The sequence below is a fragment of the Dyadobacter bucti genome, from assembly GCF_005869225.1.
GTDB lineage: Bacteria > Bacteroidota > Bacteroidia > Cytophagales > Spirosomataceae > Dyadobacter > Dyadobacter bucti.
In genome coordinates, this window is the sequence record NZ_SWFP01000007.1 from 228,442 (window position 1) to 459,127 (window position 230,686).

Here is a 230,686-nt window from a genome sequence, read left to right on the forward strand (position 1 = left end):
AATGTATCCTGCGTTTTTTCTTTGCCTGACAAAAACTGCACATCATCAATAGCCAGGACATCCACCTTCATATAGAAATCGGTAAAATCCTGTAAAGTATTGTTTCTGATTGAGTTAATGAACTGATTAGTGAACTTTTCGGAAGAAACATAAAGTACCAGCTTATTTTCATAGTGGTTCATGATGTAATTTCCTATCGCCTGCACAAGATGCGTTTTACCAAGCCCTACGCCCCCATACATCATCAGCGGATTAAAAGAAGTAAGACCCGGCCGCTGAGCCACGGCAAATCCCGCTGAGCGTGCAAGGCGGTTACAGTCACCTTCAATAAAATTGTCAAATGAATAATTCGGATTCAGATAGGTATCCAGGTTCATTGAATCCTGGTCTTTGTCCTTATTGTTGGAGCCAAGCCTCGGATCGGTGGCAAAATTATCCGGTTTTGAATAATTCGGGGATTTCTGGGTGGACACATTCATGGTAAGCGGCTGGTGCTTGTCATTTCCTGTGTCAACGATGATCGAATACTCCAGAAGCCCGTCACGTCCGATGGCATAGTCGAGCGCTTTCCTTAGAAGATTGACATAATTGTCTTCCAGCCACTCATAAAAAAATTGGCTAGGTACCTGGATAGTAAGCACTTTACCATAAAGTTTTAATGGTCGGATCGGCTCGAACCATGTCCTGAAACTTTGATCAGGAATGTGCTGCTGGATCACTCTCAGGCACGCATCCCAGATCTGGTCTACTTCTCTATGTGTGGTAACTCTTTCCAATGAAGCGGCGGAATTCAGAATATCAAATTTTAAAAGGACGGCAAAGATATAAAAATACCTGATCTCTCAAGATTAAACCAGGGTTCAATTTAATACCAATGTAAACGATCTGCAAGCCAGTCGATAAAAAGAGCGGAATAAAATTCAGTTTCAAATTTGTAGCTTTGTCAGAGGTAATTTCCAGGGCCCAGGCTCCCAAAAGCAATTGCAGATGACATCCGATCTATTTCCCGAATTTGGCCCGTTTGACAAAAAAGACTGGCAAAAGCAAGCCGAAAAGGAATTGAAAGGAAAACCGGATGCACTCCCGGAATGGAAAACGGAAACCGGCGTACAGTTTGAGCATTACTGCACAGCCGACGACCTTGATCCGGAAAGAGTACAGGAACTACAGAATTATCAGAAGAAAATCCCGGGCTGGCTCAATATGCCCGTATTGGATTTTACCGATGCCAGGGATACCAATTCCCGTATAATTTCTGCTCTTACCGGCGGGGCTGATGCTATTTTCCTTAATCTGGCAGACACACCTTTGAGCCGGTGCGAGTTCCCCAAACTGCTCCATTCCGTTCGCCTCAGCGACACGGCCATTTATTTCCACACCACCGAGGACGGCAGTCGACTATTTACCGAAATTTCAAAAAATGCAGGTTATTACCTGAAAGGCGGTGTCGCTTTTGATCCGTTGGCACACTGGATGACGACAGGAAAGCCCTATGAAGCAGCACTGAAATTGGTTGTGGATTTGCATAACAAAACCAGAAACATGAAGGAATTCCGGCCGGTGATGGTTGATGGTAGTTGTTATCACAATGCCGGGGCAGACCCTGTGCAAGAACTGGCTTTTGTCATTTCCCATGCGGTTTGCTATATGGACATGCTTACCGATGAAGGAATTTCCCCTTTGCCTGCGTTCAATCGTTTCTTGTTCTCGGTGTCGATAGGGCCTGATTACCTGACTCAGATAGCAAAGCTGAGGGCTTTACGCTTCCTGCTCGGAAAAGTAGCCACTGCTTTTAACCTGCCCGGTGAACTTGCCTCGCCATTTATTCAGGCTAGAACATCATCGTTTTACCACTCCGCGATATTGCCCCATACTAACATGATCCGAGTTTCTTCGGAAGCTTTGAGCGCGGTGATTGGCGGATGTAATGCCCTTACCGTTGAGCCTTACATCAAAAACGCAGATCCGGGTGATTCTTTTCCTCGCCGCATTGCCGGCAATGTATCTTCCTTGCTCAGATATGAAAGTTACCTGGCCCAAGTAGCTGATCCCGCCGCAGGCTCCTATCTGATGGAAAGTATGTCGTTGAAAATAGCGGACGCTGCCTGGCTTTTATTTTTGGAGATGGAAAAAAAAGGCGGCCTGATACCTTGTTTTAAAAGTGGTTTTATCCAGGAAAAGCTGGATTTGGCGTACAAACAAAAACTCGCTGACCTGCATAGTGGTCAGGTGATCATTGGTGTGAATAGGTACCAGCTCAAAACCGATGTAGCGACGACTACTTCAATTAGCGAAACATCAGAGGGAAAAACCTTCGAAGGTTTGAGACTTTTGACAGAAAGAAATTTAGCCACTGCCTGGCAGTCAGGTCACACAGCTTTTAACTGATCGTCCGATGAAGCCTGATTTTGAAAATATTACTACTAAAACACATATCGAAAACCATACGGCTGGTTCTGAAAAATCCAACAAACAACCTCAAACCAGCGAGGGTATTAAGCTCAGACAGTTTTATACAAAAAAAGATATTGAAGAACTAGCGCACCTTCGCTTCGGTGCAGGCCAACCGCCGTACCTGCGCGGGCCTTATGCCAGTATGTACCTCCAGCGTCCGTGGACGATCCGGCAGTATGCCGGCTTTTCAACCGCTACCGAATCCAATGCATTTTACAAACGCAACCTGGCAGCCGGGCAAAAGGGGCTTTCCGTCGCTTTTGACCTCGCAACACACCGGGGCTATGACTCAGATCACCCGAGAGTGACCGGGGATGTCGGCAAAGCCGGGGTAGCGATCGATTCGGTGGAGGATATGAAAATACTTTTCGACCAGATCCCTTTGGATGAAATGTCGGTTTCCATGACTATGAACGGCGCCGTGATTCCGATCATGGCATTTTATATAGTAGCTGCCGGCGCGCAGGGCATTAGTCCGGAAAAACTTTCGGGGACCATCCAGAATGACATCCTGAAAGAGTTTATGGTGCGGAACACATACATTTACCCACCGGCACCTTCCATGCGCATTGTGGGCGATATTTTTGCCTATGCTTCGCATTTTATGCCCAAGTTCAATTCGATCAGTATCAGCGGATATCATATGCACGAGGCTGGTGCGCCGGCGCACATAGAGCTGGCTTACACGCTCGCAGATGGTCTGGAATATATCCGTACCGGGCTGGCGGCAGGGATAGACATCGATGATTTTGCGCCGCGTCTGTCGTTTTTTTGGGGCATAGGCATGAATCATTTTATGGAAATTGCCAAACTGCGGGCCGGCCGGATGTTATGGTCGAAAATCGTTGCTCAATTCAATCCACTGAATGAAAAATCCATGGCGCTGCGGACGCATTGCCAGACGAGCGGTTACAGCCTTACCGAGCAGGATCCTTATAACAATGTTGCCCGGACAACTATTGAAGCTATGGCCGCCGTGATGGGCCATACCCAGTCATTGCACACCAATTCTCTTGACGAAGCAATTGCACTTCCTACCGATTTCTCCGCCCGAATTGCGCGCAATACCCAGCTTTTTCTACAACATGAAACAGACCTCTGCAAGGCAGTGGACCCCTGGGGCGGTTCGTATTATGTTGAGTATCTTACCGCCGAACTTGCTGAAAAAGCCTGGCAATTGATAGAGGAGGTTGAAAAACTGGGTGGGATGACCAAAGCTATTGAAACCGGTCTTCCCAAAATGCGCATCGAAGAAGCAGCGGCGCGCAAACAGGCACGAATTGATTCGGGGAGGGATATTATTTTGGGAATCAATAAGTTCAGAACAGAGAACGAACAGCAACTCGATATACTGCAGATCGACAATGACAGCGTCCGCCGCGAACAGCTCGACCGGCTCGAAAAACTCAAAAAGGAGAGGAATATGGAGGAGGTCAGTCTGTCACTTGAAGCCATTTCCAATGCATGCAAAAAAAGCGGTGGAAAGGATATGGGCAGCAATTTATTGGCGCTGGCTGTGGATGCAGCCCGCAAAAGAGCTACTTTAGGAGAAATATCGAGCGCTATGGAAAAAGAATTCGGACGGTACAAATCGACGATTCGATCGGTTTCCGGGATCTATCAGTCCGAGGCTTCCGACGATGAAAATTTCCGGCTTGCACTGCGGATGTCCGACGAATTTGCAGAAATGGACGGAAGACGCCCCCGAATCCTGGTTGCCAAAATGGGCCAGGACGGCCATGACAGAGGTGCCAAAGTGATTGCTACCAGCTTCGCTGACCTTGGTTTTGACGTGGATATTGGCCCTTTGTTCCAAACCCCCCAGGAAGTTGCCCGTCAGGCTGCCGAAAACGACGTTCACATTATTGGTGCGTCGAGCCTCGCAGCAAGCCACAAAACATTAATTCCTGAACTGATCGGCGAGCTTAAAAAAATTGGACGAGAGGACATCATTGTTATTGCCGGAGGAGTGATCCCGGCCCAGGATTATGAGTTTTTATACAACGCCGGAGTGAAAGGAATTTTCGGGCCCGGAACAGTCATTTCAATCGCAGCTCAGAAAATCCTGCAGGAACTGATGAAATGAATTTTCTTATCTTAATTACTTCGCAGCTACGCCCGTCCTAGCACCAGCGACGTACAATTTCCTCCAAAACCAAAGGAATTGGAAAGAACATAATTGACCGGATGGTTCCTGATCAGCGAACCGACCGGTGGCTCAGGCGCGATGGGCGAAACCGTATGAAGATTGGGAAATACTTCCGAATGAACAATACTGAGAATACTGAATATTGCCTCCACTGCTCCGGCAGCACCTAATGTATGCCCGGTGTAAGCTTTGGTAGAACTGTAAAAGGGAATTTTTTCAAACAGCTGTGAAAGCCCGAATAGTTCTACGGCATCGTTATTGGGCGTACCGGTTCCATGCGCATTCACATAATCAATTGCTTCATAACCCATACCTGCCGATTCAACCGCCTGCCGCATGGAACGAATAGCACCGACCGCTTCATCGGACATCGCAGAAGGATGGTGCGCATCATTTGCATTCCCAAACCCTTTTATCTCCGCATAAACCTGCTTGCCGCCTGCCATTTCCTCAGCTTCCAAAACCAGATATGCCGCACCTTCTCCAAGATTAAGACCATCGCGATTTTCATCAAATGGCTTGCAGGGGAACTCGGAAAGTATTTTAAGCGCATTGAAACCGTTCACAGTATATTTTGCAAGACTGTCGGCACCGCCTACGATAACTCTCTTCGCCCGCCCCGATCTGATCAGGCGCGCGCCGAGCAAAATGGCATTCGCAGAGGAAGAACAAGCTGTGTTGATGGTATCATTAAAACCTCTGATCCCGTATTTTTTGATCAATTTGAGCGTATGTGACGCCGAGCTGTACGATTCCAGATATTCGGAACCATCGGATTTGAGATTGGCATCTTCGTAAAGCTGATCCGTGAGACACATACCGCCCACAGTACTCGCAGAAATCAATGCGGTATCATACTCGGAAAGCTGCGCAGATGTAAGTTGAGCGCTCTCAATGGCCTCCGAAAAGGCCTTTTCGGCAAGCAGGCAGGTTCTGGTATAACCTGTACTTTCTGCAAGCCCAAGCGATTTTTTAAGTTCCTCATTGCTATGTTCACACTCTCCGAAAGGCAGCAGCGAAGCATAATGAGAGTCAAAATGGGCAGTTTTGGATATGCCGGTACGCCCCAGTCGTAAACTGCGATGATTCTCAGAAACATTATTTCCGATCGCAGTCACCATACCCATCCCCGTAACCAGCACCCGCTTCATGACATCAGGCAGGTTTGGTATTGGCCAGAATGTAATCGGCCATGTGGTTCACATCCACAAGGATTTTTCTGCCTTCCGCAGGATTGGTGATCTTTATGCCGTATTCTCTTTCCAGAAGTACCACAAGTTCCAGTGAATCGATAGAATCCAGTCCCAGGTCACCGCCAAAAAGAGGCTCATCATCCTTAATGTCCTGCGGATTGACATCCAGTAAGTTCAGGTATTGAACTATCTGACCTTTAATGACAGGCTTCAAACTTTCTATGTCCATAACTATTCTTATGCGTGTTCTACGATTTGCTCAGGTGTGAATAATATAATCTCCAAACTTAAATAATTCTTTCTAACCGGAGCTTAAAATATGTGGTAAGTTGACAAATCAGGATAAATACTCCTAAAAAAGAAAAAACATATCTGAGCTCCTGCCAGCTTCCTCCTTTGAGAAACAGAACGTAAAATCCTTCCAGGCACCAATGCAGAGGTGAAAAGTTGCCCGCAAACTGCATGAAACCAGGCATTACAAATGTCGGCACCAAAATCCCGCCGATTGCTCCGAAAATGATAATGGATATAGCTCCAAAACCATTAGCCTGTTGCTCGGTACGTGCAATGGAGCCTATTAACAAAGCGTAGCTCACAGCTGCCATACTGCTGATAAACACAACAGCAGCGAAAGCAATAAAATCGGAAGGAATGGTCAGCTTCGGGAGGCCGAGCCTGGGCAATACCCATATCCCCATCGAAAAAGTGAGGGTTACCTGTAAAACTGCCACAACCACATAGACGCTCATTTTACTGAACATTACCAGCATAAAAGTAGTCGGCATAGTCTTGAGCCTGAGGAAACTGCCGCTAACCCTTTCTTTCACGATATTGCTGCCCAGCGATACGACCATGAAGAACATCGCAAATATGGTCCAGGCAGGTACATTGTGCTGAGTGGAATTGGGGATTGCTGTTGAATTATTGTTGCTCGCCAGGATCTGATTGATCTTCACCCGGTTCGAGATCATTTTGTCTTTCAGTTTTGCCGACTTATCACCAATATCCATACTGGCATACATCCGCTCGATCATCAGCCCGTTTTCAATCACTCCCATGTACGACTGAATAATACCCATGATCGAAAAGCTGTAATTTTCCTGCAAAACCGGATCATTGTAAAACGACAGTGCGGGCATCGCTATCTTTTTTGTATCTGACGAATCGTATTCCAGCCCCAGGTCATCCATCAGAATTTGGCTCACATCACCTGCATTACTTTCCAGGCCGGCCGTAAAAACTTCCGGAATGTACAATGCCACCATCTTCCCACGTGAAAGCAATTCCGATTTCAAAGATTTTTGCCGGAGGCTGTTTTGAAGGTCAATTTTAAAAAGTCCCGACTCCGAAAGCAATGCAACCAGTTTTTCACCTTCCTTGCCTTGATCATGGTTGACGACCAGGATAGGGATCTGATTTTCGTTCACCATTTTATAAGCACTGTCCTGAATAACTGTAATGATAAAAACCAGCAGCAGCGGCATCAAAAACATCAGGGCCAGACCAACTTTATCGTTGATCAGGAGTAAAAACTCTTTCCGTAAAGATGAAAAAATCTTGAACATGATATCAATCCCGATATTCCTCCCCTGTCATTTTGATAAATAAGGACTGTAAGCTGGGCACTTCATGTTTCGCTTTGAGGCCGGTTAGTTCTCCGTCAGCAATAACCTTACCATGATCGATCAGCGCAATATTTTTACAAAATTCTTCGGCTTCGGACATGTGATGAGAGGTATAAATAATGGTGGTACCCAGCCGGTTGATTTCCTGAAGATACCTGATGATCGCATTCTTGCTCTGGACATCCACGCCAACGGTCGGTTCGTCCAGGAACAGGATTTCAGGCTCATGAATGATGCCTATCGCCAGATTAACCCTCCGCTTCATCCCGCCGGAAAATGTCCCGACTTTTTTATCAGCTGCCTTTGTAAGCCCCAATACATCAAGCAGTTCCTCCCGTCGCGATTTCAATTTCGTTTTGGAGAGATTATACATTGCGCCGAAATAATCCAGATTTTGCCGGGGTGTCAATTCCTGGTAAAAAGCATATTCCTGCGGCACAAAGCCGATGATATTCCGCCTTTCGGATTCTGAAATCGGTTCTCCGTCCTGATAATAAGTAATATCCCCGGATGTAGCAGGAATGATCCCGCAGAGTATGGAAATCAATGTGGTTTTCCCCGCTCCGTTCGGTCCCAGCAGACCAAAAACATCATTATTTTTGATGTTGAGTGAGATATTGTTCAGCGTATTTTCCTGTGAAGATTTATACCTGTGGTTAAGATGCTGTATTTCAATACACGGAGGTTCTGCCATACTGTTCATCCGCCTCACTTTCCAAGGCTCATTCTGGAAAGCTTTTGAAACGCTTCCTTCTCCACCATTCTCACGTCCAGCAGCATATCGGCTATTTCTTCAAAATCTTTCTGTTCTGTCAGTCTTCCTTTGTAAACTCCCGCCATTTTGATCGCACTTGCACGCCACATATCCCCTGCTTTTGTAAAATCCTCAGAAACTGTACTTAGCCTGTCGTCCTGCATGTAGGCGGCCGCTTCCTCCAGAAAAGCTCCGTATAAAAAACGGAAACCTCCGCCACCAGTGCCTATTTCCTCCTGCATCCGTACGATCTGACCGAGATACAGGCTAGCCTTTTTCAAGCCCAGCTTGTCGCGCCATTTTCGGATATGGTTGGATGTATGCCTGATACCATCAACACCCGCAAAATTGCCCGGAATCCTTAACATATCACGTACATTCCGCTTGATACCGGTAACAATCCCTTTGCGGATCGTATCATCCGTGATCGGTCTGACTTTTTCGGGGAAATAAATATGCCCTTTTGGAGCCAGCGGCCCCTGTGCAAAACGTACGCGTGAAAGTTCCTCCTTCGAAAGTGAGGTTACATCTTCCATCACCGGATCACTGATCAGGTATCTCCCATCCTCTTCTCCGAAAACGATCAGATTATGGGCATTGAAATGGAAACGGTATTCTTTGGGAAAATAGGAAAGGTGAAAAACCCCAACCTGGCAACCTACCGGCACATTTTCTTTAACTTTTTGATCAAGAAAAGCCTCTGCCGCAGCAGGGTTGCTGAATTTTTTCCGGGTTACCGCCACGCCCAGCGACTTACAGGTTCTTTTAAAAATCGCTCCCGGCATAGTCCTGAAAGAGATGGCAGGACCGTTATTGACGGTCAGAAAAGGTATTTGTATATAAAAAAGACCTGAACCCATGCCAAAGGCCAAAGGCTCGGTCATAAAATCGAGGCCGTGGTAACGTAATAAGGCAGTTGTTACGCCATTCTCGCAATGAGCTGTCTGAACATGTCGGAACGCATCCGTTTGACTTTCAATATCCACCTTGATCAACCTTTAAAATTTTTCAATTCACTCACACTGATATCAAAAGCCCTGGCATACTTTTCAAGTTTACGGTCGCTCAAACCTTTAAAAACAGAAGGTTTCAAATGTCTTTTTATAAAAAACGGGAAGATTCCCGTGTATCCCGACAGCACCGGCAAGTCCATCAGTTTCAGTTCCATAAAATAGTAAACAGGGCTTTTTTCACCATTCGCCACAGCCTGCCGTGCCTCTTCGATCCGTTCATTCACATTTTCCCAGGCACTGTCCAAAGCATCCTTTTTCACGTCCCAGCCCCTGCTCAAAGCAGTTTCATACTTACCGTCCTGATTTTTGACGTAACATACTTCCCTCGTAAACTGGTCTAATGCGCCAGGATCCTGGGGCAGGTCTTCTTTTTTCATGATAATTTTGGCCTAACACACTGTCAGTAAACAAAACATATATGAAAAGCGTGAGCTTTCCGGGACTGCCAGAAGTATTTTCTCCCCTTTTTTAAGTACCCCGCTGTTAAATACCTCTTCCAGCATCATATAAATCGATGCAGCTCCGACATTCCCCTTGGTCACCAGGTTGGTATACCATTTTTCTTTCGGGATCAGAACACCGTTTTCATTGAAAAAATCTTCAATTTTCTTCTCAAAAAAGTAGCTCGACAAATGCGGCAGAAAGTAACTCACATCGTCCATGCTGATCCCTTTTTGAGTCAGTATATCTTTCAGTTTGGCGAAACCCAATTTAACTATTTTTTCACCTAAAAGCTTCACATCCTGCTTAATACTAAAAACGGAATGCTCGTGTATCTCCTCGGAAGTATAATCCTTGTAACTTTTCAATGAACCGTCATCCAGTTTCTCTGCTCCCATGTACATACAGGCTTCTTCCTGATTGGCGTAAGAGCAGCCTTCGATCCAGTCTATTTTAAGCGAAACGCCTTCCGTATTAGGTTTTGATTCAACCAGAAAAGCCCCCGCTCCGTCGGACAACATCCATCTTAAGAAGTCCTTTTCAAATGCCAGAAACGGATTTTGTTCCAGCCTGATCAGCTGCTGAACTTCCTCTTCAAACTGTCCGGCCCGCAAAACAGGCGACAACCTCTCAGAGGCACATGAAACTGCCTTTTCCTTACTTCCTACTTTGACAGACATGTAAGCGTATTTCAAGGCATGCATGCCCGCACAGCATACGCCCGACGGGGAAACCACCTCTATCGGCCCCGTCTCCGGAAGGTATCCATGCACCATGGAACCGTGAGAAGGCATCAGCTGGTCGGGACTGGAGGTAGCGCAGCTGAGGAGATCCACCTTACTAATTTCACCTGGTTCATTTTTGAACAACTGCCGGACCGCAATAGCAGCCATCTCCGCATTGGTGTGTGTAGGCGTACCATCCGTTTTGAGGGCGTAGTACCTGTTTTTTATTCCGTTATTCCTTAAAACAATGGCTTTGGATTTGGAAGGTTTTCCGTTGATGTATCCTAAGTATTCTTCCATTTCATCATTTGAAATGGGTTCATTCGGCAAAAACTTGGCAATTCTTGTAATATATGCTTCTGACATTATTATTTGATTTCAACACCACAAAAGTATTCTTTTTTCTTCTTAATCGTATTTCCGGTAAAAGGTGCTATCAGCAAATTATAGACCAGTAAAAGCATCGGGGCAACCATAAACAGTGCAACCAGCAGGTAGTATTTGAAAAAACCGACCAACCGTTTTCTTTTGGCAGGAGTGGTACCTTTTTTCTTGATAAGGCCGGCCCATATCCTGAACAGCTTTTTCGCCCTTTGTTCAATAAACAAAATATCCGTCGGTATTGCAATCAACCCTGTGGCAAGGACATCATTTTGCAAGCCTGCGTAATCACCTTTGACCCAGGCATTTTTTATGATACCCCCAAAAAGAGCCCCGCTTTGTATGTCTTCCTTGCTTACGCCCGGAAACGGAAGAACGCCCCACTTTTTATCTTTTCGCCCAGTCAGCATCCAGTGCAGGATCGTCACCGCGCTCACAAGATTGGACGTGCGGTCCATAAAAGGAATATTGCCAACCAGCTTTCCGCCGGCATCTTTAATGTATTTTTTTACGCTTTCCTGCGAATTAAGCCACATATTCCGGCCAGCGATCAGGGTTACGACGGGCGTACCCGACATTCTTGCCTGAAATTGCGGATCCTGTAAAAGTGTGGTAACAGGCAATGAGGGAGATAAAAACCAGGGCTGATAGCCAATGACGATCAGGTCGTAGCGGTCAGACCCAAATTGGTAAGGTTTTAGTGCAATTGGTTCTTCCAGGACGCATTCGGGCATTTTGTCGAAAAATTCATCCGAAGTCCAGGGAAACACAAAGGGTTTGTCTGGGAAAATCAGCAGACGTTCAATTGACGCAGGATCAAAAGGGGATAAAAACTGGTCGATAATTTCATTCAGCTGTCCGGTTTGTGAGTAATTGACAACAAGTATTTTTCCCATTAAAATGAATCTGTTAATGCTTTGGTCTTACTTCAAATCGGACTGTTTTAGAATTTCCGAATCCTTTACATAATCTGCTATCACTTCTTTCAGGTCTGGATCCAGCTTGCTGAACCCGGCAATAACAGCCTGCTTGTCTTCGTCCAGTTCTTTATTGTACTTCAATATTTTCGGCGCATGCTCCTGAACTGTCAGCCGCAAAAACCGGAACTCCGTATTTGAAGGGTTGCTTTTTATCTCATCTTCCAGCAAATGTGCACCTTTTTTGAAAGTTTTCACCTTCCCGCCTACCCCCTTCTCATACCCAGCCTTTTTCATGATCAGTGCACCTTTGTACGCATTCACCTTAGAAGACGCCTTTTCATTTTCCAGCTTTTCCAGCATTTTATCAATAGGTGCCTCTTCACCTCCGGACAATGCCTTGTAGTAAACTTTACGGCCTATTTCCTGTGTTTTAAAACCAGAAAAAAAGATCAGGAAAACCAGATTAACAGCAAATAATCGCCTCATCTCACTCAAAATTTACGTATTCCACATTAAAAAGGATTGTCAATATTTCATTGACCGTTTTTCCTGCATTCCAGAATCGTATGGTAACTATCCCCGATCAGCGGGTATGTTTCAACAACTTCAAAACCTGCCTGCCTTACCAGGTCTTTCATAACTTCGACGCGGTACATTTTGCTGTTCCCATTGGCCATGATCGTAAAATAAAGAGATGTAGCCACCAGACTATAATGTGCTGCAGGATAATTCTGGTTATCAAAAAATGGTTCCAGGATGTACAAAGTCGTGTCTTCGGAGGCAGCCTGCCACGCATTCTGCAATATCTGCACGATTTGTTCCTTCGAGAAGCAGTCCAGAAACTGGCTCATCCAGATCACGTCAGCACCCTGAGGTATTTTCTGGTCAACATCAAGGAGATCAATCTTGTGGAAATCGATCCGTTCCAGTAATCCCAGTTCCGTCGCATTTGCTTTGGCCACATTCAGCTGCACAGGCAAATCCAGAATTTTGATTTTCACTTCGGGGTCGTAATCGCAACATGCAAAAGACCATTTTCCGGTATTGCCGCCCACATCAAATATCATTTTCGGTTTCTTCCGGAAAACAATTTTGAGCGCCTCGGGAAATGCGTTATCGGAATAGTAGTGATCAAATTCAAACCATGACGTTTTTGCCGGCTCCGGCAGGATCGAAAGACCTTCATATATGGTGGGCCAGTCGCCCAGCACCTTGAGACCTTCGGGCTTTCCGTTCACAATACTTTTTGTCATGGCTTTCGCCCCGAGATAACAAACATCATTCATGAAATTGACATTCACCTTGGTCATCTCGTCTTTCAGAAGAAAAAAGCCGACCTTACTGATCTTCACCAGCGAGTTTTCAATTTCCACGACACCGATGATCTCGGCAGCTTCAATCAGCAATGTGATGCCGTACTCGGAAACATCCAGCTTTTCGACAATCGTGTCAATGCTCACTCCCTGACGGTGGGAACTGATAAACTGGAGAATCCCCAGGTCCCGCAAGGCAATGACCGCCTGAAAATACATCGGGCCGAATGCTATTTTCTGGGCTTCATACTTGGCTTCAATAGCCGACAATTCTTTTTTCATTCTGTGCTTTTATAGTTCCTTACTTTCTGCCGAAGCAGCTATCATCCTGTTCTTGTATCGTCTTCTGTATCTTTTTTTCTTAAGATCTTCTTCATGCCAAATAATATACTTCCCCATGGTCCCTCTGAACCTCTGGAAAAAATTTTCCCTGTCCGAGAGTTTCACAAAACCTTCTCTTGTTGTGTTTTTCGGGTCAATTTCAGGTTCGTAGAGGTTCATGATCTTCAGCGTGTCGACCACTGTCGGAAGTAATCCGATGGGCAGCTCGAAGCGCCTGATGAACTTTCGCATGTAGCTGGTTTGTATAGGATCGGTGGCGAGGGCTATTTTTGAAAACCCGAGTTTTTTGGCCAACCGGTAAGAGTAGTAAACGTTTTCCGTGCTGTGTTCCGCTTTTTCTTCGGTGAACAAATTGGCCTTTGGAATACCCAGCGCCTCCGCGTAAGTGGCCATCACCCGGCTTTCGATATATGGAGTAGCCACCGCAGAGCCCGAAAAAATGACGTTTTTGGTATAGCCGTTGGAGAAAAGATAATAGGCCCAGTGTATGCGCATCTGCAAAACCATGTCCCATTTCTCTCCGTTGTAAGGAAACCCCGGAACAATAACTGCGTCATAGGGCTGATTTTCAAGGCCTTTATGATAAGCTTTCGCTGCCGAGCGGTATAGAATTTTCCCACATCCTGAAAATATGAACGCAGCTAACAACGTGAAGATCAACGGGACAATTCGCACAATTATGGGCTATCGGTTAACGAGTAAGCTGTGAAACGTTTACCAAATAAGGCAAACAAATCACAGCTTACAAAAAATTCGCTTTGGTATCGGTAATAAAATACTGGTTTTAAAAATAAGCAATTCTATTCATTTTTTATCCCTTAAATTGCTTGCTCCACTTTTTATACAGCTTGGAATCTATCTCGTTATTGATTTTATAAACGCCTCCGGCCCAATAATTGCGGAAACCAAACCCTCCGGCTTTCCCTTCAACCTTTTCCGTATAAAGCATTTTTTTGGTGCTCAGATCTATGAAAGTGACCCAGGCTGTGAGTTTTTCGGCTGTTTTACTAAGGCTTTCCACAACATATACCACGCCGATCCCGTCTTTTTCGCTTAACGAGTATTTCGCAACCGACTTTTTAACCTGGTCTTCCGTGATACTGTATGCATCGTCTGTGATGTTGTCCGCAACATTTGCCGCCTTGTTGAGCTTCACCATGTCCTCCACTTTGGACATATACTGATCATCTTTAAGGCTGAAAGGTTTCTGAAGTGAAAACTTCTTCGGCTCCATTTCGATCAGATTATTCCAGCTTACCATGTGCTGGTTCTGAATGGCACTGGGATCAGTAAAACCGATTTTACCGATATACTTTGCCTGCGTAAAATCCAGGCCCAGGAATACCAGTTTTGCCTTGCCCGAAAAAAGATCTGCCATAGAATTCTGAGCGGAAACATTTCCGCCCACAAGCAATACCATTACAAAGAGTAACAACTTTTTCATAACACCGAAAATATTAAAATGAGAAAAAATAATGTTCAGACCGTTGATTTTTGATGATTAACCTGTGTTGCATGGCCGTTACTTCAATTTTTTATCAAGAAATGCGGCCAGTGATTTCCCTGCTTTTGCGTAAGACTCGGCGATCCTTACGCCAGTGTCAAAATCAAAACCTCCGAACTGGCCACCAGGCACATTCCGCATGGTAATTTCGGCAACCTTGGAAGATTTATTCGCCGATTCCACCAGGTCGATTTCATAATCCACGTAAGCGTTTTTCCGCATCACTCCTACGTTGAAGCCGGGCTCGACGAATTTCGTGCGGACAATAAAAGTGTATGCAGCGTCCGGTCTGGCCTGAACCGCTGTCAAGCCTTTGTCTTCCATTCCTTTATTAAAAAGCTCTTCGAACTTTGGTTCGTAGCGGTTTTTTCTGTCATCTGCCCAAGCCTTTCGCCAGGTATCTCCCTTACCCGCTTCCTTCCCATTATATTCAGCCGTTTTTTTATCAAGATACTCCTTTTCGGTAGCAAATTTGCCTACCCCAAACTCAGAATAATCGTACTCTACATTCACTGTTTTCTGACCGGACAATACGTTCACATCCCCGGACCTCAAATCCACCCGCTGGGCAAACAAACTGCTCGTGCCTCCTGCAACAATAGCTATTACAGCTACGTAAATCAACTTTTTCATGTTTTTTATCTTTTATTTTTATGGTAATAGAGGCGTCAAATATATACCAATTTTTCAGGTTTGCGTTTCTCCTGTTTGTATATTCGAAAGGTTAGTTCTTCAGCGGTTATAAATTCCAGGGAGGGGGTTACGCGCAGTCTGGATTTGAACAAAGAATACAGCATTTCTTTGAAAACAGCGGTTTGCAGTTGCAGCGGTAACAGGATCGTGATCTCATCATTTCCGAACTCGTTTTTGGAAACAACCACCTGGTAAAGCTCAATTTCCTTGACCATATCCAGTATGTCAAAAAGTGCCGGCGGAAATATAGTAGTACCTTTAAATTTGATCATCTGCTGCTTGCGCCCTACCACCGGCCCAAGCCGGGTGCTGCGACGGCCACACGCACAGGGGCTATAATAAACATGGCATAAGTCTCCTGTTTTGTAACGCAAAAGCGGCATTCCCTCTACACCCAGTGTTGTCACCACTACTTCTCCCAGCTCACCTTCACTCACCACATTGCCTTCCTCATCCACCACTTCCAGGATCAGCAAACCGGGATTGAGGTGCCCGCCTTTTCCTTCTATGCATTCAGTAAAAGCAGCCCCCATTTCGGTGGAAGCATAGGTTGAATACAGCTTAACATCCCAATCCGAAGTAATCCTTTTCCCAAGTTCATTGAGCGAGAAATCCGGGTTCCGGATCGGCTCTCCTATGCATATGATGGATTTAATATTGGAAGCTTTGTAGTCGATCCCGTTTGCCACTGCATAATCAATAAGACGTGGAATGAACGACGGGATCGCGATAATGACCGTTGGAGAAAACCGCTGAATGGATTCCCATTGAAGGTATGGCGCCCCGGGGCCAACGCGGATCATCCCGGCGCCCATTTTACGGGCACCCATCCAGTAGGCCAAACCGGCCATAAAACGACGGTCGATGGTGGTCATGAGCTGGTAAATATCCTCCTCGCTCCCACCTGAACAACGAAAGGACTCTGATTCATTCTCGGCGAGCCTTTCCACATCGGCGTCAGTCAGGTAAAATGCCACAGGATCGCTCAGTGTCCCTGATGTAGTTACAAAATCGGTGATCCTGTTTTTCGGGACACAGAGGAAATCATCATTAAATCCCGCAAGGTCGTCCTTCGTTGTGAACGGCAGCCGTTTTAAATCCTCGGGTGACTGAATGGAAGCAATATCGATGCCTGTTTCGCGAAATACTTTTTGATAATAAGGAGAATTCGCCGAAACATATCTCAGCAACTGGCGAAGCTTCTCGCCTTGCAGAGCATTTGTGATTTCAGATGTCATGTCAGGGATAGGATAAATACGATGATTCGGATTGGATAGCTAGCCTTTTTTACATTCTTCGATCTTTGCCCTGATGGCTTTTTCTTCGTTCAATGAAGACACCACGTGCAACAAAGATTCCTGATAGTAGCTGATTGCTTTTTCAAAATTCTTATTTTTCTGATAATAATCTCCCAAAAACAAATAGGTAAGATAACTCTCCGGATTATTGGCTACGAATGCCATTTCTTCTTTCGGGGTGAGTTCAAAAGGGATCCCGAGCATAACATATTTGCTGATGCGCTGCTTGGTTTGCTTGAATGCTTCAAACTTTTTATAGTCCTCAGAGTTCAGGAAAGGATCCTTTTGAATGGTGAGCGAATCCACAGCCGCGAATTTTCCGTTTTGCGCAAACACTTTGTTCAGATCATAGTAAATAAATTCACCAAGCTGGTAGGGAGGCGTTGAAATCCATAGCTCGCGCCTGGCTGGCTTAAAAAGAATCCCGTGATGCGCAATGAGCTGGTTCAGCGATCTGGCATTGCCGTAACCTATAAACTGGTCCTTTACACCCATCTTATCCCTCAAAATCTCCGCCGCATCTTTGGTATCGATCGGGTATTTGCGCGTCATCAGCTCGCTCATCCGGTCAAATCTCGATTTCGAATCTGTGTCTTTGATATTATTGATATTGACCGGGTCTTTCACAAATGCATTACCCTGATAATGATTGGCACAAACGAGATAGTCCTTGCCCGACTCGTAAACATCCATTTTCTGAGGCGATTTTTCAATTATAACCGCCTTATCGTCCGCCGCAGAGCCAATTAGTAAAGATTCCGAAACGAACGTTTCGCTCTTTTTCGCAATTTTTGCCGCCTCTTCAATTGTGCCTGCATACTGGAGAATTTCCCTCGCCAGCAGTGAAATAGGCTCCTTGGCGGTGTAAGGAATGTCGGATTTGGAAGCGTTAAGTGTGACAGTTATTCCCTTCTCATTCATCCCCGAAACCACCCCCGTTAAGCCGGCCCAGGAGTAGGAGGCAAATTTGTAACCATTGTCGGGATTCATGAACACGATGAGCTTATCCTCGGCAAATGCATCGCCCATATAAAAATCAAAATTGCGGGCTATCAGCAGGGTGGAATCATTGGAAAGCCCGTGGTTAACAGCAAATGAAGTACAGCCGACCATATTAAGATCCGTCAGTGCGTGCCCGATGTCATGCGCCGCATGATAGTTGAGGATTCGGTAATATTTCGGACCGATGTAATTGAATTGATCTGAAAAAGACTGGGCGACCCCGTAAATTTCCTGCTGGTTTTCTTCCGGAATATATTTATAAATATCTCTGTTGAACCAGCCCACAAACCCCTTAAGAACCTGCAGAAAAAAAGCGTTCGGAATCATTTCCTTGATCTGGCTCACAAAATGAACTTCCTGTTTCTCCATCAGCTCTTTTGCCAAAACCCCATAAATCAGGCCCCTTTCGTAAGGACTTCCCTCAAGGTACATTTCCCAGATCCCATGATTATTTTTTTTCAACCAGCAATTACCCACCGCGTAATGATCCGGCCCTAATTGTACGCGTTGGTAACTCTCGGCAGTTTTAGTACTTTCAAGCCTGGGTGTGGGTACTTTGATGCGCAGCATGAACAGCCCGAAAAGGATACCGCAGATCAACACAAAAATGCTTACTGATTTCAGCACAATCCGCGCTGCTTTATTTTTTGGCCACATACTAAGTTGAACGAAGGAGAATCAAAATTAAGAATAAATGAGCATCCGTTATATAAAAAGGCTTTCAGAAGATGCGATGCTCGGGCTTTGGCAAATGTCCGAATCCTGGCAGGAACTAAGCGAACAACTGCAACTATCCGCTGCTGATCACCAAGTTCTGGAAGGCAAAAAAACAGAGAGCCGCAAGAAAGAATGGCTTGCCTGCCGGGTGCTGTTAAAAGCAATGGCCCCGGAATCCGGACGCATTACTTATGATGAAAATCGTAAACCACATGTTACAGGGAACAATCACTTCATTTCCATGTCGCATTCCGGCGATTTTGCGAGTGTTTATCTGCACAAAAAAAAATCTGTCGGAGTAGATATTCAAAAAATGAAAAATTCCATTTCGAAGGGTGCTGATTACTTCCTCCATAGTTCCGAACAGGCGTGGGTTGACTTTTCCGATAATCTTACCATGCACCTGATATGGTCCGCCAAGGAATCCGGTTTTAAATATGCCGGCAATTCCGAGCTGGATCTGAAAAAACATATTGTTACAAAACAGTTTTCCGGCAACCAAAATGGTATTATTGAGGTTTCCATTGATGATACCATTTTCAAATCCGTTATGGTGAGCTATGATACTTTCGAGGATTATGTGCTGACCTGGACCCTATAATACTGACAACCACCATTTCCAATCCTGAACCTTTTATGCGTAAGCTGATAGTACCCTTTTTGATTCTTTTAGCCGTTCAACTTTTTGCACAAGTCCCTTCGCAATCATCCAGTGAAATTTTTCAAAACATCAAGAAACTGAATGTTCTGGGATCAGTACTGTACATTGCAGCACACCCTGATGATGAAAATACACTGATGTTATCTTATTTGTCAAAGGATCAGCTGGTTCGTACTGGTTACCTTTCCCTCACGAGGGGCGACGGCGGCCAGAACCTCATCGGACCGGAGCAAGGTTACAATATCGGGGTGATCCGGACACAGGAACTACTTGGCGCGCGCAGAATTGACGGGGCGCAGCAGTTTTTTTCAAGAGCCTATGATTTCGGGTTTTCCAAAACAAGGGACGAAACTTTACGTTTTTGGGACCAGGATAAGGTTTTGGGCGATGTGGTGTGGATGATCCGTAAGTTTCAGCCGGATGTGATCATCACACGTTTCCCGCCTGACCCTCGCGCCGGGCATGGCCATCATCAAACCTCGGCTTATCTGGCTGAGAAAGGGTTCAGCATGGCAGCTGATCCGACGGCTTATGCCGACCAATTGAAATACGTAAAAACCTGGCAAGCCAAACGTCTGGTTTGGAATACATTTACACCCGGCTTCACCAACAAGCCGCCAACCGGAGAGAAAAACCCATTTATATCAATTGAAATCGGAGGGTACAATCAGATACTCGGCAAATCTTACACTGAAATCGCCGCAGAGAGCCGTAGTCAGCATAAAAGCCAGGGCTTTGGAAGTGCCCCTGCCAGAGGTGAGCGAATCGATTATTTCCTGCATAAAGTTGGTGAGCAGGCTGAAAAAAATCTGTTTGACGGTATAGATGTCAGCTGGAAACGGGTAAGCGGGAGCGAGAAAGTCGAGTCATTGATACTGGCTGCTATTAAAAATTATAAGGTCGATAAACCATCTGCATCCATTCCCGATCTGTTAAAAATCAACTCGGAACTGAACCGTCTTGATTCTGCTGATTTATATGTAAAAGCTAAGAAAGAAGAGGTTCAGGATCTGATAATAGCATGTCTTGGACTTTGGTTTGAAACAAACCCAACAGAGATTTCGGCAGTTCCGGGAGATACGGCATCGATCCGGATATCTGTGGTGAAAAGGTCCGATTATCCTGTAAAACTGGTATCCGTTTCGTGGACAGGCACTAAAAAAGACAGCTCCCTGAATCTCACATTGGCTACCAATGAATTCCATTTATTTCCGGTAAAAGCTCTCCTACCTTCTGACTTAAAGATCAGCCAGCCTTACTGGCTCGAAAAACCGATCGATAAAGGACTTTTTCAAATAGATAACCAGCAAGATATCGGCTTCCCCGAAAACCGCCCGGAAACTACCACAAGCTATCATTTTGAGATCGAAGGGCAACAATTTACTTTTTCAAGACCCTGGATTTACAAATTTACAGATCCGGCCGAAGGTGAAATTTATCGTCCTTTTGAAATAAGGCCTGCCGTTACAAGTACTATTACCGAACCGGTCCTCATTTTCCCGTCCGTCCAGCCAAAGACAGTAACGATAGTAGTGGAAGCACAGCGTAGTGACGTGAATGGAACCTTGAAACCAGATCTCCCCGCTGGCTGGAAATCCGTACCTGCTTCCCGAAATTTCAGCATCGGCGGAAAATACCAGCAGCAATATTTCACATTCAGCATTACACCGCCGACGGCAAATCAGGAGGTAACTTTTAAATCGATAGCGTCTGTGAATGGGAAAATATATGACAAATCCATCCGGACAATTGCCTACAAGCACATTCCAAGTCAGACTATATTTCCTGTATCCGAAGCCAAACTGGCAAAAATTGATGTCAGGACCACGGTTAAGAACATCGGCTACATAGCAGGTGCCGGAGATGATGTACCTGCGGCATTACGACAAATGGACTGCCAGGTTACTATGCTGAATGAAGCTGCCTTGAGTAAAGATCTGGGGATCTACGATGCGATTGTGGTCGGGGTGCGTGCTTATAATACCGAAAGCAGGCTTGCGAACTATCAGAATAAACTGATGGATTATGTAAAAAATGGTGGTACGATGATCGTGCAGTATACGATCCCATCGGATCAGAAAGTAAAACAGATCGGGCCATTTCCGATTCAGCTCGGGCGGGACAGGGTTGCCGAGGAAGATGCCGAAATCCGGTTTTTGATCCCCGATCATCCGCTTTTGAATTATCCCAACAAAATTACCCAGAAAGATTTTGAAGGCTGGATCCAGGAACGCGGGTTGTACTTTGCCCAGGATTGGGACAGCAACCATTACCAGGCACTATTTTCAAGTAATGACAAAGATGAAAGCAAGAAGGAAGGCAGCCTGCTTTACACGAAATATGGCAAAGGACATTACATTTATACCGGGCTTTCGTTTTTCAGAGAACTCCCGGCGGGTGTAACCGGAGCATACCGGTTGTTTGCCAATATGATATCGGTCGGTAAAAAATAATGGCTTTTCTGCACCCTACTTCACGTTTTTCCTGCGGTTACGCTGAAAATCTTCAAGCACAAATCCGCCCAGTCCCTGCAGATTGCTGTAGTAAGCGCGGCCATTATTTACTTGTGTGAAGTTTTGTACAAACTGCTTCAGATACGGATCGGTAGCGATCATAAAAGTAGTTACCGGGATATCAAGCCTGCGGCATTGTGCTGCCAGCGTAAGTGTTTTGGATATGATTTTCCGGTCTAATCCGAAGCTGTTTTTGTAGTAACGGATACCTTCTTTCAGGCAGGTAGGTTTACCATCTGTGATCATGAAGATCTGCTTGTTGCGGGTTTTCTTGCGTCTCAGAATATCCATGGCCAACTCCAGTCCTGCCACGGTATTCGTGTGGTATGGTCCTACTTCCAGGTACGGGAGATCTTTAAGCTGTATTTGCCACGCGTCATTGCCAAAAACAATGATGTCGAGCGAATCTTTCGGGTATTTCGTACGGATCAGTTCTGCCAGGGCCAGGGCCACCTTTTTGGCTGGGGTGATGCGGTCTTCTCCATAAAGGATCATGGAGTGACTGATGTCTATCATTACTACTGTGGCAGTGGTCGTTTTTTGCTCACGTTCCACCACTTCCAGGTCATTTTCCATCAGCATGAAATCCCCGATTCCATGGTTTATCTGCGCATTTTTAATGGATTCCGTCATCGCGATCTGATCAAGTGTGTCGCCGAACTGGAACTGTCTTATATCACTGCTCAGCTCGTCGCCCACACCCATATGCGGAGTATGGTGGTTACCACCGGATTTTGATCTTTTCAGTTTACCGAAAATTTCATCCAGCGCGCTTTTCCGGATGCTTTTTTCAGCTTTCGGCGTCATGATCATCTTGTTTTCGCCCTCCTGCTGTTCCTCAACGATATATCCTTTTTTCTTAAGATCATCAAAAAAATCACCGATGCCATAAGAGTCATTCGTCAGCGTATATTGCCTGTCCAGCTCGCTCAGCCAGGACATAGCTTCACTGACATCACCAGAGGTCATGAGCAGCAACTGCTGAAAGATCTCAAACAGCTGGTCAAACTTATTATTCGCTCCTTTTTCGGAAGGGATGAATTTTGAAAAACGATGTCCACGCATAAACGGCCTTGTAAAATGGGTACTTAAAACAGACGGCTACTTTCAAAGTTAATCGAAAGTAGCCGCATATTATATTGATTTGGCGAATTAGGCTTCTGTCGCGCAGAATTCCTCAAATGCCATTTGCAGATGTTGCGCGATCATTTCAGCAGAACGGCCTTCAATGTGATGACGCTCAACGAAATGGATCAGCTCTCCGTCTTTAAACAAAGCCACTGCTGGTGACGAAGGCGGATAAGGCAAAGTATATTCACGCATCTTCGCAGTTGCAGCCAAATCAGCTCCGGCAAAAACAGTTGCCAGGTGGTCTGGTTTAATTTCGCTTCTCGACAACGCTGCCCTTACACCCGGACGTGCCGCTCCCGCTGCGCAGCCACATACTGAATTGATCACAACCAAAGCAGTTCCCTTGGTATTTTGCATGAAGTTGTCCACTTCTTCCGCAGTTGTAAGATCCTGAAAGCCTACATTTACCAATTCCGCTTTCATCGGAGCCACTAATTGTGGTGGATACATATTTTTTAAAGTTTAAAGTTGATTATTTTATTAGGCTTTCGGTCGTCGGCTATCGGCCGTCGACCTGTTTGATATATTAACAATTTCAATACAAAAGCAAAAACCGACGGCCGAAAGCTGATAGCCGACAGCTACATCTACATAAATCCAAGTTCCAGTTTCGCTTCCTCCGACATCATTTCAGTTGTATAGGGAGGATCGAAAGTCAGTTCTACACTTACATCATTAACCCCCTCCACTTCCCTGATTTTTTGTTCAACCTCACCCGGCAAAGTTCCCGCCGAAGGACAGGAAGGGGAAGTCAAAGTCATGGAAACATACACGTTGTTAATAGGAAATATTTTAAGATCGTAAATCAGTCCAAGCTCATAAACGTCCACCGGGATTTCCGGATCATAAACCGTTTTGATCGCTTTAACAACTTCTTCGTGCAATTCTGATTCTGACATTTTATTTCTGTTATAAATGTATTCTTTTAAAACGGCCTCTTAATTCGCAACGTTCTCGGATTTAGCCTGAAAAGCTACACCGTAGGCCCTCATTTGCTTCAACATGGAGGCCAGTCCGTTGGATCTCGTCTGAGCAAGGTGCTGGTGCAGCCCGATCCTTTCCATGAAATACAGATCCGTATTGGCAATTTCCTCAGGCGTGTGTCCGGATAAAACCTTTACCAGCATGCTCACCAGTCCGCGTACGATAATCGCGTCACTGTCGGCCTCAAATTTCAACAGGTCTCCATCCATGTAAGCATTCAGCCAAACCCTTGACTGACACCCCTTAATAATATTATCTTCGGTCTTAAACTGCTCTTCCAACGGAGGAAACTGCTTTCCGAGATCAATGATATACTCGTACTTGCTTTCCCAATCATCAAACAATTCAAAATCCGAAATTAGTTCGTCTTGTATCTCGTTAATAGTCATTGTTAAAATTCCGAAAGTGGCTTGGATGAGTGTCTGATGGCTAAAACCTCCACCATCTCATCATTTCTTACATTATATATTATTCGATATTTCGCCACGAAAATCTCCCTGACGTTGGCGACTTTTATCTCAGGAACCTTTCTTCCCATCTTCCCATATTGGGAAAACGCTGGATCAATTCTATCTTTTTTAAAAACATCGTCAAGCCACCGTTTTGAATATGACTCCGACTCTGTATTCAATCGAAGAAAAATAGCATCTAAATCCTGACGCGCCTCGCGGGACCAGATTATTCCAGCCATTTCCTATAAGTTTCCTTCATCTCTTCGTGTGTGTAAAATTCACCGTTATCAATCTGTCGCTTCGCTCTTTCCACTTTGGCCAACAAGATAATCTGCTCTATTACCTCCTCAACTTCCAGTTGATCAGGCATTGTTTCAAGCGAATCAATAAGCAAAGTTTTCGGGATGGTTTCCATATAAGTATAGATTTTGAGGAGCAACTAGCTTTGCAAACTCGAATCAGTACTTGGCGAACAATTCAAAATCCGAAATTAGTTCGTCTTGTATCTCGTTTATAGTCATTTCAATATTCCTTAAATGCGATTATGCAGTTGCTGTGCGAATCTCTACCCAGTTGATGATGGATTCCGCCATGTCTAATCCTGCTTTTGCGACTTCTGCTGCCGGATTTCCGTCATAGCTCATGGATAAATGAAGCGTATCATAGGCCCCGATAAATGAGTTCAGGATCTTTTTGTCCAGAGTACTCAGTTGTTGTTTGTACCAATCCACATCCTTTCTGCCTTTGCCTTTTTTGCCCAAAATCCCATCCAGCGCAACTAAAACTCCAGTGTAGGCTGCGTGACCTGCCAGCTTTACATATTTAGTGTCTTGATAGTACCCCTCATCTTTTCTGGCTTTTTCGCTTAAAAGTTCTTTCGCATTGTCCAGATAACGCCTGGCTTCCAGTATTGTGTTGTTCATTTTATGTGTATGTATTTGATTTGCAAAGGAGGGTATTTCAATTCAAAATCAACCAAGCATTTTCTTCACTTTATGCAGGCCCTGAATAAGCCGGTCGATCTCTTCTTTTGTATTGTAAACAGCAAATGAAGCACGTGTGGTTCCGGTGATCCCGAAACGCTGCATCAAAGGTTGTGTACAGTGGTGGCCTGTCCGTACCGCAATGCCTTGCTGGTCGAGAATTACACCCATATCCTGGTGATGAATACCGTCGATCACAAAAGACAGCACGCTTACTTTTTCTTTCGCTTTTCCTATGATTTTCAATCCTTCAATTTCACTTACTGCGCTGGTCGCATATTCAAGCAGTTCATTTTCATAGGCTGCAATATTGGATTTGCCCAGCGTGTCAACATAATCCAGCGCATACTTCGAGGCAATCACATCCGCTATATTGGGCGTACCGGCTTCGAATTTATACGGCAGCTCGTTGTAAGTTGTTTTAGCAAAAGTCACTTCCTTGATCATTTCTCCCCCACCCCGGTAAGGCGGCATCGCATCCAGCAATTCTTTCTTGCCGTATAAAATCCCCATCCCTGTGGGACCGTAAATCTTGTGTAAAGACAAGGTATAAAAGTCACAATCCAGATCCTGAACATCAATGGTCAGGTGAGAGCTTGCCTGGGCACCGTCTATCAGCACTTTTGCACCAATCCTATGGGCCTTTTCAACAATTTCCTTCACTGGATTGATTGTCCCCAATGCATTGGAAACATGGACTACCGATACAAATTTGGTACGCTCTGAAAGTAGCTTTTCATATTCATCCATCAGCAATTCGCCATCTTCATTAATAGGAATCACTTTCAAAATACAGCCTTTTTCTTCGCAGAGCATTTGCCAGGGCACTATATTGGAATGGTGCTCCATGGTGGTAATGATGATCTCGTCTCCCTCTTTCAGGAATTTGCGACCGTAAGTCTGGGCGACAAGATTAATTCCGTCCGTCGTCCCGTAAGTAAAAATAACCTCCTCGGCCAGCGGAGCATTCAAAAATGCCTGCAACCGACGTCTCGAAAGCTCAAACGCGGAGGTTGCCTTTTCGGCAAGATGATGGATACCTCTGTGAATATTGGCATTATAATGTTCATAGTAACCCGACAATGCATCCAATACCAGCCTTGGCTTCTGAGTGGTAGCTGCATTATCAAAATAAACCAGCTGTTTTCCGTTCACTATTTCATTCAGTATCGGAAAGTCGTTTCTTATGGAATCTATATCGAGCGCGTTGTTCATCTTAATCATTATTTAGAAAAATACCCAACCCATTTGTTCCAGGTTGGGTAGCATTAAGATTAGATTATTATACCGTATGTATCTTGTTAATTACTTGGAAGCCAGCTTGTCAGCAATTACATTTTCAAGATATTCCCGGATCGAATCAATTTTTATCTGTGAAACCACGTCGGCACAAAATGCGAACATCAGCAACGACAGCGCTTCAGGCTTGGAAATACCGCGTGAACGCATGTAAAACAAAGCTTCTTCGTCAATCTGGCCGGTCGTTGTTCCGTGCGAGCATTTCACGTCGTCCGCAAAAATTTCAAGCTGCGGTTTGGTATTCATTGTTGCCTCCGTAGAAAGAACAATATTTTTACAGGACTGAAACGCATTTGTTTTCTGCGCATCAGGACGAACGAAGATCTTGCCATTGAAAACCCCCTTTGCTTTGTCCCTTAAAATCCCTTTATACAATTCATTGCTTTCTGAATTGGGCTTGCGGTGATCTGCAACGGTATGGTTATCAACATGCTGAGTACCATCCGGGAAATACAGACCGTACATATGTGCCTCGCAACGTTCGCCATCAATAATAATATTGAGGTTATTTCGGGTGAAACGTCCGTTCAGCGTTACCGTCCCAGCATAGAAATGCGATCTGTCAAGCATCCGCACTTGTGTGGTCCCTACGTGATAAGAGTTTTCACTTTCGTTCTGGACTTTATAATATTCTACATTGGCTTCTTCGCCCACATAGATCTCAGTAACAGAATTGGTAAAAGAACGCTCGTTACCTAATGTACGGAACGCCTCAGCAAGCTTCACCTGCGCATTACGCCCTACCGCAATGATGTTACGCGGCTGGCTTCCCACGTTCTGCGTTCTCGCGTCACTCACAAAACGAAGTATGATAGGATGTTCTACCGACTGATTATCAGGGACATTTACAAAAATACCATCCTGTGTAAAAGCGGTATTCAACGCGGTAAAAGCGTCGTTATCGTCCTGCGTCAGTTCGTTGAAAAAAGAATTGACCAGTGACGGATTCTTTTTATAGGCATTTGCCAGTGAATCTATTGTAATCTGGTCGGAAGAAGATACGATCCTGGAAAGCTCAGGGCTGTAATGACCATTGACAAAATAGATGATATTAGCGTCTTGTACAGGAATTTTCAGATCTTCGAGATCAGCCAGTTCGATAGAACTGTCGGCATTGAAATTATAGGAAACGCTGATCAGGTCCCGCACGTTGCTATACTTCCATTCTTCATTTTTGATTGTTGGAAAACCCAGTTCATCGAACTGGGCCAGCGCTGCACGTTTTTTCTGGTGAAAGGCTGATCCTGCCTCACCGTTCATTACAGACTCACGGGCGTGAAAATCTGTAATCAGCCTGGTTTTCAAATCTATTGTTTCGGTACTCATTCAGTTATCAATATGGATAGTAATCATGTTAAGGAAGCATTTGAAGGACAAACCCTCACGAATGATTCTTAACCTACTGCTTCGACTTCGGCCTTGATCCAGTCATATCCTTTTTCTTCCAGCTCAAAAGCCAGTTCTTTCGGACCTGATTTCACGATTCTGCCTTTGTATAGTACATGGACAAAATCCGGCACAATGTAATCCAGCAAACGCTGATAATGGGTAACAACAATCGTGGCGCGCTCAGGAGAACGTAAGGTATTAACACCTTCTGCAACGATCCGGAGTGCATCGATATCCAAACCTGAGTCTGTTTCATCCAGTATCGCGAGCTTGGGCTCAAGCACCGCCATTTGAAAAATTTCATTTCTCTTTTTCTCTCCGCCTGAAAAACCTTCGTTCAAAGCGCGTTTCAAAAGAGAATCGTTCATACTTACCAGTTTCGCCTTTTCACGTACCATTTTTAGAAACTGAGCTGCATCCAGCGGATTTTCACCCCGGTATTTGCGAATTTCGTTAACTGCCGTCTTAAGGAAGTTGATCGTTGTAACGCCCGGAATTTCAACAGGATACTGAAACGCAAGGAAAATACCCTCAGCCGCCCTATCCTCGGGTGCCATTTCCAAAATATCTTTTCCGTCATAAATAACAGTCCCGCCGGTAACTTCATATTCTTCCCTGCCTGCCAGCACCGACGCCAACGTACTTTTACCGGAACCATTAGGCCCCATAATTGCATGCACTTCACCGGGCTTTACTTCCAGGTTAATACCTTTTAATATTTCCTTACCTTCAATAGAGGCACGTAATTCATTAATAGAGAGCATAACTAATTTATACTTAATATATAGTTCGTGGTAATTTACCGCAAAAGTAACAAGCTTTGGGCGTAAAAGAAAATCACACGCAACGTCTTGGAATACAAGCTGCATATATTGAACAACCTTTTTATATACATGGTTGTTCCCCGAAATCACATATTTCTGAGTAAAAGGCAAACCAGGCAGCCCCGGGCCAAAGGCCCGCTTCCTAATTGCAGATTATGCGTTTACTTTGCGTTCCATACAGTACATTCATTTATACTTCTATGTCTACAAACTCACTTTTGGGATCCAGAATAAATGTTTCCTCGGAAACAGGGACGTTAAAGAGGCTACTCATACACAGCCCCGACCGCGGGCTGGAAAAAGTGGTTCCTAGCAAGGCACAAGACTGGCTTTTTGAAGATATTGTACATCTTGGCACGATGCGCCGCCGCGAATACGATTACTATGTCAAGCTGCTGCTCTACTTCCTGGACCCGGCTAAAATCAAAGGAAAACTGGACCAGATCGACTCCGATACAACCCGGTCATTTTACATTCCGGGATCAGAAAGTTATTTTGATTCCGACTACGTGGTAGACATCGAAAAGTTATTGGGGGAAATACTGAAGAATGACAATGTCCGTGTAAAACTCACGGCAGCCATATGCGGGATAGAAAAATGTTCTTTCAGCACGCAAGAAGAGTTGAATGCCTATGATGCCCGGGAGCTTGCTAAAATATTCATTTCAGGCTCATATGCAGACAAAAGAATGCTGTTTGCGCCCTTGCCCAATCTTATTTTCATGCGGGATATAGGTATTGTCATCAACGACCATATTCTTTTGAATAAACCTGCAAAATCAGCCCGGACAAGAGAATCGATCCTGGCCCAATTCGTGTTTTTCTATCATCCTATGTTTTCCCACATAAAGGGTAACATTATAGAAATCCCGGAAAACGAACATCATTTTCTGCTTCCTGACGAAGAAAAGGCCAGTGATTACCACCGTTGCACGCTTGAGGGCGGCGACGTCATGATGGTTGCGCCCAATCACCTCCTGATAGGATGCAGCGAACGGACTTCGGTTTACGCGGCGCAACAGGTTATGAAAATTCTGTTTGCAAAAAATGTAGTGGATAAGATCACGATTATCAAAATCCCCAAAAAACGGGATTACATGCATATTGACACCATTTTTACACAAGTCAGGAAGAATATATGGGTATTGCTCGGATCCCTGGCAAGATTAGGTGACGAATCGAAGAAAAAGGACGTACTTCATTATTTTGCGCCAAAGGATAGCAACAAAGAATTCCGCATCCTGCAGTTTGTAAAGGGTAATGAAGAAAACCCGCTTGAAATCGAGAATCTGGAAGACCTTTTAACACAGATCAGCGTAAAGGACCTCGGCACCAGCGAACCCGTCAGATTCATATATTCCGGTAACAACGAATTCCCTTATGGCGAACGTGAGCAGTGGACCGACTCATGCAATTTGCTGGCTTTAAAAGACGGCGTAGTAGTCGGTTACGACCGAAATGACAAGACTCTTGATGCATTCCGGAACGAAGGCTTCGCGGTCATCAGTGTCAAGGATATGCTCGACAAATTCGAAAACAATGAATTATCGCCCGAAACATTGAACGACACTTTTATCACGCTTCCCTCCGCTGAGCTTTCACGGGCAAGAGGCGGCTCCCACTGCATGAGCATGCCGATATGGAGGGAAATTTAATCTTGTAATCGCAATATTTCAATCGTAAATTGCAGTAATCAACAACTACTCCTATGCGCGTTATCACTTCCTCCGCCCAAATACAGCCACAATCCACTTCGAGGATTATGATGATAAGGCCTGTCCGGTTTGCTTTTAATGCAGAAACTGCCGAAAGCAATAAATTCCAGAAGGCATCTTCCGCCGAGAATACCGGAGAAGCTGCTCAAAAGGAAGCACAGGAAGAATTTGACCTGATGGTAGACCAGCTTGACAAAGCGGGAATTGATCTTCACATTTTTGACGATACAGACGACATTTACCGGCCCGATGCCGTGTTTTCCAATAATTGGGTGTCATTTCACCAGAGTGGTAAAGTTGTTCTTTATCCAATGATGGCCGAGAACAGAAGGGTGGAACGTCGCCCGGATATTATTAATGATCTGAAAAAAGATTTCAAGATAGAAGAGATCATTGACCTTACCTATTTTGAAAAGCAAGGAAAATACCTTGAAGGAACAGGCAGTATGGTACTGGACCGCCGGTACAAAATAGCATATGCATGCCTGTCGCCCCGTACCCATCAGGAAGTCCTCGACGCTTTTGCCGAGGCATTGGGATATGAAGTAGTTGCTTTTTCTGCATCAGACGAAAACGGCAAACCCGTTTATCATACCAATGTAATAATGTGCGTCGGTGACATTTTTGCGGTAGTATGTCTTGAAGCTATTAAAGACCCCGATGAAAGACAACTTGTACGGTCCGCGCTGGAAGAAACGAAAAAATATATTGTGGAAATTTCTCTGGATCAGGTGAGGCATTTTGCAGGCAATATGCTGATGGTCCGTAATGACAAATCCGACAAATTCCTGATCATGTCCACCCAGGCTTATGACTCCCTTACCACGAGACAAAAAGACAATCTGAGCGACTATGCCCGCTTGCTGCATACTGATCTGGCCGTCATCGAAGGGAACGGCGGAGGCTCCGCGCGATGCATGATGACAGAAATTCATTTACCCAGAAAGTAATCTCATAAAGCAAAAATGCCCCGGTTTCGGGGCATTTTTGCTTGCTACTGACTATAACTGATTAATCGTTCAAATCAGCCTTAACCTTGGCAATTTTGTCTTTTGTCTCTGCTTTAAAGTTATCCCACTTTTCTGCACTCTCGTTCTGGACGTCTTTCCAGGAATCTTTCAAGTCTTCCTTTTCAGCGTTAAGTTCCTTTTTGCGTGCCTGCCATTTTTCTTTTTCAGCGGCAGTTGCTTTTTCCATTTTCTGATCTGCTTCTTCTATTTTTTTGTCCACTTTCGCTACAGCATCATCAATATCTGCTTTCAAAGCGTCCTTTTCCTCTTTCACTTTTGCCTCGAATTCATTTCCAGCCTCTTTGATATCGGACTTCGCCTCATCGACATTTTCGTCCATATCATTTTTTGCTTCTTCAACAGTTTCGTTTGCAGAGTCTTTTGTTTTATCAGAACAGCTGCTAAATGTTAGCATGCCCAAGGTTAGCATTGAAGCTACCATCCATGTTATCTTTTTCATCTCTCTAGTGGTATTTTAAATTAAACTTTAAGAATTACATTTTCACAATACAAAAATCTGACCAAACACCTGAAAGCATTTTTCAAATGGATTTGTGGAGAATAATTCTCAGGTTCCGAAAGTTAAGTTCATGAATTTTAGAACCTCGTAGTGCACTGATAACAGCCGTCCTTTGTTAACTATTAAAATAACAGATCGGGAAGATAGATTTCTTGATACTCATTCCTTTTATAACCAGTTTTGTATTTTATTGATATCCGTTTCAGCATTATGTCCAAATTATACGTTCCAGCCCTGTTATCAGTTTTTTCTTTTTTTATAAATCCGGGAGAAGGAATTGCGCAAAGCGACACATTGAGTGCCCGAAATCTGGACGAAGTCACAGTCAATGCGTTCGAATCCAGAACGAAACCACTGGCTACAACAGCAACGGTTGCATTGATCACGCCTCAGTTACTTCAAAGATATTCGCCTACCACCTGGACAAATGCCATCAATACGGTACCAGGTGTAAGAATGGAAGAACGTTCACCCGGAAGCTACCGGTTCTCTGTCCGTGGAAGTTTGCTGCGGTCACCTTTCGGCGTGCGAAACATCAAATTCTACTGGAACGGTATTCCGTTCACTGATGCCAGCGGGAATACCCCTTTAAATTCCATCGATTTCAATGCCGTACAAGGAATGGAGATCATCAAAGGCCCGGGAAGCAGTATTTATGGAGCAGGAACCGGTGGTGTAGTGCTGCTGCAGAGCCACAATGAAAATGACTATCAGAACAGGGTCGAGCAAAGTGTAAGTTTTGGCAAATACGGTTATCAGAACAGAAACTCCAACATCCAGATCGGGGATATTTCTATTCAGTACGGGCATAGCGAGCAAGATGGTTACAGAAAACAAAGTGCTATGAACCGGGATGCGATCCGCTTTGCTTCATCATCGAAAATCGGAGAAAAAGGCACACTATCGCTACTTGGAATGTATTCTGACCTGAGTTACCAGACACCTGGGGGAATAACCCTTGCACAATACCAGACCGATCCGACGCTCGCCCGGCAGTCTACATCAGCGGTTCCCGGCAGTGAGGCACAACATGCCGGAATTTATCAGAAACTGGCGTTTCTGGCGGGGAATTACACGCTACAACTTTCAGATAACTGGACGCAATCGAATTCGCTTTACCTCACTTCCACCGATTTTGCCAACCCATTTATTTCCAATTTTGAAAAACGCGACGAACAAGGATTCGGCGGGAGGAATTTCTGGCAAAACCGTTCGCAGATCGGTGACGTCAAAACAAACTGGACAACGGGTTTTGAATGGCAGTTTGGAAAATCAGCGCAAAGAAATTACGATAACAACGGCGGAATTCCAGGAGAACAGCAGACTGTTGAAGATATCCGAACCACTAATTTATCGGTTTTCAGCCAGCTCGAAGCAGTACTTTTTACAGACCTTACAGCAAGTGCCGGCCTGAGTTATAACACTTCCAAATATAAGTACGAGCGCTTTTTTGTGCTTCCTTACAGCCGGGAGCAGCGAACGTTTGACGGTATATTCACACCAAGATTTGCCATTAACAAAATCCTTGCAAAAAACTGGGCGGTGACAGCCTCCTACAGCGGCGGATTCTCCCCTCCTACCTTGCAGGAAGTAAGACCTTCTGCCGGAGGTTTCCGCAAAGACCTTGATGCCGAGAGAGGAAACAACGCGGAAATCGGGGTCAGAAAAACTGGTAAACTCATTACCGGCGAAATCAGTGTCTATCAATTCGGTTTAAAACAAACCATTGTCCGGAGAACGGATGAGGCAGGTTCGGAGTTTTTCATCAATGCTGGCAAAACTCGCCAGAGAGGGCTGGAATGGACGCTGGCTTACGATATTATCTCCGACCCGAAATCTCCGGTGATGCTGAAATTATGGAATAGCGGTACTTACACAAAATACACTTTCGAAGACTTCCAGCAAGCCGAAACCGACCTGAGCGGAAAATTGATACCGGGAATCCCGAGATTTACCCAAAACTCCGGACTGGATGCATTGTTTAAATATGGTTTGTCTGCATTTGTTACCTACCAGTACGGAGCTTCTTTTTATCTCAATGACGCCAATACTGTTAAGAATACCCCATACAACCAATGGATTGCGCGTGTCAGCTGGAAGAAAAACTGGGGCGCACATTTTTACAGCGAGCTTTCAGCTTCTGCCGAGAAAGTCAACGCCGGGATTTACAGCCTCGGATATGATCTAAATGCCTTCGGAAACCGTTACTACAATGGTGCTCCAAAAAGCAACCTCTGGGCTGGCGTAAAAGTCGGCTGGGAGTGGCAGAAAAGTTCAAGATAATGCATTTGTACCTTCATATCCCATTTTGCAGGCAGGCGTGCCACTATTGTGATTTTCATTTCAGTACCAATACTGCTAATAAACGGGCGATAGTGGAAGCAATTGCAAAGGAAATTGTCCTCAGAAAATCCTACCTGCCGGACTCGCCTCTGGAAACCATTTATTTCGGGGGCGGGACACCGTCTCTTCTGGACGGGTCAGAGCTTGACTTATTACTGGATACGATTTCAGGTCAGTTTGCGATAGCCCCGGGAGCAGAAATCACACTCGAAGCCAACCCCGATGATATCAATAAAGAGAAGTCTGAACTCTTTCGCAAAGCAGGGATCAATAGGTTGAGCATAGGTATCCAGTCTTTCCACGAGCCGCATCTTCAGTTTCTCAACCGCATACATTCTGCCGGCGAGGCCGAAAACTGTGTAAAAATAGCGCAGGACGCTGGTCTCGTCAATATCTCCATAGACCTGATCTACGCCATTCCGGCACCCGATCACGGCATTCTGATGGAGGATATGCAAAAGGCATTTGCCCTGACAATCCCTCATATATCCGCATACTGCCTGACTATTGAACCGCAAACCGCTTTTGGTAACTGGCTGAAAAAGAAGAAAATCAAACCCATAGACGAGGAATTCGCGGCCCAACAATTTGAAATGCTGATCAGCACTTTGGCTGAAAATGGTTTTGAACAATACGAAATATCAAATTTCGCCCGCAGCCAGCAATATAGCAGGCATAATACTTCTTATTGGAAGCAGGAACCGTACCTGGGTGTTGGCCCGGCAGCACATTCCTACAATGGGACCAGCAGAGAGTACAACATTTCAAATAATGTCAAATATCTGGAGTCGCTGCAAAAAGGACTAATTCCCGCAACTGTGGAAACCCTAACGGTCGCCGATCAGACTAACGAATATCTGCTGACCGGTTTGAGGACAAAATGGGGCGTGCAGAAGACAAAACTTGAGTTTTTATCCAATAAAAATTTCCATCTGCTCCACCAAGAGAATATCAGAAAGATGACGGAGACGGGCTGGATTTATTCGGACCAGGATTCTATTTACCTCACCGCCTCTGGGAAACTCTTCGCCGACAAGGTTGCAAGCGATCTTTTTATATAATCAGGTGCACTGGTTTTACAATTTTAAAATAATGGACATATTCCGTTAATCCTGCTGACATAAGGCTGTCATACCACTGGCTTTTATTTGTTGCATGAGAGCCACATTATCTGCCATCCATTTTGTATTGGGAATTCTGCGATTGTTAGTCGTTTGCTATGCTCTGGCCAAAACCCGTTTCAGGAAGCAATGCATAGTGGTCCCTGATCAGAAAAAACGCGGTCATCGGTCTGCCGGCAGTTTATTGCCTGGTTTTTTATAAAATAAAAGGCACCGCAAAATCGGTGCCTTTCACTCATGCAAACCATGGTATTACTTATGCAAGTTCTGCATTCAAAGAGATCTCAGCATTCAGTAACTGCGAGATAGGGCATTCTTTTTTTGCCTTATCCGCAATCTCAGCGAACTGCTCGGCCGATACCCCAGGTACCTGTGCTTTCAAGTCGATATGGCTTTTTGTAACCTGTCCTTTTGCCGGATCAAGTGTTATTGTGGCAGTGGCATTCAACTCGTCGGCGGTAAATCCGGCTGCGTTAAGCTCAAAACTTAATTTCATTGCAAAACAGCTTGCGTGAGCTGCAGCAACAAGTTCTTCCGGATTTGTGCCTTTACCCTCTGCGAATCTGGTATTAAAAGAATATTGGGTATTTTCCAACACAGTACTTTGGGTACTTACTGTACCAGTTCCTTCTTTTCCCGTTCCTTTCCAAACGGCTGTTGCTTTACGGTTTATCATCTCTTTTCGTTTTTTAGATCTTGTAGTTTGAACATAACTGCAATATTGAAAAGTAATATCTATCCGCCATCTACGCAAATTATTTAATTATTAAGCGCAAATCCGGCATCACTCACCCAATGAATTCGCCCTGTGTCCGTTCTTACGTAGGCCCGACAGCATTTTAGTTAATGAAAGTTAATGACTGATCGGGAATTAAACTTTATTATTGCACCGACATCTAAGTCCAAATTTCCATTCAATTATCCATTAAAATTAGCACAACCATGAACAAAAAACTCATCCCTTTCTTACTGATTATCCTCGCAGTATTTCAGGGCTGCCGCGGCCCGGAAGGCCCACAAGGGCCCGAAGGCGTTAATATAGTCGGCACAACTTTTGACCTCACCAACGTCAATTTTACAACTGCCAACGACTTTCGGTTTGGCCTAAGGTTCGCCGACGCTGATGTTACAGTTCTGCCTTCCGATGCTGTGCTGGTTTATATGCATTGGAATGACGAAACAGTGGACGGACAAGTTTTGAAGGCGTACCGTCTACTTCCGCAAACCGCTTTTCTGCAGGGAGGAGGTTTACTGACCTACAATTATGACCGCACTGACAAGGACTTTTCGGTATTTCTGGACGCTACCGTTAACCGGAGCACACTTGCCGACGACTGGACCAAAAACATTACTTTCAGAGTTGTGGTGGTGCCAGCCGATTTTGCCCCTGCACGCACAAGCGGTGCTGTCGATTACAATGATTACGATGCTGTCATTAAACATTTTGGTATAGACGAAACCAAAATCCGTAAGATTGTGGCCCAATAATTTAAGAAAATTATGAAGGGTTGATTTTGTAAATAATTTTTAATAAAATCCGGTAATAATTGTATTACCGGATTACTTTCAAAACATGAAGAACATTATTAGCACACTCCTGTTATTGCTGGTTACAATCGGGTTGCACGCACAAGATTTCCGCCGGGAAATAGAGCTTTTCCGGAAAAAGTACAAAGAGGAATTTTTACACACACCCAATTCCCCCCTTAAAGCGGCGGATCTCCCTTTTTTGAATTTTTATGAGCCCGATTCTTCTTTTCGGGTAACCGCCCGGTTCGAGAAAAGCAAGGGGCGGGCTTTTGAAATGCCCACGTACAGTGGAGTGAATAAGACTTATGTCAAATATGGGGTATTGAAGTTCAGGCTGAATGGTCGCAGACAAACGCTCACCGTTTACAGAAGTCTCAGCCTGCAGACACTGGCCAAATACAAAGATTATCTTTTCATACCTTTTAAAGACGGCACGAATGGTTCGGAATCATACGGAGGTGGCCGCTATTTGGATCTGAAAACCTCAGACATAAAAGACAACACCTACGTCCTCGATTTTAATAAAGCATACAATCCTTACTGTGCCTATACCGATGGATATAATTGCCCTATTCCGCCAGTCGCCAATCATCTCTCGCAGAACATCACAGCAGGAGAGAAAAAATTCGGAAGAGATCACGAAGCAGCCAAGTTGTAGGGGCGCTTTGGCTGCGCTCAGGCTGGGGCCTTGTCAATGATAACACATTAAGAAGTGCAAATGCACAGTACAAAAAAACAACAGCCACAAAAAAAGCCTGGTCCAAAACCAGGCTTTCATTTTTTTATCATCGATCGGACTATGCTTTCAGTAAATCCTTTTGTTTAAGAATACGCTCAAAAACCTTGATATCATGCTCTGAGGTAAATATATTGAAAGGAAGATGCACAAACTGTCCTTTTGAGATTACCAGTACATAAGCATCCTTGTCTTTGTAACCATCCAGTATCTGTTCCCATTTCATAACACTTCCCTCCTTCTGGTTTAGCTTCATCAGGATCTGGCGGTTATCTATTTCATATTGGAATTTCTCGAACATCGGTTTGTATTGTGCCAGCTGCGTAATACCGGCAAACTGGATCAGCCAGAATAACACATATAAAACAACGCCCACAAATACAGTTATATAGATCCACAGATTTGAATACACACCGGTCAGGTTCAGGATTGCGTTGATGAGGATCAGCGCCAGCGGGATCAATCCCCATTTCAGCTGCGTTTTGAAAAAATAACGCATGGCGAGGAAGATGTATTTTTTGGTAGGTAAAGCGTATTTTTTGGTACGGACCGCTGCGGGGTTCGTAGGCATTTGATAAACGGGCTGGTGTTTGTTCACCGAAACTTTGGCCATAACTCAGATTAAATTAGCAATGTTTTATTTCGGAAGCAGCGGCGATTTTAGGAAATGCAAGCCCCCGAAAATGAATGCAAAGTTAGAAAAAAGCAGTTGAGATATTAGAAAGGTGTTGAAATAAAAAGTAGTTATGAGATTTTAGTGTAATTTGTCTTTCTTAACTGCGTTGAACTTACTGACGAAGCCTGATCCCGGTTTCAAAGCGATACACGATAATATTCAAAACTAAATGAGTTTTCTTTTTCCGTCATTTTTGTGGGGATTACTGGCCATATCTGTCCCTATTGCGATCCATATATTCAATTTCCGGCGGACCAAGCAGGTTTATTTTACTAACGTCGCGTTTCTGAAGGCCGTTGAAACCAAGACCCGGTCTGTACGGCAGATCAAACACTGGCTTGTACTGGCAGCACGTATTCTGGCCATTACCTGTCTGGCTTTCGCTTTTTCGCAGCCATTTTTACCCGCACTGAACAAATTATCGGTCGATAGGAAAGGAGTTACAAGCTTGTACCTTGATAACTCGTACAGTATGGAAAGCGAGCTCAGCAACAAACGTTATCTCGATATTGCCACCGGCCGCCTTAGTGATTTGCTGGGCATTTTTAAGAATGCCACATCTCTGCAACTGGTTACCAATGATTTTTCGGCTCAGGAACAAGGTCTTTACTCGGCAGATAAAATACGCGACCGCCTCACTACTATCGCTCTTTCGAATACACCGCGCAGTTTTGACCAGGTGTACAAGCGCCAGGAAAATCTGATCGGAAGGCATCAGAGTTCCGGTGGCAACCAGCTTTTCTGGTTCTCTGATTTCCAGAAAAGCACAGCCGGGGACTTATCGGAATTAAAGGTAGACACGACCAATCAGCTATTTCTCGTCCCCATTCAGGCACCTGTTGAAAAAAACGTGTTTGTAGACTCAGCCTGGCTCAATACCCCTTTCATCAGGGAGCTGCAAAACAACATTCTTTTTGTAAAGGTGAGTAATTCAGGCAGCCGTGAAGCGAAAAATACCGTTTTAAAACTTAATCTGGATAATACTCAGGCTTCTACCGCCTCCGTCAATGTTCCCGCAGGAGGAAGTGCCACAGCCCGGTTTAACTTCAATTTAAAAGGGAAAGGTTTCAAAAAAGGGCAAATCACATTTGATGATTTCCCGGTGACTTTTGACAATAACTATTATTTCGTGCTCAATGCCTCTCCACTGATAAGAGTCCTTCACATTTACGGACAAAAAGGCGGTGAAAATTATATCGAGAATGTATACGCGAACGATAGCCTGTTTTCGCTTCAGAGTTACAGCTCCCAGAATGTGGATCCCGGCCTGATCAAGAATTCCGATCTTGTAGTACTGGAAGGCGTGGATCACCTGTCCGGTTCTCTGCCACAGGATCTGCAGGATTTTGTAAAGCAGGGCGGTAGTCTGGCGGTTGTTCCGTCAGTATCCCCCAACGCAGAAAATTACAACCGTTTTCTTTCCGGACTGGGCATAAATGGGCTGAGTGTAGCTGCCAGCCAAACCCCTGCACCTGTCGCAATGGCTGTTCCAGACCGTAGTAATCCTTTTTTCAGCGACGTTTTCGAGGAATCAATCCGTCAGGAAATTAACCTGAACCTGCCGTCAGCCTCGCCGGTATTAAGCTGGTCCAGCGCAGGGCAATTGCTGATCTCGCTACGCAACGGACAAGCTTACCTGAACCAGGTTACCTCGGGCTTGGGGAAAACGTATTTATTTTCCGCTCCGCTAAATCCTGCTTTTGGCAATTTTGCACAACATGCGATCTACGTCCCCGTGATGTATAAAATCGCAGCCGCCAGCGTAAGGGCACAACGTACTTCCTTCACATTTGACGAAAATCCGATCACATTACATATTGATAACGTAGAACCTAACTCCGTTTACAAACTGAGACGGAACAAAACAGAAGTCATACCCGTACAACGCATCACTGGCAATCAGCTACTGCTTGAAATCCCTCAGGGTGATCAGCTGGGCGACGGCTTGGACGCAGGCTATTTCGAACTGATCAGGAATAACAAAGTGGAGCAAATCCTTGCGCTCAACCACAACAGCGAAGAATCCAAGTTGCAGTATCACTCTCCCCAAGAATTGCGGACGATCTTCGCCGGTCAGAAGAATGTACAGATTTTCGACCGTATAGATGATGATGCATTTTCAACGGAGTTTCAGCAACAAAACATGGGAACCAATCTCTGGAAATATTTCCTGTATGGCGCACTATTTTTTCTATTGGTTGAGATTGCTTTGATCAGGTTTTTGAAGTAAATGGTTAAGCCCAGGTTAACCGTGCCATTGTTTTAAGTGACGAACTTGTTATTTTTGATAAACAGCTATACACTATAATTATGATCACAATTACGATATCGGACAAAGAACTTGAAAAACGGATTGTCGACAACGCTCGGGAAACTGGTATATCGACGCAGGAATTTGTTGAAAATATCCTGAGCGAAAGTACAAAACACGTGAATCGTTCTGCTTTTGCCAGTAAAAAGCTGGACCCCAATGAATACGGACATATATTGAATTTCGAGCTCTCGGAAGAGGAACTTGTACTGGCAAATGACCCGTCCGTTAAACCTTTCTCAGACATCACCGATTCCGCAGAATATATCCACCAGCTACGTCGAAATATTTACTCGTAAATGCTGCTGCTGGACACTAATATTCTGATCGACTATCTTCGGGGAAAGCAGCAAACCATTGAGTTCATTCATTATTTCGGTAAAATTCATTTTGCGGTCAACACAATAGTTGTCCTTGAGCTTTATAACGGATGTCTTAATCGTGCTGAATTGGCTAAAACGAAAAATTTGCTAAACGGACTCGTACATCTGGAATTGAACGATGCAATTTCACAAACTGCGCCTAACATAGGGCAAACTTTCGCCTTGTCACATCAGTTAAGCGTTTCCGATACACTAATCGCCGCTACTGCCCTGGTTTATGACCTTGAACTCCGGACACTTAACCTAAGAGATTTTCGCACGATTCCTGGATTGAGGCTATCGAATTCCTTGTTATAATTTGCTACAATTTGATCAAAAGATATCCAACAAGTTTTATGTTAGCTCTTTTTAAGCCAATTTTGCATTACACAAGAAAATCAATAAATGCTTTCATCCCGAATAGGAATTCTCGGCGGCGGCCAGCTTGGATTAATGCTCCTGCAAGCTGCTACGGACTGGAATCTTGATATTCATATCCTTGATCCCGACGCCGAGGCACCATGTAAAAAAATAGCCCCGCACTTTCAGCAAGGTTCTCTACAGGACTACGACACGGTTTACGAGTTTGGCAAAAACCTCGATGTGATCACCATTGAAATTGAAAAAGTAAATGTTGAGGCGCTTGAAGCTTTGGAAAAAGCAGGTAAAAAGGTCTACCCCCAACCGTCGGTTATTCGTCTTATTCAGGACAAACGTATCCAAAAACAGTTTTACCGGGAACATAACCTACCAACCGCTGACTTTATCCTGACTGATAGCCGTGAAGATGTAAAGAATCATGAAGATTTTTTACCAGCCTTTCACAAACTCGGCCGCGATGGTTATGACGGACGCGGTGTTCAGCGACTGACATCTGCCGCTGATTTCCACAAGGCTTTCGACCAGCCAGGTTTGCTGGAAAAAGCCGTTCCTTTCGAAAAGGAACTCGCTGTGATCGTTGCAAGAAATTCAACAGGGGTAATTGAATGTTTCCCCACGGTAGAAATGGTTTTTCATCCGGAGCATAATCTTGTCGAGTACCTTTTTGCACCGGCAGAAATCTCCGAAGAAATTGATCAGAAAGCCCGGGAAATTGCAACAAAGACTGCGGAAGCGTTTCAGATAGTCGGTGTGCTGGCAGTAGAGTTGTTTTTGACGGCAGATGGGGAGATTTTGATCAATGAGGTTGCGCCCCGTCCGCATAACAGCGGACACCACACAATCCGTGCGAATGCTACTTCGCAGTTTGAACAGCACTGGAGGGCGATATTGGACCTACCACTTGGAAGCACTCATTCTTATGCGCCGTCGGCTATGGTTAACTTGCTCGGTGAAGAAGGATTTGAAGGACCGGCCGTGTACGAAGGCATAGAAACGCTCTTGGCAACGGAGCAGGTTTTCCCGTTCTTATACTGGAAAGCGGTTACGAAACCTTTCAGAAAAATGGGCCATATCACGATCATGGATTCCAGCATAGAGGCTCTGAAAGAAAAGGTAGATTTTGTCAAGAAAAATATAAAGGTTATCAGCGCAAGCTAGGAACATACCATTCCGGTGCAGTTTGCGCGTTTTATTAATAGCAATTAAAAATGGTTGGAATCATCATGGGAAGCCTTTCAGACAGAAAGGTTATGCAGGAAGCAGCAGACGCGCTGACGGAACTCGGGATCAGTTTCGAAATGGAAATTGTTTCCGCACACCGTACACCGGAGCGCATGCTCGAGTACGCGGCTTCTGCCCGGAGCCGTGGCCTGCGGGTCATTATTGCAGGAGCCGGGGGCGCGGCCCATTTACCAGGCATGGTTGCGTCGCTAACGTCACTGCCGGTGATCGGAGTACCCGTGTTATCCAGTAACTCAATCGACGGATGGGACTCGGTGTTGTCCATTTTACAAATGCCATCGGGCGTTCCTGTGGCCACGGTGGCTTTAAACGGAGCAAGAAATGCAGGTATCCTTGCCGCACAGATTATCGGTGCGAGCGATCAGGAAGTTGGTAAGCGTCTTGACATATTCAAGGAAAATTTAAAAGAAAAAGTAGCCTTAATGAATCAGGAATTGAGAAATCAACTTGTAAAATAGGCTGTCTTTACTATTTTCGTAAAAAATAACACCCACAAAAATTGAATTTCAGCAGGTTATGGAAGATGAATTGCCTAAGAAACGAAATATACGTCCTACCGAAAAGTCGAACCTACCAGTTGTTACTTTGTTCGTACTGGTTTTGCTGGTTCTGGCAATGCTTTATGTAGGATACGAATACATTTCTGACGGCTCCTCCAACTCCGAAGAACTTACGTCGGTTGTGGTAGTGGACTCAACCGGGGAAGAAGATGTACCTGAAGCGATATCGGACGAACCAGCCCCGGAAGAAGAAGAACCGTCGGCTTCCGAAAAAACCAGCGAAGAAAGACCAACCGAAGTAGTCCGTGAAACAACAATACCGTCGGTTTCGGCTTCGTCCATCGGAGGCCAGGAAATTACGCACAGTGTTCAAGCCGGTGAGACATTTTCGAGCATTGCTGCCCGGTATAATCTCAAAACGGAAACGCTGATGGGATTAAATTCTTCGACACCGGTTATCAAAGCAGGAATTACAAAACTTAAAGTTCAGGTTAAAGCGGTGCATACCGTCGGACCCGGTGATGTACTCAGAGTCGTGTCCGGGAAATATGGAGTTACGAAAGAAGCGATTATGAAAGCGAATGGAAAGAGTAGGGATTTTGCTGAACGTGGCGAGAAGCTGATCATTCCCTTTCCGGACCGGAAATAATTTTCACAGTACTGTCAGTAACAAAGAATCCCGGAGCAGTGCGGCGCTACTCCGGGATTTTCTTTGCACTTTAACAAGGGTTCAGGAACAGAATTGCATTAAAACGCACGCTCCCGGCCCATTCCGCCTCCTCCACGCTGGAAATCACCATCCCCGCGATCAAACTGCCGGCGATTGTTCTCCTGCACGGGCATTTTACCAAAATTGCGTAAGGTGTACGTGAAGGTCAGCATTGCATATTGGGTTAACACACGATTGGAAATGTTCTGGATATAAGTCTCCGTTACATTCGTGCTGATGCTGTTATTTTGTTTTAATATATCAAAAACAGTCAGTTTCAGCTCTCCGGCATTATTTTTCAGGAATTTCTTTCCAACACTTGCATTCCATAGGGTAAAGCTCTGATTATAGCCTTCTCCCAGCCCACGGTACGTCTGGTTGTTGATATCTGTCTGAAAAACAAATCCTTTACCGAAAATCCAGTTTACTCGTCCCGTGATACCCTGAGTGTAATAATTATTATCGAGGTTTGGCTGGATCGTATTGCGTACAATATTGTAATTACCAGAATAAGAAACAGTAAAGTCAAGCTTGTCGCTGATATTGCTGCTCACAACCAGTCCTTGTGACAGGGCATAGGTATTAGAGAAGTTTGAAATCTCGTTGATCAACCCGGGCGCCCGGACGTAATTGAAACCAGTCGTAAGGTTGAGATTCAGTTTCAGCGGTGCCACAGGTTTTCCATAGGTCAAAAAGCTTCGTGCATTCCAACTTCCGTCTACGTTCACAGGCCGGGTCAATTTCGCACCTCTTTCCAGAACAATTCCATTGGGTAGTTCAGTGGGCTCCTGCGCTATGAAGGTCGAGTTTACGATGGCGTTGTTGGTTTGGGTTAAAAATACCATCGCATTAAAATTATACGGCCTATTTGCACCTGCCAGCGAATAACGAACATTGAACATATTGCGGTACTCCTGCTTTAAGTCCGGATTACCGGCAGTCAACGATAACGGATTACTATTGTCAATCACATTCTGCAATTGCGAAATAGACGGCTGGTTGGTTGAGCTTCGGAAAAAAGTCCTGAATTGTGTACCCGATCTGGAACGGTAAGTCAGCATGACATTGGGCAGAACATTGGTAAAAGACTGATCGACTTTGGTGTTGTTCGGCGCCAGTTGCTGGCTGTACAGTCCGGTATTCTGAAGATCCAAACCTACATTAGCCGACCAGTTGTTTTTCCGGTAACGATAACCCACACCAGCTCTGTTCGTAATATAACGGTTATCAAAATTATTGGATAACAGCGTATCGAGATCCGAATAAGTATTCCCGTCAAAACTCATGTTGTAGGTCTCTTTTTCGGAATTGCTGTTACTGAGTGTAAGCCCGTAATTAAACTGAAGCTGCCCTGTGTTGCTGATCGGCTCGGTGTAAATAAGATTTCCTCCAACGGTATTCCCTCTTGAGGAAGTATAGCTCTGTTGATCCAGCGTATCGCCCCGCATCAACGCGCCCGGAGTTACGATACTGTCGTAGTAAATATTATTGGAATACAGTTTCCCCGTACCGTTCCGGTCATTGATCTGGGTGTTCAGATTAAACGAAAGTGTACGGCCTTTTTTAGCAAATGAGTGACGGAACAAAATATCATTCGAGAAATTATAACCATTGGTTTTATTGCTCTTACTGTTTTCGGCGCTGTTGAGTTTGCTGCCGTTGCCGAGGGTGGTTAAACCGGCCGTTAAACTATTGGAACTGTTGTCCTGAAAGCTCAGCCGCGGCGTAATGATCAGCGAGTTACTTTTATCAATGTTGTATTCAACACGAAAATTAATCCTGTGATTGGCGTTTGTGCTGGCCGTATTACTGTTTTCGTTGTAAAACTGGTTGCTCAATCCGCCAGCCAGGAAGCTTTCCTGCTGAGTTCTTTGTGCATTGGTGTTGCCGGTGCGGTTGAAAAAGTAGCTCCCGCTCACGTCCACTTTTTCACCAAATTTGTTGGCATAATTAAGGCCAAAAGAATTCGTACCTGTAATCCCGCTCTGGTTTCCGACCAGGAAGTTATTGGATGCTCCTCCTCCCTGGAAACCACCTCTACCTCCACGGCCGCCGCCGCCACTACTTCCGGTCAAACCCAGCAGGTCCTGGCTGGAGAAATTCTGCATATTAATGTTATTACTCAGACCGATGACCGATATACGCTGGTTGCCTTTGAAAAAACTAATATTACCCCCTGCCTGGTAACGGTTGTCAAGGCCGTATCCGGCAAATACTTTTCCAAACTGCCCCATTTTACGGTCGGCTTTGGTAACAATGTTGATAGTCTTCTGTGCATTTCCGTCATCAAACCCCGTAAACTGGGCCTGATCGCTCAGCTTGTCAAAAACCTCGATCTTATCCACAATTTCGGCTGGCAGAGATTTGAGGGTCAGTGCGGCATCGTCACCGAAAAATGGCTTTCCGTCCACCAGAACGCGGTTTACGGTTTCTCCATGTGCAGTTACAGTACCATTAGTGACGGTAATACCCGGCATTTTCTGAATGAGATCTTCCGTTGTAGCATCCGGATTGGTTTTGAAAGCAGCGGCATTGAATTGAGTTGTATCCCCTTTCTGCTCCATCGCCGTAACCTGGCCCACGACTTTTACTTCCCTGAGGTTAGCGACGGCTTCCGTCAACTGAAATTTGCCCAGATCCTGCACATCGTCAGTGAGCGTGACGATCCGGGACATATCTTTATAGCTGAGATAAGTAACCTTTATCAGATATGAAACCTGCTTTGCAAGACCGGTAACGATGAATTTTCCGTTAATATCCGTAGTCACATATTCGGGCTTTGCGTCGGGCACATTGCGGCTCACGGCCACATAAGCCCCTACAACCGGCGAGTTGTTTGTACTGTCGAGAACTACGCCGGAAAATTGCGCACTTTGTGCCTGAACGTTGCCTGATATTTTGATGCACACCAGCAACAGGAGGAGAAATGGAATTGTTTTCATGAGTTCTGTAAAGGTTTATTGCAGTTTAGAGCGAGCACCTCGGTAAAAGTTTAATCGCTCCCTGCGCTAACCCTTCACAATCGACAGAAACCGGCTATTTTGTAGATCAACACCTGCCGTCAACCGACGAAATAAATACGCAGATCCGGACTCCTTTTTTATCATTTCAGCCAATCGTCCAGATAGCTTTTGTAATTGGCCAAAAACCTGTCGTAGGCAGTTTGCAATTGTGGAAGTGCCACTGCCAATGTACTGGTATCATTGGTTTTAAGTCGAAATTCAGCTTCTCTGGCAATTTCTGCAACCTGTGAAACCCCTATCGTTCCGGCACTGCCTTTTAGCGTATGCAAATTGCTTTTTACGATTGGGATATCCCCTTTGGCATAAGCATTCATAGCTCCCCCGATCAGCTCGTCCGACTCACTAATAAAATCGTCAAAAACAGACCAGACCAGCTCTGCGCCCCCGATTCCGTTTAGCTGATCAATAATCTCTTTATCCAGTACCGGGAGAATAATTTCCTGCGCTATTTCCTTCTGTTTGGTTTCCAGTTTCCGGCCCTCTACATTACTCAGCAATTCTTTTACCTTCCAGATCAACGTCTGGGCACGGATCGGTTTTGCAATGTAATCGTCCATACCCTGGCTCAAAAACCGGTCACGGTCTTCTTTCATAGAATAGGCCGTCATCGCTACAATCGGCGAAAGCATGTTAGGATAACGCTTTTTCAGCTCCTGAGAAGTTTGCACACCATCCATATCCGGCATTTGAATATCCATGAAAATGATATCGTAATTCTTCCCGGCCGCCAGATGCAAATCTACTTTTTCAATTGCCTGAAAACCGCTCTCGGCCAGGTCTACCGTACAGCCGGATTTTACCAGGATTTCGTTTGCTACTTTCCGGTTTACGGCGTTGTCATCCACAAGCAGGATAACGGGATTGATATCCTTGAATACATTTTCGATAGGTGTTTCCTCCATCTGCGTCATAGTGCTCACCTGCGCGATGGACGTTTCTTTCGTTTCAAAAGTAAACCAGAAAGTGCTTCCTTCGCCCAATACAGATTCCACGCCGATCTCTCCGTTCATCAGCTCGCATAATTGTTTGGAAATCGCCAATCCAAGGCCGGTACCTCCGAACGATTTCCGGGAAGAATTGTCAAGCTGTGTAAATGAAGTGAACAAGATCTGTTTGTCAGTCGCGCTGATCCCGATACCCGAATCCTGCACCTCTACTTTGATCTTATGGAACAGCCCATCCTTCGACACCAGCGTAAGGAACAGTTTCACAGCGCCGTTTTCAGTAAATTTCAAGGCATTTGATGTCAGATTTGACAAAATCTGCAGAAGCCGCGTCTGGTCCGCTATAATGAATTTCGGGATGTCCGGGGCAATATGGTAAGTGAGTGTGTCCCCTTTACTTTTTGCCGTTTGCCCGAAAAGGGACACCAGTTTCAGCAATAACTCCTCAACTGAAATCGGTGCTTCATGCAACTCCATTTTTCCTGCCTCGATCTTGGAAAGATCGAGGATATCATTCAGGATATTCAGAAGCGTTTCAGAAGAGCGCTTGATCGTGAGCACATAATCTTTCTGCTCAACATTCAAAGGTGTCTCCCCAAGCAGATCAATCATCCCGATCACCCCGTTCATAGGTGTCCGGATTTCGTGGCTCATGTTCGCTAAGAAGCCTTCCTTCACTTTCAGAGAGCGCTCTGCCTGCTCCTTGGCTTTGAGCAGTTCAAGCTCATTTCGTTTCAATTCCGTGATGTCCCTGGCGAGCACTGCTACCTCCGTCGGTTTGCCTTTGTCATTGGTAAACATCAGCATATTGATCATAAACTGCCTTTCCGTCCCGTCTTTCCGGTAAAGTGTTATCTCGAAATTACGAAGGCTTTTACTTTTCCGAAGCCTGATCAACGCAGAATGGATTCGTTTTTTATCAGAGAAAAACTCCGTAATCTTATGTCCTATAACTTCTCCCGGCAGATAGCCCAGCCTTTTCAAAACAGACTGGCTGATCATCGTGATCACACCTTCCCGGTTGATCCTGCAATAAATATCCTGCAGGTTTTCGAATATGCCCCGGAACAATTCCTCACTATGCCTCAATGAAAGCTCTGCCTCTTTTCTGCGGGTAATATCTCGTGCAATTCCTGAAACCTCCTCGATAACGCCGTCGGCATAATGGATCGGGTTGAGATAAAATTCGAGCCACATTTCGGTTCCGTCCTTCCTGTCTATCTTGAATTCGAAATATTGCGCTTCGCCGCGCAGAGCCTGGCGATACTTTGTTTCCAGGGTTCGGCGGTTGCTGTTCCCGACCATTCGCCAGCCGAATTTTTCGGCACTTGCGTGCAGTGATGGCCTCACGCCAAGCTGGTTTTTGATTAGGTCCGCGTAATTTCTGTTGAAAGATGTCAGTTGCAAAGATTTGTTTACAGACCATATTAAATGTGAGCTGCTGTCAAATATCGCGTTGAGCCTGGCTACATATTTGCTCAGTTCTTCTTCACTTTGCTTGCGCGCTATGGCCAATGCGACCTGCCCCGAAATAAATTCAAGCAATTCGAGATCGCGCGTGTCGAACATATTGGGATCATCATAAGACTTGACCCCGATAATCCCGGTAACCCTGTCCCCGATGCGAAGCGGCACACATAACAAAAGCTTTGGTGTAACGCCGTAGAGATACAGGCTGTTGGTTTTAGCCAATTGTTCTATGTTCTCCCCGGACAGGAATAATGGTTTGTTGGAAGCAATCGCATATTCGGTGACCCCGTTACCCAGCTTGCGTTTGGTAAACCGTACATTTCCCTGAAAGTACTGGTCTACGTAATATGGAAAGTAGATATAGCTTTTACTGGGATCATAAAGCGCAATAAAGAAGTTTTTGACATCAATAATCTTGCCGAGTTCTTCATGGATCGTCTGATAAAAATCGTCAAGGTTCTGGGTATTGACTGTCCAGTTTGCTATGCTATAATACAGACTTTGGGCTTTTTCAGCCCGCATTTTTTCAGTAAAATCGTTTAATATGCAGCGAAATGCAGTAGGCTTGCCATTGTCAAACCGGCAGTTCACACTCCCGCCTACGAACACCTTTTTTCCCTCGCGGCTCAAAAATACTGCTTCGAAATTGGGATTGGAAACCCCCTGCTCTATCAGTTTAAGCTGCGCCATGGCCTGCTCCTTATACTGCGGATGCAGAATATCCTCCATCCGCATGGAAGCGATTTCCTCAAGGCCATAGCCGAGTACTTCGCGCCAGGCTTTGTTAACAAAAATAAACCTGCCGTCCATCGCCACCAGCTGGATCAGGTCACTTGTATTGTCGACCAGATCCTGCAACTGGGAATTGGACTTTGCGATAGCGGACTCCATTCTTCTCCTGCGGGTAATATCGTCGCCCACCAATGTTATGCAAACCACCTCGTCGTCCTCGCTCTGCATCAACACAGAGTTGATCGAAAACGTCCGTAATGTCCCTTTTTGGGCCAGGAAAGGCACCTCTCTTTGCTCGAGCTTTCTTTTCCCCTGAATACCTTCTTCCAGCATCTGCCGGATTTCATACTCTTCTTCTTTTGGAATAAGCTTGTCAAAAATACTGTACCCTACCAGATCCGTGTCCTGCCAGCCGGTCTTCATCAAAGCATGCGCACTGATATTCCGTATAATAAAATCCGGGGAAAAGGTAATTCCGATCAGGTTCAGATGCTGAAGTGTAGCGTGTATGGTCTGCCAGTCGGTATAGGACGAAATCATTTCCATAGTATCGGGGTATTCGCATTTTTGAGGTTCCTTCCAATTCTTTATTCGATAAATCTACGAATTAAGACGTAATTTTGGTTCGTGAAAATAAATTATAAAAATAGGGATGAATCGAAAGTCAGGGCCAAAAAGCACCTCGGCCAGCACTTTCTCAAGGACATGAATATTGCCCGACGCATCGTGGACGGACTGTCCGGGCACGGCGCATATAAACAGGCCCTGGAAATCGGTCCGGGCATGGGTGTGTTAACGCAATTTCTTCTGGAAAGGAACGATTTCACTACGTATGTAATTGAAATAGATACGGAGTCGGTTGCGTACCTGAAAAAACACTACGAGCAGCTTACACCCAGGATTATTGAAGGCGATTTTCTCAAATTCAATCCGAACGAGACATTTAACCAGCCTTTTGCCATCATAGGCAATTTCCCTTATAACATTTCCTCCCAGATTTTTTTTCGGGCATTGCAGATCCGTGATCAGATCCCGGAAATTGTGTGCATGCTTCAGAAGGAAGTCGCACAGCGCATTGCATCGCCTCCTGGAAACAAGGATTACGGAATCCTGAGCGTTTTGTTACAGGCATTTTATGATATAGATTATCTGGTTTCTGTTCCTCCGGGCGCTTTTGATCCTCCCCCAAAAGTCCAGTCGGGTGTGATCAGGCTCCGACGAAATGCTACCGCGGCGCTGGATTGTGACGAAAAACTGTTTTTTCGGGTAGTCAAAACGGCCTTTAATCAGCGTAGGAAAACCCTGAGAAATGCATTAAAGCCGATAGGTGAGTTCCCTGATCACCCACTTCTGACCAAGCGTGCGGAACAGTTGAGCGTAAATGAGTTTGTTGACCTTACCCAATTGGCGGAAAGCTTTTTACCACAGTTGTGATTTCTGGACCCCTTAGCTGCGCCACAGCCATTTTGTTCATCGCCAAAAGCTAAAAACCAATGACGTTTGAATTAACCAAAGAATATGTAGAACACATACAGGGATTAATTGAAAAAGAAGATTCGGCCGCCATCAGGACCGAAATGGAGGGTCTTTTTGCTGCGGATATCAGCGGGCTTTTGTCCGAACTGCAAACAGAATCTGCAAAATTCCTGATCAGTCAGCTGGAAACTCAGACCGGTGCCGAGATTCTCGCAGACATGGATCCCAACGAAAGACGGGAATTCCTTAAAGCTTTTACCTCAGAAGAAATTTCCCATTTTGTCAATCTTTTTGATTCGGATGATGCGGTGGATTTGCTGAACGAGCAGCCTATCCGTGTGCGGGAAGAGGTTATTGCGCTGCTTGAAGACCGTGAGCAGGCAAGGTTTATCCTCGACCTGCTGCACTATGACGAAGATGTGGCGGGTGGTCTGATGCAGAAGGAATTGGTAAAAGCCAATGTAAACTGGACCGTAAATCAGTGCATTGAAGAACTACGGAAACAAGCAGAGGATGTCGGAAAGGTGTATGCAGTATATGTGGTCGATGACCTCGGGAAATTGCATGGGATACTTTCTTTGAAAAAAATCGTATTAGCCCACAAAAACACGAAAATTGAAAGCCTTTACGACAAGGATGTGATCTTCGTGGAAACCTACCGCCCCGCAGAAGAAGTCGCCGAGCTGATGCAGCGGTACGATTTGGATGCATTGCCGGTGGTGAATGTTCAGGGCAAACTATTGGGCAGGATCACCATTGATGATGTTATAGATGTGATCACGGACCAGGCCAGTTCAGATACTCTGGCGATGGCCGGTATCACCGGGGACGTGGAAGAGGATGATACAATCTGGGAGCAAACGAAGGCACGTTTGCCGTGGCTGCTTGTGGGAATGATGGGGGGAATTCTGGCCGCCAAGTTCATCAGTTTTTTTGAAGGCGACCTTAAAATAATCCCGGCTATGGCCGCATTTATTCCTATCATCGGCTCTACCGGGGGTAATGTCGGGATTCAGACTTCTTCTATTATTCTTCAGAGCCTTGCCGATAAAACCGGGTTGGATACCACAGTAGGTCAGCGACTGATCCGTATGTTTGCGGTAGCATTTATCAACGGATTGATTATCAGCTGCATTGTTTTCGGTTTTAATTTGCTGATAGGAAACGAATTGCAGCTTGCATTGGTGGTATCTGCCGCACTGATGTCGGTAGTCTTTCTCGCATCCTTTATGGGTACGGTCACTCCTATTATCCTGGACAGAGTTGGGATCAATCCCGCAGTAGCATCAGGGCCGTTTATAACGACCGCTAATGATCTCATCGGCTATGGCGTGTACTTCGGGCTGGCGCATTTGCTTTTGAATTTGTAGGTAATTGATCAAACATATACATGATTGCTGTAATCCAACGGGTTAGTGAAGCCTCGGTTGCTATTGAAGGAGAAGTAAGAGGACAGATTGGCGTTGGTTTTCTGGTTCTACTTGGCATCACACATGAGGATACTAATGAAGACGTGGAGTGGCTTGGCAGAAAAATCGTTGGGATGCGGATCTTCGGTGACGAGGAAGGAAAAATGAACCTCGATCTAAAAACTGTCGGAGGTAATATCTTACTGATCAGTCAGTTTACACTTCATGCCAATACAAAAAAAGGAAACCGCCCATCTTTCATAGACGCAGCAAAACCTGATATTGCCATACCATTGTATCAAAAAATGACAGCTTTCCTAAACGGCGAAATGGGAAGCCCAATCCAGTGCGGAGAATTCGGCGCCGACATGAAGGTTTCACTTTTGAACGATGGCCCCGTTACTATTATCATAGACTCAAAAAATCGCATTTGATCAAAATCACACATTCCCCGTTCCACGGCGGATCATTCAGTCATTCACTCATTCAGTCATTCAGTCATTCACTCATTCACTCATTCACTCATTCACTCATTCACTCATTCACTCATTCAGTCATTCAGTCATTCAGTCATTCAGTCATTCACTCATTCACTCATTCACTAATTCACTCATTCACTCATTCACTCATTCAGTCATTCAAAACTAAAAAAATGTCCCTAGAAGAAGCTCAATCCCAAGTTGATACCTGGATAAAAACATACGGAGTCCGGTATTTCTCAGAACTGACAAATATGACCATTCTGACAGAAGAAGTGGGTGAACTGGCGCGGATAATGGCAAGAACGTACGGGGACCAGTCGTTCAAGAAATCGGATCTGGGCAAAGATCTTGGAGATGAAATGGCTGACATTCTGTTCGTGCTGATCTGCCTCGCAAACCAGACCGGAGTTGACCTTACCAAGGCTTTTGAAAAAAATATGGAGAAGAAAACAGACCGGGATAAGGATCGGCACAAAGGGAATCCAAAATTGAGCTAGCATAGCATTATAAAAAGACTCAGCCCCGGAAAGCTTTCCGGGGCTGAGTCTTTTTATAATAACATCTATCAATGGATCACATATCCAATAATAATCTCATGGGATCTTCCAGGAGCTGTTTTACGCGAACAAGGAAGCTAACTGAATCTTTTCCATCAATTATACGGTGGTCGTAAGATAAGGCCACATACATGATAGGACGAATCACGATTTGTCCATCGACCACAACAGCACGTTCAACGATATTGTGCATACCTAAAATCGCAGATTGCGGTGCATTGATGATCGGGGTAGAAAGCATCGAGCCGAACGTACCGCCATTGGTAATTGTAAACGTACCACCTGACATTTCATCCAATCCAAGTTTTCCGTCACGGGCACGTACAGCCAGACGAACGATTTCTTTCTCAATCGCAGCAAATGACAATGTTTCAGCATTACGGATAACCGGTACTACCAAGCCGCGAGGTGTCGAAACCGCCACAGAAATATCACTGAAATCATTGAAGATCAACTCATCTCCATCCAAATTTGCATTGATTACAGGGAAGTCTTTCAACGCCACGGTAACGGCTTTTACGAAAAACGACATAAAGCCTAGCCCAACCTCATGTTTTTCTTTGAATTTGTCCTTGAATTTCGAACGGACATCCATTACAGGCTTCATATCCACTTCGTTAAAAGTAGTAAGCATAGCTGTTTCATTCTTAACAGCTACCAGACGACGTGCAATGGTTTTACGAAGGGATGACATTTTTTCACGGCGCTGCCCACGGGATCCCGCAGGTGCCGGAGCAGGAGCTGCGGCCTGTTTCGGCTGCGCCGGTGCCGCTGGCTGTGGCGCAGATTCAGCTGGTTTATTACCTGCTTTCAATGCATCGTCCTTCATGATACGTCCACCTGAACCTGATCCGTTAACATCTTTCGGATCAATACCTTTTTCCGCCAGAATTTTGGCGGCAACAGGTGAAGTATGTTTTTCACTATAACCTTTATCTGCGGGAGTATTACCGGCAGGTGCAGGTGCAGATGCCGCCGGTTGCGCCGCAGGAGCACCTTGTCCCGGTTCAATCGTGCAGATTAAAGCACCGATTGGCAAAGTATCTCCCTCTTTTCCTACAATCCTCAAAGTTCCTGCTGCTTCGGCAGGTAATTCGAAGGTCGCTTTATCCGACTCCAGTTCGCAAAGAATTTCATCGACTTCCACATGATCACCATCCTTTTTAGACCAGGATGCAATTGTAACCTCCGTAATCGACTCACCCACTGCGGGAACTTTCATTTCATAAGCTTTACCCGGAGCGGCAGCAACAGCTGCAACGGCCGGAGCAGGTTCTTCAGTTTTGGCTTCCACTTTTTCCGGTGCTGCTTCGACTGGCGCGTCGGCGGATTGTTTCGCAGGAGCTTCCTGTTTTGGCGCAGTTTCTTTTGAAGCACCATTGGAGGCTGATTCGATGGTTGCGATCAGATCCCCGATGTTCAGAGTGTCTCCTTCCTGAGCCTTAATATGTAAAACACCTTCTGCCTCGGCAGTTAATTCAAAAGTCGCTTTGTCTGAATCAAGTCCGCAAATGACTTCATCCATTTTCACAAAATCGCCATCATTCTTGAACCAGTTTCCAATTGTAACCTCCGTAATCGACTCGCCAACCGGCGGTACTTTTATTTCAATTTCAGCCATTTTATCTGCAATCTTGTTATCGAATTAAGTGTCTAAAAATTATAGGAATAATCATTCAAAAGCTCTCGTAATGATTTCTGTCTGCTCCTTTGCATGGATTTTCGAGAAGCCAGTAGACGGAGAGGCACTGGATTCACGGGCAATTACCTGTAAAGGTTTCACGCCTTTATACATTCTCAGCATAAAGGTCCAGCCACCCATATTGAAAGGTTCCTCTTGTACCCAATATACTTTTGCATTTTCATATTGAGCCAAATGTGCATCAATCTGGTTCTGCGGGAACGGATGCATTTGTTCAAGACGAATAATCGCAACATCATCGCGTTTATCAGCCTGCTGCCTTTCGTACAACTCATAATAAAGTTTTCCTGTACAAAGCAGCACTTTCTTCACTTTTTTCGGATCTGCATAAGTATCACCGATCGTTTCCTGGAAAGAACCATTCACGAGACTTTCCACCGGGGATACGCACAGGGGATGCCTGAGCATCGATTTAGGCGACATCACTACCAAAGGCTTCCTGAAAGGAAATTTCAGCTGTCTGCGTAGCAGGTGAAAGAAGTTAGCAGGCGTTGTAACATTGGCAACTATAAGGTTATAATTAGCAGAAAGCTGCAGATAACGTTCCGGACGCGCGTTGGAGTGCTCCGGCCCCTGGCCTTCGTATCCGTGCGGCAGCAACATTACCAACCCCGTCCAGCGGTCCCATTTGGTCTCACTGGATGTTACAAACTGGTCGATAATTACCTGTGTACCATTTGCAAAATCCCCGAACTGTGCTTCCCAGATTACCAGGGCATTGGGATTTGCCATCGAGTAGCCGAATTCAAAACCAAGCACCCCATATTCGGAAAGCAGTGAGTTGTAGATCATGAAACGTCCCTGATCCTCCTGAATATGTTCAAGACTGCTGTATGCGGCATTGGTTTCTACATCCCGCAAAACCGCATGCCTGTGGGAGAAAGTACCCCGCTGCACATCCTGCCCGCTCAAACGAACTATATTTCCTTCTGTCAGGATCGAACCATAGGCGAGCAATTCAGCGGTAGCCCAGTTCACTTCCTTTTTATCAAAAATCATCTGCTCCCGGTCTTTCAGCAACTTGTCAATTTGCTTAAGCCTGTTAAAATCCTGGGGAGTGGTGATCAGTGCTTTTCCAATTTTTTCAAGTATTTCAAGCGGAACGCCGGTTTCGGGGGATTTTTCAAAATCCTCCGGCTTTGACTTCCGCAAAGTATGCCATTCCTGTTCCAGTTTCGGCAAGGTATATGGTAACGCTTTCTGCTTCACCATGTCCAAACGTTCCTGCAACAATTGCTTGAACTCTTTATCCATATTGGCAGCCAGTTGCGCGTCAACATCACCCCGTTCAGCGAGCGTTTTCTGATATATCTCGCGTGGATTCTGATGGGTTTCAATCGATTTGTAGAGAACAGGCTGGGTAAATTTAGGCTCGTCCGCTTCGTTGTGTCCGTGACGACGATAGCAAACCATATCGATAAAGATATCCTTATTGAATTTCTGGCGATATTCCACTGCGAGTCGCATGCAGAAAACAACCGCCTCCGGATCATCGCCGTTTACATGGAGAACCGGCGCATCAACTATTTTGGCAATGTCGGTACAATAAATACTTGACCTCGCATCAACAAAATCAGTTGTAAAACCGACCTGGTTATTGATAACAAAATGGATCGTACCGCCGGTGTAATATCCGTTCAGGGCCGACATTTGCGTAACCTCGTAAACAATACCCTGCCCTGCCACAGCAGCATCTCCATGGATAAGCACAGGCAGTACGCGATCGTAGTCGCTGTCATACATACCATCCGCACGTGCACGAATATAACCTTCCACAACCGGGTTCACCGCTTCAAGGTGTGATGGATTGGGAGCAAGTTTCAGATGGACCTTCTCGCCATTTTCAGTAGTGATCTGGCTCGCAAAACCCATATGGTATTTCACATCCCCGTCACCCCATACCTGGTCCGGCAAATTGCCTTCGAACTCGTTAAAAATCTGCCCGTAAGTTTTTTGCATGACATTGGCAAGTACATTCAGCCTGCCGCGGTGCGCCATACCGATCATCACTTCCACAACGCCCATTTCAGCGGCCTTGATGATCAGGGCATCCAAGGCAGGAATAGTAGTTTCCCCGCCTTCGAGAGAAAAGCGCTTCTGCCCCAGATATTTGGTATGAAGGAAATTTTCAAAAACAACAGCCTCGTTCAATTTGGAAAGAATATGTTTTTTCTCGTCAATAGAGAACTCCATATTCAGGGCTTCTTTCTCGATTTTTTTACGCAACCAGCTTTTTTGCTCGCGGTCACGAATGTATAAATACTCAAAACCAATGTTTCTTGTATAAATCGTTTTCAGGGAATCAACAATCTCGCGAAGCGTAGCAGGGCGTCCGAATACTTCGACACCCGCTTCAAACACAGAGTCCATATCTTCCGGCCCCAGGTTAAAGTCGGAGATGTCAAGCTGTGGCCTGCGGTCTTTTCTTTTCTGGATCGGATTTGTTGTTGCAAGCAAGTGTCCTCTGGATCTGAAACCACGAATCAGGTGGACGACCTCCATTTCCTTACGGATACGGGACGGATCGACCTTTGTTGTCGTGGTCGCTTCTTTACCATTTACGGTGCCATTTGTATGCCCATTACCATTGACGGGATACTTTTGAGAGAAGTCGAAACCTTCAAAAAACTTTTGCCAGCCTTCATCTACTGAAGCTGAATCTTGCTTATAGGAATTATATAAATCCTCTATGTAAGCGGCGTCGGAATTTGCTATATAAGTGTATTTATCCATCACAAATGTGATTATTTCTTTTACCGCACAAAGGTACGAGAGTTAGTTAAACATTACGAATAAATTCTCCTTTTAACTTGGGCCAAAAACGATTTGTAACCGTTCTAATTTCTAATATTTCTGAAAGCCTGCAGGGTTTGGAATAAACTTCAGCATCAGTTCATGGATCCCCTTCGGACCTGACGAATACGTGTAAATCTGTTCCACTTGTCGCGTGCTGTAGAAATAACCAAGCCTTACATTGTTACCTACCTGAACCTCAGCAGACAACTGTAAAAAATCAACTTTTGACGAAACTGCAGGCATCCGCCCTCCCATTCTGTAAGACGCGCCGATCCCTACTTTTTCGTTAAACCAAAACCTGGACCCTAAATCCACCCTTAGTTTATGGTCCTTTTCTTGCACTACCAATACATGCGGCAACATCATCACGTCCTCGCTCAGATCATAGCTCCCACCCGCCATCACGTATAACGGTCGCCTGTAGAAACCGCCAATTATTTGATTACCGAAATCATGCGTCAGTACTTCCGGCTTGGATATTCCAAAATAAAGCTGATCGGACCTCAGCCAGCCGCCGATACCGAAACTGCCCAGAGCCCTGTTTGTACTTGAACCTGTCCGGTCGACTACTGGTAGGACGTTAATTCCGCCTTGTGCCCCCACACTGAATTTCCATTGATCAGAAATACCTAAATGATAGGCAAATGATCCGGAAATCCCAGTAGTCGTAAAATAGCTCGTCTGATCGTTAAGAGCCTGGAAACCAGCCCCGAATTTGCCGTTGCCAAAAGTGCCGTCCGCCGCAAAAGTCTGGCTGGAAGGTGAGTTCTGAATATTGAACCATTTCCTTCTGAACATTGCGGTCATATTGAAGTCACCCCTGACCCCGGTAAACGCCGGATTAATGGCCATCGGATTCTGAAGATACTGTTCGTAGAGCACTTCCCTTTGCGCAAAAGCGGATTGGATCTGGGATAAAAACAGTAAAGTCAAAGCGAAAACCGGCAATCCGACACATTGGAAATGTCTGTTCATAAGAAATGGCCTTAGCAAATTGGTATACTTATTAAACCAAAAATGGCAGGAGAAATTGCCTCCTGCCATTTTTTATAACTCTGGTAACAACTTTTTATACTGATATTTTTTATCAAAAATCATAACCCAATGTTACATAGGGAATTGCTTTATTAGTAAATCCGTTGTCAACTCCCCATGCATAATCAAACTTGGCATAGAATCCGAACAGGGTTGTTCTTGCCCCTACTCCGTAACCCATCAGGTACGGGTTTTTATAATTGGTAACCGTCGCCCTGAAAGGATCTCCTTCATCTCCAATGATCTGCGTGTTCAAACTGTTATTCTCACTAAACGGCCCCTTACCCGTCCATGCAGTCCCTATATCCCCGAAACCCACGATCTGGAAATTACGAAGGAAGCTGGATGTGATTGCCCCGCGATAAAGATACTTGACCAACGGAATACGTAATTCCGCATTCAAAAGCATGTAGCTGGTGCCTGATAAACGGTTCAGCTTGAAACCTCTCAGATTGGTCGCGAAATCAGCGAAGAAAATATCCCTGTTGTCTCCCTGGAAATTCAGCGGGTTTTCATCCGTCCGGTTTTCTTTTCTGTTACCTACCCAGTTCTCCATCCCGCCCAGGATATTTTGCTTAGGCGCTTTTCCACCAGAATGACTTCCCGAGGCACGGATTGCTAAAATAAGATCCCTGTGAATTTTCTGATAATGACGAAAATCCAAACTCACGCGGTTGAAGCTCTCATTGCTGTCGGAAAGTCCTAACTGGGCATCGTAGCGGATCTTGAAGCGCGTACCTTCCATCATATTCATACCGTTCACACGTGTGTTATCGAATACATATTCGCTTCTCAGCCCTCCGTAATTAGATGCTACATCCGGATTTGCAAGAATGTACACATCTATCATTCTGGTAGAAGTATACATGGGCGACAAAGTAAGCCTGCTTGTTGTCGAAAAAGGATAAGAAGCAGAGAACATCAGCTGATTGAAGCGGTATTTTTTCGGAGTATTCTCAGAATCAATATACAGGCTTTTTCTGTCAATCCGCATCCCAAAATCGATGCGATAAGTGTTGTTGGAATATTCTGCAAACAGGTCACTGTTCCGGAAATTGGACGATATAAAAAGACCTGCTTTGATAATATGGTTTTCAAGCAAATCATTCATGGAAATGGACTGTGCAAAACCAAATCCTCTGATCGGGTCAATACGCCAGTCGGAGGCCGCATCGTTGGTGATAAACAACCCTTTGTAAGTATAAGGACCTTTGATCGCAATATTTTCGCGGATTGCCTTGGTTCGCGACAAGGCACCTGGCGCATTTTCGAAAGTCCCTCTCCGCTGACGCGACTCGAACGTTTTCAGGACATCTTCATCAAATTCATAATTATCCGTATCAACCTCTCCTTCACCAAGCGCAATTTTGGGTGCCACTGACTGCTGCTCAACCTTGCCGGCGGAGTCAGTTTGAACAGCACCGGCTTCGGGCTGCTCACCTGCCCCCTTCGACGCAACCGTACTCAGGGAAGGCGTATTGACCGCAGCATTGATATCAAAGCCATTTTTATAGGCAGCAGTATAATACCCGTCATGAAGATAAGTGTATGCCAATGCACCGCCGGACTTCAGAGTCACATCCGCATTTCTGATATTATGGACGTAATTTGTGAGTTGTGTACTTGTATTTGAGGCCCGGTTAAACTTAAATACATTGCTTATCCCTTTTTCGTTGGACAAGTATAACACGTCATTGTCATCCGCATAAATCGGATATGTCTTTGTTTTTCCGTCAGTCTGCAAAAGCTTGATCCTACCTTCCGACCGCGGTGAACCGTCATGCTCATACATCGTAAATGACGAAGAGATGGTTTTGTAGCTCCCCTTGTCCGTACTAAGGGAATCCGCAGGCCTGTTGGATGAAAATACGATCCTTCTCGACGACCCCTGAACGAAACGCGGAGACAGATCATCGTAAAGATCATTTGTGAGAGGCAGAGGCGAGGCTCTGGCAACACTGATCAGGAACAAATCATTCTGGCCACCTTTATCGGCGCTGACAGCGAGCATTGTACCATCATGGGAAATATCCATGTCCATGATCTGATCAAGCCCGCGAATGTTACGTTTCAGCTTGATTTTAATTTTTTTGGTCCCAAGATTTTCGTACAAATAGAAATTCTTGCGGTCATTTTCAGAAGCCAGGATTGCCAGCGTATTGTTTCTGGACCATCCCAGCAACGGAGGCTGCGTTTTCATTCTTCCGCCGATGAAGTCCAGTTTCCCCTGACGCACGATTTTCTTCGAGCCGGTTTCGCTGTCGAACAAATAGACCCTGTAACGACCATTTTTGATTTCGCTGACTGCCGTAAATTTCTTGTCCGGAGACACTTTGATCACTGCATTCGCATCCGAAACACTGAATTCATTGAGCCTATATTTCCAGGTTGGGCTTGGGTCCGTGTAGAACTGTTCAATGTTCTTGTTCTGGTTCAGGTAATAAGCCCTCCAGTCACGCAAAAAACGGTTATAAGACTGAACACCCAATGTGCTTGTGATACTGGTTTGTTCGGTCCGGATAATGCGGGTGAGGTTCAAAATATCCGATATCTTGTCTTTCCCATATCTCTCGGATATATAGTTCCATATTGAATGACCGATCAATGTTGCGTCATTTCCGGTCATAAGCGTCGGTTTTCTCACCTTGCGGTTTTTGAAAAAATCCCGCATGTAATCATTCAGCTCCGGTGACCAGCCTTCCGCAATGTATGCAGCCGTACCCGACATAAACCATTCGGGAAGTGTGAGGAGCAGCGAACTTTGTAACGCTTCTTTCATATTTCCGCCATAAAGCATGTCGTATACAAAAAGAAGGCTGATATCCTTTACAAGTTTTTTACGAAAACCGATCTGGTCCCCAGTATAGGCTACTTCCACCCGCGACTGCGACAAATCCAGTTTTTGCTCATCCAGATTGTCCAGTGTGGAAAGGCCCATATTACTCTGTTCAAGTTCCGCGGGAGAATTGTAGAGAAAGATCTTAACGCGGCTATATGGAGTCCATCCAAGTATATCTGTAATTTTATCAAACTCACTTTCAGCATATTGAGCTGTGAGCTTGGCAAGGGCAGTACCGCCCTGATAATGATAAATCTCGAAGTTGGTAGTCCTGAAAATCTTCCAGTTGAAAGTCTTATACTGCACCCGGTTTTTCCCAAATGTCTCCTGAGACGGATAACGTTGTGCGTTCGATTCGGTGAATAGTCCTAAAATCACCGTCAGACAGACCGGAAAGGTTAACTTGTATAGATATTTTATGCTCATATTACTAAGGCTGACTTCAATGGAAATATAACGAAAAATACCTTTTAATATTAACTAACGGGTTCAATTCTTTGCCGTTTTCCAGATGTTCTGCGAACTGCCGTGCAAAAAACGGGGCCAGCGTAACACCTTTTGTACCTAATCCATTGAAAATTCCAATGTTACCATGTTCCGGGTGAATGCCCACGAGCGGCCTCCGGTCCCTTACAGACGGACGTATCCCGGCTACTTCGGATCGGATCTTGTAAGGTAACTTCATTAAGGGCATTAATTTACTTTCCAGCTCTTTCGTGGCTGCTTCTGCAGGCTGCCAATCCAGCGGATCCCAGGAATAGGTCGCCCCTACTTTGCACCTCGTTTCCGATACAGGCAGGATAAATATTCCCTGGTTAATCACATAAGGTTTGATGTTTTCAGCAACGTCAATTTCCAACAGCTGGCCCTTCACGGGAGTAAACGGCAGCCAGTTGAAAAACGGATTTTCAAGCGCCTTAAAACCCTGGCATAAAATCACTTTTCCAAAGGCCATACCTTTCCACATCGGCCCCTCTCCTGCTGTATCAAGATCAGCCACATCAAATAACTCCTCCGAATAATGTCCTTCATTTTTAAAAAATTCACGGCTTTTTTCCAGCATAAGCGGCAAGTCGATCCAGCCGGACCTGGTTACTTCCAGGCCGCCATAGTCCGCATGGATATATTTGGAAACCTCCGCCGGGTCAATCTCCTGCTGTACATAACGTGAGATCCCGGGGTCAGCAGTCTGAGCTAAATACGTGTTTTGTTCTTCAATAGACCGGAATGGCCGAAAAATAGAAGTATAATGTTGAAAGCGGGCCCCGAGCCGGTTTTCGAGATCGGAGTAAAAAGTACCGGCATAGGGAAACAGATCATCTGCCAACCAGGTTTTGACAAGTTTTTTTCCAGTAAGCGGATTAAATATCCCGGCGGCTACGTGAGAAGAGGAAGGCTGTGTTATGTCATTAACAATCAGTATATTTTTACCGGCATCATGTAAATGCCACGCCAATGAAGTGCCAGCAATCCCTTGTCCGACAATCAGATAATCGAAATCAGCCATATTACGCCTTATTCATTTCACGGCGAAAAGACAATCCGATCTGCTCGTCTGCCAGCCGCACAACCAGCTCCACCTGCTCGTCCAGTGTCATCAGCGAATTATCGATATAAACCGCATCGTCGGCCTGCCTCAAAGGGCTTTCACTCCTGGTTGTATCAATATGGTCCCGCATTTTGAGATTTTCGGCGATTTCGGCAAGACCTACCAACTCCCCTTTTTCCATTAATTCCAACTGCCTTCTCTGCGCCCTGATCATCGGATCGGCGGTCATGAAAATTTTCAGTTCTGCCTGTGGGAATACCACTGTACCTATGTCCCGACCGTCCATTACAATGCCCTTGGTTTTACCCATACGCTGCTGCTGGGCCACAAGCGCATGCCTTACTTCCGCAATCGCACTCACGTCGCTTACTTTTTCGGACACGTACATTTTCCGGATCTCGTCCTCCACATTCAGTCCATTCAAGTAAGTATCGTTGCGGCCCAGTTCGGGGTGCCGACGGAAAGAAATATGAACATCCGCGAGAGCCTGGCCGGTTTCCTTCGGGTTGGTCAGTGCAATATGGTTTTGTATAAAATACAGTGTTACAGCCCTATACATGGCACCGGTGTCAATGTATGGATAGTTGAGTTGCCGGGCAACCAGTTTTGCGGTCGTACTTTTTCCGCAACTCGAAAAACCGTCAATAGCAACGATTATCTTGGGCATATCAAAACGTAGTATTAAAAAAATAGGAAAACAATGCCAGTAAGCATTGCAAAAATAGGAGAAAGAATGCGGGGAAAACCTTTTTCCGATCAAGATTTCGAAAAACTGTTTTCAAGTTTTAATGTGCCAGCTTCACAAACAAATGCTCGTCTAGCACATGCCCGTTTTTAATGATAGCCTTCCGGTGTATGGCCTCCAGATGGTAGCCTGCTTTTTCCAGTACACGCATCGAGGCGGCATTAGTAGCAAATACCCCTGCATATAAACGTGATATTGAAGTATTTTCAAAAATCCAGCCGGTCATCTGTTTTACGGCCATTGTCATAATGTTCCTGCCCCAGTAAGGCTCGCCAAGCCAGTAACCGATCTCGGCATTGTTCTGATGAATGTCCTCCTGCCGCACTACGCCTATGCCGCCAACAAACTCATCATTGCAAAAAACAGCCCTGTTGAAAATGTTGATGTTCCGTTTGTCATTACAGAAATCGACCCACTGATGTGCATCGGAAATGGTATAGGGATAAGGAAAACTGTTTCTGCCATTTGCCGACACATTGGCATTATTCGCAAGCAAAACGAGTTTTGCAGCCATATTTCTTTCAAAATGACGAAGCGTAATTTCCAGATCCATATTTAAATATCCAGATCTTCATCCATCAGAAAAATAACCATACTCCGAGCACCGTGCGCACCGATCACCAGCGACTGCTCAATATCAGCCGTTTTGGAAGGACCCGCAATAAAACATCCCCAGCCGGTAGTATCCGATAATCTTGCATAAGCATCGTGCATATTGTTTACCAGTGCTTTTCGCGGTATGACAAAAGCCAGGTTCTGCGTAATAAAAGGCAAGGCACGGTGCGGAAGGTATTTGTCCGAAATCCAGACTGCCCCATTTTCTGCTACTCCGAACTCCGCTTCAACGATAGCGATCTCGATCAGCTCCAGTTCATGCGGATCCGCAATATTCAGACTAAAATCCGACCAGCCGGCAAGCGAAGGAAGCGTGGAAGCGCGGTTTACGACCGAGGCATATAGTTCTTCTGCTTTCTGAGCAAGCTCCGCGTGGCTTTTTACAATAATTACTTCGGTGTAAATCGCGGTTAGCGTCTCAATAAATTTGCTTTCAGTATCCTGATAGCCACCGTCAAAACGGATACTTTCAGGCTTTTCAAGCGCAGCAGGTTTATTCTGCCTGATCTGCTCAAGGATTCTTTCGCGTGAGGTCATTTTAATTCTTTCTGTTACGGACATACCAATCTCTGAAACTCTCTTTTGGCGCTTCGGGCATTTCCCTTTGCTTAAACCACGGATTTAATCCGTTGTTGACCACAAAAGGTATCGTCCGCATCACAGACCGCCCCAGCCTGCCCGACCATTGGTAAAAACGTGGCTGAGACAATACCAAAGACATGGCCTTCACCCCGATTTCTTTCGCCTGAGGCACATGCCCGCCTTTAACAAGTACCTGACGCCATTTATACAACTGATCGTGGATATCAATTTTCACCGGGCATACATTGGAGCAGCTTCCGCACAAAGTACTCACAAAAGGCAGGTCAGCATTTTTGGTCATGTCCAGATTTGGGGCCAGAATCGAGCCGATCGGACCAGCCACCGCATTGTGATAACTGTGTCCTCCGCTTCTGCGATATACGGGACAAGTATTCATGCAAGCCCCGCAGCGGATACATTTCAGGGAATTACGGAAATCCGCCCGGCCCAGCTGAGTGCTCCGCCCATTGTCCACAATCACAATATGCATTTCCTGCCCATCCCTAGGCTTCTTGAAATGGCTGCTGTAAGTAGTCACCGGCTGCCCGGTAGCGCTACGTGCCAGCAGTCTCAGAAATACACCCAGATCCTCCTGTTTCGGGATTATTTTTTCAAAACCCATACAGGCAATGTGGATGTCGGCCAGGTGCGCGCCCATATCTGCGTTGCCTTCATTGGTACAGACCACAAATCCGCCGGTTTCTGCGATGGCAAAATTAACCCCCGTCAACGCGGCGCGTCGGGTCAGGAATTTATCCCTTAAATGCTGCCTGGCAGCTTCCGTCAGGTACTGAGGATCGGTCGCGCCGGCCTCGGTGCCCAGGTGCTCATGAAAAAGATCGCCAATATCCTTTTTCTTTAAATGGATCGCAGGAAGTACAATATGACTGGGCGGTTCCTGCCGCAACTGGACGATCCGCTCGCCGAGGTCGGTATCGATCACCTCAATTCCGTTTTTGATCAGGAACTCGTTCATGTGGCATTCTTCCGTAAGCATAGACTTACTTTTGACCATCTTATCAATATTATGCTTTTTGAGCAGCCCCAGCACAATCTCGTTATGTTCCGCCGCATCAGCCGCCCAATGCACATGGATCCCGTTTTCCTTCGCCTTTTGTTCAAAAGATATCAGCAGCTCATCCATATTGGAAAGCACGTAATTCTTGATATTGGAAGCTGCCGATCGAAGGGGCTCCCATTCCGGCAGCTGTTTCGAAGACTTGTCCCGTTTCTGCCGCACAAACCAAAGGGTTTCATCATGCCAGTTCACATAAGGTTCGTCCTTATTAAAGGTCTCGGAAGCCTCGGCATGTTCGATTATTGCTTTAGACATAGTTATCTTAACAATTTAATAATAGTATTTTATAAAGAATTACAATTGCACTTTTCACAATCATTGCACTATTCAAAGTTTGCAATTTGTTTAATAAACAACTTTTAAAAAATACAGAAAAAGCTATTTTATTGTAATGCAAGATGTTATAATTTTGAATTACAAAGTTTTTCGATCGGGGCATCGGAGTCTGATCAAAGTTCTTTTAAAACTTTTTTTAGACACAATTAAATTTTAACTCCTATGAAAATCAAAAACACTCTTATTATCGCAGCCGTTACAGGCTTGCTTCTATCAGCATCTGCATTGAAATCCAATGCACAAGTTACAGCCGCTACCACTGAATCAGGTCAGACAGCATCAAGCAAACTGACTATTCTTGAGGTTAAACCCATGCAATTCCGCGTTTCATATAACACTCCACAATCACCGGCTGTTTTGGTACGTATCCTCGACAGCAACAACTCTGTTCTTTTCTCAGAGAAAAAACGTACTGAAACAAACTATTTGAAATACTTCGATCTGTCTACTCTTTTGGACGGTACTTATACCTTCGAAATCACGGACGGTAAAGAGAAGACTTCACAATCGTTTGATATTTTGACAAAAACGAGCCGCGTCGTTTCTTCAATCAACTAAACGACAGACTCTTCTCAGATTCTGACCCAGGCGTGGCACGCCCGCTGCGGCGCGCTTCCGTAAACTTTGTAAAATACCGGTGCTCATCCAATGGGTACCGGTATTTGTTTCACGGCGCTGTTCAGGATTTCTGCGATATGCTTCACTTTTACATCGGAGTTGCGTCTTTTCAGAATCCCTTCCAGATGCAGCAGGCAGCTCATATCAGAACCCGTAATGTATTGCGCATTGTGACGGATATGGTCCGATACTCTGTCTTTCCCCATTTTCACTGACACTGCCTCTTCGCTGACACAGAAAGTCCCGCCAAATCCACAGCATTCATCTGTTCTGTCGAGATCGATCAATTCCAGTCCCCGCACTTTTTTCAAAAGGGAAACCGGCTTCGAAAACGGTTCTGCGTTGAGTTCGGTCATTTGTGCAAGGTGCAGGCCGCGCTGTCCGTGGCATCCCTGGTGCAAACCAACCCGGTACGGAAAATCTGCTTCAATTGCATCCACTTTCAAAACATCGGTAATAAACTCAACCAGCTCATAAACTTTTTTTCTGACCGCCTTGGATTCGTCAGGCTTCCCTTCCACTTTCAGATGGTCTTTAATATGAAGCACGCAGCTTCCAGAAGGAGAAACGATATAATCACAGTCTGAAAAATTGTTATAAAAAAGCCTGTCGCAGTCTTTGGTCAAATGCTCGAAACCCGAATTTGCCATCGGCTGGCCACAGCAGGTCTGATTCAGCGGAAAAGTCACCGTACAACCCAGTTTTTCCAGTAATTCCAACGTCGCAATCCCTACCTGCGGATAAAACTGATCGACATAGCAGGGGATAAAAAGTCCTATTTTCAAATGTGAGTAGTTCATCTTTTACCAGAATTCAATGGTTGAAAGTATGGGGTAGTGATCCGAAACGTGGGGGTAATTCCTGAGTACCTTGTAGTTTTTCACACGTACTTTATTATTGAGTAATACAAAAATGTAATCGAGCCTGTCGCCCGGCATGCCTTCATTCCAGGTTTCCATTTGCGATCCCTGGGCTGCGTCCTGCCAGTTTTTCCGGAATGAAAAATAGGGCTGCTCATTTGGCCTCGCCCCCATATCCATTCCCAGCAAGACCGGCTGTATGCTGTTGACGAGCATCTGATTGATATAGGCTGCCTGCAAAGCTCTGTCCATCACAGAGGCATATTCCAGCCTCGAATTGCAAAACCTGAAAGTCAGGTTCCTTGAATGTTTGATCAGTCCGCATAAAAGCACCTTCGGGTCTGCACCCTGCGTGACCGGCAAACTGATAGTCTGTGTTTTTTCAAAAGGCCAAACCGATAGTATCCCCACTCCTTGCGCTCCGTTCTCTGATTTATCTGCAATTCCGTATGTATAAAACATTCCGGTCTGGATTGCCAGCTGCCTCAGCTGAAACTGTACTTTCCCATTTTCAGCCAGACTATCAACTGCCTGTAAAGCAATAAGATCAGGTTTATTTTCCCTAATAATGTTCAGTATATCCCGTAGGTTGGACCCTTCATTTTTATCCAATCCGTGGCGAATGTTAAAACTCATCACTTTGATTTCAACAGCACGGCGCGGCTGCGACCCAAGCAAAGTAAGTGAGACAATAAAAATGAGGATCAATCGACTTATATTACTCAAACCAATGGTATGCTAGTTCACGATTCTAATCCATTCAATCAGTCGGGGAGGGCAAATATCTGATTCATTAAAACCCATTTTTCTCCGGGTTTTGCGGAGGGAAGCGCCTGCTGATATTTCCACATCAATTGCTCCCATTCCTGTACTTTTGGGTTCGAAGCGTCCATTTCCGCCTTTTTTTCGAAGCTGAAATCGTCTTCCGTTTCCATTACCATAAAAAGACGGTTGTCTCTCCTGAAAATATCCATCCTGGTTACGCCGGCATCCCTGATACTTTTTTCGATTTCCGGCCGGATTTTTTGATGATATGCTTCATATTCGGCGATCATAACCGGATCGTCGACCAGGTCCACGGTGAGATAGTACGTTTTCATATCACTTAATTAAACATCGAGGTTGTAAAATTTCACAGCATTTTGCCCCATCACATCAGCCATTTCCCTATCGGAAAACATGCTGAGATAGTCGGTCAGAATACCTTTTGCTCCTTCATACTCTGCCGCAACCAGACAAACCGGCCAGTCGGAACCATATAAAAGCCTTTCAGTACCGAAAGCTTCAAAAACTACATCGAGATAAGGTCGGAAATCTGCCTTTTCCCAATTTTGCCAGTCTGCCTCGGTTACCATACCCGACACCTTGCAGGTTACATTCGGAAGCTCCGCGAGCTTCCTTATGTCGGACGACCATTTTTCAATTTCCCAGCTTTTGATGAGTGGCTTCGCTATATGGTCCAGCACAAAATGGATATTCGGCAGTCTCACCGCAAAGTTGAAGGCTTCTTCAAGCTGGTTTGCCCGGATCAGGATATCATAGGTAAAGTCAAAAGCAACCAGTTGACCAACTCCTTTGATAAAATCAGGCTGCAGCATAAAACCTTCCTCCTCGCCCTGCACAACATGTCTGAAACCTTTCAGTTTTTCAAATTGCGAGTACTTTTCCAACTGACCATACAGGTTCGGAGAACGCAGGTCAACCCAACCTACGACACCCTTCACAAAATCATTCGCCTCAGCCAGCTGCAACAGGAACTCAGTTTCTGAATCTGTCTGGGCAGCCTGTACTGCCACACAACCATCGACACCATTTGATCTTAAAACCGGCCTCAGATCCTCGGGCAGAAAGTTCTTCCTGATCACGCCCATCTCAGGTGTAATCCAGGAATCCCGTTCCAGATCAAATATCCAGAAATGCTGGTGCGCGTCTATAATCATACTTCCGGGTTAAATTAAAGTGATGTAATTGTCAGGTGTGGTCAATTGTAGTCAGATGTTGTCATTTATTGTTATCGGTTCGAAACTGCATTTGTGACAACTTCATGACTTTCATGACTACAAATGACCACTCCTGACAAATAACTAACAACAAATGACCACTCTTGACATAAATGACTTTTATAACTACAAGTGACCGGTCCTAGACAGTCGCCTTCCACGCAATAGCCTCCTGACGTTGCTCACCCAGTTTTTCAATACCCAGTTCTACCACATCCCCAGCTTTCAGGTACAGTTGCGGTTTCATCCCAAGCCCTACACCGGCGGGAGTTCCGGTCGTAATCACATCACCCGGAAGCAAAGTCATAAACTGGCTCAGGTAACTTACAAGAAACGGAATATGGAAAATCATGTCAGATGTAGTACTGTCCTGGATTTTCTTGCCGTTAAGCGACAGCCACAGGTTCAGGTCATTTGCATTGCCAACTTCGTCGGAAGTTACCAGGTAAGGCCCAAGCGGTGCAAAAGTGTCATTACTTTTTCCTTTCACCCATTGCCCGCCTCTTTCAAGCTGGTAGGCACGCTCTGAATAATCATTGTGCACAGCATAACCCGCTACATAATTCAGGGCATCTGCTTCTTCCACGTAGCTTGCTTTTTTACCGATAATCACGGCCAGCTCCACTTCCCAGTCTGTTTTTTCTGAATTCCGGGGGATAATCACCTGATCATTCGGGCCGCACAATGCAGACGTCGCCTTAAAGAAAATGATAGGTTCTTTCGGCAGTTCAGTTGCGCCGGATTCGTATGCATGTTTGGCGTAGTTCATACCGATGCAAATGATCTTCGACGGCCGCGCCACACATGATCCATAGCGAAAACCGTCCGCTACTGCAGGGCAACTTGCCGCGTTGGCAGCTAACCAGTCGGAGAGACGGCTGATACCATCTGCCGCGAAAAATTTCTCATTATAATCTTCACCAAATGCAGATACATCCAATTTGGAACCGTCTGCTAATTCCACACCCGGTTTTTCCTGTTCAAAAGCACCAAAACGAAAAAGTCTCATTGAAAAAAGGTTTAGTTAGTTACCAGTGTTTGCTGGTAGGGAAATATTTTATGTTACTTTGACAGTCGAAGCTACGCTTGGCCATCGGCGGTTGGCTTTCGGCGGTCGAAATATGAGGCTTTTTTTATTCAATTGGTCGAATAATCCCGCCTCGACAGCCTGACCCAGTTTGAAAGCCGACAGCCAAAAGCTAGTTGTTCAGTTTCTCAAACCCGCCATCGATCAGATAATCGCAACCGGTAACAAACCCAGCCTCATCCGAGCAAAGGTATAATGCCAGTGCGCCGATTTCTTCGGGCTTCGCCATTCTGCCGATAGGCTGTGTTTTGGAAAGTTTTTCAAACATTTCTTCTTCTTTGCCTGGGTATGTTTTTGCTATAAAACCATCGACAAAAGGCGTGTGGACGCGCGCCGGGGAAATACTGTTGCAGCGGATCCCGTCTCCCAGATAATCCCTGGCTACCGACAATGTCATGGAATAGACCGCGCCTTTGGCCGTGGAATAAGCAAACCGGTCGGGAATACCAACGGTGGCTGCGATCGAAGCCATGTTCAAGATTACGCCGCCGCCGTTCGATTTCAGATGCGGGATCGTGGCCATCAGGCAGTTGTAAACACCTTTAACATTGACGTTGATCACTCTGTCGAAATCAATTTCCGCGGTATTGTCCGCCTTGCCAATGTGTGCGATGCCAGCGTTGTTCACCAGAATATCAATTTTTTGATTCGCCGCGATAGCATTGATCAGGTTTACGACATCTGCCTGTTTGGAGATATCTACCACATGCGCCTCCGCTTTTCCACCTTCTGCATTGATGTCATTCGCCACCTGCGTAGCAACATCTATATTAATTTCCAGGATATGGACATGAGCCCCCTGTTTTGCAAAAGTCCGGGAAATCGCTAAGCCAATCCCGCTTGCGCCACCTGTAACCAATGCTGTTTTACCACTTAAATCAAACATTATTATTTTATTATGAATTATACTGGTTGAACTGAGTTTAATCAAAAAAGAAACCGGATCACAATCCTTACTCCCCTTCATCCCTCTCCTCCATCCTCCATTTGAAATATTACAACGATACTCCTCTCTTCCAGGGAATAAAATCGTCCTGCCCCAGCTGTTGCGCTTTGGTAAGCTCACCGCTGGCTACTTTAATGACGTATTCTAGCAATTCTTCCGCGTTTTGTTCCAGCGACTGGGTGCCATCGACAACCGGTCCGCAGTCAAAATCAATGACGTCCGGCATTCTGTTTGCGAGAATTGTATTGGTAGCCACTTTGGCAACAGGGCATATCGGGTTTCCGGTGGGTGTGCCCAGGCCGGTGGTGAACAGTATGATGTTGGCTCCGGCAGCCGTTTGCCCGGTAGTTGCTTCCACATCGTTTCCAGGGGTACATACTAGTTGCAAGCCGGGTTCAGTTGCACGTTCTGTATAATTCAGAACATCTGATATATAGGCATTTCCGCCTTTTCTGGCAGCGCCCGCAGATTTGATCGCATCAGTGATGAGACCGTCTTTTATATTTCCAGGCGATGGATTAAAAGCAAATGCAGAACCTACTGCCTCCGCTTTTCCTGCATAATCCCGCATCAGTTTCTCAAATTTTGCAGCTTTTTCTTCTGTTACACAACGGTTTAGAAGCTCCTGCTCCACACCGTTCAGTTCCGGAAACTCCGCCAGCAAAGTCTGTCCGCCCAACCCTACTACGAGGTCAGACAAATGCCCTAGCACCGGATTGGCCGATATTCCCGAAAATCCATCCGAACCGCCGCACTTAAGCCCCACCGAAAGTTTGGACAAAGGTGCGTCCGATCTTTCAAATTCATTGATTTTGGTCAAACCCATGAAAGTTTCCTTGATCGCACCCGACATGAGCGAGTACTCGGTTCCTTTCTGGTGTTCGAAAGCAAAAAACGGCTTATTGAAATGCGGGTCTCTTTTTTTGATCTCATCTTCCAGTGTTTTCAGCTCCGAATTCTGGCAGCCCAGACTCAAAACTGTGATACCGGCCACATTAGGATGTACTGCATAAGCTGCAAAAAGCGAACACAAAGTATTGGCATCAGCCCTCGTTCCGCCGCAGCCACCTTCGTGGGTCAGGAATTTCACACCATCCACATTGGCAAACGGACGATGCTGTTTTTTCACCGCAGGTGCCTGCTCGGTAAAATTTTCCAGGCTTTTCAGTCTGCGCATATCTCCCGCCTGGTACAAATGCAGGAATTCGCGCACATGCTCCCTGTAAATATCTGTCTGTGCATAACCCAGTTCGCGCTCAAAAGCGTCTTTCATGATCAGCACATTGCGGTTTTCGCAAAATACCAGCGGTACTACCAGCCAGTAGTTATAAGTCCCTACCCTTCCGTCTTCGCGGTGATATCCTTTGAAAGTCCGGCCATGCCATTTACTCACATCAGGCTGTGTATAAGAATACGGCTGGCGGTTGGCCGTGCTGTAATTCTGAGAATCGTGTTTGAGATTGAAAGTAGTGATCGGTTCGCCCCGTTTGATAGGCTGGGTCGCCCGGCCCACCAGTACGCCATACATAATAATCGCCCCGCCTGCTTCAATGTCTTCGGTAACGAATTTATGCTTGGCCGAAACACCATATTGTAAAGAATAATGCTGTCCGGCCCAATCGGCATCAGCGCCGGGAGGAAGGTCCCGCAATGCAACGATTACATTATCGGAAGGGTGAATTTTTAAGAGTTGTGACGCCATGGTGAATTGGAAATAATAGCAAGCTAAAAACAAATAGAATTTGTCAACAAATGAACATAAATATTTCAATACATTGATTCGCAATACTGGCAAATTTTTCAATTATATTGGCATATATTTTCATATTATGATCTAATCATGTAATTATTTGTGAAACCGCAGCTTCTCAAAGTTCCAAAAGGTTTGCAAAAATCGTTCAGTATCAGGCAGGATGTTGTGCTCTATTTTTATAACCGTTGGCATTATCATCCTGAAATTGAGCTGATTCATATCGAGCAGGGGTCGGGAACGCAATTTGTGGGAGACAATATCCAGAGTTTCCAGAACGGTGATCTGCTGCTGATAGGGCCAAACCTGCCCCACTACTGGCGTTGTGATGAGAAGTATTTTCAGCGGGAAAGCAAGTTATATGCCCAGGCCACGGTGCTCCATTTTTCGGACGATATATTTGGTAAAACCTTTCTGGACCTGCCCGAAAACAAGGCGATCAGCGAACTGCTATACCAGGCAAAATGGGGAATGAAACTCTGGGGAAACGGAACAGAGAAAGTGAAGGAGCTTTTACGGGAACTGCTGGCGCAGAAGAACGGAAATCCGGTGATCTCTTTGTTACAGATCCTCGAAAGCCTGGCGCAATGTAAAGAGCTGAAACTGCTCTCCAACTCGCACTACCAGCACGAATATGACCCGTATGATACCGACCGGATCAATCATATTTATCAATACTCCATCCAGAATTTTCAGAAGAAAATATCAATCGAAGAAATTTCGGAGGTAGCTAACATCAGTCCGCATTCCTTTTGCAGGTACTTCAAAAGCAGGAGCCGGAAAACCTACTCCCAGTTTTTGCTCGAATTGCGTATCGGGCACGCTTGCAAGCTTTTAGTCGAAGCAAAACTTTCTGTGGCGCAAATCTGCTATGAAAGCGGCTTCCATAATTTTGCCAATTTCAACAAGTATTTTAAGATACATACCGGCAAAAGCCCGCTAAACTATCAGAAAGAATACCACATCAGTCCGGTGCCGCTGGAATTTGAAAACGCAGCTTTCAGCGGAGTTTCGGCTCTGCCCATAATGCAGTGAAGCAAATCATGAGCAACACCAACCACAACCAGCCGGGCAAGTTCTTTTTTATCCCTCTGGCTTCTCCCTCAGCCCGTCCGAATTCCCTAAGCTGAGCCTGGTAGGAAGCATAGGAACTGACAAAATCCCTCATTTCGGCGTCTTTGAATTTCCCCACAGAAGTAGCCGCGTCATCCACGAAAATGGCGTGTTCGCCATCATCAGCCAGGCCTGCAAGGTTTATCCAGCCCGACTGCGCAGGTACAAATTCCGCCGAAGCGGATTTTTCGTTAAGCAGCGCGTATTGTTGCAAAATGGTATCTTTTCCTGCCACGAGGATTGACGGAGAACTTTCGAAGTTATTAAGTCTGATCGTCGTTTTGATGTTTTTAAAAACGGGAGCGTCCACATCAATATTAGAGCCCGATACCGGATGTATAAAAGCCAGTACCGAATTCCAGGTTTTCTGATAGGCTACGCTGTCGCCATTGAGCATCAATGGGAAAGTTTCATTGATGAGAGTGATGCCCACTTTTCCGCTAGTCTTTTCGACAGCTGCGGCATAGCCCTTAACTTTTAAGATGTAATCCGAATCAGCAAAATGAAAAGGCAGGCCCTGAAGTCCGCCGGGAAGCGATACCGTATTTTCATTTGAAATTCTTTTTACCCGAAAACGTGTACCCAGTGCCCTGTTAATGTCCTCAATTTCAACCGATGGGTCAGTCAGATTGATATAAAGTATGCTCTTCCCCGCAACCATAGCCTTTCTGATCAAACCATTCCCTGCATTCCCCGGATCAGTAACAATAACATCAGGCTCACCGCCTTTGTTGATATCGATTATACCCCTGATATTTTTGGACAAAACCGTATTGTACTGAACAGCATGACCGTTTTTTCCCAGCCAGTTTGCCAAAGTCCGGCTTTCAAAGTCAGGATAACCGAGCATAAAACGGAAGGTGAGCTTTTCGTGCGGGCGGGCAAAAAAACGAACCGAATCCAGTGTCTTATTGTCCAAAACCAGCTCCGTCAATGTCCTTCCCTGCGTGAAAACCGGGAATGATAATCTGAAAACATTAAGTCCCGCGGAAAGCGCCAGACTATCCAATGTTTGTTTCCCGAACCTGAGTCGCAGATACTGCTTTTTCGACGATATGATCCTTCCCTTTATCGTCTGCATTTCGCCTTCCCGCAAAATCCCTTTCCATCGAAGAGCATGAATTTGGTCCGGCACATGATATGGAATCCATTTTAATACTGCCGGCTGCCGTTCCGCCCCTCGCAGCAAACTGAACAAAGACGGCCCAAAATCCTGACCTGCAAGGACAAGCGTATCCCATCCATCTTTCGAAACGTCATTGTAAGACAGCATTTCCGCGGATTTTAAGCTATCGGCTATTTCATTTACAAAAGTCCGCGGAACATCTTTTCCCATGAGCAAACCAGTGCTTCCGGCTGAATTCTGAAAAGTATACGGCTTTAAAATAAAGCCCATAACCATGCACCAGAGCAACACATTGAGCCCCAGCCGGACTTTTCTCCTCGCGGGAGTAACAGATGCATTTATTCGTCGGTAAAGCAGCCAAACCTGCATGATCAGAAGTCCCGCAGCCAATACAAGTATCAGCTGGTTCATCGGTACCAACCAGTCAAAATCAGATCTGATCATATTCCACGCTTCATTTTCTTCCAAAAAGCCTCTTCCAGTTTTTGATCGCCCAAATAATGCTGCCTGCTCTGCATGGTAGCATTGGTCAATTTGAAAACAGCCGTTTTCAGCTGTTCTTTCTCTAAAGCAGAAAGTGTTTTCCCGCCGATCATTTTTTGCAGCAAGCCGATCACCTGCCAGTTCTGAAATCCTCCGTTGAAGGGCCCGCTATTGATCAGCCGCTGCGATAATTCCGACCCGGATCGCCGCAGAGCAAACTTCTGCTTTTCGCTCAGTTTTGCATATTCAAGATAACCCAGCACTTCTGCCGCAAGCTTGTCCGTTGTTTCACGGTCAAACACCTTTTCTGAATTCAGGGCACTGTTTATGTCCTTCAATTCGCCTGTAAGCCGTTTCTCTTTTTCCCTGATCGGAGGCGGGTCGTAGCCAGACTTTTTGGCAAAAGTCCTCGCCTTTTGCTGTGCAGATTTCAGAAATTCCAGTGCCTTTGTTTCAAACGGAAGTGCTTTTTCAGGCTCGTACGTACGCAAATGCAGCTCAGACTGCCACATCTGCTCCAATGCCATTTTGAGCAGACTGCGCGTGGATTCCTCATAAAAAGTATTGGTTTCCGCATCGTCGTGAGCGTGGGTATATTGTTCCATCAACGCCGCAAGCGGATCTTTTGACGCTTCATTTTTATGTGCATGGTCGTGGTCATCATGGGTATTCGCGCGTATCGGTTCGGTATTGTTATTTGCGGCACCCTCACCGGTACCGTCCGATTTGTGGGTAAAAGAATCAAGGATATTGCCTTCATCTGCCTGGTCGGTTTCCCCGCCGCCAATGTTGGTTTCGAATTCTTCGCCGAGATACTGCCCGTACCTGAGCCGCAGTACTTTCTGATCAAATCCGATCTCGTTGGATTGGGAAGCAAATTCTTTCCTGCCCAGCTTTTTCCGTTTTGCAATCAGCTTTTCGGTATCGATGATGATCTGCCGCTGGCTCCGGAAATATTCGGGCATAATATTCACGGCCATCGCTGCAAGTTCTGCCTCTTCAACCTGGGCGGTATCATTATATACAATAAAATAAGTATCTGATTTACTGAAATTTGCATCAGGTTCTTTATTATCCGCAGCCGCCCAGTAGTAATATAGTTCGTCCCCGGGAGCAAAGTTCAGCGCATTCAGATCGATTACCTTTTGCAGGTTTGCCTCCTTGAAATCCGAAGGCTGCAATGGGAATTTCAGTTCCCGGAATTTCACATTTTCTCCCGAACCTCTGGCCACAGTTGCTACGATAAAAGCCTGACGCACAAGAAAATCATCAGAGATTCCGGCCGAAACCGCTAGTTGTTTTTTGTCGTTGATAAAATGGTACCGATACAGTTCCTTCGAAGCCGGTTTGATGACGGGCGCAAGATCCGGCAAGGCTTCCAGCCGGTAGAAATCGGATTGATATATGAGAGAATCTTTGCGGTAAGCTTTGATCGCATATAATCCCGAACCATGGAGGCGATCGCTGTACCGGAACAAGTCGTCAGATTTCGCAAATGCAACTTCCTCAGCCCGGCTATTGACCAGTTTAACCGAAATGTCCTGATCACCGCTGAAGACAATCTCCCAATTGATCATAGATCCTACTATCGCACTGATATTCAGATCATTTATTTCCTTTTTCGGCAGCCGTGTATAATCGGGAAATTGGATCAAGACCTTTGCAGATTCAAATTTCGGAGGGTTAGCGGATGTAATTTTACCAACAATATCTGTCGGCTTAGGCTCTCCGGTTTTCTTTTTTGAGCTGAATTTCAGATAAGGACTAAATGCAAAAACCGCCCCGGAAAATAACAAAAGGCCAAAATATAAGCCGGCGCCGGCATACAACCTTGAAAATGGGAACCGAATTTCTGCCGCCCCGACGTCTATTCGTTCAAGCTGGAGCTGTTCTGCCGGATTCAGTTCGTCTTTTTCCAGTAGATGGAGACTGTACTCGGTTTCGTTTACAAAACTATGGATCAGCGTAATGGCCTGTGTTTTTTTGTTTTGATAAATCCTGGTCAAAATCACCCCAAGCATAAAGGCAATAATACCGGCAAAACAGGGAACACTCAAAACATCACTAAATCCGGCAACAAGCAGGTAACCAGACCCTGCCAGCAAAATACACCTGAGCAATGCATTTGCGTAAAGCTGTCTCGTCACCGAGCCTATCAGTTTTTTCAGTTCACGCATAGTCCCGGGCTGCGGTTTTCTTCAATGCGATCCAGCGCTCCGCCAGTAGCGTGACCATAAAAAGTAACAACAGGTATTGATAAAGCTGATCTGCCGACCGGCTATCCAATGGTTTTGATCGCACAAATAGTGTTTCAAGCTGGCTTCTGCTCAATGGAATTTCACGAATATCCAGCTTTAAATGAGAGATCATCGCAGCACCCAGCCACTCTGGCAGCGCGCCGTTTTGCACAATTTCAGAGGTGCGAAGAAGCAATGAGTCAGGGAACTGCACCACATTTTCCGGCAGGACCTGGCTGATTGTATTCTCCGAAATCACATATAAAGTGTGTGCGTAGTAGTTGGTTATTTTCTGATCCGTTAATATCCAGTCGTATTTTGTTTTTGGGTCGAATGAAATGTCTTTGGCAAAAGAGATTCCGTAAACTTCTGCGAGTGCATCCAACGCGGCTTCTACCGTCCGGCTTTCTGAGGCGTCCTGATAATCAATCAGGACGGTCATTTTCTTTCCATTCAGGCCGGTCACTTTCGGTAATTCCTCAATGATAATATCCGTCAAAGCGTGTAATTTAAAATCCTGCGGGACATCAAATCTGGGCAGGTTAGCCAGTTTATTTTGGTTTACTACATAAAGATGCAGTTCTGTTTCGGGCTTTGAGAGTCTGTTGATATTTTTCTGCAGATACAATTCACTGTGCGCCACCTTCGGCAAATCTGAAAGATCTTTTGCTTCGGATCCGGACGGTGCTGCCCAGTAAACTTTCTCTCCCTTTTTGAGCGCATCTTCCAGCTCGAAACGGAAATTATTGACCAGTTTGCTATCCGGCTGAACCAGGTGAACGATGTGCTTTTTTTGATTTAATTTCAGAAAATCGGCCATCGGTTTGCTTAATAACAAAACAAGAAAAACCACCAACAAACACCTTAAAAGCAGCAGTAACAGTTCATCCGGGCGCAGGCCACGTTGTTGCTGATTGGTTATACCCGTTAGCCAGCGCGTCGCGGCCCAGTCCAGAGTCACCCCTTTTTTCTGATACCAAAAATGAATGATGACCGGCAGAGCCAGCGCCAATAAGCCCCACAACATCACAGGCTGCAAAAACTCCATTATCCTTTTCGTTTTGTCAAAAATGACTTCAATACCATACCCAGCGGATCGCTCAACCTGGCCTGCACCAAATGCACATATGGGATTTGCAGGTCTTCTTTCAGTTTTTTCAGATAGCTACCTGACGACTCCATGAATTTTTCGCGAACTGATTCCGCATCCAGTTCGATCTCCCGGCCCGTTTCAAGGTCTTTGAAACGGTAAAAACCTTTAAGATTAAAATCCATTTCCTGATCCCCCAAAATCTGGAAAACCACAATTTCCCGCCTTGGACTGGCCAGCGATTTTATGAAGTTTAACCATTCTTCACCGACCTGAAGCAAATCTGTTACAAAGATGAACTGTTCCGTATTTCTGGACTGAAATTCTGGAAATTTCAGGCTATGATGATCTACTGGAAACCAGGTCCCCCCGGCGACTGTTTTTTCCAGCCCTACCAATATCTTCTGGAACGCTTGTTTCCCGGAAGACGAAGCCCCCGCAGCCACAACCGTTTGAACGGAGCCAGTTTGCAATGTATACAAACTCATCTGATCGTTTTGCACATAACCGAGGTATGCCAGTGACGCCAGCAGAATCTGCGCATATTGCAACCTGCTGACACCGTTTTCAGCATAATTCATAGATCCCGAAAGATCGAGCACAAACCGGACCTGCCTGTCGCTTTCCGTAGAAGACTCCCGTATCAGGTGCTTATTTGTCCGTGCAAACAGTTTCCAGTCGATTCTTTTAGGGTCATCCCCCGGTTCATAGTGACGATATTGTTCGAATTCTACGCCTATTCCCGACCTTTTACTGGCATGTATACCCAGCATCAGCTCCTCACTGACCAGTTTCCCGGTCAGTTGCAGGTTTTTGAGCCTGATCAGATTCGACGCCAGTAAAGTAGGTCCTTTCATACAAATGGGTAGCCCCGATGGGGCAATGTTAGCTCCTTGGCTGAGTTTTGGTTACCAATATGCTGCCCCGATGGGGCACTGTCCTTAGTAAAGCTCTTGCTTGGCATCAATGGGTAGCCCCGAGGGGGCATTGTTAGCTCCTTAGTTGAGTTTCGGTTACCAATATGTTGCCCCGCTGGGGCAGGGTTCTATTGTTTCTTGTAATGCCCCATCGGGGCTACCTATTATTAACGAAAGACGTCCTATACCATAGGGATCTGCCTCAGCGGGGGCTACCCATGACCTCGGAAGAGTCTTTTCCTGACTAGGTTCTCGCGGAAACCGCGCTCACAATTTCAGCATTTTTAACAAACTCGCGATCACATCGTCCGTAGTGATACCTTCTGCTTCTGCGCGGAAATTCATAGCAATCCTGTGCCGCAGCACGGGATATGCCAATGTACTGATATCATCGGGCACCACCGAAAACCTTTCATTCAGAACAGCCCTCGCCTTGGCACATAGCACCAGCGCCTGCCCCGCCCGTGGGCCGGCTCCCCAGTCACACCATTCTTTTACGAAATCGGATGGACTGCCCTCCGGCCTGCTGGCGCGCACAAGCTTGTTGATCCATATCATCAGCTCGTCATCGATATGTACCTGCCTCGTCACTTTCTGAAGATCAGCGATTTCCAGGTCGGTGAGTATGGGGTGAATTTCGGGGCGTGCCGAGCCGGTGGTGCCTTTTAATACGTCCAGCTCCTCCTGCTCGTCGGGGTAATTGAGCCTGATATACAGCAAGAAACGATCGAGCTGGGCTTCGGGCAAAGGGTACGTTCCGGCCTGCTCGATCGGGTTTTGTGTGGCAATGATCAGGAAGGGATTGGGCAGCTCATAATTGGCCCCTCCATAAGTCACACTTTTTTCCTGCATCGCTTCAAGCAGGGCTGCCTGGGTTTTGGGAGGTGTACGGTTAATCTCGTCTGCAAGCACCACATTGGCAAAAACCGGCCCGCGGTTAAACTTGAAAAATTTCCTCCCGGTCTCATGGTCTTCTTCCAGGATTTCTGTGCCCACTATATCCCCCGGCATCAGATCCGGGGTAAATTGTATCCTTTTGAAGCTCATATGCAAGGCCTCCGACATTGTTTTCACCATCAGTGTTTTGGCCAGACCCGGCACACCTTCCAGCAGGCAATGCCCTCCCGCCAGCAGCGAAATCAATATTTCATCTATGGCCTCACGCTGCCCCACAATGACTTTCGAGATTTCTCTTTTAAGAAGCGGCAACCTCGATACAAGCGTTTTATAATGACTTAATTCCTGCTTTTCCAATCTTGAATATTTATTAAAATGATATGCCCAACTCACATACCCATAGAAGTCAATGCATATACCACGATGTTGACGCCAAAGCGGGTGTTGTCTACTGCCAGGAAACGTTTGTTCCGAAAATCGTAATCCCACTCGCAGCCGTAATCCTTATTACTATACAAAACCCCGATCCGTCCACGAATTGTCACCGCTTTGAGATAATCATGAACAAGGTCGTCGCCCCATCCATTAAGCTCAAAAGAAGTAGTCGGCGGGCCGTCGTCAAATTTGAAAAAACATTGATACAACTCGTGGTTGTTCGGTATTTTCTGCAAAGCTTTCGGTCCGAAAGTCCTGTCCATTTCCTGCTCGAATGATTTGGCAAAAAGCCCGTCGATGTCGTGGTTGCAATCGTCTACGAATACGAAGCCGCCATTTTGCACATACCTCTTGAAATGGTCCCGCTCCTGACTTGAAAATTCTACCAGTTTGTGCCCGCTCATGTAACAGAACGGGCTTTTGAAAATCTCATTACTGCTTAGCTGCACTACTTTTTCTTTTTCATCAACGGGTATGGTCGTATACTCCACCAGCGAATTGAGCAGGTTGGACGGCATGCGCTGGTCGGTGTCCCAGTTGCCGGAAGCATACTGAATACGGGTGAAAAAAAATGATTTCATATAAAAAATTATACGGCGTCGGAAAGAGAAGAGAACGTAAATTCCCTGATCTTCATCGGCGGGATGAGGTAATTCCTGTCCGATTCCGTGCTCACCACACGTTCGGGTTTCCCGAGCGTTTCAAGGTTATTGAGCATGATCACCGGACTTTCATTAAAGCGGAAATTTTTGACAGGATGTTTGATTTTTCCGTTTTCGATATAAAATGTACCGTCGCGGGTAAGGCCGGTCAGTAACAATGTTTGCGGATCGACCCGGCGTATATACCAGAGTTTGGTGACAAGAATGCCCTGCTTGGTCGATCTGATCATCTCTTCCATTGTCGCGTCACCTCCCTGCATGATCATATTCGTTGGGAAAGGCACCGGTTTGACCCCTTTTTTTTCTGCCCAGTATCTTGAATAGACCATATTTTTTACCACACCTTTTTCTATCCAGCTCCGTTTTTCCTGCGGTTGCCCGTCACCCGACCAGGGAGATGCAGGCAATTCATCGTCCATAGGATCGGAGTAGATCGTCACGCGCTCGTCCATGATCTTTTCTCCCAGTTTGGTTTTACCACCCGGCTTACTCAAAAACGATCTTCCTTCATCCGCACTTCTGGCGTCCATACTGGAGAAGATATTTTCAAGCAGCACCACGGCAGCGGTAGGCTCCAGAATAACTGTGTACTTGCCCGGCTCCAATGCTTTCGCACCTACCGATCCCAGTGATTTAGCGATGGCAATTTTGGTAGCGCCGGCGGTATCCAGTTTCTTGATATCGCTGTACCCGCGTGCCACATAACCGGAGCCCATACCGTCGGGCGTTCTTACCGTCAATGAAAAATTCACGTTCGTGCTCGGATAGTAAGCAAAAAGGCCTTTGGAATTCATGGTAGCGGAAAAACCCGTTTGATTTTCCAAAAAACCGGAGGCGACCAAATTCTGACTGCGCGACAATTCAAGGCTTTTCAGCACGGCGTCTGCCCGGGAAGCGGGATCGGCTGCGGCAGTTGATTCAAAAAAACCTTTTGATCCGAGATACTGCTGAGGGCCCAGTACGCCCATGAACTCGGGATTTTCAGGTGCCAGCCGGGCCAGCTCTTCCGAACGTCTCACCACTTTTTCAAAAGACTCTTCCCCAAATTCGTCAATAGCCGCAACACCAACTTTTTTGCCAAATGATGAACGTACGGTCAGGTTCTGATTCACCAGCGAGCCGCTTGTGGACACTTCATTCCGCGCATAACGCAGGTTACCGCGCTGCTCGCCCATCAGACTTACCTCGCATTCGTCTGCTTTCGAATAGCTCAGTACTTTTTGCAACAATGCTTTCGCCTCTGATTCAGATAATATAGATGACATAATGATGGACGTTATATTTTCCTGGCTGTATTAATGACGTTAACCCCATTGAAACGCGTGGTAGAACTTCCGTGCGAAACCGCGCTGACCTGCATTGGCTGCCCCTTTCCATCCCGGAATGAGCCTCCGAGGCGATAGTCACGTTCGTCACAGATCTGCACGCATGAATTCCAGAATTCCTGCGTATTGGACTGATAGGCTACGTCTTTCAACATACCCGCGATTTTTCCGTCTTTTATTTCGTAAAATAACTGGCCGCCAAACTGGAAATTGTAACGTTGCTGATCGATAGAAAACGAGCCGTCACCAATGATATAAATCCCTTTTTTCACGTCTTTGATCATCTCATCCACCGAAAGCGGCGTTTTGCCGGGAGCCAGCGAGACATTCGGCATACGCTGAAACTGTACGGAAGCCCAGCTGTCGGCATAGCAGCATCCGTGTGATTCTTTTTCGCCGATAATATGCGCCTGGTCGCGGATAGCCTGGTAGTTAACCAGCATACCATCTTTTACAAGATCCCACTTTTTCGTATTTACACCTTCATCGTCCCATCCTACGGCTCCGAGCGATCCTACCTGTAATTTATCTGCGATGAGGTTCACTTCCTTGCTGCCGTACTGGAAATTCTTCGACTTCCATTTGTCGAGTGTAGCAAACGAAGTTCCTGCAAAATTGGCTTCATATCCCAAAACCCGATCCAATTCAAGCGGGTGCCCTACTGATTCGTGGATGGTCAGCCAGAGATGTGAAGGATCCAGGATCAAATCGTATTTCCCGGCTTCCACCGATTTGGCGGTGAGTTTTTCCTTTGCCTGCCGGGCCGCCGCGGTGGCATCTTCCAGCATGTCGTATCCTTTGTTGTAGCGGGTTGTAATTCCTGTGAGTTTGTCCGAAGGATTCACCTGCAGATAATCATAGCCCATTCCCAGCGGGGCACTCAGTGCATTTCGGGTTTCAAATTTCCCACTTGCCGGGTCAATAGCGGTGACATTGAAATTCGGCCATATCCTGTGCACGTCCTGATCAATGTAAGAGCCGTCCGTGGAAGCAAAGTATTTCTGTTCGTTGACCATAAAAAGAACTGAATTCACATAATTGGCGCCGTTTTTCAATGCGGCGTCATTTACAGAAAGCAACAGGTCCACTTTTTCCTTGATCGGCACTTCAAACGCATTTTTAACAATAGGCGCTTTCCAGCTTACTTCACCAAAACCCTTCTGAGGCGCCAGCTGAACCGGTTCCTTCATTAGCTTGGCGTTCGCTTTTGCAATCGCTACGGCATCCTCAGCAGCTTTTGCCAACTGCGATTCGTTTTTTGCATCCACCACGGCCGAAAAACCCCAGCAGCCATCCGCGATCACCCGGATACCTACCCCATATGATTCGGTATTGACGATATTCTGAACTTTATCCTCTCTGGTGATCACAAATTGATTGAGGTAGCGACCGATCCGCACATCCGCATAGGACGCACCTTTGGACTTGGCCGCGTTCAATGCTGCGTCAGCAAGTTTTTTCTTGATTGCAACGTCAATTCCAGGTTCCATGAGGGCTTCCGGGGAAACAGGCCGGGCATTCGCAAAGCCGGGCAACAGGAACGCTCCGCTTCCAAGCCCAGCTATTTGGATAAAATCTCTTCTTTTCAATTTGTAACGTTTTGAAATGATGTGATGGATTTACGGCTGCCGCCAGGCCAGCCGATACGCGTGTCGGGTGCGGCCCTTGCGACCGCCCCTACACCGCGTCTGATAAGCTTGTGAATGTAAAATCGCGGATTTTCAGGGGCGGAATCAGGTTCCCACCCGCGCGTACGGGCTTGCCCATCGCTTCCAGGTTATTGAGCATGATCACCGGGCTTTCGTTAAATCTGAAATTCTTGACAGGATACTTGATCTGCCCGTTTTCAATGTAAAACGTACCATCCCGGGTAAGGCCGGTGTACAACAATGTCTGCGGGTCAACAGCACGTATGTACCATAGCCGGGTAACAAGTATGCCTCTTTCCGTGCTTTTGATCATCTCGGCCAAAGACTGGCTACCACCCTGAAAGATGAAGGCAGATGGTGAAGGAATAGCTTTCACGCCTTTTTTCTCAGCCCAGAAACGAGAATAATACATATTTTTAACCACCCCGTTTTCTACCCAAACCACTTTTTCCTGTGGTCTGCCGTCGCCTGCGAAAGGTGAACCGGGAATTTCAGGGTTCTGAGGGTCAGAATAGATTGTTACCCGCTCATCAAAAAGCTTTTCGCCCAGTCTGGTACCTCCGCCTTTTTTACCCAAAAAACTCCTGCCTTCATCTCCATTACGCGCGTCCATGCTGCGCATCATATTCTGTAAAAGGTCTACCCCGGCTGTCGGTTCAAGGATTACGGTGTATTTTCCGGGTTCAATAGCTTTTGCACTGGACGATGCAAGGGCTTTTTGCATGGCCACTTCCGTTGCCGATAACGTGCTGAGCTTCGATACGTCGTTGTAATCACGGGCCGCATATCCGGAGCCAGTTCCGTCCGCTGTTCGGACGGTTACTGAAAAACCGACCGATGTTGATTGATTATAGCCAAAAAGTCCTTTGCTGTTTCCGATAGCCGAAAAGCCGGCTGTATCTTCCATATATCCTGCCGCCGTGAGATTTTTCTTTGCGCACGGGTCGATGCTGTCAAATGCGGCTTTGGCCCGATAATCGGGTTTAATGTTAGCTGTACTTTCTGCAAAAGAATTGGTTTCAAGATATTGCTGTGGCCCGAGCACCGGCAAATATTCCGGATTGTCCGGGGCCAGTCCGGCGATTTCCTCGGCCCGCCGCACGCTTTTTTCCAGTGAGCTGTCATCAAATTCGTTGATCGTGGAAGTACCGGATTTTTTGCCGAATACAGAGGTTACCGAAAGAGACAGATCCTCGGTTTCCCCGCTCGTCGATACCGAATTTCTTGCATAACGAATGTTTCCCGTGCGGTTGCCGGAGAGGATCACACTCATTTCGTCGGCTTTTGAAAAAGCCAATACCTTATCAATGATTCTTTTTGCTTCTTCTTTTGATAAAATTGCCATCTGAAAAAATTGGATGTCGCTGGAATATTGAAAAGTCCGGGTCAGATCTTCCTTCCGGTATTGATTACATTCACGCCGTCAAAACGGGAGGTTGAGCTTCCGTGCGAAACTGCGCTGAGCTGCGCCGGCTGGCCTTTCCCGTCAAAGAAAGACCCGAATGTGCGGTAGTCGTCCTTGTCGCACAGCTGCGAACACGAGTTCCAGAATTCCTGGGTATTGGACTGATAAGCCACATCATCCAACATACCAGCAATCTCACCATTTTTGATTTCGTAAAACACCTGGCCGCCAAACTGGAAATTATAGCGCTGCTGATCAATCGAATACGATCCTCTTCCTATGATGTAGATTCCTTTTTCCACCCCCTTGATCATATCCATCACACTGCGTTTTTCGCTGCCCGGCCGCAACGATATATTGGGCATACGTTGAAACTGCACCGAATTCCAGTTATCGGCGTAGCAGCATCCATGCGATTCCTTTTCACCAATGATCCTGGCCTGGTCACGGGTAGCCTGATAATTCACCAGAATCCCGTCTCTGATAATATCCCATTCTTTCCCGGGCACGCCTTCATCATCGTAGCCGACAGCGCCCAGCGTATTAAGCTGCACTTTATCCGCGACAATATTGACCAATTTACTTCCGTATGCAAACTTTTTGGATTCCCATTTATCCAGCGTAGCAAAGCTCGTTCCGGCATAATTAGCTTCATAACCTAGTACCCGGTCGAGCTCTGTTGGGTGGCCTACCGATTCATGAATGGTGAGACCGAGATGGTTTGGATCTAGTACAAGATCATACTTGCCGGGCAAAACCGATTTCGCAGTCATTTTTTCCTTTGCCTGCTTTGCCGCCATGATCGCATCTTCCACCATGTCGTATGAATTGCGGTAACCAACCAGGCCATTCGGGCCGGGTATTTTTTCGGAAGCCAGCCCGTCGAGGTATTCGAAACCCATGCCCATAGGTGAGCTGATCGCGTCACGTGTTTTGAATTTTCCTGCCGCTTTATCTATTACCGTGACGGTAAAAGTGGGCCATATCCGATGAATATCTTGATCGATATAGGAACCCTCCGAAGAAGCAAAGTATTTTTGTTCGTTTACAAAAAACAGATTGGACGTGACAAAACCTGCACCGTTTTTCAATGCTTCGCCGTTCACATTCATCAGCAGGTCTGTTTTTTCCTGCACAGGTATTTCAAAGGCATTTTTCTTCAAAGGTGTTTTCCAGGTTTTCTCCCCTACCCCTTTTTGTTCAGCCAGGACAACCGGTTCTTTCTGAAATTTGGAATTAGCTTTCGCGATCTCAACGGCTGTGGCAGCGCATTTCGAAATTCCTTCCGGTGTTACATCACTGGTTGCGGAGAAGCCCCAGGTCCCGTTTGCAATAACACGTATACCAATACCATAAGATTCGGCATTCACAATATTCTGAACTTGTTTCTCGCGGGTAAACAGGTACTGCTGCAAATACCTGCCGATACGGACGTCTGTGTACGAAGCCCCTTTACTGCGGGCTGCGTTCAGGGCAATATCGGCCAGTATCTTTTTGGCTGCCACATCCATCCAGGGATCGAGCAGCCGGGCAGCCTCGACATTATTACCAAATACAGGAGCGTCCGGCAACATTAACGTGCTGATCCCCAACCCCGACATCTGTATGAAATCTCTTCTTTTCATTTGAATAGTCTCCTTTTTGTAAAGGATTATAGTAATTAACTCTGAAAAATAATGTCCGAAAAAGAGGCACATCGTAAAGCATGCAGATCGGATATCCTGAAATTTGGATAGCACAATATAAATAATATTTTCCCAACAAATATTAGTAGAGCAATTTCAGGATATCCGGAAATAACCCCGGTCAGTTACCCTCTATAGACAGAAATGCAGGAAAATCCGCTCTCTGCAAGTTACTTTTTTGTTAATACTGATAAAAACACTACTGCAAAGCCCGAAAATCACATATATTGGAATGCATTTTAGAACCAGACTGTTCCCTAACCCTTCATGAGAGCCAATTTTGTAAATATTTTTGATAAAACGGTCCGGGAAGCCGAGTTGGTCAGCACCGACGGATTGATCAGAAATATCGAAATTACCGGCCCTGAAAATGCATCACTTCCATATATACTGCCGGGTTTCACCGATGCACATGTACATATAGAAAGCTCCATGCTTACACCTGCGCAGTTTGCCCGGCTCGCCGTGGTGCACGGCACGGTGGCCACGGTTTCCGACCCGCACGAAATTGCCAATGTGGTGGGTGTGGAGGGCGTTGAATTCATGATTAAAGACGGTAAAAGAGTTCCTTTCAAATTTTGTTTCGGGGCTCCTTCCTGCGTTCCCGCTACCATCTTCGAAACTGCCGGCGCAACAATAGATGCCGGTCAGGTAGGTGCTTTGCTTGCCAACGACGATATCGGTTACCTGGCGGAGGTCATGAATTTTCCAGGAGTGCTGCATGAAGATCCCGATATGATCGCCAAAATAAACCTGGCTAAACAACATAATAAGGTAATAGACGGCCACGCACCCGGCCTTCGGGGCAAAGAGGCTCAAAAATATGCTTCGTTGGGAATCACTACCGACCACGAATGTTTCACATACGAGGAAGCAAGGGAAAAAATAGACTATGGTGTTAAAATCCTGATCCGCGAAGGAAGTGCTGCGCGCAACTTCGAAGCCCTTATTCCGCTGATCTCGGAATTTCCTGACCGGATCATGTTTTGTTCCGACGACAAGCATCCCGACAATCTGGTCGATGGGCATATCAATGTGCTTGTGAAACGCGCCCTGCAACTTGATTATGACCTATGGGACGTTCTCGCCGCAGCCTGCGTGAACCCCGTACTGCACTATGGCCTGCCGGTGGGTTTGCTACGCATAAACGATCCAGCTGACTTCATCCTGATTGATAACCTGACGGATTTTAATGTTTTAGAAACTTATCTCAACGGTGAGCTGGTGGCTCAAAACGGTGTTTCCCTTTTACCAGACCTGAGAAGCGAACAGATCAACAAATTCGACTGTGCCGCAAAAACCACTTCGGAATTTGTTTTCAGCCCGGGAAAAAGCGGCCCCGTAAAGATACGAGTTATTGAGGCGCTTGAAGGACAGCTGATCACGAATGAGCTGATTGCCGAGCTACCGGATGCAGCAGGTTTTCAGTCGGACGTGTCACGTGATATTCTGAAAATTACCGTCGTGAATCGGTATCAGAACACAGCTCCTGCTATCGCTTTTATCAAGAACTTTGGATTACAGGAAGGAGCAATCGCTTCTTCGGTCGCCCACGACTCTCACAATATCATCTGCGTGGGCTGCGATGATGCAAGTATCTGCGATGCGGTAAATCTCGTCATTGAAGCGAAGGGAGGCATTTCGGTGGTATCAAAAAATAAAAAACACATACTTTCCCTCCCTATCGGTGGCCTGATGAGCGATCTTGACGGTTATACTGTTGCTCAGGCCTATACCGACATGGACCGGTTTGTAAAGCAGGAGTTAAAATCAACATTAAAATCGCCGTATATGACATTGTCTTTTATGGCGTTACTAGTCATCCCATCATTGAAATTGAGCGACAGAGGGCTGTTTGATGGGAAAAATTTCAGGTTTGTATCTAATATAATCGAGTAGGTTACATAGTGATCAGGATAGTATCTTTAAACTTTGAAATATAATTTTATCCTGAAAATATTTTTTTAATATGTTTTTTTATAAATATATTTACAAGTGTAATAATGACCCTTATTATATTCCATTCCTAACCCCAATCAAAATCCTTTCCAAACAATGGCTCATTTACGCTACAAGCAAGAAGAAGAACTCTGTTTTTGGGATCAGTTCAGAAAAGGCGATGAAAATGCTTATGCATGCCTGTACCGCTCTTATGTTCACATTCTTTATCAGTACTGTTCTCAGTTTACAATTGACAAACCCCTGATCAAAGATTGCATTCACGATTTATTTGTAGAGTTATGGAGAAATCGAATGACGCTGGGTGATACCACTTCCGTTCGGTTTTATCTTATGGCATCTATCAAAAGAAAGTTGGTGAGACATTTGAACGCGCAGCAGAAGCACACAAGCAACGAGGATATTCCGGTTGAATACTGGCATATCAACACGCCTTCGCACGAAAACCACCTGATCTCTGAAGAAGAATTTGAGTCCACCAATCAGCACCTGAATGTAGCTATCAACGGACTTCCCCGCCGCCAGCGTGAAGCTATTTTCCTGAAATTTTACATGAACCTGAATAACCACGAAATCGCTGACCTGATGAAAATCAATATTCAGTCGGTGTACAATCTGGTGTTCGGTGCATTGGGCAACCTGAAAAAACAAATGACCCTGGAAAGACTGACTTTCTAAACCAGGCGATAAGGCATACTTACAGCGCGGCGAACTTCGTCGCGCTTTTTTTGTTCCATTGTATAGAAGAATCATCAAATCAAAAATCACCTTTACCTTCAATGACGCCGATCAATACACCGCTTGCCGAACGTCTCCGCCCCCGCACACTTGATGATTTTGTAGGTCAGGAAAAGCTTTTAGGCCCCAACGGTCCGCTGAGAAGGGCTATTCTGCAGAATACCATCCCTTCCATGATTTTCTGGGGACCTCCGGGCGTAGGCAAAACCACCCTTGCATTGCTCATAGCTGAAACAACCAAAAGACAATTCTACAATCTCAGCGCAATCAGCTCCGGTGTGAAGGATTTGCGGGAAGTTTTGGCGAGGCCGTCGGGATTGTTTCCTGCGATTCTTTTTATAGACGAGATTCACAGATACAATAAAAGCCAGCAGGATTCATTACTGGGAGCAGTGGAAAAAGGTCAGGTGACGCTCATCGGTGCGACCACAGAAAATCCTTCTTTCGAAATCAATTCAGCCCTTTTATCCCGCTGCCAAGTTTACATCCTGGAAGCATTCGGAGAAAAAGAACTAAAAAATCTGATCGCCCGGGCGCTGGAAAAAGACCAGTGGCTAAAAGACAAGAACATCAAATTCACCTCATACGACGCACTGCTGCGTCTTTCCGGAGGCGATGGCCGCAAACTGCTTAACCTGCTTGAACTGGTTGTCCTCGGCAAAGGTGAAGCCACCGAAATTGAAATTACCGACGAATGGGTCACCGAGGTTGCGCAACAAAACATAGCACGTTACGACAAATCCGGCGAGCAGCATTATGATATCATTTCCGCGTTCATCAAATCTTTGCGCGGAAGCGACCCAAACGGGGCGGTTTACTGGATGGCGCGCATGATCGTTGCCGGCGAAGATCCCGCATTTATTGCACGCAGGATGCTCATTATGGCTTCCGAGGACATTGGCAATGCGAACCCGACAGCAATGATCATGGCGAATGCATGCATGCAGGCAGTGAATGTGATCGGCTATCCCGAATGCCGGATCATTCTGTCACAGGTAGCCATATACCTGGCCACTTCGCCCAAGAGCAATGCGAGCTATCTGGCTATTGCCGATGCTATAGAGGCCGCTAAAAACACAGCTCATTTACCGGTGCCGCTGCATTTACGCAATGCGCCTACCAAACTGATGAAGCAGATCGGATATGGCAAGGACTACAAATACTCACATGATTTCGAGGGAAATTTTGCCAGACAGGATTTTTTACCTGATGAGCTTAAAGGCAAAAAGCTTTTCGAGCCCGGCCGGAATGCGCGGGAAGAGGAGATCAGAAAGAAACTTCAGGGGTGGTGGGGAGACTGGTATGGATATTAATCCTGCTTTTTGGCTTTATTTAGCTTTTTCTCAAAAGCTGCGAATGAAAGATCCGGTTTGCCGGCTTTTTTCCAGTCGTTGGAAATGTTTTTTGCCAACTTGTCCAGGTTTTCCGCGGTCTCTTTCTCACTAAGAATATTTGCAAGCTTTTTTTCATCCCGCTCGGAAGCTGGTTGCAATCCAAAATCGGCATATTCGTCCGACGATACAGATATATTATCCATGTGTTGAGCTTTTTGGGACTGTGTTAATGTACCTGAGGAATTCGGTTGCGACTCTGAATGCTTCATTTTAACAAAAATAAGGAAGAATAATTAAATTGCTGAAAAAATCATACCCCACAACATGATCCCTGAAAGTATATCCTTGATCGAGAGACAAATGCTCATTAACCAGTGTAAAATTCTATCACTGCTGGGTGATGAAAAGGATAAAGAAAAAAGCGAAAGAAGTATTGAGATTTTAGAAAAAGGGTACACAGGTCTGTATCCAAAAGTTTTCAACACACTTTATGAAGAGGTTCCTATCAGTGTGTATGAGGAGATCTCGAATATCATGAAGATGTATAGCCGCATCAATGAGTCCATCCGGTTAATGAATGACGAAGAGAAAGACGCCCTCAACATCTCGTCCCTAGAATTTGAAGGATTTGACCAGGACAGCGGCATGTATTACTACATGATGTCCTATCTTGTCGACCGCATGGACGAACACCCCGAATACAAGGGCCGGGAATTGAAATCGCACAACACCAGTTGCATGCTCAAATATAACCGTATGCTCTCGGTTTACTCAGAGTTTGAAAAATTGAAAAGAGAAACCTATACAGCGGCCGATTTACAAAGGTTTATTGATGAGGTAAGCCTGATATCGCAGGAGTAAGTATGCGGTTCAGGAATTTTGGATACATCAAAAATCGTTCTGGTTTGTACTGAAAATCAAATATTACGGAACAGAAATCGATAAAAAAAGATCGCATTCCCAGCTAAGTCGCACTATTCCATTAAAAAATATTAATGTTAATAAAAAAAGAACTTTTTTGAATTAAGAAATGGTTATATTTGTGACTGAAAACCAGACAAAAATGGTTCTCATAACGTTGAGTAAAATCAGACATCCCGGACACTTTGTTTCTGGGATGTTTTTTGTTGATACCAACCTGTCAATTTTATTCTTAATGAAGCGGAATGTTACGGAATCTCGCAATCGATTTACGCTTCGGTAACAAATGCTCCCTCCAGGAAAAACGTTCGGTGTAATGAGGTTTCCTGTTCAGCTGGGCGATCAACCACACACCTGATATTGCCGATATTATTAAAACAGCAGCAAAAATATACGGAGTTAAAGTATAGATGATTTGAAACAGGTTGTTCATGATTTCCGAAGGTTACAACTGTAAAACATGCAATTTCTGTGGCTCTCTAAATAACCGTACCACAACCTCCAATTCCAGCGAATTATTTTATTTTCATATCCCCTTTCAAATAATCCAGGTAGCGGCTGTATTCATAACCCGTCATGTCAGAGACCTTTTTGAGGAAAAGTTTGTGCTTTCTGTCGGGTTCCATCTCGGCCAGCGCGTCGGTAATGATAAAGTTCAGTATCGGGTTCCATCTTTGCAGTGTATCTTCAAAAGTAATGTTAGGATCGTTGAATTCAGCGCAGATAAAATCCAATCCTTTTTCCTTCGCAAACTTTTTGAGCACTTCAATAAAAACCTTTTGATCCTCCACGAACTTCGGTTTTTTATCGATCCCTTCGTATTGAAATAAAAACTCCTGTATGCTGTACAAATGATGCTTCAGCGTTTCCTGATCCAACATAAATGAAAATGGTTTTAATCCTTGACTAGTACTGTCAAGAACTAAAACCATGCCTGATCATATCCGGATAAAATGACTTTCAGCAGAACCTATAATCCCACATTAACCACCTTAATATCACAACCAACAACTGAGTTGTTGACATACCCCACACTGATTCCGGAAACTTTTGTAGATTTTTTAGGCGGCAAAGCCGATTTGATCGTCACAACTTTGGAAGTAACCACCGACTGCGTCGCGGAAAGATATTTAAATTCCACCTCCACATTTTTGATGTTACTGCTGGACCCATTCTCAATAGTCATACTGTGTATCGCAATCCCACCAACCGAATGCCACTCATTTTCAAGTATTTTGATACTGTTCAGCAACTTCTCTTTGTTGTAATCCGCCACATTGGCCAGAGAATCCGAGGGATTCACAACTTCGGTTTTCGAAGTCACCAGCGGCTTTTTATTCAGGAAATCTAATTGTTTGTAGTAATAAAGAATGTAAATGAAGCCGCAGACCGGAATAATGGCACTCAGCCATTTCAGTACGGGAACAAGGTACTTTTTAAATTTGGACTTTTTGCCTCTTCTTCCTGCCATAGAATTTTTTGTTAACGTTGGGGTGGCTATAACATTTTACTGTCCACAAATATACAGAACGGCATTTCATATTTCCATTACAACAAATATTATAAATAATAGTAACACATTGTCGAATTCATTGCAATCAAAGTTACTTTCGGCGTGTCGGCCAGCCCGGCCTTAGTACTTTTTCGCCCCAAGTCAAATTGTTTTCAATGTACGATCTTGCCTCTTCTTGCGTAAGTGCTGAAAAATGGGCATACCTCAGATGTACATCGATGATCTCGTCCAGCGCATCCCGGACAATTTCTTTATTTTCCCAGGTTTGGAAATCCGCCACAACAATTTCCAGACAACCTTTTTTATAAGCGATCTGCCCCAAACATGTACCAAAGTTTGCCGTACCCTGGACTGCTTATCAAACTGGAGCTTTTTCAACAAAGGCAGTACATCCTGTGGATGTTTTCTGCCCCTGAGTTCTATTCCATGACATATTTCCCTCCTTATTTCTTTATCAGGATGGTCAAGGAACTGCTCTGCCCAGGCCAAAACCGGTTTTGGATTGACTTCCCCCATTTTTTTCACTGAACCGATCACCGCATTCCTCACCGAATAATGGGGATCAAATAATGCTATTTTGAACAAATTTCCAACCAGTCCGAAATCAGTTTTACCTATTTCTCCCGCCGCATTAATGACCGTTTGCCTCACTTTAAAATCCTGATCTTCCAAAAAATCCTTAAAAAGCCCGAAAATCTTTTCAGCAAGATCAGGCTCCTGCTTATATATCCTTCCGACAGCCAGATATGCGGACTTTCTGACATAAGTATCTTCGTCACTAAAATAGAAAAAGGTCTTTTCCCGGTCGCCTGAAATCAGTTCCCGCTTGATATCTGCGCGGATCTGTGCAACCAGATCAGTTCTCTCGCCTTCGGATAAATCATAAAAACCCATGAAAACTGCCTTTTATTTTAACTTTCCATAAAAATCAGGCAGCGGATTTAATGCCAGGTTCTTACGCTGATGCCAGTAAGGGTAAACCGGGGGTCTGTCGCTGGCAGCATCCAGTTTCTTTACCTGGCTCAGGGTGAGGTTCCAGCCGACTGCCCCGAGGTTCTGTTTCAACTGCTCCTCGTTTCGGGCACCAATCACAACATTGCTGACTGTAGGTCGCTGCAGAACCCAGTTCAGCGCAACCTGCGCCACAGTTTTTCCTGTTTCGGCTGCCACTTCATCCAAAGCATCAATTAAACTATAGAAAAAATCCTGCGGAGCCTCCGGCCCCTCACCACCTCCCTGGGCAATGCGGCTGTCCTCCGGAATAGGCTGGCCTCTACGATACTTTCCGCCGAGACGCCCGGCAGATAAAGGGCTCCACACGATTGTGCCCACGTTTTGGTCCAATGCCAGTGGCATCAGTTCCCATTCAAACTCCCGGCTCAGCAATGAATAATGTGCCTGATGCGCGATGTATCTGGACCAGCCATATCTTTCCGAAACTGAAAGTGATTTCATCAGATGCCAGCCCGAAAAATTGGAGCATGCAATGTACCGGATCTTGCCGCTCTGTACCAGGTCATTCAGCGCACTCAGCGTTTCTTCGACAGGCGTATTTCCGTCAAAACCGTGCATGTGGTAGATATCGATATAGTCCGTTTTCAAGCGTCTCAGGCTGTCTTCACAAGATTTGATCAACCGAAATCTGGAAGACCCGAAGTCATTAGGGCCGTCGCCCATCCGGAAGGTAGCCTTTGTTGAGAGCAGGATCCGGTTTCGCAAACCGATTATGGCTTTCCCCAAAATTTCTTCCGCCATGCCCTGCGAATAAACATCCGCTGTGTCAAAAAGCGTCAAACCAGCTTCCAGGCAAAGATGTACCAGACGGGATGCTTCATCGGCCTGCGTGTTGCCCCACGCCTTGAAAAAATTACCGCCCCCACCAAACGTGCCGGTCCCAAAACTCAGCACCGGTACTTTTAAACCGGATGCACCTAATTGTCTGTATTCCATTTTTAATTTCAGCGTTATGTTTTTTTGAAGATATTACAATTTGCAAGACATGTAAAATAAATGATCCGATGGATATCTGCAACGAGCCGCTTGCTCACTCCTTTTGGTTCACACAATTTTATTTTTCTTTTTGTACTCACTCGGTGTCTGTCCGGTCCTTTGTTTAAAAATCCTTGAAAAATATGAAAGGCTTTCAAAACCTGTTTTCAGGGCAATTTCATTGAATGAAAGTTCCGACTGAACCATCAGGAACTGGGCGTGCTCAATACGTTTGAACTGAAGATAGGAAAGCGGCCGCTCGCCGGTATGGACATTGAACTGACGCGAAAAATAATCCGGACTTTGGCTGGCTCGTTCTGCGAGCTCTTCAACCGTGATATTGAGATGAAAATGAGATTCGATATAATCCACAGCCTGCTGAACCCTGGGCGGAAAGTTACTTTTTTCCCCAATCCTGAATTCTTCCGAATTCAGGAAACGTGCGACCAACTGCAGGATAATACCCTTTGTCTCGATATAGGACGCCAGGGGGAGCAGATTATTCAACTCCTGAAACCCATGCAAAACAACACTTTTTTCGTAGTCAGCCGGGTCATTTTTAACAAGTCCCCTGTTCGGGTTCAAACTCAGAAGCTGTCTGAAAATTTGGAAGTCGGCCTCCCGAGCTTTTACCTTAAATATTTTACGGTTATGCAAAAACAGGGAGGAACCGGACCAGGATTCTTCAATGAACTGGATATAATATTGCCCCAGGAATCCCGAACAATCGTAGTTACAAAGCGTAAAACTGGGGATTAGATATAGGTAGCCACTTTCTAGAGTGACTGATCCATCCAAATTTGTAAGGTTTCCGTGCCCGCCATCAATCAGATAAAGACGATAAAAAGGGCTCAGGATATTTTTATAATTCCAACTTTTGTTCAACCGAACATAATCGGCATTGAGAAGCGAAAATGTAGTTTTTACAAACTTGATATTCATTTTTTGCCTGTTTTAATAGTATAACTCTGCCGCGGACAATCCAGAAAAAGACGGATTTGTTCAAATGATCGCCTACTTTGTACAATTTAAATAATTTTTAACATTATAATTTTGTTATATAAAATATTTATCTCGATATCCATGCGAACACACCTATGCATATTATGCTTCGCCATTCTTTCTTTACTGATGTCATGTTCTCCCGAACTGCCTGAGGATGTGGAAGTGGCGATGAAAGACCTGCCCGAAAAGCTGGACTATAATCAGCATGTCAAACCTATTCTTTCGGATAAGTGCTTTGCCTGCCACGGGCCCGACAAGGCCAAGCAAAAAGCCGGGTTGCGGCTCGACCATGCGGAAGCTGCTTTTGCCAGCCTCCCCGAAAATCCGGGCAAAGTGGCCATCAAGCCCGGCAACCTCTCGAACAGTGAATTCTTTCACAGGATCATTTCAACCGATCCTGAATATGTGATGCCTACCACAAACTCGCATTTGAGCCTTTCAGCAAAAGAAAAAGCGGTGTTGATCAAATGGATTGAGGATGGGGCCGAGTACAAACCACATTGGGCATTCGTAAAACCTGAAAAACACGAAGTGCCAGAGGTAAAAAAAGCAGACTGGACGGTTAACCCGATTGATCATTTTATTCTGAAAAAGCTTGAAGAAGAAAAACTAGTCCCCTCTCCCCAGGCTGATAAAGAGATATTGCTGCGCCGCCTTTCCCTCGATCTCACGGGCCTCGCGCCTACCCTCGCAGAGACAGATGCTTTTGTTAAAGACCAGTCACCCAATGCATACGAAAAGCAGGTGGACCGTTTGCTGGCTTCTCCTCATTACGGTGAAAAAATGGCCGTTGATTGGCTCGATCTCGCACGCTTCGCCGATTCGCACGGCTATACTGTGGACAGGCTGCGGGATATGTCACCCTACCGCGACTGGGTGATCGGTGCATTCAATAAAAACATGCATTACGACCAGTTTATTCACTGGCAGCTGGCTGGGGATCTGATGCCCAAGCCAACCAAAGACATGATAATAGCAACTGCCTTCAACCGAAATCACCAGCAAAATATGGAAGGTGGAGTGATTGAGGAGGAATTTCAGGCCGAATATGTAGTGGACAGAACCAATACCTTCGGAGATGCTTTTCTGGGGCTTTCGGTAGCCTGCGCCAAATGTCACGACCATAAATACGATCCCATTTCTCAAAAGAATTATTACGAGCTTTTCAGCTTTTTTAATAATGTAAAAGAGGCCGGCCAGATTTCGTGGAACGATGCAGTTCCCACGCCTACGCTCATGCTGCCAACCGCCGAGCAGGAAAAAATGCTGCTTTTTATCAATTCAAAGATCAAAAAACAGGAAGAAACGATCATACAGACCCGGACTAAATCGGAGTTGGGCTTTGAACAATGGCTGAGTTCGGGCGGCTATAAAAATCTTGCTAAGGAAAAGATGCCAAAAACAGGATTAACTGCATGGTATTCTTTTGACAATGAAACTCTTAAAAATACTATCAACCCTAAGCAGGTTGGTGTAATGAAAAGGGAATCAGGGCAACCCGGAGGTAAACCAGTTTTCGAAAACCGCCCAACCGGAAAGAATATGTTATTCGGCGGCGATGTTTTTCTGGATCTGGGCCAGACCGGGATTTTCCGAAAATCGGAACCGTTCAGCATTGGTATTCAAGTATTTATCCCAAAAACATTAAAAGAAGGAGTAATCCTTCACAAGAGCCAGGCCGAGCGGCTGTACAATTTCCGGGGCTATCATTTGTATCTCAAAGACGACCGGCTGGAACTGAACATGGCGCATACTGCTCCTTCCAATGCTATCACGCGGATTACAAAAAAAGGCATTCCGAGGGATAAGTGGGCGCATTTCACTATCACTTACGACGGTTCTTCCAAAGCCAGTGGTTTCAGGCTGTATCTCAATGGCAAGGAAATGGAGATGGAAACTACGATGGATCAGCTTACGAAAGATATCCTCTTTTCATCGTCCACCGAACCGGGACTGCAGATCGGTGCCTGGTGGCGCGGGCTTGGTTTCAAAGATGGTAAAGCAGATGAAATTGTCGTCTACAACCGGGAACTTACACCTTTTGAAATTCAATTACTGGCTGGCACCAATTCCTGGCTCCAGGTCGTTTCCAAAAATCCGGCTTCACTTTCAAAAGCAGAAACCGATATACTCAGAGCCTATTATTTGTCGGTGGTCGACAAGGAGATGATCAAATCCCGCATGGAATTGCAGCTGGCACGCACCACATTGGCAGACTCTACAGAGGGCATCATGGAGCTGATGGTCATGCAGGAAATGCCGAAGCCAAAACAAGCCCACATATTTGGGAGAGGAAATTATGATGCGCCGGGTGAAAAGGTTTTCCCCAATACACCTTCATCCATTTTGCCTTTTCCTAAAACCCTGCCCAAAAACCGCTACGGCCTTGCGCAGTGGCTTACAAATAAGGATAATCCGCTGACAGCCCGGGTAGAAGTAAACCGGCTCTGGCAAAATTTCTTTGGAACAGGACTGGTAAAGACTACCGAAGATTTCGGAAATCAGGGCGAGATGCCAAGCCATCCCGAGCTGCTGGACTGGCTTGCAGTAACGTTCATCGAATCGGGCTGGGATATTAAGAACCTCAATAAGCTGATCGTGATGTCGGCTGCATACCGGCAAGATTCGCGAGCGGCAAAAGACGCCCGTGAAAAAGATCCGGAAAACCGTTTTTACGCACACGGCCCTTCGAACCGTATGACTGCCGAAATGATCCGTGACAATGCATTGTTCGCCAGCGGGTTACTTAACAGAAAGATCGGCGGAAAAAGTGTAAAACCTTATCAGCCAGAAGGTCTTTGGTCTATTAACAACACCAACTATAACCCCGATTCTGGTGATGCAGTGTACCGCAGGAGCTTGTATGTTATTGTGAAAAGGTCTGTTCCTAACCCCACCCTTTCGACTTTTGATGCTACCTCCCGAAGCTACTGTGTCGTACGGAGACAAAAAACCAACACTCCTTTGCAGGCTCTGGTCACACTTAACGATCCTACTTTCACCGAAGCCATGAAAGTGATGGGTGAGCAGATGACTAAAATTCCTGATTCAAAGACGGCAATCGTTACTGCGTACAGGAAACTAACGGGACGAATGCCGGTGCAAAAAGAAGTGGATTTACTGATTTCCCTTCAAAAGACCCAGCTGGATAAATTCCGTAAAAACCCGGCAAAAGCTGCGGGCTGGCTAAACGCCGGTCAATATGCCCTGGACAAAAAACTCGACTTCTTACTGGTGGCCGCTAACAGTGTTGTGGCCAGCACCATTCTTAATTCGGACGCAACTTTAACGAAAAGATAAACTATGCACCATCACGACGACGAGTTCAGATTACATACGCCTGAATTCAATGAACTTCATAAAAAACTCGACAGGCGCAGGTTTTTGACCAAAACATCCCTTGGACTGGGGGCCCTGGCAATGGGGTCGCTGTTCGGGATCGACAGGCTTTACGGATCGGTATCTAAACCCGCGGCTGCTTCTCCCGCCGCATCCCTGGAAGAAGATATCCTGAAAGCGCTGCCGCATATTGCCCACAAAGCCAAAAGAGTCGTGTACTTGTTTATGAGCGGCGGTCCGTCGCAGTTTGAGACGTTTGATTATAAACCAAAGCTGATCAACCTCGCCGGCCAGAACCTCCCGGATTCGGTACGCAAAGGACAAAGACTGACAGGCATGAGTGCCAATCAGAGTGCACTGCCGATGGTACCGTCTATCTATAAATTCAACCAGCACGGCAAAAACAATACTTGGGTAAGTGAACTGCTGCCCTATACCGCCAAAGTTGTGGACGATCTTTGTATCGTGAAATCCATTTACTCGGAAGCAATCAACCACGATCCGGCCATTACATTTTTTCAGACCGGAAACCAGCTGCCTGGCAGACCGTCTATTGGCTCCTGGGTAAGCTATGGCCTGGGATCTGACAATAACAACCTGCCCACTTTCATTGTATTGGTATCCAAAAATGCACCTAAAGACCAGCCGCTGTATGCCCGACTGTGGGGAAATGGTTTTCTGGAATCCAGGCATCAGGGAGTACAGTTCAGATCAGGAAAAGACCCGGTGCTTTTCCTCAACAATCCGGATGGTTACGATGGAAACGACCGGAAGGAAATGCTGGAATATCTTTCCAAGCTGAACCATTTGCAAAACGATACTTACGGCGATCCTGAGGTAGATAACCGGCTTGCGCAATATGAAATGGCATTCCGGATGCAGACTTCTGTGCCGGAAGTCATGGACACGTCCGACGAGCCGGAGGAGGTTTTTGAACTCTACGGCCCCGACAGCCGTGACTCCGGTAGTTATGCCGCCAATTGTATACTGGCGCGGAAACTACTGGAAAAGGATGTGAAATTTGTTCAGCTCTATCACCAGGGCTGGGACCAGCACGGAGACCTGCCGAAAGGAATAGCACAGCAATGTAAAAATACCGATCAGGCCACAGCAGCTCTGATCATGGATCTCAAACGGCGCGGACTACTGGACGATACTTTGGTGATCTGGGGAGGCGAATTTGGAAGGACTGTTTATTCTCAAGGCAAACTCACGGCCGACGACTACGGACGCGATCATCATCCGCGCTGTTTTACGATGTGGATGGCTGGCGCTGGCGTAAAGCCTGGAATCAGTTATGGAGAAACGGATGATTTCAGTTACAACATCATCAAAGATCCGGTTCACGTCCACGATTTCCATGCGACATTGATGCATTTAATGGGCGTCGACCACGAGCGGCTTACCTACAAATTCCAGGGCCGCCGGTTCCGGCTTACGGATGTTCATGGTAATGTGGTTAAGGATATTTTGAGTTAGGAATTGCCGTGATCTTGAAAATCCAGCTCCTTGTCTATCTTTGAAAAATGAAAACCTTTGAAACAATTCGGGAAGCCTTTGACTGGTGGATAAAAAATGTTTACCCCGATTTACCTGCCGAAACAAAAAAAGGTCGACCGGTTACGGCGTGGAGGGACTACACACATAATCTTGGTATTTCCGAAACAAGAATGAAAGAAATACTTTTGGAATACGGGAATTTCGAGATAAAAACAATTATTACATATAAGCCTTAATTGGCTTATATTTTTTACCTAATATTTGTTGGATACTCAACAAATATTAGGTAGCTTTATTAGCGAAGACCAACTAACTTATCAAACATTAACAAAAATCTTATGAAGCACACACGTGAGGAATATTCGAAAGAAGATGAAGCAAATATCGTAACGCTATTGAATGACGAAATAGAAGAAATTTTCGCCGCTTTTGGAAGTGCGAAAGAGATGCAAGAAATTTTGTGGTGGATGCTTTATTATACCTTGTCCAATCCCAACAATGAAAACGACAGGGACGATGATGATAAAAACCTTTTTTTCTATTACCGCATTTGTCATCTGATCAATGCCATTGAAAATTACCGCAACAAATTAACCACTCCCGCATAATCCAGCAGATTACCATTTACCAGCTCAGCCTTTATTTTATACGGATAGGTTCCTGCCGGGGTGAGCATTCCCTGGTAAGTTCCGTTCCAGCCATTGGCTGGGTCGGAGGCAGAAAAATTCTCCCGCATCCAAATCACCTGGCCCCAGCGATTGTAGATAAACATCTGCCTGATCTGCTTCACACAACTGTTCCCATAAATAAAAAACACCTCGTTCTGGCTGTCCTGATTTGGAGAAAAAGCGGCCGGTATTTCAACACCGCAGGGTTTAACATAAATCTGGACTCTGCCCTCCTGCTTGCAAATTTTGTCCTTATCGGTCACTGTGATAGTATAAATCGTCGAAATGGGCGGCGACGCCCAGGTCTCGGGACAATTGGTGCAGGAAAGATCGTTCGCAGGCAGCCAAGAATATAAAAAATCAGTTGACGGGCTCGTATCAATCCCAACTTGTACACTATCTCCCTGAACCATTGAGAATACCGGAATAGTATTGAGATCGATTTTAATAACCTCGAGAATAGTGGTTACCACACTGTCGCAGCCCGTAATCTGCGCAACGTTACGGACATACGTACCAGATGTAGCATAGGTAGTGTCGCCGACGGTAACGGTTTCACCTTCGCAAATGGTAAGGTTCTGTGTAAATCGGGATACCGGGTTCACTTTTAAATTCAAAGTAACGGTACTGTCACATACGTTGCTCTTGCTGATATTCCTGATGAATGTGCCGCTGGTACGATAAACCGTGTCCCCCAAAGCGACTTCTTCGCCCTCACAAATTGTCCGGGAAATTTGAGCCGAAGACTGTTTAAATTCAATGATATAGTCCAGCTGAAAAGCGCAGGATTCATCGAGACTTGCGAGCGGCAACAGTTTGACGTTGTATTTGTCTCCCAGATTGGCCTTTACCTTGATACTTCTGGTGGCTGCGCCCGTATTCCAGAGGTAGCTACCAAAACCTTCGGGTGCATTCAATGTCATGTCGCCATTTTCGTCAGGGCAGGAACTGTTTTCCGTAATCGCCGTACTCAGGCATTTAGCATCGAAATATGCATACCCAAAATGCCCCCGTTGGGTACAGCCGTGGGCAGTAACGACGATTTTGATGCTTTTACCAATGTAGTTTCTGAGATCGATCGCGCCGGTTGTCCAGTTTCGATATTGAATATCCCCCACCGTCTGAAAACCATCAACGGTATTAGTCCCCTGCAATTGAATGTCGTAGGTGCTGCAAGGCAGTTCGCCCCCGTTGCTATCTAGGATCTGAATATTGAAGCCGGGTTTTTGATACGCTTCGTGGTTACCCCCACCGCCCTGCCCGCTACCTGTATTCTGCAATAAAACAGCAAAGCTGTATTGAAAAAGGGTATTGTCCCCGGTGACAATATAGTTAGTCGAAATTCTAGAAAAATGCGTACCGGTAGCTGTATTCCCGATCCTGATAGAGTGTGCACTACCTGGTGCTACCATCGGGATCGCGCCGATTTTAGGATCATTTCCATCACTGAGACTGGTGATATAATGTTCCCCGTTTTGCGTCCCGTTCATTTCGTTCAGATAAACTACCTTCTGATTGTTGTCATCAACGGTACCGTAAGTCATGGTCCAGCCTGAAATGGCGCCGGTTTCAAAACCGATGTTGGCGCAATCAACCTGTGCCCATGAAGCAGTCCAGCTCAGGCCGGCAATGCCCAATACTGTTATAAATTTTTCCATAGGATTCCAGCGTACAACATTAGCTGATACGCTGAAAGCACAATCGCCGTTGCATAGTTTTCAGATGATTATAGCAATTCTGTTGTACAGATTCTGGTATAGGTAAATATAAAGGAAAAACATACTTAGTCATTTGCGTGCCCGCTCCGTTGAGCTTGCCTTAAAATCGTATTTATTTGATCCACAAACCAAAAACTACTACAAATTGAGTAAACGAAAACCAAATAGTTTGTATTTTTACTCAATTTATCAACTTCCGCAATACAGAAATTAATGACTAAGCAAAGGTTTGAATACATAGACGCGTTGCGCGGCTGGGCAATTTTCGGTGTAATAATTGCTCATGCTGGCAGTATCACGAAAATCGGTGGTATTCTAGGCAGGCTCGCTGTTGTCGGAAGCTCCGGGGTTTATCTCTTTTTTGTCATCAGTGCCTTCACGATTTTTTACTCTCTCGACAAACATAGAGAAAGGGAGAATAAAGTAAGAGATTTTTTCATCAGGCGGCTTTTTCGAATAATCCCTGTATACTGGATGGGCATTTTTCTTTACACAGTAGTATATGGGCTGCAGTCGAGAGGCTGGCGAGAGGGCCCGGAATTATGGCACTATCCCACGCATTTTTTACTGGTTAATGTGTTGCATCCGCTTACATCAAGTTCAGTCGTTCCCGGCGGCTGGTCAATAAGCTGTGAAGTCCTGTTTTATGCGTTGGTACCGTTTCTTTACTATCGGTTGAAAAGTACACAGGACATCATAATATTCGTGTTCATATCTCTTACGATTATTCCAATCATCTCGAACCAGCTGGACAGAGTACTTAGCCCAATCCTTTTCGGTGATATAGATAAAATCACGTTAAAGACATTCTGGGTTAGATGGCTCCCCAGTCAGCTTGCATGTTTCGGCTTTGGGATATTGTTAACCAAGCTTGTCAATATGCCGACTCTGGTGGAAAAACTAAGTGACAAAAGGCGAAATGTGGGCTTGATAGTGCTGCTATCCGCATTACTGCTTTTACCGATACCAGGATTTCTGCTGATCGCCAAGCATCATGTACACGCATTTATTTTCATGTGTCTGGCCTTTCTTCTTTCTATTCGTCCCTGGCAGTTATTGGTTAATTCCGCTACCATTTTTCTTGGTAAAATCAGCTTTTCATGCTATTTATTACATTTTTTGGTACTGAAACAAATCACCAACATGGTTGAATTCTATTTACCAGCTCTGAAATCCAACGCAGTGCTTTATTTTGTTTTCGTTACCGTACTCGCGTTGATCCTGACGGTCCCTTTGGCCTGGTTAAGCTATAAATACATAGAAACGACTGCCATTAATGCAGGAAGAAACCTCATTGATCATCTGAACAGAAGCAAGCGTAATCAAACAATAGAAGTGTAATTACCGTGAAAATAATAAAAAAGCACTCAGAAATTCTGAGTGCTTTTTTTAATGGTGATCCCGTTGTGATTCGAACACAAGACCTACTGCTTAGAAGGCAGTTGCTCTATCCAGCTGAGCTACGGGACCGATACTAAAAAAATAAGGCAGTCAACAGTATCTGCATACGGATTGACTGCCTTTTGTCGGGGAGACAGGATTCGAACCTGCGACCCTCTGGTCCCAAACCAGATGCGCTACCGGGCTGCGCCACTCCCCGAGTTTTTTACTTGCTAAGCTGAGTCTTAATTTCGTCAATTATCAGCTCCTCTTGTTACTTTTTAGATCGGTGTAGAGGAAGCGGGATTCGAACCCGCGGTACCCTTGCGAGTACGGCAGTTTAGCAAACTACTGGTTTCAGCCACTCACCCATCCCTCCTTCTTTCCGTTCTGGGTTGCAAATATAGAAGGTTGCCGTTCAGAAAAGCAAACATTTCCTTAAAAAAACTTTACCAAACGCTACAAATGCCTATTTTTGAAAAAGTTTAAATTACCCAAAGCGTTCATTATGAACTGGAATTACCCGTTTGATACTACTGAATATTTATTTATATTTTTTTTCATACTCGTTTACGTTGCCTACATTATCCGTACAGTCCGCGTCGCCAGACAATTACAAACTACCGCCCGCACACTTATTATCAAGCTCTTTTTAAGAAGCATCACTTTCGCATTACTGATCATCAGTCTGCTCGGGCCTTCCTTCGGAGAGACGGATCGGGAGATCCAGGCCAAGGGAAAAGATATCTTTCTGGTCGTGGATCTTTCCAAATCTATGGATGCTGCGGATGTAACCCCTTCCCGGCTGGAAAAAGTAAAATTTGAGTTGAACAGGTTTGTACAAAATGAAAGATCAAACCGGATCGGGATCGTTATCTTTTCGAATGATGCATTTATCCATGTTCCCCTCACCTACGACCGCGCTGCTCTGGAACTTTTTATCCAATCTCTTCAAACTGACCTCCTGCCCACCAGCGGCACCAACATTTGCGGAGCTTTGGAACTTGCCTTCAGTAAGCTGATGAATGCCGCCGATCCGACGGGGCGTTCAAAAATGATGGTAATTTTTACGGATGGAGAAAACGGTTCAGCCTGCAGCAATACCCTTTATAACAATATCCGCAGGTTTGGAGTAGGGGTATACTCGGTGGCGGTGGGAACCAAAATCGGCATCAGTATCCAGCAAAACGGGAAGCAGCTCATGGATGAAAATGGAAAACTCGTGATCAGTAAAATGGACGAAACTTTCCTGAAAGGGCTGGCGGCGGCTACAAGGGGCTCCTATTACGAACTAAACAACACCAAAAACGACGTTCACAAGCTCATTACAAATATTGATCAGGCAGAAGGCACCTTGGTAGACTCCCGGACTGTGACCGTAGTGAGCAACAAATACTATTATTTTCTTGGTGCCGCTTTAATACTGATCCTGCTGGACGTTTTAATTACCATCGGAACTTTCCGACTGTGAAGATCAATTCCTATTTTTGCGTCTCAATGTGAACCCGTATGACCGCAATTATTCTTTATGTCCTGCTCTGGCTTTGGGATAACCGAACATTCGATTCGATTACGAAATCCAATCAGCGCAAACTGGCGGCAGAACAGGCATATAACGATAACCGGTTTTCAGAATCGGCAAAGCTATATCAGCAAATTACTTACGGATCACTCTTCTCTGATCCCGCTGCAAGATTAGATCTGGCGCATTCCTACTACCGGATGGGGGATTTTAAGCTTGCTCTGAAACATTATCAACTACTGAGCGGAATTGATAATAATACTATCGCATCAATCGCAAACAGCCAGATTGCGTTGATCATGGTAAATCAAAAAGATACGGCCAGTGCTTTAACAAGCCTCAAAACTGCTTTGCGCCTGGAACCCGGAAACAATCTTGCCAAAACAAACTATATCATCCTGAAAAAGACGTTTTCCGGAATCGAAAAACCTTCTGACCTCAATTCACAAAAACAAAAATCGAACCGCCAGGCTTTAAGGGAAAATCAACAGGAAAACCCGCAGCCAAAACCGGAAACGATGGAGGTTGAAGAAGATATCAAAAAAGAAGAATTACTGAAGAGCCTCAAAGCAATGAATATGTCGGAAGATCAGGCCAGGGCCATACTGGATGCTATGAAATCGAACGAATCACAATATATTTACCAGCTCAGAAGGAAACAGTTTAAAAAGAAAACCGGTCAGACGGCAAAAATAGAATGGTAATTTTACTCTAAACTGATGAACAGCATACCAGAAACAAATTTTCAATTCCCTGGTCAGACGGGATTTTACAAGGGAAAAGTAAGGGACGTATACGCATTTGAAAAACGTCTTGTTATGGTGGCCAGTGACCGTATTTCGGCTTTTGACGTGATACTTCCCAGGGCAATCCCGTACAAAGGACAGGTATTGAACCAGATCGCCGCACATTTTTTGAATGCCACCTCGGATATTGTCCCCAACTGGCTGCAGGAAGTACCGGATCCGAATGTAAGTATCGGTATCAAATGTCAGGCATACCCTGTTGAAATGGTTGTGCGCGGATATCTGGCCGGACATGCATGGCGCGAATACGCATCGGGTAAAAGATCTGTTTGCGGCGTCTCGCTTCCGGAAGGTTTAAAGGAGAACGACAAATTACCGGAACCGATCATCACCCCGACCACCAAGGCTCACGAAGGCCATGATGAAGATATTTCGCGGGAGGAAATCCTGAAACAAGGGCTGGTCAGCGAGGACGAATATGAGCATCTTGAAAGATATACCCTGGCATTATTTGCAAAAGGCACGGAAATGGCCGCAGACCAGGGCCTCATTCTTGTGGATACCAAATATGAGTTCGGACAGCTGGATGGTACTATTTACCTGATCGATGAAATTCATACGCCGGACTCGTCCCGCTATTTTTATAAAGACGTCTATCAGGAAAATCAAAGTGCCGGCCTTCCGCAAAAGCAGCTTTCAAAGGAGTTTGTCAGAGAATGGCTGATCGAAAATGGCTTTCAGGGAAAAGAAGGACAAACCGTGCCGGTGATGGACGATGAAAGGGTACAACTGATCTCAGATCGCTACATAGAGCTTTTCGAAAAGGTGACCGGGAATAAATTTCAAAAAAATAATCTTGATAATCCTCTGAAACGTATTGAAAACGCGATTTTAAGGGCTTTGTAAAAATAAACTGTTAATATTTTATTCAAACTATTGTTGGTCAAAACAACACTTGAGATGAACTATAAACTGGAGAAAAAAGAACAATACGTATACATTGATTTAGAAGAAACCGCATTTGCGGATGATATCCCGGCCAATTTTGAAGACACAGCGAGGTCCCTTTTCCGGGAAGGTTACCATAGCCTGATCGTTAATATGCAGACTGTAAAATCGGTGGATGCTGCCGGTACTACAATACTTAAAAAGGTGAACAGACTTTGCGCAAATGACCTCGGGCTGCTTGTGGTGGTGACAAAAGATGATGATTTCATTGACCTGCTTGAATCATTAAAGATCGCCGACCTTAATATTTTACCTACAAAAGAAGAAGCTATCGATGCCATTTTCATGAACAACCTGGAAAATGAATTCGGGGCTGGGGATGATGATTATGACGACGAAGATTATGAAGGTGTAAGCGAATCCAAGGAACCATAAAAACAAAAGTTCCGGTCGTTGTCAAAACGTCTCATTCTTACGGATGGGACGTTTTGCTTTTATTATTATCAGTATTTTTTTATTATTTTTAAATAAGAGTCTTTTTGAAACCGCTTTGATTTGGTACCGAACAGGTGACTATAATTCTCGATAATACCGTTGTTTTTACATTATTATCAATATTTCTATAATAATTGTAAATAAACAACCAAAGTAAGGTATGCGTAGAAAATTTTGCCATTCCCTTATTACACCAAATATTTTTTATGGTTATCTTGCGAGGCTTTACCCTATTCATTATACAATAGCGTTTTGGCGCAAATTTTAAATTGCTTATTTAAACAGATTCTATTTACGAATTTGTAAATCACTCTACAATCTTCGATTAATGTCGCAAATGTCTGAACCAATGGTAGAAAATCAGGGACTTTACCGTCCGGAATTTGAGCATGATGCATGTGGTATAGGTTTCCGGGCTAACATCAAAGGCCGCAAATCACACCAGATCGTGGCTGACGCTATCCACATGTTAGAACGCATGGAACACAGGGGCGCTACCGGTTTTGACCCGAACACCGGCGACGGTGCCGGGATTTTGATACAGATTCCTCACGAATATTTCGTTGAAGAATGTTCGAAGTTGGGATTTCAGCTTCCACAGGCGGGCGGATATGGCGTCGGAATGATTTTCTTTCCAGGTAATGAAACCATCCGTGAAGAATGCCGTGACATACTGAACCGCAAGATCAAGAAATTAGGGCTGCACCTGATGGGTTACAGAAAAGTACCTACTCTTAACAACACATTGGGTGAAGGATCACTTTCGGTGGAACCGCATGTTGAACAGGTTTTCATCAAACGCCCTGATGATGGCTCCGATGATCTGAGCTTTGAAAGAAAGCTTTACATTCTACGCCAGGCCTCTTCGAGATTGATTAAAGATACAGTGAAAGGCGGAGCAGGTTTCTATTACTCTTCACTTTCCTGCCGTACGATATCCTATAAAGGACAGCTTACAACTGCCCAGCTAAAATATTATTTCCCGGATCTTGAAAACGAATCTGTGGTTTCCGCGCTTGCTGTGGTACACTCCCGTTTTTCAACCAATACCTTCCCTTCCTGGGAGCTTGCTCAGCCTTTCAGATACATTGCCCACAATGGTGAGATCAATACTGTAAAAGGTAATGTGAACTGGATCCGTGCCGGAGAAAAGTCATTCTCTTCGGAGTTTTTCAGCAAGGAAGAAATGGATATGGTACTCCCGATCTGCGACCGTAACCAGTCCGACTCCGCCAACCTTGACAATGCCATTGAATTGCTGCACCTCTCGGGCCGCTCGTTACCACATGTAATGATGATGCTCGTTCCCGAAGCATGGGACGGCAATGAACAAATGGATCCTGAGAGAAGGGCATTTTACGAATATCACGCAGCGATCATGGAGCCCTGGGATGGTCCGGCGTCCATTTCTTTTACCGATGGCAAAATGGTAGGTGCTACACTTGACCGCAATGGTCTGCGCCCTTCCCGCTATTGGGTGTTGGACGATGATACCATTATTATGGCATCGGAAGCCGGAGTACTGGAAGTGGATCAGGCCAGAGTTGTGACCAAAGGCCGTTTGCAGCCCGGACGTATGTTTGTCGTTGATATGGAACAAGGACGCATTATTCCTGATGAAGAGGTAAAAGCTGCCGTTTGCTCTGCACAGCCTTATCAGAAATGGCTGGATGAAAATAAACTGCACGTAGACCAGCTTGATCACCCGATCCGGACTTATCGGGCTTATGAGGAAAATGCATTACTGAAACGTCAGGTTGCATTTGGGTATACTTCGGAAGACCTGAGAATGATCCTGGCGCCTATGGGCCAGACTGGTGCCGAGGCGATCGGTTCTATGGGTACTGACGTTCCTCTGGCTGTACTTTCGGAGCAAAGCCAGCATTTATCCAACTATTTCAAGCAGCTTTTTGCACAGGTAACCAATCCTCCCATCGACTCGATCCGTGAACGTGCCATCATGTCGCTGATCTCTTTTGTAGGTGGAACGGAAAATATATTGACCGAGACACCAAAGCATTGCCGACAGATCGCTTTGCCGCACCCTATTCTCTCGGTCCATGAGTTTGACAAACTTCGTTTTGTAGATAAAGACGGTTTCCAGGCAAAAACCATTAACACTTATTTCCGTGCTGACGAAGGCGGAAAAGCTTTGGAAAGAGCTCTCGAGCGGATATGCAGGTATGCTACGGACGCGATCGATGATGGTTTTGAGATCCTGATCCTTTCCGATCGCGCTATCGATTCTGATCACGCACCAATTCCTTCGTTGCTGGCTACCGCTACTATTCACCACCATTTGATCCGTGAAGGGCTGAGAGGGAAAGTAGGGTTACTTGTGGAAGCAGGTGACGTGTGGGAAACACATCATGTGGCAACGCTGATCGGTTACGGAGCCGCCGGTATCTGCCCGTACATGGCTTTCGAGACCCTTTCTTACATGAACCGCAAGGGCATGATCGAGGAAGGACTTACTGATGATAAATTACATTACAACTACGTAAAAGCGGTCAACAAAGAATTGCTGAAGATTTTCTCCAAAATGGGAATCTCTACATTGCAATCTTACCAGGGAGCGCAGATATTCGAGTGCGTGGGTCTCAACAAGGATGTGGTTGACCGTTATTTCACAGGTACTATTTCACGCATCAGCGGAATGGGCATTTCGGAAATTGCACGAGAAATCCTGGTCCGCCACAAAATAGCCTATCATGAGTCTCCTGATAAAAAACCGAAATTGGAAGTAGGTGGTTTTTATCAATGGAAACAACGCGGAGAGGCACATATTTTCAATCCGCAGTCTGTCCACTTATTACAGCAATCGACTAAAAACAACAGTTACGAGCAGTTTAAGAAATTCTCGAAACTGATTGATGATCAAAGTCACAAAGCATTAACATTACGCGGCCTGCTGCGCTTCAAAAAAGGAAATTCTATTCCGATTGAAGAAGTGGAACCAGCCGAAAATATATTCAAGCGTTTCGCAACAGGCGCGATGTCGTTTGGCTCGATCTCATGGGAAGCGCATACTACCCTTGCGATAGCGATGAACCGCATAGGTGGGAAATCCAATTCCGGCGAAGGTGGTGAAGATGAACTTCGTTACAACCCGCTGCCGAATGGTGATAGTATGAATTCCCAGATCAAGCAGGTTGCCTCGGGCCGTTTTGGTGTAACCAGCCATTACCTGAGCAATGCGGGAGAATTACAAATTAAAACTGCACAGGGTGCAAAGCCGGGCGAAGGAGGGCAATTACCGGGTTTTAAAGTAGATGACTGGATCGGACGCACGCGTCACTCGACTCCGGGAGTAGGACTTATTTCCCCGCCGCCTCACCATGATATTTACTCGATTGAGGATTTGGCCCAATTGATCTTTGACCTGAAAAATGCCAACCGTCAGGCTCGTATCAGCGTAAAACTGGTATCAGAAGCAGGAGTTGGTACGGTAGCGTCCGGTGTTGCAAAAGCACATGCAGACCATATCCTGATCTCCGGCTACGATGGAGGAACAGGAGCATCTCCATTAAGTTCTATCCGTCACGCCGGATTGCCCTGGGAACTTGGTTTGGCGGAAACGCACCAGACATTGGTTAGAAACAAATTGCGCGGACGTGTTACTGTTCAGGCTGACGGTCAGCTTCGTACAGGTCGTGACCTTGCCATTGCAGCATTGCTCGGTGCCGAAGAATGGGGTGTTGCCACCGCGGCCCTTGTAGCAGCCGGCTGCATCATGATGCGTAAATGCCATTTGAATACATGCCCTGTCGGCGTAGCAACCCAGAGGAAGGAATTGCGTGCCTTGTTTTCAGGAAAGCCTGAGCACGTGGTGAACATGTTCACTTTTATGGCAGAAGAGCTTCGCGAGATCATGGCACAGCTTGGGTTCCGTACCGTTAATGAAATGGTAGGACAGGCTCAATACCTCGAATTGCGCAATGATATCAAGCATTGGAAATATAAAAACCTCAATTTCGATGCGATCCTTTATAAGGAAGGTGACCTTTCGGTGGCCCAGTTCAAACAGGAAGAGCAGGATCACGGATTGTCAACCATTATTGACTGGGATTTGATGAAAGCGGCCCAGCCTGCCCTCGAAAATCAGGAGGAAGTTTACGGAGAGTTTACACTGAACAACCTGAACCGATCGGTTGGTACCATGCTTTCCAACGAAATTTCTAAAAAGTACGGTGGCGTAGGATTGCCAAAAGGCAATATCCACTTCAAATTCCGTGGTACTGCAGGTCAGAGTTTCGGCGCATTTAATACGACCGGTCTCCGCCTTGAACTGGAAGGGGATGCCAATGACTATTTCGGAAAAGGACTCTGCGGTGCTGAGCTGATCGTCTACCCCGACCGTGATGCAAAGTTCAAACCGGAAGACAACATCATTATCGGTAACGTGGCGTTCTACGGAGCTACATCCGGGGATGCTTACATCAGAGGTACCGCTGGCGAACGTTTCTGCGTACGTAACTCAGGTGCAAAAGTGGTTGTGGAAGGTGTCGGTGACCATGGTCTTGAATATATGACCGGCGGACTTGCCGTGATTCTGGGCGAAACGGGCCGCAACTTTGCGGCAGGTATGTCCGGAGGGGTTGCTTATGTTCTTGACAAATCAGGTGATTTCCGCGAAAAAGTGAATATGGAAATGGTTTCCCTGGATGCTTTGAATGAGGAAGACGAAGGTATTCTTCGGGAGTTTCTTGAAAAACATTTCCAGTATACAACCAGTAATATCGCATTCCAGCTGTTGCAGGACTGGAGCGAGTCGGTAAAACAATTTGTAAAAGTGTTGCCGGCCGATTTCAAAAAAGCACTGGAAGGACGGGGAGTTACGCTGGCGCAGCAAATTGCTGATAAGAACGTAGTATATAAAGACATCGTCGTTGACGTCGTTCATCAGTAAGCAGAAGTGGCTTCTTCAGAATAAGCATTGATCCAACAGAATAACGATTTAAATAAGAGCATAAAAGAATGGGAAAACCAACCGGATTTTTGGAGTTTGATAGGCAGTTGCCAAAGAAGAGGGCTGTGGAAGAACGTCTTTCCGATTACCGTGAAATTGAAACCGCACCAACCGATTCAAACTCGAAACAGCAGGCAGCCCGTTGTATGGACTGCGGAATCCCTTTTTGCCATAATGGTTGTCCCCTGGGAAATATAATCCCGGAATTCAACGATGCCGTATATGACGAAAACTGGGCGTTAGCCTACGAAATATTAACATCCACCAACAATTTCCCGGAATTTACAGGAAGGATATGCCCTGCCCCATGCGAGGCAGCATGTGTGTTAGGTATCAATAAACCGCCAGTTGCAATTGAATACATTGAAAAGGCAATTATTGAAAAAGCATTTGAACTGAACCTGGTCAAGCCCAGGATACCTAAAACCAGAACCGGTAAAAAGGTGGCTGTTATAGGTTCGGGACCTGCAGGACTTGCTGCTTCCAACCAGCTCAATCAGGCTGGTCATAATGTGGTTCTGATCGAGCGTGCCGACCGTATCGGAGGGTTGCTTCGTTATGGTATCCCTGATTTCAAGCTGGATAAAATGGTGATCGATCGGAGGCTTGCCGTCATGCAGGAAGAAGGAATCGAATTCCGTACAGGTGTAAATGTGGGTGTGGATATCAAAGCAAACGAGCTTCTCAATGAATTTGATGCGGTTGTCCTTACCATGGGCTCAACTGTTCCCAGAGATGTGAAAATAGAAGGCCGTCATTTGAAAGGTGTTCACTTTGCAATGGAGTTCCTGAGCCAGCAAAATAAAAGGGTGGCAGGCATTGAACCGGCAGTAGACCATCGCGGCGCTGCTTACGTCAATGGCCAGATCATTGCAACAGACAAGCACGTGGTTGTGATCGGTGGTGGCGATACAGGTTCCGACTGTGTAGGAACATCGGGCCGTCATGGAGCCAAATCCGTTACCCAGATCGAATTGATGCCTATTCCTCCGAAAGAAAGGGATTCGAGTACTCCCTGGCCCAACTGGCCAATGATGCTTCGTACTTCCACTTCACACGAGGAAGGTTGCGACAGGCATTGGTCTATCAATACCAAAGAATTTGTAGGTGATGAAAACGGAAATCTCAAAGAGCTGAAAATAGTTGATCTCGACTGGCAAAAAGATCCTGAAACGGGCCGTATGCTTATGAAAGAAGTTCCGGGGAGCGAAAGGAACATTCCATGTGAACTGGCATTCCTGGCGGCTGGTTTTCTGCATCCCCAGCAGGAAGGGCTGCTGAAAGATCTTGAACTTGAGTTTGACGAACGCGGAAATATTAAAACAAATGGCTATCAGTCAGCTACCAATGAAAAAATCTTCGCAGCAGGCGACTGCCGCCGGGGACAATCGCTGGTAGTGTGGGCGATCAGTGAAGGACGTGAGGCGGCAAGAGCAGTGGATGAGTACCTGATGGGACAGTCTTTCCTTGAAGCAAAGGCAGTTTCGATGTTCAATCCATCATTTGCTCACGCATAATAAGAAAGGTTTTAAGCCAGCCTCTATATACTATTGATAAGAAAGCTGCTCCAAACGGGCAGCTTCTTATTTTAGATCCCTATATATTTGGGCATCCGTTCCAATATGCAACCGATCCAAAGTCAATGTTTTTGCATTATTCCCCTTTCTGGTTAAGAGTATTTTTCCCGGGCTTTATCTGGCGCGTCCCTACGCAGGAAAAGACAATTTACCTCACTTTTGACGACGGTCCCATTCCGGAAATCACAGAATTTGTGCTGGAAACACTCGAACAGTATCACGCAAAGGCAACTTTTTTTTGTATAGGCGACAACGTCCGTAAGCATCCTTATGTTTTCAGCAAAGTCCTGGAAAGCGGTCACTCGGTCGGAAACCATACTTTTAACCACATGAATGGCTGGAAAACTGACAATGATGTGTATCTGGAAAACATTAAAAAGTGTGATGAACAATTGAAAATTCCAACAAACCTATTCCGGCCGCCATATGGAAGAATCAAAAATAGCCAATCCAGATTTGTCCTGAAAGAAAGAAAAATCATCATGTGGGACGTACTAAGCGGTGATTTTTCTGCCAGTTTAACACCCGAAACCTGTCTGCGAAAAACCATCAGGCATGCTCGCGAAGGCTCCATCATCTTGTTCCATGACAGTATCAAATCATCGAAGAATATGCAATATGCCCTTCCCAGGTTTCTCGACAGTATGGCAGAAAAAGGATATGGTTTTGAAGCATTGCCCATGATTTGACGGGATAAAATGAACAAAATACCTAAATAAATTTTTTAAGCATAAATGATTCAGACATACCATCCCATTCAGATCAGCGTGCTGGTAGCGGCACGTAATGAGGAAAAAAATATCGAAAGGTGTCTGCAATCGCTTCAAGCATTGGATTTCCCAAAAGAAAGTCTTGAAATTATTATTGGCGACGACGATTCTAATGACCGGACTGCTGACATTGCAGCTAGCTATATTCAGGACAAACCTCAGTTTAAATACATCAAAATCACCCGGCAAATTTCCGGTTTGAAAGGAAAAGCAAATGTGCTGGCGCAGCTTTCGCACGAAGCAAAAGGCAGATATTTATTTTACTGCGATGCTGACATTGCCGTTCAACCGACCTGGGCCTCCGAAATGTCCGCTCACTTTCGCCCCGGTACCGGTGTTGTTGTAGGCGTGACCAGAATGAAACATACGCATTTACTTGCCGATTTGTTATCTATGGAATGGCTGTTCGCACTAGGAGTGATGCGGTTTTTCTCGCTCGTTAAAATTCCGATCACAGGGATGGGAAATAACATGGCCGTGACGCGGGAGGCTTATTTTAAAATCGGCGGGTACGAAAAGATTGGTTTTTCCATCGTTGAGGATTATGCACTTTTTATGGCGATCATCGGTGGCGGATATGGTTTTAAGATGGCTTACAAACCTGAAATTATCAGCATTTCTGAACCTATGAACACTTTTTCAGAGTTATTGGGACAGCGAAAAAGGTGGATGCACGGTGTTATGGAATCATTCTGGGTGACACGGTTGAGCTTGTTTGTCTCCTCACTGATCGTGCCGATCTTGTTAATCCTATCGATCTTTTATCCGATTAACCTCATAGCCGGCATTACCCAATATTATTTGCTGATCACCGGAATAGCTTTGTTATCCATGACAATTCTCAAGCAATATGATCTCTGGAAGGCGGCCCTGCTTTTCTGGTTTTATATGGTCAGCATTGGGCTTATTATGCTCGTTAACTACTATTTACCTAGTAAAACAATTTGGAAAGGGAGGGAGTATTGAGGGCTATCGGCCGTCGGCTTTCGGCAGCTCAGCCTGCTGTTTTGAAGTATACAGAAATTTCATTTTAATTTTAAAAACAACTAAAACTGGCCGACGGCCGAAAGCTGAAGGCCGATAGCCCAAATGATCGAAACCCACGCGCATATATATAGTGACGATTACGCCGACGACCGCACAGCAATGCTGGACCGCGCCTGGAATGCCGGAATTGAACAGATCTGGATGCCCAATTGCGACCATGCTACCATAGAAGGCATGATGCAGCTCGCTGAAGAATATCCCGGAAAATGCCTTCCGATGATCGGTCTCCACCCCACTTACGTAAAAGAGGGTTTTGAAAAAGAACTTCAGATCATGGAAGAATGGCTGGACAAACGTCAGTTCATTGCCATCGGCGAGATCGGAATGGATCTTTTTTGGGACAAAACTTACCGCAGTCAGCAGGAAGAAGCATTTCTTTATCAATGCAAGCTCGCCAGAAAGCACAACCTCTGGATCGATATACACAGTAGAAATGCTTTTTGGGAAACAGTATCACTGATCGAAACCTTCGCTGACCCCGATTTGAAAGGAATTTTCCACTGCTTCACAGGTAATTTGGAAGAAGCCAAAAAAGCCATAGAACTGGGTTTTAAGCTGGGTATCGGTGGCGTGGCTACGTTTAAAAACGGCGGCTTGGACAAGGTTTTGCCATTTATCGACCTGGAACATATCGTTCTGGAAACAGATAGTCCTTACCTCGCCCCTACCCCTCACCGCGGAAAAAGAAATGAAGTGGCTTTTATAGAACTGGTCGCCCAGCGTGTTGCGGATCTGAAAGAAATGTCGAAAGAGGAAGTGATCAGGGCCACGACACATACGGCAAAAAATATGCTTAATTAAAATAAGCCCACATCATTCAGATCAGAACATGCCTTACACCACGATCCATATCAATCCTATTTCACCCGAACCTACCAACGGTTCCGTATTGGTAATCTACACCGGCGGGACACTCGGAATGGTTTACGAAACGAAGGGCCGGCAGCTTGTCCCTTTCGATTTTCAGCAGATCATCGAAAAAGTACCGGAAATCGGGCGGCTGGACTTTGACATCACATTCCTTTCGCTTGAAAAGCCTATTGATTCTTCGAATGTCAATCCGGAGGTATGGATCGAGCTGGCAAAAATAATCCAGGCCCATTACGACCAGTTCGACAGTTTTGTGATCCTGCATGGAACCGATACCATGGCCTACACGGCGTCTGCATTGAGTTTTTTACTCGAAAACCTCAACAAGCCCGTCATTCTGACCGGGGCACAGCTTCCGATCGGGGTTGCACGCTCCGATGCACGGGAAAACGTAATGACCGCATTGGAACTCGCATCTGCAAAAAATGAAGAAGGCCACCCGATCATCACCGAGGTTTGTATTTATTTCAATTCATTCCTCCTGCGGGGCAACCGGGCGAAGAAAAAGGAAAGCTCCGACTTCAACGCATTCGATTCTGCTAATTATCCTCCCCTGGCCAACGCCGGCGTACGAATCGAATACAACACCCCATTTATCAGAAATTACGATCCTTCCAGGCAATTAAGCATACAGGAACACCTGGACAACAATGTAGCCTTCCTGAAAATGTTTCCTGGCATCAGTCCTCAGGTTGTACACTCCATTTTAAACATCAGCGGCTTGAAAGGCATTGTACTCCAAACATACGGAGCCGGCAATGCCACCACAGAACCCTGGTTTCTCGAAGCGATTCAAAAAGCTATTGAACGGAATGTCATTATTTTCAACGTATCTCAATGCGATGGCGGCAGAGTATCCCAGGGGCACTATGAAACCAGCAAATTTCTCGAAGAGGTAGGCGTAGTCAGCGGCTCCGACATCACAGCCGAGGCGGCCATTACCAAAATGATGTATGTTTTCGGCAAAGAACACGATCCGGAAAAATGGCGGGATATGCTTGCTAAGCCGCTTTGCGGGGAAATGAGTATCTAATATATTTTTTTCCACCAAAGGCACTTTTCGATTTGTAGGTAAAGCATTAAAAGTTATCTTTGCACCCTATTAACCACAAATAGAGAGGTGTCCGAGTGGTTGAAGGAGCTACCCTGGAAAGGTAGTATGTGGGTAACTGCATCGAGAGTTCGAATCTCTTCCTCTCTGCAAGTAGGAATAACAAAAAGCATCAAAAGCCTGTAAATCATACATTTACAGGCTTTTTTGTTTTTCAGATTTAGTCAAAATTTGCAAATATTCGCAATATCTAGGTGAGCATCGGGTGAGCAGTTCGAAACTATAAAAAAAGTGCTCACCTAAACTGGTCTAACAATCTGAATTACAACCTGTTCATAAGATAAACATCTTGATTTTTTGGAGCCATCGGTAGTAATTTTGTTTCACTAAAAATCGAATGTTATGTTATCAAGAAATCTGACTATGTTCTTTTATTTAAAAAAACGTAGCAACTACAAAACCGGTAGACTGCCAATTTACATCCGCATTACCGTAGAAGGAGAGCGAATGGAAATATCGACCAAGAGGGAGTGTGAACCAGAAAAGTGGAATTCTCAAACTGGGCGGAAAAACGGGATAAAGGATGATACGCGCACATTGAATGCCTACCTGGATGCTCTTCAATTTAAAATTCATGAAATCCAAAGGCAAATTGTTGAATCAAATTTGGCTCTAACTGCAGAGTTAGTCAGAAACAGGATAAATGGAGTAGCAGACAAGTCAAAGGGGATTTTGGAAGTTTTTCACGAACACAACAAAAAATTAGAACAACTTGTAGGAAGCGACTATGCGCTCGGTACGTTAACGCGATACAAGACCACTTACGACCATACAAAGACATTCATACTCTGGAAATACAAAACGTCTGATATCGACATACTAAAACTAGACTACGACTTCATCTCAAGTTTTGAGTTCTGGATGAAAACTGTTCGGAAGATTGGTCATAATACCACAATGAAATATCTCACGAACCTAAAAAAAATCGTTTTTATCTGCATCAAAAATGGGTGGCTTGTAAAAGATCCTTTCATAGCTTTCAAAATGACTATTAAAGAAGTTGATAGAGACGCTTTGACTTCAATAGAAATTCAAAATATTTCCAACAAAGACTTTGAGAACGAGAGAATAGACCAGGTTCGAGATATATTTTTATTTTGCTGCTATACCGGGTTGGCATACGCGGATGTCTTCAAACTCAAAAGGTCGGAGATCATTGATGGAATGGACGGAGAAAAATGGCTATCGATTAAAAGGCAAAAAACAGATACGCCTTCAAGGATTCCTATTTTACCGATGGCAATGTCGGTGCTTGATAAGTATCAGCAACATCCACAGTGTATCACCAAAGATAAGTTGCTTCCGGTACTCTCAAATCAGAAAATGAATTCTTATTTAAAGGAGATTGGTGATGTTTGTGGGGTCAAGAAGCCCATTACTTTTCACATAGCTAGGCACACTTTCGCAACCACTATCACCCTTACCAACGGCGTGCCGCTTGAAAGTGTATCTAAGATGCTCGGGCATCGCAATATCAAAACGACTCAGCAGTATGCGAAGATCGTTGATAAGAAGATTAGTGATGACATGAGGAACTTGAGGGCAGTTCTTGAACAAAAATAGAATGTACAGAGATTTAGCGCTACCGGAATTTAGACCCAACTCACACTCATTCGGTAGCGCTTACATCTTAAAATCTCGGTCAGATGGTACGTTTTAACGTGTACCTATGAAGAATACTGTAATTTGTTTTGATGTACCACTACTCTGTAATTTGATGTTGCAGAATAGTGGCGATTTTTTCAACTGGAGACACGGAATGCTACAAGTCTAAGAGTACGAAAAAACCACCGAATAAATTAGCTAAAATTTCACATAGATATTTTCTATATGTGAACGTCCAACAAAAAAGCCTGCACTTATGGAACAGGCTCGTGTAGTAAGTATAGAAAAACAAATCCGACTCAGTGTTTCAGCTGAAATCCCCGGGTAGGAAGGAATCAGGCTTGGGGGAAAGCGCCTAATAAATTCAGAATATGTTTTTGCAATCTGTTCGTATCGTTCGTCTGCACCAAGGCTGGTGGATGATTGGATTCGCTTCTGGGTGGCTATGGTTCCTGTACGGTCAATTTATCTGAACATCAGATCTACGGCAGGGACGGTTTTGATAATCCTGCATACTCCCATGCGTAATGCGCAGCACATCTGGATCTTCCGTCATTTCCAATATAGTAATCAGCCTGAATTCTGCCGCTTTTAGCTTCCAATGTGCCGGTTTTAACAAAAGCCGCTGCAGGAAATAAATCTCATCCTCCTAGTTTTACTATTAAATCTGAAAGACATGAAAAATAAAATATTTAATACGTTCAAAATAATGCTGGTATTAGCGTTGCTTACAGCCATCAGGCCCGTTAAAGCGCAATCTATGCAGATGCATCATCAGCATTCGTCGGCAGGTAAAAACATGCTCCTTACCCTGATGGATTCCATGATGGTACAAATGAGTAAACTGCCAAAAGCCACTTCACCGGAATCTGATTTTATACAGCAGATGATACCGCATCATGAAGGTGCCGTAGCCATGGCAAAGTATGAAATTCAGCATGGCAAAGATTTTAACATGATACAGCTCGCCAGAAGTATTCTGACTGAGCAAACCAGTGAGATCCAGCAGATGAACCTGTGGTTAAAGCAAATTTCTGCAACGGACAAAGAAATGCCCTCCGGTTACCAGCAGTCTATGAACCAATCGATGCAGACCATGATGAACACCATGCCTTCAAATGAGCAGCTGACAGATATTGATCATGCTTTTGCAGCTGTGATGGTCCCGCATCACCAGGCCGCTGTTGATATGGCCAAAATCATATTAAAATATTCCGGTGATCAGCTGATTACCGGTTTTGCCAAACAACTTATTTCCTTACAGCAGGTTGAAATTGAACAAATGTCCTTATTCTTAAATAAATGAAAATGAAAACAATAGCGCTTGCAGTCATATTAAATCTTGTTGGTTTAATTACCGCTGCCCAAAGTCCGTATGCTCATGACCGTGTTTATACAGGTAACCAGGTTTCCAATACCGTTTCTGTTGTAGACCCATCAACGAATAAGTTATTGGGAGAAATTAAACTGGGTAAACCCTACCCTAACGTATTGAGTCCCTTATACAAAGGCCAGGCGCTGGTGCATGGCCTTCGATACTCACAGGAGAAAAAAATACTGGCTGTGGTGTCCATCGGCTCCAATGCTGTTACCCTGATCTCTACGGAAACAAACCAGATATTGAAGACCATTTATGTTGGCCGTTCCCCGCACGAGCCGACGTTTACGCCCGATAGTAAACAAATATGGGTGTCTGTGAGAGGAGAAGCATACATCAGTGTCATTGATGTTGAAAAAATGGCAGAGATCAGGCGCGTACCCGTTGCAGACGGACCGGGCATGGTATCCTTTACACCGGATGGCAAACTGGCCTATATATGTTCCAGCTTTACGCCGGAGGTAGATATTGTGGATGCAGCAACTTATACAATTGTAAAAAAGATTCCGGTTACCAGCCCCTTTTCACCCAATATATTTACCAGTCCCAAAGGTGAATGGATAGCCATGACGCACAAGGATACTGGGAAAGTTACCATTATCAATACCGCTTCTCAGTCTGTTGCCAAAGTGATTACGACCGGCGCGATAACCAATCATGTTTCTTTCAGTTATGTGAAAAATAAACTGATGATGCTCGTTACAGTTGGCGGTGAAAACAAACTGCGGGTATTTGATGCAGCTCAGGATTTTAAACAAACCGATACGGTTAATATCGGAGCTTTGCCTCATGGCCTGTGGCCTTCGACGGATGGAAAATTACTGTATGTAGGCCTGGAATTCGCTGACCAGGTGCAGGCTGTTGACCTGCAAACAATGAAAATAATCAGCACGATCCAGATTGGACAAAGTCCGCAGGCACTGGTTTATGCTGAAAATGCGGTAACTAATATCAACGCTAAATCCGGTCTTTCTGCCCTGAATGATACGGCTTCCACACAGGTAATTGCATTAAATGCAGTTAACACAAATCAAAAATCACATGGCAGAATTGCTGTGCGAAGCATTGGCCTGGCTGATCTGGTGGAGCAGATTTTCACTTCATTACAACCGAACACCTCTTATACCCTGGCTTTATCAAGGTCAGATAAAGCGCCGTTTTCTTCTGATTATCAGATCAATACTTTTGATACCGATGCGAATGGCAAATACATGGGTCAGTCTACCGGGCTGGTTAAAACGATTAACAGTGTTGATAGTCAGTCTTTCCGTCATGTGATTTTAACCGACACTAAAACCGGGAATGTTGTATTATCAGATCAACTTTAAAAAGTAGATTTACAACAGACTGTTTGATAAGCCCTTATGATTTTTTAAGGTTATCTTTGGCCGACTGTCAACTATTTTATGATTACCAAAAACAATGTCCGGTTGAGTAACAGCACTGTGTTTCGTGTCTCTGCCAGAGTGATATGGTTCAGTGCTTTATTTATGGGCGTTCTGGCGTCTATACCGAAAATACTTCAGCTGCATATTACGCTTATCGAACTGGCTGTGGATGCATCCGTTGCTTTTTTGTTTTCCCTTTTTGTATGGTATTTTAATATATACAGTCTGCCTAAATTTTCAAACCGACAATTTACCAGCCGGTTTTTCAATCTCAGACTGCTCTACAGTTTGCTTTTGGGCATTGGTTTAATGTTTCTGCTGGTCAGTGCCCATCAGCTATTGTTTCCGCATTATAAATTTGAGTCGATGATCATGATGTATGAGTTTCGCGGCATACTCATCAACCTGACCATTTATATGTTTTTATACCTGCTTTATCAAAGTTATCATACACAGCTGATCGGTATAGAACTGGAACGTGTAAAAGCAGACCATATCGGGGCACAATATGAATTACTGAAACAGCAGGTCAATCCACATTTTCTTTTTAACAGCCTGAATACATTGAAATCGATGATTGAGATTGGCGATGCGCATTCCGTGGAGTTTGTTCTTAAACTTTCTGATTTTTACCGTTTTACACTGAACAACAGACAACAGGATATTATTCCGCTGTCAGAAGAATTAAATATATTGCAGGCTTATATGTTTTTACTGGAAGCGAGGTTTGAAGAAGGCATCAACCTGAATATCAATATTGAGACATCCGCAGCTTTTACTTTCATTCCTCCTTTTACATTGCAGTTACTGGTAGAAAACTGTGTAAAACACAACGTGATTTCTCTTGAACATCCTTTAAATATTAAATTGTACACCGCTGATGATACGCTGATTGTTGAAAATCAATTGCAGTTAAAGAAAAATCCGGAAGCATCAACAGGAATGGGACTGGAAAATATCAATCAGCGTTACCAGCATCTTACTCAGAAAGAAATCAGAATAGAACAGAATACAATTTCCTTTAAGGTTATTTTACCTCTTATTTATGAAAATCCTGTTGATCGAAGACGAGATTAAAACAGCCAAGGCATTAGGGCAATTAATTTTGTCTATCAATCCAACTGCAAAAATCCTGGCTACTATACAAAGTGTTGAAGCAGCAGTTAAATACATCAGGGAAAATGAAAGTCCTGACCTGATCTTTATGGATATTCAGCTGGCGGACGGCTTGTGTTTTGACATATTTAAGCTGGTTAAAGTCGTTTCGCCGGTTATATTCTGTACCGCTTTTGATGAATATGCACTGGAAGCTTTTAAAGCTAACGGAGTAGATTATGTGCTTAAACCGTTTTCCAGGGAAAGTTTAACGGCAGCACTGGATAAAGTCGTTCACCTGAAAAACTTTTTTCAAACACATGACAATGCTTTGCCGGATCTGGAAGTTCTGCTGAATAAAATTGAAGTCCGTGGTAAAAAAGGCTTTCTGGTATTTAAGAATAACAAATATCTAACCATACAAACAGAAAATATTGCGTTCTTTTACACCCATCATGATACCACCACGATAACGACTTTTGATGGCCAGGAATTTCCCGTAAACCAATCCTTGGATGAGATTTACCAGCAATTGGCACCACATCAGTTTTTCCGCATTAACCGTCAGTACCTGGTAAACTATACGGCTGTTAAAGAAGTAGAGCATTATTTTACCCGCAAACTGGTCGTATCTTTATCCGTTGACACTCCCGATAAACTACTAATCGGAAAAGATAAAACTGGCTCATTCCTGAACTGGCTGGACAGCAGATAGTAAGTAAAATAAAACAATTACTCTCATCCCCACCTCCTGGTTACATATCCTTTGATGGTTTATGACAAACTATGCCAGCATAAATTCAGATCCTCCAAAAAATTCCTGCATGTACCCTTGCACTTTTCTGTCATTTTTCTTCAGGTCCGATTGTTATTTTAACCCTAGCCTATTGTGCACATTTGTTAACAGCATAAAACGGGCTTCCCGGATTGTTAAATAGCACGTGCCGGGCTGTGCATTTGCCGTCGCTGTTATCAGAAGCCTCTGGCTAAAAAAGTCTTTTCATAGACCATTGGCTTAATCCACTGTAAAGCCATACTGGCGGTAAATCTTTTTTGCTTCGCTGCTGACCAGAAAGTTCATAAAATCTTCGGCAGCTTTGGGATGTGGCGCGGTTTTGAGCTGCCCGGCCATATAGATTGCCTGGATATTTTCCTTTTCCGGAACCGGGATCATCTCGATTGGATTGCCGATCATCTTCTGATAATAGGCCTCAGAATACCACACGGGCCCGGCCTGTGATTGTCCGTACATGATGCGCATGGGCGTCTGACGATGATGGATCTGGGTCAGATACGTTGTTTTATCTTTTACTTTTAGCTCCATGATCTTTTTTCGTAGCATTTCGCCACCGGCTTTCACATAGGCTTCTTCTATCCTTTTTCCAATTCCCTCCCATTCAGGATTGGGCATGCTCACCATCACATCTGCCCTTCCAAGATCACAGAGCCCTTTTACATTTTTAGGATTACCTTTTTGCACCATGATTGCCAGATTGTTTTTAGCATATACTTCGCTGCGGCTAAAAAAATCCTGCATCTCGGAGATCTTGGATTTGCCCGCCGTATAAACATCAGGCTGATGCGAAATCCGCATGTTGCCAACTGTTATTGATCCACTTTTAATTTGCTTGGCCAAAATACCGGGCGGAAGTGTCTCAGCAAAAATGCGGGTGTAATAAGGATAGGCTTTTTTAAAGCCGGCCAGAAGGTCATCAATGACCATAAACTGGTTTCCGGCAAAAAACACAACCAGCTGCGGATCAACGATATCTCCGTACAGATCAGGCACATTGTCAACACCCGCTACGGTAAAGGAAAGGCCTTCGTTCCAGGGTTTGTTCCAGGGTGGGTCAAAACGGTGTTCCTGCTGCTGGGCATGAAGCTGACTTAGGCTTGTTAAACTCAAAATGAGTGCGGTGATGATTACTAAATGTTTCATATCTGTTGTTAATAGGTTGATGATGATCATGGATGTACAATGGCCCAGCCTTGCTGCTGACGGATAATGATTTCTCCGTTTCCGCTGGGCACATAAGAAATAAAGTCAAAGAGCTCATCTTTGCTGATTTTTCTTTCTCGCATCGTGTTCTCGCATTCAGCCAGAATCACCCCTCGCTGCTGCAAAGCTTTTAGCTGGGTTTCATAGGGCTGGTCCTTTTTAAACACGGTCACTCCCCCGCCATGCGCCACAAGTTCCACTTCCAGTTTTCCATTTAAACGCGGGTCATCCAGCGCATTCATAATGTTTCTCATCGTTGCTTTAATTACTTTTTCGTCATCACTATTAAGCTGATAAACCACCTTATAGGATTTCTGATCTGCAATAGCTCCGTGAAAATCTGCTGGACTTACGGGAGATTTCTGCGCAATCGCACCTGCAGAAATAAGCATTGCTGCTACATACATCATTGTTTTCAACGTTTTCATCTGTTTTGGTTTTAAAAGATTAGGGTACTGTTTAAATTATTTTCTTTCTTTTTTTGCATCTGCAATAGCCTTGAATGGACCAAGCTTATGCTGTTTCTCTGTAAATTCGTCAGCATAGGGTGCAAACGGAAAATCAATTGGTTTTTTGGTAAGGTCCACCCAATCATTTTTTTGGTCTTTGTGCGGGCGTGGCTGTGAATTGACAAATGCGGCAAGATCCCAGGCTTCTTTCTCAGTCAATAGCCTGTTTTCATAACTCGCACCGAAAGGCATGTTGTTTACCACATAGCCTGCAAAGGAGGAAAGCCGGTAAAGTCCTGCCCCGTCGTTGTAGCTGTTTTTACCCCAAAGCGGCGGATAGATGTAAGACCCTTTCTCCGGATTGGGTATTCCTTCACCGTTAACACCATGACAGCTTTCACATTTGGCTTTGTAAATAATCTGCCCATTTTTAGGATCTGCGGCTCGGTCAAGGTAGGCAAGCTTCTCTAGCCCCGTTCCTTTCGGCACGATACCTTTGGGAGTATCCTTCCCCAGCCACTTCATGTAAGCGATCATCGCTGTCATTTCCTTGCTGGCGCTGTCGGGTTTCGTTCCGTTTAAACTTCTTTCAAAGCAGTCTGAAATGCGTTTGATGATGGTCTCTTCTGTGCCCGAACGTGCCCTGAATTTGGGATAAGTGCTGAATACCGCCGCATAATTATTGCCCATGATTTTGGTACCTGCGTCAAGATGGCAGTTCTGGCAGTTCATCCCATTACTAATCTGCATCACAGTTCCTTTTGGCCCCAGGTAGTCAGCGGTGTGTGCAATCAGCTCTTTTCCATACCGGATCAGCTCTATCTCGCTGATTTTGGGAATAGAATCTGTCTTCGGCGGCTGCCAGAGTTGATTTTGCGGCCGCACTGATTCCGTTTTCTTTGGGGCACTAGCAGCACTGGCTGATGGAATTTTAGCCGGTCTTTGCGCCAGGCCAGGCAGTAGAATTCCAGTGATCAGCAGCAACAGACCTGCCAATCCAAGAAGACAAGTCAGAGTATTTTTCAGCAACTTCAGAAAGGTTATTGGATCCTTCATATTTATTAGGTTTAGAAAATTATTGTTCAGGCAGATTCAAGGGTATGATGACGTTCTGCTGATTGATGATACAAAGATAGGGTGAACACAGCCCTAATAGAAATCATTAAAAGTAATGTGCCATAACATTTCATTATAGAAGAGCGTACCATTCATATACTTTCATCACCTGGGTAATCCGGCATTACGGCAGGCAAATTTCATAAACAGTTCAGGAAGCGCTTCTTGCTGACCATGAAGCTGTGTGAAATAAAAATACCTTTCTATGTTAAGCCCTTCAATATCGACAATGTAGCACTCCTTGTTTTGAAGCTCCTTTAATACCGCATGGATCGAAAGCAATGCCATACAATCAGAATGAAGCATGTATAATTTTATACTTTCGCTTCCTCCAAGCTGCATTTCGCTTTTTAAATCAGACAGGCTCATGCCTGCCGCTTTTAGTGCATGTCCGATTACTTCCAGTGTTCCCGAACCCGGCTCCCGAAGAAGAAGCGGAATTTCTTTGAGCTGCTGCGGCAGAATAGACCCTGATTTTACAAATGTATTTTTCAAACTGGAAACCAGCACGATTTCATCTTTCAGAAACTCTGAATACCGGATGGCTGTATTTTTAGAATAACCCTCGATCACGCCCAGGTCAATTATTTTGTTCTGAAGCAGCTGCTCGATCTGCTCGGTATTATTAACCGTAAGTGTCACCTGCACATCCGGTAACTTATTATGGAATGCGGCTAAAATAGGAGGTAAAACATATTGTGCAAGCGTGGTACTGGCACCTAGCCTGAGTATACCGCTATGCCGTCCAGCCAGCGCATTGATATCAAATTCCAGGTTCCGGTAGGCTTCAAGTATCTGCTTGGTATGCACCAGCAGCAGCTGTCCGGCCTGGGTCAGGGTGATTTTTGAACCGTCTCTTTCAAAAAGTTTTATCTTAAGCTGGCTTTCAAGCTCATGGATATGTTTGGTCACAGCAGGCTGGGATATAAACAACTCAGAAGCTGCTCTTGTAAAATTAAGCCTGGTAGCAACTGCTTGAAATACCTGCAAACGAAAATCGAATAGCATAGCTCTTTTTAAAGTTAGTTTAGCCGGATTTTCCATCCGTTCATTATATTTTATTTTTATAAAGTCCTTTATCAGGCCCAATGCACAACTGCATACAAGGCAACGGCCGAGATCACGATCCAGAGTGCAAGGCCCTGAAGTAACGGCTTGTACCCAATGGATGTAAGCACTTTTCGTGACAGGCCAGCACCGATCAAAAACAAAGTAAGCGTTAACCCCGCCTTAGCGATACCGGTTAACAAGGGCTTTACCAGGGCGATCTGAGGGACATTGGTATTGACCACCATGGCAAGTATGAAAAATCCTATAAAGTAAGGAATATTAATCTTTTTAGATTCATTCTTAAAGATAAAGGTGGAAGCAAAGGCAACCGGTATAATCCACAGTGCCCTGGCAAGCTTTACTGTGGTGGCTACTTCAAGTGCCTGCTCGCCGTATTTGCTGGCCGCCCCTACTACCGAACTGGTATCATGGATCGCCAAAGCACACCATAGGCCAAACTCAGCCTGGGACAAATTATAGTAATGTCCGACTAGCGGAAAAATGATCAATGCAGCTGAATTGAGAATAAAAACACAGCCAAGAGCTACAGATATCTGTTTCTCTTTCGCCTGGATGACGGGAGAAATTGCTGCAATCGCGCTTCCGCCGCAGATCGCCGTTCCACTCGAAATCAAAAAGGACGTTTTTTCTTCAATACGCAGCCATTTTCCCAGCAGATAACCGAAGCCCAAGGTCATACTGATTGACCCTAATGTGAAAAGTATGCCCTCACTGCCTGCTTTAATCGCACTGTGCACATTCATGCCAAAACCCAGGCCAACAACAGAAGCCTGTAAAAGCCAGTGCGTTGCTTTATGGTTTAAGTGCAGGTATGGGTGGCCGCTTAGCTGAGCAACAACCAAGCCCATCAGTAAGGCCATGGCCGGACTTACCAATTGTGTAATGCTAAGCACAACACAAACAATGAATATTATTTTTCTGCCGTTTTCGCTTAGGTTAACAAGTAATCCACTCGTTTGCTTTGTAATCTGATTTTGAGTATTCATGACTTTTCTGTTTTGATACTCAAAGGTCCTGGATTTAGGATTCATATTTTCATCACAAAAAGGCATGTGTTATAACTAAATGTTATCATACATAAATTATCTTTCCCAACATTGTACCAGTCAGGTTTATTATCAAAGGTGCCAGATGCTCTTTACCCCACTTTCAAGTTTCGGGCAGGTCAACTCATTGCATAACCCTGTCCAGTTGTCTTTTTCAACCAAAACGTCGGTTGAATGGTCAACGCTTTTTAGGACGGGTCAATATTTATAAAATACGATTTAACGTGTACGGCAAACCATTATATGTACCAAAAGAGCTTATGGTATCTCAGAAGTGAATAATGTTGCATTTTTACCAAAGTTCGTTTATACCACCGATTAAATTCGAGGTATGACATATAGATATCGTTTATATGTCAGTGATTAAATTGAAATATCACGATCCTTGGTACCCGCCGCATCACGAAATAGTAGGAATTCCTTGCGGTGAATCTTGCTGAAAAATGGAGCCTCAAATCGCCAAGGATATATGGCCTTTGTCATTTGCGCTCGTTGGCGATTATTAAGAATTTGTTACACGAGGTGACGGGTCTGCAAATAAGTTGTTAACGCGTTAGCTAGTTTGCGAGGCGAGAGTATCTCATCAGGGCTATCTTTTATAATGGCAGACACAGGCATGCTATCAAACAATGCAGTTGACGGGTCTTGAACTAATACAATGCCCCCATGCTCATGGATGCGGACAGCCCCTTTGGCACCGTCAGAGCCCAAGCCAGAAAGGATAATGCCGACTGCTTTATCGGCAGAGTCATCAGCCAGGGAGTTGAAGAAAATGTCCACCGCCCAATTACTGCGATCATCTGGGTCCCGGTTAGTCGTTTGCAAATGCCCCTTAGATATCGTCATGAATTTGTTGGGAGCTAGCAAATAAATATGATTCGCTTCGACAAGGTCCTGATCTGCTGCCCAACTAATGGGCAAGTTGGTATTTGGCATTAGCAAAACGTCCGCTACACTCGGGTGGTCACGGTTTAGGTGTTGTAATACTATGAAAGCAGCATTCGGGGCTTTAGGCAGATGCGAAAAGAAATCATGAATATCTTCCCTTCCCCCCGCTGAAAAGCCAATGGCTACTATAAACAATTCCTTGCGGCCCCCCATGATATAAAGCGTTTAGCACTCTTTATGCAAGCTAACCATTTAAAATTGGACTGAAACCTGCTCAGGTAGTACTAGTACCTTTATAGAATTCGAATCTTATGTAAGAAATTATGACAAGGACAGAACACATACCCCATTTTGCTCCAGAGCTACATACCCCTAATGAAACAATTGAAATTACTGTGAAAGTAACAATCAGCCCGGTCGCGGTATTAAAATTTCAAATTGCTATCTAACTAATCAATGTTTAATATTTCTCCTTTATGCTGAGTTAGTCAGACGACTTAGCAATAAGTTTAAGCCTGAAAGAAATTTCGGAAGGCCTACAAATACATCCCTCGTATGTCTCCGGCGAGTTTTTGAAGTATTTCAGCACTTGTCCTTTGGTGAATATATCCGGAAGTTGCGCATCGAAAAAGCAGTAGACCTGCTTGCCAGCTTTGACCATACCTTATCAGAGATTGCCTATCTGACGGGCTTTTCAGATCAGAGCCGTTTTAACAGAATATTCAATGCGCGCATGCGAAAGCCCTTCCGATTTCAGAAAAAATTGGCCTAAAAAGTAATCCCGGTACAAATCCGTCATTTTCATACTATCATTTAGCTGCACTTTAAGTTAGTATTGCACCGCTAGAAGCAACCACCAAATGATACATATGAACACAGACACATTTTTTTCTCGCAGGAACTGGCTACGCGCCAGCGGAGTGCTCGGGTCTGCCCAGCTTCTGGGGCTAAGGCCGTTGATGGCAAAAACCAATAGCGTGGCAAAGACGCCTGCCTTGACGCCAGAAGAAGTTGCCGCCATTGAAGCCGCGATGGGCAAAAAGGGCACCTACAATGAAGGGCAAGCTGTGCATACTACCCCGTTGCCACGTAACGATTTGAAGGTAACTGTGAAAGGCGAAGCTGTCCCGATTCCATTTGGATTTGGCGGCTGGGCTTCCATCAAAAAGACCCTGGACGGCAAATCGGCTGTACTGATGAGCGATACAGTGCTTTTAGAAGAAGAAGTAAACCTATTAATATCAGCCGCACATGCAAATGGGCTGGAAATTGGAGCGATCCACAACCACTTCTTCTACGAACAGCCACGGATTTTCTATATGCACCTTCATGGCATGGGCACGCCGCAAGAGCTGGCCAAGAAATTCGCTGCAACTATTAAAGATGCCAAAATCTCCCCGGCCAACCAGCCTGCGCCTTCTGCGCCACCAACCACCACCGGGAAAGAACTCTTTGATATAACCGCCCTTGACGCGGTTGTTAAGTATACCGGCGTAGTGAACGGCCCAACCTATAAATATACTGTTGGCCGCGACGATCTGACGGTGATGGCTATGGGCGCAGAAATGACAGCTGCCATAGGCCTGAACTCCTGGGCAAGCTTTGCAGGAAATAAAGACAGCGCCCATATAGCGGGTGACATTGCCATGCTGGAAGACGAAGTCAATACAGTCATTAAAGCACTTCGGGCCAACAACCTGGAAGTAGTTGCATTGCATAACCATATGTTTGGTGAGAACCCAAGGATCATTTTCCTGCATTATTATGGCCGTGGTCCAGCCACTACGCTTGCAAAAGGGTTTCGATCGGCCTTGGATGTTCTTGGAAAACCTGTTAAAGCGGCGCATTCAACGCACTAGAAAAATGAACTCAATTACCCAAAAACGCCCAAATCGGTCAGATCGCCTGCTCGTAGCTGATCAAAACTTTGTGGACAGCCAAGGCTTTTTCCCATTATGTGCCCAAAGACCAGGTTTCTGAAAGGGCCCGCGGCTAAGGGCGATCCCATAAGATATTGAAGGTACAGGGTATTTCCCATTATGGCCATGCGATGAGTGCAGCTTTGATTACATCATGGCTAAACACCAGATTGATGACCTTGCAATTAAAGCTCGCGCTCATTGTCAGAGCAGCAAACATAAAGGCTTTCCGCCTGTATGGACGGAATCAGCTTGGAGTTATATTACTGCGCTCACACCCTTACATGTAGTATTCCCGACAACCGACGATGAAATTGAGATGGCCTAATCTGCGCTTGTATGTGGTAGAATTAAAGTCCTTGCAAATCTTAGCAGCTCCTGCTTTTGCTGTAATGTTCTCTGCATGGGTAATTGTGCCAATCCAATTAGCCGCCGGATAATTTCAATGCCAACAAACTGATTTAAGGTGAAGTAATCAATTTGATTGATCAAGTTGTATCTATCCAGCGTAAAATCAACTATTATTTTACGTTGGCCTGCTAGGTGCAGGTGCGCAATCATGACGCCCAGATCAAACTCGGCAGGGCCATAAAAGCAGAACTCGGGGTCGATAATTTTTATTCCCTGCGTTGTATCAAGCCAGCTACCCGGATAAAAGTCCCCATGTAAAAGAGATTTTCCATCAGAAAGATAGGTTTGTCCCAAATGTGCAGCCTGAGTTTTTAGCTCATTATCATTCTTGTAGACAGTAGCGACAGCTTGCAATCCTGGCTGGACTGTATCAAGATCAAACCCGTTCTCTTTCATAAACGGGTATTCGAATATGTGTTGATGGTTCAGCGCCCTCATAGCATTGTTTTTGAGCGAATCGGCGGGCGATACGCAGGAAAAACGCGTATGAAGCGTGCTTAAAAAATCCGTTAATTGCGAAACTTGGGAGATTTCAAGAGCCCTGGACGAATTGTATAGATATATAAAATCGCTGGCCGCGCCCAAGTCTTCCAAGGCCATGATATTGTTCACCGGATCAAGGCCAATCAGATCCGGGGTGAAGTCTGCGATCAACGGGTCAACGTTTGTCGTTTGATAAAAAGCACCTTCCATCAATACCCTGTCGGCGGGAGCACTCACATGCGGGTACTTTTCGACATATCCCCTGGATTGCTTGACAATGAAGGATCTGTCCTGGGTGGTTATCCGGAGCACATAGTTCATATTTCCCTCCCCCGGCACTGAAACCTGACTTATCCGTTCCCTATTTGTTAACCAGCCCTGGCTTTGCAGGTAAGTCTCGAGCGTAGCAATGTCGTTTGCACTTAGAATAAACATGTAAGGCTTTTTAGGATAAATTATGAGTCAAAGTTTTTCATTTTTTGCGTCCAGTCATACTCTTTGAATTTCAACGAATATTCTGAAAAGTCTTCGCCCAGGTATTTTTCCAAAATTATTTTAATACCCTGATTTCCACCAAAATCTGCTTTGAACCACTGCAATATCCGGCTAACCATTACTGTTTTTTTCTGCGGATTGATCTGTGTATCCGTCTTTAAAAACGATGATGCAGCAATGCCGAGCTGTTTGTCGATCTTATCATAGTCATAAAATGCGATTGGTGGACAACTGGTTGCACCACAGTTAAGGGCAAAATGAATACGATAATCAATTTTAGAAACAGCTAATTGTTTAATGATCTTACCAGGAAAAAACTGAGGCAGATAGCCCAAACTCAATTTCGCCCGGTAACGTCTGAGGATACCATGTTCGATCTGGTCAAGGCTCAGTTTTACCCCTCCGATCGTTATCAGTTTTTCCTCAAAAATGGCTGGCCTGGTTTTCTTTTCCTTTGTAGCAAGGATCTGAAAGTAAGCATTGTAGATGTTGATCCAGAATGTTTTACGGGCATCATCGTCAGCCAATCCGGAAATCAGGCAATCGGTTTTGATGGCTTCCAAAGCCTTGTGAATACTATCTACTGGCTCATCCATCTTCACCTGCAAGAGCAGTTTTCCTGATAGTGCAATCAGTTTTCGGTCAGGTTCTTTGTTAGATTGGCCGGCAACGGGTAGTAAACCAACTGCCCATATAACTAAAACAAGGCCTGTTATTACTAATATCCACTTCATTTTTTTTACCATTAACCATCAATATATCACGCAGGAAATCAATTCAACATCATTTTTTAGAAGTTACCCTGGCAATAAAACTGTTTACTTCTTGTCCCCGTACATACGCGTAGTGAAATTATTTAGATTGCTCACTGAAATCGTTCCGATACCTATGAAGCTCAGTATAATCATTCCAACCTACAATGAAGCAGCTAACATTGCACGCCTGTTACAGGATTTGTTCAGATATGCAGGTGATCAGCCGATTGAAGTCATTGTATCGGATGGTGGAAGCAAAGATGCTACCTTGGAAATAGCGCTCCAAGCCGGTGCAAGCGTGCTCAAATCTCCCAAGCCAGGCAGGGCAGCACAAATGAATTATGCTTCTGGTTTTGCAAATGGAGATGTGCTATACTTTGTTCACGCCGATGTTGGCATAAATCAGGATTATTTTCAAGACATTGAGCGGGCTGCGTCAGACGGGTTTGAAGCGGGCTGTTACCGGTTCCGCTTTGATTCAAACCGGGCAATCCTTAAAATCAACAGTTATTTTACACGTTTTAACAGGCTGATGTGCCGCGGTGGTGATCAAACCCTTTTTATAACCAGAAAGCTGTTTGACCAGCTAAATGGGTTTGATGAATATTATACCATTATGGAGGACTATGATATCATCATCCGGATCTGGAAAATAGCCCGGTTCAAGATCATCCCAAAAGAGGTAACCGTCTCTGCCCGAAAGTACCAGAACAATAGCTGGCTGCGGGTCCAAATTGCTAACTTAACTGCTTTTACCATGTTTTATTTAAAAAGAGAACCGGCTAGCATTGCCTTAAAATATAAATCCCTGCTGGATTACCGGTGAGACAAGCGCCCGCTTAATCTTTGCTATTCTGATCATCGTATATAAATGCCAACCTTAATCTGCCAAAGATGAATACCTATTATAATCCCGAAGACCTAAAAAAATTTGGTTCAATTGGTGAATTCCAGAAAGAACTGGCTGATAAATTTTTCTCTTATTATGGCTCTGTATTTGCCGAAGGTGCACTTACTGCCAGGGAGAAATCGCTGATTGCACTCGCTGTTTCCCATACTGTCCAGTGTCCTTACTGCATTGATGCCTACACGACAGATACCTTGGAAAAAGGGTGTTCGGAAGCAGAAATGATGGAAGCCGTGCATGTGGCCGCCGCCATTAGAGGGGGAGCGACTTTGGTGCACGGCGTTCAGATGATGAACAAAGCAAAAGATCTTTCCATGTAAGCGATTGTCGGCGTTTCACCAGTAACCCAAGTAAAGCAATGAAATCACTCAAGGCAAGCGGGCATTTGCTCTCGGATTCTGCGTCGCAGATCAAGACCTTGCATGACCAGGTGTTTGATAAGCTGCAGCTTCCTCTTTTTGAACAAAAAATGGAGGCTGCATCCCTGTATCCTTTAAAACCGGCCCGCACCACCACCATGCAGATTAATGTTGGTAAAATGTGCAATCAGATTTGCAAACATTGCCATGTGGATGCGGGTCCCGACCGGAAAGAGATTATGACCAGGCATACCATGCAGCAGTGCCTGGATAAACTTGCGGATTCTGAAATTACTACCGTCGATCTTACGGGAGGGGCACCTGAGATGAATCCTGATTTCCGTTGGTTTGTTGCAGAACTGACTGCAATTGGTAAACATGTTATTGTCCGCTGCAATTTGACTATTATCGTAGCCAACCCAAAATATCACGACTTGCCTGACTTTTTTAAGCAGCATCAGGTTGAAGTAGTCAGCTCGCTGCCCTTCTATAACGCCGACAAGACAGACCGGCAGAGAGGCAAAGGCGTTTTTGAGGATTCTGTGAAGGCATTAAGGATGCTAAACGCGAGAGGCTATGGAGTGGAAGGCAGCGGGCTTATCCTTAATTTGGTTTACAACCCAAATGGGGCATTCATGCCTGCGCCACAACAGGGCTTGCAGCGCCAATTCAAAAAGGCCCTGCATGATGAATTTGGAATTTTATTTAATGAGCTTTTTGCAATAACCAATATTCCTGTCAGCCGGTATCTGGATTACCTGATCAGCTCGGGTAATTATGATGGCTACATGGAAAAACTTGTTAACGCCTTTAATCCCGTAGCTGCAACCGGTGTCATGTGCCGGTCAATGGTTTCGGTCGGTTGGGATGGCTCACTATATGATTGTGATTTTAATCAAATGCTCGATATGCAGTTTGATGCTGCATACAACCACATCAGTCGCTATGACCAGGAGCTGATCGATAATCGTGAAATTAAGACTGGTCAGCATTGCTATGGCTGCACAGCTGGTGCTGGTTCAAGCTGCGGCGGTAACACGATTTAGCCCGTTTCCTATGAACAACGCTTTAATTGTTTTTTTGAAGAATTTAACGCTTGGAAAGGTTAAAACCAGATTGGCAGCTACCATTGGCGACCAGAAGGCCTTAGAAATTTATAGCCAACTTGTGGAACATACCTTAAATCAGGTGAATACGGCTAACTATGAGAAATTGCTTTACTTTTCCGATAACCTGCATAGTGACCTTCCTGTAATTGGACAAGATTTTCTGCTTCGCCAACAACAAGGCGGCGATCTGGGAGAGAGAATGTCAAATGCTTTCAAAGAAGTCTTCGAGTCGTCTGCTGAGAAAGTACTTATTATAGGAACTGACTGTCCTGGCCTGGATACATCTATTATCGAGCAGGCTTTTGATGCACTTGATATGCATCAAGTTGTGATAGGGCCAGCAAACGACGGAGGTTATTATCTTCTTGGAATGACTGGTTTCCATAGCTTTCTTTTCGAAGATGTACCATGGAGTACTTCAAGTGTGCTGGAATTAACGCTTCAAAAATGCGCCATGCATGGGCTTAGTTATACGCTCCTCGAAGAACTTTCAGACATAGATGATGAAAATGATCTGAATTCATGGAATGAATGGTTAAAAGTTAATCAGTCCAGAGAATCATGATCTATACAAGTAATGTCTTGGTTCGTTTGTGATAAACCCAGGTATGAACTATTAAAAGCAAAGTGAGAGCAGTAAAGATCAGGCTCACATCGTTATTGGCCAATAAAAAGCCGCCCGCCAATGCACCAAATGCGGAACCCGCATCCCGGAAAGTGGCATTAATTGAGACAGCGCGCGTCACATCGTCTTTCCCAGCGGATGCTGCGCCCGCTGCCAGGGATGCATTGACATTATAAAACGTAAATACGAGGATCAATCCCGGCATTACCCAGCCGCTTGTTGCCAGCAGCAAACCCATGCAGATCAAAAGTATTGACCCTGAGTAAATGTTAGCAAGCCCAAACCGGTCAGCGGACCAACCCGCAAAAGGCGAAATCAAAAGCGAGCAGATCCGTCTGAAAATAAGAAACCCGGCAGCAGCGGCAGTAATTTCAACTGCCGACCAATAGGGATGCGCATCCATCAACAGGGCTCCAATTAAAACCACAAGCATACCTTCCACTGCAAAAGCCGCTAGAAACGCTAACCGGTTAAAGACTGATGGAAATGATAATTTGAAGTTAAATGGGCGAGCTCGCAAGCTGTCCCTTTCTTTTAGTTTAAAAGCGAGGCAAATTCCTGGCGTCGAAAGGAGCGCAATTACTAAAAAGATCGAGCTAGGACTGATTACTTCAAAAAGCAGTGGGCCAACCAACAACGCTAGTAGTGGGCCTGATTCGATAATGCTTTGGCTCATTCCCAGTGCCAGGCCTTTCTTTGGATAATCCATGGCATAAGTAATTGCCCCAACGCGAAGGACAGAATACGATATACCCCACAAGATCCTGAGCAGCACCAAAGTTACAATGCCAAAACCTGCACCATAGCCAGCTGTGGCTAATACGGATACAGTTGCCGCGACGATTATAGGTATACGAAATCCCACAAGACTGAAAACGCGCAAGATAAGTGGGTTAAGCAGAATCCGTGTGAAGCGATTAATTGACAGGATGGTTCCTATCCAAATGATTGGAACGTGGATGCTGGAAGCATTTACTGGCAGAAAAGAATATAGAAATGCATCACCCATCAAAGCGAAGCTCAAGCTGAAAGACGCATACATGGGCAATTTCATTTCGGCAATATTCTTTCTCATCCCTCCCTTAATTCGGTTTATTTAGCTCTTACAAACCTTAATCTGACTATGTATCTTGCGGCTGGATGATGATCAGGCAAAAATATCCTCTTTCCAGTCAGCTGCCGGATCAGATCGTAATTAAGCTTATCATCGCGGGTAAATACTTTCACTTTCCCTATAGCGCTATCTTCGCCAACAGAAAACTGTATTACAACTATACCGCCATTTTCACCAAGAACAGCAGGATAGTCAAGAAGGCAGGATAATTGATTGCCTAGGTCATACGTCTTTTCTCATCTTGTTAAAGAATAGCAAGTTGCCACTGTGGTAAAAAAGAGAAGAAACAAAACCATCAAACCTTTCATCTGAATAAAGGTTAATATGCTTTTCTTAAATTATCTGCAAAAGCATTAGGAAGTAGGCTCAGCTCTACGGCCTGCGCTGCCTTTTCTACATCGTACTTAACCCTTACAAATTCAACCTTAACAGCATCTTGATCTGTACTACTGGCTGTCTGATTAATCGTGATAAGTACATAACAAGCGCGCGCATCACCATCTTTGGGTTTTCCGACGGAACCAGTGTTAATAAGGTGATGAAAATGCTCACTGCCATTTTCACCTGAATCAATGACACGGTGATAAGGCTTGTGCGAATGTCCGAAGCAAAGGATATCCGCTTTAAATTCTTTGACTATTTCAAGCATGCACTGCTCAGGCAGTTCCTGCAACAGATATTCGTTGATGCTTCTAGGGCTACCATGTACAAGCAGTATGTTCAGCTGCTGATCATTAAGCTGAAACTCTATTCGCAAATGCCTGGGAAGTGTTAACAGGTAATCCCTTTCTTTGTTTCCAACCAGTTTATAAGCATATTCGCTGTTTTCTTCTTTGCTGCAATCGCCTTGGGAAGGCAGTATCTTTGCAACTTTCAGGTCGTGGTTTCCTGCAATGGTTGCAATGCCATGTTTGCGCACCAAACCAATTACTTGGTTAGGCCATACATTATAGCCCACAAGATCGCCCAGGCAATAAACTGCGTCTGGCTTCCTGGTTTCCAGATCCGCTAGCACTGCCTTGAAAGCGGGAAGGTTTGCATGGATATCAGATAGTAGTGCTATTTTCATTTCCCCAGACGTAATGATTCTGCATATGCGTCGGGAAGGATGCTGCCTTCTACGGCCTTGGCTGCCTTTTCAATATCATATTGAAAGCGTATAAACTCTACCGTAATGCTATCCTTACTTGATGCCAGTGCATCGGTACTAATATGCAGGATCACATAACCACCCCTTGGGTCACCATCTTTTGGCTTACCGACAGAACCAATATTGATCGCGTGCCGGAAATGATCTGTGCCGTCTGGCTCGACTGAGCCCAAGATCCTATGATAAGGTTTGTGGGTATGCCCGAAAAGCATCACATCTGCGCTGGCCTGTTCCATGATCCGCAGCATGCTTTTTTCGTCACGGTCCTCAAACAAGTATTCGTTGATCCTGCGAGGGCTGCCATGCACCAGAAGAACCGAAAGTGGTTTATCATTCAACTGGAAATCCAGACGGATGTGTGCCGGCAAGGTTCTTAGATAAGCCCGCTGCTCGTCCTTGACAATTTCGTTTGTGTAAGCAATCGATACTTTGCCGTTTTCTTTTTCATCGTCCGTTTTATAAGCGCAGCCACAATCGTCGCTGCTTCGTCCGATCCCGAAGTCGTAATTTCCGGCAATGGTAGGGATACCACGTTTCCTGATCTGATCGATTACTTCGTTTGGCCAGATGTTGTAACCAACCAGATCACCCAGGCAATAAATAGCATCAGTGTCTCTTGAATCAACATCTTTAAAAAACGCCTCCAATGCCGGAAGGTTGGCGTGAATGTCAGAAAAAAGGGCAATTCTCATTTAATATGTAGTTAATTGGAAAACTTGTGCTGCTGTTTGAGTGCAAAATTGACCATCAGGATCAATACCGGCACTTCTATTAGTGGGCCAATGACAGCAGCGAATGCAGCCCCCGAATCAATCCCGAATACTGCGATGGCTACCGCTATCCCGAGCTCAAAGTTGTTACCTGCGGCAGTGAAGGCCAGCGATGTTGATTTGGCATAATCTGCGCCTGCGCGTTTGGACAGGTAGAAAGCAGAGAAAAACATGATTGCAAAATAGATTGTAAGCGGCAGCGCAATGCGCAGCACGTCAAAGGGAATACTGACAATCAGCTGGCCCTTCAAACTAAACATGACCACAATCGTAAAGAGCAAGGCAATTAATGTGATTGGGCTGATGGCGGGAAGAAATTTCTTCTCATACCACTGCTTACTATACAGCTTCGTTAATACGATCCGTGAAATAATGCCTGCCAAGAACGGGATGCCCAGATAAATGAAAACGCTTTGGGCAACTTGCCCAATAGTAATGTTAACCTCAAAGCCCTTCAAGCCGAAAAGCGGCGGTAATACCGTTACGAAAACATAGGCATACACCGAATAAAACAAGACTTGAAAAATGCTGTTGAAAGCAACCAGTCCTGCCGCATACAGGCGGTCACCATTAGCCAGGTCATTCCAGACAATGACCATGGCAATGCAGCGGGCAATGCCGATCATGATCAGGCCAGTCATGTACTCAGGCTTATCGGGAAGGAAGATAACGGCCAGGCCAAACATCAGCAGCGGGCCAATGATCCAGTTTTGAAGCAGCGAAAGCCCCAGGATCTTGGTGTTGTTAAACACCTTTGGCAGCTCTGCATAACGCACCTTGGCCAGTGGCGGGTACATCATTAGCACAAGGCCAATGGCTAGTGGAACGTTCACGCCTGACCCAGAATTAAACTGGTTGATAAAATCAGGTGTGCCTGGCAAGAAATAGCCAATTGACACACCGATCAGCATGGCCAGAAAAATCCATAAAGTCAGGTAGCGGTCTAGGAAGGAAAGACGCGGGTTATTCATGTGGTTGTATGCTTTAAATCTCTTTTCATCACGACAGCAGATGTTGGGCAAAGGCCACTAAACTGCTTGGTTTGCTGAATTGCTTCCGGCACTTGCTCACGGTTTACGACCGCAAAACCATAGCGGTCAAAATAATGGTCAGCTGTGGTTGTGATCAAATATATAGCTTCAAGTTCTTTCGTGTCAGCATTTGCCAGCAGCTGCTCGACCAATTTTCGGGCAATGCCCTTACCCTGATGATCAGGGCGAACTGCAACTGAGCGTAACAATCCAACTTCTCTATAAAGCTCTATTCCAGCAACACCAACAAGTGCTCCTTCCTGTCTGGCTAAAAGAAAATCCGGCAAGCCAGCAGGCAAGTCTTCGGTAAGAAGGCCTGCATCTTTCAGCAGGCTGATTACGAGTTCTTTGTCTGCTGGCCCTGCTTTATCAATTTGAAGTTTCATAGCTGGTTGTTTTGATTAGCAGCACCCAGAGCCTGGCTTGCAGCTCTCACCATCGGAGGTGACCAGTTCCAATTCCTGTTTAACAGGGGCAGGCGCGCAGCATGAAGCTTCGGCGGGCGACGTGCCGCAGCTTTGGTTTCGGGTAAGTGCCTTGCATTGGGTGAAGTCCGGAACCAGGTTAACAGTGAATGTTTCACCATCGGAGGCAAATTCTCCGGGGTACATCTGGCGTGTATCAAACCTGGAATTGCCGAACTCAATTTTAACGGTTGCATTAGGGTTCAGGGGAAGGGATTTTTCAACCAGGTCAACAATTTTCAGCGCTTTGTCAACTTTCATTGAACGGTCTACTTCTTTCTCTGAGGGTTCCCATAGCTGCACGATCACTTCTGTCCAGCTGTTCATTACCCCGCCGCAATCAACTGAAACAATCGGTGCTTGTTTGATCTCGGTAATGTGGTAAGAGCTGTCTACAAATTTGCCTTCCTCATATTGGAATTGCAGGTGCAGATCAGGGTTTTGTTTAAGGGTATTTTTGAAATCACCCCAGCTCATCGGACCGCGGGTCTCCGGATTTAATTGGCTCATGGTTTTTATTGGTTAAATGTATTATTACGATTGATATTTTCAAAAAAATGCCCTGCCTAGTTGCAGCAGGATTCACTAAGGGCAAATGTATCAAGCAACGTACCGAAAGTTTTTTGCGCTTCTGACCACACGACCGGGTTTATGCAATAACATACCCTTGGTGGATTGATTTCACCGTGGATAATGCCGATCCTTTTGAGCTCTTTTAAATGCTGTGAAACAGTTGCCTGGGCAAGTTCGAGCTCATCCACTAAATCACCGCAAACACATGCTTTTCTGGAAATTAGCAGTTGCAAGATCGCAACCCTGGCCGGGTGCGAAAACGCCTTTGCCAGATCGGCGATACGGTTCTGCTGCTCTGTGAATATTTCGGTTTTAGTTACTCCCATGCTGCAAATATAGATAGCATTCTATCAATTGCAATATTACGATGAATATTTTTTTGTCTGATAAATTCTATCGTATCTTTACGATTGACTACAACTTACCTGATAAATATGAGCCTGATCCATCTTTTACTAATAACCTTTTTTACCACTGCCGCAATCATGCCAGCTAGCAAATCAGACAACAAAAAAGCACTAAACCCGAAGCTGTCTTCCTACATCAACACGATTAAAGACGACATTTTAAAAATTCCAGGCGAGAGAAGAGAAGAGCTCGACAAAATAGCCGCATTTATCCAAAAGCAGGTTAAAGCCGGCCAGCCCGTGCAGCTCACTTACATCTGCACGCACAATTCGCGCCGCAGCCATTTCGGCCAAATTTGGGGCGCAACTGCTGCTGCAAATTACGATATCCCTAATGTGAAAACATACTCTGGCGGTACTGAGGCCAGCGCATTCAATGAGCGGGCGGTCGCTGCCTGCGAGCGGGCTGGTTTTGCGGTAACGAAAACATCAGAGGGCAAAAACCCGGTTTATCATGTAAGCTACGGGGACGGAGCTGAACCTATGAAAGCTTTTTCAAAAAAATATGATGACGCTAGCAACCCTCAAAGCAATTTTTGCGCTATCATGACCTGCTCGCAGGCTGATGAAGCGTGCCCTGTTGTAAAAGGCGCAGCTGCCAGGGTTGCCGTTCCTTATGATGACCCAAAAGCCTTTGATGGCAGCGCGCAGGAGACGGCCAAATACGACGAACGCTGCAAACAGATCGCCATAGAAAACTTGTATGTTTTTTCAAAAGTGAAAATCTAGGTTATCGCGCTAACAAGCATTGGACAGTTACATTCGGCAGTATCCGGGCGACCATTTTTCCAGGCATTTGTCTACACCGCTAATCATTGACTTCTTGATGAATTCCAGGTCAGCGATCTTACGCTCATGAGAGATACTTTTTCTGATATTTTTACAGAGACATCCCTACATAATAAAGTAACTTTTCAAATAAACAGTAAACGACCGACTAACTAGTCAGCCAATAGCGGTTACAAAAGCCAGCTAGCAGCTCGCAAAAAAATAAGACAATTAAGTTCTCAAATAGCTGGGACACTGGAACCGTTTTTGTATCGAAACGCCAATTTCAATAATGTTTATTTAAACTATGAAATATGGCAAATCAACAATTTAAAGACTGCATCGACGCTTGTGCGGCTTGTGCAGTGGCATGCAGCTATTGTGCAACTGAATGTTTAAAAGAAGCTAATCCAGAAAAGTTAGTCAGATGTATCCAGCTTGATCTTGAATGCGCTGCCATCTGCCGTAGCGCCGTAGAAGTAATGAGCCTGGGAAGCGAATTCAGCGCAGATTTGTGCCGTGTTTGCGCAAATGCTTGTAATGCTTGTGCACAGGAATGCGAGCAGCATGCGCATATGGGGATGGATCATTGCCGCCGGTGCGCGGAAGCCTGCCGAGCATGTGCAAAGGCTTGTGAGCAGATGGCCACGCCAGTATGAGAATCTGAACAAAATAGGAAGCCAAACTTTATGTTTGCTTCCTATTTCTATAATGAATTTAGCGATGCAGGGCCTTTAACGCTGGCCTGCTTGGCGGTATCTAATTGATCGGCTAAGTTCGTGTTGGCTATCGGCCTCCTTTAAACGCGCGTTATCTCTAGGGCCGAGCACTTATAGGCAAAGTGTAAACCAAAGGGAGCCACGTCAGTATGTTAAAGAAAAAGACGGCTTTCGGGGGAACCTAGTGCTTTCTCCTGCGAACCCTTCCCTGAGAGCAGATTCAAGAATCCTGGACGACCGCAAACCTTGCTTAATCAGGTAACTGGTTTGGATAATCAGTTTGTTTAGTACTAAAATTACTTGCCTACCTTATCACTTAAAAACTGGTCTAGCTCTTTTCCATGCAGATTTAGTGCAATAATCGAGCCTTTTTCGTCAATGATCGCATTGAAAGGAATCCCCTCTAATTGATAAGTCTTTGCAACAGGCGATGCCCAGAATTTCAAATCGCTGACCTGGGTCCAGGGAAGACCGAGTTTCGTGATCGCCCGCTGCCAAGCGTCTCTTTTACTGTCAAGGGAAACTGCAAAAATTTCAAAATTTTTGCTTTGTGATCCAGGGCGGTGATACTTTGCATATAATCGTTTAAGCTCTGGCTGCTCCTGAATGCAGGGCGCGCACCAGGATGCCCAAAAGTCGATCAACACAAGATTGCCTTTCATGGATGAAAGCGACTTTTGTTCGCCAGTTATCGAAGGCAGCGTTATTTCGGGAGCCTGGCTTCCGATTTTAAGTGGTTGCTGAGCGGATAAATTTCCGCCAATACCATACAAAAGAACCGTTAAAAAAACTATGAGGGGTAATTGTTTCATTTTAGAAATCATTATTGAACTGGGTAATCTTTATCTATCCAATCTGTTTTAATATTCTTGGGTATATCCAGAAGTTTAGCGTTTTTAAATCCCATTTTCTTAATCTGGGAAAAGGCAGGCCTGATATTAGGACAACGATCAAAGGGACAGCAACCACAGTACAGGACCACTTCACGGTTTTTATCCTCTTTCGAAAGTAATGTTTCCAGCTTTTTAAGGTTGGCCTTTTCGTCTGCCGGGCCGATATCCACAGAACCTTTGATAACTGCCTGCGGGCCGATATTAACGATAAGGGGCATAAGAGTTTTTGCTTGCTGGATCCGGTCTGCCAATTGCTTTGGTGGCATAAGCTGAGAAGAAGACCAGGGCTCCTGCTTAGTTTGTCCCTGCACGAATGTAAATGATACTAACAGAGATAATACTGTAATAATTTGTGTGATCTTTTTCATGTTCGAAAAGAATTTTTAGGACAGGCCGTTTAATTTACATTAAAGCCATATTTGACATAAATATTTTTTGCGGTAGTACTGGTTAGAAAATCCATAAAATCCTTCGCCGCTTTCGGATGGGGTGCTTTTTTTAGCAAACCAGCCACATAGGTTGATTCAATATTATCTTTCTCAGGAATTTCTACCAGCTCAATCGGATGCCCGATCATTTTTTGATAATAGGCCTCAGAATACCAGACCGGACCTGCATGTGATTGCCCGTACAAAATTCGCATCGGTGTTTGCCGGTGATGGATCTGGGTTAAAAAAGTTGTCTTCGCATTTACCTTGTCATGCATAATCAGCTCGCGAAGCTTCTGACCGCCAACTTTCGTATAAGCTTCTTCGATAAGCTTCCCTATCCCTTCCCATTCCGGGTTTGGCATACTTACCAACACGTCCTTATGGCCCAGATCTGCCAGGCTTTTTATCTGCTGCGGGTTGCCTTTCTGAACCATAATGGCAAGTTTGCTTTTAGCATAGGTTTCTGTTCGCAAAAACATGTCCGAGAACTCATCAATTTTCCCTTTTCCGGCGGTATAAATGTCCGGCTGATGACTGATACGCATATTCCCAATCGTTATAGATCCAGACTGGATCTGTTTGCCCAAAATCCCGGGCGGTAACGTCTCTGCAAATACCCGTTGATACTGCGGATACTGTTTTTTAAATGCTGATAACAAATCATCAATCACCATAAACTGGTTACCTCCAAAAAATATGATTAATTGGGGATCAGTAATATCTCCATACAGATCAGGTACATTGTCTATGCCTGGTACTGTAAACTGTAAGCCTTCAGTGGGCGGCGTATTCCAGGGCGGATCAAAAGAATGATCCTGCCCGCTCACCCTGCCCAAAGCAAAAAGGTTTACGAGCATAATCGTAAGAAAAACAATTCTATTCATAGCGGTAGGCGTTTATGGGTGTACAACCGCCCACCCCTGCTGCTGACGGATTATGATCTCGCCGTTACCGCTAGGGACAAATGATATAAAATCGAAAAGCTCATCCTTACTGATATTACGCTCCCGAAGTGTGTTTTCGCATTCCGCCAGGATAACCCCTTTTGCCTGTAAGGCCTTCACCTGGCTCTCATAAGGATTGGTTTTTTTGAAGACCGCAACTCCCCCGCCGTGAACTACGAGCTCAGCCTTGAGCTTTCCTTTCAAACGGGGATCTTCCAGGGCATTCATTATGTTTTTTAGGGTTGCCTTAATTGTTTTATCATCGTCGCTATTCAGTTGGTAGACGACCTTATAAGACTTTTTATCGGCAGTTGCACCGTGAAACTCACTGGGGCTAAACGGTTTATTTTGCGCCCAGGCTCGGCTTGAAAGCAACAATAAGGTGGCAAATAAAAGGCATGCGATCTTTTTCATTTCTTATAGTTTTAATTGATTTACTTATTAAGTATGATTATGCTGCTGCATTGGACTAGGTGCTAAGTCAGACAGCCTGTAAAGTTTTTCAAAATGCATGATCTTTCCATTGATTGGAATGATACATAATCTGATAAACAAGCCTACAAACTTTGGTGAGATTTGTCATAAGCAGTTTGCTTCATAATGATTATTAAGTGGCCTTTCCTACTTTGCAAGCTGTGCGATCATATCAACAATTTTAGGACTACTGTAGTCCGCAGCACCTTCCTGTCTGTATACCATTTTGCCTTGCCTATCCAGAATAACCGTAGTAGGAACGGCTCCCTGCATAAAAACCGGCGGTATCTCGCTGGCCGGACTTACCACCTCCAAAGCATACTGGTGCTTCTTCATGAAGCTATCTGACTTCTGGTGATTACCATCTACATCCACCATCAAAAAGACCACCTTTTCATTCTCCTTAAACTTGCTATGCAAATCATTGATCGAAGGCATTTCTGCAATGCAGGGCGGGCACCAGGTTGCCCAAAAATTGATAAATATGACTTTTCCTTTTAACGAGGCCAGATCAATCGTCTTTCCACCACCATCTTTAAAATAAACATTTGGTAAAGGTTCTGCGGCAGCTTCATCAGGCTGCCTGTCAATTTTGGGCTGGAACAGGCCGATTTTCATCAGGCTCTGAATTGTCCATCCTTTTACCTGTGGGCTGATCACCATAGCTGCGATAAATACCACCATCATGGCCGAGAATATGTTTGAAGGCGATAACCATTTCTTTTTCATCATTATTTCTATTTTAAAGTGTTATTTAATTTTAACCTTACCGGCATTGAGCAGCTCTTCGCTGCCAATTTTGACAATCTGGTCTTTTCGATCCAGCTCGCCAAATACCTCCTGGACCGAATCCCGTCTTGTTCCCTCACTGATGGGCACTTTTCTGACCGCCTGGTTTTCCACACGCAATACGAATGTTCCCGACTGCGCGTGCACGATGCTGCTGGCAGGCACCCATAAAGTAGAATCTGGACGCCTTAGCTTCATCGTTACCTGGGCATACTCCCCTCCATCCAGGGAATTATCCTTGTTTTCCACATCAAATTCAGCGGTTACCGAGCGGTTCTGCTGCTGTAAAACCTGGCTTTTCCTGGATAGAACAGACGTAAACATTTTCCCAGGCAGATTGGAAACCGTAAAGCTGGCCATGGCATTTTTTCCAACAGACTGTGCATGTTTTTCCGGAATTGCAACAGTCAGCCTTAGCTTTTTGTTCTGGGCAATAACCAGCAGCGGTGTTGTATTATTTTCCCCCACCAAGGCTCCCACTGATACATTCCTTTCCACTACTACGCCATCGAATGGCGCAATAATTTTTAGATATTCTTCGATCTGTCCAAAGGATTGGGCACTCGATATAGCAGATTGATACGCAGCACTGTCACTTCTTAGTTTGCTTTTAGCCCTATCCAGCTCGATGGCGGCAACAGAACCGTCCTTTTGGGTAGCTTTCAAAACCCTTTCATACATCTGACGGCTCAGCTGAAAATCTTCATAGAACTTCTGCTGGTCAGACCTGGCTGACTGAAAGCGTTGTGAGACCTCCGGAGCTTCTAAGATGGCAAGTACCTGTCCTTTCTTGACTACACTGCCACGGTCAACATGGATGTTTTTTACAAAGCCCTTGACCTTTGCAAATAGGCTGACCTGTTCATAAGGTTTTAGCTCACCTGGCAACGCCAGCGTGTAGTCTGGCTGGTCTTTCACTGGACTGATTACCTGCACGCTCACAGGGCCTTTCACATTTGGCTTGCTTTGGCTGTCTGTTTCTGGTTTGCTATCGCAGCCATTTATACCAGCACTTATCAGGGCTAGGCCCAGAAAGAGAACGGTTGAATTTTTATGAGTTGTCATCATGTTTGACAGCATTGTCCTATTCATTTAGTGATTGCAATTAATTGAGCCTCGGTGTCGTCCGGATCCAGTGATGGACTTTCTCGGCCTGTTTTACGCATCGCCCATGTAAAAAGGTGCGGCATAACCAAAAGCACAGTAAGCGTGGACAAAAGAAGGCCACCGATTACAGCCTGTCCCAGCGGGGCGACCTGCTCGCCGCCATCTCCCATGCCCGAAGCCATCGGGACCATACCGGCAATCATAGCCAGCGTCGTCATCACGATGGGCCGCAGGCGCGAGGATGCCGCAGCAAGGCCTGCCTGCCGTGCCTGCATCCCCATGTACAACCTGTTATGCTCAGCCTGGTTGATTAGAAGCACCGCATTAGAAACAGATACACCCACCGACATGATAATACCCATGTAGGACTGTAAATTAAGTGTGCTGCCAAATAACAAAAGCATCAGGATACTTCCACCGATCACAGCTGGCACGACAGCAAGTATCATCGCAGATATTTTAAAGGACTGATAATAAGCTGTCAGCATCAAAAAGATCACCACAATTGCAACCACCAAACCGGTCTGGAGTCCCGACATGGTCTCATCCAGCAGCTGCATGAGCCCTTCGCTTGAAACAATTACCCCGCGTGGTGCATCACCCGCATCCGCCAGAACTTGTTTGACTGCGCCGGAAGCGCTACCCAGATCTTTTTGGTAGGTATTGGCTAGTATAGTAACATACCGGTTTGATCCCTGCCGGTTTACCTGTCCTGCTTGCTTAACCATTTCCAGGCTGGCCACGTCTTCGAGTACCGGTCGCGGCTCGCCCGATTTGAGAGGAATAGAGCGAAGTTTGTCCAGCGAGCCCATATCAGATTCCGGTATCTGCACCTGCACCTGAAATACTAGACCTGACTTAGGATCAACCCACAGGTTTTTATTGGTAAAACGGGTTGATGATGTGGCAATAGCCAGCGCCCGTGAGACGTCTTCCATAGTCAGACCAAATTGGGCTGCAAGCTGCCTGTCTACATTGATCTTTACACTCGGATAATTGACCGGCTCGGCAATACGAACATCTCTTAAAAAAGGGATTTTATCCATTTCCCCTTTCAACTTCAACGCATACTGATTAGCAGCTTTTAGCTGCCCTGCTGCAACTTTGATCTGTATGGGAGTCATGGCCCCCTGGCTCATAATCTTTTCAACAAGCTCCATAGGCTCAAAGTTGATTTTCAGCTCAGGCAGCTCTTTTTTTACTTGTGACCTGATCCTTTCCTTGAGTGCTGAAATGGACTCTTTAAAAATCGTCTGATCAATCGAAATCTGCAAAACCGCTTCATGCGAACCACTGGTGAACAGAAAGATGGGATTAATAGCGGTAGCCGATGGCTGAAGGCCTACAAAGGCAGAGCTGATTTTAATCGAATTTTCAGGCAGTGCCTGCTGGATGATACCCGTCACTTTTTTTAGGTATGCTTCTGTATTTTCAAGCCTGTTGCCCTCGGGGGCGACAATCCGTAGCTGTATATCACCGCTGTTGCTAGCTGGTAAAATATCAGTTCCGACTGCCAGAAAAGATGCCGCCACCATAACACCTACTGCAAGCGCATAGACCGTCAAAACAGCTACGGGCCTGCCTTGCAAACGGCGGGTGAGCAATAAATATTGGGACTTAAAAGCGTCAAACCATGTCCGCTTTGCGCCTTTAACCCTGTGATGGGCTTTTAGCTTTTCTGGTTTCATTAGCCAGTTTGCCATGATGGGAACAAATGTCTGGGAAGCCAGAAAAGAGGCGATCATAGCAAAAGCCACAGCCAAAGAGAGCGGCATAAACATATCTTTTGGAATGCCACTCATCATAAATGAAGGGATCAGTACCGCTAGTATACAGAGCAGAATTAAAAGCTTAGGGACCGAAATTTCAAGCAGTGCATCCAGGATAGCCCTTTTTTTGGGTTTATCCATTTCAAAATGCTGATGGATATTTTCAATGGTTACCGTAGCTTCATCTACCAGGATCCCAATGGCAAGCGCAAGACCGCTCAAAGTCATCACATTGATGGTTTGACCGAGCATGTATAGCATAATCACAGCGGAAAGGATCGCGATGGGTATGGTCATTACCACAATCAATGATCCACGCGAATCTCCCAGAAAAAGAAATACCATCAGCCCTGTTAGCAGCGCCCCTAAAATGCCTTCGTGGATCAGGTTTTCAAGTGAACGCTCGATATAACCCGACTGGTCGAAAACATACCGTATATCTACATCTTCCGGCAAGGCTGCTTTCAGCATGGGTATGGCAGCTTTCAGGTTTTCAACCACTTTGAGCGTAGACGCATCTGATTTTTTGATCACAGGCAAATACACAGACCGTTTGCCGTTGATGATCGCATAGCCGGTGGTGATATCGGCCGCATCTTCTACACTGGCAATATCTTTGACATATACATTGGTCCCTGAACCCTTCCGGATTGGAATATCTAAAAATTCCTGTGGATCATTGGCAATCGAGTTAAGCGGGCTCATCAAATTTTGGTTGCCGATCCGGATGTTTCCAGCAGGGGCCGGAAAATTATTCTTGGCTATTGCAGTAGTGACTTCTTCCGCTGAAAGCCCGTAGGACTGCATCAGATCGGAATTAACCTTGACAACCATCGTACGGATATTACCACCGAAAGGTGCAGGGGCCGTCACACCAGGGATGGACACAAACATCGGCCTGATCTTGGTCAGGGCCATATTTTGAAGCTCAGTGATTGATCTTTGAGGGCTTTCGAACACCAGCTGCCCGATCGGGATCGAGCTGCCATCAAAGCGCACGACCTGAGGCGGCACTGCTCCAGGTGGCAGAAAGCCCATAGCCCTGGAAACCTGGGTTGAAACCTCGCCAGAAGCCTGCGCCATATCGGTACCAGGGTAAAATGTCAATTTCATCAGCGTAAAACCCTGGATACTTTTAAAGTCAATATCCTTGACACCGCTTACAAATATGAGCACTTTCTGAAACTCGTTGGCCATAAAACCATCCATATAGGCTGGTGATAGCCCACCATAGGGCATAGCAATATAGATGACCGGAAGTTCGACCCTAGGGAATATATCCACATTGATCTTGCGGATCGCCGTGAAAGAAAAGTAAGCTATACCAATAACAGCTACCATTATCGATAAAGGTCTTCGCAAAGCAAGCCTTATAATATTCATCGTATTCTATTTAAATTGGTTTTGCAGATAGGAAAAATCGCCCGATGCCTCCGAGCGGACCAGAACGTGCTCCCATAGTTGACTATGGGCATCGATATTGGTTTTCTCTGCTTGCTGTAAGATCAACTGGATCTGCAATAGTTCTGTCAAACTGATCAGCCCATTCTCATATCTTGATAAATAAAGCTCGTAAGCCAGCCTGGCGTTTTTAACCGCTGCATTTATGCTGCTGATTTGTCTTAGTTGGCCTTCGATACGTTTTGAGGCAGAAATATGCCGAATGTCCAGATCGAGTTTTTGAACATCGTAATTTGCCTGGCGTGACCTAACTCTTGACAATATACGTTTCTTCTCAAGACTACTGTTTGAAGCGTTGGTTATGTTCCAAGTAACAGCCAGACCCAACAAGTAGTTGGTGGACCCGTTTGCATAGCCATCGAAAACCCCATTTTCAACTAAGCCATCCTGACTAATACCGCTGCCCCTCAGGGCAAGCCCTCCAAGTGCTGAAAACGAGGGTAGCGCCTGGCGGCCGGCGAGCTCAGCCTGAGTTTGACCATACCTTACAGCATCATCAAGTACTTGCAGGTATGGGTGGGGATTCTCTATCATGCCGCCTTGCATTACAGGTGCCGGGGCCAGGTAAGGCTGATAATATAGCGCCTGGGCTGTATCAACCTCAGGTGCGAGTTCAGTCAGCGCTTGCAGGTCTGAGCTTAATTGTGCGTGCCATGACTCCTGCTCTGCATCCGTCTGCAAATACGCAGACAGGGCAAGTGAACTGTCTGCTCCCGGCTTTAAGCCTGCCACAGCCAGACTTGCTGATAACTCAAAGATTTGTTTTGTACGTGCTTCATTTTGAAGTGCCCATTGCAAATTAACTTTACTGTTTAACAGCTTCAAAAATAATTGCGTAGACCTGGTTTTTAGTCTGAGCTGCTCGGCACTGAGCTCATTTGTCGCCTGATCAATACCTTGATCAGCAGCTTTGATGGCCAGATTTTTGCGGCCAAATTCAAAGAATCTCCAATCTGCTACAACGGAACCGAAAGTATTGAATGCTGCTGTCGGCTGGCCTGGTTGCCCTGCTGCCCGGCCGTTAATATTAATCACGCCAGGAAGCGGAAAGAACGCGCCGCTACTGCTGGCGTAGGTCCCCATCGAATTTTGAAGCTGCAATTGCACATTGGGCATATAGGCATTATTCCGGGTGAGCCTTCTGGCCAATCTGGATTCATCCAGTTGCGCCTGTTTCGAGGCTAGTGACGGATAATTAGAAAGGGTCATTTCCCAGATTTGGGTAAGTCCCAAACTGGATTGTGCATGCAAAGATGAGCCGACTAGCATGATCAAAATGCTTGTCAGACAAAGCTTAAGCCTTATCATATTAAATCTGTTAGTTTTAAAACTGCGACATCAACAAGAGTTAAAATCCTGCTAGTGCCAATAAAAAGTTAGATTTATTATGTAGGCTCAAATGAGAAGATATCTGTTTTTGATGTAGATGGGACTGCCACTGTCGGCAGGTAAAACTTTAAAAAGATGCGCTAAAGGGCTATGCACATCGCCAGAAAATCTAGTGAAAATCAGCAAAAACGGTAGATACGTCAGTATAAAGAACTCAACCACCGGCAAGGTGGCCGTATCTGATGTAGCATGAAGATCCTGATCAGCATAGGCCGAGTTATTAAGCACTCCACAAGCCTCATGCTGGGTCACCTTAGTAGCAGCAGGTAAACCCTTATCAATTCTCTGTGTGGTATTCGCTTGGCGTGAGTGATCTAGAAGCGCATCACTTAAAGATTTTTTAATTTGACAGTTGGACAACAAAAATAAAATAAAAAACAAGAAGACTACCGCCCTGACAGGCTTGCATCCTTGAACTTGATGTTTTATATCGTATTGTTTCACTATGAAAATTAAATATTGCAAGGTAAAGTAGTATCCGATCACGCCTCCCGACCGCTTGCTGTAATACTACTAACGCAAACGATCGGGTTTTTAGTGAGCCAAATGACATTTATTTTAAAAAAAGCTATTGGCAGATTAACCTATTCAATAGAAGGCTACTGATCAAACTCTTTGATGTGTTTCCCAATGTCATATACCGGTTTGCCCTCGCCAATTAGCGAAGCAATCAGTGAGCTGCCAATAGCGCTCCGGTATCCACCCGCGCAGTGTACTGCAATCGACTTATCAAGCGGGATTTCATCAATCCTGCTTTTCAAATCGGCCAGCGGAATCGAAATACTACTGCTGAAAATCGGATTCTCAGACACTTCCGAGCTGTTTCTTACGTCAACAATAGTGTATTTGTCCTGATGAGCCCTAAAATCTTTCAGGTCCAAAAGCTGAATAGTTTGCTGCCCACTATTTAATACAAAAGCTTCCTTGATCTTGGCTTCATATCCGATGGATGCTGTGCGCTTGATAAGCTCTTTCAAAGTTTGTATATCCTGGGCAGCAAGATAAAACTGCTCCGAAGGATCAATCATGCTTCCCAGCCACGTTTCAAACTTGGTTCCATCCATAATATTAATGGATCTGGCCAGATGCCCGTTTTTAAAATCCTGTTGGTCGCGGCTATCTACAACCCATAGATCAGGATCTAATTGCTCAGCCTTACTTTGCCCTAATGATGAAGCCAGCTTTACTTTACCAACACTTTCACCAAATGCTGGTGCGCCTTTTTTGTTAAGATCGACATCAAAAGGAAAATAGCCTGGAATAAAGGGCTGATCAGACGTTAATTGTTGTACAAATGCTTCCTGACTCATGGGCTGTAAAGACCAATTCTCTCTCTTTTGCTCTCCCATACTGCTGCTGGAAGCATCACTCAGCGCTTTTCCGCATAAAGTGCCCGCTCCATGCGCCGGGTAAAGGATAACATCATCAGGTAATGGAAGTAGTTTATTGCGAAGTGAATCATACATTTTAGCTGCCAGTCTGTTGCGCTGCGCGTCCATGTCTTTGCCAGTTCCTCTCAAATCCGGACGGCCACAATCGCCAATGAATAGCGTATCCCCACTGAACAAATACTTAGGTTTACCATCATGCTCTAAAAGAACAGATATGCTGTCATCCGAATGGCCTGGTGTGTTAATAGCTTTCAATACGATTTTGCCAAAGGCTAATGTGTCTCCTTCGTCAAAAGGCGTCAGAGTATAAGCAGCATCAATTTTTCGGCTCGCATAAATGGCAGCTCCAGTGGTCTGGGCGATTTCCAGATGGCTGCTGACAAAGTCGGCATGTGAATGCGTTTCTATAACAGCGATAATCTGGACTTGATGCTCTTTTGCAAACGCATAATACGGCTCTGGATTCCGGGCCGGATCGATTAATACCATTTTTGATTCGCATTCACTCAGGATGGCATAACTGTAATGTGCCAAGAATTTATCTTCGAACTGTTGGATTTTCATAACAAATGTTTTTAATTCAACTCTAAACTGTAACTAATGAGGTAATTGATCCCTAAACCTGCCATATACCCAGGTTCCTGCCACTGCGCTAATTAGCGTGACGATTACAACAGTTGCCCCCATACCAATCTGTGCAAACAAAGGCCCTGGACAAGCGCCAGTCAGACCCCAGCCCAACCCAAATAATAGGCCTCCATAAATTTGTCCTTTATTGAACTTCTTATCAGTGAAGGTGATAGCTTCCCCTGAAATGGTTTTGATCCGGTACCGTTTGATAAGCCACACTGAAATCATTCCGACCAGTACGGCGCTTCCAATAATGCCGTACATATGAAACGATTGCAGCCTGAACATTTCCTGGATCCTAAACCAGCTGATCACTTCTGCTTTCACAAATAGTACGCCAAAAAGTAATCCAACCACAAGGTATTTTAAGTTGTAATACCATTTATGTTGTTTTTGACTCTCATTGATGCATATTGAATCAGTTGCCCGGATGTCATGCTCGCTTTGTGCCGTCTGCTCTACTGATGAATTGGCCATACTCTTTTAATTGTTTATTTTGATGAAATCCGCAAAAAGGAAATCCTGACTTGTTTGAAAAGGCGTAATATGCGTTGCGTAGCAATGAGTTTCTACGGCAAACGAATCTTTAAAGACATCGGCAAGTGCAGTCATATCGTACTGACTCACCGGCAATCCACTGCATTTCTGAGGGCCGGACAAAGAAAAAGTGCCCAAAATCATATGCCCTTTTGCGACCGCGTTTTCAGCGATGCGCTTGTAGTGCGCTTTCTGCTCAGCAGTGATCAGGAAGTGAAACACCGCCCTGTCGTGCCAGAGTGCGTATTGTCTTTCCGGTTTAAAATCCAGTATATCAACCACCAGCCAGGTAACCTGCTCAGACTTTGCGCCAAGCCTTTTTTGGGCTTTCTCTATCGCCTTGGCTGAAATATCCAAAACAGTTATATCCCTGTAACCTTCCAGCAATAAATAATCTACAAGCAGGCTGTCACCGCCACCAATGTCAATGATTGCACTATCTTTCGCGGTATTTGTATCCTGAATCAGGGCCAATGAATACGCTGGCTTCTGTTCTGTCCAGCTTAACTGCTCTGGTGAGCTGGTACCATAAATATTTTCCCAATGTGCTTTTAAGTTATCTTTCATCTGCTTACATCATTAATATGAAAGGCAATATCCAGTTTGCCATTACAAATCCGCCAATCATAAAACATACTGTTGCAACCAGCGAGGGCCATTGCAGGGTAGCAAGTCCCATAATCGCGTGACCGCTCGTGCAGCCACCCGCGTAGCGCGCACCAAACCCTACCAGAAACCCACCACCAACCATCATGATCAATCCGGGCAGCGTCAAAAGTTTATTCCAACTTACCAGCTCAACAGGCACGAGCGATGAAAAATCAGTAACACCATAAATGCTCAGCTCTTTTACCAATGATGGGTTCAGCTGGACTGGTTCGGTGTTAGCCAGAAATGTCACCGCTATCATCCCTCCCAAAAAAATACCCAGCACAAAAAACATATTCCACAACTCCTTTTTCCAATCGTATTGAAAAAACGGGATTTTAGCCGGAACGCACATGGCGCAAACATGCCGGAGCGATGATGAAATCCCAAAGGACTTATTACCCAGTATTAAAAGTGCAGGCACTGTTAGCCCGATCAGCGGCCCGGCCACATACCAGGGCCAGGGCTGTTTTATAATTTCCAGCATAATAGTATGAAGGTGTTTTTTTATTGAATTTTTTGTCTGAGCTTATCCCAGGCCCCACCGTTATAAACCTGGACCCCGGCCATTTTTAATATCCCTTCTGCCAGCCCACTGCGCGTGCCACTACGACAACAGGTAATGACAGGCTTTCCACATTTTTTCAAAAATGATGCTTTGTCGCTGATCTTATCCAGCGGAATATTAATGCTCTCATCAATATGGCCCGATGCGAATTCCTCAGGGCTACGCACGTCAACGATCAATGCCCCGTGCCCGACAAGGCCTTTCAAGTCTGTTTTATTATTTCCGAAAAACAATGACATAATTCCCATGATCTTTTCTTACAATAGTGTACTTGGACAAACATAGTTGCTTACTTCAAGCTTGCCTGAATCCTTAATTGCCTTAAAACCTCCCCTGACATCGATCAGATTGTCATATCCCCGTGCTTTGAGCACTGAATTAAAGATCATCGACCGGTAACCGCCGGCGCAGTGTACGAAGTACGTTTTGTTTTTATCAATCTGCGCCAGGTGATCATTGATATAATCCAGGGGGATATTTTCTGCATCCAGCATATGCTCAGACAGGAACTCACTTGCCTTACGTACGTCCAGCACGCCGATGGCAGGGTCCATTTTCAAGCGCTGACTCATCTGGTCAGCGGTTACTGACTGGATCTGGCTGGTTTCTTTACCGGCTTTAACCCAGGCATCGATCCCACCTTTTAAATATCCGATCGTATGGTCATAGCCCACACGCGCAAGACGGGTCACCACTTCTTCTTCCCTACCCTGCTCAGTTATTATCAATATGCTTTGTTTGATGTCGGGAATAAGCGCTCCAACCCAGGGAGCAAAGCCCCCATTTATTCCGATGTTGATCGAGTTAGGAACGAATCCTTTTGCAAAGATTTCTGCATCCCGCGTATCAAGGACGACCGCGCCAGTTTGGTTTGCCACCGCCTCAAAAGCCGCCGCATCCAAAGCCTGGGCTCCCCTTTCAAGAACCCTGTCAATGCTTTCGTAGCCATTGACATTCATCAAAACGTTCTCGGGAAAATAAGCAGGGGGTGGCATCAGCCCACCCGTAACTTCTTCGACAAACTCTTCCTTGGTCATATCCACCCTGAGTGCATAGTTGGAGGTTTTCTGGCTACCCAATGTATCGGTTGTTTCTTTGCTCATGTTTTTGCCGCACGCACTTCCTGCGCCGTGGGCCGGATAGACAATAATATCATCAGCAAGTGGCATAATCTTATTACGCAGGGAATCAAACAGATGCTCTGCCAGCTTTTCTTGTGTCAGTCCGGCGGATACCTTTTGTGCCAAGTCAGGACGCCCAACATCACCAATGAACAGGGTATCCCCTGTAAAAATGCCAACCTGTTTTCCCTGCTGATCACTTAAAAGATAACAGGTGCTTTCCATGGTGTGCCCGGGTGTATGCAATACTGTAAGCGACACATCGCCCACTTTCAGAACCTGGCCGTCTACGGCTACAAGCGCATCAAAGCTAGGCTTAGCAGTCGGGCCGAAAACGATTTGTGCACCGGTTTTTTCAGCCAGGTCAATATGGCCTGATACAAAATCCGCATGAAAATGCGTTTCCAGGACATATTTTATTTTTGCCCCATTTTGTTCTGCACGGTTGATATAGGGCTCAACTTCACGCAGTGGGTCGATTACCACAGCTTCCCCATTGCTTTCGATATAATAGGCTCCTTGCGAGAGGCAGCCGGTATAAATTTGCTCAATTTTCATATTGATGATTTTTTGATTTTTCAACCCTTTTTGAATTAACTATACAAATTTCAGGATGTTTAGCTGGCTGGTCAGTGACAAGAGTCACATTGCGAAAAAGAATGAAAATCATTTTCACCTGCTTGGCTAGTGATCGGAAATTATTTGAGATGCATCAGCTCGGAGGATATAATATAAATCCCCATCACCAGCACAAACCAGCCAAACCCCTTCTTCAAAGAAGTAGCATTAACCCTTTTGGCTAGGATGCCCCCGATTAAAATCCCTGCCATGGCAATACCAGTGATTTTCAGTAGAAAAGCCCAGTCAATCACGAAATGTCCTATATCCCCTGCAAAACCGATCAGCGAATTCAGCGCGATAATCAGAAGCGAAGTGCCCACAGCTTCCTTCATAGGCATCCCCAGGATCAATACCAATGTCGGGATCAGCAAAAACCCGCCCCCTGCTCCCAGAAAACCCGTAGTTAATCCAATCCCAATGCCGCTTAAAAGCATCCGGGCAATATTACCTTTTAAGTCACACTCCAAACACCCCGGTTTTCGCTCTTTGCTTTTGATCATGCCTACCGATGCCGCTACCATCAGCACAGCAAAGAGCACCATCGTCAGTAAAGGTTCGGTGATCTGAAAGGCTCCAATGCTAAAAAGATCATGGGGCACCAATGGAATTAAAAACTTACGCGTCAGGAAAACCGTTGTGATCGATGTGCTTCCAAAGAGCAGTGCCGTCTTAATTTTGACTGCGCCTTTCAAATAATTGCTGTATGCCCCGACAAGACTGGTGGATCCGACAATGAACAGCGAGTACGATGTTGATACCAAAGGACTAATACCGAACATATAGACCAGGACCGGCACAGTCAAAATGGAGCCGCCCCCGCCGATCATACCCAATGAGATACCAATAAATACAGACGCTATGTAGGCGATGATTTCCATTTTTTGCATTGTTTATGCTGCAAAAATCAGAAGTGTCAAGCGCCGGGAAAGTGATAAAGGTCACATATGGGAAATAATATTTATTATGTCCCAAAACTTGTACTTCCAAGCATTTCGGAACCTTTTAGGGTGCATTTTTTTTATGACTTTATGCCTCGCTTAATTATTTAGCTACTTATGAGTGAAGATATTTCCTACTATCTCGATACCGTTTTTGCGGACTTTGAGCCTGAATTAAAACAACACTTGATCCGGGAATGCAGCCTGAAAAAGATTCCAGCCGGAGAAGTAATCATGCGGGCCGGACAGTACATTAAACACACCTTGCTTATTGGAAGCGGGAGAGTAAAACTTTACCGTCAGGGAGATGATGGTCAGGAAGCCTTTGTTTATGATCTTCAACCAGGAAACGCATGCGCCTTATCGATGATCTGTAATACAAAACAAGAGGCTAGTGAGATCATGGCCAAAGCCCTGGAAGATACCGTGGCAATTCTGATACCCATCCAGTTAATGGACGAGCTGATGCAGAAATATAAAACCTGGTATTACTTTGTCATTGCCAACTACCGGGCCCGCTTTGAAGAGCTGCTGGTAGTATTTGACAATGTAGTATTTAAGGGCATGGACGAAAGGCTGGAATTTTATCTGAAAAATCGGTTTAGAACTACTGAGACCAGTCAGATTTTAATTACCCATCATCAGATTGCCAATGATCTCAATACTTCTCGGGAGGTAATATCAAGATTATTAAAGAAAATGGAACAGGATCAAAAAATCAGACTTCAAAGAAATAGTATTGAATGGGTTACCCGGATGTAATTTACTTGATCTCCCAACTCTGATTTAGTGAGATAAATCCAGCTAACATGCAATTACAGTAGGTTAATAATTACCTTTTAACCTCGAATTACTCTGAGAAGAATAGCTACAACTGCTATTACAAGTAAATAATGAATGATGATGCCCATCCCAAAGCCGTCAAATCCAAGATACCCGATCAGCCAAAGGATTATTAATACAAGTGCGATCGATGATAGCATGTTTCCAATAATATCTTTCAAAAGTATTGACAGTTAAATAAAACGGCGGTCCCAGACAGCCATCGGTATTGAATATAGCTAGATGCGCAATTCGGTTGTTGAGCCCAAAATAAATATCTGTTTGCAGACGGCTTTCCCCTGAAAAGGTATCTTTGGGATCATTGGCTGCTTTGTAGTAAGCCTTGTAAAAGGGTGAAAAGCATGAATTAAGATTTAATCTTCAACCATTTTGCATAATACTTATGCTGGCACTATACACTCTGTAATAGATATGCAATCAGCAGAATGCTAATCAGGAAAATAACCCCAGTTAACACTGTGGTAAGTACTGTAGTGGGTTTGTACTCTCCGGTCTGGAGCTGCCTTTCAGTCCTGCGGTATTGTAAGAAAGCAAACAGGATGGAAAGCGTACCCAGGCCGACCAGAATAATTCCGATTATCGATGAATAGCCATGAGAGGGCGCAGTTACTTTCGTATGCAATACAAAACCAATCTGTTTAACGAAAAGCGAAAATTTTACTACCACAAAGCCAAAAGCCATGATGCCGATGCCAGTTCTAACCCAAGCCAGATAAGTCCGCTCGTTGGCAAGGTGGTCATTGGGCTTAAATGGTGATAGATTATCTTTTTCTTTATCGGTGTTCATCTACGAGATTTCTTAGGGTTTAATAAGTATTATTATGTGCCTCATAAGTCCATACAACTTCCGAATATAGATCAGATAATTTATCAATCAATGGGTTGGCTCTTTCATAGTATTGCTGCTCACTAATACTGCCCTGATTGTATTGCACCAGTAAATTATCCAGTTCCTTTTTAATCTGGGATTTAGACATCTTCCTTTTCTGCTTTGCTCGCAGTCTACGTTTATTTCTGCTTTTGTTTGAAGTAAGGACAGTAGAAAGATAATGAACCCAAAAACACACTACACCCAAAATAAGCAGGCATAATAGATCAAGTAGTATCATGGTAATGACAAGTTAGAGATCCAAGTAACTTCAAATTTCCCTCGCTCTAATTCATGGCAACCTGCGCCCCATCTTTCATATCATTTCGTGGATTGACAATAATTTGGTCGCCATCCCGAAGCGCGCCAAAAACTTCTGTCATCTCATCCGATTGCATGCCTTTACGGACTTCAACAAACTGGGCTTTTCCCTGATTGACCTTAATCACATACTGCCCTTCTGTCGATGTGACGACCGCTTCTGCTGGCACGGTAAGAGCACCCTGTGTACCTTCCGGAGTGAAGACAACTTCGGCGAACATACCAGGCTTAATTCCCCCTTTGGCATTTGCTACATCTATTTCAATAGTCTCTGAGCGGAATTTTTGGTTCATATTTCCAGAGCGGCGGCTGACCTTACCCTTGAATTGCTCGCCAGGCATTGCATTAACTGTGAAACTGACCTGCTTTCCTTGCTTTAATCCAACGCTATATGTCTCAGGCACATCTACGACCAACCTAAGCCGGTTTTGCTGCTGGAGCATCAGCATCGGCCCTTGCAGGCGCACTCCGGAGCCAACCAACGCACCAGGGTGAACATTCCTTTCCGTAATGACGCCATCGAAGGGCGCGCGCACTGTAAGATAAGATTTGATCTTGGTAAGCGCATTAAAGTTAGCCTGCTCCCCCATCGCCGCTGCACTGTCTGCCATCATTTTCGCATTGGCGCTTTCCAGGTCCAGCGCTGACACAGATCCACGGATGCCGGCACTGGCTTTTAGCCTTTTGTAATGCTCGTGACTAGCCACCAGCATGGCTTTTGCTTTTAGGTAATTGGAGCGGGCTGCTACCAACTGCTCTTCGGTTTCAGGAGCCTCCAAGACCATCAACACCTGCCCTTTGCGGACATTGCTACCACGGTCTACAAGCACTTTTTCTACGAACCCGTCTGCTTTTGGGTAGATGCTCACTTCCTGAAAAGCCATGAATTCGCCAGGCAGCTGAACGTGCTGGCCTACTTTCGCAGAGCTTACCATCCCAAGCTTTACAGCTGGTTTGCTCACGCTTTTTTTCTGTGTTTTAGTGTCGGCAGACTCTGAGGACGAGCAAGCGCTGAACACGGTTAGCCCAATTGCAAGGGCAAGACAATTATATGCTATGTTTTTCATAAGTAGTTTGGTCTGAGTGCCCATTGACATGCAAATCTGATGGAGTGGGTAGCGCGTTTTCAAGGGGTAAAAGGGATGGATCTTTATAAGCTGTTTTATTTTGTAAAAACACATATACCTGGGGTACGATGTAAAGGGCTGCCAGCGTCGAAGCGATCAGCCCGCCGATGACCGCGCGACCAAGTGGGGCAACTTGTTCTCCGGCTTCCCCGGTTCCCAAAGCCATTGGCACCATACCTGCCACCATGGCAAAGCTGGTCATTAACACTGGCCTTAAACGCACACCTGCACTTTCTAATGCTGCCCGGCGCACGTCGCGGTACTCCCATCGCAGCCGCTCGGCATTGGTTACGATCAGGATCGCATTGGCAACGGAAATACCCGTTGACATAATGATACCCATGTAAGATTGCAGGTTTAGTGTACTGCCAGTCAATAGCAGAAATGCAATTGAGCCCACGATTACGGCTGGCACTGTTGAAAGGATCACCAGCGACAACTTAAATGATTGGTAGTTAGCAGCCAAAAGCAAAAAGATCACCACAATTGCAATGCCCAGTCCAAGTTGCAAGCTGTCCAGTGTTTCGGTCAAAAGCGATGACATTCCCTTTACTTCTGTTACCAGACCTTTGGGAGCCGCTCCCAACCCTGTGATTACTTTTTCAACTGATCGGGTGGCACTACCCAAATCCTGGTGATGGATGTTGGCTGAAACGGTTACAAAGCGCCGCGGCCCGATACGGGCGTATTCCCCTGGAAGTGTATCAACCGAAAAGGTTGCCACATCGGCTAGCACCGGTCTGGGCTGACCTGCTACCAGCGGGATTTCCTGTAACTGGGCCATGTTTCGCATCGCAAATTCTGGGATCTGGACCTGCACCTGGTAAGTATAGGCTGCCTTTTGATCGAGCCACTGGTTTTTTTCGGTGTAGCGGCTCGATGATGTTGAAGCCGTGATCGATCGCGCGGTTTGCTGTAAGCTCAGTCCCATTGTTGCCAGTTTCTGACGGTCGAGTTTAATATTGATGACCGGGAATTTAAGCGGTTGAATAATACGTACATCCCGCAGATGATCCTGCTGTGACAACCCCTTCACGAGTTTATTTGCATAGCCTTCAATTTCTTTCATATCCCTTCCTGCAACCTGTACTTCTATAGGTGTAAAAGCCCCGCCACTCATGAGCTTTTCAGTCAAATCAGCTGGTTCGAATGACAATGTAATCTCTGGCATCTGTTCGGCTACGGCCATTCGGATCCTTTCTTTCAAATCCTGCATATTGGTTTTATACTCAGGATCAAGGCCAACTTTGATCACCGCGTCATTGGGGCCGCTCGTGCTTACATATAAATTAGTAGTCGCGTAGTTGGTAGGAACAACGCCCACATAAGCAGACGAAATCGCCAGGTGGTCATCAGAAGCCTGGTTGACCAATGCCAACAGCTCACTTACCTTCTCCTCGGTCCGTTCAAGCCTTGTCCCATCGGGTGTTTTCATGCGGATCACCATTTGGCCGGAATTCAGCTGCGGAAGCATGTCTTTCCCAATCCAGACGAATCCTGCTGCCGCCAACGCAAAAACGACAACGAGATAAGCTCCAACAACGAGTTTGTTGCTTTTGACAAAACGCTCATTCTGGCGCATGAAGCCGCCCCTTACCCTATCAAAAAAAGTAACCTTACGCTCGGCACCAGCGGATTTCTCATGCACATGCTCTTTGAGCATCCAATTAGCAAGGATCGGCACCAGGCTCTGAGCCAGGAAATAGGATACCGTCATGGCAAAACCAATCGAAAGCGACAGCGGCAAGAACATCGCCCTGGGAACGCCCGACATAATAAAAGAAGGCGCAAAGACGGCAATAATACAAAGCAGGATCAGCAGCAACGGCAGGGCTACTTCCTTACAGGCATCGTAAATAGCCTGTTTCTGGGGCTTGCCCATCTCAATGTGCTGGTGAATGTTTTCAATGGTCACCGTGGCCTGATCTACCAACACGCCTATGGCTAGTGCCAAGCCCGACAAAGTCATGATGTTGATCGTTTGACCTGCAAGGCTTAGCATTAGCACGGCGGCGACGATAGAGACAGGGATCGTAATGATTACAATCAGCGAAGAGCGCCAGTCGCCCAGAAACAATAGTACCATTAGGCCTGTCAGAATTGCGCCCAGCCCTCCCTCAAACAGAAGGCTTTTTACAGAATTGATTACAAAAATGGACTGGTCGAATTCGTAAGCTACTTCAATGTCGTCGGGAAGCAGACTGCGCATTTCGGGAAGCCTGGCTTTTAATGCTGTCACCACATCCCATGTGGATGCGTCAGCGGTTTTCACAACCGGAATGTAAGAGGATCGGCTGCCATTGACCAGGGCGTACCCAGCCGTCACATCCGATGCATCAGCCACATTACCCAAATCACGAAGGAACACGGTCCGGTGCCCGTCTGTGGTGACGGGGATCTGGCCAAAGTCTGAGACCTGATCTTCCAGCGAGTTGAGCGTGGTTATATAAGATGTATTGCCAATCCGGATGTTACCAGAAGGGGTCATCGCGTTATTGGCAGCAAGGGCTTCCACTACTTCGTCAGGCGAAATGTTTAGGCTGCGGATTTTCTGCGGGTCAAGGTTGATGACGATCGTGCGCGAGTTGGTACCGATCGGAGGCGGCGCAGTAAGTCCAGGAACGGTTGAAAATAGTGGCCTGATCCGGGTAACGGCCAGTTCGTGGATCTCTTTAAGCGAGCGTGTTTTACTGCTGAATACCAAATCACCAATCGGAACTGACGATGCATCATAACGCACTACCTGTGGGGGCAATGCGCCGGGGGGAAAGAACTTCATCGCCCGGTTGACCTGGATAGCAACTTCGGCTGCGGCCTGGGCCATGTCGCTGCCTTCGTAAAAAGCCAGCTTGACAACAGTAAGCCCTTGGACGCTTTTGCTGGAAATTTCTTTGATACCGCCAATGTACAGGAACTGGTCCTGCATACGGGTAGCAAAGAAACCTTCCATCTGCGCAGGAGACATACCCCCGTAAGGTTCGATCACATAAATCACCGGTGAGTTAAGCCGTGGAAAAATATCAATCGGTATGCGGCTAGCCGACATAACCGAGAAAACAACAAGCCCCGCAATAAGTACCATGACTGATATAGGGCGTTTTAATGAAGCTGATAGCATATTTATACAGGGTTATGGACGCCTGAAAAGATCAAAAAATGGTTCAAAATCACTGGTAGCATAGGCCTTTTCCAGTCTGACTGCCACGGCGCGGCGCTGCACGTCGATCACCTGCCGCTCAACCCTGGTCAAAAGCTGCAAAGCATCGGTGATACCCAAGATATTTTCTATCCCATTATTATAAAGTGACATGCGTTGCTGGTAGGCAAGTGTAGCGGATCTTACCGTGACGGGAAGCTCACGCAGGGAAAGTCGGATGGACGACATTACAGAGTCTGCCATCGCTAGTGTGTTTTGCAGTTGCACCTGCTCGACAGTCAAGAGGCTTGCCGCTTCGCGCACACGCCACTGCTGCTGGATAGCGCGTGTTTTGACCCTTTTGAAATCAATGAGGTTGACCGTTGCGGCCAGTCCCACTAAAAAATTAGTACGGCTATAGCCGAAGCCCTGACGGATTGGGCCGAAGTTATTATCAATATCAAGGCTGGTTCCTCTTGCTGAGACAGCAGTAAGCAGCGTAACCCGGGGCAGAGCAGATTTACGGATCATGTCGATCTCTGCATTCTGACGGGTAAGCAGGTTACTGCGGTATCTGAGCAGTGGATGCGATGTCAGCACTGTACTTGGAGCAGGCTCTCCCAGCAGCAAACCACCATTGAAGGTGGTATCCACTTCCAGCTCATTTACCTGACGGCCCGTGAGTGTTGCCAGCTGGACATTGGCCCTACGGTACTCTTCCTGCATCTGATAGTAGCTCAGCTTGGCGCGTGATAGCTCGACAGAAGCCAGTGAAGAATCCAGTCCCGGCCGGATGCCGTTTTGTACCAGGTTATTGATAATACGCCTGACTGTATCAACCCTGGCCAGGTTCTGCTGCTCGATTTTGAGGTTTTGCCTGAGCCATACCAAATCCAGATAGGTTTTAATAACGACCTGGCGAAGTCCAAACTGCTCGCGTTCCAGTCCCGACTCCCCTACTGCGATGTCGGCATTGGCCAGTTTATTTTCGGCCCCAAAGCGGCCAAAGTTATAGATCTCCCAGTCGGCAGAAGCCAGTGCGATATTGCCCGAAGCCAGATCAGATGCGTTTTCGGGTCTTCTTCCACCAGACGTGGGAACAATAAGGCCCATCGAAAAGTAAGATCCCGAAAGCCCGTTGGCTGTTCCCAGGTTAACCTGGTCATGCAATTTGACATTAGGAAGCCGGTTATCACGCAGCACCTGCAAATTGGCACGGAAGGCTTCAAGCGCAGATCTTTGCGCTGCCAGCGTAGGATAATGGTTGATGGTCGCTTCAACGGCTCCCTCCAAACTCAGGGTTTGCCCCAGAGCAGGTGGATGCCGGTAAAAGACGAGCGTTACAAAAAGGGTTAGGATTAGACAGCGGCTCATAGCTTTAATATCGAGTAGCGCCTTGTTTGGCGCCGGGGTACATCTTACTGGCTTCAAATTAAAGGTGCACCTGGTTAGAGGGTGGTGAGAAGGTTATTAGAATTTGGTGAGAAGGGCCCGTTTTTAACGATATTCTAATCCCGATCCCTAATTTTACTCCGTCAAATAGCCAGAAAATAACAGCATGAATGTCTTAGTTGTTGAAGATGACCTGGAACTTACGCAGTTCATTCAGAAAGGGTTGCAGTCAGAGGGTGCGACCGTTGCGATAGCATTCGATGGGGTGATCGGAAGAAGTATGGTCAATGAGAACAAGTTTGACGTTGTTGTGCTAGACGTGAATTTGCCTGGATTGAACGGTTACGACCTTTGCAGGTTCATTAAGCAGAACTGGCCAGCCGTGCCGGTGATCATGCTGACGGCCCTGGGAAGCCTTGATAACAAAGTGATGGGTTTTGAAGCGGGTGCTGACGACTACTTGGCAAAGCCTTTTGCCTTTAAAGAACTGCTTTTTCGTTTGAAGGCCTTGGCAAGACGTCATCCATCGCGGGCTCCCAGGCCCAAGCGGCTGCAACTTCTTGACCTGGAAGTAGAAACGGATTCACACCGGGTTTGGCGCGCTGGCGAAAGGGTCGAGCTGACTGCCAGAGAATATGCGCTTTTGGAATACTTTATGCTCAACCAGGGGAAGGTCATCAACCGTGTGGATCTGCTTGAAAATGTCTGGGATGTACATTTTAATACCAACACAAACGTAGTTGATGTGTATGTGAACTACCTGCGCCGCAAGATCGACAAGTCGGAACCGCGCCTGCTACATACTGTGTTCGGGGTCGGCTATTTGATGGGGCCGGAGCCATGAGTATTAAGCAACGCATTACCATCGTTTTTGGCTTTCTGGTAGCGGCTCTGTTGCTAGTCTTTTCAATCTTCATTTACCAGGCTTATGAATCTTACCGACAGTCGCTGATGCGTAACCGCCTTCAGCGCAGGGCAGTGGCTGGACAATTATATTTTGAAAACCGCCTTGAATTTCATCGTTCCAGCTACCTGACCCTTCCCGACCAGCACGAATTTTTGGTAGATAGCAGCAACAAGGTTATTTATGAGTCTTCGGGAACGAGTGATTATAAGCTTACCTCGGAACTCCTTAATGAAGCCCGCAAGCAAGAAGTCTATTTCAGTTATAAATCCAGACCCTTAAAAAGGGTTAAAGAAGGTATTGCCTTGTCCTTTAAAGTGGATGGAAAGCGTTACGTCTCTGTTGTCACGGCGCACGATCTTAGCGGGATACAAGCAAGTGAGAGCCTTTTTTTTATTCTGGCCAGCGGCAATATTATTCTGCTGGTGATTGTTGCTTTTGCCGGGTTTTTCTTTGCGCGCCGCGCCATGCGACCCTTCGACGAGCTGATCGCTCAGATGGACCCGGCGGCAGTGAGCGACTTTTCATTCCGGTTGCAGGGCCGCAAAGGTGCTGATGAAGCTGCATATCTGGCAAATTCCTTTAATGAGCTGCTAAGCCGTTTAAACGCACTGGCTATCAGTCAGGAGCATTTTGTTTCCTACGCGTCACATGAGATCCGCACACCCCTAACAGTTGTAAAGGGAATCCTTGAAACCTCGCTGGCTTACGATAAGCAGCTAGCCGATGTCCAGCAAAGTATGGAAAAGGCGCTGGTTCGCTTAGAAGGTGCTATCGAGCTTGCCAACTCACTGCTGCATTTAGCGGAAGTCGAAGGTTTGCAGTCTGCAAGAGTCCGCGATGAAATTAACATCGTCGATACGGTGCTGGATACAATCACCTACTTTGGTGAGAAGCGGCCAGACCAGCAAATTGACCTGGTACTGACAGATACCTTTACCCAGCAAAGTTCTAATCTTAGGATTCTAGGGAATGCGACGCTACTGCGTACGGTTCTGACTAATATCCTGGATAACGCAAGCAAATACTCACGGCAAGAGCCAGTGGAGCTAAAAGTTGATTTAGAACCTTCGTGGGTCATTATTACAGTCACTGATCTGGGTATCGGCATCCCGGGCGCTGAGCTAGATGATGTGTTTTTACCGATGATGCGGGCTGGTAATGTGGGAAATGTGCCAGGCTTTGGTTTAGGGCTCACCATTGCAAAGAAGATTATCGACATACACAAAGGGCAGCTTAGTGTAAAATCCATGAAAGACAAGGGCACCGCCGTTTCAATAAGACTGTCTGCTCTGCCGCTGGCAGATTAGCGCGCTGCTTGCCTGCTAATATATCTTTAAAATAAGCTTTCACCTGATTTGCATCACCCATAGTGGCGCATTGTCCCCCCTTGTCAATGATGATAGATATGCCTGAAACTTTACTGCTAGTCAAAACGCCATTTGAAAAATCGCTCGCTCAGCGCATTAATTATGCTTGCTCTATTCTCGAAATCGTAAGCGCGTCCCAAATCTATGTGCCAAAGCGTGAAATGGATGCTACGGATGGATTACAAAAGTCGCTTGAAGCCTACTCACGAGTTAATACCCACTATTTTAATGTGTTTGAAAAATATTTTAAGGCAGCCACCGAGCGCAAATCGCTGATCAAAGGTGCAGGCCAAAGTGTAAAGCGAACTGCGCAGTTGATAAACCGGTGTATGATCAGTGATCTTACAATCGATCATGCCCGGCGCAAACAAATTAGTGCCCTTTACCGTAGGATCTACGCACAAAACCGTCTGAATGCACCTTATGACTTTTCCAGGCCATCTCACAATCAGGACATTCAAGATTACTTTCATAGTAATCAAGTGATACTCGATGTTTTCAAAGAGATGGTTGCTCAGCTTGATACGTATATATTTTCGGGGCAAAAGCAGCAGTTTTCACTCCCGCATTGTTACCTGCTGATTTCAGAAATGGAAATGTTTAATGCAGAGATAAGCCTGCTCACTGGCAAACTGAATGTACTCAACACTGAAAGGCTTGAAATTTTTGATCGGATTGCAGAGCGGTGCGAGGCTATTTGCAATAGAAGCCGGTTCATATTCGGCGCTAGCTCGCCTACATTCAAGCTTATTAAAAGGCGCAGGTTATCAGTCAGATAGGCCAACCCTTGGTTTCGCTGTATTGATTAATTATCAATGCTGCCAGAATTTTTGAATAACCCTGCCATGTTTGGTTTATCAGTATCGTACTACTTTTCAGGATATCTTAATATAAACCGAGGGCTTAACTGGCTTCTTCCTGCAAAAGATCTGCCAGTTGGTCAATCAAAGCATCACTTTGCTCGCAGTATTGTTTCTCACTTAAAAGGCCTTTATTGTAACGTGACAATAGACCATCCAGCTGGCTTTCTACCCTGTACCTGCTTCTACTACAGGCATGTTTTGTACCGCCTACCATAGCATGCTGTCTGGCAATTTCCAGGTGATTGGCAATTAAAAAAAAGACAACCCCCGTGGACAGTATAATCAGCAGGTCGACAAGTATCATAGCATTCCAGGTAATGACTGGTAGCAAGCGCTGCCACTGCTACTGCAAATTGGTGGACTCATAGAACTTCCTGTATTTAGGGCTACACGCCCATATCTTGTAGCATGATCGAGCACATCCGCTTCAAAATACTCCCTATACCTTGCAAAACGCCCAGCACAACACAGACAGCGAAAATAAACGGCAAAAAGATCAACCATCTTAGCGCCATCGTAGCATTGAATTTTCTAATGTTCCTGCCCATGTCTAATACATAAAGGTAACAATAATAAATATAATTTATAAAGGAAATACTTGCTCTTCGTAATTCAATTACTTGTAAGAGCTCTATCAACTATAACTCCAAAATGAACGGCGTAATAACACATGTAATTAAAAGGCTGCCCTATAATCATCCAATGGCTTAATGAGATGAAGATGCCCACAATTGACTTAATGCTGCTAACTGTTATCAACCAAGTGCTAGATGATCTCTCTGAGCCATCTGTTCACTTTCTTGTACACGCAGAATACTCCTTTACTGATGGCATAGATCCTATTTATGGACCAATTTTATTAAAACAGGATTTCATAGACATTCTTGAGGTCACCCAATCAGGTATAAACTGTAAGGTCCATGTCAACAAATCCGCAGATGATTCAGATTTTTTAATCAGAATACCGTATCAGAAAATTTGGAAAATATCGCGCTTCTATTCGCTGGATTTTAAAGATGAATACATCTTGTACATGAAAGGGTAAACTAAAAACATCATCAGTCGTACCTTACTTCGGGTTTAACCCAGAAGCAAGTCCCAACCATGGTTTACCTGGGATATCCAAACGTTTCTATTTTCATCAAGCAGGTTTTTAACTGTAATTCCGGCCTTATATACTTAGAAACCATCCAATAGTTAACCACAGTTGGTGGGATCTAACCACCTGTGAAAATCCATTCACACGGTATTCTAAACCAAGCTCAATTTTATTATCATCGGTTGCATTGTATCCCAGGGCAAGTGATGCACGGATCTCCAAATCTGCTTCTTTGTCTGACCAAAGGGCCAGATATTCGTTATTGACTTTCCCATAAAATTCCTTTGGATCAATCTGCTGGCCGCTTAACGGCGTTTCACCTCCAAAGCGGTACCGAAGCCTGAATTCTGGTGGACTCCCATCACTAAACGTCTCATCCAAGACAACTCTATGGGCGATAATGAAGACTTCCAGCTCTTTTACGTTACTAAACTGTTGTATAAGGCGATGCGTAAATTGGCCGTCCTCTAACCTGGCCAGGTACCCCCCACCTATTGTATTGTCTGCTGAAATCTTTTTGGTAAGTACCCAGCTTAGATCCGTTCTTTCATATTTCAACTGCTGATTCAATGGCGCCTCGCGCTGTTTTTCTCGAAAAATTTGTCTTGCCTCCAATTTCGTGTTCAACTTCCAGTTTTCTGCAACTTTGACGTTGACATTAAGTTGGGGAATTGACCCAGCCTTGTAACTGGCCTGACCAAAAGCGGTTGCACTAGTTAATACAAATAAAAAACAACCAAGAAGGGCTTTGTACATCAATAAATCAAGTTATCAGTGTTGCGTTGTACAATTTCCTTAATGCTAACGATTGTCCCGTCATTTTCAGAAAGTACTTCATAATAGCGCTCAACTTTGCGGCGAGACCCTTTCAAGATAATTTCATAACGGACCAGAACACCCTTTACAGCAATGTCTGCAAGCAAAGATTCTTTTAAGATGTGCTCGGGTCCCTTCCAATGCAATTGGGTCTTTACAATTTTATAACGTGAAAAGGATTTGCTTAGGGAATCTTTCAGTTTTGCTTGCCCACTTGAATTCATTTTACCAATACTTGACAATATTTCAACATCCTGAATTTCTCCGGATTCGTCGAACTCGATGCTGTAACGTTTGCCTGAATATTTCAACTTGGCTTCTACCGACTTTCCGGTCAGACTCTCTTCGCCATACCAATGGATTTTTGACTTCTTAAACACCGAGGAAACAAAATCAATTGCCTTTGCAGGAACAGCCTTGTGCTTGATGCTGAACTCGCGTTCATACTTTTGTTGTCCTAGGCAAGGTGTACAAAAAAACCAGGCAATCAGGCCAAAGATGATTCGATTATAAAATTCCATACTAATCATGAGATATTATTTCAGGCACTCAGGTACTGGCTAGGATACGGCGTTGGAATCTAAATATAAAACTATGTACCACATGCATTTACTTTGTCTGGTGACCAGCTCAATAAAAAACCTAATATTCTTTGCAAAACCGTCACACTAATCAATCGTGGAATATTACTACTAACTACCTTATCCGCCTCGATAATTCTTCCCATACTGTGAGAAGCTTCCGATTGATTTGAAGGTTATCAAGCAATTTAAAGAGAAAAGCCTAAGAAGGATCCTGGCCATCTAATCGCGTCCTTTACGGTGCTAAAAAGCAGGATACCTAACCTAATAGCCATGTTCTTCCAAGCAGAAAGAAATGTTAACATAAAATAAAAAAGCGAATTTGTGACAATCTCAACTAGAAAACATACTAACAATAAAAATGCTCTTGAAACTCAGTACTTATGTCTGTTGAAAAAGATTTTATCAAAACGATCCAGGAAAACACTGGTATAATCAATAGTATTTGCAACACTTATTTTTCCAGATCTGATGATTTCAAAGATGCCAGGCAGGATGTCATTTTACAGCTTTGGCGTTCCTTTCCAACATTTCGAGGTGATTCAAAGATCAGCACCTGGATTTACAGGGTAGCCCTTAACACAATTTTAGCCAAGAGGAAAAAGGATCACAACTTGGGTGCAAATGAATCGTTGTCGCAACTGCACCTTGATCATATTTCTTCTTGCGCTGATGTGAGCGCAGATTTTATCCAGGAATTTGCCTGGTTGGTTAGCACCCTCGAGGATTGTGACAAGGCTATTATCATCCTTTTGGCCGAAGGATATTCCAATAAGGAAATTGCTGCTATACTTGATCTAACTGCAACGAATATAAGCACAAGGCTGAACCGCATAAAACACAAACTCAAAGAACGTTATCTCAATGAACAACAATAGGTTAAAACACGCTTGGGAGCAACAAAAAATGAATTTTGAAGATCCGCTGATTTCTGAGGACGATATTTTATCTATAATACACCAAGAGTTCAGCAAACAGCAGAAACTTCAAAGGCTTCTTTATAATGCATCGTCCGTTATATTCTTGCTCATTTTTTGTCAAACCTGCTAATGCTAAACTACATAATCTGGGATGCTGAGCCCGAAGTATTCTCCTGGTCAAGTGTTCCGCGTTGGTATGGAATCTTTTGGGCAATTGGCATATTCCTGAGCATTTTTGTGGCGACCTACATCTTTAAGATTGAAAAGCGCCCTGACAAAGAAATTGACAAGCTTACCCTGTTTTTAATCGTTGGTACCTTGGTTGGTGCGCGGTTGGGGCATATTCTATTTTACGAACCCCTGCATTACTTGCAGCATCCAATTGAGATTTTGCCTGTCTCCTTAACCCCGTCATTTCATTTTACCGGACTTGCAGGGCTAGCCAGCCATGGCGGTGGGATTGGCCTGATTATGGCGGCTTTCATTTTCGCTAGGCGGAAAAAAATGGATTTCCTTTGGCTCCTGGACCGGATTGCTGTTGTAGTCCCATTATGTGGGGCATTCATACGATTGGGAAATCTAATGAATTCAGAAATGATTGGAATTCCAACTAATATGCCTTGGGCATTTGTATTCACCCATATTGATAATATCCCAAGACACCCGGCTCAATTGTACAAAGCGATTTATTGTGGTCTGATATTCGGACTCGTTTTTCATCTATGGCGCCGCAAACGTAACAAATGGGGAGATGGGGTACTATTTGGAATTATGATATCGATCCTTTTTTCATTCCGCTTTCTCGATGAGTATTTTAAGGAAAATCAGGAAGCTTTTGAAAATAGTATGCTGCTCAATATGGGCCAGATACTTAGCATCCCGTTCATTCTCCTCGGATTGCTTATCATTGTTGTCCAAGTGAACAAGCCTGCACATCGCTGAGTATTGACAATCAAAGTACAATTTAACGTATGCCGACAACACTTAACTGTAAAATATTCGCGTTCCCAGCCACGATATGCTATAAAATTGAAAAATGGGCATAGTTCGATTTAACCACGGTATTTGTGTACCACCCGAAAATTCAGTAACGCCTAATAGGTCTGAAGACACTCATCCTCGTCACGGGCACTTAATGGCGTTCGTCGATAAGCTTGACAAAGCTGTGGGGCAAAACAAGGTGCTGCTAGCAAGTCAAGATTTGACTACGCGTCGGAAAATGAAGCAGGATACATTATCGCCGCGATAAATATAGCATCGTATGCAATAGATCAGATAACCGCTGTCATAAAGTTGATGGATGATTCGACAAAGAAATCGCCTTGCCGATTGATCCATTCCCGGTTCAACCCCTTCAAAATAGTGCGTGCAGATTCCACTGCATCCGTAATGTCAAACATACTCTCGGGATTCAATGGGTTGCATCTATGGCTACGTGACAGGTCATCGAAATTGATTGTGTAGAAAGCCGGCTCGACCGGAAAGTTAGACCTGTTTTTAAGCCAGGAATTGTATGCAAGCAGGGTCAAATCATTGTATTTGAAATCATAAACGAACATCGAAAAGCCTTTCTCAATGTGCTGAGTGATCACATGCGGAAAGACAAAAAATGTCTTTCCGGACCCCGGAGATCCGCTCACCAGCACCCCTCGAAATGGATTAATGATATTGATCCAGCTCTGCCGCGTTTTGCCCTTGTAACGGTATTCCGCTGGAAGATTGATCGAGTATTCGTTTTCCAGAAGTTGTTCAAATTGAGGGAAACTTTCGTTGTCCTTGTTAAAGATGTGGTTACTTAAACGGGCGGTTATCAATCTGGAAAACTGGCTCCCTCCGGACAATATAAGTAAGAAACCAACAGCGGTAAATACCATATACAGAGCTGATTTGAGTTGCTCCTCTACCAATGTTTTCAGAATGAGAACACTTATAAAATAGATAAAGAGCCCTATCAAAACACTGATTAATGAAGGTTTCAACCGGATATCTTCGCCCTTTTTACCTTTCACTCCGACTAGTGAAATGAATAAAAAAACGAGTGCCACAATCTTAGTTTTAATGAACGAAGAGAATCGCCCGGCGGCAAAAATTTTATCCAAAATCCGGTCTGAGATTAAAGATGTCAGGTGCCAATTTTGAAATGCCTGATAACAAAAATAGTAAAAATGTATTGCGAGGACCAGTATGCTTATCAAACGGGTCATATCGGTTACTTTGCGAAGGCTTATATCGTTTTCGCGGGTGTTAGATGCCATAATGGGAAGTTTTTTACAATGATTGAGAGAACCCTTTTTTCTTTTTACGTTTGCTTCCACGTAGGTCCACTGGTGTAAAACCATCTTGTTTGACAGGATCAAATAGCGAATCCTCTCACCATTAGCAAGTCTAGCGTCATTGCTCTGCTGAGGAGTTAGCAGCAAAGAGCTTTGTGACGTTACTTGCTGTTCATGACCTGTTGTGGAGTGCTCTTGTCTATGCGTATTCAATATCCTGTTGGCCATGGCGGCATCGATAGCCACACAGCGCTCCTGAATGGCTTTTGCACTATAATTTTTACCGAGAGAACTTCCATTAAAAACCGCTTTCGAGCGGTGATCGACGTAAGTAATTCCATAGACCAGTCCGGTATCATTCTTTCGGAGAACGGTGTCGATTCCATCGCGTTCGAGAATATTAGTGAGCCGATCAAGTGTTACATTCGTCTTTCCGTACAATGTGAAATCAATCGCGTTTTTGATTCTTAACTTGTCTTTTTGCCGCAGTTGATCGTTAATTTCAAACCGGTTTTGCAGGTAATTCAATGTCGGTTTTTGATGAAAGTCGCTAGCATTTATGGGCACACCAACCCGTTCACCCTTTGCATTCAGCAGCCGGTAGTGTAGCCCCCCATTCTTGAAAGTTCTGGACTCTTCATTTCCGCGATCTGCTGTAACATTGTAGCGGTTCAATACGGCGTTTAACTCGGGAATTGAAGTGAATTTGTACTTGTCGATAACCCCTTCAAGAATATTCGATATTGCTCGTTTGGTCTCAACCTTACCATAGTTTGCACTAACCATCGCGGGCTTTAAATGTTCGGATTGCTGTTGTTTTTTACTAGATGCCTTAACCAGATGAAACTCTTGTTCAATTTCCTTCCTCGCACTTTCCGATTGGTTTCGTCCGATATTCTGCGTTTCAATCCGGCTTCCATCATGCGCTACTTTTACGCTCACAATGTGGATGTGTGGATGCCCGGCATCGTGATGTTGATACACCAGGAATGGCTGATCACCAAAGCCAATCTTCTCCATGTAAGTCTGTGAAATTTCTTTCAAAAGTGCCTTAGAATGTTGCTCGGAAGGGTCAAAGTTTAGGGAGATATGGACGCTATTTCGAACCACATTTGTGTTCAAAGAAGCCAATTTTAAGAGCAGATTCAGACGCTCTTGCTCGGACAGATTTGTGGCATCGTCCGGATAATTTCCTGCCATAATGCACTCTGCAACTCTCTCTTTTAACTTGTTCTCATTGTAGTAGAAAGTGCTGCGGATCGATGTTCCAGTCTTTATGATTGCAACCATATTTTCGAGGCTTTGCTGATGTAGATATTGATCTCATTCACCATCTCGATCAGGCGATTCTTATCACCCTCATAAGCTTCCAACCAGCATCGGAAATCGGCAATTTGCGAGAGTGCATGCAGTCTTTTAACAGCTTGATTCAGGTTGCCGCCGGCCTTGCTTAGCTCGCTGCGAAGGCGTGTAAGTTCCACCATCACTTCGTCAAATGACTGGTTCCTGTGGTTGACGATAACCGGCTCGGAAAGCAATACTTTCCTTGCGTACTCGCTCGTCTTTCGGCATGTTGTTCTTTGCACTTTCCGGAGAAGCTGCTGAAACTCCTCAGGTGTCAAGCGGATATTCAGCCACTTAGTTCGATTGCTTTTGTCTTTCTTCATCACATTATCATTTTCACGTTTCGACATTCATTTTTATTCAATCCCCGCCAACGACTCCGGAGTGTTTGGGCGGCCAGATCCTTAGTTTGTGACACAAACTGACATCTGGCCGATTGCGGATAAGAGGCAATCATTCCAGCTTTTCAGTACTTCAATGTTGTTAACTTCTTTCAAGAGAGATTCAAAAGGATAAGAGGCTTAGGTGATGCTGACCAGCCAATCATTTAAATCTTTGAAGCCATCATAAATACCGCTTGCATCATTGTACTTTTCACTGATCGCCTTTGCCGCTGAACTGCACTTCAATCCCGCCGTATCCCGATCGAGATATAGGTTAATCTGACTGTGGCGTTCGAGAAATGATCGTGACCTTTCGAAAAGAGAAATAGAATTAAGTACTACATGATTCTCCGGCACTTCTACTGTTTGAGTCATGATGGTCTTGTACGATAAAAAATCAAACATCCCTTCGAACACTGAAACGGTCGATGCACCAATATCAATGGTGGTTATGTCTTTCGAAGTGCTCGCAAGCTTTGTAAATGAGTTGCGCAACTCGTAACCACCTGAATCATTCTGCAAGCCCAACGCAAAATTCCTCCGGTCACCAATTCGGTAATTGACTTGCCTGCAATATCTTTTGGCGATATAGTCAAATACACATCTGGAGGAGATGTACCTGACTAGTGATTCACTACTTAAAGTCCCCGTCGATAAAATTTCCAATAGACTTTTAGTAACAGCAGCATCCTTGGAACAGGTCTCGGTCGTGGCTTGTGAAAGGATAGATAATCTGAAAATAAATTGACAACCTCGCGGACGGTACACTGATAAAACAGTATAGCAAAATCGACAAGATTCCCACCGCTTCCCAGGCCATGATCGTACCATCGATTGAGATTTCTATTGACCTTGAATGAGGCAGTCCGCTCATTTCTAAATGGCGATAAATACCAATGGTCGACCTTTCTGATTTTGTCCGGCTCGAATCCGAGCTCCAATAGATAATCCACAATGTCTAATTCCTTGATTTGTACCAAGTTCAAAAGCCCACCATTTCCCCTTGTTCTTTCTCTCATTTGGCTTAATGTTTTGTTTCGTGACAGCGAAAGTAAGGAGCTTGAAAGTCAGACACCTATCCTAGGTAAATTCTCCTTAGGATCGTTTCGCGGGCAATTGGTAGCTTTGTACAGTTCCAATTCTAACTTAAAAAAGACATGATGAACGTGAAAGATTTGACCAGTGTGTATGATACCATCATGAGTATCCCCGGAATGAATGATCAGATCAAAATTGATTTGAAAATCAGCAGACGGAATGTTTTGCTGCTGACCCAGGCAATAAGAAGGGCGTTTAGAATTCCTGGTGATGGAAGCAATACCGATTTGATCGACATAGCTTCAAGTGAGTCGAAGGATGAGTTACTGGCGTTGTCAGCTGATTGTCTGCAAAAGTCTGGTCTGGTGGACTTGAACGACCGGCTCGCAAAGTTGTGAGAAATTCTTTGCGTCTTAACGGCTACTTAATCAGACAATCACATCTCGAAAAATGGGAAGCTCAAAGATCCGTTTGGGCACATTTGGGAGATTGGGTGTCCGATTGGGAGAAAAGACTCGGCGATCCATAAATTTCAATATGTCTGGCAAACCTGAAAGATGAAAACATTACTAAAGAGTGAAAAGTTGATTCTCAGGCATCAGCCCGGAAAGGGTGCCTGGACGTATCATCTGGTAATACCTGGAACGAAAGACATTCAGGGCAGCTGGGGCGAAATGAAAGTATCCGGTACGATTGATGGCTATGAATTCAAAGATTTGAACCTCGCACCTGTCACAAACGCTGATAAAATGATTTCAGTTAATGGCACCATCAGAAAAGCCATTAACAAAGGTGGCGGAGATGAAGTGGCAGTAACCATGTACATGAACTCGGATAATAAGCTCAGCTCAAAGGATCAATTACTTAATTGTTTTGACGATGCTGGAATGTTAAAAAGATTCAAAGCGCTGCCAAATGATGAGCAGAAAGAGATTATCACCACGATTCTGTCGCAACCGAATGAAAGCAGGCAGGAACAAAAGATCATGGACGTTGTCAAACGATTATCATAATGGAATCTACAACCTTTGCCGCTCCGAAGATTTCAACTTCTCCTCATCCACATGACTTGAAAACTGCTTCAATAGAATCTTCAATTTTGGGTCAATGAACGTTTTGCAAAACGGCTTGTCGGGGTTTTTATAGTAGTAATCCAGATATTGCTGATCGTTCAACTTGAAGGTCTTGAACGGAATCACTTTTGAAATGATTGGATCTTCAAACTCCTTTTGCAATATCTCAATAGCCTGCTTTGCTGGGATTACCTGATAGTCATTGAAAGTATAAACCGCGGATCTGTATTTAGATCGCATCGTATGTTCGGAAGTGCTGCTGTGCGTGTAAAGGTGGATTGCAATTAGGTTTTCAAGGGAAATCGCATCGGGGTCAAATTCGACAATCACTGCTTCCGAGAATTCAGAAAAATTGCCGTCCGGCTTGATCCAGCCCTGACTTACGTTGACCACGCCCTTTAAGGATTGAAATATTGCTTCGGTACACCAATGGCAGCTCCCTCCTAAACCAATTTTGTCTGTCTTTAACATATACACTTCACAATGCCTGATTATTGAACACAACAAACCGACTTTTGATTACAAGTGGTTGAGCGGCAGCAAGCGTCCTTTGTATTATCATTTAATGCAGAGAAAAAATGAATTATACATTGATAACAGGGGCTTCGGGTGGAATCGGTGAAGCTTTGGCAATAAAGCTGGCTAAGAAAAAGCATAGCCTTATTCTTGTGGCGCGCAACGCAGAGAAGCTCTCCAAGCTTAGTAAACATTTACAGGAAACATACGGAGTGCGGGCAACTTACATTGCAGCAGACATGACTAAACAGGATGCGCCATTTCAAATTTTTCAAGAAACCGAAAAACAAAATTGGGAGATCGAAATGCTTATCAACAATGCAGGAATTGGATCGGGTGGCGAGTTTGCAACATTGAATTTGCAATCAGAACTGGATCTGATACAACTTAATAATACTTCCCTGGTAGCGATGACGCATCTTTTCATGCAGCCTATGCGTGAGCGAAAACGTGGCACAATCGTCAATGTCGCATCGATGGCAGCCTTCGCTCCGGTACCTTACATGGCGACTTATGCGGCAAGCAAAGTTTTTGTCCGCTCCTTTACCGAGGCGATAACCGAGGAATGTAAACCATACAATATTGAGGTTATGCTGTTTGCGCCGGGACTGACAAAAACCAATTTTAATGAAGCTGCGGGCATCAATAATAAAAAAGGAGTCGGATTAAACTCAGATTATCAAACAGCTGTCACTCAAACGCCGGAAGAAGTGGCAGATGAATTATTGAAAGCTTTGGAGACAAAAAAACATTTCCAGGTATCCGGAAGCAGAAACCGGATCGGCGCACGGTTGACTACCTTATTGCCGAATGCGATGATCGCCCGATTTATGGCCAATTCCTATCGGAAAAAATCAGGTTTGATTTAGCTAACTTGTACGATGGAAACGACAACAACAGTTCACATTCAGTCGATCAGCCAGCTGCACCAACTCTTGCAGCTGCCGAAGCCCAGGCATCCGCTGGTGAGCCTGACGAGGTTCGAGGATTTCCCTGAGATCAAAATTGAACAGCGGACAAGGCTTATTACGGAGTTCTATCAAGTGACTTTGAAGAAAGAATGTCCGTGCAAAATACAATACGGCCAAAGTATGTTCGATTTTGATGAGGGCGTAATGTCTTGCTTTGCACCCAGGCAAGTAAGCTTTATCGAGAAGGATTTCGCTTTTGCAAAAGCTGGCTGGCAGCTGTCCATTCATCCGGATTTCCTTCGTAACTCGGCTCTGGTTGGCAAGATTAAGTCTTACGGATATTTCGATTATGCAGTCAATGAAGCTCTCATCCTTTCAGATGACGAACAAAAGACGGTGGAAAACATCTTCCTCCAACTGCAAAAGGAATTATCGCTGCCGACTGACAATTTCAGTCAGGAAGTATGGATTGCCAACATTGAGCTCATGCTGACTTACTGCGACCGATACTACAACAGACAGTTTATCACCCGTAAAACAATCAGCAACGAACTTCTGAATAAAGTTGAGAGAATCTTGAACAATTACTTTGATTCCGATCAGCTCAACAATGGTTTACCCACGGCGCAATTTCTGGCCGAGGAATTACATTTGTCTTCCAAGTATCTGAGCGATTGCCTGAAACAGCTCACCGGGAGCACTACCCAACATTTGATCCACGAAAAGCTGATCGAACGTGCTAAAGAGCGATTATCGACTACGCATCTATCTGTTAGTGAAATTGCCTATGCATTAGGTTTCGATTATCCGCAATCGTTTAGCAAGCTTTTCAAAACGAAGACACGGCAAACACCGCTGCAATTCCGGGCGGGCTATAACTAGGAACTTTACCGGGTATTTCGTCTGATCATGCTCAGGGAGGAATTGTGTGAAAAAAACGAGAAAAAAGAAAGCCTTTCTAGCAGTGGCCCTCTATCAGCCAAAAGGAAATGGAATAAGTGCCCATCGGGCTGGCGGTTTAACTTTTCACCTCCTCTGCGATGGAAGAAGCCGCCATTATGCCGTAAGCTTTTGGCAGCTTCTCGTAGTCTTAGCAAATAGGGCCACTTATTTAGCTGCCCTTTTGCCGAGTTTGTTTGTCAGACTTTAATTACCGGAATTAATGCAATCAAAATTTTTCTAAAAGATAGAATTTATTAAATTTGATAGGTCCGTTGCCAATCAAAACATCAAGGTGAGCAATTCGAGAGCAGGCAAAAATTAGCTTTTTAAGATATTGATTCAGAGAAGATTACAAAAAAGTTCGAATCTCTTCCTCTCTGCGAGTATCAATTACAAAAAGCATTAAAAGCCTGTAAATCATACATTTACAGGCTTTTTTGTTTTTTGGATTTAGTCAAAATATGCAAATATTCGCCATATCTAGGTGAGCATCGGGTGAGCAGTTTGAAACTGGAAAACTGCCAATCCGCATTAGAAGATGAGCAGACCGATATTATGATGAAAAAGTATTAAGATCGATACTGCGCCGCATTTTACTAGTATTCAACGAATACTTCTCCGTATCCTGCTCAACGAGGATTGTGTGATTCCCAGATATGAAGCCAGATAAGACAACGGAATGCGATTTGCAAGATTAGGGAATTTTTCCAGGAATGAAAGATACCGTTCTTTCGCATCTTCCGACATCATCGGGCTGATTTTGTTCACTTTATCTGCCAAACCTTTGGCAGTTATCTTAGAGATGATATTATCCCATTCTATGATCGTCATCGACAACTCTCTCATTGCATTCCTTGACAGAACAAAGTATGAACAATCTGTAACAGCCTGAATATATTCGGTAGATGGGATCTCTTGGTTGTAGCTGTTTATATCTGCCAGAAAACGATTCTCTTCCATGAAATACTTAGTGATTTCTTCCCCCTTGTTATTGTAATAACAAATTCTCATGATCCCATTTACCAGAAAAATAATCTCACGGGGTATTCTCCCTGCCTCCTGGAAGTATTCGTCTTTTTTGATTTCCTTAAACACAACCTTGCTTTTGACTAAATCAATTTGGGTCGGGTTCAAATTGCCGAACTGTAATAAGTAACTGATGAGTGCTTCCATTGCAACAATTTCATTGGGGTTAATTCATTTTGCTCATTACCATTTTGTCAAATTGTTTATCCGACAAAATTTTCCTAAAAAACAGCATCACTTTTGCCCCTGAAGCACCGGCGTATCTCGTTTTCGGAGTCTTTGCTTCGATCCCTTCTTTGATAAGCTTCGCAATGACGATCGGCTCGGCAGCATCTTTTTCGATTTTCGCATACATTTTGCTTACCGCTTTGGCCAATTGACCGTACGACGTCTCACCAGAAACTTTCATCAAATAATCAGTTCCAAGCCCGATCATCTCTGATTTTGTACCTCCCGGCTCAATCACAATGACGTCAATTCCGAAAGACTTCACTTCTTTACGAAGTGCATCGCTCAATCCTTCAATGGCAAATTTACTGGCATGATACCACCCGCCCATTGGCAAAGTTACTTTACCGCCCACCGACGATATGTTCACGATTTTACCAAAATTGTTTTTTCGCATGGTCGGCAACACCAATTGGATCAGTCGCGCCACGCCGAAAACATTTACTTCCATCTGATATTTTGCATCCGATATCGACATGTCTTCCAATGCACCATAATAGCCTGAGCCCGCATTGTTTACCAGGATATCTATACTTCCGGCTTCGCCTAATATTTGCGTGACACATTTGGCTAGACTTTCTTCGCTAGTGACATCCAAAGAAATCGGTTTTATTCCATATCCCTTCAAATCCTCCATCTTTTTAATTCTGCGCGCGGCACCATATACATTGTAGCCATTTTGCGCCAAATATATCGCCGTTGCTTTTCCAATTCCTGCCGAGGCTCCTGTAACTAAGACTGTCTTTCCCATTTTTTTCGTTTTTGATGTTCAACAGGTCAAAGGTGCAGCATGTAAAAGTGGGATTATTTGTCATTTGGCAAAAAGCGAATATTCCCCGCCACCCCGATCTTTGCGGCCATAAGCGCGGTGGAGTCGGTCCGGCGACGCGCAGTCCGCCGATGCGCAGCCGGCCAGACAAAAAGCTTATAGTGCCGTAAATAGTGAAATGGTAATTGCCAATTGACAAATGGGAAGGAGAATCGTGCAAGAAGAGCAGCATCCGGATCGCTGCATTGATCTCGGCGGGAACACCGGACTTTTTAAAGGGGAAAGGGTGTCAAAAGGCTGTATTCCCAATTATCTGCGAGAGCTCATAGCAATTGAAAGCAACAAACGGAACCTATAGTTGGAATCCTTCAATGATGAAAAGTCCCAAACTGATCATGACCAGTCTGAGACTTTGCTGAAAATTAATTTACAGGCCAATACATCATGTGGTTTTGGACGAAGTGAACTTCTGTCTTTTTCGGAGCTTCATGGTGACGCATGATTCGGTACTTGTCAAAACTGGTTTCCGAGCAACCGCGTCCTTATGTGTCAGAGCTCAGCAAAATACATTGCCGCGCCCGTCCACTGCCTGCACCATATTTCAGGAAGGTCCTCCATCACTTCTTTGCCTGCCTGACAGCCGTAATCGGAAAATCCCCGTATTGCGATCCTATCATTCCAGTGAGTGTGTCGCCTTTTTGCACGAAACTGTATTTGAATACCCCGTTCTGGTTTTCTGTCGTAAAAGTGACTTTATCCTGATCGACGGTCAATCCCTGCATCTCATTCTTTTCAGCAGCCTCTACGTATCCGACGGTCTTGTTTTCCTTTTGCTCAAAAACCAAAAATCCCGATTCGTATTCAGGCGGAACATCACTGATCAGGTATTTCCAGGTACCAACCAGGTCGTCGGCTGTAATTGCTTTCCGTGCAGCCATCGAGCACAAACTGACTGCGATAAAGGTTAGAAGGATGTAGTGTTTTGTTTTCATGTCGATTGCGAAGTTTAAGTTTGAAAGATCAGCTACTTAGTCGGAAATTATAAATAAATATCGGGATTTTCATCAGCCATCCAACGATGTGCGCCCTGGATGCAGGCAGTAAATTTTCTTTTTGCCTACCTGTTGCACGTTCCTATGCCGTAAATTCGCTTCATGAAATTATCGCTGATCGTATTGGCTTTCTATATCGGGTTCCTGTCCTGCTTTCCCTGCCAGGATACCCCTGCTCATAAAGCGGATAGCGTCGTTTCCGGTGCGGTTATTGCACACGACGACGTACATCAGAATGGTACAGCTGCCGATATTTGTTCCCCTTTCTGCGCTTGCTCTTGCTGCGCAACTGTGAACATTCCACCAATGATCTTCGGCTATGTACTTCCCTCACCTTTGCTGGCCAGCCCGGAGAAATCCTTCGAATACAAAGCTTCATTTGACCAAAGTAATGCCGGATTGATCTGGCAGCCGCCGCGTTTGGTGTAACCCCATTCCGTTTTTCAGTTTGGTCTTTTCTGTCGGCTATTGCATAGCCGGTGAAAGACTATATCTGCACACTTTTCATGTTACATTCAAATGCTGGATAGAATCATTCATTTTTCGATCCGCAACAAGCTTATCGTGGGCATTTTTACGCTCGGGCTGGTTGTGTGGGGGCTTTGGAGTGCGTCGAACATCCCTGTCGACGCAGTGCCCGATATTACCAATAATCAAGTACAAGTGATCACGTTGACGCCGACCCTGGCTGCCCAGGAAACCGAGCAGCTGGTGACGTATCCCATAGAACAAAGCCTGGCAAACCTGCCCGACCTTGTTGAAATGCGGTCCATTTCCCGTTTCGGGCTATCCGTGATCACCGTCGTTTTTGAAGACGATATCGATATATATTTCGCCAGGCAGCTTATTAACGAAAAGCTGAAAGAGGCCGAGGAGAAAATCCCAAAAGGCCTCGGAACGCCGGAACTTGCTCCTGTCAGTACAGGTCTTGGGGAAGTTTACCAGTATGTTATCCACCCAAAAAAGGGTTCTGAAAACAAATACTCAGCCATGGACCTGCGCACGATGCAGGACTGGATAGTCGCCCGCCAGCTCTACGGCACCAAGGGCGTTGCCGAGGTGAACAGTTTTGGCGGGCTGCTCAAACAATACGAAGTAGCTGTAAATCCGCAAAGGCTGAAAGGCATGAATGTCACCATTGCCGATATTTTCACCGCCCTGGCAAAAAACAATGAAAATACCGGAGGTGCCTATATTGATAAAAAGCCAAATGCCTACTTCATCCGGGGTATCGGACTGGTTTCGTCGCTCGATGACATCAGGACTATTGTGGTTAAAAACGTAAATGGTATTCCCGTTCTGGTTCGCGACGTCGCCGATGTACGTTTAGGCAGCGCCGTTCGCTATGGATCGGTGACCTACAACGGAGAAAAAGAGGTAGTGGGAGGTATTGTCATGATGCTGAAAGGCTCAAACAGTGCCGCAGTTGTTGAGCGGGTAAAAACGAAAATGGCCACCATTCAAAAATCGCTTCCCGCCGATGTGGAAGTGGAAGCTTATCTGGACCGGACCGAGCTGGTTGAACGCGCCATCAATACCGTAAAAACCAACCTGATCGAAGGAGCATTGATCGTCGTTTTTGTACTTGTGTTGTTCCTGGGGAACCTGCGCGCCGGTCTGATCGTCGCTTCCGCCATCCCGCTTGCCATGCTTTTTGCGCTCGGCATGATGAATACCTTTGGCGTCTCGGCTAACCTGATGAGCCTTGGTGCGATTGATTTCGGATTGATTGTGGATGGGGCAGTCATCATTGTCGAAGCGGTGCTCCATCATTTGGCATTACGAAAAACCACTGAAAAACTAACCCAGGATCAGATGGACCAGGAGGTGTTTGATTCGGCTTCCAAGATCCGGAGCAGCGCTGCCTTTGGTGAGATCATCATCATGATCGTTTACATTCCAATCCTCTCTCTCGTAGGTATCGAAGGCAAAATGTTCAGGCCGATGGCAGAAACCGTTTCCTTTGCGATCCTCGGTGCTTTAATCCTGTCGATGACATACATTCCCATGATGGCTGCACTCGTTTTGCCCAAGACGGTCTCTCACAAAAAGACACTTTCCGACAAATTGATGGACCGCATACAGGCAGCTTATCTGCCTGTCCTTATGTGGGCGATTCGTTTCAGGATAACGATTGTGTCGGCTGCAATAGCCGTTTTCGCCATTACGATTTTCTTTTTTTCAAGAATGGGCGGTGAGTTCATCCCGCAGCTCGAAGAGGGTGATTTTGCATTCCATTGTATCCTTCCCCAGGGAACCTCATTATCCCAAAGCGTGGAAACTTCCATGCAGGCCAGCAGGATCATCAAGTCGTTCCCCGAGGTAAAAATGGTGGTGGGGAAAACAGGCAGCGCAGAAGTCCCAACCGATCCCATGCCGCCGGAAGCCACCGATCTGATAGTGGTCCTCAAACCAAAGGACCAATGGACAACAACGAAGAATTATACCGAGCTCGCCAGTATGATCCAGGAAAAGCTCGAAGTGATCCCTGGGGTGTTTTTCGAGGCTAACCAACCGATCCAAATGCGTTTTAACGAGCTGATGACCGGTGTCCGACAGGATGTTGCCATCAAGGTGTTCGGAGAGAATATTGACACCCTGGCCGCCATTGCGCCCAAAGTTGCCGAGGTTGTCCAAAGTGTCCGGGGTGCCACCAGTCCGCAGATCGAGCGAACAACAGGACTTCCGCAGATCACGATCCAGTACGACCGGGCCAAGATCGCAGCGTATGGCATGAACATTGAGGACATCAACCGCTCGGTACGTACAGCCTTTGCAGGGGAAGCCGCAGGCGTAGTATTTGAAAATGAACGCAAATTTGATCTGGTTGTACGCCTCGACAGCGCGAACCGCTCCTCAATCGACGATGTGAGCGATCTGTTTGTGGCTATGGCCGACGGAACACAGATCCCGCTCTCGCAGGTTGCCACCATTTCCTTCAAGGACGGGCCCGCCCAGATCAGTCGTGAAGACGGGAAACGTCGCATTGTAGTCGGCTTCAATGTACGCGGACGCGATGTGCAAAGTGTTGTAACGGATATCCGTACAAAACTGTCGGGGGCAAATCTCTTGCCAACGGGATACTACTATACTTACGGGGGCACATTTGAAAACCTGCAGAAAGCTACCTCCCGGTTACTGATCGCTGTCCCTATTGCCCTTGCACTGATTTTTGTTTTGCTATACTTCACATTCGGCTCCTTCAAAGAGTCTCTTATGATTTATACAGCCATTCCAATGAGTGCGATCGGGGGTGTGTTTGCGTTACAGCTGAGGGGCATGCCATTCAGTATTTCCGCGGGCGTAGGTTTCATTGCCCTGTTTGGTGTGGCCGTGTTAAATGGTATTGTTTTGATCAGTACTTTTAATCAGCTAAAAAAAAGCGGTGTAGAAGAGCTCATGACACGGGTCGTAGAAGGCACCAAGATGCGGCTCAGGCCCGTACTGATGACCGCGACGGTTGCTTCCCTTGGTTTTGTTCCGATGGCTTTTTCGACCGGAGCCGGCGGCGAAGTGCAAAAACCTCTGGCAACTGTGGTAATCGGCGGGCTGGTGACCGCTACTTTCCTGACACTTGTCGTATTGCCGCTACTCTATATTCTGTTTGAAAAACGAAACGGAAAAATATCAGGTGCCGCCGCAGCAATACTTGTTTCACTTGTCAGCACTGGCGGAAATGTTGACGCGCAGGATCGCCAGTTCCCTGATCAGCGTGTGCGGATCGGGCAGCTTCTGGACGCCGGCAAAACCAACCTGGAACTGGAAGTAAACCGGAAAGAGATCATACAAGGCGAATATCAGGTCAAATCAGCCGGTCTGATCCCAAAGACAGGCGTTTTTGCCGAAAATGAGGATCTCAGGCCCACTGATGGTAAAGGTATTCTTAAAATAGGTTTGTCCCAGAGCCTTCCGTGGCCAGGACTTTACAAAGCGCAAAAGAACCTTTACCGGCAGCAGCTGGAAGCAACGAAAGCAAGTGGCGTAATAATCGGAACAAATCTCAGGAAAGAAGTCCGCTCGGTGTACTACCAGCTTTGGTATCTGCAGGAGAGAGGAAAGTTGTTTCAAAGTCTGGACAGCATATATACTGAACTGAACCGAACTACGGCGTTGCGTGTACGGACTGGAGATACACCCGGGCTGGACAGTATTGCCGCCAGCGCCCGGTCCCGCGAACTAAAAGCCTTCATGGCTCAGACGACAACAGATATCCGAATGCAGCAGCGGCTATTGATGCAGCTACTCAATGTTGAGCAACGGTATCTGCCACCCGACAGCGCGTTACAGAAGCTGCCATTGCCCGACGGTATGCAGCAGGGATCTCACCCGGTCATTGAACTTCAGAAAAGGAATGTGGAAATCGCCGGCGCAGGTGTTTCGGTGGCCCGAAATGAAAATAAGCCTGATTTTTCCGGCCGATTCTTTTCACAGCGTCTCTATGGACTCAGCGATCCTTTTACAGGATTTTCGGTGAGTGCCGCTTTTCCAATCCTGGGGTCCGGCTCTTATCGTAACCGGGTGAAGGCCGCAAAAGCGGAAGTGGATGTGCAGCAAAGTCAGCTTGCATACAGCGAGCGGCTCTACCAAACCCAATTGGCACAGGCACAGCAGGAGGTTGAAAAAAACATGGCCATGCTGACCTACTATGAAACCACAGGGATCGCCCAGGCAGCAGAAATCATCAAATCATCCACTCTTGCCTACAAACAGGGCGAGATCAGTTTTGCCGAATTGTCGCAGTTTTTGACACAGGCGATAGACATCCGGCGCAATTACCTGGACAACATGAATGCCTACAACCAGTCGGTGATCCAATTCAATTATTTTCTGAATCGATAAACAATGAAAAAGCTATTAATTATAACGAGTCTCCTGGTATGGCTGTACCTGATGACTTCCTGCAGAGGGGGAAAACAAGATGAGCAGAAAACCGACGAGCCCGCCGGAGAAGGTGGTCATGATGCGCATGAAAATCCTGGCACTGCGAGCCTGACCTCTGAGCAGATCAAGAGCATTGGCGTAGCAATCGGGAGCATAGAAGAGAAAGAGCTGACGGCCGTGCTCAAAGCAAACGGAACATTGAAAGTCCCTAATCAGAACAGGGCGACCGTCAATACGCTTTACAGCGGTGTGATACAGACGTTACGCACCCAACCCGGCGACAAGGTAGCCAGGGGCCAGGTTATTGCAACAATTGCCAACCCGGATTTTATGCGGTCGCAGGAAGAGTATGTCGCCACAAATGACCGGATTGCATTGGCAGAGCTTGAATACAACCGCCAGAAAGAACTGTCAGCCGGAAATGCCGGAGCATTGAAAAACTTCCAGGCTGCGACAACCGAACTGAAAATGCTGCAAACCCGCCGCAATCTGCTGGCCCAGCAGATCCGTTTGATGGGGATCGATCCTGCGGTGCTTAGCGACGGAAAGTTGATTACAACATTGTCGGTAAAAAGTCCGATATCCGGAGTGATAAGCAATGTCAGCGCCCAGATAGGCAGCTACGCGGACCTGACCACCCCCATAGCTGAGATCGTTGACAACAGTCAGCTTCACCTGGATTTGTTTGTATACGAAAAAGACCTGCCCAAAATCCGCGAAAATCAGGTGATACATTTCACCTTAACCAACGCTCCCGGTAAGGAATATGATGCTCAGATCTTCTCTCTCGGCTCTTCCTTTGAAGGAGAAAGTAAAGCGGTTTCAGTGCATGCTAAGGTATTGGGCAATAAGTCAGGCCTGATCGACGGCATGAATATCACTGCCGCCGTGAGCCTGGAAAAGGCCAAAGTTCCGGCTGTTCCCTCAGAAGCAATTGTCAACGTTCAGGGGCAGGATTACATTTTCATTGTTACAGATCCGTACAAGGAAGGAAATACTGCCGCACGGCCAGACCATCCGGAGGGTGAGCAACATGACCACAAAAAAGGCGAAGCTATAAACGAAGGCCCCGGCCTCACTTTTGAAAAGATACCTGTTGCAAAGGGAACAACCGATATCGGCTACACAGAGATCACATTGCTGAAATCCATCCCACAAAACGCCCAGGTAGTGGTCAAAGGAGCCTTTTTTGTCCTTGCCAAAATGAACAATGCAAGTGGCGAGCATGCGCATTGATGAAACACCGGCTGGCGGAATGGTTACCGTCAGCCCCGGGGAAAAATGCTTTCAATCCCCTGGCAAATTCAAAATTTTGTACCTTGTTGCAAACTTTCCAGACAAGCACTATAAAAACTAAAAAAAAGTTGAAAATGCACACATTAGAAGAAGTTCAGGATAAGCATATTGGGAAAATTGGAACACCGCCTCGGGATAAATTTGAATACGAACTTCAAGTGGAGTTAGCGGGTAAACTAACTTCCTTTTCCGACCATCTGGACGATCAATACGGAAAACGGGGAACTACAGAGAGAGAGAGCAATATGAAGAAGAATTTGAAGCCTTCAAGTTGGGAGCTATGATTCAGGAATTGCGAAAAAAGCAAGGCATGACACAGGATCAACTTGCTAACAAATGCGGTACGACAAAAACTTACATATCCCGCATTGAAAACAATGCCAGTGATATTCGGCTTTCCACTTTGATGCGGATTATAAGGGAAGGTTTGGGAGGAATTTGAAGCTCAGCATGACGCATTTTCAGCAGAAACAACAACTGTATCAAACGACAACATCAAACACTATAATTAAATGAAAAAGTTAATTTTCATATCATATGACTTCGGGATGAAGGGCGACTATGAAGGGCTATTTAAATGGCTGGATGAAAACAATGCCGAAGAGCGCGGATACGGAATAGGTATCATCAAAGAATATTCTTACGATAATAAATCTATCAAAACCGATAATGAGTTTTGGGAGTTTGTAAGAGATGAATTGAAAAACAAGGTTAAGTTAGGATCTAATGACCGAATTTACATGATTTGGAACAGTTTAGAATCCAATAAAACAAAAGCTGCATTTTTATTTGGGCGAAGCAAGCAATCTCCATGGGCAGGATATGCGCAAAATAATTTGTTGCAAAATCTTGATTTGGATGTATAATGAAAATAATAATAGATACCTGTTTTTGGATTGCCCTATACAATCCCGAAAAACATATTCAAATTAATGATGATATCAATTTCATTTCCGACTTTATTGAAGACCAGGAAATAATAATTCCTTTTCCCAGTTTGTACGAGTTTTTAAATTCTAAATTTTCCAGAAGAAACGATGCTTTGCATTTTCAAAAGTTACTATCCAAACCCAATTACATAAAAGTAGATGATAGTTCCTATAAAGATGGTGCATTGGATAGTTTTTTTGAAAAAGCTATAAATGAATTTAACGATGTCAGTCTAGTAGATGAAATTATCAAAGAAATCATCTCAGCCAAATCTTTCAAAATTGACTATCTAATATCTTTCGATGATGGGTTGAATAATTATGCGAGGTCAATTGGCGTAAAGACATACAGTTAATCAGTCACCAGATATAGCTATTTCTTAAAAACGCAAAAAATACGAAATCCCCACTACACACCTATGAAAACAACCCTCTCCCACCTCCCCGAAGACAAGCAGGAAGAACTAAAAACACTTACCAAAATCATCGTAGAAAAAGTACCCGCCGAAATGGTTATCCTTTTCGGCAGTCACGCGCGTGGCGATTGGGTGGAGGATTTTCAGGAGCATACTGAATATGTAAGCGATTATGACATTCTCGTCATTACCAAAGACAGGAAATCTGCCAAGGACGGAGAAAAGTGGTGGGGCCTGAACGAAAGAATAAACAGTAATGACGAGCAAACGAGTGTAACCATCATTCATCACGGCATTGGGTTTGTTAATGATAAGATCGAGCGAAATGAATATTTTTTTGTCGATATTTTAAAAGAAGGCATCGTGCTTTTTGATTCGGAAAAATTCAAATTATCCGAGCCGAAAAATATGAATCCCGAAGAAAGACAGAAAAAAGCGAAGGAGCAGTTTGAACCTTGGTTCGATTCTGCAAACAACTTTTTTGAAACTTTTCAATTTCAGTTTGCAAAGAATTGGTTTAAAGACTCCGCTTTTTTACTTCACCAAACAACAGAAAAGTATTATGTCACTATCCTTCTCGTTTTCACCGACTACAAGCCTAAAATTCACGACATAGAGAAATTAGGAAACCAGGTCGAAAAACTTCATTCCGCTTTCGGGATGGTTTTCCCAAAAAATACACCGGAAGAAAAGCGGCTGTTTGAACTCCTGCAAAGAGCATATATCGATTCAAGATATAATATGAATTACAAGATCGAAAAAGGAGAACTGGAATATTTGTCCGAGCGTGTACAATTGCTGAAAGAGTTGACGGAACGGATTTGTAAGGAGCGGATTGAACAGTTTACGAAGGAGTAAGCCAATTCATTAAACAGACAAAAGCATTCGCTAATACAAAAAAAGTGCGGCAACCTGCCTGAAAACAAGTTGCCGCACTTTTTTATTGAGCTCCTCCCCCCAAGGCCCGGTACAGATCGGTGACCGCACTGAGCTTCTCGAGTTGGATACTGATCGCCTCCAGGTCATTTTGCAGCCTGCTGTTCTGGGCTGTGATCACTTCCAGATAAGTGGCCATTCCACTCTTGTATAACTTTTGCGCGTCATCTGTGGCCTTATTGAGCATTGCTGTTTTTTGACGGACGAGTTCGAGGCGGTTGGATGCACCATTGGACCTGGCCATGGCATCAGACACTTCGCCTACTGCTGTCATCAGGGTCTGCTTGAACTGGATCACGGCTTTCTCCTGTTCTATGATGGCTGTTTCATGCGCCGTCCGCAGAGACCTTTTTCTGAAGATAGGCTGCGTGAGGTTCACCGCAATAGTTTTGGCCATCGACCCGGGAAGGTCAAACCATTGATTAAATTTAAAGGAATTAGAACCGATCTGCGGCGTCAGACTAAAAGCCGGGTACATCTGGGCTTTTGCCAGTCCCGTTCTTGCATTGGCATTTACCACTGCATATTCCGATGCCTTCACATCGGGCCGACGGCTCAGCAGCTGCGCGGGCACAGCAGCTGCAAATTGTTCTTCCGGCGTCACTTCCGCCAGGTTGCCGGCGCGGGCTATGCTGTCGGGATAATCTCCGCACAAAATACTCAGCGCATTTTCCTGGACGGCAATGTTCTGCAACGCCAGCGGTACCAGCAGTTCAGCCGTTTTCTTCTGGGCTTCGGCCTGGTTCACTGCCAGCGAAGTTATCTGTCCGGCGTTGTATTGCAGCTGCATCATATATAACGTACTGTCGCTCAGGTCAATGTTCCGCCGGGCAATGATCAGTTGTTCATCCAGGCTGATCAGATTATAATAAGCCTGGGCCACCTGACTGATGATCCGCGTTTTGAGTGCCGAAAGGTTTTCTTTCTGTCCAAAATAATTGGCTATGGCTGCTTCCTTTTGCATTTTGGCCTTTCCCCATATATCGACCTCCCAGGAAAGCTGCAGTGTGGCATCGTAGTTATCCATATACGACGTCCCGACAAACTGCTCGCTTAAAGAACCATTCAATGAGTTTTTGGACAAAAATGCCCGGTTAGCGCCAACCGAAAGATCCAGTGTTGGCAAAAGGCCCTGTCTGGCTTGTTTCACGGCAAGGTCGAGCTGCTCCATGTTTTTCATGGCAATGGCGACATCATTGTTTTTATTTAATGCTTTTTCGATCAGGGTAACCAGTTGCGGTTCTCTGAAAAAAGTCCGCCAGGGCAGCTGAATCGTGTCGGCGGTAACCGCTACTGAGGCACGGAACTGTTGAGGTGCCTGCGGATCGGTACGTGCGTACTTTTTACCGACCGTACATGAAGCCAGCCCCGCGGCCAGCATCAGTACGACAATTATATTTTTATTCATCGATTTCATTGTAGTTCATTTACAGGATGAAGCCTCTTGTGTTTTGTTCCTGATATTTTCTCCTGCAGGTACTGGAACAGCATGTAAAGCAGTGGTATCACGAATATCCCCAGAATGACGCCGCTAAGCATACCCATGGCCGCACCCGTGCTGATAGACCTGTTACCCGATGCCGAACCTCCTGTTGCCACCATCAGCGGGATCATACCCACGATAAAAGCGAGCGAGGTCATGATAATGGGTCGCAAACGCGACTTGGCCCCGTCGATGGCAGATTCCATGATAGAAAGTCCTGCTGCGCGCCGCTGAACGGCAAACTCTACGATCAGGATAGCATTTTTTGCCAACAACCCGACCAGCATAATCAGCCCGACCTGCACGTAAATATTATTATCAAGCCCTATGGCTTTTGTGGCTGCGAAAGAACCGACAATGCCGGTCGGAATAGAAAGCAGTACCGAAAGCGGCAATAAATAACTCTCGAACTGTGCGGCCAGAAGGAAATAAACAAACAACAAACACAATGCGAGAATGAACATGGTCTGGTTTCCTGCCGATTTTTCTTCAAGACTAAGTCCGGTCCATTCGTAACCATAGTCGGAAGGCAGCTTTTCGAACACATTCTTTTCGAGATTCTCCATCATATCACCATTGCTGACGCCCGGTACGGCCACCACCGTAATGTTCAGGGCATTGAAAAGATTGTAGCGGTCCACAGATTCAGGGCCATACACTTTATGTAATTTGATCAGCGTTTTAACCGGCACCATCTGGTTCTGATCATTGCGGACAAATATCTCGTTGAAAGCTTCCTGATCCATTCTGAATATGCCGTCCGCTTTCACATTTACGCGGTAAAATTTACCGAAACGGGTGAAGTTCAAGCTCTGATCACCGGAAAAATAGGTTTGTATCGCACGCATCATTCCGCTCACACTCACTCCCATTTGCTGTGCTTTGTCGTTATCTACCTCCATTTCCAATTGCGGAAAATCGGTACGGAATGTGGTATAGGCAAACTGTACCCCCGGCTGCTGCATGATCTGGCCAATGACCTTGTCGGACATCGCCTTCAGCGTGGTGGCGTCTTTACCGGTTTTATCCTGCAACACTACCTCCGCACCGCTGGTAATACCATAACCTTCCACGGGCGGGCTTCTGAACGCCATGATCGTCCCTTCTTTTACTGTGGAAAACTGAGCACTCATACTGGCCAGGATTGCATCGATATCCTTTTCCGCACCTCTGTCCTTTTTGTCTTTGAGTTTGATAAAGCCCACTCCATACGCGGGACTTGCACTGTTGGACAAAATATTGAAACCCGTGATGATCGAGCTGGTCTGCACCGATTCAAAGCCCGACAGGATCTTCTCCACTTTATCGGCCGCCGCAGTAGTACGGTCAAGGGCTGTTCCGGGAGGCATACTCAAACTGAAAATGATAAATCCATCGTCCTCCATGGGCACGAAGCTCTTTGGCGTGGTCATCATCAGCCAGCCCGCTATACCGATGATCAACACCACCAGACTTGCTCCCAGCCATTTTCTACTGATCAGGAATTTCAATCCCTTGATGTATTTGCCTGTGAGGTTATCAAAGCCCGCATTGAATGCCATGGAGAAACGTTTTCCGAAGCCCTGGCCTGTTGCCTTTTCACCATGTCCCTCCGCATGCGTGTTTTTCAAAAGCAATGCACACAATGCAGGTGTAAGTGTCAATGCATTTACCGCCGAAATGATGATGGCGATAGCCAGGGTATAGGCAAATTGTTTGTAGAAAATCCCCGATGAGCCGGTCATAAACCCGATCGGGATAAACACCGCCGACATCACCAGCGTAATGGAAATAACGGCACCGGTAATCTCGCTCATCGCACTGTGCGTAGCTTCCCTGCCCGACATATTTGAACCTTCCATTTTACTGTGCACGGCTTCGACGACGACAATGGCGTCATCGACCACAATACCGATGGCAAGTACAAGCGCAAAGAGCGTAAGTACATTGATGGTAAAGCCAAAAACCAGCAGAAAGAAGAAAGTACCCACAATGGCGACTGGCACAGCAATAGCCGGAATGATGGTAGAACGGAAATCCTGCAAAAAGATAAATACCACAAGGAATACCAGGATAAAAGCTTCGATCAGCGTCGATTTCACCTGACTGGTCGCTTCATCCAGACGTTCTTTCGTGCTCATCAGGCTGGTATATTTGATACCCGGAGGAAAAGACTTTGAAGCTTTTGCCAGTACATCCTGTACCCCAATCTCAATTTCGTTGGCATTGGAACCGGTTGTCTGCAGGATGGCGACCGTCACGGCATTTTTCCCGTTGGACGTGGTATTTCCGCCATAGTTCAACGAGCCAAACTCAATCCGCGCCACATCTTTCAGCCGGACCAGATCCGTACCGTTTCTTTTTACTACAATGTTTTCGTATTCCGAAACCTGGTTCTTTTTCCCTTTGTAACGCATCACATATTCCAGCGCCGCATCGGATTCCTGTCCCAGTTTTCCGGGGGCGGATTCCAGGCTCTGGTCGGCGATGGCCTGGTTCACATCCGCCGGTATCAGCCCGTAGCTTGCCATTTTTTGAGGATTGAGCCACACGCGCATCGAATAATCCTTTGCGCCGAAAGACTGCGCCTGTCCTACGCCCGGTACCCGTTTGATCTGCGGAACAAGGTTTATATTAACATAATTTTGCAGGAAAAGCTCATCGTATTTACTGTTGTCGGTCGTAAATACATTGAAGATCATGATCATACTGTTCTGCTGCTTGGAGGTGGTGAGTCCCATCTGGATCACCTCCTGCGGAAGTATGGGCGTAGCCTGTTGCACGCGGTTCTGTACGTTCACGGCAGCCTGATCAGGGTTCACACCCTGCTTAAAAATAACAGTTATAGAAAAAGAGCCGTCGTTGCTTGCAGTGGATTTGATGTACCGCATATTCTCCACACCATTGATCTGCTCTTCGAGCGGTGTCACCACCGAGCGTATTACAGCCTCACTGTTACCGCCGGGATAGCTCCCCGAAACCATCACAGTAGGGGGCGAAATGTCGGGAAATCTGGTAACCGGCAGTCGGGTCAGGCCGAGGATACCCAATATGAGCAGCACGACAGAGATCACCGTAGCCGTTACGGGCTTGTCTATTATATTTTTTAACATGATCTGATTTTATCTTTTGGATTATTGGGAAAGGGAGTCGGCAGCAACCGTTTTAGGTGCTACCACCATTCCTTCATTGAGGGCATCGATTCGGTTTACGGCAATTTTGTCGCCCGTTTGTACCCCGGATTTCACCAGATAATTCCTGCCCGATTTGCCGCCAATTTCGATGGGCGTCATCGCTACCTTATTACTGTCGGCTAGCCTGAACACGAAGAATTTATCCTGAATATCTTTTACAGCGGCCATAGGCAGGCTCAGCACGGCATCCAGTTCCCGATGGATCACGATCTTCCCCGAACCTCCGGAGCGTAACAGTTTATCCGGATTAGGGAAAATGGCTTTCATGCTCATGCTTCCGGTAGTACGGTCGATGTTCCCACTGGCGCTTTCCAGCTTACCCTTGTGGGCAAAAGTTGAACCATCAGCCATGATCAGCTCCACCGTTTCGCCCTTGCCCGTATCCGCCTTTTTGAAAGCAATAAAATCGGCCTCGCTCATTGAGAAATAAACAAAAACCGTATTGATATCCGAAAGGGTTGTCAATGGTACTTCGTCGGATGGCATTACAAGGTTTCCTATGCGGTTTGGAATACGACCGATGTAGCCGCTCACCGGTGCTTTGATCAAAGCAAAACCCGCGTTGATCTTGGAAGAACCCAAGGCTGCTTTGGCTTGTGCAACCTGAGCTGTGGCCGCATCGTAGCTTGCCTGTGCGGCACGGAGCTGCATGTCGGATACTACCTTTCCTTCCACCAGCGGGCGGATTTTTTCTATTTCAAGACTCGCGTTGGCCTGTGCTGCCAATGCAGATTTCAAACCCGCATCACTGTTGTTGACCTGTTCATTGAAGACTTCACCTTTGATTTTAAACAGTGATTGCCCTTTTTGAACATAGTCTCCTTCCTTCACGTAGATGCTCTCAAGATATCCGCTTACCTGCGCTTTCACGTCTACATTCACGCTTCCTTCTATGGCACCCGGATAGCTGGTTTCTACCGATGCATTGCCACTATTCAAAGTAATGAAATCCGTTTCCTGAGGCGGCATTTCGCCATATCCGCCATTATCTGCCTTTGTACCACAGGATGTAAATACGGCAGCTGCCGATAAAAGGTACAATCCGGCAAGCAATTGCTTTGCTTTATAATTTGGCTTAAACATTATTACAGAGATTAAAATTTGCGCAAAGAAACCTCTCTGTGCTGCGCATTGCGGGATTATTTGACTGAACCGTCGTTTTTGGCGACTGAACCGGCGGCTGTCTTAAACTGAACCAGAAATCATTTACATGATCGAACATCATCGTGGATTATCATACGGCCACTCTGCCATCGGTGGTCGGTAGCCGGCCGAAATTATCCGGTTCAGGTAATGTGAAAATTACGTTTTAGTATAGCATTGTTCCCGACTCAGTCCCCGATTTTTACGGTTCGGTGGATCATCGGACAGTCTGTTTACATGAATGTTTACTTTTGCCTGAGGATCCTATCCTGTGATTAGGTTTAACTTTACTGCAACTCATTACGACACAACTCACTCCATGCAGACAACCGCCGGCACATTGATCACAAAAAGAAGCAAGTCTATTGTACTGGCGGCGCTCTCATTTGTAATGTTCTACCTGCTGAGTTATATGCTTGACCCGTACGATGAATGGTGGGGAAATTATTTCAAAAGGACCTTTGCGGACATCCTGATGGAGTGGGCGTCCTCCCTGCTCTTCTGTATGTTGATCTCTCTTTCCAGTATTTTTATTCACGACAAGCTAAACCTTTATTTTTCATGGATGGAACGTCCATTGAAAAGACTCGCGGTTGAGACTATCCTCAACGTGGTGTGTGTGGTCGGACTGGTACTTGCACAAGTGCTGTGTATTTCTCTGTTGACCAACAGCAGCCCCGAAGTTTCCGGTAATGAGGACAAGGTATGGCAATGGCAGTGGGTAACTTTGAGTATTTTTATAGCCTTCACAATTAGTGCCATTCACACAGGAAATTACCTGATCACGAACTGGAAAAATGCGGCGCTTGAAGCGACGGAACACAAATTAAAATCGGCTCAACATAAACAGGCGGCGGCAGAAGCAGAACTACAGGCATTGCGATTACAGCTCGATCCGCATTTTGTTTTTAATAACCTGAGCGTGTTGTCGGAACTCATTTTAGAAGACCAGCAACTGGGATACAATTATGCCGAAAACCTTTCCAAAGTTTATCGTTACCTGCTTCGCAACTCAACGCGGGACCTTATCACGCTGCAGGAAGAACTGAAGTTTCTGAAAGCCTACATTTTCCTGCTGAAACACAGGGCAGGTTGCGGGATTACTTTTGAAATTGACATCGATCAGGCCCATCTTCACCTGCACCTTCCTCCCATGACTTTACAGCTTCTGATCGAGAATGCGATGAAACATAATAAATTCCTAAAATCCAACCCCTTAAAAATAGCTGTCAAAAGCGGTGAAAATATGGATCTTATTGTTTCAAATTCAATTCTCCCGTTAGAAAAGAAACACCCGTCGTCGGGTCTCGGCCTTCAGAATATTGCCCAGCGTTATCTTCTATTGTCGGACAGGACCCCGCAGATAGCAGCCGGTAATTCCCTTTTTACAGTATCAATTCCATTGATAAAATCATGATTAAGAACATACTGATCATTGAAGATGAAAAACCGAATGCCGACAGGCTCAAAAGGCTGATATCGGCAGTAAAGCCCGAGTCAAATGTTCTGCGGACGCTGGAAAGTGTGTCGGAAAGTATTGACTGGCTTCTGACAAATGAATGCCCCGACCTGATCATGATGGATGTGCGCCTGCCTGACGGACTTAGTTTTGAAATTTTCGAGAAGGTAAAACCAAAATGCCCCGTCATTTTCACAACAGCTTATGACGAGTACGCCGTCCGTGCCTTCAAAGTGAACAGCGTGGACTACCTGTTAAAACCCGTTGAGCAGGAAGAACTGGAATATTCATTCCGGATGGCAGAGGAAAGAATGCTGAAAAATCAGACCGTATCTATAGAAAATCTGCTAAGCCAGATCAGCAAAAAGGAATATCGAAGTCGTTTTCTGCTACCTTTCCGTGAGGGTTATAAAACAGTGGTTGTAAGTGATATAGCGTATTTACATTCAGAACTAAAAATAACAAAAGCCAAGCTTTTGAATGGAAGTGAGGAAGTACTGTCACAGACGCTGGAAGAACTGGAGCAGCAACTGGACCCGAAACTGTTTTTCCGCGTGAACCGACAGTTTATCATACATATAGATTCCATTCAACACGTCCACAATTATTTTAATGGCAAGCTCAAAATTGAGCTGAAGAAAAATCCTGATCTGGAGATTATCGTCAGCCGCGACAAGGCGACGGCGATTAAAACCTGGATGGATTTCTGAACGGTTCCACATTTATAGGCTTTTTTGTTTTCAAATCTAGCCGGAATACGTATCTTTTCGCAATATCCGGTAAGGAAGAAATGGAGGAAATAATGCTCCGCCAACGTATTTATAACATCTAAAAAGAAAGACATGAGCAACACTCGTCGTAAATTTATCACAACCTCGGTAGCATTGGCAGCGGGAACTGCGGCTGCAACAGCATTTTCACCGAGCGTGCAAAAAAGCAAATATCCTCTTGTCCATCACGTCTTTTTTTGGCTTAAAAACCCAAACTCCGTTGCAGATCGCGACAGGATCATTGAAGGATTAAAAACTTTGAGAAAGATTGAAACAATTAAAGAACTCCGCATCGGGGTTGTTGCCAGTACGGAAAAACGCGATGTAGTTGATAATAGCTGGGGAGTATCTGAGCTTATGTTTTTTGAGAACACTGCCGGCCAGGCCACCTACCAGACCCACCCTATCCATCAGCAGTTCATTAAGGATTGCAGTCACCTGTGGGAGAAAGTTATCGTTTACGATGCAATGGATGTTTAGTTGCAATGACCCGCTCGCCATCGAGGGACTGCTCACCGACTGATCCTGCACTACATCCGCCCCTCTACCGACTGGAGCCCATCGGCCAAGGATGTTTGTCGTGTGATCAGGTACACCGGTTTCATGCCGGAGCTCATGTGCGGCATGTTCCAGCATGAAATTGATAGCTTAACGAATTGAGAAAAGGGCGGGCTGAGCAGCTCGCCCTTATAAAAACCCTCACTACATAACTTCTCTGATGTATTGAGCTATCACCGTATCCGCTTCCGGCTTGTATTGAGATGTGTTTTTCTGAATATTCAACTCAATTTTACTCGGACTCATCTTATTTTTCGGAAAGAAGAATTTGAACCGGGCTACAACCGGATTCTTTTGCGCATCAACATAATTCACAAACAACTCATTAGTTTTAGTATGCTGAACCGAACTATTGTAATTATCTGTATCCGGCATGTAAAGTGAATCGACCTTGATACCATTTTCATAAAACATCAGAACAACGGAAAAGCCAGAACCGTAAGGCAAGCCAATTCTCTCAAAATATGCCTCATTACCTGGGGACGTATGTTCAATCACCTTGTAGTTTTCATCCATGGTCTTTGTCCAACGCCAGGTTCCAATGATATACGTAGACAATGGATCTTTGGAATTTAGATCCCAGCAGCTTGTGGTCGTGATGAAAAAAAATATGCAAATCACAACGTCTTTTAACAGGCGATTAAGAAAATCCATATATCACAAATTTTAAGTTTATAGTCACTTAATATTTTATTTATTTAGGCTTTACACCCAGACGAACCCTCAGCCAACTATCGTAGGCACCACTTCCGCCAGGATTCAGATTTCCCAGTGTAAACCATCCGTTATCTTCGCCATTCCATCCCCAGTTTATGTGATGAAACGTACTGATCGTACATTGGCAATCTTCCGGAAGCCCTGAATACGAGTAACAATAATTCATGGAGTGGTATCCGTCGCATACCCAGTAATGGGAGTCATTCAGATTTGCTCCGGCGGTAGTTCCCCCCATGAGCACTGGCCGTCCGAATTGTGTTTCGTTTTCCATCATCCCGATATCAGAAGTCCAGTTACCGGTTTTGGAATAACCCGCCCAGCTAAATCCATCCGAGATTTTTGCAGGTAGCGTAAATGTAGCGCAAACCAACGGAACGTTACTGGAATTCATGGCTGAAGATAAGTTGTACAATAGCCAGGATACCTGCAGTTCACCCGCGGTGAAACCGCTACACTGCTGCCGAACTTCTACCGGCATCGCATTGAAATTATAGCCCACGGAATAACCTCCGTCGATGCTCATGTTCTACCATTTTTTGGATTGTCCCGGCTTAGGGTATTGGCCCTGGTGTAGGCACTGATTTCAAAATGGCTCGCAGCAAATTCATCAATGTCCGACGCTGCAACTAAAAACGAAACCGGGCGTTCCTTTTCAACATCCGGATCTTTTACCGGCAATCCTTTTTCACAACCTGTGAGAAACAAAAAAGCTAAAATTAAAAAACGGGCGATCCTGGCGACCGGCTTGTTGGCCGCCAATGGTTTAAAATTTCCTTCCATAGTTTTAACCTTTGATAAATTACGTTACTAAAAGTTATAATTATCAAATGTTGAGTCTGGATCAGCGTGATGATTTAGAACCATCAGCCTAGAGGATAAATACCTGATTGCATACGCTTTGTTTTATTTGCTGGCGCCAACAAAACCCCGGGAGGGGAGCGTGTACATGACAAAGATAAAAAGGAGATGTTACATCCACCCCGGAAAAAACATGGAGAAGTAAAGGTATTTTTACGGTATTTTTTGTAGAAAATATATGAACTAAATGTTCGCAGCTTGCTGCGTTTTGTCAATGTTCTGCAGATAGCATTCCGCGATAGGGATACTTTGGCCCCCGACAGAAACGATAGGTTATGTGAAGATAAATATTGAAACGACGGTTCAAAAACGTGTCACCAGCTGGTCTGAAATGTAGTCAACAGGTCCTGTAACTCATAGTCAGCATTTGTAAAAATTCTGCAACCTGCGCGGTGACAGGCAGACCAATGAACTAATGCAAGGCCCCTGTTTCCGATTTAATTTTAGTAAGCTCCCCAAGCAATTTCGTTTCCCGGACAGCTTCGCTGATGTTAAGGCTCTCAGCGATCCTGACGATCTCGAAGTTCAACGTATCTATTTCGGTTCTTCTCCCCTTTCGGATATCCTGTAAAGTCGAAATAAGCTGACCGTCGGATGATTTGCTGATGAGTAAAAGGCTTTCTTCTACTTCAATCGGTTCCAGCAGGACGTTTTTAATTTTCGCGATCGTGACGCACTCAGCAATGATCCTACGGGCAATTTCAAGCGCCCGCGCATTCCTGTGAAATATACCATTATCGGCTTCCAGCAACGGACAAACAGAATTGAACACACAATTTGCGATCGCTTTTTTCCAGATAATATGCTGCATGTTTGCTTCACTTTTGAAGCTGAATTCCGGTGTATGAAGCTGTTTTACAATATGTTCCAAATGATCATAACTGCCCTGTTCTATTCCTATTGGGCTAATACCCACCGGCTTGAATCGGACCGTCAGATCGTCGACAGCCTGACTGGTAACGAACAATACACAGCGGTAAAGCTCTGAAAATTCCTGCTCGACGAAGGGCTGCTCCACACCCAGACCATTCTGAAGAAGGACAATGGGAGAATTGCCTGTTTTTCCTTTCAGTGAAACCGCCAGTTGCTGGTTTCCAAACGACTTATTGGCCAGAACAATAATGCCGTCTATCTCAGGCAAAGTGTCCAACGTCCTGATTTCTATGTCGGCCTCGCTCACGGTCCCATCCTGCATCTCCACCCTGATTCTTTCCGTTTTCACGCTGCCGTCGTTCACACTGCCCCTGATCAAGGTCACCTTCTGCCCCGAAATCCTGAGAAATACCGCAAGAGCCTTCCCGATCGCCCCCGATCCGAGAATATATATATGGTTTTTGCCTGAACGCATGTCGCTTGGAGATAATGTACGCAGGCAAAATTGGCTAAAAAAAGATCACAATAGCAGATACAGTTTTGTTGGTTTTGGCGATAACAGTTTGGGGCTTGAAATGAATTTGGTCAAAAAAAATTCGCCGGCCACGATGACCGGCGCTGTAAATCTTAATGCCTTCCGCGTCTTTTGTTAGGCTTATCAATTTCTTTGTTAAAAGTACCATCGGCGTTGAAAATCAACACTTTCACAGCGTCGGCGGTTTTGATTGCTACGTAGTACTCCCCGTCAACATTGGTAGCCGCCTCTTTGATCGCAGCTCCCGTGTAATTTGCATCAATGTAATCGGTTACGGCAACAGGAAGTGCTGTACTGTCAATTCTGGTCAGCTTGGCTTTGGGGGCATGCTGCTTCAATTCCCTGCCAAATGTTCCGTCTGCATTAAAAAGCAAGCCGGTAATCGTTCCGTCCGCCAGCACAATGGCTACCACTACCCTTCCCGAAACATCCTTCGCAGCATATTTGACTGTCGCACCCGGATAAGTTGAACTGATATAGTCCGTTATGGTTGTCGCCAGGTCGGCAGAATCAATCTCGGTCAGTTTTCCCTTGCAGGTCCTTACGGTCACAGAATCCGTCGATACAGCCAGTCTCGCGGCCGAGGCTACCAAAGTTTCGATGCCGGATGTAGCATCTGTTGCAGGAGATGGATTTGAGCTATTATTCTGGCAGGCACTAAACCAAATTCCACAGATCGCGAGCAATAGCAGGAGTCTTTTCATTTTAGTAGGCAATTTGAAGTGGATGATAATTTTACAATCATCACTTACGCCAACCGGCTGACCAGCGTTGCATAAGATTTAATATATGAGCATAACCAGCGCGACAATCACGATTTATGCTTTAATTAGGGTAACCCAAAAAGTAATTCCGCCGATGCATACAATTTTACCATTCCTGCTCGCGATGATAGCGGCCATCGTGATGCTGAACATGCTGGCCACCAAATTAAAGATTGCCTATCCGATCCTGCTCGTTGTAGCTGGTCTGCTGGTCAGTTTTCTGCCGGGCCTGCCGATGGTGCGGATCAATCCTGATCTTATCTTTTTTATTTTTTTGCCGCCCCTGCTCTTCGAGGCCTCCTGGACGATCTCATTCAAAGAGATGAAAAAATGGTGGCGCATCATTGGCAGCTTTGCCTTCCTGGTTGTGTTTTTTACCGCAATGTCCGTTGCCGTTGTCGCCAACCATTTCATTCCCGGATTTACCATTGCTTCCGGGTTCTTACTAGGCGGTATCGTATCGCCGCCCGACGCTGTAAGTACCGGCGCCATTACCAAATTTGTAAAAATACCCAGGTCCACTGCGACGATCCTGGAAGGTGAAAGCCTGCTCAACGACGCTTCTTCGCTGATCGTTTTCAGGTTTGCGCTGGTGGCTGTCGGGACAGGACAGTTTATCTGGCAGGAGGCGGCCCTGAGTTTTCTATGGATGGCGATCGGCGGCGCAGGCCTGGGTTTGCTGCTGGCGTGGGTCTTTGTTCAGGCACACAAGCGCCTTCCGCTCGACGCGCAGTCGGCCATCGCGCTGACGCTCATTGAGCCTTATTTTATGTACTGGGTGGCTGAACAAGTGCATTGTTCGGGTGTGCTGGCTGTTGTAAGCGGCGGCTTATATATGTCGGCAAGACGACTCGTGTTTCTGGACAGTGCCAGCCGCATCCGTAGTTTCAGTGTCTGGGAAAGTTTTGTGTTTATACTAAATGGCGTGGTCTTTCTCATCATCGGCCTGGAACTTCCCGAAATCGTGGAAGGCCTGCGTACCGAAGGTATTCCGTTACGTACCGCAATCGGGTTTGGGGTACTGGTGACTGGCGTGCTGATTGCTGCGCGCATGATCAGCTCTTATGCGGCCTTACTGGCTACGATGATCTTTCGTCCCGGCGTGGTCCCGCGTGCCCGTTCCAACAAAATGCGCTGGCTCATGCCCATGCTGCTCGGCTGGACTGGTATGCGGGGTGTGGTGTCGCTGGCTGCTGCCCTGGCTATACCCATCACATTAGACAACGGCACTGCTTTCCCGCACAGGAATATTATTCTGGTAATCACTTTTGTGGCTATACTGCTTACCCTCCTCGTTCAGGGGCTTACACTTCCTTATTTTATCAGACGAACTGAATTATTTGACGGCCTGGCCGAAGAAGGATCAGAAGAACTGACCAAACGGGAAATGAAACGCGGCCTGAAACAGCACGTCTATCAGTTTTTGAAAACCAAATATGAAAATGAGCTGAACGGCCATGCCGGTATGGAAAAATTCCTGAAACAATGGGAAGAGCGTGCCAAAGCCACCGACGACAGCTGGATGAACAACAAGACAAAAGCCATTTTTGTGGAAGTGCTCGAAGTCCAGCGGGAATACCTCGTAGAACTGAACAAAGATCCGCAGATCGACGAGGAAATCATCCGGCAGCAATTATATCAGATCGATCTGGAGGAAGAGCGGTTGAAAATTATTTAGCTCTACTTCGCTGCTTCAGTTTCTCCTTTCCTGAATTTCAGAAGTCGTTCCAGGAAGTCTACCGGTAGCGGCTTGTCCGATGGAAACTGGATCACCGATTTTGAAACTTTCAACCCTTTCAGCTCTTTGGCAAATTCGGCCAGCAATGCATCGCTCCATGGATTGGAAACGGTAACGTGCTTTGCAAACGCCGCGTAATAGATCAAAAATTTCTTGCCGATTTTGAATGCAGGTATCTGGTAACTGATCACTTCCTCCGCTTCAGGCGCTATTTTATGCACAAGATCACGAATGCTCTGCAGTCTCTCCTGGACATCCTGCGGTAATGTCTCGTGGTATTCATCAATGGTTTTGAAGTCTGTTTTAGCCATGGGGATTTTTAGGTTTAGATTGTTATTGGAATTGATATATTGATTGGGCTGGTTATACTCAAAAGAAAAAACACTTCGTGTTTTAACTAATTGGTTATGTTCCCTATGGGAAATTTTGTCTCCTGAGCCCCGGGTGATGCCCGAGGCTCAGGCATTTTAGCCCGTTGGGCTATTTGTTTGTAAATTTCATTTCCCCATTCCTCCATCGTCCTTTCCTCCTTCTCCCAATTTTAATTATCCTTCTCCGCCCAGGGCGATGCCGCGAGGCTTTAATATTTTAGCCCGTTGGGCTAGTTGATAGGAGCGAAAACTAATATTTTCTTGAAATTTTTATATATAAATAAATTATATATATTTGAAACATCTATTAGTTATGACTCATTCTTCCCACTTTAATTAAACCTTTATGGAAACGATTCAATTTTCCGGAAATGGACGCATCTCAGGCCTCGGCAAGGTAAGAAACAGCAGGTTGCTCACAGCCGTGGACATGACTCCTATGGTTGATCTTGGTTTTTTACTGATCACATTTTTCATGCTTACCACTACGTTATCCAGCCCTACGGCGATGTCAGTATTTTTTCCCAAAAAAACGGATGACGGCACGATGCCAATAAAGGCATCCAACGTATTAACTATTTTTCTTGGTGATAATGACGATATCCATTATCTGGACGGAATTGCGGCTACTGACGACAAGGCTTTGTCGGCTTTGAAGACTACCCATTCCGGCTTTGAGTTGAGAAATATTATTTTTGCGGCGCAGCGGCGTGTCAGTTCCATGCGGCGAAATGCAGGTGAAAACGCTGAGACATTTACGGTAGTTATCAAACCAACGGCAGGTTCCAGTTATAAAAACATGGTAGATGCAATGGACGAAATGGCAATCACTAGGACGAGCCGCTATGCGCTGGTCGACGAACTTACTCCGGCAGAATCAAAACTTTTGGCAAACCGGCAGAATATAAATAGACGCATTCCCACAAAAACGGGGCATCTTAAATAAAGAAGGGACAACCCACTCTTCGCTGGCTACCCCTTCCTTCGTCATTCTTTTTTACTGCCCTTTTGCCATCTTCCCAATTTCCTGAAAGAAAAATACCAGGTCGCGGAAAGACACAAACATGTTACTTCCACGGGGATCGTGACCTGCGTCCTGAACAAGCACCGTGTAGCCGGTGTACATGTGCCAGAGATCGTCGATCAAGGTAGCAGCGTCGCTTTGAGAGAGCAACTCTTGAACTTTGTGGCCATAGGCGAGCCGCAGCGAGTCTTCCGACTCTTCATTTTGGTTGGTGTGCATAAATTATGATTTTTGGAAATGATAAAAAATGCCTTGTCTTAGGTGTCCAAACGCTCATAGAAGCGATTAGGAGGCTTTCGCCGATCCTCACCATAACAAGGCAAAACTTTTAAATTCTTCATACTCTATGATTTTTTTGGAATGCGAATATTTGCAGGATTTTGCTAAGAAGCAAATATGAATGGGGCGACATAATACCTGACCTTTGTAATTTACATTCCCTTTCCTCCTCCAACATTTTTAATTCTCTCTCCTCCGCCCCGGGCGGTGCCGCGGGGCTCAGGTATTTAAGCCCGTTGGGCTATTTGGGAGTTATATTTAAATTCCCATTCTCCCCTTACTCCTTTTCAAATTCTCTCCTGTACCCTGGGCGATGCCCTAGGGCACAGGTATTTGAGCCCGTTGGGCTATTTGGGAGTTATGATTGTGAATTCTCATTTCTCCCTTACTCCTTTTCAAATTCTCTCCTGTACCCTGCGCGATGCCCTAGGGCACAGGTATTTAAGCCCGTTGGGCTATTTGGGAGTTATATTTGAATTCCCATTCTCCCCTTACTCCCTTCTCCCTTTCCTCCCTCTTTAAACAAATATTCCTCACAAAACCAGGGATTAATAATTCATCCCCGCTTATAGATTAATGATGAATCCTTGCCTACTTTTAATGATCATAATGCTGAGAGGCTGATATCCATTTACTAAACCCCAAAATGATGCAAACAAGATTCGGGAAAACCGGGAAATTAAATTTAAAAGCTGTTTCATTATGCGCTGTGCTGCTCCTGGGAGGAACACTGTTATCATTGACGTGGAATAATCCACGTACCTGGAAACTGGGTGTCGCTTTGTACACTTTTAACCCTTCGTCTTTCGAAGGACAGCTCAACAAGGCCGACAGCGCAGGCCTGAAATATGTAGAAGGCTTTACATTCGGAAAGTCCATCCCCGAACTGAAAGATTCTGCGATCATGAACCTTTCTCCTTCTGGCGTCAAAAAACTCAAAGCGTTCGTGGAAAAAAAGGGCCTGAAAATGGAATCGATTTACCTCGTGGGTGGCAAAACGGTGAACGACTGGAAAAAGGAATTTGAAGTAGCGAAGAACTTCGATGTAAAGTATGTGACTGCGGAGCCGCCCGTCCGGATGTGGGACAGTATCGACAGTCTGGCCGGAAAGTACGGCGTTAAAGTAGCGATCCATAACCACTGGAAAGGAACGAGTGCATACTGGCACCCCGATTCAGTGCTCGCAGCCTTGAAAAACCATCCGAATTTTGCGGTTTGTGCCGACCTTGGCCACATGCCCAAGAGCGGGATCAACCCGGTGGATGCCTTGAAAAAACTGAAAGGTCACGTGATCGCTATTCACTTGAAGGATATCGCAGCTTACAATGACCCCAAACTGGTGGATGTGGTGGTAGGAACCGGCGTGATCGATTTTCCGGCGGTTTTTAAAGAACTGGAAAATCAGAAGTTCAACGGACATATCATTATCGAACGCGATCGCCAGGAAAAGCCAAGCAACCTGGCCTCGGTGATTCAAACGGTGAAGTATTATAAAACCACCTTGGGTTTGAAATAACCGCATACAATCCCGAAGGAATGTATTTACTCTGGAAAACGATATTTTGACAAAAGCTGAACCCCGCGAGGGTGACATTGTCGAAGCGATGTCACCCCTGCGAGATTTAAGTTTTTCCATTGGGCCATTTATTATAATAATTTCAGCCCTTTGGACTTTCTGTTTCTGTTATTGCTGCACATTTTTTAATTTAATCCTGCATTTAACGAACAGAAAATGAGATCGGTTTTTGTATTCTTCCTTGTGTTATCGTTACAAGTTACGGCAACTGCGATGCCATTGCCCAGGAATAGCCCCGAGCTTAATTTTGAAGTATTCTGGCAGCTTTTTAACAAACATTATGCACATTTTGAAACCCGGCAGGTTGACTGGCAACAACAGTACAAGCTCTTTAAACCAAAAGTAAATTCAGAGACAACACCGGAACAGCTCTTAGCGATCTTTAACGAAATGGTGGCCCCGCTCAAAGATGGCCACGTCGTGATCTCACCAACAGGTGACCTGCCCGCTTCTGCCAAATATGCTCCGTTTTACAAGCAATTCCCTTCCAAAGAGTTACAGGCACAGTTTCACAAAGTCACGCTTGATATTCTTTACCAACAAGGTTTTGGACAACTGAAAAAATTCAATAGCATGCCTTACGATATCGGCGGATATTGCCGGTCGAAACACTATGGCTATCTCCGGTTAAACGGCTTTGGCGGTATGCCGCTGGAGGTTTTTAACAAACAACTTGATGAAATGGTCACGGAGTTTGCCGATGTCAAAGGACTTATTATCGACATTCGGATCAATGGCGGGGGCTCCCCTGCCTTTTTAGACGCGCTGGCCGGGCGGCTGACCCAGGTGAAGAGATTGGTAGGGTATGGCCGCACCCGTATCAATAAACGTAAACATGAATACAGCCCCTGGAATGCATATCACATTACCCCGTCGGACGGAAAACAACTTGTCAAACCGACAGTGCTGCTGACGAGCGGCTCCACCATCAGTGCAGGCGACCATTGTGCCTTGTATTTAAAGGAATTGCCTTATGTAACGCTGATTGGAGAGCATACCAATGGTATTTTTTCACCGATGCGCGGCGAAAAGCTGCCAAACGGCTGGGAAATTTCATTATCTGACGGACAGACGGTCAGTAGCCGGCGCGTGAGTTATGAAAGTAAGGGAATTCCTCCCAACGTCGCAGTAGTACATCGGCGAAGTGATATGGAACAAGGTGTCGATCACGGTTTATCAACAGCTTTGGATTTCCTTGATACCGATTCCGACGAACTGGCTTCCAAGACCTTGTGCTATGAACAGCTGGCGATCAACTTTTACGCGGATAGCCTGCTGCCCAACAAAACTTATGGAGACATTACTGCATATTCAACGGGCTTAGTGGAAGAAGATGCGACTTTACTGGCACCGTTTGCAAGCAAATGTTATTCATTGAACGCGGTCAGCAAATCAGACGGCCTGCAGAAACGGGTTCAAGCGGAACAGTTAGCGGATTCTGCCTTCTATCGCCAGAATGTTCAGAGCCGCTTTTATGTAGGGCTTCGCCGGCCGATCCGGTCGCAAACGCGGTGGCCGTTTGCCAGGCGAAATTCCCGCAGGCTGACCGTTGCCCATCATATTACGATCGGCGACAAAAACTATGTTCGCCTGCATTTAAGCCAGGGAGGCTGGAAAGGGGAAACGGTATTGGTAGTTGTCGATAACGCCGGCCATATCGTTGAACATTGTTTCTTGTCCTACAACTATCTGAGCGGTCCGTTTTATCAATAAATATCGGCGGCGGCAACTACCTGGCCGCCTTTTCCAGCAATTTCGCAATATCCGTCAAGTTCCTTGACCTGGCGTGCTGCAATGCACTAACCCCGTCTTTGTCCGGAATATTGATATTGCACCCCGCGCCAATCAGGAGCTCAACGATTTCAACATGTTTTTTCCCGCCATTTCCGAGAACAACCGCCTCCATCAATGCTGTCCACCCCAGCCGGTTCACATGATCGATCGGAAAACCCTTGGTTGTAGTTAAAATCCTGACCACTTCCACATGTCCTCTTTCGCAGGCCGGAATCAGCGCGGTTCCATTGTACCGGTTGAAAACATCAAAACGGGCACCTTTGCTTAAAAACAACTTCACAAATTCCGTTTGACCTGAGGCCCCTGCCAGTAAAAAAGGACTGTCCAGCCGGTTGTCCTGCCTGTTCACATCGCCACCGTGTGCGGTAAGCAGCCTGGCCATTTCCAGATCATTGGCTTCGGTGGCGATCAGCAACAGAGATTTGCTGTTTTCGTCCTTTGTCTCTACATCCGTTCCCTTTTTCAATGCTGCCTCTACAACAGCATATTGTTTGTTTTTTACAGCCTCAATAATAGAACTTTGCTGTTCGGGCTTATTATGGTCCATGTCATTAGCGGATGAGCAGGAAGTCAGGAAAAAGAATGAAAAAATGAAGCGTAAATTTCCCATGGTTTCAGAATACGATTTTCCCGCGATGTATCAATGATTTAACCGGCGATATCCTGGAAACTGCTTCTGCCGAGCAGCTTGCATCTATCAACACTACATCTGCCTGGTCACCAGCCTTTGGCCAGCTCCGGTTCCCTTTATCATCCAGCGGCAGAACATTGTGAGTGGCCAGTTTCAGGATTCTTGACAGGTCAAACTCTGTCCGGTATCCATATAGCTGGGCAGCCAGGTTTGCTTTCTGCAGAATACTGCCGGTACCAAAAGTACTCCACCAGTCGATGATACAGTCGTTGCCGGCAACGACATCCACGCCATGTTTATACAAAACGGGTATCGGCATAATTGTGCTGCCAAACGGTATCGTAGAAGCAATTCCAACTTTTGCGTTGGCCAGCTTTTCGGCTGTCTCCTCAATTTTCACTTTATCCAATTGCGCCAGCGCAAAGCTGTGGCTTATGAATGTTTTGCCTTTCAATACCGGGTTTTCAATCACTTTATCGATCAGATAATGAATCGTTTTCATACCCGGATCGCCGCTTTCATGCAGGTGAATATCAATGCCCTTGTTGTTGTCGAGGGCGAGCTGGACGACAAAATCCATGTGTTTTTCAATGGCACCGTCAATACTGGTAGGATCCAGGCCGCCTATGAAATCAATGTCCATTTTAGCAGCTTCTTTCATCAAATCCTCGGACTTGGTATAATAGATCCCATGCTGCGGAAACGCAACCAGCTCAGCCTGAAAGGACTCTTTCTTGTTTTCCAGTGCCTTTTGTAGGTTTTTCAAAGAATTAAGGCCGGAAGTCGGATCAATATTGACGTGCGACCTTGCATAGTTGGTACCATAAGACTGCATCAGCTCGATCAGTTTTTCGGTACGGGGAACGGACGTTTTGAGGAGCTCAGGGATTATTTGCTGCTCATAGGCAATCATATCCTTCACCGTTCTGTTCTTCGCCAGTTTTGCTTTCCAGGGTAGTCCGTAAAATGTCTTGTCCAGGTGAATGTGCATATCCCTGAACGCCGGAAGCATCAGCAATCCTTTGGCGTCAATCGCATTTGCATCAGCTTTATTGGGAAGGATGGCCTTTATGTTCCCATCATGTATTTCAATGTTAAACAGTTCCGTTTTTGTATGGACCACTTCACCATCTTCATCGTACCCGAAACCGGTTTCCAGCCTTACATTCTTTAAAGTATAAGACCTATCCGCTTTGACGGACTGGGACTGCTGTGCACCAATTGCGGCAGGCGCCTGCAAAATACCTGTGCCTGCCGCAAGCAGCACAGATGAACTTTTTAGAAAGCCCTTCCGGGAAATTGATCGTGGTTCCATAACTTGTATTTTTATACAAAATTAAGCAGGCATATACTAAAAAAATGGTAGCATTCATGCTATAACTTGTACGATTTATAACATCTCCCTGAATTCTCTCGGCCCCATTCCTGTTTGACTTTTAAAAAATTTGGAGAAGTAAGCCAGGTCATAAAACCCCAGATCGTAGGCAATTTCCTTGATCGGTTTTTTGGACGTAAGCAGCAATCGTTTGGCTTCAAGGGTCAGCCGGTTGTGGATCAGCGAGGTGGCGGAAGCATGGAAATGCCTCTTGCAAAGGATATTAAGATAATTAGGCGAAATATTCAGTTTTTCTGCATAGAAAGACACCGATTTTTGCTCTCTGAAATGGGTATTGATCATCGAATTGTACTCAAACAATACAGGCTTGGCGTGGTAAATTCTCAGATCTTCAAAGGCCTTCTCCGCTTCCCGGCTTACCATTTGGGCAATAATCCTGCACCTGGCGCTGATGATATCCCAAAGGATTGTTTCTGATGTAAGCTCTGATGCTATCGCCTTGAATTCGTACAAAAGCTCCCGGAATATCTGAGGGGACAGGTTCACCACCGGGTGATTCTGATAGTGCACCAGATCGTACCGCAGCGAGTGGGTAAAGGTTTCAAAAATACGCTGGCTTACCATGATCTGCTGTGCCACTGTGCCGTCTCCGAGCTTCCAGGAATGCACCTGATCGGGGAACAACAGATGGATCTGATTGGCAGTAACATGATGTTCAACAAAGTCAATGGTATGTGTACCGCTTCCTTCTTCAAATAAAAGAAAGAGGAAGAAATCGTGTTTGTGCGGTTTTTCAATCAAGTGGGCGCCACGGATCTGATGGTACTGAAAACTGCTGTCAGCTTGCAGGTCCATCCTGAATTCATTGATCCCAAGCGTCGGTATATTATCCTTTGCTTTCACGCCGCTGCATGTTTTGATCTGCCTGTGCTATTACTTCCGCGATGCGTTTTAGCCGCGTTTCCGGGCGTTTGGCCATCACAAGCCATTGTAAAATATACCGTTTCTTGGATTTGCTCAGATCCAAATAATAGCTTTTCACATCCGGTCTTTTCCGGAACTCCTCCTCCATATCCGCAGGAACAATGAGCGCTTCCACATCGTCCAGAATCGTCCAGGAGCCGTTTTTTTGGGCAGTTTCAACGCTGACGATACCCACCGGCATCATCAGTCCTTCTTCCGTGAGCCTCTGAATTTTATCCTTATTAATTTTCGACCAGACACTGTTGGCTTTTCTCCTGCTGAAAAACTGCATATACCGTTCCTCGTCCAAAGGCTTCGCCAGGCTGTCTATCCAACCGAAACAAAGTGCTTCGTCCACGGCTTCACTCCATGTGAGGGTCGGTAAGGCCGATTTCTTTTTGTAGTAAATCAGCCAGACCGACATTTCCTTATCGTGATGTTCCGCCAGCCACGCTCTCCATTGCTGCTGGTTCGCAGGACAAAATGTATTCAGCTCCTTTTCCTTCATGATCCGCCGCGAATTTTACCAAAAATAGCTTTTTGGGTGATTGAAATCCTATCTGTACAACAAAGAAAAAGGGCCGTAGTGACAGCCCTATGTCATAAGTAAATCCGGAAGATCAAAAAATATTCAACGAGAAACCGTCACCCGCAGGAAAGTGGCGGGGATTGAGGTCTTACTTTGATCGGCACTCTGATTCTGGCGGTTAAACAACTCTTCAAGCTCGTGCTGCAAATCTGCGGCCTTTCCGTTTTTCTCAGCGGCTTCAAATGCGTTCATCGTCGGCCCATAGTAGTTTTTGAACATACTGACGAGTTCCGCGGGTGAATAGGGTGCGTTAAATACAAAGGTGTCTTTAAAGAACGAAATGTTCTCGTTTGCTATGCCAGCCGCCTCAAAGCGCTCGATCACGTAACTTTCCACACCCCACAACATCGGACTGATAAACCCTTCCGGCGGCGGAGGCGTGTATGCTGAACTGATCCTCAGGATCTGAGCTACCAGCGTGGGATCTCCCGGTATCCAGTTTCCCATAATAATTCTTCCGCCAGGGCGGGTTACCCGCACCATTTCCTTCGCCACATCCAAAGGCTTTGGTGCGAACATGACGCCGAAAATACTGACTACCAGGTCAAATGTTCCGTCCTTGAGTTTACTTAAATCCGTCGCATCGCCTTCACGGAACACACAATTTGTCAGTCCTTCCTCCCTTACCCGATTGTTTCCAGCCTCGACGAGGTTCCGCGCAATGTCAACACCCAGGACATGGGCACCGAGCTTTGCTTCCGGTATTGCGGTAGTGCCGTCGCCACAGCCCAGATCAAGAACGTTAAGCCCTTTGGTAATACCCAGCCTGGCTACCAGCTCAGCACCGCTTTCCCTCATAGTTTCAGCGATGCGGGTGAAGTCACCTTTTTCCCATAATGCCTTGTTTGGATTCATACAGTTCTTTTTTTAGTTGATAAAAAGAAAATATTGATACCTTAAAGTACAAAATAGCATTGAAAATTGAATAGCAAACAATCTGTATTTCAACTCCTTATTACCATTCCTGAGCAAACGGTAATATAATAGATCCTAAGTGTTTTTAAAGCGGCTTTCAATTTCCGTCACCCATCGCAGGGCCTTAAAACAAGATTTAGGAGAAGCCGGTTGTTATCAGGAAACGGAACAGTAGCATGATCAATTTATGAATAATAGGTTATGTAAGCCATTTTATGCTTTATTTAAGTAATTAATCAAGTTAAAATGAGCAAGCTAAACTACAAAAAAGGAACAACTGCTGTTTGGGCAGGTGAAACGGGGCATTTCCCCAACGGCGCCACCACGGCTCCCATTGTAAACAGTGTGGCATTTGCTTACACAAACCTCGACGAATGGTACGAGGTAGCCACCGGAAAATCCGAGGGGCACATTTACAGTCGCAACACAAACCCCACTGTTCAGGTCCTGGAAGAAAAAATCTGCCAGCTCGAAGGTGCGGAGGCGGCTATATCCTTCGCCACTGGTATGGGCGCGATCAGCAATACATTGTTTGCATTGCTGGGCCCGGGAAAACGGGTGGTATCCATCAAGGATACCTATGGCGGCACGAGCCGGCTGTTTCTTGATTTCCTGCCGGCATATCATGTGGATGTGACACTCTGTGAAACCATCAGCCATGACGAAATAGAAGCCGAGGTGGCCAAAGGCTGCGATTTGCTCTACCTCGAAACGCCCACGAACCCCACCTTGAAGGTAATCGATATCGAACGGTTGTCGGCCGCAGCTCGGAAAGTAGGTGCTATTGTGGTGGTGGACAATACTTTTGGTACGCCTATCAACCAAAATCCTCTGAAGCTGGGGGCGCATCTGGTGGTCCACAGCGCAACAAAATTCCTCTGCGGACATTCCGACGCGATGGGCGGCTTGCTTTGCGGCGATAAAAACCTAGTTAAAAAAGTATATGGATTCCGCGAGATCAATGGTGCCAGCCTGCAGGCCGACCCGGCTTACCTGATCCTCCGGGGCATGAAAACACTGGAATTGCGGATTGAGCGGCAAAATGCTTCCGCCCTGAAAATCGCGCGGTATCTGCAGACACATCCTGCCATTGAAAACGTATATTATCCGGGGCTTGAAACACATCCCGGGCACGACATTGCAAAAAGGCAAATGTCAGGCTTCGGAGGCATTATGAGCTTTACTTTGAAAGGCGGCTACGAAAATGTCAAAACATTTTTGCAATCATTAAAACTCGTCCATCTCGCCGCCAGCCTCGGCTCAGTGAGTACATTGGCAGGTCCGCCACGCACCACAAGCCACGTTGAGCTCACAACAGAGCAGCGGGCCTTGCTAGGCATCCCGGAAAGCCTGGTCCGTTATTCTGTCGGTATTGAAAACGTAGAAGACCTTACCGCCGATCTTGAACAAGCTTTGTCCTTTCTCTGATACTTATAAGCTTCAGTGTTATCATGAAACGATTGTTCGCCGTACTTTTTCTGCTGACAGCTTTTGGCAGCCAAGCACAAAAGACCATATCCGCCAGACAAATACAGGAATTTGACAGTTACGTGGAAACTGTCAGAAAAGAATGGGGAGTACCTGGTATGTCCATTGCGGTCGTGAAGGACAATCAGGTTATATTAAAAAAAGGTTACGGTGTAAGGGAAATCGGCAAGCCTGAGAAAGTAGATACCCAAACGCTATTTGCCTGCGCCTCGACCACCAAAGCGATGACGGTGATATTAATGGGAATGCTGGTCGATGAAGGTAAGGTGCGGTGGGATGATCCGGTTTACAAATACCTGCCCGAGTTACAGTTTTCAGATCCCTATACGACCCGTGAAATCCGCGTGCGCGACCTGCTGATCCACAATACCGGCATCGGGAGCACGGATTTCTTTACGGGTTACATGAATATCCCGGTCAATGAAATGCTCAGGAGGATGATCTATGTAAAACCGCAGTACCCGGTGCGCGGTGGCTTTGTTTACCAAAACATTATGTACTCCGCTGCAGGGAGGATCATCGAAAGGATAACGGGCAAATTGTGGTCTGATGTGATACAGGAACGGATTTTTACCCCGCTGGGCATGACTCAAACCGCTCCGAAACGAAAGTTTATCAAAACAAACAATGTAACGCGGCCCCACGACAGCGTCAATGGTACAATTCAGGTACTTGAATATGGGAACGATAGTGAAATCGGTTCCGCCGGGGCGGTGTGGTCATCGGCGGATGACATGAGCAAATGGATCATCTGTATGCTCGACAGCAGCAAATACGCAGGCGGACGATTGGTAAAACCTGAAACCTGGAACGAAATATTCAAAGCACAGAACTTCTTCCCCGCATCGGAATACCCCACGATGGAAATACTGAAACCCAGCTGGATGACTTACGGGCTGGGCTGGTACCAGCACGATTACAAGGGCAAAAAACTAAATTTCCACACCGGCAGCCTGTCCGGGCTGACGGCCATTACTGCCCAGCTTCCTGAAGAAAAGTTCGCTATTTACATATTCGGAAATTATGACCATGCCGAAGTAAGGCATGTACTGATGTACAAAGCTATCGACCATTTCATATTGGGTGGAAACCGGGACTGGAATAAGGAATTCAAAACTTTGTATTCGAAATTAAAGGATGAACAGCGCAAAAGGGAACAGGAACTGATTGCGAAACGGGTACCGGATACTTCACCTTCTTTACCATTGGCACAATATGCAGGACGGTACGAAAGCCCGCTTTACGGGGAGGCAGAAGTCAATTTGAGCGGTAAGCAGCTTGTCTGCAATGTGAACAATGTTGTAAAAGCCACCGTGTCACACTGGCATTACGATACGTTTATGGGTCCTTATGAAAAAGCATCGGACAACAAGGCAACCGCCCGCTTCTCATTAAACAGCTCCGGTAAGGTCGACATACTGTTTTTTAACGGAATGGAATTCAGGAAAAAGTAGTGGCTGTATGCAGGTGGCGAAACCTTGATCAACCTTAGTGAATGAATCCATACAGAATAAAAAAAGCTGTTACCAATTTTTTGACCGGCGAGTATTTTACCGACGCGCTCCGTGTGACCATCAGCATCGTTTTGCCGGCGTGGGTACTTTTTGCTTATGACCTGCCGCAGGCGGCCATTGCAGTAGGACATGGCGCACTGCTGATTGGCCTAACCGATTCACGGGGGACCATCGGGGACAAGCAGACAACATCTGTCGTCAGCATTTTGCTTTTCTTTTTCGTTTCCGTCATTTCCTCGTTATCCTGGCCATACCCGTGGCTGATGGGCGGAATATTCTTCACTGTAACCCTGGGTTGCGCCATGCTGATGGTGTATGGCAGCCGGTTTTCGATCACTGGAACGGCCGCCATCATACTGATGATCTTCATCTGGGGCCTGAAGCCCGCCAACGGACTGGAATTCAGCTTATACCTGTTAGCGGGAGGTATCTGGTTTTACATTGTCAGTCTGGTACAGTTGCGGATCTGGCCTGTGCGTTACCTGAACTACGCAATTGCGGACTGCCTGCTGGCTACCCACGACTTCCTCAAAGCGAAAGCACTCTTTTATAATATCCAGGTGCCGCTGGCCGATTGCTATAATAAGGCGATCCATTTGCACAGTCATGTCAGCGAGAAGCAGGAACAGGTACGCAGCATTCTGCTCCGGGACAAGTCCGCCATGCAAGCGGAGAACCGACAGGGCCAGGCTCTTTTGTTTGCAGCCTCCCGCTCCATAGACCTTTATGAGCAGATTACCGCCATTCACCATGATTACGGTTTCCTGAGACATGCATTTAAGGTAACCGGGGCACTTGATCTGGTGGGGCAGATGATCGGGCTCATGGCGGATGATATCAGGGATATCAGCGAAATGGAACCATTCAAAAACCCGGAAGAACCGGGCCTTGCGTCGGCTCGTCAGATGCCGCTTCTGGAAGCGAGGTTTGTATACATCATCCAAAAAGAAGATGAAGTTAATGCACGAATCTTGTCAAAACTGCTGGCCAATCTGAAACAGATCTATGAAGATATACGATTGATCTACGGTGCTTTACGGAATTACAATGAGTTCCTGCCAAAAAATGAGCCGCAACCCGAGTACAATTATTTTGCGCCGTTTCAGGATTTTGGATGGAGCCAGCTTGCCACGAATTTCAGGTTCAGCTCGCCGATATTCAAATTTTCGCTCCGGCTGGCCATCACCTGCCTGTTTTGCTACACCCTGGCCAACATCCTGCCGCTGGGCAAATACAGTTACTGGATCCTGATCACCGTCGTGGTTATCATGAAACCGGCATTCAGCCTGACCCGCAAACGCAATATGCAACGTCTGACAGGCACACTGATCGGGGTTGCGCTGGCGCTGGTAATCCTGGCGCTTGTCCAAAGCACAATGTTACTGCTGGCGTGGTTTATGATTTTTTTGGTGGGTTTTTTCACCTTCAACCGAACCCATCACATGCTCAGTGTGGTCTCGCTGACGCCCATGGTGATCATCGCGCTCAATGTGTACGGGAACAGCGATCCCGGTTTTATCGTAGAACGCGTATATGATACGCTGATCGGCTGTGCCATAGCTTTTGCCGCTACCTATATGTTTCCTTTCTGGGAGGCAGGCCGATTGCCGTTTTTAATGAAAGAAGTCCTGAAAGCCAATACCAATTATCTTCAGAACCTGCTGCATGCTATTTCCGGAAAGCCGGAAAATGTTACGGGCTACAAGTTATCCAGAAAAAATGTTTACATCATGCAGGCCAATTTGTCGGCTGCTTTCCAGCGCATGCTTGGTGAACCCAAAAACAAAATAACAGAAACCGAAAATATCTATCATTTTCAGATGCTTAACCACATATTATGCTCCAATATCGCTTCCTTGTTTTTGCTTTTAAGGTCCGGTCTGCTGGAATTGAACAAGGAAGGCGAGCAAAAGCGGATTGATCAGGCAATCGGGTCTTTGCAGGAAAGCATCAGATTAATAGAACAGCTCAATGAAGGTGTCGCCTCCAATAGGGCCGGAATCACAAAACGACATGATGAAGCCCCGGATAACCAGCATGAGCACCACGATCAGCTCCATCTGCTGATCGATGTGGTTGACGACATCCGGTACTGCAGCCAGGCGTTGCAGATCAGTAAGTTTTGAAAACAATGGTATGCCAGTCAGCGCCAAAAGTCAATCACACCAAAAGCTGAAGTCCCGCGGGAGGGGTTATGTCCTCTACTTTGAAAATGATCCTGGCATTTACAAAACCTTCCTGCATCGTAATTTTTTTGATTGCCTGATTACGGTCTGCATCCTGGAAAGGACGTGAATTCAAAACCAGGGTTTTCGGGACTTGTAAATTGATGGCTAAGTCCCCGTCGTCGTTTGTTGCACCCAGCGGCATCCAGCCCCTGCCGATTACCAGGATTTTTTCAGTTTTGTCGCCTCCGTCGAAAATCGATCTCGTGATCGCGCCGACCACAGAACTGATAATCGAGCCCACACCCGGAATGGCCTCAACAGCCACACCCAGCGCAGAAGGAAATGATTTCAGAAAAAACCTTTCCAGTTTTGACACTTTTTCAATGGCTGTCAGTTCTGCTTTCAAAATGCAGTCACCCAGTATTAATTCCTTAAAGAAAAGTTTGTCTTCAAACGGTTCGTTTTCCATACTTTTCTCCACATTATCCGCCAGTTTGATCGACCTTACTGTGGTAACGGAAGCCTTTGTAACATTGGGAGCAACAAGGGTTACTGAAAGTGCGTTTACACCTTCCACTTTCTCCTCCGCGGTTCCGTTTTCGATCACCAGAACACTTTTGAGCATGATCTGCACCATTTTGTTTTTCATATCCTGTTTTTGGGTTGAGAATTGATAGCAGACCTATAAGTGAACTCTTTACGCTATTTCCTCTGTGCGTGACCCGAATTTTCATCAGATATTATTAAGAGGCATAAAATTTTTCCGAGTGCTGAAAAATCTTGCAACATAGTTGCACAAGTTGTTATATTTGCAACATAGTAGCACAAACTACCTGTTCTCATTCCTGTTTTTCAATGATCCAAAAAATGAAACTGAACCGAAACCTTGTCTGGCTGTTGCTGATCGGAGTAACAACTTTGTTTACACAATGCAAAGACTCAGGCGAAGAGCTTACCCCGGACGACGAAAATGAATTGATCACGTCCGTTACACTTAATTTTAAGGAGTCCGGTACGGGCACCGTTACTTCATTTTCTTACAAGGATCCCGACGGTGAAGGTGGAAACGCACCTACGCGTTTCGATGCCGTTTCACTGAAAGCCAATACGGAATACACCCTGACGGTCGAGTTTCTGGATGAAAGCAAAACGCCTGTCGACAATATTACCGAGGAAATTGCGAAAGAATCTGACGAGCACCTGCTGGTATATACGCCAAGCCCGGCAACGTTGCTTACCTACACATACGGGGATAAGGATGCAAACAATTTTGTGATAGGGCTGACCGGTACTGCCAAATCCGGAGCCGCCGGTGAGGGTAAGCTAAAAGTTCAGCTTCGCCACCAGCCAGGTACAAAAAACGGAACTCCCGGCCCCGGCAGCGACGATGTTAACCTTGATTTTGATTTAAAAGTCCAGTAGTCGGATCAGCTGAAAAGGTATGCGCCTGATTTCATGCCAATCTGAGATATTTATGATATATTTATCTGACATATCGATCCCATTACAATGAAAAACAAGCTCATCAATCTGGCTCTTCTGGCTGCAGTGATTTTGATTATTGCTGTGATTAACGACTACCTGCATTACCTGTATCTTATTCCAGCCGGTCTGTTTCTGCTGGCCCATCGGATTGTTTCCGTAAAGAACTATAAGAATAATCACAACAACACTAAACTGAGGCTGTTGTAAAAGTTAATAAAAGAACATAGAAGTAAAATGAGCCGGTTAGTGTATCTAATCGGCTCATTTTTTATGTTATATTTGAGCCGATTAGATAAAATATTCGGCTCATGCGATACAACTGGCAACAAAAGGACTGGCCTCATTTCACATTTGACCCGGCAAATGCAGAGGATTTGCTTTTTGCCTTCGCCGAAGAAACCGGGCATATCAGCGGTATGTTAAAAGCGGCCCCAGAAAATGTAAAAATGGAAACGCTCATCAACACCATGGTTGCCGAGGCGATCAAAACCTCCGAAATCGAAGGAGAATATCTGAGCCGTCAGGATGTGGTTTCGTCCATACGCAATAACCTTGGGATAAATCACTCCCCGGAACTTATCAAAGACAAAAAGGCGCAGGGACTGGCACGGCTCATGATCGATGTCCGCGATACTTATGCGGATCTGCTCACCGAAAAAAAGCTGTTTGACTGGCACGAGATGCTTTTAAAGGAAAACCAGGGAATCAATGCCGGAGCGTGGCGAAAGGATGCCGCACCCATGCAGGTAGTTTCCGGTTCGATCGGGAAGGAAAAAATCCACTTTGAAGCGCCTCCCTCCGACCGCGTTCCCCAGGAAATGGAAAGTTTTATCCGGTGGTTTAATGATACCGCACCTGGTGGCCCGGCCGAGATCAAAAAAGCGCCTTTGCGCTCTGCTATTGCACATTTATACTTCGAATCGATCCATCCTTTTGAAGACGGTAATGGGCGGATTGGAAGGGTTTTGGCTGAAAAAGCATTGTCTCAAACGCTGGGGCGACCGGTTATGCTGAGTTTATCGAGAAAAATAGAGGCCGACCGGAAAAGCTATTATCAGGCTTTGGAAACGGCCCAAAGGAGTAATCAGATCAGCGACTGGGTCGGGTATTTTGTCCGGACTATTTTTGAAGCCCAGATAGAAACAAAAGATATCCTGACCTTCACACTCAAGAAAACCCTGTTTTACGACCGTTTCAAAACCAGGCTTAACGATCGTCAGTCCAAAGTGATTGAAAAAATGCTGGAAGCCGGACCAGCCGGTTTTGAAGGTGGAATGAGTGCGAAAAAGTATATATCCATTACAAAGACATCGAAACCTACTGCGACCAGAGATCTGCAGACTCTGGCCGAACTCGGTGTATTTATAACAGAAGGAGGCGGTCGCAGTACTAAATATGTTTTAAATTTAGAAACATAGCAGCCCGCCTCCGTGCGAAATTCTATGCCTTAAACTGCACGCTGTGGTACCCCAGCTTACGGTAGCTTTCAAATTGCGCCTCGTCAAAAAACTGGTCGCCGGTCGATTGCTGCGGAAAGGCCGGATTCTGTAAATTGTATTCCCTGATGTCTGTCGATTCGTCGCCGGTGAGCGCGGATTTGATATAAATAAGTTTTCCTGTCCAGCCTTCCGGGTACTTTATGTCCCCTTCCGCAATATGCGCTTTGCTGAACTTCGTCAATTCATCCTTTACCGTGATACCGTCAGTTTTAATCGTAATCTCAACACCAAAGTCGATACGGCAGCGGCGTATCGCATTGGCCAGCCCCTCGCAGGTAGCTCCGGAATCTTCCTCAGCATCACCAAGAATAATGGTGCTGCACCTTCTGCGGATGAGTTCGTAAAGCCCCATATTGTCAAAATGCCCCCCATCCGAAAGGTTTACGTAATTCGAATCCACATCGGATTTTCCGATAAGATCTTTAACAATATAAGCAAGACCTGACGGCGGCTCAGGTTTTTTCCAGGTTTTCAACCTCGGGTTACCGATCCACCACCCTAATCTTACATTGAATACCGTCAGCAGGAAGGCCGTAAGCGAAGAAGAATGGTAACCCATATTCGGATTGACAGCGGCGCCAGAAATAGCCATAGCCGTACCAATAGTGGGGCCGTTTGCAAATTCAGCGGTCGGCCGGTAACCATAATGGAAGATACCATTTTTGTTAAATGCCGCGGAGCGCGTAGAGCTGAAATCAAACCCGGTATAGAAGGGCGTGAAAATAAATGACTCTGCCTTCCGATCCTGCCGGTCGAGCTCCGAAACAACCGATGCGTTTAATGCAGTGTTAATGATGGGATAAGGGCCGGTATATTCTTTTTCAAAAGTAAACTGGTCGAGTTTGGTATCGTCGGCTTTATCAAATCCTGTAAAACTGTTGGCAGTTTTGGACCGGGAAACCTGCCGCCTCGATGCCCCCAGGTATGCCCGTACCAGCCTGTTTCGGTAGAAATGGTGCAACGAAAATTCATTTACGCCGGCCCGCCAGCTTAAAAGAAAAGTAACCGCAAAAATAACAATGATAATGGTCAGCTCGCGCAGATGCTGAAAAGGATAAACCCGCAGAATAATCTCTCTGAGCGTATTCAGGAAAGAAGATCCGATGAGCAATATCCCTAGAATGAAAAGGTACGGCGCAAAACGCACAAACATCTCTTTTACACTGAAACCACTTTTGTCCTTATTTTCCCCCGAGCTGGTGGAGCTGAACGCCAGCTTTACCCCCAGGCCTACA

At 45.4% G+C, this 230,686-nt stretch carries 214 protein-coding genes, 4 tRNA genes and 1 pseudogene (2 of these 219 running past the window's edge); 87 read left to right on the top strand and 132 right to left on the bottom strand.

Going from position 1 to position 230,686, the window contains the following annotated elements; genetic code table 11:
• Positions 1-776, bottom strand: the 5' portion of a protein-coding gene (dnaA, locus tag FBF61_RS22820) for a chromosomal replication initiator protein DnaA (RefSeq protein WP_166444592.1). It extends 652 nt beyond the left edge of the window; 776 of the gene's 1,428 nt are visible here — the first part of the coding sequence; it begins with the start codon at positions 774-776; the stop codon falls past the left edge of the window.
• A gap of 211 nt (positions 777-987) precedes the next feature.
• Between dnaA and FBF61_RS22825 the strand changes: the two genes are divergently transcribed.
• Positions 988-2,388 carry a methylmalonyl-CoA mutase family protein gene (locus FBF61_RS22825; RefSeq protein ID WP_138481754.1) on the top strand — a complete coding sequence of 467 codons (1,401 nt, stop codon included), beginning with the start codon at positions 988-990 and terminating at the stop codon, positions 2,386-2,388.
• 7 nt (positions 2,389-2,395) lie between these two features.
• Positions 2,396-4,540, top strand: a complete 2,145-nt coding sequence (scpA, locus tag FBF61_RS22830) for a methylmalonyl-CoA mutase (RefSeq protein ID WP_138481756.1) — start codon at positions 2,396-2,398, stop codon at positions 4,538-4,540.
• A 26-nt stretch (positions 4,541-4,566) separates the two neighbouring features.
• Here the strand turns inward: scpA and FBF61_RS22835 are convergent, their stop codons facing one another.
• The 15 genes from FBF61_RS22835 to FBF61_RS22905 all read right to left on the bottom strand — a co-directional run bounded on the left by FBF61_RS22835 (position 4,567) and on the right by FBF61_RS22905 (position 18,464).
• A complete protein-coding gene (locus FBF61_RS22835; RefSeq protein ID WP_138481759.1) occupies positions 4,567-5,754 on the bottom strand; it encodes a beta-ketoacyl-[acyl-carrier-protein] synthase family protein in 1,188 nt (395 codons plus the stop codon).
• A 4-nt stretch (positions 5,755-5,758) separates the two neighbouring features.
• Entirely contained in the window at positions 5,759-6,025 is a 267-nt protein-coding gene (locus FBF61_RS22840; RefSeq protein WP_138481762.1) for a phosphopantetheine-binding protein, read from the bottom strand.
• Positions 6,026-6,083: 58 nt separating this feature from the next.
• Positions 6,084-7,361: an ABC transporter permease gene (locus FBF61_RS22845; protein ID WP_138481764.1), complete on the bottom strand. Its 1,278-nt coding sequence runs from the start codon at positions 7,359-7,361 to the stop codon at positions 6,084-6,086.
• A gap of 4 nt (positions 7,362-7,365) precedes the next feature.
• On the bottom strand, positions 7,366-8,115 hold the full coding sequence (locus FBF61_RS22850; protein WP_138481766.1) for an ABC transporter ATP-binding protein: 750 nt from the start codon (positions 8,113-8,115) through the stop codon (positions 7,366-7,368).
• 14 nt (positions 8,116-8,129) lie between these two features.
• A complete protein-coding gene (gene darH / locus FBF61_RS22855) occupies positions 8,130-9,161 on the bottom strand; it encodes a BtrH-related acyltransferase DarH (RefSeq protein WP_138481768.1) in 1,032 nt (343 codons plus the stop codon).
• 5 nt (positions 9,162-9,166) lie between these two features.
• Positions 9,167-9,565 (bottom strand): flexirubin biosynthesis protein DarG, encoded by a 399-nt coding sequence (gene DarG, locus FBF61_RS22860; RefSeq protein WP_138481770.1) that lies wholly within the window; start codon positions 9,563-9,565, stop codon positions 9,167-9,169.
• Between the two features lie 12 nt (positions 9,566-9,577).
• Complete coding sequence (gene darB / locus FBF61_RS22865) at positions 9,578-10,720, bottom strand: dialkylresorcinol biosynthesis protein DarB (RefSeq protein WP_138481772.1); 1,143 nt, start codon at positions 10,718-10,720, stop codon at positions 9,578-9,580.
• Positions 10,721-10,722: 2 nt separating this feature from the next.
• Positions 10,723-11,631 carry a hypothetical protein gene (locus FBF61_RS22870; RefSeq protein ID WP_138481775.1) on the bottom strand — a complete coding sequence of 303 codons (909 nt, stop codon included), beginning with the start codon at positions 11,629-11,631 and terminating at the stop codon, positions 10,723-10,725.
• Positions 11,632-11,658: 27 nt separating this feature from the next.
• Positions 11,659-12,141, bottom strand: a complete 483-nt coding sequence (locus tag FBF61_RS22875; protein WP_138481777.1) for a hypothetical protein — start codon at positions 12,139-12,141, stop codon at positions 11,659-11,661.
• Between the two features lie 47 nt (positions 12,142-12,188).
• Positions 12,189-13,250, bottom strand: a complete 1,062-nt coding sequence (locus FBF61_RS22880; RefSeq protein ID WP_138481779.1) for a methyltransferase — start codon at positions 13,248-13,250, stop codon at positions 12,189-12,191.
• A 9-nt stretch (positions 13,251-13,259) separates the two neighbouring features.
• Positions 13,260-13,985 carry a YdcF family protein gene (locus FBF61_RS22885; protein WP_229215179.1) on the bottom strand — a complete coding sequence of 242 codons (726 nt, stop codon included), beginning with the start codon at positions 13,983-13,985 and terminating at the stop codon, positions 13,260-13,262.
• A 136-nt stretch (positions 13,986-14,121) separates the two neighbouring features.
• Entirely contained in the window at positions 14,122-14,754 is a 633-nt protein-coding gene (locus FBF61_RS22890) for a hypothetical protein (protein WP_138481781.1), read from the bottom strand.
• Positions 14,755-14,832: 78 nt separating this feature from the next.
• Positions 14,833-15,447 carry a hypothetical protein gene (locus FBF61_RS22895; protein WP_138481783.1) on the bottom strand — a complete coding sequence of 205 codons (615 nt, stop codon included), beginning with the start codon at positions 15,445-15,447 and terminating at the stop codon, positions 14,833-14,835.
• Between the two features lie 35 nt (positions 15,448-15,482).
• Positions 15,483-16,745 carry a flexirubin biosynthesis putative acyl-CoA ligase FlxY gene (gene flxY / locus FBF61_RS22900; protein WP_138481785.1) on the bottom strand — a complete coding sequence of 421 codons (1,263 nt, stop codon included), beginning with the start codon at positions 16,743-16,745 and terminating at the stop codon, positions 15,483-15,485.
• Between the two features lie 39 nt (positions 16,746-16,784).
• Positions 16,785-18,464, bottom strand: coding sequence for a C45 family autoproteolytic acyltransferase/hydrolase (locus FBF61_RS22905; protein ID WP_138481787.1), 1,680 nt, complete (start codon positions 18,462-18,464; stop codon positions 16,785-16,787).
• Positions 18,465-18,501: 37 nt separating this feature from the next.
• On the opposite strand from FBF61_RS22905, the gene FBF61_RS22910 reads away from it, so the two are divergent.
• Both FBF61_RS22910 and FBF61_RS22915 read left to right on the top strand, forming a co-directional pair.
• Positions 18,502-19,125 carry a 4'-phosphopantetheinyl transferase family protein gene (locus tag FBF61_RS22910; RefSeq protein ID WP_138481789.1) on the top strand — a complete coding sequence of 208 codons (624 nt, stop codon included), beginning with the start codon at positions 18,502-18,504 and terminating at the stop codon, positions 19,123-19,125.
• 35 nt (positions 19,126-19,160) lie between these two features.
• Positions 19,161-21,638 carry a PIG-L family deacetylase gene (locus tag FBF61_RS22915; protein ID WP_138481791.1) on the top strand — a complete coding sequence of 826 codons (2,478 nt, stop codon included), beginning with the start codon at positions 19,161-19,163 and terminating at the stop codon, positions 21,636-21,638.
• Positions 21,639-21,653: 15 nt separating this feature from the next.
• On the opposite strand, the gene FBF61_RS22920 is transcribed toward FBF61_RS22915, so the two are convergent.
• From FBF61_RS22920 to sufC, 10 genes are all read right to left on the bottom strand, one after another.
• On the bottom strand, positions 21,654-22,763 hold the full coding sequence (locus tag FBF61_RS22920; RefSeq protein WP_138481793.1) for a vWA domain-containing protein: 1,110 nt from the start codon (positions 22,761-22,763) through the stop codon (positions 21,654-21,656).
• An 87-nt stretch (positions 22,764-22,850) separates the two neighbouring features.
• Positions 22,851-23,279, bottom strand: a complete 429-nt coding sequence (locus FBF61_RS22925; protein WP_138481795.1) for a BrxA/BrxB family bacilliredoxin — start codon at positions 23,277-23,279, stop codon at positions 22,851-22,853.
• Positions 23,280-23,416: 137 nt separating this feature from the next.
• Entirely contained in the window at positions 23,417-23,728 is a 312-nt protein-coding gene (locus tag FBF61_RS22930) for an SUF system Fe-S cluster assembly protein (RefSeq protein ID WP_138481797.1), read from the bottom strand.
• A 39-nt stretch (positions 23,729-23,767) separates the two neighbouring features.
• Positions 23,768-24,202: a SufE family protein gene (locus FBF61_RS22935; protein WP_138481800.1), complete on the bottom strand. Its 435-nt coding sequence runs from the start codon at positions 24,200-24,202 to the stop codon at positions 23,768-23,770.
• 2 nt (positions 24,203-24,204) lie between these two features.
• Entirely contained in the window at positions 24,205-24,504 is a 300-nt protein-coding gene (locus FBF61_RS22940) for a type II toxin-antitoxin system RelE/ParE family toxin (RefSeq protein ID WP_138481802.1), read from the bottom strand.
• Entirely contained in the window at positions 24,492-24,680 is a 189-nt protein-coding gene (locus FBF61_RS22945) for a hypothetical protein (protein ID WP_138481804.1), read from the bottom strand. The genes FBF61_RS22940 and FBF61_RS22945 overlap by 13 nt, the downstream gene beginning before the upstream one ends.
• A 127-nt stretch (positions 24,681-24,807) precedes the next feature.
• Entirely contained in the window at positions 24,808-25,188 is a 381-nt protein-coding gene (locus FBF61_RS22950) for a DUF5618 family protein (RefSeq protein ID WP_138481806.1), read from the bottom strand.
• Positions 25,189-25,236: 48 nt separating this feature from the next.
• Positions 25,237-26,463, bottom strand: a complete 1,227-nt coding sequence (locus FBF61_RS22955; RefSeq protein ID WP_138481808.1) for a cysteine desulfurase — start codon at positions 26,461-26,463, stop codon at positions 25,237-25,239.
• 90 nt (positions 26,464-26,553) lie between these two features.
• Entirely contained in the window at positions 26,554-27,873 is a 1,320-nt protein-coding gene (gene sufD / locus FBF61_RS22960) for a Fe-S cluster assembly protein SufD (protein WP_138481810.1), read from the bottom strand.
• A 68-nt stretch (positions 27,874-27,941) separates the two neighbouring features.
• Positions 27,942-28,700, bottom strand: a complete 759-nt coding sequence (sufC, locus tag FBF61_RS22965) for a Fe-S cluster assembly ATPase SufC (protein WP_138481812.1) — start codon at positions 28,698-28,700, stop codon at positions 27,942-27,944.
• A 260-nt stretch (positions 28,701-28,960) separates the two neighbouring features.
• On the opposite strand from sufC, the gene FBF61_RS22970 reads away from it, so the two are divergent.
• A complete protein-coding gene (locus FBF61_RS22970) occupies positions 28,961-30,415 on the top strand; it encodes an arginine deiminase family protein (RefSeq protein WP_138481814.1) in 1,455 nt (484 codons plus the stop codon).
• Between the two features lie 53 nt (positions 30,416-30,468).
• Complete coding sequence (gene ctlX, locus FBF61_RS22975) at positions 30,469-31,425, top strand: citrulline utilization hydrolase CtlX (RefSeq protein ID WP_138481816.1); 957 nt, start codon at positions 30,469-30,471, stop codon at positions 31,423-31,425.
• 61 nt (positions 31,426-31,486) lie between these two features.
• On the opposite strand, the gene FBF61_RS22980 is transcribed toward ctlX, so the two are convergent.
• The gene (locus tag FBF61_RS22980; protein ID WP_138481818.1) at positions 31,487-31,945 is read right to left on the bottom strand and encodes a hypothetical protein; all 459 of its coding nucleotides are present in this window, start codon (positions 31,943-31,945) and stop codon (positions 31,487-31,489) included.
• 270 nt (positions 31,946-32,215) lie between these two features.
• On the opposite strand from FBF61_RS22980, the gene FBF61_RS22985 reads away from it, so the two are divergent.
• A complete protein-coding gene (locus FBF61_RS22985; protein ID WP_138481820.1) occupies positions 32,216-34,288 on the top strand; it encodes a TonB-dependent receptor in 2,073 nt (690 codons plus the stop codon).
• Positions 34,288-35,409: a radical SAM family heme chaperone HemW gene (hemW, locus tag FBF61_RS22990; RefSeq protein WP_138481822.1), complete on the top strand. Its 1,122-nt coding sequence runs from the start codon at positions 34,288-34,290 to the stop codon at positions 35,407-35,409. The genes FBF61_RS22985 and hemW overlap by 1 nt, the downstream gene beginning before the upstream one ends.
• Before the next feature lie 316 nt (positions 35,410-35,725).
• Here hemW and FBF61_RS22995 read toward each other — a convergent pair whose 3' ends face one another.
• Positions 35,726-36,145, bottom strand: coding sequence for an OsmC family protein (locus FBF61_RS22995; protein WP_138481824.1), 420 nt, complete (start codon positions 36,143-36,145; stop codon positions 35,726-35,728).
• A gap of 266 nt (positions 36,146-36,411) precedes the next feature.
• On the opposite strand from FBF61_RS22995, the gene FBF61_RS23000 reads away from it, so the two are divergent.
• A complete protein-coding gene (locus tag FBF61_RS23000; RefSeq protein WP_138481826.1) occupies positions 36,412-36,957 on the top strand; it encodes a hypothetical protein in 546 nt (181 codons plus the stop codon).
• 85 nt (positions 36,958-37,042) lie between these two features.
• Positions 37,043-37,657 carry a DUF1684 domain-containing protein gene (locus FBF61_RS23005; RefSeq protein WP_138481828.1) on the top strand — a complete coding sequence of 205 codons (615 nt, stop codon included), beginning with the start codon at positions 37,043-37,045 and terminating at the stop codon, positions 37,655-37,657.
• A gap of 139 nt (positions 37,658-37,796) precedes the next feature.
• Here the strand turns inward: FBF61_RS23005 and FBF61_RS23010 are convergent, their stop codons facing one another.
• Positions 37,797-38,348, bottom strand: coding sequence for a YcxB family protein (locus tag FBF61_RS23010; RefSeq protein ID WP_138481830.1), 552 nt, complete (start codon positions 38,346-38,348; stop codon positions 37,797-37,799).
• 232 nt (positions 38,349-38,580) lie between these two features.
• Between FBF61_RS23010 and FBF61_RS23015 the strand changes: the two genes are divergently transcribed.
• The 6 genes from FBF61_RS23015 to FBF61_RS23040 all read left to right on the top strand — a co-directional run bounded on the left by FBF61_RS23015 (position 38,581) and on the right by FBF61_RS23040 (position 43,856).
• Positions 38,581-40,641, top strand: a complete 2,061-nt coding sequence (locus FBF61_RS23015; protein ID WP_138481832.1) for a BatA domain-containing protein — start codon at positions 38,581-38,583, stop codon at positions 40,639-40,641.
• An 80-nt stretch (positions 40,642-40,721) separates the two neighbouring features.
• On the top strand, positions 40,722-41,021 hold the full coding sequence (locus FBF61_RS23020; RefSeq protein ID WP_138481835.1) for a hypothetical protein: 300 nt from the start codon (positions 40,722-40,724) through the stop codon (positions 41,019-41,021).
• Positions 41,022-41,402, top strand: coding sequence for a type II toxin-antitoxin system VapC family toxin (locus FBF61_RS23025; protein WP_138481837.1), 381 nt, complete (start codon positions 41,022-41,024; stop codon positions 41,400-41,402).
• An 87-nt stretch (positions 41,403-41,489) separates the two neighbouring features.
• The gene (locus tag FBF61_RS23030) at positions 41,490-42,623 is read left to right on the top strand and encodes a 5-(carboxyamino)imidazole ribonucleotide synthase (RefSeq protein WP_138481839.1); all 1,134 of its coding nucleotides are present in this window, start codon (positions 41,490-41,492) and stop codon (positions 42,621-42,623) included.
• 50 nt (positions 42,624-42,673) lie between these two features.
• Positions 42,674-43,165 carry a 5-(carboxyamino)imidazole ribonucleotide mutase gene (gene purE, locus FBF61_RS23035; RefSeq protein ID WP_138481841.1) on the top strand — a complete coding sequence of 164 codons (492 nt, stop codon included), beginning with the start codon at positions 42,674-42,676 and terminating at the stop codon, positions 43,163-43,165.
• 58 nt (positions 43,166-43,223) lie between these two features.
• A complete protein-coding gene (locus FBF61_RS23040; RefSeq protein ID WP_138481843.1) occupies positions 43,224-43,856 on the top strand; it encodes a LysM peptidoglycan-binding domain-containing protein in 633 nt (210 codons plus the stop codon).
• Positions 43,857-43,954: 98 nt separating this feature from the next.
• Here the strand turns inward: FBF61_RS23040 and FBF61_RS23045 are convergent, their stop codons facing one another.
• Both FBF61_RS23045 and FBF61_RS23050 read right to left on the bottom strand, forming a co-directional pair.
• Positions 43,955-46,858, bottom strand: a complete 2,904-nt coding sequence (locus FBF61_RS23045; RefSeq protein WP_138481845.1) for an outer membrane beta-barrel protein — start codon at positions 46,856-46,858, stop codon at positions 43,955-43,957.
• A 161-nt stretch (positions 46,859-47,019) separates the two neighbouring features.
• Positions 47,020-50,631, bottom strand: a complete 3,612-nt coding sequence (locus FBF61_RS23050; RefSeq protein WP_138481847.1) for a PAS domain S-box protein — start codon at positions 50,629-50,631, stop codon at positions 47,020-47,022.
• 87 nt (positions 50,632-50,718) lie between these two features.
• Here FBF61_RS23050 and rsmA point away from each other — a divergent pair, with 87 nt between their 5' ends.
• The 4 genes from rsmA (at position 50,719) to FBF61_RS23070 (ending at position 53,949) form a co-directional block, all read left to right on the top strand.
• Positions 50,719-51,519, top strand: a complete 801-nt coding sequence (gene rsmA, locus FBF61_RS23055) for a 16S rRNA (adenine(1518)-N(6)/adenine(1519)-N(6))-dimethyltransferase RsmA (RefSeq protein WP_138482092.1) — start codon at positions 50,719-50,721, stop codon at positions 51,517-51,519.
• Positions 51,520-51,578: 59 nt separating this feature from the next.
• Positions 51,579-52,931 carry a magnesium transporter gene (gene mgtE, locus FBF61_RS23060; protein ID WP_138481849.1) on the top strand — a complete coding sequence of 451 codons (1,353 nt, stop codon included), beginning with the start codon at positions 51,579-51,581 and terminating at the stop codon, positions 52,929-52,931.
• 20 nt (positions 52,932-52,951) lie between these two features.
• Entirely contained in the window at positions 52,952-53,404 is a 453-nt protein-coding gene (dtd, locus tag FBF61_RS23065) for a D-aminoacyl-tRNA deacylase (protein ID WP_138481851.1), read from the top strand.
• A gap of 218 nt (positions 53,405-53,622) precedes the next feature.
• Entirely contained in the window at positions 53,623-53,949 is a 327-nt protein-coding gene (locus FBF61_RS23070) for a nucleotide pyrophosphohydrolase (RefSeq protein ID WP_138481853.1), read from the top strand.
• A 76-nt stretch (positions 53,950-54,025) separates the two neighbouring features.
• Here the strand turns inward: FBF61_RS23070 and odhB are convergent, their stop codons facing one another.
• From odhB to FBF61_RS23115, 9 genes are all read right to left on the bottom strand, one after another.
• Positions 54,026-55,630 (bottom strand): 2-oxoglutarate dehydrogenase complex dihydrolipoyllysine-residue succinyltransferase, encoded by a 1,605-nt coding sequence (gene odhB, locus FBF61_RS23075; protein WP_138481855.1) that lies wholly within the window; start codon positions 55,628-55,630, stop codon positions 54,026-54,028.
• 51 nt (positions 55,631-55,681) lie between these two features.
• Positions 55,682-58,444: a 2-oxoglutarate dehydrogenase E1 component gene (locus tag FBF61_RS23080; protein WP_138481858.1), complete on the bottom strand. Its 2,763-nt coding sequence runs from the start codon at positions 58,442-58,444 to the stop codon at positions 55,682-55,684.
• Positions 58,445-58,555: 111 nt separating this feature from the next.
• Positions 58,556-59,482, bottom strand: a complete 927-nt coding sequence (locus FBF61_RS23085; RefSeq protein WP_138481860.1) for a PorP/SprF family type IX secretion system membrane protein — start codon at positions 59,480-59,482, stop codon at positions 58,556-58,558.
• Positions 59,483-59,594: 112 nt separating this feature from the next.
• Positions 59,595-62,807 (bottom strand): hypothetical protein, encoded by a 3,213-nt coding sequence (locus FBF61_RS23090; protein ID WP_138481862.1) that lies wholly within the window; start codon positions 62,805-62,807, stop codon positions 59,595-59,597.
• A 16-nt stretch (positions 62,808-62,823) separates the two neighbouring features.
• Entirely contained in the window at positions 62,824-63,888 is a 1,065-nt protein-coding gene (locus FBF61_RS23095; RefSeq protein ID WP_138481864.1) for an NAD(P)/FAD-dependent oxidoreductase, read from the bottom strand.
• A gap of 1 nt (position 63,889) precedes the next feature.
• Positions 63,890-64,597, bottom strand: coding sequence for a (d)CMP kinase (cmk, locus tag FBF61_RS23100; protein ID WP_138481866.1), 708 nt, complete (start codon positions 64,595-64,597; stop codon positions 63,890-63,892).
• A 118-nt stretch (positions 64,598-64,715) separates the two neighbouring features.
• Positions 64,716-65,228 (bottom strand): GNAT family N-acetyltransferase, encoded by a 513-nt coding sequence (locus FBF61_RS23105; RefSeq protein ID WP_138481869.1) that lies wholly within the window; start codon positions 65,226-65,228, stop codon positions 64,716-64,718.
• A gap of 2 nt (positions 65,229-65,230) precedes the next feature.
• Entirely contained in the window at positions 65,231-65,827 is a 597-nt protein-coding gene (locus tag FBF61_RS23110; RefSeq protein ID WP_138481871.1) for a LutC/YkgG family protein, read from the bottom strand.
• Between the two features lies 1 nt (position 65,828).
• Positions 65,829-67,205, bottom strand: a complete 1,377-nt coding sequence (locus tag FBF61_RS23115; protein ID WP_138481873.1) for a lactate utilization protein B — start codon at positions 67,203-67,205, stop codon at positions 65,829-65,831.
• Between the two features lie 243 nt (positions 67,206-67,448).
• Between FBF61_RS23115 and FBF61_RS23120 the strand changes: the two genes are divergently transcribed.
• The gene (locus FBF61_RS23120) at positions 67,449-67,844 is read left to right on the top strand and encodes a hypothetical protein (RefSeq protein WP_138481875.1); all 396 of its coding nucleotides are present in this window, start codon (positions 67,449-67,451) and stop codon (positions 67,842-67,844) included.
• Positions 67,845-67,927: 83 nt separating this feature from the next.
• Here FBF61_RS23120 and FBF61_RS23125 read toward each other — a convergent pair whose 3' ends face one another.
• From FBF61_RS23125 to FBF61_RS23155, 7 genes are all read right to left on the bottom strand, one after another.
• Positions 67,928-68,704, bottom strand: coding sequence for a (Fe-S)-binding protein (locus tag FBF61_RS23125; protein ID WP_138481878.1), 777 nt, complete (start codon positions 68,702-68,704; stop codon positions 67,928-67,930).
• A gap of 3 nt (positions 68,705-68,707) precedes the next feature.
• A complete protein-coding gene (locus FBF61_RS23130) occupies positions 68,708-69,400 on the bottom strand; it encodes an endonuclease/exonuclease/phosphatase family protein (RefSeq protein ID WP_138481880.1) in 693 nt (230 codons plus the stop codon).
• Between the two features lie 128 nt (positions 69,401-69,528).
• Complete coding sequence (locus tag FBF61_RS23135; protein ID WP_138481882.1) at positions 69,529-69,864, bottom strand: L-rhamnose mutarotase; 336 nt, start codon at positions 69,862-69,864, stop codon at positions 69,529-69,531.
• 9 nt (positions 69,865-69,873) lie between these two features.
• A complete protein-coding gene (locus FBF61_RS23140) occupies positions 69,874-70,704 on the bottom strand; it encodes an amidohydrolase family protein (RefSeq protein WP_138481884.1) in 831 nt (276 codons plus the stop codon).
• A 202-nt stretch (positions 70,705-70,906) separates the two neighbouring features.
• Positions 70,907-71,773 (bottom strand): fumarylacetoacetate hydrolase family protein, encoded by an 867-nt coding sequence (locus tag FBF61_RS23145; RefSeq protein ID WP_138481886.1) that lies wholly within the window; start codon positions 71,771-71,773, stop codon positions 70,907-70,909.
• A gap of 190 nt (positions 71,774-71,963) precedes the next feature.
• A complete protein-coding gene (locus FBF61_RS23150) occupies positions 71,964-72,737 on the bottom strand; it encodes an SDR family NAD(P)-dependent oxidoreductase (RefSeq protein WP_138481889.1) in 774 nt (257 codons plus the stop codon).
• A gap of 109 nt (positions 72,738-72,846) precedes the next feature.
• The gene (locus FBF61_RS23155; protein ID WP_138481891.1) at positions 72,847-74,499 is read right to left on the bottom strand and encodes a UxaA family hydrolase; all 1,653 of its coding nucleotides are present in this window, start codon (positions 74,497-74,499) and stop codon (positions 72,847-72,849) included.
• Positions 74,500-74,649: 150 nt separating this feature from the next.
• Between FBF61_RS23155 and FBF61_RS23160 the strand changes: the two genes are divergently transcribed.
• Positions 74,650-75,582, top strand: coding sequence for an AraC family transcriptional regulator (locus FBF61_RS23160; protein WP_138481893.1), 933 nt, complete (start codon positions 74,650-74,652; stop codon positions 75,580-75,582).
• On the opposite strand, the gene FBF61_RS23165 is transcribed toward FBF61_RS23160, so the two are convergent.
• From FBF61_RS23165 to FBF61_RS23210, 10 genes are all read right to left on the bottom strand, one after another.
• Positions 75,548-77,254, bottom strand: coding sequence for a hypothetical protein (locus FBF61_RS23165; RefSeq protein WP_138481896.1), 1,707 nt, complete (start codon positions 77,252-77,254; stop codon positions 75,548-75,550). The genes FBF61_RS23160 and FBF61_RS23165 overlap by 35 nt on opposite strands.
• Complete coding sequence (locus FBF61_RS23170; protein WP_138481898.1) at positions 77,227-79,446, bottom strand: hypothetical protein; 2,220 nt, start codon at positions 79,444-79,446, stop codon at positions 77,227-77,229. Before FBF61_RS23170 ends, FBF61_RS23165 begins: the two co-directional genes overlap by 28 nt.
• A complete protein-coding gene (locus FBF61_RS23175; protein WP_138481900.1) occupies positions 79,439-80,554 on the bottom strand; it encodes a BatA domain-containing protein in 1,116 nt (371 codons plus the stop codon). The genes FBF61_RS23170 and FBF61_RS23175 overlap by 8 nt, the downstream gene beginning before the upstream one ends.
• Positions 80,554-81,453, bottom strand: coding sequence for a DUF58 domain-containing protein (locus tag FBF61_RS23180; protein ID WP_138481902.1), 900 nt, complete (start codon positions 81,451-81,453; stop codon positions 80,554-80,556). Before FBF61_RS23180 ends, FBF61_RS23175 begins: the two co-directional genes overlap by 1 nt.
• Before the next feature lie 327 nt (positions 81,454-81,780).
• Positions 81,781-82,767 carry an AAA family ATPase gene (locus FBF61_RS23185; protein WP_138481904.1) on the bottom strand — a complete coding sequence of 329 codons (987 nt, stop codon included), beginning with the start codon at positions 82,765-82,767 and terminating at the stop codon, positions 81,781-81,783.
• 32 nt (positions 82,768-82,799) lie between these two features.
• Positions 82,800-83,426: a DUF4159 domain-containing protein gene (locus FBF61_RS23190; RefSeq protein WP_138481906.1), complete on the bottom strand. Its 627-nt coding sequence runs from the start codon at positions 83,424-83,426 to the stop codon at positions 82,800-82,802.
• Between the two features lie 8 nt (positions 83,427-83,434).
• Positions 83,435-84,772, bottom strand: a complete 1,338-nt coding sequence (locus FBF61_RS23195) for a TldD/PmbA family protein (protein WP_138481908.1) — start codon at positions 84,770-84,772, stop codon at positions 83,435-83,437.
• 11 nt (positions 84,773-84,783) lie between these two features.
• Entirely contained in the window at positions 84,784-86,421 is a 1,638-nt protein-coding gene (locus FBF61_RS23200; RefSeq protein WP_138481910.1) for a TldD/PmbA family protein, read from the bottom strand.
• An 88-nt stretch (positions 86,422-86,509) separates the two neighbouring features.
• The gene (locus FBF61_RS23205) at positions 86,510-87,826 is read right to left on the bottom strand and encodes a TldD/PmbA family protein (protein WP_138481912.1); all 1,317 of its coding nucleotides are present in this window, start codon (positions 87,824-87,826) and stop codon (positions 86,510-86,512) included.
• A gap of 41 nt (positions 87,827-87,867) precedes the next feature.
• On the bottom strand, positions 87,868-89,511 hold the full coding sequence (locus FBF61_RS23210) for a TldD/PmbA family protein (RefSeq protein ID WP_138481914.1): 1,644 nt from the start codon (positions 89,509-89,511) through the stop codon (positions 87,868-87,870).
• 327 nt (positions 89,512-89,838) lie between these two features.
• Here FBF61_RS23210 and ade point away from each other — a divergent pair, with 327 nt between their 5' ends.
• From ade to FBF61_RS23225, 3 genes are all read left to right on the top strand, one after another.
• The gene (ade, locus tag FBF61_RS23215) at positions 89,839-91,470 is read left to right on the top strand and encodes an adenine deaminase (protein WP_138481915.1); all 1,632 of its coding nucleotides are present in this window, start codon (positions 89,839-89,841) and stop codon (positions 91,468-91,470) included.
• Positions 91,471-91,626: 156 nt separating this feature from the next.
• Positions 91,627-92,208, top strand: coding sequence for an RNA polymerase sigma factor (locus tag FBF61_RS23220; RefSeq protein WP_138481917.1), 582 nt, complete (start codon positions 91,627-91,629; stop codon positions 92,206-92,208).
• Positions 92,209-92,309: 101 nt separating this feature from the next.
• Entirely contained in the window at positions 92,310-93,581 is a 1,272-nt protein-coding gene (locus tag FBF61_RS23225; RefSeq protein WP_138481919.1) for a replication-associated recombination protein A, read from the top strand.
• Here FBF61_RS23225 and FBF61_RS23230 read toward each other — a convergent pair.
• Positions 93,578-93,805 (bottom strand): hypothetical protein, encoded by a 228-nt coding sequence (locus tag FBF61_RS23230; RefSeq protein ID WP_138481921.1) that lies wholly within the window; start codon positions 93,803-93,805, stop codon positions 93,578-93,580. The genes FBF61_RS23225 and FBF61_RS23230 overlap by 4 nt on opposite strands.
• Positions 93,806-93,926: 121 nt before the next feature.
• Here FBF61_RS23230 and FBF61_RS23235 point away from each other — a divergent pair, with 121 nt between their 5' ends.
• A complete protein-coding gene (locus tag FBF61_RS23235; protein WP_138481923.1) occupies positions 93,927-94,463 on the top strand; it encodes a YfbU family protein in 537 nt (178 codons plus the stop codon).
• A gap of 575 nt (positions 94,464-95,038) precedes the next feature.
• Here FBF61_RS23235 and FBF61_RS23240 read toward each other — a convergent pair.
• The 5 genes from FBF61_RS23240 to FBF61_RS23260 all read right to left on the bottom strand — a co-directional run bounded on the left by FBF61_RS23240 (position 95,039) and on the right by FBF61_RS23260 (position 98,967).
• A complete protein-coding gene (locus FBF61_RS23240; RefSeq protein ID WP_138481925.1) occupies positions 95,039-95,404 on the bottom strand; it encodes a hypothetical protein in 366 nt (121 codons plus the stop codon).
• A gap of 89 nt (positions 95,405-95,493) precedes the next feature.
• Complete coding sequence (locus FBF61_RS23245) at positions 95,494-95,994, bottom strand: hypothetical protein (RefSeq protein ID WP_138481927.1); 501 nt, start codon at positions 95,992-95,994, stop codon at positions 95,494-95,496.
• Between the two features lie 246 nt (positions 95,995-96,240).
• Positions 96,241-96,930 (bottom strand): HEAT repeat domain-containing protein, encoded by a 690-nt coding sequence (locus FBF61_RS23250; protein WP_229215180.1) that lies wholly within the window; start codon positions 96,928-96,930, stop codon positions 96,241-96,243.
• Positions 96,931-96,942: 12 nt separating this feature from the next.
• Complete coding sequence (locus FBF61_RS23255) at positions 96,943-97,986, bottom strand: aldo/keto reductase (RefSeq protein ID WP_138481929.1); 1,044 nt, start codon at positions 97,984-97,986, stop codon at positions 96,943-96,945.
• A gap of 108 nt (positions 97,987-98,094) precedes the next feature.
• The gene (locus FBF61_RS23260) at positions 98,095-98,967 is read right to left on the bottom strand and encodes a helix-turn-helix domain-containing protein (protein ID WP_138481931.1); all 873 of its coding nucleotides are present in this window, start codon (positions 98,965-98,967) and stop codon (positions 98,095-98,097) included.
• A gap of 141 nt (positions 98,968-99,108) precedes the next feature.
• Here FBF61_RS23260 and FBF61_RS23265 point away from each other — a divergent pair, with 141 nt between their 5' ends.
• The 4 genes from FBF61_RS23265 to FBF61_RS23280 all read left to right on the top strand — a co-directional run bounded on the left by FBF61_RS23265 (position 99,109) and on the right by FBF61_RS23280 (position 104,477).
• On the top strand, positions 99,109-102,330 hold the full coding sequence (locus tag FBF61_RS23265) for a DUF1553 domain-containing protein (protein WP_138481933.1): 3,222 nt from the start codon (positions 99,109-99,111) through the stop codon (positions 102,328-102,330).
• A 3-nt stretch (positions 102,331-102,333) separates the two neighbouring features.
• Positions 102,334-103,848 carry a DUF1501 domain-containing protein gene (locus tag FBF61_RS23270; protein WP_138481935.1) on the top strand — a complete coding sequence of 505 codons (1,515 nt, stop codon included), beginning with the start codon at positions 102,334-102,336 and terminating at the stop codon, positions 103,846-103,848.
• 47 nt (positions 103,849-103,895) lie between these two features.
• Entirely contained in the window at positions 103,896-104,105 is a 210-nt protein-coding gene (locus FBF61_RS23275; RefSeq protein WP_138481937.1) for a hypothetical protein, read from the top strand.
• A 102-nt stretch (positions 104,106-104,207) separates the two neighbouring features.
• Positions 104,208-104,477 (top strand): hypothetical protein, encoded by a 270-nt coding sequence (locus FBF61_RS23280; RefSeq protein ID WP_138481939.1) that lies wholly within the window; start codon positions 104,208-104,210, stop codon positions 104,475-104,477.
• On the opposite strand, the gene FBF61_RS23285 is transcribed toward FBF61_RS23280, so the two are convergent.
• Positions 104,447-106,195, bottom strand: a complete 1,749-nt coding sequence (locus FBF61_RS23285; RefSeq protein ID WP_229215181.1) for a T9SS type B sorting domain-containing protein — start codon at positions 106,193-106,195, stop codon at positions 104,447-104,449. The two genes, FBF61_RS23280 and FBF61_RS23285, sit on opposite strands and share 31 nt — an antisense overlap.
• Before the next feature lie 273 nt (positions 106,196-106,468).
• Between FBF61_RS23285 and FBF61_RS23290 the strand changes: the two genes are divergently transcribed.
• Positions 106,469-107,596 carry an acyltransferase family protein gene (locus FBF61_RS23290; protein WP_138481941.1) on the top strand — a complete coding sequence of 376 codons (1,128 nt, stop codon included), beginning with the start codon at positions 106,469-106,471 and terminating at the stop codon, positions 107,594-107,596.
• A 52-nt stretch (positions 107,597-107,648) separates the two neighbouring features.
• On the opposite strand, the gene FBF61_RS23295 is transcribed toward FBF61_RS23290, so the two are convergent.
• From FBF61_RS23295 to FBF61_RS23305, 3 genes are all read right to left on the bottom strand, one after another.
• Positions 107,649-107,725 (bottom strand) — tRNA-Arg (locus FBF61_RS23295).
• A gap of 56 nt (positions 107,726-107,781) precedes the next feature.
• Positions 107,782-107,855 (bottom strand) — tRNA-Pro (locus tag FBF61_RS23300).
• Between the two features lie 72 nt (positions 107,856-107,927).
• Positions 107,928-108,014, bottom strand: a tRNA-Ser gene (locus FBF61_RS23305).
• Between the two features lie 129 nt (positions 108,015-108,143).
• On the opposite strand from FBF61_RS23305, the gene FBF61_RS23310 reads away from it, so the two are divergent.
• From FBF61_RS23310 to FBF61_RS23385, 16 genes are all read left to right on the top strand, one after another.
• Positions 108,144-109,106: a vWA domain-containing protein gene (locus tag FBF61_RS23310; protein WP_138481943.1), complete on the top strand. Its 963-nt coding sequence runs from the start codon at positions 108,144-108,146 to the stop codon at positions 109,104-109,106.
• A gap of 38 nt (positions 109,107-109,144) precedes the next feature.
• The gene (locus tag FBF61_RS23315; protein ID WP_138481945.1) at positions 109,145-109,861 is read left to right on the top strand and encodes a hypothetical protein; all 717 of its coding nucleotides are present in this window, start codon (positions 109,145-109,147) and stop codon (positions 109,859-109,861) included.
• Between the two features lie 15 nt (positions 109,862-109,876).
• On the top strand, positions 109,877-110,809 hold the full coding sequence (locus FBF61_RS23320; protein WP_138481947.1) for a phosphoribosylaminoimidazolesuccinocarboxamide synthase: 933 nt from the start codon (positions 109,877-109,879) through the stop codon (positions 110,807-110,809).
• Between the two features lie 54 nt (positions 110,810-110,863).
• Positions 110,864-111,286 carry an STAS domain-containing protein gene (locus tag FBF61_RS23325; RefSeq protein ID WP_138481949.1) on the top strand — a complete coding sequence of 141 codons (423 nt, stop codon included), beginning with the start codon at positions 110,864-110,866 and terminating at the stop codon, positions 111,284-111,286.
• A gap of 388 nt (positions 111,287-111,674) precedes the next feature.
• Entirely contained in the window at positions 111,675-116,255 is a 4,581-nt protein-coding gene (gltB, locus tag FBF61_RS23330; protein ID WP_138481952.1) for a glutamate synthase large subunit, read from the top strand.
• Between the two features lie 68 nt (positions 116,256-116,323).
• Positions 116,324-117,832 carry a glutamate synthase subunit beta gene (locus tag FBF61_RS23335; RefSeq protein WP_138481954.1) on the top strand — a complete coding sequence of 503 codons (1,509 nt, stop codon included), beginning with the start codon at positions 116,324-116,326 and terminating at the stop codon, positions 117,830-117,832.
• Positions 117,833-117,957: 125 nt separating this feature from the next.
• The gene (locus FBF61_RS23340; RefSeq protein WP_138481956.1) at positions 117,958-118,581 is read left to right on the top strand and encodes a polysaccharide deacetylase family protein; all 624 of its coding nucleotides are present in this window, start codon (positions 117,958-117,960) and stop codon (positions 118,579-118,581) included.
• A gap of 45 nt (positions 118,582-118,626) precedes the next feature.
• Positions 118,627-119,628: a glycosyltransferase gene (locus FBF61_RS23345; protein ID WP_138481958.1), complete on the top strand. Its 1,002-nt coding sequence runs from the start codon at positions 118,627-118,629 to the stop codon at positions 119,626-119,628.
• A gap of 123 nt (positions 119,629-119,751) precedes the next feature.
• Positions 119,752-120,510, top strand: a complete 759-nt coding sequence (locus FBF61_RS23350; protein ID WP_138481960.1) for a TatD family hydrolase — start codon at positions 119,752-119,754, stop codon at positions 120,508-120,510.
• 28 nt (positions 120,511-120,538) lie between these two features.
• Positions 120,539-121,612 (top strand): asparaginase, encoded by a 1,074-nt coding sequence (locus tag FBF61_RS23355; protein ID WP_138481962.1) that lies wholly within the window; start codon positions 120,539-120,541, stop codon positions 121,610-121,612.
• A gap of 81 nt (positions 121,613-121,693) precedes the next feature.
• A tRNA-Ser gene (locus tag FBF61_RS23360) sits at positions 121,694-121,780 on the top strand.
• A 252-nt stretch (positions 121,781-122,032) separates the two neighbouring features.
• A complete protein-coding gene (locus FBF61_RS23365) occupies positions 122,033-123,253 on the top strand; it encodes a site-specific integrase (RefSeq protein ID WP_138481964.1) in 1,221 nt (406 codons plus the stop codon).
• Positions 123,254-123,971: 718 nt separating this feature from the next.
• Entirely contained in the window at positions 123,972-124,601 is a 630-nt protein-coding gene (locus FBF61_RS23370) for a DUF305 domain-containing protein (protein ID WP_082217961.1), read from the top strand.
• A 2-nt stretch (positions 124,602-124,603) separates the two neighbouring features.
• Positions 124,604-126,001, top strand: coding sequence for a YncE family protein (locus FBF61_RS23375; RefSeq protein ID WP_229208587.1), 1,398 nt, complete (start codon positions 124,604-124,606; stop codon positions 125,999-126,001).
• 78 nt (positions 126,002-126,079) lie between these two features.
• Entirely contained in the window at positions 126,080-127,138 is a 1,059-nt protein-coding gene (locus tag FBF61_RS23380) for a sensor histidine kinase (protein WP_082217963.1), read from the top strand.
• On the top strand, positions 127,107-127,871 hold the full coding sequence (locus FBF61_RS23385) for a LytR/AlgR family response regulator transcription factor (RefSeq protein ID WP_082217964.1): 765 nt from the start codon (positions 127,107-127,109) through the stop codon (positions 127,869-127,871). The genes FBF61_RS23380 and FBF61_RS23385 overlap by 32 nt, the downstream gene beginning before the upstream one ends.
• A gap of 300 nt (positions 127,872-128,171) precedes the next feature.
• On the opposite strand, the gene FBF61_RS23390 is transcribed toward FBF61_RS23385, so the two are convergent.
• From FBF61_RS23390 to FBF61_RS23415, 6 genes are all read right to left on the bottom strand, one after another.
• Positions 128,172-129,095, bottom strand: coding sequence for a molybdate ABC transporter substrate-binding protein (locus FBF61_RS23390; RefSeq protein ID WP_138481966.1), 924 nt, complete (start codon positions 129,093-129,095; stop codon positions 128,172-128,174).
• 26 nt (positions 129,096-129,121) lie between these two features.
• A complete protein-coding gene (locus FBF61_RS23395) occupies positions 129,122-129,583 on the bottom strand; it encodes a DsrE family protein (RefSeq protein WP_082217965.1) in 462 nt (153 codons plus the stop codon).
• 36 nt (positions 129,584-129,619) lie between these two features.
• Positions 129,620-130,660 (bottom strand): c-type cytochrome, encoded by a 1,041-nt coding sequence (locus tag FBF61_RS23400; RefSeq protein ID WP_082217966.1) that lies wholly within the window; start codon positions 130,658-130,660, stop codon positions 129,620-129,622.
• A gap of 165 nt (positions 130,661-130,825) precedes the next feature.
• Positions 130,826-131,764, bottom strand: coding sequence for a LysR substrate-binding domain-containing protein (locus tag FBF61_RS23405; RefSeq protein WP_229213953.1), 939 nt, complete (start codon positions 131,762-131,764; stop codon positions 130,826-130,828).
• 35 nt (positions 131,765-131,799) lie between these two features.
• Complete coding sequence (locus FBF61_RS23410) at positions 131,800-132,777, bottom strand: YeiH family protein (RefSeq protein WP_082218000.1); 978 nt, start codon at positions 132,775-132,777, stop codon at positions 131,800-131,802.
• A 573-nt stretch (positions 132,778-133,350) separates the two neighbouring features.
• Positions 133,351-133,938, bottom strand: coding sequence for a chemotaxis protein CheB (locus FBF61_RS23415; protein ID WP_082217967.1), 588 nt, complete (start codon positions 133,936-133,938; stop codon positions 133,351-133,353).
• A gap of 376 nt (positions 133,939-134,314) precedes the next feature.
• Between FBF61_RS23415 and FBF61_RS23420 the strand changes: the two genes are divergently transcribed.
• Positions 134,315-134,497 carry a helix-turn-helix domain-containing protein gene (locus tag FBF61_RS23420; protein ID WP_229208588.1) on the top strand — a complete coding sequence of 61 codons (183 nt, stop codon included), beginning with the start codon at positions 134,315-134,317 and terminating at the stop codon, positions 134,495-134,497.
• Positions 134,498-134,594: 97 nt separating this feature from the next.
• The gene (locus tag FBF61_RS23425; RefSeq protein WP_082217968.1) at positions 134,595-135,584 is read left to right on the top strand and encodes a DUF1259 domain-containing protein; all 990 of its coding nucleotides are present in this window, start codon (positions 134,595-134,597) and stop codon (positions 135,582-135,584) included.
• Positions 135,585-135,968: 384 nt separating this feature from the next.
• On the opposite strand, the gene FBF61_RS23430 is transcribed toward FBF61_RS23425, so the two are convergent.
• Entirely contained in the window at positions 135,969-136,973 is a 1,005-nt protein-coding gene (locus FBF61_RS23430) for a phosphotransferase (RefSeq protein WP_082217969.1), read from the bottom strand.
• 20 nt (positions 136,974-136,993) lie between these two features.
• Complete coding sequence (locus FBF61_RS23435) at positions 136,994-137,767, bottom strand: DUF547 domain-containing protein (RefSeq protein WP_166444593.1); 774 nt, start codon at positions 137,765-137,767, stop codon at positions 136,994-136,996.
• A gap of 154 nt (positions 137,768-137,921) precedes the next feature.
• Here FBF61_RS23435 and FBF61_RS23440 point away from each other — a divergent pair, with 154 nt between their 5' ends.
• From FBF61_RS23440 to FBF61_RS23455, 4 genes are all read left to right on the top strand, one after another.
• The gene (locus tag FBF61_RS23440; protein ID WP_082217971.1) at positions 137,922-138,614 is read left to right on the top strand and encodes a TIGR04283 family arsenosugar biosynthesis glycosyltransferase; all 693 of its coding nucleotides are present in this window, start codon (positions 137,922-137,924) and stop codon (positions 138,612-138,614) included.
• A gap of 68 nt (positions 138,615-138,682) precedes the next feature.
• On the top strand, positions 138,683-139,015 hold the full coding sequence (locus tag FBF61_RS23445; RefSeq protein WP_082217972.1) for an arsenosugar biosynthesis-associated peroxidase-like protein: 333 nt from the start codon (positions 138,683-138,685) through the stop codon (positions 139,013-139,015).
• A gap of 38 nt (positions 139,016-139,053) precedes the next feature.
• Positions 139,054-140,100 carry an arsenosugar biosynthesis radical SAM (seleno)protein ArsS gene (gene arsS, locus FBF61_RS23450; RefSeq protein WP_082217973.1) on the top strand — a complete coding sequence of 349 codons (1,047 nt, stop codon included), beginning with the start codon at positions 139,054-139,056 and terminating at the stop codon, positions 140,098-140,100.
• Positions 140,051-140,728, top strand: a complete 678-nt coding sequence (locus FBF61_RS23455; protein ID WP_229208589.1) for a TIGR04282 family arsenosugar biosynthesis glycosyltransferase — start codon at positions 140,051-140,053, stop codon at positions 140,726-140,728. The genes arsS and FBF61_RS23455 overlap by 50 nt, the downstream gene beginning before the upstream one ends.
• Before the next feature lies 1 nt (position 140,729).
• Here the strand turns inward: FBF61_RS23455 and FBF61_RS23460 are convergent, their stop codons facing one another.
• The 7 genes from FBF61_RS23460 to FBF61_RS23490 form a co-directional block, all read right to left on the bottom strand.
• Positions 140,730-141,863: an MFS transporter gene (locus FBF61_RS23460; protein WP_082217975.1), complete on the bottom strand. Its 1,134-nt coding sequence runs from the start codon at positions 141,861-141,863 to the stop codon at positions 140,730-140,732.
• A 358-nt stretch (positions 141,864-142,221) separates the two neighbouring features.
• The gene (locus FBF61_RS23465; RefSeq protein WP_082217977.1) at positions 142,222-142,971 is read right to left on the bottom strand and encodes a metallophosphoesterase family protein; all 750 of its coding nucleotides are present in this window, start codon (positions 142,969-142,971) and stop codon (positions 142,222-142,224) included.
• Positions 142,968-143,744, bottom strand: coding sequence for a metallophosphoesterase family protein (locus FBF61_RS23470; protein WP_082217978.1), 777 nt, complete (start codon positions 143,742-143,744; stop codon positions 142,968-142,970). The genes FBF61_RS23465 and FBF61_RS23470 overlap by 4 nt, the downstream gene beginning before the upstream one ends.
• An 11-nt stretch (positions 143,745-143,755) precedes the next feature.
• Positions 143,756-144,793: an ACR3 family arsenite efflux transporter gene (gene arsB / locus FBF61_RS23475; RefSeq protein WP_082217979.1), complete on the bottom strand. Its 1,038-nt coding sequence runs from the start codon at positions 144,791-144,793 to the stop codon at positions 143,756-143,758.
• Complete coding sequence (gene arsN2, locus FBF61_RS23480) at positions 144,790-145,239, bottom strand: arsenic resistance N-acetyltransferase ArsN2 (RefSeq protein WP_082217980.1); 450 nt, start codon at positions 145,237-145,239, stop codon at positions 144,790-144,792. Before arsN2 ends, arsB begins: the two co-directional genes overlap by 4 nt.
• A 15-nt stretch (positions 145,240-145,254) precedes the next feature.
• Positions 145,255-145,827 carry a DUF6428 family protein gene (locus FBF61_RS23485; protein ID WP_229208591.1) on the bottom strand — a complete coding sequence of 191 codons (573 nt, stop codon included), beginning with the start codon at positions 145,825-145,827 and terminating at the stop codon, positions 145,255-145,257.
• Between the two features lie 56 nt (positions 145,828-145,883).
• Positions 145,884-146,216, bottom strand: coding sequence for an ArsR/SmtB family transcription factor (locus FBF61_RS23490; RefSeq protein WP_082217981.1), 333 nt, complete (start codon positions 146,214-146,216; stop codon positions 145,884-145,886).
• Between the two features lie 159 nt (positions 146,217-146,375).
• Between FBF61_RS23490 and FBF61_RS23495 the strand changes: the two genes are divergently transcribed.
• Both FBF61_RS23495 and FBF61_RS35805 read left to right on the top strand, forming a co-directional pair.
• Positions 146,376-147,026: a low molecular weight phosphatase family protein gene (locus FBF61_RS23495; protein ID WP_082218002.1), complete on the top strand. Its 651-nt coding sequence runs from the start codon at positions 146,376-146,378 to the stop codon at positions 147,024-147,026.
• 353 nt (positions 147,027-147,379) lie between these two features.
• Positions 147,380-147,724, top strand: coding sequence for a four-helix bundle copper-binding protein (locus FBF61_RS35805; protein WP_082217982.1), 345 nt, complete (start codon positions 147,380-147,382; stop codon positions 147,722-147,724).
• 356 nt (positions 147,725-148,080) lie between these two features.
• On the opposite strand, the gene FBF61_RS23505 is transcribed toward FBF61_RS35805, so the two are convergent.
• The 16 genes from FBF61_RS23505 to FBF61_RS23580 form a co-directional block, all read right to left on the bottom strand.
• Complete coding sequence (locus tag FBF61_RS23505; RefSeq protein WP_082218003.1) at positions 148,081-148,596, bottom strand: TlpA family protein disulfide reductase; 516 nt, start codon at positions 148,594-148,596, stop codon at positions 148,081-148,083.
• An 11-nt stretch (positions 148,597-148,607) separates the two neighbouring features.
• Positions 148,608-149,045 carry a rhodanese-like domain-containing protein gene (locus FBF61_RS23510; protein ID WP_082217983.1) on the bottom strand — a complete coding sequence of 146 codons (438 nt, stop codon included), beginning with the start codon at positions 149,043-149,045 and terminating at the stop codon, positions 148,608-148,610.
• Positions 149,046-149,074: 29 nt separating this feature from the next.
• Positions 149,075-149,992 carry a substrate-binding domain-containing protein gene (locus FBF61_RS23515; RefSeq protein WP_082217984.1) on the bottom strand — a complete coding sequence of 306 codons (918 nt, stop codon included), beginning with the start codon at positions 149,990-149,992 and terminating at the stop codon, positions 149,075-149,077.
• 12 nt (positions 149,993-150,004) lie between these two features.
• Positions 150,005-150,466 (bottom strand): DsrE family protein, encoded by a 462-nt coding sequence (locus tag FBF61_RS23520; protein ID WP_082217985.1) that lies wholly within the window; start codon positions 150,464-150,466, stop codon positions 150,005-150,007.
• Positions 150,467-150,673: 207 nt separating this feature from the next.
• Complete coding sequence (locus FBF61_RS23525) at positions 150,674-151,258, bottom strand: TlpA family protein disulfide reductase (RefSeq protein ID WP_082217986.1); 585 nt, start codon at positions 151,256-151,258, stop codon at positions 150,674-150,676.
• Positions 151,259-151,276: 18 nt separating this feature from the next.
• A complete protein-coding gene (locus FBF61_RS23530; protein WP_166444594.1) occupies positions 151,277-152,383 on the bottom strand; it encodes an efflux RND transporter periplasmic adaptor subunit in 1,107 nt (368 codons plus the stop codon).
• Positions 152,384-152,403: 20 nt separating this feature from the next.
• On the bottom strand, positions 152,404-155,532 hold the full coding sequence (locus FBF61_RS23535; protein WP_229208594.1) for an efflux RND transporter permease subunit: 3,129 nt from the start codon (positions 155,530-155,532) through the stop codon (positions 152,404-152,406).
• A gap of 48 nt (positions 155,533-155,580) precedes the next feature.
• Complete coding sequence (locus tag FBF61_RS23540) at positions 155,581-156,960, bottom strand: TolC family protein (RefSeq protein WP_082217989.1); 1,380 nt, start codon at positions 156,958-156,960, stop codon at positions 155,581-155,583.
• Between the two features lie 87 nt (positions 156,961-157,047).
• Positions 157,048-157,485, bottom strand: a complete 438-nt coding sequence (locus tag FBF61_RS23545) for a hypothetical protein (RefSeq protein ID WP_082217990.1) — start codon at positions 157,483-157,485, stop codon at positions 157,048-157,050.
• A 155-nt stretch (positions 157,486-157,640) separates the two neighbouring features.
• Entirely contained in the window at positions 157,641-158,996 is a 1,356-nt protein-coding gene (locus FBF61_RS23550; RefSeq protein ID WP_082217991.1) for an MBL fold metallo-hydrolase, read from the bottom strand.
• Between the two features lie 33 nt (positions 158,997-159,029).
• Complete coding sequence (locus FBF61_RS23555; RefSeq protein WP_082217992.1) at positions 159,030-159,539, bottom strand: DUF6691 family protein; 510 nt, start codon at positions 159,537-159,539, stop codon at positions 159,030-159,032.
• A gap of 6 nt (positions 159,540-159,545) precedes the next feature.
• On the bottom strand, positions 159,546-160,166 hold the full coding sequence (locus FBF61_RS23560; RefSeq protein WP_082217993.1) for a class I SAM-dependent methyltransferase: 621 nt from the start codon (positions 160,164-160,166) through the stop codon (positions 159,546-159,548).
• A 4-nt stretch (positions 160,167-160,170) separates the two neighbouring features.
• On the bottom strand, positions 160,171-160,734 hold the full coding sequence (locus FBF61_RS23565; RefSeq protein ID WP_082217994.1) for a YeeE/YedE family protein: 564 nt from the start codon (positions 160,732-160,734) through the stop codon (positions 160,171-160,173).
• 20 nt (positions 160,735-160,754) lie between these two features.
• Positions 160,755-161,054, bottom strand: coding sequence for a rhodanese-like domain-containing protein (locus tag FBF61_RS23570; protein ID WP_229208595.1), 300 nt, complete (start codon positions 161,052-161,054; stop codon positions 160,755-160,757).
• Positions 161,055-161,072: 18 nt separating this feature from the next.
• Positions 161,073-162,494 (bottom strand): MBL fold metallo-hydrolase, encoded by a 1,422-nt coding sequence (locus FBF61_RS23575; protein WP_082218004.1) that lies wholly within the window; start codon positions 162,492-162,494, stop codon positions 161,073-161,075.
• A 140-nt stretch (positions 162,495-162,634) separates the two neighbouring features.
• Complete coding sequence (locus tag FBF61_RS23580; RefSeq protein WP_170916749.1) at positions 162,635-163,435, bottom strand: sulfite exporter TauE/SafE family protein; 801 nt, start codon at positions 163,433-163,435, stop codon at positions 162,635-162,637.
• Between the two features lie 177 nt (positions 163,436-163,612).
• Here FBF61_RS23580 and FBF61_RS23585 point away from each other — a divergent pair, with 177 nt between their 5' ends.
• Entirely contained in the window at positions 163,613-164,257 is a 645-nt protein-coding gene (locus FBF61_RS23585) for a Crp/Fnr family transcriptional regulator (RefSeq protein WP_082217997.1), read from the top strand.
• A gap of 77 nt (positions 164,258-164,334) precedes the next feature.
• Here FBF61_RS23585 and FBF61_RS23590 read toward each other — a convergent pair whose 3' ends face one another.
• The 5 genes from FBF61_RS23590 to FBF61_RS23610 all read right to left on the bottom strand — a co-directional run bounded on the left by FBF61_RS23590 (position 164,335) and on the right by FBF61_RS23610 (position 171,164).
• Positions 164,335-164,487: a lmo0937 family membrane protein gene (locus FBF61_RS23590; RefSeq protein WP_138283681.1), complete on the bottom strand. Its 153-nt coding sequence runs from the start codon at positions 164,485-164,487 to the stop codon at positions 164,335-164,337.
• A 242-nt stretch (positions 164,488-164,729) separates the two neighbouring features.
• Positions 164,730-165,125 (bottom strand): YidH family protein, encoded by a 396-nt coding sequence (locus FBF61_RS23595; RefSeq protein WP_082218093.1) that lies wholly within the window; start codon positions 165,123-165,125, stop codon positions 164,730-164,732.
• A gap of 368 nt (positions 165,126-165,493) precedes the next feature.
• Positions 165,494-166,594 carry an efflux RND transporter periplasmic adaptor subunit gene (locus FBF61_RS23600; protein WP_166444595.1) on the bottom strand — a complete coding sequence of 367 codons (1,101 nt, stop codon included), beginning with the start codon at positions 166,592-166,594 and terminating at the stop codon, positions 165,494-165,496.
• Complete coding sequence (locus FBF61_RS23605; RefSeq protein ID WP_229208601.1) at positions 166,575-169,736, bottom strand: efflux RND transporter permease subunit; 3,162 nt, start codon at positions 169,734-169,736, stop codon at positions 166,575-166,577. Before FBF61_RS23605 ends, FBF61_RS23600 begins: the two co-directional genes overlap by 20 nt.
• A 48-nt stretch (positions 169,737-169,784) precedes the next feature.
• Positions 169,785-171,164: a TolC family protein gene (locus tag FBF61_RS23610; protein ID WP_082218089.1), complete on the bottom strand. Its 1,380-nt coding sequence runs from the start codon at positions 171,162-171,164 to the stop codon at positions 169,785-169,787.
• Between the two features lie 184 nt (positions 171,165-171,348).
• Between FBF61_RS23610 and FBF61_RS23615 the strand changes: the two genes are divergently transcribed.
• From FBF61_RS23615 to FBF61_RS23625, 3 genes are all read left to right on the top strand, one after another.
• Entirely contained in the window at positions 171,349-172,026 is a 678-nt protein-coding gene (locus tag FBF61_RS23615; RefSeq protein ID WP_082218088.1) for a response regulator transcription factor, read from the top strand.
• Complete coding sequence (locus FBF61_RS23620; protein WP_082218087.1) at positions 172,023-173,396, top strand: sensor histidine kinase; 1,374 nt, start codon at positions 172,023-172,025, stop codon at positions 173,394-173,396. Before FBF61_RS23615 ends, FBF61_RS23620 begins: the two co-directional genes overlap by 4 nt.
• Positions 173,397-173,494: 98 nt before the next feature.
• A complete protein-coding gene (locus FBF61_RS23625) occupies positions 173,495-174,235 on the top strand; it encodes a hypothetical protein (protein ID WP_082218086.1) in 741 nt (246 codons plus the stop codon).
• A 124-nt stretch (positions 174,236-174,359) separates the two neighbouring features.
• Here FBF61_RS23625 and FBF61_RS23630 read toward each other — a convergent pair whose 3' ends face one another.
• The 3 genes from FBF61_RS23630 to FBF61_RS23640 all read right to left on the bottom strand — a co-directional run bounded on the left by FBF61_RS23630 (position 174,360) and on the right by FBF61_RS23640 (position 176,755).
• On the bottom strand, positions 174,360-174,623 hold the full coding sequence (locus tag FBF61_RS23630) for a hypothetical protein (protein ID WP_082218085.1): 264 nt from the start codon (positions 174,621-174,623) through the stop codon (positions 174,360-174,362).
• An 867-nt stretch (positions 174,624-175,490) separates the two neighbouring features.
• A complete protein-coding gene (locus FBF61_RS23635) occupies positions 175,491-176,174 on the bottom strand; it encodes a DUF2490 domain-containing protein (RefSeq protein WP_082218083.1) in 684 nt (227 codons plus the stop codon).
• Positions 176,174-176,755, bottom strand: coding sequence for a hypothetical protein (locus tag FBF61_RS23640; RefSeq protein ID WP_082218082.1), 582 nt, complete (start codon positions 176,753-176,755; stop codon positions 176,174-176,176). Before FBF61_RS23640 ends, FBF61_RS23635 begins: the two co-directional genes overlap by 1 nt.
• A 443-nt stretch (positions 176,756-177,198) precedes the next feature.
• Here FBF61_RS23640 and FBF61_RS23645 point away from each other — a divergent pair, with 443 nt between their 5' ends.
• The 3 genes from FBF61_RS23645 (at position 177,199) to FBF61_RS35660 (ending at position 178,984) form a co-directional block, all read left to right on the top strand.
• Entirely contained in the window at positions 177,199-177,693 is a 495-nt protein-coding gene (locus FBF61_RS23645) for an RNA polymerase sigma factor (RefSeq protein WP_082218081.1), read from the top strand.
• A gap of 171 nt (positions 177,694-177,864) precedes the next feature.
• Positions 177,865-178,677, top strand: a complete 813-nt coding sequence (gene lgt, locus FBF61_RS23650) for a prolipoprotein diacylglyceryl transferase (protein WP_082218079.1) — start codon at positions 177,865-177,867, stop codon at positions 178,675-178,677.
• A 193-nt stretch (positions 178,678-178,870) separates the two neighbouring features.
• Entirely contained in the window at positions 178,871-178,984 is a 114-nt protein-coding gene (locus tag FBF61_RS35660; RefSeq protein WP_374756631.1) for a DUF4113 domain-containing protein, read from the top strand.
• 22 nt (positions 178,985-179,006) lie between these two features.
• Here FBF61_RS35660 and FBF61_RS35130 read toward each other — a convergent pair whose 3' ends face one another.
• The 5 genes and pseudogenes from FBF61_RS35130 to FBF61_RS34915 form a co-directional block, all read right to left on the bottom strand.
• The gene (locus tag FBF61_RS35130) at positions 179,007-181,298 is read right to left on the bottom strand and encodes a YWFCY domain-containing protein (protein WP_229215182.1); all 2,292 of its coding nucleotides are present in this window, start codon (positions 181,296-181,298) and stop codon (positions 179,007-179,009) included.
• The gene (locus FBF61_RS23670; protein WP_205748311.1) at positions 181,283-181,702 is read right to left on the bottom strand and encodes a plasmid mobilization protein; all 420 of its coding nucleotides are present in this window, start codon (positions 181,700-181,702) and stop codon (positions 181,283-181,285) included. Before FBF61_RS23670 ends, FBF61_RS35130 begins: the two co-directional genes overlap by 16 nt.
• A gap of 171 nt (positions 181,703-181,873) precedes the next feature.
• Positions 181,874-182,257 (bottom strand): toprim domain-containing protein, encoded by a 384-nt coding sequence (locus FBF61_RS34910; RefSeq protein WP_205748312.1) that lies wholly within the window; start codon positions 182,255-182,257, stop codon positions 181,874-181,876.
• A 6-nt stretch (positions 182,258-182,263) separates the two neighbouring features.
• Positions 182,264-182,401: pseudogene (locus FBF61_RS35810) on the bottom strand (DUF8464 domain-containing protein); the annotation flags it as partial.
• The gene (locus tag FBF61_RS34915) at positions 182,374-182,754 is read right to left on the bottom strand and encodes a CHC2 zinc finger domain-containing protein (RefSeq protein WP_205748313.1); all 381 of its coding nucleotides are present in this window, start codon (positions 182,752-182,754) and stop codon (positions 182,374-182,376) included. The pseudogene FBF61_RS35810 and the gene FBF61_RS34915, both read right to left, overlap by 28 nt.
• 138 nt (positions 182,755-182,892) lie before the next feature.
• Between FBF61_RS34915 and FBF61_RS23680 the strand changes: the two genes are divergently transcribed.
• Both FBF61_RS23680 and FBF61_RS23685 read left to right on the top strand, forming a co-directional pair.
• Complete coding sequence (locus FBF61_RS23680) at positions 182,893-183,171, top strand: hypothetical protein (protein ID WP_138481972.1); 279 nt, start codon at positions 182,893-182,895, stop codon at positions 183,169-183,171.
• A 159-nt stretch (positions 183,172-183,330) separates the two neighbouring features.
• Positions 183,331-183,786 carry a DUF1905 domain-containing protein gene (locus tag FBF61_RS23685; RefSeq protein WP_138481974.1) on the top strand — a complete coding sequence of 152 codons (456 nt, stop codon included), beginning with the start codon at positions 183,331-183,333 and terminating at the stop codon, positions 183,784-183,786.
• Between the two features lie 6 nt (positions 183,787-183,792).
• Here FBF61_RS23685 and FBF61_RS23690 read toward each other — a convergent pair whose 3' ends face one another.
• Positions 183,793-184,317 carry a peptide-methionine (S)-S-oxide reductase gene (locus tag FBF61_RS23690; protein ID WP_138481976.1) on the bottom strand — a complete coding sequence of 175 codons (525 nt, stop codon included), beginning with the start codon at positions 184,315-184,317 and terminating at the stop codon, positions 183,793-183,795.
• Positions 184,318-184,424: 107 nt separating this feature from the next.
• On the opposite strand from FBF61_RS23690, the gene FBF61_RS23695 reads away from it, so the two are divergent.
• The gene (locus tag FBF61_RS23695; RefSeq protein ID WP_138481978.1) at positions 184,425-185,231 is read left to right on the top strand and encodes an SDR family NAD(P)-dependent oxidoreductase; all 807 of its coding nucleotides are present in this window, start codon (positions 184,425-184,427) and stop codon (positions 185,229-185,231) included.
• 12 nt (positions 185,232-185,243) lie between these two features.
• Positions 185,244-186,155, top strand: a complete 912-nt coding sequence (locus tag FBF61_RS23700; protein ID WP_138481980.1) for a helix-turn-helix domain-containing protein — start codon at positions 185,244-185,246, stop codon at positions 186,153-186,155.
• Between the two features lie 663 nt (positions 186,156-186,818).
• On the opposite strand, the gene FBF61_RS23705 is transcribed toward FBF61_RS23700, so the two are convergent.
• The 3 genes from FBF61_RS23705 to FBF61_RS23715 form a co-directional block, all read right to left on the bottom strand.
• Positions 186,819-187,388, bottom strand: a complete 570-nt coding sequence (locus FBF61_RS23705; RefSeq protein WP_138481982.1) for a Crp/Fnr family transcriptional regulator — start codon at positions 187,386-187,388, stop codon at positions 186,819-186,821.
• Between the two features lie 19 nt (positions 187,389-187,407).
• The gene (locus FBF61_RS23710; RefSeq protein WP_138481984.1) at positions 187,408-188,220 is read right to left on the bottom strand and encodes an oxidoreductase; all 813 of its coding nucleotides are present in this window, start codon (positions 188,218-188,220) and stop codon (positions 187,408-187,410) included.
• 635 nt (positions 188,221-188,855) lie between these two features.
• Positions 188,856-189,230 carry a hypothetical protein gene (locus FBF61_RS23715; RefSeq protein ID WP_166444596.1) on the bottom strand — a complete coding sequence of 125 codons (375 nt, stop codon included), beginning with the start codon at positions 189,228-189,230 and terminating at the stop codon, positions 188,856-188,858.
• Between the two features lie 162 nt (positions 189,231-189,392).
• On the opposite strand from FBF61_RS23715, the gene FBF61_RS23720 reads away from it, so the two are divergent.
• The 8 genes from FBF61_RS23720 to FBF61_RS23750 all read left to right on the top strand — a co-directional run bounded on the left by FBF61_RS23720 (position 189,393) and on the right by FBF61_RS23750 (position 197,670).
• Positions 189,393-189,719 carry a DUF6660 family protein gene (locus tag FBF61_RS23720; protein WP_138481988.1) on the top strand — a complete coding sequence of 109 codons (327 nt, stop codon included), beginning with the start codon at positions 189,393-189,395 and terminating at the stop codon, positions 189,717-189,719.
• 90 nt (positions 189,720-189,809) lie between these two features.
• The gene (locus FBF61_RS23725; protein ID WP_138481990.1) at positions 189,810-194,129 is read left to right on the top strand and encodes a CusA/CzcA family heavy metal efflux RND transporter; all 4,320 of its coding nucleotides are present in this window, start codon (positions 189,810-189,812) and stop codon (positions 194,127-194,129) included.
• 3 nt (positions 194,130-194,132) lie between these two features.
• Complete coding sequence (locus FBF61_RS23730) at positions 194,133-195,407, top strand: efflux RND transporter periplasmic adaptor subunit (RefSeq protein ID WP_138481992.1); 1,275 nt, start codon at positions 194,133-194,135, stop codon at positions 195,405-195,407.
• Positions 195,407-195,751: a hypothetical protein gene (locus FBF61_RS35135; protein WP_229215184.1), complete on the top strand. Its 345-nt coding sequence runs from the start codon at positions 195,407-195,409 to the stop codon at positions 195,749-195,751. The genes FBF61_RS23730 and FBF61_RS35135 overlap by 1 nt, the downstream gene beginning before the upstream one ends.
• 26 nt (positions 195,752-195,777) lie before the next feature.
• A complete protein-coding gene (locus tag FBF61_RS35140; RefSeq protein ID WP_229215185.1) occupies positions 195,778-195,909 on the top strand; it encodes a helix-turn-helix domain-containing protein in 132 nt (43 codons plus the stop codon).
• Between the two features lie 70 nt (positions 195,910-195,979).
• Positions 195,980-196,333, top strand: a complete 354-nt coding sequence (locus FBF61_RS23740) for a hypothetical protein (RefSeq protein ID WP_138481994.1) — start codon at positions 195,980-195,982, stop codon at positions 196,331-196,333.
• On the top strand, positions 196,333-196,752 hold the full coding sequence (locus FBF61_RS23745) for a PIN domain-containing protein (RefSeq protein ID WP_138481996.1): 420 nt from the start codon (positions 196,333-196,335) through the stop codon (positions 196,750-196,752). Before FBF61_RS23740 ends, FBF61_RS23745 begins: the two co-directional genes overlap by 1 nt.
• A 63-nt stretch (positions 196,753-196,815) precedes the next feature.
• Positions 196,816-197,670 carry a HEPN domain-containing protein gene (locus FBF61_RS23750; RefSeq protein WP_138481998.1) on the top strand — a complete coding sequence of 285 codons (855 nt, stop codon included), beginning with the start codon at positions 196,816-196,818 and terminating at the stop codon, positions 197,668-197,670.
• Between the two features lie 82 nt (positions 197,671-197,752).
• Here the strand turns inward: FBF61_RS23750 and FBF61_RS23755 are convergent, their stop codons facing one another.
• Genes FBF61_RS23755 through FBF61_RS23765 form a run of 3 tightly spaced genes read right to left on the bottom strand, consistent with a single transcriptional unit; the run spans position 197,753 to position 203,487 of the window.
• A complete protein-coding gene (locus tag FBF61_RS23755) occupies positions 197,753-199,156 on the bottom strand; it encodes an efflux transporter outer membrane subunit (RefSeq protein WP_138482000.1) in 1,404 nt (467 codons plus the stop codon).
• A gap of 5 nt (positions 199,157-199,161) precedes the next feature.
• Positions 199,162-202,323, bottom strand: a complete 3,162-nt coding sequence (locus FBF61_RS23760) for an efflux RND transporter permease subunit (protein ID WP_138482002.1) — start codon at positions 202,321-202,323, stop codon at positions 199,162-199,164.
• A gap of 21 nt (positions 202,324-202,344) precedes the next feature.
• Complete coding sequence (locus FBF61_RS23765) at positions 202,345-203,487, bottom strand: efflux RND transporter periplasmic adaptor subunit (protein ID WP_138482004.1); 1,143 nt, start codon at positions 203,485-203,487, stop codon at positions 202,345-202,347.
• A 379-nt stretch (positions 203,488-203,866) separates the two neighbouring features.
• On the opposite strand from FBF61_RS23765, the gene FBF61_RS23770 reads away from it, so the two are divergent.
• The 3 genes from FBF61_RS23770 to FBF61_RS23780 all read left to right on the top strand — a co-directional run bounded on the left by FBF61_RS23770 (position 203,867) and on the right by FBF61_RS23780 (position 206,256).
• Entirely contained in the window at positions 203,867-204,964 is a 1,098-nt protein-coding gene (locus tag FBF61_RS23770) for a sensor histidine kinase (RefSeq protein ID WP_138482006.1), read from the top strand.
• Positions 204,961-205,716 (top strand): LytR/AlgR family response regulator transcription factor, encoded by a 756-nt coding sequence (locus FBF61_RS23775; protein ID WP_138482008.1) that lies wholly within the window; start codon positions 204,961-204,963, stop codon positions 205,714-205,716. The genes FBF61_RS23770 and FBF61_RS23775 overlap by 4 nt, the downstream gene beginning before the upstream one ends.
• 132 nt (positions 205,717-205,848) lie before the next feature.
• Entirely contained in the window at positions 205,849-206,256 is a 408-nt protein-coding gene (locus tag FBF61_RS23780) for a Dabb family protein (protein WP_138482010.1), read from the top strand.
• 222 nt (positions 206,257-206,478) lie between these two features.
• Here the strand turns inward: FBF61_RS23780 and FBF61_RS23785 are convergent, their stop codons facing one another.
• The 5 genes from FBF61_RS23785 to FBF61_RS23805 all read right to left on the bottom strand — a co-directional run bounded on the left by FBF61_RS23785 (position 206,479) and on the right by FBF61_RS23805 (position 210,021).
• A complete protein-coding gene (locus tag FBF61_RS23785; protein ID WP_138482013.1) occupies positions 206,479-206,988 on the bottom strand; it encodes a hypothetical protein in 510 nt (169 codons plus the stop codon).
• A gap of 40 nt (positions 206,989-207,028) precedes the next feature.
• Positions 207,029-207,574 carry a C10 family peptidase gene (locus FBF61_RS23790; protein WP_138482015.1) on the bottom strand — a complete coding sequence of 182 codons (546 nt, stop codon included), beginning with the start codon at positions 207,572-207,574 and terminating at the stop codon, positions 207,029-207,031.
• Complete coding sequence (locus FBF61_RS23795) at positions 207,571-207,831, bottom strand: hypothetical protein (protein ID WP_138482017.1); 261 nt, start codon at positions 207,829-207,831, stop codon at positions 207,571-207,573. The genes FBF61_RS23790 and FBF61_RS23795 overlap by 4 nt, the downstream gene beginning before the upstream one ends.
• 490 nt (positions 207,832-208,321) lie before the next feature.
• Entirely contained in the window at positions 208,322-209,257 is a 936-nt protein-coding gene (locus tag FBF61_RS23800) for a ketopantoate reductase family protein (protein ID WP_138482018.1), read from the bottom strand.
• 152 nt (positions 209,258-209,409) lie between these two features.
• Positions 209,410-210,021 carry a hypothetical protein gene (locus tag FBF61_RS23805; RefSeq protein ID WP_138482020.1) on the bottom strand — a complete coding sequence of 204 codons (612 nt, stop codon included), beginning with the start codon at positions 210,019-210,021 and terminating at the stop codon, positions 209,410-209,412.
• A gap of 154 nt (positions 210,022-210,175) precedes the next feature.
• Here FBF61_RS23805 and FBF61_RS23810 point away from each other — a divergent pair, with 154 nt between their 5' ends.
• Positions 210,176-211,759: a Na+/H+ antiporter gene (locus FBF61_RS23810; RefSeq protein ID WP_138482022.1), complete on the top strand. Its 1,584-nt coding sequence runs from the start codon at positions 210,176-210,178 to the stop codon at positions 211,757-211,759.
• A gap of 2 nt (positions 211,760-211,761) precedes the next feature.
• Here FBF61_RS23810 and FBF61_RS23815 read toward each other — a convergent pair whose 3' ends face one another.
• Positions 211,762-212,130 (bottom strand): iron chaperone, encoded by a 369-nt coding sequence (locus FBF61_RS23815; protein WP_138482024.1) that lies wholly within the window; start codon positions 212,128-212,130, stop codon positions 211,762-211,764.
• Between the two features lie 406 nt (positions 212,131-212,536).
• Between FBF61_RS23815 and FBF61_RS23820 the strand changes: the two genes are divergently transcribed.
• Positions 212,537-213,136, top strand: coding sequence for an ExbD/TolR family protein (locus FBF61_RS23820; RefSeq protein WP_138482026.1), 600 nt, complete (start codon positions 212,537-212,539; stop codon positions 213,134-213,136).
• A 51-nt stretch (positions 213,137-213,187) separates the two neighbouring features.
• Here the strand turns inward: FBF61_RS23820 and FBF61_RS23825 are convergent, their stop codons facing one another.
• Positions 213,188-213,433, bottom strand: a complete 246-nt coding sequence (locus tag FBF61_RS23825; RefSeq protein ID WP_138482028.1) for a hypothetical protein — start codon at positions 213,431-213,433, stop codon at positions 213,188-213,190.
• 706 nt (positions 213,434-214,139) lie between these two features.
• On the opposite strand from FBF61_RS23825, the gene FBF61_RS23830 reads away from it, so the two are divergent.
• Together FBF61_RS23830 and FBF61_RS23835 are read left to right on the top strand one after the other, a co-directional pair.
• Entirely contained in the window at positions 214,140-215,009 is an 870-nt protein-coding gene (locus FBF61_RS23830) for a sugar phosphate isomerase/epimerase family protein (protein WP_229215186.1), read from the top strand.
• A gap of 216 nt (positions 215,010-215,225) precedes the next feature.
• Positions 215,226-216,782: a S41 family peptidase gene (locus FBF61_RS23835; RefSeq protein ID WP_138482031.1), complete on the top strand. Its 1,557-nt coding sequence runs from the start codon at positions 215,226-215,228 to the stop codon at positions 216,780-216,782.
• Between the two features lie 16 nt (positions 216,783-216,798).
• Here FBF61_RS23835 and FBF61_RS23840 read toward each other — a convergent pair whose 3' ends face one another.
• The 5 genes from FBF61_RS23840 to FBF61_RS23860 all read right to left on the bottom strand — a co-directional run bounded on the left by FBF61_RS23840 (position 216,799) and on the right by FBF61_RS23860 (position 221,237).
• Positions 216,799-217,473: an ankyrin repeat domain-containing protein gene (locus tag FBF61_RS23840; protein WP_138482033.1), complete on the bottom strand. Its 675-nt coding sequence runs from the start codon at positions 217,471-217,473 to the stop codon at positions 216,799-216,801.
• 4 nt (positions 217,474-217,477) lie between these two features.
• Positions 217,478-218,809, bottom strand: coding sequence for an amidohydrolase (locus FBF61_RS23845; protein WP_138482035.1), 1,332 nt, complete (start codon positions 218,807-218,809; stop codon positions 217,478-217,480).
• A 75-nt stretch (positions 218,810-218,884) separates the two neighbouring features.
• Positions 218,885-219,733, bottom strand: coding sequence for an AraC family transcriptional regulator (locus FBF61_RS23850; protein WP_229215187.1), 849 nt, complete (start codon positions 219,731-219,733; stop codon positions 218,885-218,887).
• The gene (locus FBF61_RS23855; protein ID WP_138482037.1) at positions 219,717-220,301 is read right to left on the bottom strand and encodes a YdeI/OmpD-associated family protein; all 585 of its coding nucleotides are present in this window, start codon (positions 220,299-220,301) and stop codon (positions 219,717-219,719) included. Before FBF61_RS23855 ends, FBF61_RS23850 begins: the two co-directional genes overlap by 17 nt.
• A gap of 123 nt (positions 220,302-220,424) precedes the next feature.
• Positions 220,425-221,237: a class I SAM-dependent methyltransferase gene (locus tag FBF61_RS23860; RefSeq protein WP_138482039.1), complete on the bottom strand. Its 813-nt coding sequence runs from the start codon at positions 221,235-221,237 to the stop codon at positions 220,425-220,427.
• A 306-nt stretch (positions 221,238-221,543) separates the two neighbouring features.
• Here FBF61_RS23860 and FBF61_RS23865 point away from each other — a divergent pair, with 306 nt between their 5' ends.
• Genes FBF61_RS23865 through FBF61_RS23875 form a run of 3 tightly spaced genes read left to right on the top strand, consistent with a single transcriptional unit; the run spans position 221,544 to position 226,425 of the window.
• Positions 221,544-222,725 carry a cystathionine gamma-synthase family protein gene (locus FBF61_RS23865; RefSeq protein WP_138482041.1) on the top strand — a complete coding sequence of 394 codons (1,182 nt, stop codon included), beginning with the start codon at positions 221,544-221,546 and terminating at the stop codon, positions 222,723-222,725.
• A gap of 23 nt (positions 222,726-222,748) precedes the next feature.
• On the top strand, positions 222,749-224,239 hold the full coding sequence (locus tag FBF61_RS23870) for a serine hydrolase (protein WP_138482043.1): 1,491 nt from the start codon (positions 222,749-222,751) through the stop codon (positions 224,237-224,239).
• Positions 224,240-224,280: 41 nt separating this feature from the next.
• The gene (locus tag FBF61_RS23875; protein WP_138482046.1) at positions 224,281-226,425 is read left to right on the top strand and encodes an FUSC family protein; all 2,145 of its coding nucleotides are present in this window, start codon (positions 224,281-224,283) and stop codon (positions 226,423-226,425) included.
• 34 nt (positions 226,426-226,459) lie between these two features.
• Here FBF61_RS23875 and FBF61_RS23880 read toward each other — a convergent pair whose 3' ends face one another.
• Positions 226,460-227,116, bottom strand: coding sequence for a hypothetical protein (locus tag FBF61_RS23880; RefSeq protein ID WP_138482048.1), 657 nt, complete (start codon positions 227,114-227,116; stop codon positions 226,460-226,462).
• Between the two features lie 218 nt (positions 227,117-227,334).
• Between FBF61_RS23880 and FBF61_RS23885 the strand changes: the two genes are divergently transcribed.
• The 3 genes from FBF61_RS23885 (at position 227,335) to FBF61_RS23895 (ending at position 229,370) form a co-directional block, all read left to right on the top strand.
• Positions 227,335-227,889, top strand: coding sequence for a hypothetical protein (locus FBF61_RS23885; RefSeq protein WP_138482050.1), 555 nt, complete (start codon positions 227,335-227,337; stop codon positions 227,887-227,889).
• Positions 227,890-227,976: 87 nt separating this feature from the next.
• Positions 227,977-228,159: a hypothetical protein gene (locus FBF61_RS23890; protein WP_138482052.1), complete on the top strand. Its 183-nt coding sequence runs from the start codon at positions 227,977-227,979 to the stop codon at positions 228,157-228,159.
• 101 nt (positions 228,160-228,260) lie between these two features.
• Positions 228,261-229,370 carry a Fic family protein gene (locus FBF61_RS23895; RefSeq protein ID WP_138482054.1) on the top strand — a complete coding sequence of 370 codons (1,110 nt, stop codon included), beginning with the start codon at positions 228,261-228,263 and terminating at the stop codon, positions 229,368-229,370.
• Between the two features lie 22 nt (positions 229,371-229,392).
• Here the strand turns inward: FBF61_RS23895 and FBF61_RS23900 are convergent, their stop codons facing one another.
• Positions 229,393-230,686 carry the final stretch of a patatin-like phospholipase family protein gene (locus FBF61_RS23900; protein ID WP_205748314.1) on the bottom strand. The gene runs 2,141 nt beyond the window's last position, so 1,294 of the gene's 3,435 nt are visible here — the last part of the coding sequence; its start codon lies off the right edge, out of view; it ends in the stop codon at positions 229,393-229,395.

Bases quoted from the DNA above. Each gene is read 5' to 3' on its own strand.
- FBF61_RS23110 (WP_138481871.1), bottom strand. From the start codon at position 65,827: ATGACCTCACGCGAAAGAATCCTTGAGCAGATCAGGCAGAATAAACCT.
- sufD (WP_138481810.1), bottom strand. From the start codon at position 27,873: ATGAGTACCGAAACAATAGATTTGAAAACCAGGCTGATTACAGATTTT.
- FBF61_RS23190 (WP_138481906.1), bottom strand. From the start codon at position 83,426: ATGAAATCATTTTTTTTCACCCGTATTCAGTATGCTTCCGGCAACTGG.
- FBF61_RS23000 (WP_138481826.1), top strand. From the start codon at position 36,412: ATGAACAAAAAACTCATCCCTTTCTTACTGATTATCCTCGCAGTATTT.
- flxY (WP_138481785.1), bottom strand. From the start codon at position 16,745: ATGACATCTGAAATCACAAATGCTCTGCAAGGCGAGAAGCTTCGCCAG.
- FBF61_RS35135 (WP_229215184.1), top strand. From the start codon at position 195,407: ATGAAACACCGGCTGGCGGAATGGTTACCGTCAGCCCCGGGGAAAAAT.
- FBF61_RS22875 (WP_138481777.1), bottom strand. From the start codon at position 12,141: ATGAGGCGATTATTTGCTGTTAATCTGGTTTTCCTGATCTTTTTTTCT.
- FBF61_RS23460 (WP_082217975.1), bottom strand. From the start codon at position 141,863: ATGAGAAAGAATATTGCCGAAATGAAATTGCCCATGTATGCGTCTTTC.
- FBF61_RS23375 (WP_229208587.1), top strand. From the start codon at position 124,604: ATGAAAACAATAGCGCTTGCAGTCATATTAAATCTTGTTGGTTTAATT.
- FBF61_RS23715 (WP_166444596.1), bottom strand. From the start codon at position 189,230: ATGAAAACAAAACACTACATCCTTCTAACCTTTATCGCAGTCAGTTTG.
- FBF61_RS23745 (WP_138481996.1), top strand. From the start codon at position 196,333: ATGAAAATAATAATAGATACCTGTTTTTGGATTGCCCTATACAATCCC.
- FBF61_RS22930 (WP_138481797.1), bottom strand. From the start codon at position 23,728: ATGTCAGAATCAGAATTGCACGAAGAAGTTGTTAAAGCGATCAAAACG.
- FBF61_RS23235 (WP_138481923.1), top strand. From the start codon at position 93,927: ATGATCCCTGAAAGTATATCCTTGATCGAGAGACAAATGCTCATTAAC.
- FBF61_RS23435 (WP_166444593.1), bottom strand. From the start codon at position 137,767: ATGAAGTGGATATTAGTAATAACAGGCCTTGTTTTAGTTATATGGGCA.
- FBF61_RS23790 (WP_138482015.1), bottom strand. From the start codon at position 207,574: ATGAGCATCGACGGAGGTTATTCCGTGGGCTATAATTTCAATGCGATG.
- FBF61_RS23720 (WP_138481988.1), top strand. From the start codon at position 189,393: ATGAAATTATCGCTGATCGTATTGGCTTTCTATATCGGGTTCCTGTCC.
- FBF61_RS23575 (WP_082218004.1), bottom strand. From the start codon at position 162,494: ATGAAAATTGAGCAAATTTATACCGGCTGCCTCTCGCAAGGAGCCTAT.
- FBF61_RS23290 (WP_138481941.1), top strand. From the start codon at position 106,469: ATGACTAAGCAAAGGTTTGAATACATAGACGCGTTGCGCGGCTGGGCA.
- FBF61_RS23455 (WP_229208589.1), top strand. From the start codon at position 140,051: ATGGCTGCACAGCTGGTGCTGGTTCAAGCTGCGGCGGTAACACGATTT.
- FBF61_RS23805 (WP_138482020.1), bottom strand. From the start codon at position 210,021: ATGAAAAGACTCCTGCTATTGCTCGCGATCTGTGGAATTTGGTTTAGT.
- FBF61_RS23280 (WP_138481939.1), top strand. From the start codon at position 104,208: ATGAAGCACACACGTGAGGAATATTCGAAAGAAGATGAAGCAAATATC.
- FBF61_RS23710 (WP_138481984.1), bottom strand. From the start codon at position 188,220: ATGGGAAAGACAGTCTTAGTTACAGGAGCCTCGGCAGGAATTGGAAAA.
- FBF61_RS23755 (WP_138482000.1), bottom strand. From the start codon at position 199,156: ATGAATAAAAATATAATTGTCGTACTGATGCTGGCCGCGGGGCTGGCT.
- FBF61_RS23855 (WP_138482037.1), bottom strand. From the start codon at position 220,301: ATGAAGGAAAAGGAGCTGAATACATTTTGTCCTGCGAACCAGCAGCAA.
- FBF61_RS34915 (WP_205748313.1), bottom strand. From the start codon at position 182,754: ATGAGAGAAAGAACAAGGGGAAATGGTGGGCTTTTGAACTTGGTACAA.
- FBF61_RS23780 (WP_138482010.1), top strand. From the start codon at position 205,849: ATGAGCAACACTCGTCGTAAATTTATCACAACCTCGGTAGCATTGGCA.
- FBF61_RS23445 (WP_082217972.1), top strand. From the start codon at position 138,683: ATGAATACCTATTATAATCCCGAAGACCTAAAAAAATTTGGTTCAATT.
- FBF61_RS23680 (WP_138481972.1), top strand. From the start codon at position 182,893: ATGATGAACGTGAAAGATTTGACCAGTGTGTATGATACCATCATGAGT.
- FBF61_RS23275 (WP_138481937.1), top strand. From the start codon at position 103,896: ATGAAAACCTTTGAAACAATTCGGGAAGCCTTTGACTGGTGGATAAAA.
- FBF61_RS23335 (WP_138481954.1), top strand. From the start codon at position 116,324: ATGGGAAAACCAACCGGATTTTTGGAGTTTGATAGGCAGTTGCCAAAG.
- FBF61_RS35660 (WP_374756631.1), top strand. From the start codon at position 178,871: ATGGCGTTCGTCGATAAGCTTGACAAAGCTGTGGGGCAAAACAAGGTG.
- FBF61_RS23030 (WP_138481839.1), top strand. From the start codon at position 41,490: ATGCTTTCATCCCGAATAGGAATTCTCGGCGGCGGCCAGCTTGGATTA.
- ade (WP_138481915.1), top strand. From the start codon at position 89,839: ATGAGAGCCAATTTTGTAAATATTTTTGATAAAACGGTCCGGGAAGCC.
- odhB (WP_138481855.1), bottom strand. From the start codon at position 55,630: ATGGCTGAAATTGAAATAAAAGTACCGCCGGTTGGCGAGTCGATTACG.
- FBF61_RS23705 (WP_138481982.1), bottom strand. From the start codon at position 187,388: ATGGAAGCACTCATCAGTTACTTATTACAGTTCGGCAATTTGAACCCG.
- FBF61_RS23145 (WP_138481886.1), bottom strand. From the start codon at position 71,773: ATGAGACTTTTTCGTTTTGGTGCTTTTGAACAGGAAAAACCGGGTGTG.
- FBF61_RS23875 (WP_138482046.1), top strand. From the start codon at position 224,281: ATGAATCCATACAGAATAAAAAAAGCTGTTACCAATTTTTTGACCGGC.
- FBF61_RS23810 (WP_138482022.1), top strand. From the start codon at position 210,176: ATGCATACAATTTTACCATTCCTGCTCGCGATGATAGCGGCCATCGTG.
- FBF61_RS23120 (WP_138481875.1), top strand. From the start codon at position 67,449: ATGAAAATCAAAAACACTCTTATTATCGCAGCCGTTACAGGCTTGCTT.
- FBF61_RS23140 (WP_138481884.1), bottom strand. From the start codon at position 70,704: ATGATTATAGACGCGCACCAGCATTTCTGGATATTTGATCTGGAACGG.
- FBF61_RS22980 (WP_138481818.1), bottom strand. From the start codon at position 31,945: ATGAAAAAGATAACATGGATGGTAGCTTCAATGCTAACCTTGGGCATG.
- FBF61_RS23245 (WP_138481927.1), bottom strand. From the start codon at position 95,994: ATGGCAGGAAGAAGAGGCAAAAAGTCCAAATTTAAAAAGTACCTTGTT.
- FBF61_RS22890 (WP_138481781.1), bottom strand. From the start codon at position 14,754: ATGAAAAAGTTGTTACTCTTTGTAATGGTATTGCTTGTGGGCGGAAAT.
- FBF61_RS23410 (WP_082218000.1), bottom strand. From the start codon at position 132,777: ATGAATACTCAAAATCAGATTACAAAGCAAACGAGTGGATTACTTGTT.
- FBF61_RS23230 (WP_138481921.1), bottom strand. From the start codon at position 93,805: ATGGATAATATATCTGTATCGTCGGACGAATATGCCGATTTTGGATTG.
- FBF61_RS23645 (WP_082218081.1), top strand. From the start codon at position 177,199: ATGTCTGTTGAAAAAGATTTTATCAAAACGATCCAGGAAAACACTGGT.
- FBF61_RS23880 (WP_138482048.1), bottom strand. From the start codon at position 227,116: ATGAAAAACAAAATGGTGCAGATCATGCTCAAAAGTGTTCTGGTGATC.
- FBF61_RS23175 (WP_138481900.1), bottom strand. From the start codon at position 80,554: ATGGAGTTTTTGCAGCCTGTGATGTTGTGGGGCTTATTGGCGCTGGCT.
- mgtE (WP_138481849.1), top strand. From the start codon at position 51,579: ATGACGTTTGAATTAACCAAAGAATATGTAGAACACATACAGGGATTA.
- FBF61_RS23130 (WP_138481880.1), bottom strand. From the start codon at position 69,400: ATGAGTTTTAACATTCGCCACGGATTGGATAAAAATGAAGGGTCCAAC.
- FBF61_RS23050 (WP_138481847.1), bottom strand. From the start codon at position 50,631: ATGGAAATGATTTCGTCCTATACCGACTGGCAGACCATACACGCTACA.
- FBF61_RS23320 (WP_138481947.1), top strand. From the start codon at position 109,877: ATGAACAGCATACCAGAAACAAATTTTCAATTCCCTGGTCAGACGGGA.
- FBF61_RS23095 (WP_138481864.1), bottom strand. From the start codon at position 63,888: ATGGCTGATTTCGATTATCTGATTGTCGGACAAGGGATTGCTGGCACT.
- FBF61_RS23045 (WP_138481845.1), bottom strand. From the start codon at position 46,858: ATGAAAACAATTCCATTTCTCCTCCTGTTGCTGGTGTGCATCAAAATA.
- FBF61_RS23315 (WP_138481945.1), top strand. From the start codon at position 109,145: ATGACCGCAATTATTCTTTATGTCCTGCTCTGGCTTTGGGATAACCGA.
- FBF61_RS23355 (WP_138481962.1), top strand. From the start codon at position 120,539: ATGCCTTACACCACGATCCATATCAATCCTATTTCACCCGAACCTACC.
- FBF61_RS23285 (WP_229215181.1), bottom strand. From the start codon at position 106,195: ATGGAAAAATTTATAACAGTATTGGGCATTGCCGGCCTGAGCTGGACT.
- lgt (WP_082218079.1), top strand. From the start codon at position 177,865: ATGCTAAACTACATAATCTGGGATGCTGAGCCCGAAGTATTCTCCTGG.
- FBF61_RS23835 (WP_138482031.1), top strand. From the start codon at position 215,226: ATGAGATCGGTTTTTGTATTCTTCCTTGTGTTATCGTTACAAGTTACG.
- FBF61_RS23135 (WP_138481882.1), bottom strand. From the start codon at position 69,864: ATGAAAACGTACTATCTCACCGTGGACCTGGTCGACGATCCGGTTATG.
- FBF61_RS23150 (WP_138481889.1), bottom strand. From the start codon at position 72,737: ATGTTTGATTTAAGTGGTAAAACAGCATTGGTTACAGGTGGCGCAAGC.
- FBF61_RS22840 (WP_138481762.1), bottom strand. From the start codon at position 6,025: ATGGACATAGAAAGTTTGAAGCCTGTCATTAAAGGTCAGATAGTTCAA.
- FBF61_RS23865 (WP_138482041.1), top strand. From the start codon at position 221,544: ATGAGCAAGCTAAACTACAAAAAAGGAACAACTGCTGTTTGGGCAGGT.
- FBF61_RS23750 (WP_138481998.1), top strand. From the start codon at position 196,816: ATGAAAACAACCCTCTCCCACCTCCCCGAAGACAAGCAGGAAGAACTA.
- FBF61_RS23325 (WP_138481949.1), top strand. From the start codon at position 110,864: ATGAACTATAAACTGGAGAAAAAAGAACAATACGTATACATTGATTTA.
- FBF61_RS22940 (WP_138481802.1), bottom strand. From the start codon at position 24,504: ATGGCTGGAATAATCTGGTCCCGCGAGGCGCGTCAGGATTTAGATGCT.
- FBF61_RS23490 (WP_082217981.1), bottom strand. From the start codon at position 146,216: ATGGGAGTAACTAAAACCGAAATATTCACAGAGCAGCAGAACCGTATC.
- FBF61_RS23010 (WP_138481830.1), bottom strand. From the start codon at position 38,348: ATGGCCAAAGTTTCGGTGAACAAACACCAGCCCGTTTATCAAATGCCT.
- DarG (WP_138481770.1), bottom strand. From the start codon at position 9,565: ATGAAAAAAGAAGACCTGCCCCAGGATCCTGGCGCATTAGACCAGTTT.
- FBF61_RS23070 (WP_138481853.1), top strand. From the start codon at position 53,623: ATGTCCCTAGAAGAAGCTCAATCCCAAGTTGATACCTGGATAAAAACA.
- FBF61_RS23180 (WP_138481902.1), bottom strand. From the start codon at position 81,453: ATGAAAGGACCTACTTTACTGGCGTCGAATCTGATCAGGCTCAAAAAC.
- FBF61_RS23830 (WP_229215186.1), top strand. From the start codon at position 214,140: ATGATGCAAACAAGATTCGGGAAAACCGGGAAATTAAATTTAAAAGCT.
- FBF61_RS23670 (WP_205748311.1), bottom strand. From the start codon at position 181,702: ATGTCGAAACGTGAAAATGATAATGTGATGAAGAAAGACAAAAGCAAT.
- FBF61_RS23860 (WP_138482039.1), bottom strand. From the start codon at position 221,237: ATGAATCCAAACAAGGCATTATGGGAAAAAGGTGACTTCACCCGCATC.
- FBF61_RS22985 (WP_138481820.1), top strand. From the start codon at position 32,216: ATGTCCAAATTATACGTTCCAGCCCTGTTATCAGTTTTTTCTTTTTTT.
- FBF61_RS22995 (WP_138481824.1), bottom strand. From the start codon at position 36,145: ATGATAAACCGTAAAGCAACAGCCGTTTGGAAAGGAACGGGAAAAGAA.
- FBF61_RS23220 (WP_138481917.1), top strand. From the start codon at position 91,627: ATGGCTCATTTACGCTACAAGCAAGAAGAAGAACTCTGTTTTTGGGAT.
- FBF61_RS22835 (WP_138481759.1), bottom strand. From the start codon at position 5,754: ATGAAGCGGGTGCTGGTTACGGGGATGGGTATGGTGACTGCGATCGGA.
- FBF61_RS23825 (WP_138482028.1), bottom strand. From the start codon at position 213,433: ATGCACACCAACCAAAATGAAGAGTCGGAAGACTCGCTGCGGCTCGCC.
- FBF61_RS23115 (WP_138481873.1), bottom strand. From the start codon at position 67,205: ATGTCTAAAGCAATAATCGAACATGCCGAGGCTTCCGAGACCTTTAAT.
- FBF61_RS22845 (WP_138481764.1), bottom strand. From the start codon at position 7,361: ATGTTCAAGATTTTTTCATCTTTACGGAAAGAGTTTTTACTCCTGATC.
- FBF61_RS23760 (WP_138482002.1), bottom strand. From the start codon at position 202,323: ATGTTAAAAAATATAATAGACAAGCCCGTAACGGCTACGGTGATCTCT.
- FBF61_RS23800 (WP_138482018.1), bottom strand. From the start codon at position 209,257: ATGCGTTCAGGCAAAAACCATATATATATTCTCGGATCGGGGGCGATC.
- FBF61_RS23380 (WP_082217963.1), top strand. From the start codon at position 126,080: ATGATTACCAAAAACAATGTCCGGTTGAGTAACAGCACTGTGTTTCGT.
- FBF61_RS23635 (WP_082218083.1), bottom strand. From the start codon at position 176,174: ATGTACAAAGCCCTTCTTGGTTGTTTTTTATTTGTATTAACTAGTGCA.
- FBF61_RS22915 (WP_138481791.1), top strand. From the start codon at position 19,161: ATGCGTAAGCTGATAGTACCCTTTTTGATTCTTTTAGCCGTTCAACTT.
- FBF61_RS23595 (WP_082218093.1), bottom strand. From the start codon at position 165,125: ATGAACACCGATAAAGAAAAAGATAATCTATCACCATTTAAGCCCAAT.
- sufC (WP_138481812.1), bottom strand. From the start codon at position 28,700: ATGCTCTCTATTAATGAATTACGTGCCTCTATTGAAGGTAAGGAAATA.
- FBF61_RS23550 (WP_082217991.1), bottom strand. From the start codon at position 158,996: ATGAAAATCCAACAGTTCGAAGATAAATTCTTGGCACATTACAGTTAT.
- FBF61_RS23020 (WP_138481835.1), top strand. From the start codon at position 40,722: ATGATCACAATTACGATATCGGACAAAGAACTTGAAAAACGGATTGTC.
- FBF61_RS23795 (WP_138482017.1), bottom strand. From the start codon at position 207,831: ATGGAAGGAAATTTTAAACCATTGGCGGCCAACAAGCCGGTCGCCAGG.
- cmk (WP_138481866.1), bottom strand. From the start codon at position 64,597: ATGCCCAAGATAATCGTTGCTATTGACGGTTTTTCGAGTTGCGGAAAA.
- FBF61_RS22825 (WP_138481754.1), top strand. From the start codon at position 988: ATGACATCCGATCTATTTCCCGAATTTGGCCCGTTTGACAAAAAAGAC.
- FBF61_RS23105 (WP_138481869.1), bottom strand. From the start codon at position 65,228: ATGGATCTGGAAATTACGCTTCGTCATTTTGAAAGAAATATGGCTGCA.
- FBF61_RS35805 (WP_082217982.1), top strand. From the start codon at position 147,380: ATGGCAAATCAACAATTTAAAGACTGCATCGACGCTTGTGCGGCTTGT.
- FBF61_RS23740 (WP_138481994.1), top strand. From the start codon at position 195,980: ATGAAAAAGTTAATTTTCATATCATATGACTTCGGGATGAAGGGCGAC.
- FBF61_RS23225 (WP_138481919.1), top strand. From the start codon at position 92,310: ATGACGCCGATCAATACACCGCTTGCCGAACGTCTCCGCCCCCGCACA.
- FBF61_RS23690 (WP_138481976.1), bottom strand. From the start codon at position 184,317: ATGTTAAAGACAGACAAAATTGGTTTAGGAGGGAGCTGCCATTGGTGT.
- purE (WP_138481841.1), top strand. From the start codon at position 42,674: ATGGTTGGAATCATCATGGGAAGCCTTTCAGACAGAAAGGTTATGCAG.
- dtd (WP_138481851.1), top strand. From the start codon at position 52,952: ATGATTGCTGTAATCCAACGGGTTAGTGAAGCCTCGGTTGCTATTGAA.
- FBF61_RS23815 (WP_138482024.1), bottom strand. From the start codon at position 212,130: ATGGCTAAAACAGACTTCAAAACCATTGATGAATACCACGAGACATTA.
- FBF61_RS23425 (WP_082217968.1), top strand. From the start codon at position 134,595: ATGAACACAGACACATTTTTTTCTCGCAGGAACTGGCTACGCGCCAGC.
- FBF61_RS23340 (WP_138481956.1), top strand. From the start codon at position 117,958: ATGTTTTTGCATTATTCCCCTTTCTGGTTAAGAGTATTTTTCCCGGGC.
- FBF61_RS23630 (WP_082218085.1), bottom strand. From the start codon at position 174,623: ATGATACTTGTCGACCTGCTGATTATACTGTCCACGGGGGTTGTCTTT.
- FBF61_RS22935 (WP_138481800.1), bottom strand. From the start codon at position 24,202: ATGACTATTAACGAGATACAAGACGAACTAATTTCGGATTTTGAATTG.
- FBF61_RS23090 (WP_138481862.1), bottom strand. From the start codon at position 62,807: ATGAGCATAAAATATCTATACAAGTTAACCTTTCCGGTCTGTCTGACG.
- FBF61_RS23205 (WP_138481912.1), bottom strand. From the start codon at position 87,826: ATGGCAATTTTATCAAAAGAAGAAGCAAAAAGAATCATTGATAAGGTA.
- FBF61_RS22945 (WP_138481804.1), bottom strand. From the start codon at position 24,680: ATGGAAACCATCCCGAAAACTTTGCTTATTGATTCGCTTGAAACAATG.
- FBF61_RS23525 (WP_082217986.1), bottom strand. From the start codon at position 151,258: ATGATGAAAAAGAAATGGTTATCGCCTTCAAACATATTCTCGGCCATG.
- FBF61_RS23520 (WP_082217985.1), bottom strand. From the start codon at position 150,466: ATGAAAAAGATCGCATGCCTTTTATTTGCCACCTTATTGTTGCTTTCA.
- FBF61_RS23775 (WP_138482008.1), top strand. From the start codon at position 204,961: ATGATTAAGAACATACTGATCATTGAAGATGAAAAACCGAATGCCGAC.
- FBF61_RS23560 (WP_082217993.1), bottom strand. From the start codon at position 160,166: ATGAAAGATAACTTAAAAGCACATTGGGAAAATATTTATGGTACCAGC.
- FBF61_RS23390 (WP_138481966.1), bottom strand. From the start codon at position 129,095: ATGAAACATTTAGTAATCATCACCGCACTCATTTTGAGTTTAACAAGC.
- FBF61_RS22970 (WP_138481814.1), top strand. From the start codon at position 28,961: ATGTCTACAAACTCACTTTTGGGATCCAGAATAAATGTTTCCTCGGAA.
- FBF61_RS23885 (WP_138482050.1), top strand. From the start codon at position 227,335: ATGAAACTGAACCGAAACCTTGTCTGGCTGTTGCTGATCGGAGTAACA.
- FBF61_RS23210 (WP_138481914.1), bottom strand. From the start codon at position 89,511: ATGAAAAGAAGAGATTTCATACAGATGTCGGGGTTGGGGATCAGCACG.
- FBF61_RS23620 (WP_082218087.1), top strand. From the start codon at position 172,023: ATGAGTATTAAGCAACGCATTACCATCGTTTTTGGCTTTCTGGTAGCG.
- FBF61_RS23610 (WP_082218089.1), bottom strand. From the start codon at position 171,164: ATGAGCCGCTGTCTAATCCTAACCCTTTTTGTAACGCTCGTCTTTTAC.
- FBF61_RS35130 (WP_229215182.1), bottom strand. From the start codon at position 181,298: ATGGTTGCAATCATAAAGACTGGAACATCGATCCGCAGCACTTTCTAC.
- FBF61_RS23555 (WP_082217992.1), bottom strand. From the start codon at position 159,539: ATGGCCAATTCATCAGTAGAGCAGACGGCACAAAGCGAGCATGACATC.
- FBF61_RS23495 (WP_082218002.1), top strand. From the start codon at position 146,376: ATGCCAGCTAGCAAATCAGACAACAAAAAAGCACTAAACCCGAAGCTG.
- FBF61_RS23265 (WP_138481933.1), top strand. From the start codon at position 99,109: ATGCGAACACACCTATGCATATTATGCTTCGCCATTCTTTCTTTACTG.
- FBF61_RS23345 (WP_138481958.1), top strand. From the start codon at position 118,627: ATGATTCAGACATACCATCCCATTCAGATCAGCGTGCTGGTAGCGGCA.
- FBF61_RS23015 (WP_138481832.1), top strand. From the start codon at position 38,581: ATGAGTTTTCTTTTTCCGTCATTTTTGTGGGGATTACTGGCCATATCT.
- FBF61_RS23700 (WP_138481980.1), top strand. From the start codon at position 185,244: ATGGAAACGACAACAACAGTTCACATTCAGTCGATCAGCCAGCTGCAC.
- FBF61_RS22850 (WP_138481766.1), bottom strand. From the start codon at position 8,115: ATGGCAGAACCTCCGTGTATTGAAATACAGCATCTTAACCACAGGTAT.
- FBF61_RS22870 (WP_138481775.1), bottom strand. From the start codon at position 11,631: ATGGGAAAAATACTTGTTGTCAATTACTCACAAACCGGACAGCTGAAT.
- FBF61_RS22925 (WP_138481795.1), bottom strand. From the start codon at position 23,279: ATGTATCCACCACAATTAGTGGCTCCGATGAAAGCGGAATTGGTAAAT.
- FBF61_RS22880 (WP_138481779.1), bottom strand. From the start codon at position 13,250: ATGAAAAAAGAATTGTCGGCTATTGAAGCCAAGTATGAAGCCCAGAAA.
- arsS (WP_082217973.1), top strand. From the start codon at position 139,054: ATGAAATCACTCAAGGCAAGCGGGCATTTGCTCTCGGATTCTGCGTCG.
- FBF61_RS23005 (WP_138481828.1), top strand. From the start codon at position 37,043: ATGAAGAACATTATTAGCACACTCCTGTTATTGCTGGTTACAATCGGG.
- FBF61_RS23415 (WP_082217967.1), bottom strand. From the start codon at position 133,938: ATGGGGGGCCGCAAGGAATTGTTTATAGTAGCCATTGGCTTTTCAGCG.
- FBF61_RS23505 (WP_082218003.1), bottom strand. From the start codon at position 148,596: ATGAAACAATTACCCCTCATAGTTTTTTTAACGGTTCTTTTGTATGGT.
- FBF61_RS23540 (WP_082217989.1), bottom strand. From the start codon at position 156,960: ATGATAAGGCTTAAGCTTTGTCTGACAAGCATTTTGATCATGCTAGTC.
- FBF61_RS23605 (WP_229208601.1), bottom strand. From the start codon at position 169,736: ATGGTACTTATTGCGGGGCTTGTTGTTTTCTCGGTTATGTCGGCTAGC.
- FBF61_RS23685 (WP_138481974.1), top strand. From the start codon at position 183,331: ATGAAAACATTACTAAAGAGTGAAAAGTTGATTCTCAGGCATCAGCCC.
- scpA (WP_138481756.1), top strand. From the start codon at position 2,396: ATGAAGCCTGATTTTGAAAATATTACTACTAAAACACATATCGAAAAC.
- FBF61_RS23840 (WP_138482033.1), bottom strand. From the start codon at position 217,473: ATGGGAAATTTACGCTTCATTTTTTCATTCTTTTTCCTGACTTCCTGC.
- FBF61_RS23385 (WP_082217964.1), top strand. From the start codon at position 127,107: ATGAAAATCCTGTTGATCGAAGACGAGATTAAAACAGCCAAGGCATTA.
- FBF61_RS23730 (WP_138481992.1), top strand. From the start codon at position 194,133: ATGAAAAAGCTATTAATTATAACGAGTCTCCTGGTATGGCTGTACCTG.
- FBF61_RS23765 (WP_138482004.1), bottom strand. From the start codon at position 203,487: ATGTTTAAGCCAAATTATAAAGCAAAGCAATTGCTTGCCGGATTGTAC.
- FBF61_RS23250 (WP_229215180.1), bottom strand. From the start codon at position 96,930: ATGGGTTTTTATGATTTATCCGAAGGCGAGAGAACTGATCTGGTTGCA.
- FBF61_RS23465 (WP_082217977.1), bottom strand. From the start codon at position 142,971: ATGAAAATAGCACTACTATCTGATATCCATGCAAACCTTCCCGCTTTC.
- FBF61_RS23585 (WP_082217997.1), top strand. From the start codon at position 163,613: ATGAGTGAAGATATTTCCTACTATCTCGATACCGTTTTTGCGGACTTT.
- FBF61_RS22920 (WP_138481793.1), bottom strand. From the start codon at position 22,763: ATGCGTGGACATCGTTTTTCAAAATTCATCCCTTCCGAAAAAGGAGCG.
- FBF61_RS22955 (WP_138481808.1), bottom strand. From the start codon at position 26,463: ATGAACAACGCGCTCGATATAGATTCCATAAGAAACGACTTTCCGATA.
- FBF61_RS23350 (WP_138481960.1), top strand. From the start codon at position 119,752: ATGATCGAAACCCACGCGCATATATATAGTGACGATTACGCCGACGAC.
- FBF61_RS23580 (WP_170916749.1), bottom strand. From the start codon at position 163,435: ATGGAAATCATCGCCTACATAGCGTCTGTATTTATTGGTATCTCATTG.
- FBF61_RS23615 (WP_082218088.1), top strand. From the start codon at position 171,349: ATGAATGTCTTAGTTGTTGAAGATGACCTGGAACTTACGCAGTTCATT.
- FBF61_RS23255 (WP_138481929.1), bottom strand. From the start codon at position 97,986: ATGGAATACAGACAATTAGGTGCATCCGGTTTAAAAGTACCGGTGCTG.
- FBF61_RS23510 (WP_082217983.1), bottom strand. From the start codon at position 149,045: ATGAAAAAGATCACACAAATTATTACAGTATTATCTCTGTTAGTATCA.
- FBF61_RS23695 (WP_138481978.1), top strand. From the start codon at position 184,425: ATGAATTATACATTGATAACAGGGGCTTCGGGTGGAATCGGTGAAGCT.
- FBF61_RS23080 (WP_138481858.1), bottom strand. From the start codon at position 58,444: ATGGATAAATACACTTATATAGCAAATTCCGACGCCGCTTACATAGAG.
- FBF61_RS23260 (WP_138481931.1), bottom strand. From the start codon at position 98,967: ATGAATATCAAGTTTGTAAAAACTACATTTTCGCTTCTCAATGCCGAT.
- FBF61_RS23085 (WP_138481860.1), bottom strand. From the start codon at position 59,482: ATGAACAGACATTTCCAATGTGTCGGATTGCCGGTTTTCGCTTTGACT.
- FBF61_RS23530 (WP_166444594.1), bottom strand. From the start codon at position 152,383: ATGATGACAACTCATAAAAATTCAACCGTTCTCTTTCTGGGCCTAGCC.
- FBF61_RS23270 (WP_138481935.1), top strand. From the start codon at position 102,334: ATGCACCATCACGACGACGAGTTCAGATTACATACGCCTGAATTCAAT.
- hemW (WP_138481822.1), top strand. From the start codon at position 34,288: ATGCATTTGTACCTTCATATCCCATTTTGCAGGCAGGCGTGCCACTAT.
- FBF61_RS23370 (WP_082217961.1), top strand. From the start codon at position 123,972: ATGAAAAATAAAATATTTAATACGTTCAAAATAATGCTGGTATTAGCG.
- FBF61_RS23890 (WP_138482052.1), top strand. From the start codon at position 227,977: ATGAAAAACAAGCTCATCAATCTGGCTCTTCTGGCTGCAGTGATTTTG.
- FBF61_RS23400 (WP_082217966.1), bottom strand. From the start codon at position 130,660: ATGAAGGATCCAATAACCTTTCTGAAGTTGCTGAAAAATACTCTGACT.
- FBF61_RS23600 (WP_166444595.1), bottom strand. From the start codon at position 166,594: ATGAAAAACATAGCATATAATTGTCTTGCCCTTGCAATTGGGCTAACC.
- FBF61_RS23365 (WP_138481964.1), top strand. From the start codon at position 122,033: ATGTTATCAAGAAATCTGACTATGTTCTTTTATTTAAAAAAACGTAGC.
- FBF61_RS22910 (WP_138481789.1), top strand. From the start codon at position 18,502: ATGAGCATCCGTTATATAAAAAGGCTTTCAGAAGATGCGATGCTCGGG.
- FBF61_RS23785 (WP_138482013.1), bottom strand. From the start codon at position 206,988: ATGGATTTTCTTAATCGCCTGTTAAAAGACGTTGTGATTTGCATATTT.
- darB (WP_138481772.1), bottom strand. From the start codon at position 10,720: ATGTCAGAAGCATATATTACAAGAATTGCCAAGTTTTTGCCGAATGAA.
- FBF61_RS23870 (WP_138482043.1), top strand. From the start codon at position 222,749: ATGAAACGATTGTTCGCCGTACTTTTTCTGCTGACAGCTTTTGGCAGC.
- FBF61_RS23625 (WP_082218086.1), top strand. From the start codon at position 173,495: ATGCCTGAAACTTTACTGCTAGTCAAAACGCCATTTGAAAAATCGCTC.
- FBF61_RS23240 (WP_138481925.1), bottom strand. From the start codon at position 95,404: ATGTTGGATCAGGAAACGCTGAAGCATCATTTGTACAGCATACAGGAG.
- FBF61_RS23845 (WP_138482035.1), bottom strand. From the start codon at position 218,809: ATGGAACCACGATCAATTTCCCGGAAGGGCTTTCTAAAAAGTTCATCT.
- FBF61_RS23195 (WP_138481908.1), bottom strand. From the start codon at position 84,772: ATGTCATCTATATTATCTGAATCAGAGGCGAAAGCATTGTTGCAAAAA.
- FBF61_RS23485 (WP_229208591.1), bottom strand. From the start codon at position 145,827: ATGAGCCAATTAAATCCGGAGACCCGCGGTCCGATGAGCTGGGGTGAT.
- FBF61_RS23470 (WP_082217978.1), bottom strand. From the start codon at position 143,744: ATGAGAATTGCCCTTTTTTCTGACATTCACGCCAACCTTCCGGCATTG.
- FBF61_RS23895 (WP_138482054.1), top strand. From the start codon at position 228,261: ATGCGATACAACTGGCAACAAAAGGACTGGCCTCATTTCACATTTGAC.
- FBF61_RS23725 (WP_138481990.1), top strand. From the start codon at position 189,810: ATGCTGGATAGAATCATTCATTTTTCGATCCGCAACAAGCTTATCGTG.
- FBF61_RS23770 (WP_138482006.1), top strand. From the start codon at position 203,867: ATGCAGACAACCGCCGGCACATTGATCACAAAAAGAAGCAAGTCTATT.
- FBF61_RS23310 (WP_138481943.1), top strand. From the start codon at position 108,144: ATGAACTGGAATTACCCGTTTGATACTACTGAATATTTATTTATATTT.
- FBF61_RS22950 (WP_138481806.1), bottom strand. From the start codon at position 25,188: ATGAACAACACAATACTGGAAGCCAGGCGTTATCTGGACAATGCGAAA.
- FBF61_RS23025 (WP_138481837.1), top strand. From the start codon at position 41,022: ATGCTGCTGCTGGACACTAATATTCTGATCGACTATCTTCGGGGAAAG.
- FBF61_RS23040 (WP_138481843.1), top strand. From the start codon at position 43,224: ATGGAAGATGAATTGCCTAAGAAACGAAATATACGTCCTACCGAAAAG.
- arsN2 (WP_082217980.1), bottom strand. From the start codon at position 145,239: ATGAAACTTCAAATTGATAAAGCAGGGCCAGCAGACAAAGAACTCGTA.
- arsB (WP_082217979.1), bottom strand. From the start codon at position 144,793: ATGAATAACCCGCGTCTTTCCTTCCTAGACCGCTACCTGACTTTATGG.
- FBF61_RS23170 (WP_138481898.1), bottom strand. From the start codon at position 79,446: ATGCGTGAACTGAAAAAACTGATAGGCTCGGTGACGAGACAGCTTTAC.
- FBF61_RS23515 (WP_082217984.1), bottom strand. From the start codon at position 149,992: ATGAATAGAATTGTTTTTCTTACGATTATGCTCGTAAACCTTTTTGCT.
- FBF61_RS23125 (WP_138481878.1), bottom strand. From the start codon at position 68,704: ATGAACTACTCACATTTGAAAATAGGACTTTTTATCCCCTGCTATGTC.
- FBF61_RS23565 (WP_082217994.1), bottom strand. From the start codon at position 160,734: ATGCTGGAAATTATAAAACAGCCCTGGCCCTGGTATGTGGCCGGGCCG.
- FBF61_RS23535 (WP_229208594.1), bottom strand. From the start codon at position 155,532: ATGGTAGCTGTTATTGGTATAGCTTACTTTTCTTTCACGGCGATCCGC.
- FBF61_RS23155 (WP_138481891.1), bottom strand. From the start codon at position 74,499: ATGGCGTCACAACTCTTAAAAATTCACCCTTCCGATAATGTAATCGTT.
- ctlX (WP_138481816.1), top strand. From the start codon at position 30,469: ATGCGCGTTATCACTTCCTCCGCCCAAATACAGCCACAATCCACTTCG.
- FBF61_RS23440 (WP_082217971.1), top strand. From the start codon at position 137,922: ATGAAGCTCAGTATAATCATTCCAACCTACAATGAAGCAGCTAACATT.
- FBF61_RS22905 (WP_138481787.1), bottom strand. From the start codon at position 18,464: ATGTGGCCAAAAAATAAAGCAGCGCGGATTGTGCTGAAATCAGTAAGC.
- FBF61_RS23820 (WP_138482026.1), top strand. From the start codon at position 212,537: ATGGAAACGATTCAATTTTCCGGAAATGGACGCATCTCAGGCCTCGGC.
- FBF61_RS23395 (WP_082217965.1), bottom strand. From the start codon at position 129,583: ATGAAAACGTTGAAAACAATGATGTATGTAGCAGCAATGCTTATTTCT.
- FBF61_RS23640 (WP_082218082.1), bottom strand. From the start codon at position 176,755: ATGGAATTTTATAATCGAATCATCTTTGGCCTGATTGCCTGGTTTTTT.
- FBF61_RS23430 (WP_082217969.1), bottom strand. From the start codon at position 136,973: ATGTTTATTCTAAGTGCAAACGACATTGCTACGCTCGAGACTTACCTG.
- FBF61_RS22895 (WP_138481783.1), bottom strand. From the start codon at position 15,447: ATGAAAAAGTTGATTTACGTAGCTGTAATAGCTATTGTTGCAGGAGGC.
- FBF61_RS23405 (WP_229213953.1), bottom strand. From the start codon at position 131,764: ATGGAAAATCCGGCTAAACTAACTTTAAAAAGAGCTATGCTATTCGAT.
- gltB (WP_138481952.1), top strand. From the start codon at position 111,675: ATGTCGCAAATGTCTGAACCAATGGTAGAAAATCAGGGACTTTACCGT.
- FBF61_RS35140 (WP_229215185.1), top strand. From the start codon at position 195,778: ATGACACAGGATCAACTTGCTAACAAATGCGGTACGACAAAAACTTAC.
- FBF61_RS23570 (WP_229208595.1), bottom strand. From the start codon at position 161,054: ATGTCATTGTTTTTCGGAAATAATAAAACAGACTTGAAAGGCCTTGTC.